Below are 227461 nucleotides of genomic sequence, written 5' to 3' on the forward strand. Positions count from 1 at the left end.
AAAGACGATACGTTTCCAAGACCCTGGGTCGAGTTGCCCCAAGAACGCTTCGTGCGTACCGGGTGCCGGGCTGAAAAGAAGGCCCTGACAGCCATGAACAGAATGGCCGCATAGTGGGCTAAACGCCAAAGGCGAAGCTGCGGAGGCTAAGCCCCTCCTGACCCAGCCGGAACAGTCGGCCTCGTCCCTCCTAACGCAACAGGAGTGGCACTCATGCACATCAAAAAATCATTTCTTCTCGTAGGCTCACTGATGCTCGGCGGTTATGCCTACGCCGGCGTCCCGGTCACTGTCGTGGCCGACGTTCCTTCTACGATCAATCAGATCGAGACGATAGCGAAGTGGAAGGCACAGTATGACCAGATGGTGAGCCAGATTAACCAGATGCAGAAGCAATACGACGCAGTCACTGGCCCACGCGGTTTGGGGCAGATCATGAACGATCAGGAATTGCGCGACTACTTGCCCAGGGATTGGCAAAGCGTCTACGACTCTGTGCGCAACGGCGGTTACAGCGGCCTTAGCAGCTCGGCAGCAGCCATCTACGAAGCTAACAAGATCTTCGACACATGCGCACGTCTTGTGGGCGATGCGCAGCGAACTGCCTGCCAGGCTGCAGCCGCGAAACCGGCGCAGGACAAGGCGTTCGTTGGCGATGCATATGAAGCTGCAAAGTCGCGGCTCGATCAGATCAGCTCGCTCATGGGCGAAATCAACAAGACACAGGATCCAAAGGCGATCGCTGAGCTGCAAGGACGCATCGCTAGCGAACAAGCGATGATCGCCAACGAGGAGACCAAACTCCAGTTGTTTCAGATGATGGCGGTAGCTGAAGAAAAAATTCAGCAGCAACGACAACGCGAAATCAATGCGAAATTAAACTCGCGTCGTGGCTATTCCCCTTTGAATCCAGTCGAATTCTAAGGAGGATTTATGCTGCACTTCATCGAATTACTGCTACTCATCGGATACGTAAATTTACCTATTAGGTTCTGGTTTTCGGTTAGGAAATTCGGGTCTTCTCGTTTCAATGAAGCATTACGTGGCGATGCCCATATGTTTTGCCTCGATATCGTAGCAATGTTCTTTGCATTGGTCGCCTTCTACTGGATTGCGTATGAAACGCTGGGAGTTTCTATTCCCGGAATCAAGAACCTCGCGAGCTGGGAAGCAGAGGTTGTAGCGTTCGTTTTGACGGCGGCCTGCATCGCGCTTGCATTCGTGAATGGCAGGCAGCGTTTTCTAGATGCAACACGCGCCGGGATGCCGGAAGCAGCACTGAGGTGGCTTGCGACACGGCAAATCATCGTTGCTTCGGAAGTGTCCGCTGCGCTCACGCAGGTCCCGCACTCTACTAAGAGGATGTAACTATGAAAAAGTTTGTCTATGTGACTTCGCTCGTCTTCCTCTTTGCTGGTTGCAACAACAACGAGCCAGCCCAGACCGTCGCGGAGTACAAAGCCGACAGAGACCAACGCAATGCGATGCTGGCGGCCTGCAAGAATAACCCAGGCGAAAGGAGCTTGGCGCCGAACTGTATTAACGCCCAGCAGGCAGAAAACGAAATAGCTAATTCGCATCGCGGTTACTCTCCGCTGCCCTCCGTAAAGATGGGGGAATGACATGTCAGACCCTATGATTTTTCAGTTCATAGGCGATTCCATTACTAACGCAATGGATGCATATGTCGAGTCAATGGTTCCTGTGGTGATTGAGAAAATCACGTTAAGTGCCGTCCTCTTGGGCTCACTTTACTATTCCATTACTGGAATTTTGATGACCTTGGGTCGCATTGATGGGCCGTTTTCTAAATTAATGCTGTCTTTTGGAAAATTCGCTTTAATCGGAGCGTTTGCGCTGAGCTCAGACACTTATATGAACTTTGTCGTTGCGTCCGGTCATGACTTAGAAGCCGGAACAACGCAGGCATTCTCAGGCGCCAACGGTGCCACTCCTGCTACCGTCTATCAGGTTCTTGACCAATCTGTCGGCAAAGGGCTCGATTTGTCAGGTGAGCTTTGGAATCGGGCCTCTGATAGAGGTGCGACCGAAATGGGAATGATGATCGGTGAATATTTTGAAGCGATTATTGTAGCTACCGCAACTCTTATAATAGCCGCCCCTGCTGGGGCAATGATTGTTGCATCTAAAACGCTGCTTGAATTACTGCTAGGTATTGGGCCTCTTTTTATCATGCTTCTTATGTGGCCGACCACCAAGGCATTCTTCGATAGGTGGTTTGGCGAGGTGATATCGACCGTTCTGCAAATCGCTCTGGTAAGCGCGGTTCTAGCATTTGCAATGAAGATCTTCGTTGCGGTTGTCAGCGCCACAAATATCGACAGCGTTGACGCAAACCCGTTTTTTGACTGCGTGCGCCTAATCATCATTACCGTGGTGATGCTTTGGCTTATGTATGTTGCTTACCAAAAAGGGGGCGCACTTGCAGGGGGCATGACATCTGCGGCAATCACTATGGGCGGCCTGGTAGCCGGGGCATCGGGAATTGGATCTGCTGTGGTCGGTGCGGTCAACCCCGTTTCAACTCGCCGCGATCTTGAGTCCGGCATGATGGTGACGGCCGGGAGAACCAATCACCTTATTGCGGGAAATACGGTATGGAATCCATCATATCGACAACATGTATTGACCAACGTGGGAAGGAACTGGGGCCGAGCTAGAGGTGGGCAAGTTCAAGGCGAATAATAGAATGGCCCCGCTAGTCGGGGCTTTTCTTTGACTGGCAGCTTAATGCGTTGAGCTTGGATTTATCCTCCAAGGTGCAAGACAGATTCAGCGCCGAGCTGGCGCACCTGTGATTAGCCATGCCAGTTGCTGGTAAAGCTCCGGCTCAAGATGACTTATGCCGATGGCTATTTTTTCGTCATGACGAAATTTCAAGGTTACAACACGGACCTGATTGGGGCGTCCTAGGTGGTTTCATATACGGTCTGCTTAGGGCGCTGAGGAGCATGGGTACATACAGCCAAGCAAGTGGACGCTGGCACCAAATAAACTGGACGAAGCTATCAGTCAAACTGGACGGCGGCATCATTTAGGCTGGACGATTGTGAACTAGCAAAAGCCAGCGCAACCAGAGGATCGGCAGGGATTCGTGTAAAAAACAGCCGGAAGTGAGCTGGCTCGCTGTTAGAAAATAATTTCTCACAAATTCCTGCCGACCCTCAAGATGCGTTTCCGCCGGCCCCGTGTCCTGCACTGCCCTAGTCCGAAAGCCACTCATCAAACCTAGCCTGCCCATCGACGTCCAGAAGGTAAGGTGTGCCTTGGACGCTTACGAGGGACAGTTCCTCGTAGTCGATTCTCACAGACCTTATTCGGACGAACTTTAGGCTGTCCTTGACGTACTTGACGCCGAATCTGGGCGAGAGCTTTCCATCAAACGGCCTGCTCCGTGAGAAGAGCACAAGGTTGGTACCAAGCACATCCTGAGCCGAGCGAAATACGATCCCATCGAAGGGCCTGTGGAACACGTGGGCGAGGTACTCAGCCATTGTCTGAGTCACGATGTAGTCCGCCTCCTTCCCTGGCAGAATCGGTTGAGAGACCAGTTCATGCAGCTGGCGAAGCGCGGCGAGACGGATGCGCTTATCCGAATAGTTAGGATCGAACATGCTTGGTTCATGCCAAGCCATTTCAAGCCTGCGAAGGTCCAAGACACGTAGTCTACGCGTGGTCTGTAACTCCACCACTGCCAACGTGCTGCCGATAGCCGGCCGCATCTCGGCTACGCAAGTGCTTGCCTCAGTGGAGGCGTACAGGACAGATACGCCCTCTGCATTCATGCGGCCGCTTCGCGCGATCTCCGATGGAGGCGGGCCGACTTGGTGCTCAGGTGCAGCGATGACCTCTGCCTGCGCTGACAGAGAATCGACTACCCTGGCACGGAACAGGTACTTGCCGACGGATAGTGAATAGCAAACCTTCCGCTGTTTCCCCTTGATAGCAGCTGTGATGTTGTCGATCCCATGGAAGAGAGCATCAAACATGGACATGGCAGCGGGGCTGAAAAACCGACGACCATGCTTCAATTCGGCTTTGGTCTCATGCCACCCTGGGAACCAGGTCGGCTCGTACTGTACGAACTTAAATTGGTAGTGCGAATCCTCACTCCAGAACCCATAGTCTCCGGACGCTGGATCACAGTCCTCTGCACCCATCACCGCTTGAACAATTAATGAGTGGCAACCGTAAAACTCTCCAAGTGCATCCTGAATGATGTCAGATAGGAGCTCGCCGTGCTGCTGCCATGTTCCCCTGTCGTCATCGACACCGTCGTAATGCTTGTAAGCTTCGCCCGATACGTAGTACTTCCGAAGAACTGTCTCAAGCCGCCGCCCAAGAACTTCAATGGATATGCCCTTCCGAGCTCGGCTGCATTCCGTGCAAATGACGAGCTCTGCGCGAGCATCAATCTCTGCTTTAAGACAATCATCCACGATGCAGTTCTTGCAAATTCCGGTTTCCATTGCAACGAGCCGTCCCTTGTCTCTAGTCCTATACATTAGCGCGGAGCGGGCCTCTACTGGTCACCTGTCAATGATAGTTGCTTGGCAAGCGGAGACGGGGCAGCGATGCTGTTGGCTCCCGGCGATGGAGCGATGATGCAGCAGCAAGGCGTGCCTAAGTGGCCCTCTGTGGGATGTTTTGAAGTACAAGCGACAGGAAGCAGGGCGTATCGTGGTGCGCTCGGAGCGATCGCGCAGAACCCGGCGGGCCAAACGAACCTGACCTTCTTTCGAGTCGTTCTTGTTCCAAACGACCAAAATCCCTACGACTCAAACGCTGTGGCAGTGTTGTATCGCTCTGTGAGCGTCGAGTTCGAGCTCTTGGGCCATCTTTCGCAAGCCCTTGCGTTGGACTACCGAGCGCGAATGGCCGCCTTGGGGCATGAGGCGATGGTGTCGGTGTGCGACGCCATGCTATCCGGAGGACTTGAGGCGAGCGATCGCGACTACGCATTTGTTCTGGAGTTGGATCTCGACTTGAACCAAGTCCCGGTGGTGCGGGATGAGGACGTCGCTTTTGATCCGCTGCGACAGCCTGCCAATCCCGAGTTCCGGAAAGACGCTGATGGGCTCTATCGATTCCGTTGTTGGCTGCCCGGTGGGCTCGATGGCCACCACCGGAAGAACCGTACCAAGGCTTGGACCACCCCGGCCTGGGATACGGTGAACTACTACCTTCAGAACGCACAGGGAATCGGTTTGGGCTCCAAGCTTCTGAGCATTCCGAAAGATCAGCATAGAGCCGTGTTCGGGGATTATTTCGCCGAGGCCGTTGTTGAGGCCATCGACAAGCGTTGGGTCACGTTGCGCCTGGATCACGCGTGGACGGCCGCGTTGGTATCAAAAGCGGTCAGCAGGGAGTGATGTGGCTGCCCTGGTGGCGCGTAATGCCCTTGGAGTGTGACGAGGGTCGGCGGAAACACGCCATAACTGCGTACATGGAAGACAGGTGCCGGCATGACCTGACGACTCCCACCGCCAATCCATACGTGGGAAATGCACAAGCCCCCCAAGCGTTGACGCGCTTGGGGGCTTTGAGGTTGTAGCTAGGAACTGTTCGCTGAATGCCCGGCATCCGCCCTCCCTTGGTCAATCCCTGTTTGTCAGCCCTTACGCAATCCATGCGAAAGACGAAGGCGGTCAAGTACGGGAAGTGAATATTGGCAGCGATGTCCAACGCTTCTGGTGCTCTCATCCAGTTCATTTAGCGGCGGTGTCCAGCTCCGTCGCCGATGAGTGTCCATTTGGTTGGCTTTTCGTACATGGGCATGAAAAGCCAGTTGAAAAATTTCGTCATGACGAAATTCCTGGCGGCTGATAGCAGAACGGGTAGCAGCACCGGTGCAAGTCACGTGTGGCGTCAAGTGATTCGGCGAGTGAAGCAAGGAGATCAAAAAAGCGAAGAATGGACAATGCAGGATAGGCCGGAGGCCGTTAAACTGTGCGCACAGTTTATTTGCAGTGTGTGTCCGCCCATGCTTTTTATTTCAACTGGAGAAGCACTTGGAGAAGCCCGGACGAGCCATCAATGTGCATGTAGGCCCGGATTTGAAAGCCTGATGGATTGCCTATTGCGAAGAGCGTGGCAAGACGCCTGGTGTTGCAATCCGAGAGGCGATCTAGCACACGCTTGCAACCGCACCAGGAGAGCTTCCAAAGCAGTACCGCCAAACCAACCAGGATCCAGCGACAGAGCCGAAGAAGCTGTTTTAGGTTTTGATGACTTCATCGGAAAAAGCTGCTGTCCGCGAACGAGCAGACATCGAGCAACGCTCTATGGCTCGCTTGGTCGTTGACGCCATTCGAACTGGATTGACCTGCGCACCACAGTTCGGGACGAAGGAGGTCAATGTCTTGGGAAAGTCGAGCTACCAGCTACGTCCTTGGAAAGCCGGTGTGTCAGCCATCGGTGTAACTCCCCCTCAGAAATCCGTATCGAGGATTTGACGCGTCAGAGGTCTGCGGCGTCTCGCAGCGAAGGGCCGCTAAGTTGGGCTGCGCTCAAGGCGTCGAACAGAACGCGGTCACAAATGGCCTCGGTTCCTAAGCGTGACTGACGGAAGATGTGGGCGTTACCAACAACTTCCCGATTGAATACAAGGCTTGCGCCACCGGATACGCTGTAGAAGTTGTGGTCTTCTCCGGTCTCGTAATCATGTTTGATCTCGATCTGGACCCGTGAGTCACTCTCATCAAGCGCATAAAGCCAACGCGTCACGTTGCAGAGGTAGTGCTGAGGACCTTGCGTGCCGTCGGCAAGGGTGAAGTCGCAAGCCGCAAAGACGAAGCCTTCCGATGCCCGAGATCGGTAGGCCTGCCTTGAACGGCAGTGATCTACCCGAAGCGGACCTAGACTAACGCAACTTCCAGGAGCTACCGCGAGGCGGAGGTGCGCCGCAGCTTGAAACAGATTCTTCGGTGCTGTGAGTAGATGGCTTAGGCGCCGTCTTTCCAGTTGGCTCAGCGGCGCGCGCCTCGGCAACGTGCGCTAACCCCGACCGGCTCTCCTAGTGCTAGCAGTTCAAGCACGCAGGTTCTACCGATATCGGCAATGCACGCTTGGTCGCATCGGCGCACCACAGGCAATTTGCGTCCTCGCAGATTGTGTCCCACGTCAAATGCAGAAAGTGCCGCTCGGAATTTCTCAAATGGTTGGCAAGGTCGAGGGCAAGGTTCAATATTTCGCCAGAGCTTGCGTTGTGGTCAGGGTCATGCGCAAGAATATGCGAACGGATCAGGGAACTCAGGGAAGAATAATGAAAATTCGACATATCGAAATTGCTAATTTCCGCAAGCTCCAAGCGGTTCGCGTCGACCTCACGGACGACACGACCCTTCTCGTTGGAGCCAACAACAGCGGAAAGTCCTCTGCAATGCTAGCGCTGCGCCGCTTTCTTGTCTCACACAAGAGCCCGTTTAGGCTGCTTGACTTCACTCTTTGCCACCTCCCCACGATTGATGCGATAGGAAAGGAGTGGGAAGCCGCCATCGCGGGGAGTCAACCACCGGTGGTTGATTCGTGGATGGCTATGGTCCCGATGCTTGACCTATGGCTGTCTGCAGAAAACGGTGAACTCCACTTCGTCAAGGACCTTATTCCATCCTTCAGTTGGCGTAGTGGGCTTGTCGGCGTGCGGTTCCGGCTTGAGCCGAAGGACATTGTCGCGCTCTACAACGATTTCCGGTCGGAACGCGAGCGGGTTCATGCGCTGGAGGCAGAGGCGGCCAAAGATGTTGACAAAGCGGCGTTGACGCTCTGGCCGAAGAACCTCACCGATTTCCTTACCAGGAGGCTTGGAGTGCATTTCGAAATGCGCTGGTACCGCCTCGATCCGGCGAGGCTCGTCGAGCCGGACACAGTGACCCGGGAGGCACTGCCCCAGCACCTCGGACCATCGACCATCCCGATGCAGACCAACCCACTTGCCGGCCTGATACGGGTTCACGAAATCAATGCGCAGCGTGGATTCGGCGAAATGGACGAAAGCGAAGATTCAGCCTCGGCAGGGCGATCAGGACGACGGCTTTCCGAGCAGCTCCGAGCGTATTACAAGCGGCATCTTGACCCGGAGCAGTCGCCAGGCCCTTCCGACATTGACGCACTCCGGGCGATGGACGCGGCTCGCGACGCGTTCGATGTCCGGCTCGCCGCGAGCTTTAGACCGGCGTTCCAGGAAGTTGAATCGTTGGGATATCCGGGGGCCAACGACCCGACGATACATGTGACGACGCAGCTGAGTGCGGCCGACGGAATTAACCATGAATCGGCTGTGCTCTTTGAACTCGATTCCATTGGCGGCGCGGCCGTTACCCCACCGCTTCGGCTTCCGGAGACCTCTAACGGACTCGGATACCAAAACCTGATCTCAATGATTTTTCGCTTGATGAGTTTCAGGGATGCCTGGCTGCGCAAGAGCAAGGCCGCGCTCGCGTCCGGCGATTTGATCGTCGAGCCAATCCACCTCGTCATGATTGAGGAGCCAGAGGCGCACCTCCACGCCCAGGTGCAACAGGTATTCGTCCGCCACGCCTATCATGTGCTTACCAATGATTCGTTGTTGAGGAAATTCCCTGGCCTCTCGACGCAGATGGTAGTGAGCTCGCACTCGAGCCACATCGCCCACGAACTTCCGTATGCGTCACTCCGGTACTTCAGGCGCCTTCCGGCAGGAATGCATGGGAAACAGGTGCCGATATCGACTGTATCGAATCTTGAGTCCGTTTTCGGGGATGACACCAGCACTAAACGGTTTGTCACTCGCTACCTTCGCTCACAGCATGCGGACGTGTTCTTCGCGGACGCGTTGATACTTGTTGAGGGCGCCGCCGAGCGAATATTGCTTCCGCACTTCATTCGCAACCGATTCCCGCAGCTTCACCAGGCGTACGTGACACTGCTTGAGGTGGGTGGCAGCCACGCCCACCGCTTGCGGCCATTGCTCAACGCTCTGGGAATCCCGTGCATCGTCATTACCGACATCGACGCGCTGGGCGACAAGGCATCCGTGCCAGTCAAGCGCAATGCAGGGCAGGTCACTGGAAACCCAACACTGCGAAGCTGGCTGAAGTCAAACAACAACAAACGTGAGATTGATTGTCTACTTGATTTAGCCGCGACTGATAAAGTCATCGTTTCCGACGACCTCTACTCCATCCGCATGGCCTACCAAACCCCGGCCTACATAGGAGTTCCTGTCGGGGCTCTGCCGGAAGAGGTGTTGCCAGGAACGTTCGAAGACGCGTTGGTCTTCGCCAACTTTGCCCATTTTGCTGCCGCAAGGGGCAACGGGATGATTGGAGCGGTGGCGCGTGAGATTGCAAAGGCAACGAGCGGGGAGGCCCTCGCCTCTAGGCTGTTCAAGGTCATAGGTGATGGAGACAAGGCTGGGTTCGCACTCGGCGTCCTTTATGACACGGACTTTAAGGATCTGATTCCTCCGCGCTACATCGAGGAGGGCCTCTCGTGGCTGCAGGAGCGAATCGTCAAGAAAAAGCACGAAATGCTTCTTGTGTCCGTTTCGGTAGAGGAGGGCGTGCATGAATGAGCTGCCCGATAGCTTGGTTGACAACGGGGTCGACGAAGTCATTGACCAGTGTCTACATCTGGATACCCCGCAGAGCTTCTTCATGTACGCCGGAGCCGGCTCCGGTAAGACGCGATCCCTAGTTGGCGCGCTGGGCAAACTCCGGCTACGCGAACGCGAGCGGCTCGTGTACAAGGGGCAACGCATCGCGGTCATCACCTACACAAATGCTGCTCGGGACGAGATTCTCCGGCGAATCGAATTTGATGCCCTGATCGACGTGTCGACTATCCACAGTTTTGCCTGGCGACTCATTAAGGGGTTCGACGATGAGATCAGGACCTGGCTGAAGGTTTCCCTCGCCGAATCGATGGCGAAACTTACAGATGCAATGGGTCGTGCACGCGGAGCGAACAAGACATATCTCAAGAACAAGGCCGACTTGGAGCGAAAGAGAAAGCGTTTAGAATCGCTCGATTCGATGCTGTCATTCCATTACAGCCCATCGGGAACGGAACGTCTGCGGGGGTCACTGACCCACCAGGAAGTCATCGGCATGGCCGGCAATTTCCTGCAAAAAGAACCGCTGCGCGAAGTGCTCGTCGACCTCTATCCGGTGGTTCTCATAGATGAGAGTCAGGACACGCATGAGGAAGTGATGAAGGCGCTTCTCTCGATTCAGGCATACGCAAGCGACCGGTTCGCCCTCGGGCTTCTCGGCGACACGATGCAGAGAATCTATACGCATGGCATGCCTCGGCTTGAGTGTGCGGTGCCCGGAGACTGGGCGCGGCCCGCAAAAGTGATGAACCACCGGTCGGCCGAGCGCATTGTCCGCCTCGTTAACACGATCCGCTCGGAGGTCGATGGACAGCAACAACGAGCCCGCAAGGACAAGCCAGGTGGATTCGCGAGGATCTTCATCACAGGCATTGGTGCAGCAAAGTCGCTTGAGCTTGAGGAGGCGGTAGCGTGCAAGATGGCTGAGATTACTGGCGTCGCCGAGTGGGGGCTCGGACCGGAACAACGCAAGACACTCGTCCTTGAACATCGCATGGCATCGCGGCGGCTTGGATTCGATGAAGTCTTCGGGCCGTTGTATGAGACCGACACACTGAAGACATCACTCCTGGACGGTGTATTAGGACCCGTCAATTTTCTTGTGGACGATGTGCTGCCCATTGTGGAAGCGGGCCTCTCAGGCGATGAGTTCATACTGGTCGACAGCATCCGGACACGCTCCCCCCTTTTTGACAGTAAGGCGCTTGCCGGACGCGCCGACCAGTTGGATGCGATTCGAGCTGCAGGTGACGGTGCACGACGCTTGACTGAGCAACTGCGTGATCGCGATCCTCCACTGCGCGAGGTCATCAGCGGACTGCTTGAGAGCGGGCTACTGACCGTTCCGAATGCACTGCGCCATGCCCTTAACGGACAGGAGCCTGACGACGAAGCGGCCCTTGAAGGCGAACGCCCAGCGCAAGAATTGCATGCCTGGCGCAGAGTGCTGCAAGCGCCCTTCTCTCAGGTTCGCGCCATGGCCCTTTATGCGAGGGGACTATCTGCATTCGATACGCATCAGGGGGTGAAGGGACTCGAGTTTCCGCGGGTGCTGGTCGTCATCAGTGACGAAGAGGCGAACGGATTCACGTTCAGTTATGACAAGATCCTTGGTGTCAAGGTCGCCGATAAAGATGCCGAGAAGGAAGTCGGAGGGGGTGATTCCCAGCGCGCCCAAACACGTCGCCTTCTATACGTGACCTGCAGCCGGGCGGAGCATAGCCTAGCCCTCATGGTTTACGCCCAGAATCCTGGAGCCGTCCGTGACGAGGTCATCCGCAAAGGATGGTTCAGTGCGGATGAGGTGGTCCTCGTCTGACGGCGCGGTGAGCCATAATCCTCTGTGGAGCAGGCCCGGCCATAACCGCCTAGGACGACTGCAACAACACGGTTTATTGTGTATCTGTTCTTGCGCAACACGACATCAGTCGGCAAAGCTAACAATTCCCCCCACGCATCGATGACAGCTTGCGGTATTGCCTTGAGCGTCAGTCTACGAAACGCCAAGTAGTTGGACACCAGCAGCCGGGATTGTCGAAAACTGCCGCCAAATAGACTGGACAGCGGCGCCAGGTAGTTGGACACGCTGCCCACGTCGCTTTCCCGAATTTTCTGCCAACCCTTAACTAGGCATGTCACGCTAAGTTGGAGTCGGGAGTTGGCCGACTGTTAGGATCCAGCGGCGGATGTGCTCAGCCAACCGCGCTGAGCCCAATATTTCAGCATCCATCCATTAAGAAGACCGGAAGCGATCTTAAAATCCCAGATCGCTTCGCCGCCCCCGAACTGCCGCTTACCACTGCCGGTGCTGAAGAGCTCCATTGCGCTCTCCATCACAGTAGGATCTTCGGGGAAAAACGCTGCGCGAAAAGCATCTACCTTCATAGCAAGCTGAAGAACATCTTGCGGTGGTAGAAGTTGACCAAGATTGTGCCCAATCTTATTGCGCAAAGCATTTAGATCGAGCGCCGCCAAACATATCTCCACCGGTACACCGAAGGCGGCAGCAAGTTGCACTTTATTCGAAAAGTTCTGTGGTACGGAGGTGATGACTTTGGCGATCTGCGAATTGATCGAGGACTTCAGAGCGACTACCAGCAGCTTTTCGACGTGAAGGTGGATACGCAACACACATCCTACGAGGTCCTCTGTCTCAAAAGCACGTATTAATTCTTCGTGCGAGAAGGGTTGGATAAATTCATGATAGGACGACACGGGTAAACTCCTAAGATGCGCTATTAGAGGATCGGAAGGGACTCGTGTAAAAAGCCAAAAGTGAGCTAAATCGCTGTTGGTAGTGCAGGTTCGTTACCCGGAAGTATCCGCTAACTCACTGATGAAATAGGTGAAATCCGAACTTTTGACTCATTTTTTCACGTATGTCGGCTGAACCACAATACTGGCTGTGCTGTCCAGCGCTTCTGGCGCTCGCACCTAGGTCATTTGGCGGCCGTGTCCAGTTCCGTCGCCGATGAATGTCCAGCTGGTTGGCTTTTCGTATCTGTCCATGATCGGCCAGTGTGCAATACCAAGGTTGTCATCTGGAGCCCCGGTGGCATAAGGTAGCTGACCGCCTGCAGCGACCAACTGCCGGCCATAACCCGCCGCCCTATCCACCGTTCTTTTCTAAAAGTAACCCAGCAATCGTAGATGCGTCGGCACGTTGGGGTAGTGAGGGCCCAGCTAGGGAAGGTCCGAATAACTCACCAAACCTCTCAAATTCCAGCTTCTTGCATGTCAGTAACCTGCGAAATGCTGCGTATGATGCGATTGCTGCAAGTTTCTGGCGGCTTTGGCTGCCGCCAAGAAGCATTACCCCCTGGCCGGCAGCAATTGCCGGCGCACCATCCAAAGGTTCGATAGTGCAAACAATGTAAGCACCTGCGCGGTGTTCTTGGCCAGGCCGCGATAGCGCACCTTGGTGTAGCCAAACTAGCGCTTGATCACGCGGAACGGATGCTCCACCTTGCGCGCACGCTGACTTTGAAGTGTTCCCAACGTTCCTCCTGTTGCCAATGGCTTGAATCGTGGAGCCCTTGGCGGCAATGAAAGATGCATCCTCGCAGCTCTGCAGCTCCTCGCGGGGTCGGGATCTCGTGCAATGCCTCTTCCATTGCCGGATCGCTCAACGCAGACCACTGCTGCAAAAGATGAATCCGCAACATCGTGGATAGCGCGTACGGCTGCCGACCCGACCGTCCCAACACCGGATAGTGCGGCTCGATCAGGACAAGCAGCTGCTTCCACGGCACGATGCGCCCCATCTCGGAAAGGAAGATCTCGCGCCGGGTCTGCTTGCGCTTGCCCAAGCCCTCGGCGTCACTAAGCGTCAGTTGCATGGATGCCTCCTCACTCCGAACCGATAGTGTCGCGCTTTTTTGGCGCGTTGCTCAGAGGTTCCCTATTCTGTGACGCGGTCCCGCAAGCTCGCTCGCATGACGTCTATCTCGCTTGTCAGCCCAGGTCCTCGATACACCAGAGAGGTTTCGTGGCGTGCGTACTGTGCGTCCCGTCTAGCGCTGAACCAGTTGAACGAACCGACGCAGTACAAATCGTTGTCGCCGATAAGCACCTTGCTATGAACTCTGGTGACGAAAGCGACTTGAATGCCCGCGTCGCGCAGGATCGCGGCGGTGATGTCTAGCGTCTGACGTTTTTTATCGCGTCCTTCGTAGCTGCCGTCAGTGTTCAATTCCGGGTCTGTGTAGACGGTTACTTTCACGCCACGCTGGATTGCGGCGCGCATGGCGCCGAGAGCGCCGATCTCCTCAATGCGATCCAGAATGATCCATGGCGACACGATATGGATTTCGCGGCCCGCTATAGTGAGAGCATCCAACAGGAAGGCGTCGTGCTCCTGTGCGTCCCGTAGGGGATAAATGGCAGCATCTGCCCCCCGCAGGTCCTGGCGTACCCGGTGCTCAAAGTAGAGGGCATTGGTGGAATCCCGGAAGAGATAGGTGGCCAAAAGGCCACGCGGTGTCGCTGTGGGAGCCGTCTCGAACACATCCATGTCGCCGAATACCAGAAACGTATTCTTCGCCCGCGACGCTGCAACATTGAGCATGCTCGCGCTGCGGTCGATGAAGCCGCCATCGGCATGCTTGGTATATGTCGGAGAGAAAATCACTACCGGGCGCTCGGCGCCCTGTAGTGAGTGCACGGTCCCGACAGTCATGCCGTCGTCGTCGTTGCCGACCTTGATGCCCACGCTGCGGCAGGCATTGGAGATGGCTTGCACCTGTCCGCCGAAGGGGGTCACCACTCCCACAATCTTGTGCAGTGGCTGCCCGTAGGTAGCTTCCAGCGAAGCGCGGTGTTCTGAAATCCAGGCGGCGATGGTTTCCGCCTCATGCAGGTTATGCCGGCTGCCATTGCCGCTCTTCTGGCAGATTCCGTCGATGTGGAGGTACCCCATTGCCGGCAGCCCATCCTGTTGATCGGCAGCTGCTTGGGTTTTCAGTTTTCGCGTCGGAATGAGCTTGCCCCGGTAACACAGCGCGTTGCAGTAACCGATGATCTCGTCGAAGCAGCGGCGGTGTTCATACAGAAACATGCCCCGTGCAAGATCTGGGTCGTAGTGGTAGCGCGTCAGCGTTTGCGCTATCCGCATCACGCTGCCACCAGCGACGGTCTTGCCGATCTGCGAAAGGTGGTCGTAGTCATCCTCATGGGTTTCGTTTGAAAGCAACCCGGTACTGTGCAGGTTGCCGATGTCAACGCTTGGCGGAACCGACCAGATCGGTTCGATCTGCAATGTGTCGCCGATCACCAAGGCTTTCTTGCTCAGCGCAAATGACGCGCCAGCCACTTCCGGAAGCACTTGTCCGGCTTCATCAACGATAAGGAGGTCGGCAAAGCCATAGAGGTAGTCGGGAACAAAGCCGCTTCCGTTGTGCCGAGAAACCAGCATTTCCTTGGGCAGCATGAAGAGCGTCGAGACGATGCAAGGCGTCAATTTCATACGGCGCCGCCAACGCCTCTCCAAAGTAGCTCGTCCAGTTTTCTTTCGTTCCTGTTCAATTCCGGGCAGCAGTTCCTGCATCTCCAGCAGCCATCGGCCTTCCCAGTAATGGGTTGTCAGCAGAAAGATCGGGAAGCGGATACGCATGTCGGCAAGCGAATCGCAATCAGCCATGGATAAGCTGCTTGCCTGGTCCGATGCGTCGAGTGGAACCAGCGCGGCTTGCCAGTCCGTCAGGCAACGGCGTTCCGCTTTAAGGACAGCTTCGCCGCGTTCGACACTATGGGTCTGCTCATTTAGGTTCCTATCCGTTTTGCTGGCGACAGCCTTAATGGCGGATTCGATCTGATCGATGGTTTCCCAAGCGCCTTGCGCGTACTGGGTGGGCCAGATCGGCTTCAGGAACAGGCGAGCCAACCGCATGCGCTTCTTGGTGACAGGCGGAAGCCATGAGAAGAAGGTGTAGACGAGAGATTCCTTTGCGAGATAGTGCTCCCATTGCTCGGACAACTCCTCGATCGCGCGTTTCTCAGCCAGTGCCGTTTCATGCAAATGGCGGCGTTGCACCAAATTGTTGGCAGGCTCCTCGCCCAACTCTGCCCGAAGTGCTGAGCGTGCGGTGAGCAGCGCTGACCATGCGTTTTCGATGGCGGTAAGTTTCTTCGCTTCGGCTTGAATCGACGCGCGCAATGCGTCGACAACCGCCCGGAGTTGGAGCTGTTCCCTAGAGATGTTGGAGAATGCAGCGCCAGCGGCGTCCAGATACGCCTTCTTCGCGTTGGCGACATAGGCCTCCGACTCCACTGTCTCGAAAAATTTGCTGGTCTGGTATTTTTTTGATGCTTCGGTCTCTTTGCCTGCGGAAGGAAAGTAGGCGCCGAAGCTGTTGACGTTAGGCAGCCAGCGGCCGGCGAGCGGACCTTCTCCGGTTGCAAAATCTTTCCCGAACGCATCGATGATGTTGGTGACAGCTTGATTGTTGGTTGAGGCAGCCACCACGACCGGTGGCTCATCGTCATTGATTGCCGCTTCGGCCCAGAGCGTGGCGACCACCGATAGCAGCAGCGTGGTTTTCCCGGTGCCGGGAGGGCCGTTGACCGCCAGGATCTCCCCTGTCTCTGCGGCCAGCAAGTGAGCCAAAGCATCGCGCTGCGCGGCTGCTAGTGAAAACTGGTCGCTGGCATGCGCCAACCGCCTGGAGAACGCAGCATTGTCAGGCAAGCAGGGCTCAGGAGAGAAAATCTCGGTGCTGGCGTAACGATCGAACAGCGGGGCAGTTGGCGAATCGGTGCGGATATGGTCGTAAAGGGCGAGGATGTGCTGGCTGGCCGAGAACGACTCCTTCTTCAGGAGATACCCATGCTTGGCAAGTTCGTATTCGTCCTCAGCACCAGGCCAGCCTTGACCAACCTGTTCCAGCAACTGATCGCAAGCAGCCCTGTGGCTTGCCCATTGCTGTTCGAACTCGGCATCGCTAAGCGGCTCGCCGTCATTCGTCGCAACGTTGATCCCGGCAATGGTGTTTGTGGTGAGATAGGCATCCTGATCGGATACTTCGCCGATGGCGAACGTACCGCGTTCCAAGGGCTCCAGAATGTCGCGGGGCACGACTGTTCGAGAGAGCGGGTACAGCCTGCCGTCGCGTGCCAGCATCGCGGGTGCAATGATGGGCGTCACAACGGCTGGCGTTCCGGTGCGCCGCTGTTTGCCGTGTTCGATGCGAGATACGTACACCTTGGGGCGGATTATTACTTCGACGAACTCGGTTTGCTCGGCTTCCTTGGCGAAGTAGGCATCAATGATGCCTTTGCTCACTCGGCCAGCACCCAGTTCCGCATGGGACAGGTTCTGAAATTTCTCGGTGTCGGCAGGCTTCAGAGCCCCATGTCCCGCCTCAGCATCTGCAAGCGAATTGCGCCAGTAGGCGGCGTAGGCAAGTGAATCTTTCCGCATTCGTCAGTCATGTCCTTAGTGTTGTGATAGCGGTTTGGCTTGCCGATACGGGCGCTTGTTGTTCATCCGTTCCTCGTATCGCCATAGCCGCCGCCATGCGCTCACCCACATCTTGGGGGCGTGCGTGCAGTCCTGCGGCGACGGCTATCACGATGCTGAGGCGGTCATATTCCTGTTCGGTTGGCTCGCAGTAGTCCATGTGAAATTCCTGCTGCGACGTTTTCGATGGGCCCCAACTTGTAATCCAATTTATGAAGAGTGCGATGCTGTCTTTGGGAGTTTCAAGGTCGTATCGGCCTGAACTGGTCTTCGATCACGTTTTTCGCCAATTATCAGGATGTCGATGTCCTGCGCAGCCACTGTCCTCTTCGCCAAAGTTGTAGTAACGTTACTACATTGAGTGCTTTCGGAGACGTTCTATGACTATCACAACCCTATCGAGTCGCGAACTGAACCAGGACGTGACGCGAGCAAAGAAGGCCACCAAGGAGGGGCCGGTATTCATCACCGATCGAGGCAAGCCTGCGCACGTGCTGTTGAGCTTCGAGGACTACCAGCGGCTGACCAAGCAGCGGCGCAACATTGCCGATGCGCTAGCGATGCCGGGCATTGAGAATATCGAGTTCGAGCCGCCGCGCGTGACCGTTGGAGCCCTGCCGGCTGATCTGGAATGATGTACGTGCTCGATACAAATGTGCTGTCGGAGCTGCGCAAAGTACGCCTCGGCAAGGCCGATGCTAATGTGACGGCGTGGAGTGAAAGTATTGATGCCGCCGACCTCTTTGTATCGGTCATCACCATCATGGAACTGGAGCTTGGCGTTCTGTCGATTGAACGCAAGGACGCGACGCAGGGGGCCATGTTGCGCTCCTGGCTGGAGCAGCATGTATTACCGGAGTTCTCCGGGCGAACATTGCCTATCGATATCTCTGTGGCGCAGCGCTGCGCTCGGCTGCACATACCAGACAAGCGCGGCGAGCGAGACGCACTTATCGCGGCGACGGCGTTGGTGCACGGTATGGCGGTGGTCACGCGCAATGCGGCCGATTTCCAGCCCACTGGAGTGATCATCGTTAACCCTTGGGAGCAGTCGCCATGAACGCCTACGGGTTCAAGATTGTTTCCGATAGCAGTACTCAAGCGGTACAGAGCTAAGTTTTGTCCGTCTTCGCTAAGTTGCGCTAAACTGCTGTTGCAGCTTACTTTTTTGTTCTGTTGCTTACGTTGTCGTACGGTTGGTTTTCCTAAGCATGGCGCGTTGACGACAAACTCATAATCCTTTGGTTGAAGGTTCGAATCCTTCTGGGCCCACCATAAAATCAAGGGCTTAGTTCCAGCCAAGCGCCTCGATTCGAGGCTGCCGGGAAAATTGCCGGGGGAATTAGCTGCGCTTTGGCGGTTTTACCACTGGCAACGCATGGTCACAGCGGCATGTCGTTGCCGGTGTCACGTGCCCTGCAGCGTCTTGTTTGTCGCCCCGGCAGTGGCAGGAATGCCGGTCAGATTTTCCCACGCCCGATAATAGGCTCCATGCTGTCCATCTAGTTTGTCGGCATCCAGGTTGTTGCCGGCGCCTTCGTCCTTGAGGGCGGCGCCCTTCAGTTCCAGTGCGGTACGCAGCAGCACGGCGCTTGTCGGGCCCAGTAGTCCGCGAACGAACGCGGATGGCGCACCGGCGCCCAGGCGAGCGTTTAGGATCTTCTGCAACAGCCATGCAGTGATGACGCGGATTTTGTCGGTGCCTGCAGCTTCTTCGTTTTCAGTTGCTAGCTCGACGATCCCGGTCATCTCAGTCGTGGCGGCCGGGTCAGTGAAGTTGGTTGCACCGAAGGCGATCTGCTTTACATCGATGTCGGCAAAGACCGCGTCCAGGGCGAGCAGAAGCATGGCGGCCGCCGCCTTGCCAAGTAAAAGGGTGGACTGACTGTAGACAGCGAACAGCGTGCCGTTGGACAGGTACAAGCCGAACCCGTAGCAGTCATAGACGGCGTCGGACTCGTCACGAATGGACACATGAATTGTGTCGTCGGCGGTGACGGTTCGCCCACGGCTGCTACCCGCTTGATCTCACCTGGCAGCGCGGTCAACGCGGCAGAGACGCTAAAAAGCGCGTTCGCGATGCAAACATGGCTGATCAGCACCGGATTGGTCCCAGTGTTTGGGTGCATTGACCAGCGCTGCGCGGCCTGCAGTGGTGACTTGAAGTTTGAGTCCGGGCATGTCGGTATCCAGTTACTAGGCATCCATGAGCAACCGCCGATAGACGGCTGGCCGCGCAACAGCGAGAACGCCGATGCGGGCTTCTGCTTGGAATCCTTGGGTGAAAGTGAAGTGGGAACGGACGGGCTTGGTGCGCTCGACTTCGGCGATGACTTCGTTGACGAAGCGAGACGTGGCGGTCTGTCCATCGGTGCCGGTCAGCGTGAGCGTCAGCTCGAAGGTGTGTGGCGCGCCGCGCGGCTCCGTCTGCCACCATTCGCGGATGGCCACCGCGCCGCCGAACGACTCGACGACCATGCGCACGCTGTTGGCGGTGCCTTCGCGGCGTTGGATCGCCATGGCGCTACGCAGGCGCGAACGCTTGACCGCATCGCTCCAGTCGGCCTTCCAGTCATCGACCGAGAGCGTCCACGCCAGCCACGGCAGGTAGCCGGCAGGGCAGATGTCCGGATTCCACAGGTCTGGATATGGCAGCGGGATCGCTTCCAGGCGCTCGGTGACGGCCGCCAGGGCGCGCTCCATCGGCGTGGCGTTGGGCGGCAGCGGGGAGTTACTCATCGATGCCGGCATGCACGATGTCGATCGCGGTGCAGTAGGCGGCCTGGGCGCGGCTGATCCGGATGTCGGCTGCAGGCGAGTCCAGTTCGATGCGCTGCACACCATCGGCGAACAGCTTGGCCTTGATCGCTGATTCCGGGACATCACGGCCGACGCGATGTGCCTCATCCAGATACGCCCGCAGACTGCGCAGCGCCTCGCGCATGACCACTGCCGAGTCAGGGCCGGCATAGGTGTAGACGCGCCCACGAATGGTATACGGGACGATCTGGGCGCTCTGGACCGTGACACTGTCGGTCAGTGGGCGTACGTCATCGTTGGTGAGGATCGTAGCGACCTGATCTAGCGATGCCTGGGGAGCCGTGCCGCCGCCCGTGCGCGATTGGACCGTGACTAGGACTTGACCAGGCGCGGGGCTGGTGGCGCTGGCGTCCATGACATCGGCTGCTGCGCTCAGCGCGTGATAGATATTCGCGCCCTGGTGGCCGGCAACGCTGAATCCCCCCGGCGCCAGCTGGATCCGGCGACGAAAGTACATGTCCGACTCAAAGGTCGGTGGGGTGCCGTTTTCCGGCTGCCCTACATCGAGCACCAGGCGCGCGACGCCAAACAATGCGCCCAAGTGATCGAGGTTGGTGCCGGCGGCGAAGGCCAGCATGATCTGCTGCGTCTTGTCGTTTGCGCGCTGGCGGATCAGCAACTCGCGGGCGGCGAACAGCTGCAGGAGCTTGTAGACCGGGTCGGCTTCGGTGAGTGCGGAGAATTCCGGCATGAGCCGGCGAAATTGAGTCAGTGCGTCGGCGAAGATCGCTTCAAAGTCCAGAGCTTCAATGAGGTCTGGAGCCTGTAGCTTGGAGAGATCAACTGCTGTAAACGATGCCATTTGTAATGCCGGTTTCTAATGTTCCTAAGTTATGCGGCTTTTGTCATCTTTAAAGTCATACGATTAGTAAAATACAACACAACGCGACACGATTGCCTGATGAAATAATATTGACATAGGCTCAGGTGTGCAAAAAGCGTCGGCATCATTATCTTTTTTTAGTCCGCTTCAATGCCAGGTACTTATGGATTGACCAGAAAGTAGGTGTATGTTATATAGCCGCTACAGGGGAAAATTTCCAAGGAGATTAGGATGAAAAATTTATTCAGAATTGCCTGTTTAAGCTTTAGCTTTATTTCATTTCATTCAACTGCTCAAGTGCGACATGTGACAGCTGAGAGTGAAGAGACTAAAGCTTACTCAAAGAGTGCGATGATATCGACTGCTGAGGCGGCTAGGCGAATCAACATTCAAGAAAACTCGGAAAAAGATTTGGCCGCACTGACTCGCCGCTACAGCGGACGACTTGCGGGTGCCTATTGGGAAGAGACTCCTGAGTTTCGATTCGTTATCAGATTGAAGGGGGTCGAGAAAGCGTCTGCTGCAAAACTTTCAACGTCCTTCGGCGAAGTGCCCGTGATTATAAGGCTCGGCGCTAGCAAAACTGCAGAAGAAGTGAGGCAAATAATTAGTAGCAACCAGGATGCCTTGTTTAAAAGCGTGCACGGATTGCAAGGCAATTCCTACGATGAAAAAACAGGTCAAATAGTTTTGTATGTTTCTGTTCAAGAGTCGGAAAAAGCTAGTATAAGGGAGGAGGTTCCAGCTCTCGAGAAGGTGCTTGGAAATCCGGTGCGAATTGAGTTCCTGCCCGGCTCCTTACAGCAAGCGGCTTATCTACGTGGTGGAAATATACTTCAAGGCTCTAACGGGAGGCAATGTACTAGCGGATTCATGGTCAGGGAAACTGCGACAAAGACTTTAGGTGTATTAACGGCTGGCCACTGCCCAGATACTATGATTTATTATAATTGGGTTCCGGCAGGGCAGGCTGGACAGGTTGTTGCAATCTTGGATTTTAAAAAAGAGTTATACGATGGTGGTCACGATTTGCAGTGGCATAGTTTTCCGAGTATTGGCTACACGGCATCTTCATCAATAACTGGTTCGAATGTTTACTCGACAGGTATCAACGCTATCCAGAGTTCGGGCGCCGCTACCGTTGGTCAGCGCCTTTGCCACCGCGGTGTAAATACGGGATTCTCTTGTGGAGTTGTTTCGGCTACAAGTTTTGGATTTCCTCCGAAGTCTTGTAATGATCAAGATTGTGATAGCTCGGCGTACATGGCAATGGTCGGAGACGAATTGGCATGCTTCGGCGGTGACAGTGGTGGCCCTGTTTGGAGTGGATTTACTGCATATGGCATCGTCAAGTCTGCTGCTTTTTCAGGTGCTAATCCTGGGCAGTGCGGATTACTCGTATATATGCGGATCGGAAAAATTCTTGACGCTGGACTACGCCTCTTCTTATAGAATTTGCAATAAATTTTTTTGTCGATCGACATGGGATCATCACTCAGATAGTGCAGTGATTCGATCTATGATTATTTTTTTACGAGATCGAGGTCTGTTGAGTTGTAACCCAGCAGTACACGCTTATCGTAGCGTATTGTTGGGCCCTCTCTTCGCACCCGCTCTTGCAGCCCCTCCTGGCGAGCCAGCAACGGCGCGGCCCAGTTCTCCAGCGCGGTCAGCTCATCCATGTGGGATCGATCGTCGGCTCGGGAGCATGCGTCCTGTCGTAGCCGCCCCCATCCTTTACGGTCACCACTACACGTTCCGTCAGCGGCAACTTGATCGACAGATCCACGGCATCGTTGGCGAGGATGTCGGCCTCGAAGGCGATCTCGCCGCGTTGCGTGGGACTGGAGAGCAGCTCGGACTGATTGACCTGCACCCATTCAAGCAGCGGCCGCAATAGCCAAAGTGAGGAATGGGGCCGGCTGCTGAGTTGGACCGACGCCGATGGTCATCGCCACCAGTGGGCCGCGCCAGCCGAAATGCTGGTGGGCGACCCGCGCGAGTTCGTCCGCCAGCTGGCAGCAGGTGGTGTGGAGATGTCCGCGCACCGCAGCACGATGCAGCGGCTGCTTGCCTACGTCATCCAGGAGCGCATCGACGCACGTGCCCGCAACGTGGCCTGCCGGGCTGGCACGACAGCAGCTATGTGCTGCCCAGTGGTGAGAGCTACGGTGCCGGCGAGGAATTGCTGGTCTACCAGCATAGCGGCGACTTGCAGCACCACTACGCGGCGGTTGGCTCGTTGGACGATTGGAAACGTGATGTGGCAGCACGCTGCGCCGGTAATTCGCGGCTGGTGCTGGCGGTGGCGACGATGTTTGCCGGCCCCCTGCTGCGCTTCACCGGCGCCACGGGTGGTGGCTTCCACATCGTCGGCGGCAGCAGCAGCGGCAAGACTACCGCGCTACGCGTGGCCGCTAGCGTCGTGGGGCCACCGGAGTACGCCCGCGAGTGGCGCAGCACGGCCAACGGGCTGGAAGGCGTAGCGGTGCTGCACAACGATGCGACGCTGATCTTGGACGAGCTGGCGCAGATCGATCCGAAGCAGGCCGGCGATGCGGCGTATTTGCTTGCCAATGGTAACGGTAAGAGCCGCGCGAACCGTGCGGGCGATGCACGCGCGGCGGCACGCTGGCGCATCATGATCCTGTCTGCAGGCGAGGTGGGCTTGGCTCAACATATGGCCGAGGCTGGCAAGCAAGCCAGGGCCGGGCAGGCGGTGCGATTGGCGGACGTGCCGGCCGAGGCCGAGTCCGGCCACGGCGTCTTTGAGCGGCTCCACGACGCCAGCGACGGCGCTGCGCTATCGGCCCTACTCAAGGACGCGGCGGCGCGCTCCTACGGCGCTGCGTGGCCGCTGTGGATGGAATACTTGACCCGGCTGGACAGCCCCAAGCTCACCGCGCAACTGCGCGAGGCGACAGACCGCTTCCTGGCAACGCACGTGCCGTACAACGCCTCGGGCGAGGTACGTCGCGTGGCGGAGCGCTTCGCTATCGTCGCCTTTGCCGGTGAGCTAGCCAGTACCTGCCGGCACCAGCTCACCGGCTGGCAGAAGGGCGAAGCAACCAAAGGCGTGGCGACCTGTTTCCAAGCCTGGCTACAGCGGCGTGGTGGCTCGGGCAGCGCTGACACTGACGCTTTGATGTCGCGCATCCGCGCGTTCTTTGAAGCCCATGGCGAAAGCCGCCTCGAGCGCTTCCGCGCAGCGGATGGTCTCCCCGTGCGGGAGCGCGCCGGCTTCCGGCGCTTCGATGAAGTGGGCGTCACCGAGTACATGGTGCTGCCCGAAGCGTTTCGCCGCGAATTGTGCGCCGGACATGACGCGCGCCAAGCCGCGCGTGAGCTGATCGCCGCTGGGTGGATCAAGCCGGCAGCCGATGGCAAACCCTCACAGGTCATCCGCGTGCCCGGCATGGGCGCGGTGCGCCTCTACATCTTCGACTCGCGCAAGGTGCACGACGGCTCGTTGTGAGCTGCGTGCAGGGCGTGTCATCACCTTGGCCGCCGTCGTGCGTGAGTGCATGCGGCTGCCGAACAACTGGAGTAGTACCGAATGAGCAAGAGCGAAAAAACCATCCCCAACACGAGTGGCGCTTCGGGAGAATCTGTGACGATTGCTGCCGAATCATGCCCGGTGCGTGCGGCATACGACGCTGCAGCACAGGCACTCCATGAGGCGCTGGCGCGGAAGAAGGCGCTCACCGAGCGTGCGGCGACGATGACGCGTGCACGAGAGGCGGCGCAGGCAGAGGCTGACGCCGCCCGTCAGCAATGGAGCGGGCTGCTACGTGAGGCTGATGGCACGCTGACCCGTGAGATCCAAAAGCTGCGAGCGGCCGAAACCTCGGCGTTGACGCTGGTAGAGGAATACGCCGCTATGCGTCAGGAGATCGGAATGCAGATCACAGCGATGGGAGTAACCGTCGCAGAACTTGCCGAGGTGGCCATTGCTAAGCGCAACGCAGCAATCGAAGTCGCGTCACACGACGCATTTGCCGAAATGGTGATGGAAGTGGGAGATGTTGTGGCACGCGCACTTATGCTTTATAGGAACGCCGCTCACGTGACACCTGGCAGTGCGATGGCTAGTGAAAGCGAGGTTACGGCAGCATTTCTTGAACAGCTGGGCCGGCAAGTAGAAAAGAGGCTCATCATTCTTGCTGAGACAGCAGATCAGGTCACCGGAATTCAACAGTTGGACTTGACCGAGGTTGACATGGAGTTAATGGGGAGTCCCATTCAAAGAGCATTCGCGAAGCGGGCGAGCGATATGGCTAGACTGAGTTAGAAGTCACGCGTTGCGGATCTGAATAGTCCTGCTTCCGGTGCTATGAGAGCATCGGGGGTAGACTCGTCATTCGGAGAGGTTATCAACAATTTCAAAGTCTTCGAGGTTATATCCATAGTGCTTATTAAAAATTCCATTGGCTTGTTTGATAAAGCTGGGGTCTTCATATTTTGCGGTAAGCCACCCATAATCTAGTTTAAATGGACCTGGTTGGGAAACCCATTGCTTGCTCAAGTCATAAAGAATCATAGAGGCAAAGAACTGATTGAATGTTTCTAATACGCTAGAATTATCTCGAGATGGATGCATGCGTGGATAAAGTGCATCATCGTCCGCTTTATCGGAAAAAAGTGAGAGATGGGATAGCCAAAGCTGGCGGGATTTATCATTGTCTATGCCAACGAGCCAATATCCAGCCCAACAAAAAAATTCTGGGTGATCTACGCGATCTTTGATGAAGGAGATGAATTCGCCAGTCAACAATTTTAAGACAACGTTCCGCTCGGTAAATCTAAAATACTTATGTTCTTCTGATATCGCTTGCGCATCAGCGCTAATAACGCAGTGATTTTTGAAGGCTACTAAATCATCAAGGTGATTGCCAAGACCTGATAAGGTCCCAAGTCTTTCGGCTAGTTGAAATTATTCATCTGCAGAGTAATTTTCTACCAGCGTCAATAGGTCACGATTAATTGCAATGGCTTCGCATAAGTAAGCAAAGCGAATGCCAGGATCTGCATGCAGATAAAATTTTTCGTAGTTCTTGATTTGTGACGGAAAGCCAGCCGTTGGATTGATTGACATGTCGCAGACAAAAAGAAACAGGGCGACGATTGGGTCGATGATCTTATCTGGAGCCGGTGCTTTGCACAATTTCAAAAATTGCTCGCAGGCCCTTATATAGACCGTTTGTAACATTCCGGCACTTTTAGCGTCATCAATAGTTAGCAAAAGGTTGCTTTTTGCAAGAAATTGAAGTTGTATGAAGCGTGCTTGGCCCTCATACAAGTCAAGTATTCCTACCGGCGCGCGGGTGATAGGTGTTGCGTAATAATATCCCTGGACTTGGCGTGTATCGAGATCGAATGATTGCTTGGCCAATAGCTCCGGGTGTGGAAATAACTTATATTCTGGGTCGATCATCTCACCTATAGCGCCAATGACTTGTGCATATGTGACTAAAAATGAATGGCCTGCAGAGAGAAAATAGGGGTCGAAATATATCTCTTGGTCCAGCTTGGGATTTAGCGTTAAAGCCAAATAGAACTGAGTGTCCATAAAGTTATTCGTTACTTCATTTGCAGCCATAGAGATATCTTCTGGACATGAGTTCAGCCCCATTTCACCATTCAGCGCGAAATTCTTGATGGATTTAATTGGTCCAACAGCTTGTAAGATCTGTTGAAGGCGCTCCATGTTGGAATGCGTCTGAACTGGATAAAGAACGCTACGTATGAACCCGCTAGTAGAGCCTTTGTGCTGCCACCAATGTACGGTCTCATGCAAATAGGTGGAATAGGCTTGAAGCTCGTCACTTGAAATCGGGCTGCCTTCTGCCGATTTGGCAAGCGCACTTTCAACCAATTCATGCACTCTGGGGCTCAACCTCAACGCAAAACGCTGGCTCTCATACAAGCCAAGAGCATTTAAACACGCTGAAAATGTATTAGGGTATATATCTGGATTAATTGAATCAACTAAAGTTGGATCAAATTTTGATGAGTTTTTAGGCATGATCGCTACCCATTAAGTTGACGATTTGTCCAGTTTCGACAAAATTTACTTGTAAGTCGTTGTATAAGTTCTAGTTGCGAAGTTCAAGGTGACTATATTGCCTTCCTTAAGTATTTCTCTCATATCTATGGCGTTCTTTTGAAGTAAGGTCTTATTTATAACCTTGATAACTTCTGGATTATTCCAGTTCCAATTTCTCGATTGCATTATCATTGCTGCAGCTGACAGAATGTCATATTGCTGGGTCATTCTCTGTACTGCGGTTAGGCAATCTTGATAGCCGTCGAAATTGAAGACTTGGCCTTTGGCGATCTTCGAGCGAAGCAATGTCACTGAAGGTTCAATATTTTGGAGTGATTGCATTAATTTTTCCCCCGCTTTATCACCATGTTCGCTTATGTATGCAGTGGCGCCTGCGTACTCATTGTCATCGCCGCTACTGGGTTCTCTTGCCTTCATTGCTATGCGTTCGAATTCGAAGTGCCCCAGTGGGATTGCCATGGCCGTGATGAACTCGTGGACGGCTTCAATCAAGCTGTCTAAGAACTCTATCTCACGTTTCGCTTTATCTTGTTTTTTCCAGTTTTTTAATGCCATCACAGCAACACTTGCTGTAACTAAGGCTGCAACTGACTTTATAATTTCAAACCAATCAAAACTGGTAATGAAGAGGTGGAGCTTAACGAGAAATGTGCAAAACATCATGGGCTATGTTTTTGCTTTATAATGAGGTGGCTGGTTCATTTCGATGATAAATATATAATATAATAATTTTTCGCTGCCGTAGTTAGCCGGGCAACTCAGTGTTTCACAACAATCTGGGCCCGTTTCTATTTAAATCGTTCTGATTCTGATCTTGCGCCTGTGCAAGCTCTTGCGACCGCGTTTGCTCTTGAATGTCCCGTGCTTGGTTTGCCGCCAGGTACTGTTGTTCAGGGGCGGCAGCCAATGCCTCGCTGGTCGGCATGTGCGCGCGGTTGGCATACGGATCCGGCGAAGCTCCGGGGCCTGAGCGCATCACGAACATCGTCACCCCGCCCGGAAGCTTGTCAGTTGGCGTGTTCAGTGCGACTTCTACGTTGTCGCCGGGCTTGAACCCCGCCTCAACTGCCATTTTGTACGCGCTCGCAACCATGCGATCGCTGCGCTCATCCCATGGTTTGTTGGCGCTTTCGTCGAGCCTTGCGATGGATGAGCGTAGCTGTTCAACCAGCGCAGCGTCTTGCGGCTTTGGGCCAACGGCGCTCTGACGATTCACAGATAGCTGCTCGTCTTCACGAGGATCTTGCGATTCAACAGAGCGCGCACCCATCTGCATTCCCGGCGCGCTGACCTGTGCTGTGGTCGTGCTCGTGGACGCTGCACGCCCCTGCGCATGATCGTCGTCCAGCGAGGACGACCTTCCTGGTGCCGTCTGCGACGACGGCGCGCTGGGCAACGGGGTTTGCGGGGAAGGTGCTGCAGGCTGCTGCGTCTGAGGCGACTGCGCATGGGGATTGGGTGGGGTGGTGTTGCCGGGCATGGCTTGCTGCCGTTCTGCTTGCGATATCTCTTCTGCTGTCGTGGTCGCCCTGATCTCCATGCGGTCGTCGTTCTGGCCAACCACCGTGGCGATTGAGCCATCTTTCTGCAGCTGCAGGAAAAAGGGCATCTGCTTGCCCGTATCGCGTGCATGGTCTTGTGCAACTGCTGCCGTGGCTGCATCGATCTGCGCGTCAGTGCGTGTAATGCCAGCACGGGCGTACATCCCGGCCACCTGGCTGTGCAAGTCGCTCTGCGTCGGCGTGGGATTGCTGCGGGCAACCTCCGCCATCGACGCCATGTCTTGAAGCCCGGCCTGTTGGCTCTGCCACGTGCGGTTCAATTCCTCGCGCGTGTTGCCGGTGGCCGCATTGGTGCCATAGAGCGTGCCGGGGGTAGTCCATTCGCCGTTGGCGTCGCGTGTGTAGGAATGACCGTCGGACGCCTGTAACGGCTGCGGTTGCGTGCGCGCGTTCGTGATGGCCTGCGGCACCGGCTCGCGACTGGCGAACTCATTCCAGCCGAACTGGTTGTACGCGATCTGGTAGCGTGCCGCTGTTGCTTCCGGAGTGTTGGCGGCGTTCTGCGCAATGATCGTCTGCGACTGGCTTTCCAGTGCGGTCTCACGCTCGGTGCTGATCGGGGCATTGCGTGTGACTGGTATCTTGCCGTCGATATTTTCCCTGATTTCAAGCTGCCACTTCCCGGTCTGCGCATCGCGCACATAGTCGCGGCCCGTTTCAAACGGTTCGCGCGGCGGATGCGTTTCGGCCTTGGCATCCAGGCGGTATGGATCCTGCGGCTTTGGTGGATTTGCCAGCCCGAGTGAATACGAGTCGTTAGCCGCGCGGTAATTCAGTTCGTCGGCAAGGCGGCCAGCGGCAACCAGGCGGGTCTCCTGATAGCCGCCGTTTGGCAACGGAGCACTCACCGTGCGCGTCCAGGTGCCGTGGAGATCTTCCGGGTTACGCGTCCACTCGTTGCCACTGCGGTCTGGCTGTGTGTAGACCCGGTCGATGTCCTGTTTCTCAGCCCAGCGTTCCCCAAGGTAGCCGCCGACCAGGCCGCCGGCCAAACCGGTCACGAGCGCGCCTGGCCCGGTCCATGAGCCGGTGGCGGCGCCGTAGCCCGCACCAAGCAGGAAGCCGCCTGCGATGCCGCCTGCATTGCGGCCGACAAAGTGCGTCGCCGCCGACGCGGCCCCAGTATCGTTGCCTTGCGTGTGTAGTTGCACAACGCGATGGCCGGTAACGGTGAAGTCGTAGGCCATTAGCGCTACACCAGCAGCACCCGCGACGCGAGCACCAGAAAGCCCGCGCGCTCCGGCAGCTTCCGCTGCAAGCCCTTCGCCCGCCACGATGCCGCCTTCGCCTGGGGCGCCTGGGAGCCGAGGCCCAATCGGTGGGCGTGCCAGAACCGGGGGCATCTCCTGGGCAAAGGCGAGGCGCAGACGCGTTTCCACCGGTTCGGTAAGTGGCAAGCGACCGGCCTGATTGGCATCGGCAATCGCGGTGCCGAGCGATTGCCGGCCGCCCCATCTATCACTGAGGGTGGATGATCCCGGCTGATCGATCGCATCCAACGCCAGTTGGACATTGCCTTCAGACCGCGTCACGCCGGCCCAGCGCGCCTCTGCTGCGGCCATCTTTCCCACATCGGCAATCTGCCCAGCATGACTTTGTTGGTAAGCCGCGAGATCGCCATGAAAAGCTCGGATCTTTGCGTTCGCCTGCTGTGGGGTCATCCCCTGCGGCGTGTTGCTTACGAGGTCGCCATTGACCAAGCCCACCTTGAGTGTGTCGGTCAGGCCATTGACTCTAGCTGCGATGCGCTGTGCTGCGGCTTGATCGCCGCGCAGCGTTGCTTGTCCGTCGGGGGACAGCTCCAATCTTTCAAGCCGATTCGCAAGTTCCTCTGAGTACGCCCCAAGCGGTCCACCGGGGTGAGGCGACAAACCCATCCTCGCGGCCAGTGCCTGGTCCGCAGGAAGATTGAGGATGTTGCGTGGGCCATGTAGCTCGAACAGGCCGCTTCTGGAAAGCGACTGCAGCAAGCGGCTTTCACTGAAAGCCGCTTGCTCAATGACATGGTGCCCTTGGAAAGCCGGTGTATCAGCCATCGGTGCAACTCCCGCTCAGAAATCCGTATCGAGGGTTTGACGCGTCAGAGGTCTGCGGCGTCTCGCAGCGAAGGGCCGCTAAGTTGGGCTGCGCTCAAGGCATCGAACAGAACGCGGTCACAAATGGCCTCGGTTCCTAGGCGTGATTGACGGAAGATGTGGGCGTTACCAACGACTTCGCGCTTGAATACAAGGCTTGCACCGCCGGATACGCTATAGAAGTTGAGGTCTTCTCCGGTCTCGTAATCGTGTTCGATCTCGATCTGAACCCGCGATTCACTCTCATCAAGCGCATCAAGCCAACGCGTCACGCTGCAGAGGTAGTACTGAGGACCCTGCGTGCCGTCGGCAAGGGTGAAGTCGCAAGCCGCAAAGGCGAAGCCTTCCGAATCGATGGCGTCGAACACCTGCTTCAATGCTTCCGAAACGATCCAGATGCCCGCCAGCTTCTCGAAATCACGCGGCATCTCTTGCTGTCCCGGCACCTGTACTAGGTGTGGCCTCACCGGATACTGGCTTGGATCACCATTGGGTGGATCCATGGTGTTCATGCCAGGGGGCAGAAGCAGTTCTTCGTTGGCGATCTTCAACCCGGCGCTCTGACCATTGCCCCGGAAGCTGGGCCGGAGGACAAAGAATTCCCCAAGGTGGGAGTCGCTCGCGACGGTGACGGGGATTGCTGCCTCATCGTTCATGGTGATTTCCATCGTGGACGGGTGCGCCGCAGATCGCGGCTGATTCCTTTGGTCTCAGGGATTCTATGGCAACGGGTAGCAAGCCTGTAAGGGAGGTAGCCAAACATGCGCTAGGAGACTTCCACCCCCTGGCGCCCCGTTACCCACGTTACGGCCTGTTACCAGGCGGCTCGGGTGCAGATCGCGAGCGTAGCTCCTTGATACTAGAGGATTTCAGCCTCTCTGTTACCGGCGTTACCTGTGTTACCCGTTAGAACGGCACGTCAGAGACAAGGCTCAAGTGGCCGGGAGGTGCCGGCAGTTGAAAACGGCTTTTAGGAATAGGAAGCAAGGCATCTCACCACGGCTCAGCTCGCCTGATCGCCAAAGCATGCGTTACCGAGTTAGTGATACAGATCGTCTAGCCATAGCGTTCTTCAAACCTAGCAAATAGAGAGGGCTTTTCCAGTAGGACGTGCTTGGACGGCGGTTCTTAGGTCTGCCAGGCTGCTGCCTATCTGGCATCCCTATTCGGGCTGGGTCTGGCCTTTCGCGTGCTCAGCTGGTGCGGGGATCCGCAGGGATATCGTCGCTCCAGGCTTGCCACTCCCAGCATTGCTGCAGCTGCGTCTGCGGGCGTGCAGGTGGTGCAGGAAAAGCGCCGCATGAAGCGTGCAGGCGTGGCGGGGCGACGATTGCGCGCGCTGGGCTGTGACCCTTGCGGTCCACAGACGGCTCACGAACTCAGTTGACTGCTTCTTTAAATGCCAAACGTACGTGGGATGGGTTGAGGCTGCTTCACAAAAGCCCTGGGAAATACTGACAATTGAGGAACACCTAGGATGGTGCCAAGCAACCCAAGTGCACGACATGTCTACTAAGCAGCAAATTTTTGACCTATCCACTAGGCAGCTAAAGGCTGCGGGCGACATGGCTGGTTGCATGCGGCCCCCCTTAGGACCCCCGGGACGGCCGCAGTGCGCCATTTTTCTCACTATGATTGAACAATTCGAAGCAGCGTTGCGGCTCGCGGAAGTCGGCCTAGCGACGCATGGCGCTTCACATGCGCGCGCCATGCTGGAGTCGCTGGTGACATTCAGATTGCTCGGCCATAAGCCTGAGCAGATAGACCAGATGCGGTACGAACAGCTTCGAGGTGAAAAAAAGCTTTATGAGAAGGTTCTGCAGTTTCCAGAGCTGGCAGGAGGGGAGCGAAAATACATCGAATTAAGACTGGCGGACTGCTTGGCGCTCTACAGCACTCTGCACGAAAAAAAGGTGCGGCCTACCAAGTTGATTGAACAGTTTGAGGCTGCAGGAGTCGCTGCGCTCGCTGCTCCTTACACCATGCTCTGCAGTTTTGCGCACAATGACCTAGCAGCGCTGGCGCTACGTCACCAGGGCGAAGTCGGCATGACTTTGCGAGCAGGCGATTCAGACGATGTGGTGTTCCTCGTTATGTCGATCGTGAGCTATGTTCTTCTAGATTCCGCCGCAGCTATAGGACAAATCGCGTTGTTTCCGGATGGCCGCTTTGAGCGACATCATCTTGATATCTACGACGCATACACCGCGCTCATGGACTTGAGGCAGCAACTAGCGTCCACTGGACAGCAAGGATAAGCGTCTTGACGGTAACTGTGGCGGTAAGTGGTGGTGTTCGGATGGAAAGATCCATTATTTAACAGTTGTTTGAGTGGCTTTTTTGGTAGATGGTGGGCCCACCAATGAAATGCAGGCACTTGGACGCGCGTCCAAGTGCCTTTTTTGTGGCTCAGGAAACTATCGGGAAACGTCTTCTTCTTCTTCGCTGATCGCGTAGTCGGCGTCTTCTGGATAAGGGATTGCGTGTGCGGTATTCATCGTGCTGCTCTGCTGTGATGCGCTTGCTTGCGCAGCCAGGTGAGGACATCAACGGCCGGGTCCTCATGCATGCAGACATGCAGCCGGCCCAGCACCACGCTTTGCGCATCGCCGCCCGGCAAGACGTCATCAACGCCCGTGGCTTCGCAGGCGATCAGGACCGGCGGAAGATCAGGTTGCGCGTGGGAATGCAGCATGGCCAGCACATAGCCCTGCATCATTTCGAAGCTGAGGGTGACGCCTGTGCAGACGCGGAACTGTTTGCTCATGCTCATCGCCGCACCTGCGCATACAAGGCATCGACGGCAGCGATCGCTGCAGCAGCGTCGGCAATCGTGAGGGTGTGGATGGCTTTGCGTGCATCTGCGAGGTGCGCCATCAGGCTTAGCCACGTGGCATGGCTGCATGTGAGAGTGTTGGCGATCAGACCCACATGCTGGGGCATCTGCCGCGCCGCAGACGCGGGCGCTACTTGGGTGTTGTAAGACATGCTGGACTCCTTTTGTGTTTTGGAATCCGCCATGCCGAGACCAATCGGGGTGGCGGACAGTGCGCGGTTGGTCTGCCGGCCAAAAGGAACCGGTGGGCCTTGCGGCCCCCGCGCACCGCCCGCCATAAAGCTGGCCGGCATGCACCCGCGACGATGCGGGCGATGAAAAAGCGCCGTGCATCGATCGATGGGCGCTGGTGCGCCTTTTGATTCGGGAGACCAATCCCGGTCGCCGAATATGCGGCGACGTTGGAATACTCGCTCCGCCGCTTGGAGCGTGTCAACGGGGAAAATCCGCAACGCTGCGGCAATAGTGTCGAAGAACCACGTCTCGCAGCTGTGGCAGTGCCGAAACCATTGCCAAGCGCCGCGCTGTTCACCGACTGGCGGCAGCTGCCGCTGACCGCCGACGCATCGCAGAATGAGAGGGCAGATAGCCGCCCTCTTTTCGTGGCTAACCGTTGGTCTCAAGCAGTACGTCAATCGAGACTTCTGGATTGAGTGGATCGTCCGCGATCTGCCTGTCGGGCGTCAGCCACGTCGGTCGCCGAGCTCCCGACGGGCGGTCGAGGACGAAGCGTGGATAGGACAGCAGGAGGCCGGTATTGGGAAGTATCAGTGTCTTTACGCCGCCGGTCTGTCGCGTCCTGACCGATTTGCCGACACCCACCACGTGACCGAAGCGGTAGTCTTGGACGACGTTAGAGAACAGCACCGCCGAGGAATAGGTCAGCGGGCCGACCAGCACGTTGACGTCTCCCGTGAAGTGCGCCGGTTCTGCGGTTGCCGGTTCCGTGACGGATTCGATCGTTCCTTCCACACGCTGCCCGGCGACTTCTCCCGGCCCTGGTGTCAGCACGCGTTTGATGTAATGCGAACCGTGCCGGTAAGGCTGATCGGCGATATAGCGGAGAATGCCGTCGCGCCACATGTCGTCATCCCCACCGCCGTTTTGGCGAATGTCGATGACGAGGCGCCGAACCCGTTCTGTGGCCATTTTCGTGAAGCATGCTTGCGTGAACGCGAAAAAGCGGGCCTTGTCTGGCCAGGAGAACGTGCTCACCGTCAGTACGGCGCCTGTATTCCTGATTTCGCAGCGAAATAGCCGCTCGAAGCTCGCGTCGCGTTGCAGGATGGCGGGCAGTACCAAGCGTGACGCGGCCTGCCGCTGCCGACCTCGCCGGTCGGTGAATTCGAGATCGAAGCTCTCTGGTGTGCCGTAGACCTTGGCATAGAAGAGCCACCAGCGTTGCGACAGCAGCGCTGCACGGGCACTGGGCGTGTCGCCGTGAGTGCGCTTTAGCAGCGTCCGAACAATTGCTTTGGCCGGGACTCCATTGATACGGCTGACAGAACGCCCGGCATCGGCGGACGGAGCCCCCCCAAGTCGCGCAACGAGGCGTAGATGTCCGGATGCCGCCACGGAGACCTCGAAAGGAAACCACGGGGCCCCCTGCGCGGTGGCAGAAGCGGCCGAGGCTCTCCAGTCGGGCAAGCCGATGAGAAGGTGGCCGTCGGCCAGCACAGGATTGAGCTGGGCCAGCACGGACCAGGCCTGGGTCTGATCCATCGGCCGGTCCAGATCACGCGCGATCGATTTGGCGGTGCGGTGCAGCGTCGCCTTGTCCACCATGTGTTCAAGGTCAGGATGATCTTTCTCGATGGCTTCGATCGCGGTCTGCAGGTCGGCACGCAAGTCCGCTGCAGAAACGACGGAAGCAGGGGATACGGCAACGGCGGGTATCGCAGGCGCTGTCAACAGCGCCAGGGCGGCCAGGCCCAGGGTCTTCCATCGATCGATCGACACGTCTGCTCCGGGCGGTTGATGAAGCGCGCCTTCCCGCGCGCCACTTGTGTTTAAATAATGCACACAAATTTCAACAAGCGTCTATACCCATGCGGACATCACCGCGGCATCTCGTTTCCCGGCCCGAGCAAGTGAGGCTACTGAGCTCGCCAGTGCGGCAAGAGATCGTCGACACGCTCGCCTCTCTTGGAGGAGCGGCAAGCACGGCCGAACTCGCCGAGCAGTTGGGCCGGCCTGCGGACGGCTTGTACTACCACCTGCGTGAGCTGGTCGCCGGCGACTTGCTCACGGAAGTAATGGAGGCTGGGGGCGAGCGTGTTTTCCGCCTGGCGGGAGAAGGCGCCGGCCCCGTCCGTTTGGTCTACGACCTAGCTCCCCGCGGCAATGCAGACGAGTTGGCACGTTTCGCCCGTTCCCTGTTGCAAGTGGCGCAGCAGGACTTCGAGGCCGCTCTTGAGGTTGAGGGGGTGATCACCGAAGGGAAGAAGCGCGAACTGTGGGTCTCGCGCAACAAGGGCTGGCTCAGTGACCGGGACCTCCAGGAGGTCAACGTACTGCTGGAGCGACTCAGCGAGCTCACTAGCCAGCCCAGAGCCGAAGGCCGCAATCGACTCACGAGCCTTGCGTTCGCCCTCGCGCCGACCAAGGCGCAGCCAAAGCGGCGCGGTACGCGGGAGGCCAAGGCCCGCAAGTGAGAATCGGCTTGCGTGATCGATGAACTTGATCACAACTCGGGCTGAATTTTTTTCGCTGTCGCGCTTGGCACCGGCTGAATTTTTTTCAACTTGAGCTTGGTCGCGTGCCGGCTCTGCAGCTTCCCGGCTGCGTTCGCCCGGCACCCATCGGTGCAGTCCACGGCAACTGCCGGCATTGTGCGTGAATATACGTTTCATATACGATACGTATATTCACGGCATTGGAGTTTGCATGGGCATCGTCAATATCGATGACGAACTGCACGATCAGCTGCGTCGCGCGTGCACGGTGACCAGCCGGTCGATCAACGCGCAGGCCACCTTCTGGATCAAGGTCGGCATGCTGTGCGAGATGCATCCGGAATCCTCGTTCCAGGACATCGTGGCGCAGGAACTGCGCGCGGCAGGCGTGCGTCCGCAATCGTTGAAACCGGCGCGGACATGATCAAGCGGCCGGCGGAAATTGCGTTGATGGCCAACGCCGGTGCGTTGCTGGCGCAGGTGTTCCATGCGCTAGATCAACTGCCGCTGGCAGGCCGCAGCACGCTGGAACTCAACGACTTCGTCGAGCGGATGATTGTCGATGAGCTGGACGCGCGGCCGGCCAGCAAGGGGCAGTACGACTTCCCCTTCGTGCTCAATGCCTCGATCGATGATGTGGTGTGCCATGGCGTGCCATCGGCCGGGGACGTGCTGCGCAACGGGCAGATCGTCAATCTGGATATCACGCTGGAAAAAGACGGCTATATCGCCGACTCCAGCACGACGTATCTGGTCGGAGACGTGGCCTATCCGGCGCGGCGATTGGTGCAGGCCAGCTATCAGGCGATGTGGAAGGGGATTGCCGCGGTGCGTCCTGGCGCGCGGCTGGGCGACATCGGTCATGCGATCGCGCGGCATGCGCGCGAGCAGGGCTATAGCGTGGTGAAGGAGTACTGCGGGCACGGCATCGGCCGGCAGATGCATGAAGAGCCGCAGATCCTGCACTACGGGCATGCCGGCAGCGGGATGCAGCTGCAGGAAGGCATGGTGTTCACCATCGAGCCGATGATCAATCAGGGCAGGGCGGCGATCCGCGCCGAGCCGGATCAATGGCCGGTGCATACGCGCGACGGCAAGTTGTCGGCGCAGTTCGAGCACACCGTGGCGGTGACGCGTACCGGTGTGCGTGTGCTGACGTTGCGCCCCGGAGAAAAGCCGTTGTGTCTGGTCGATTGATGTATCGCCAGACGACGGCAGGCCGCAGGCGAATCTGTGCTGCACGCAAGAGGCCTCAGCTGTGCCGGGTGCGCTGCCGCACACTGAGTGGGGTCGGGTTTGTGCTCTGCCGTAAAAGCGGCGGTCGGTCCGGTTGCCGCGGCACCGATGGCGGTGCAGGAGGGCACTGCGCCCGCTCTGCAGGCCCGGCTGTCGATGCCTGCGCCGGAACAGCGGCGCAGTACCGCCGAACCGGTCACCATCACCCAGCTATCGGAATTGCCGTCGGGCGGTCTGTTGGTGGGTCTGGTGGCATTGCCGGCGCGGCGGCGCAAGCGAGCGCTGGTGGATTCTTCGGAAGCCGCCCGTGCGCAGCCAGGTCGGCCGTTGGCGCCGCCGTGTGGCCTGCATGTGCGTCCAGCAACGCGGACAGACGACGATGGCAGTCGCGAAAGGCCAGCGCAGAGGCCGGCATGTCGCAGGCATCGAAGGTTCTGGCCTCGGCCTTCCAGGCGGCGAGCAGGTCTTCCAGGTCGCAGATCAGGCTCGGCATGCTGGTTGCTCCATTGGCGATATCTTCAGTACGACCGAAGGCGCTGGCCGGATGCAGTGGCGCCCGCTCGCCCGCGCCACCCTGCACGGGTGGCGCTGCGGCCGGGCCGGACACACGCGCGCATCACATCGGCGGGAGGAGGGTGGCTGAGCGGTCCTTTACCGCTGGAGCTGACCATGAGCAATGACCAAAACGGCAACCGCGGCGTAGACGATCCGACCCCGCCCAATGGCGTCAAGGCGCCGGGCCGGGACACTGCGCCGATCCAGGAAGGGCCCGCGCAGGACAGCGAGATCGATGACGACGACGGCATCGAAGACCCGGTGAAGGACGATGACGACCTGGGCGAGGAAGACGACGACGAAGACGACGACCAGTAGGCACGGCGCAGCGTTGTACGCGGGCGTGCAGCGCTGAACCCGGCATGCCGCCGGTTGCGCGGCATGTGCTGGCTGCGGTTGGCCATGCTGCCTAGACTTGCGGATCGCCCATCCTGTGACATCCATGGACACCTCTCTGTCGCCATTGCCCAGCATCGCGTTGGGCCAGTACCGCCACTTCAAGGGCGGCCGTTATGAAGTGCTCGGCGTCGTGCGGTGCAGCGAGACGCTGGCCCCGCTGGTGCTCTATCGCCCGTTGGACAGCGATGTCGGTCTATGGGTGCGGCCGTATGCGATGTTCGTCGCGCAGGTCGAGGTGGAGGGCGTGGCGCGTCCCCGCTTCGCGCGGGTCGAGTAGGCACGGCCTGGTCTGTCCGATGCTACGTGCTTGCCTGCAGCCGGTGCGACGCTAATGACGGCCGCCGCTGGCGCGCCCGTCACCACGCCCGATGGCCGGTATCTGATCGTGCGAGGCCGGCTCTGGCGCACCGCCAACCCGCATCTGCGCGAAGACGTGCGTGCCGGGCTGGTCAGCGCGTTGATGGACGCGCGACGCGCGGTCAAGGCGGCCAAGCGCGACGGCGATGCCGGGCGGCTGGCTGCGGCGCGTACGGCGGTCGACCGTGCCAAGACGGCGCTGGGAGAGCGCGGCCCGGTGTGGTGGAGCGATGGCGCACAAGACCTCAATCGGCATCTGGTCAAAAACACCCCGTACGCGGACTGGTTTGCGGCGCTTGCCGCGCCCGATGCCTGAGTGCGCGTTGCAGCGGGCCAGGCGTGCCGCCGCCTGCACAGACAAGGCCCGGACATCCCGGGCCTTGTTCGCTGGATCAAACGCCCGGCGATGTAGAGCGGCTGACCAGGCTGTTGCGCTCACCGCCAGGTGGGCGCAGCCGGTACCCGGAATCGGCATGGGCCACTCGGATACTCCGGTTCCGGGCGTGCCGTCCGCACCCACCTGACGCCTACTCGCTACAGGGTGTCAGCCGCGCTTGATCGACGTGGCTAGAAAAAGAGAGAAGCCGCCCTCAGCCCAGGTCGCAATTGCTCGGCTGCGGCCAGGTGGTGGCAGGCAGCATGGCCTTGACCGCGGCCGGTGCAGTGATGCCGATGGTGCTGGCGCCGTAGAGGTCTTCCAGTTCGTCGATGCTGACGATGTAACTGTCCAGCGAGCCGAGGGTGGCGCTGTTGGGAATCAGCCAGCTGATCGCGCGGGTGCCGCCGCCGGGGTTGGCGGTGATGATCGTCTTCCAGAAGAAGTCCGGGGTGCGGATGCCGTGGCTGCTCAGGAAGTAGTCGTTGGTTGTGTCGCTGTAGATCACCCCGCCGTAGACCTGCACGCTGGCGATGTCGCGGTAACACTCGGCCACGTTCTCGGCGCGCACCCAGATGCCCTGATTGAAGCTGGCCACCTGCGGCACGATGTTGGACATCAGATTGGCGCGACGGATGTAGGTCGCGTTGTAGTCCATATGGTTGGACGTCACCAGGTGCCCGCGATCGTAGCCGGTGCGCACGCTGGCGTAGGAGGCGGTGGAGGTCTGGCCGGCGCAGCCGCTGGGCAGTTCGGTGTCCAGATTGAAACTGGACGGGCGCGCGGCCGAGCCGGTATCGGCCTGCAGGACGTACTCGTAGCGCAACGCGGTGTGGTTGGTGCAGTCGTAGCGCAAGCTGTAGCCGCCCTTGTTGAGGGTGACGACCTGGGCGTTTGCGCTGGCACTGGCAGCGGTGAACAGCAGAACGGCAAAGAAAGTCCGGAAGCGCATGGGCAGTGAATCTCCTGGAAATCGATCGGACGCACGACGCCACCGCCGGCTGCTGATGGGCAGATCGACGCTCAGCGGAACGCGCGCTGTAGGGGGACGGTTGGCTCGCTATCTAACGAGCGCGACAGCTATCGCACGCAAATGTTGCTTGGTGGTGACGTATGCGTGAGGAATGTGCGGTCGCACCGTTTTTTTCCACAGGAATGTGATGCATTCGGCGCATTCGTTGGCATGCCACCGGCAAGCGATAAGTGTGCGGTTATGCCTGGAGCGCGCGAACGTGCCGCTGACGCATGCGCTGTGCGGTGGCGCGCAGCTGCGCCATCGGCAAAGCCCGGTGGCTGATGGCGTGCAAGCGCACACCTGGAGCTCGGAGTTGCCCCCCAGCACCAGCGGGCAGCAGCCGACGCCGGCGACAGAGGCGGGAGCACCGCAGCGATGGTCAGCGCCGCGACGCGCACATGGCTCGCCCGCAACGATCCCGGATCACCGCTGTCTGCGCGGCCAACGGATACAAAAAACCCTCTCCTGCACTCCGTGCAGAAGAGGGCGCCGGATACGTCGCGAGACGATCCGCTCGATCGACTATGCGAGCTCTGTTTCCCGCTGCGTTACGCCGGCAGGCTCCAGCTGGAACTGCGAGACCAGCTGGGTCAGGGTGCTGGACTGCTTCTCCATTGCCCGTGCCGCGGCCATGGCCTCTTCCACCAGCGCTGCATTCTGCTGGGTGGTTTCGTCCATCTGGATCACCGTCTGGTTGACCTGTTCGATGCCGGCCGATTGCTCGCTGGATGCGGCGGTGATCTGGCCCATGATGTCGGTGACCCGATTCACGCTGGCGACGATCTCGGCCATGGTGGTGCCGGCCTTGTGCACCAGCACCGAGCCTTCGGCCACCTTGCCCACCGAGGCGTCGATCAGCTCCTTGATCTCCCTGGCCGCAGCGGACGAACGCTGCGCGAGCGTGCGCACCTCCGAGGCCACCACCGCAAAGCCGCGGCCCTGTTCGCCGGCACGTGCGGCTTCCACCGCCGCGTTCAAGGCCAGGATATTGGTCTGGAACGCGATGCCATCAATGACGCTGATGATCTCGGCGATCTTCTTGGAGGAGGTTTCGATGCCCGACATGGTGCCGACGACCTGGCTGACCACCTCGCCACCCTTGGAGGCCACACTGGCCGCAGTGCGCGCCAGTTCGTTGGCCTGCAGCGCGTGTTCGGCGTTCTGCTTGACGGTGGAGGTGAGTTCTTCCATCGAGGCGGCGGTTTCTTCCAGGCTGGCCGCCTGCTGTTCGGTACGCCGCGACAGGTCCTGATTGCCGGCGGCAATTTCGCCGGCCGCGGTATCGATCTCCGACGAGGAATGCTGGATGCGCCCGACGATGTCGGTCAGGCGGTCCACCGTGGTGTTGGCATCGTCGCGCATGCGCGCAAACACGCCGGCAAAGTCGCCGTGCATGCGCGTGGTCAGGTCGCCGCAGGCAATCGCCTGCAATACCTGCGACACCGCGCCCAGGCTCTTGTCCGAGCTGCTCATCAGATGATTGAGGTCCACCACGATCTGGCGGAAATCATGCTCGAACGCGGTCTCGTCGCCACGTGCGCCGAAGTCGCCCGCCGCTGCGGCCGATGCCAGCCGCTTGATCTCGCCATTGATCGACAGCAGGCTGGCCCGCACATCGTTGATCGATTGGCTGATCACCGCCTTCTCGCCCGGCAACGGCTCCAGCTGCTGCGACAGGTCGCCGGCGGCATAGCGTTCGGTCAATGCGACGATCTGCATCGTCACCGCGATATGGCTGGACACCAGCGCGTTGCTGGCACGCACCATGCTGCCGAATTCGCCGGGGAAGTCCTGCTCGGCGATACGGTGACTGACCATGCCGGCTTCGTGCTTGTCGCCCATGTCGGTCTGCGCCTGGATCACGCGACGCAGCTGACGCTGCATGCTGTCCATTGCCTGCAGCAGTTGGCCGACCTCGTCGTTGCGGTCGATCGAAATGCGGTTGTCCAGCTTGCCCGACGACACCGCATGGGCAATGCCCACCGCACGGTGCAGCGGCTGGGTGATGGCGCGTGCCACGATCCAGCCGAAGGCGATGCACAGCACCGCACCGACCAGGCCCAGCACCAGCCCGCCGATGCTTGCCGCCACCGAACTGTCCACCGCTTCCTGCACGGTGCCGCGGAAGCGTGCATCGGCGCGCTTCTGCATGGCGGTCAGGGTGGTGCGATAGGTTTCCAGTGCCGGTGCCATGGCACTCATCTGCGCCGCATCGGGTTCGCGCTGCTCCACGAATGCGGCGGCCACGCCGTGCGCCAGGCTGTAGTACTGATCGAACTGCTTGCCCAGGCGTGCCAGCTCTGTCGCATTGGCGGGATCGGATGTCTGCAGTTTCACGTAGGAGGCGTGGATCTCGTCGGCCACCGGCTTGGTGGCCGCCAGCATGTCGGCATCGCCGGCGGCAGCGGCGCCGTTGAGCCCGTTGATGAGCTTGTCTAGCGCAGCCACGTTGCGCGTCATGGCGTCGAGCATCGGAAAGTGCACGTCGCGTACCGCTTCCAGGCGGTCGTTGTTGCGGTGAAAGACCAGCGTACTGAAGGCCACATAGCTCGAGAGGCAAAGGATCGCCACCGCGGCCGGCATCAGGATTTTCCAGAACAACGGTAGCGACAGGATGCGTCTCATGACTTGAGTCTCGAGCAGGTGGCGGGTCACGGCTTCAGGACGACCTTGACGCTGGCGTCGACTGCGCTGGCGCTGATGTAACCGATGGCGCCCGGCGTGGCGGCAACGGCCTTCTTGACCGCATCGTCGCCGCTGACACGCTTGGGACGCTGCGCCTTGCCGGTGAACATCAGCTGCGACCAGTACGACTTCAGCTGTGCCGCGTCGCGCGCGGCGACCTTCTTGTAGAACTCATCGCGGGTGGCGACGCCTTCTTCCTGATCGATCGGCACCGCCGCGCCGCCACCGGGCAGGCTGTTGGATTTGGCCAGGAAGATCTGCGACACCTGCGCGGCGCTGAGGCTGTCCGGGCCGCCCTTGGCCGACATCACCACCACGACATCGGCATTGGCGCAGAACGCGGTCAGCGACAACGCAGCAAGCAGAGAGACTGCAAAACACTTGGAAATGGTCATGGGGGCTCTCTTAGAACACGAAGTCGACGGAGGCCGACAGCAGGTTGTAGCTGCCGCCCGGACGGAAGCCCGGCTGGATGTTGTTCAACGATCCGAACGATCCCGCGTTGTTGTTGATGTGGCTGGCCTGCAGCTTGAACGCGACGCTTTCACGCGCGTCCCAACGCAGCGATGCGGTAAAGCTGTGACGGCCGCTCTCGGCCTGCGCCAGTGCGCGCGTCATCACGCCGACCGGATCCTGGCCGGCCGCGATGGTCGGGCCCTTGCGATCGACGTTGGCATAGGTGATCGACGGCGTCAGCGTGCCGAAGCGACCGCCGACACTGAGATAACCGGAGGTGGTCTTGCCGTTGAGCGAGGGCGAGTAATCGGCGCGGATCACTTCGCTGCGCAGGAACCAGCTGCCCGGATCATAGGCGTAACCCAGGCTGGCAAAGCTGCCGTCCACGCCATAGGTGGTCAGGCGATCGGCCAGTGCGGGATTGATGCGCTGATAGACGGAGAACAGGCGATCCAGCGCCGGTGTATCGAAATCGGTGGTGCCCACGATGTAGGCGGCGCGGAACGTGGACGCACCCGATTCCAAGCCCAGCGCCAGGCCGCGCATGGCGTACACATCGGCCTTCTTCGAATTGATGCGGCCGTAGAAACCCTGCACGCTGACCACACTCTCGCCGGCATTGATGGTGTACACGCCTTCGACGCCGTCCATCGGCAGCAGGTAGTTGTAGACCTCGTACGGCGGACGCACCCACGGGGTGGCGTAACCGACGCGCTGGTACTCGGACAGCATGTACAGCGGCGCAGTGATGCGGCCCAGGCGCGCAGCGAACTGCGGGCCGAACTGATACTTCACATGCGCCAGTGTGCCTTGGGATCGTAATCGCCGCGTTCGGCGTACTCACTGGTCACCTGCAACACGCCGGTGAACTTGTCGGTGAAGTTGGCATTGACCTGGCCGGCGATACGCGAGTCCGGACGTGCCGAGGTGGAGTGGCTGGCACCGGCACCTTCCACGGTCTGGATGTCGGGCGTGAAGTCGGCCTGATCCTCGGTCGAATGCACCACGCCCAGCGTGCCGAAGCCGCTGAAGGAGAACATCGAGTCCTGCTGCGCGTAGGCGCAGGTCGACGACGCCAGGGCGATGGCGCCACTGAGAAGCTTGACGGTCAGTTTCATTGAAATCTCTGCGGAATGGGTGATGGACGCTGCGCCATGAGTGGCGCGCGGGCAGAACGTGAGTGAGCGTCGCAACGCCCTGGATTGCGGTAGCGGCCGTCTGCATCGTTGCTTTAGCGGGATTTTTACAATCTGGAATTAAGTTAAGAAGCCGAAGCGCTAAAGAAAGATTGACGATAGTTTTGCCCTATCGAGACGCGCGTTCTACGTGTTTGAAACAGCTGGCATGAGTATCTGCGGACATAAGCGTCCGCATCGGTGGCCTGCCGATTACCAGCGCGACAGGTGAGGGAGGACGGAAGGGAAAAAGCCCCATTTTCTAGGTCAAAGTGGATATCACTGCCTCTGCTCTGAGTGCGCACGCAAAAAAACGCCACGCACTGGCGAGCCAGGCGTGGCGTTTTTTTTTGTTACTTCGAGCGGGCGTACTAGTTGCTTATCGCCAGTGCGATGCGGCCATCGGAGATTTGGTCCGGGTGCATGCACACGCGAGGAGATACACGACCGGCAGGTACTGGAAACGGTTACTGCTGCCGCGCCGGCAGTTTCGACCACCACCTTGATCCCGAACCGGAAGCCGGCCAGCCAGGTCACGCCCACTGCGGTGACGGCGGGTTAGGGCGCAGGGTTCAAGGCCCGCACAGGTGATGGATCGCTCACTGCGGCGATGAAGCTGGCGCCCTGCCTGCCAACAGTCACACAAACGTGCGTGCCGATGCGGCTTGTCTTATGCGCTGTGCGATGCGACAGACCTCCGAGCTGCAGTGCCGATCCCATAGCGTGGAATCGGCACTGTGCGGGTCAGTCCGCCAGCTGACGCCGCACCGGATAACGCCAGCCGTTGATCGCCGCATACGGCGAGCGCGCATAGATCCATTGCAGCCGCGCATCGCCATCGGCGCGGAATGCGGCATCGTCTGCGAGCTTGCGTTCGAAGGCGGCGCGCAGGGCGGCGTCGCTGCGCAGCACGCGCTCGCTGAAGTCCACCAGTTCGGCGCCGTACAAGCCGCTGTCGGGGCTGCCGGCATTGCGGAAATGTCCGCTGGCCAGCAACGAGTCGCTGCTCTGCGGCTCCAGCAACGCGGCCGCCAGCATGCGCATCGGTTGATCGGCAGGCACGCGGACGCTGCCGGCGGCGAAGGCTTCGTCCGCTTCGTCGGCCTGCGCTGTCTGGGCGCCGGCCTGTTTCACCACGCGGATCTGCTGCACCCTGATCTGGCGCGGCTGCTGCAGGCGTTCGTAGCGGATGCCGTGCGCCTTGAGCAGTTCCACCACATCGTCGTTGCCGGGCGGGATCCACCAGGCCAGCGGATAGCGTACCGCCTGGGTCTGGCGATAGCCGATCACCGGCATGGTCCAGGTTTCGTCGCGGCCTTCCCAGCGCAGTTCCTGCCGCCCGGACACCGGCGAAAAGGCGCGGGTGTAGCTCACGCCCTTGAACGGTACCTGGGCAATCGGCTGTTGCAGGCGTTCCCAGGCCACCATCAGTTCCTGCGGGCGTGCGGCGCGATCGGCGCGCTTGGCCGCATCGATGTTTTTTGCATCGCGGGCAACCACGCGCAGTGCTGCTTCCAGCAGGACATAGTCGCCCAGCACGCGCTGCCGGTAGGACTTCAAGCGATGGTTCTCCACCAGCACGGTAGGGATGCCGGCGAAGTCGCCATACCCGGTGGAATAGCGCGGGCCTTCCGGGGCGTGACGCAGGCCCGAGCGCGGCTCGTCCTCGTCGATCAGGCTCGGGTAGATGGCCGGTTCGTGGCCCTGTTTGCGCAATGCGGTGTTCACCGCCGGCGTAAAGCGTTGCTGGAGCCAGTCGGCAGTGGCGCGCGAGCGCGCATAGGTGCCCCAACCGGCGAAGGTAAAGGTGATGTCGTACTGGTGATCCAGCCCACCGCTGACATGCAGGTCGATATACAGCGCCGGATCCAGGCGATGCAGCAACGCGACCATCGCGCGCGTTTCCGGCGCTTCCAGGATGAGGTAGTCGCGGTTGAGATTGATGCCGCGCGTGGTGGTATTCCAGCCCATCTGCTGCGGGCCGCGCAATGCGGCGCCGATCAGCGGGCCGCGTTGCTCGTGACCGTCGGCATTGAAGATCGGCACGAACACCAGATCCACCTGGTCGAGCAGGTGGTCCTTGCCGCGTTGCGCGATATCGCGCAGCAGCATCAGGCCGGCATCCTTGCCATCGATCTCGCCGGCGTGGATGCCGGCCTGCACCAGCACCACCGGCTTGCCGGGCGCGCCCTTGTGCGCGCGGACCAGCAGCAGGTCGCGGCCCTCGCTGCTCTTGCCGAACACGTCCAGCGACAGCAGCGGCGAGGCGGCGACCAGGCGTTCCAGCCACGCGCGCGTCTCGTCATAGCTGGGCGTGCTGGCGAAATCGCCGCGCTCCACCGGCGTACTCCACGGATCGTCCGGTCTGACGATCAACGCCTCGCTGGCCCCATGCCAGGCGCGTACCGGCGGCAGCGGCGCGCTGGTATCGATGGATTGCGCACTGACCTGTGCGGCGCTGAACAGGGTTGCGGCGAGCAGGCCGGCGGCTGCGCGCGCGGTGTTGCGTGCCGTGATCTCGGCTATGGCGTTATCGGCAGCGCGTTCGGGCAGGTGCGAAGCGTGCGGGGCGGAGGGGCGCGTATCGAAAGTCATGGGGGAGGTACGGGAGCTCGATTGAGGGGAGGACGTGGCAGGGCTGCTGATCCCGGATGGCCGCATCGGCAGCGGCGGCGGCCTTTGAAAGGTGCCACGCCGCATCGACGCATTGCAGCAGGTTGCATGCGTCGGGATCTGGTCATTCCCTACGCGCAGGTTGCGCGGTGCGGGGAGTTCGCTGCCTCCGGCGCTACAGCTAACAGCAGGGCATTTGCGTAATACAGTAACATTTGAGTCGGGCCACCTGAAGAAGGCCGGGACCTCGGCGGCCACCGTCGCACGTCCGCTGCACGCGACCTCCGGCTTCACGAAGCGGGCGATTACCAGCGGGACGTGCCGATTGCAGGCGCTGCGGAGCCTGCGTGTTTTCGCGGCATCTCGGATATAGGTGTCGCCAAAGGCAGGACGCAGCGCGTTCGCTGATAGTCGGTTGGCGCGCTCGAGAGGCCGTCCGACTCAAGCACCTATCGAAATGTGATAACGTATCATTTCGTTGACCCGTCGCCTTGTCATGCTTTCCAGTCCCACAGCCACCCCCGCGATCTCGATCAGCAACCTGCATGTGGCCTACCGCGGCCGTGCCGTGCTGCAGGGGCTGGATCTGCAGGTCGCCCCCGGCAGTGTCTACGCCTTGCTGGGCGGCAATGGCGCCGGCAAGTCCTCCACGCTTTCCAGCTTGCTCGGCTTCGTCAAACCCACCTCCGGCAGCCTGCGGATCGATGGCATCGACCCGGTCGCCGACCCTGGCGCCGCGCGTGCGCGGCTGGCCTATCTGCCGGAAAACGTCGCGCTCTACGAGCACCTGAGCGCGCTGGAAAATGCCGACTACCTGCTCGCGCTGGCCGGCCAGCGCCGCGGCCAGGCCGAGATCGGCCAGGCGCTGGCCGCTGCCGGTCTGCAGCGTGAGGCCTGGCGTCAGCGGCTGGCGGGGTTTTCCAAGGGCATGCGCCAGAAGGTGGCGATTGCGGTGGCCACGCTGCGCCAGGTGCCGGTGCTGCTGCTGGACGAGCCCACCTCCGGCCTGGACCCGCGCGCCATCGCCGACTTCAACCGGCTGGTGAGCAGCGTGCGCGAGCGCGGTGGTGCGGTGCTGATGGTCACCCACGACCTGCTCGGTGCAGTGGATGTCGCCGACCGGATCGGGTTCCTGGAACACGGGCGCATTGCCGAAGACATCGGTGCCGGCGACAGCGGCTTCGACGTACGCACCCTGCATGCGCGTTTTGCGCGTGAGCAGGATCGGGCTGCATGAGTCCTGTGCTGTTGGTCGCGCGCGAAGAACTGCGTTTCATGGCGCGCAACCGTTCCGCTGCCATCGGCGTGGTGCTGCTGATGCTGCTCACGCTGGTGGCGGCATTGACCGCTGCGCACCATCAGCGCGACGTGGCCGAGTTCCGCGCGCGCCAGCAACTGGCCGCGCAGCAGGCCTTCGCAGCGCAGCCGGACCGCCACCCGCATCGGGTGGTGCACTACGGCCATTTCATCTATCGCCCGTTGCCGGCGTTGGCCGCCTTCGATGCCGGCGTGGACGCGTTCACCGGCAACAGCATGTTTCTGGAAGGCCATCGCCAGAACACCGCCAACTTCGGCGATGTGCGTCAGAGCTCGCTGCTGGTGCGTTTCGGCCAGCTCACCCCCGCGTTCGTGTTGCAGGTGCTGGCGCCGCTGATGCTGGTATTTCTCGGCTATGGCGCGGTGGCGCGCGAGCAGGAAACCGGCACCCTGCGCGCGCTGTTGCTGCAGGGTGCCACGCGTGGGCAATTGTTCGGCGGCAAATATCTCGCGCTCGCGGTGGTGGCTGCTGCCTGCCTGTTGCCGGCCCTGGTCGGGTTGCTGCCGATCGCCTCGTTGCCGGGTCAGGCGCTGCGGGTCGCGCTGCTGGTGCTGGCGTATGCGGTGTATCTGCTGGTGTGGTGCGCGCTGGTGCTGTCGGTGTCGATGCTGTGCCGGCGCGGCCGCGATGCGTTGCTGGTGTCGCTGGCGGTGTGGGTGTGGCTGGCCCTGCTGGTGCCGCGCGTGGCGCCGGATGTGGCCAGTGCGGCGTATCGCCTGCCGACGCGGCTGGAAACCGATGTGGCGATCCAGCGCGACCTGCGCACGCTCGGCGACAGCCACAACCCGGATGACCCGCACTTTGCGCAGTTCAAGCAGCAGACGCTGGCGCGCTATGGCGTGCAGCGGGTGGAAGAGCTGCCGGTGAACTACAAGGGCCTGCTGGCGCTGGAAGGCGAGCGGCTCACCTCAAGCCTGTTCGAGCGCTATGCCGCGCGCGATTCGGCCATCCAGCAGCAACAGAATCTGCTGGTGCGCACGTTCGCCCTGGTGAGCCCCACGGTTGCGCTGCGCGAGCTGTCGATGACGCTGGCGGAAACCGACCTGCGTGCGCACGAGCGGTTTCTCGCGCAGGCCGAGCGTTACCGCTACGCGCTGGTGCAGCAGCTCAACCAGCTGCAGGCCGATGCGGTGAGCATGGCCGACGACACCGCGCAGGATGCCGGTGCCGACCAACGCAAGCGCATCTCTTCCGCGCATTGGCACGAGATTCCGGTGTTCGCATTCCAGCCGCCTGCCACCACCGAGGTGCTGCGCGCCGCAGGCGCGGCGCTCGGCCTGGTCGGTGCCTGGCTGCTGGCGGCGCTGTGCATGCTGGTGGTGGCCGGCCGGCGTGTGGGAGTGGCGCGCTGATGCTGCTGTGGAAATACGAACTGCTGCTGTTGCTGCGCGCACGCGCCGCGCTGGCCGGCTTGCTGTTGCTGGCGGTGTTGACGGTGTGCAGCCTGCTCTCTGGCCAGCACGTCATCGCTGCGCAACGCGCCAACATCGCGCGTATTGCAGTGCTGCAGCAGGAGGACATCGCAGCGGTGCAAGACTATGTGGCGCGCTCCAACGATGCCGGCAGCGCGGCCTACTACAGCTTCCATCCGACCTGGGACCTGCCCACGCCACTGGCATTTGCCGCGGTGGGCATGCGCGATGTCTCGCCGTACATTTTGCGTGTCCGCGCGCTGGGCCTGGAAGCGCAGATCCACGATGGCGACAGCTACAACCCGCAGCTTGCACTGGCCGGGCGCTTCGACTACGCCTTCGTGCTGGTGTTCCTGTTGCCGTTGTTCGTGATCGCGCTGCTGTTCGATCTGCGTTCGGGCGAGCGCGAGGCCGGGCGCGCGCGCATGCTGGCCGCGCTGCCGGGCGCGGGTACCGCGTTGCTGGTGCGGCGCGTGGCGGTGCGTACAGCTGCCGTGCTGGTGTGCCTGGGGGTGCCGTTTGTCATTGCCGCAACCCTCAATGCGGTGCCGCTGCTGCAACAACTCGCGGTGTTGGCACTGACCTGCATCTATCTGCTGTTCTGGGTGCTGCTGTCTGTGCTGGTCGGGCGCCTCCAGTGGCGCCCGGCCGCGCATGCCACCGCCCTGGCAAGCTGCTGGGTGGTGCTGGCGCTGGTCGCACCGGCGTTGGCGCATGTGGCGATCAATCAGGCCGTGCCGGTCAATCAAGGCAGCGAGATCGCGCGGCTGCAGCGCGAAGCGGTCAACCATGCCTGGGATATTCCGCGCCAGGACACCATGCGGGCCTTCTACGCGCAGAACCCGCAGTGGGCGGACTCGGCGCCGCTGACCGGCGCGTTCCATTACAAGTGGTATTTCGCCTTCCACGAAAACGGCGATCAACAGGTGGCCCCGCAGGTCGCGGCCTATCGCCACGGCTTGCAGCGACGCGAAGCGCTGGCGCAGCGTGTTGCCGGCGTGTTGCCGCCGGTTGCATTGCAGGCCGCGTTGACGCGCCTGGCGGGTACCGATCTGCAAGCGCAGTTGGCGTACCAGGACCGCATCCGCGCCTATCACCAGGCGCTGCGGACGTTCTATTACGGCTATCTGTTCCGCGACCGCCCATTTACGCGCGCGGACTTCGGGCGCGCGCCACGTTTCGATGCAAGCGCCGATCCTGCGTCATAGCGGCAGCTGCCTGTCACCCCTCACCTTCGTTGTCTCACTTGCGACCCGGGCCCAGCGCGCCCGGGTGTTTCAGGAGTCCTGCCCGATGTCTGTGTCCACGCCGCGCCGCCGTCTGTCCAACACGCTGCCTTTGCTCGGTGCACTGAGCTGCGCAGGCGTCAGCCCCCTTGCCGAGGCCGCCGAGCCGCAGGCGCGCGATCTGGATGCGGTGCAGGTGCGCAGCCAGTACACGCCGTACCGCGCATTGAGCGTGACCGGTGCCACCAAGACCGATGCGCCGCTGCGCGATCTGCCGATCAGTGCGCGCGTGCTGGACCAGACCCTGCTGGAGGACGCCGGCGTCAACGATCTGGCCGGCGCGCTGGAGATGGCCAGCGGCATCACCAAGGCCAACAACCTGGGTGGGCTGTGGGACAGCTATTCGATGCGCGGCTTCACCGGCGACCCGAATTTCAGCTCGGACTACATGGTCAACGGCTTCAATGCCAGCCGCGGCTACAACGGCCTGCGCGATGCGGCCAATACGCAGAGCATCGAAGTGATCAAGGGCCCGGCCTCGGCGTTGTACGGGCGCGGCGAGCCGGGCGGAGCGGTCAATATCGTCACCAAGAAGCCCTTGTTCCAGCCGCAGCACAGCGTGGATCTGTCGGCGGGGCGCTTCGACAGTTATCGCGCTGCGGTCGACAGCACCGGCCCGCTGGGCGACAACCTGGCCTATCGGCTGAATGTCATGCACAAGGATCAGCACAGCTTCCGCGACACCGTCGACAGCGACAACACGCTGCTGGCGCCCTCGCTGCTGTGGATGCCCACGCCCGATACCACGGTGTCCTACGAGCTGGAATTCGTGCGCATCCATGCGCCGTTCGATCGCGGCGTCACCGCCATCGATGGCGATGCCAATCGGCTGCCGGCCGGGCGTTTTCTGGGCGAGCCGCGCGATGGCGATATCGATCTGCATTCCACCGGACACCAGGTATTCGTGGTGCATGGCGTGAACCAGACCTGGTCGCTGCAGGGTGGGGCGACCTATCGCGACAGCGGCATGCGCGGTTTTTCCACCGAGCCGTGGACACTGCAGGCCGACGCGCGCACGCTGCGCCGCGAGCGCCGCTACCGCGATTACCAGGGCCGCGATATCGCCGCGCGTGCGGAACTGCTCGGCAGCTTGCAGGCCGGCAGCGTCACCCACAACGTGTTGTTCGGCGTGGATGGCAATCGCTTCGACGACAGCCGTTTCCAGCAGCGCGCACGCTCTGCGGCCACGCCGTACAGCATCGACGTGCTCGCGCCGCAGTACGGCGTTGCGCAGCCGGGGCGGCTGGCCACCATCACCGATACCGAAGAACGCCAGCAGGTGTGGGGCATCTATGCGCAGGATCAGCTCGATCTTGGTGCGCGCTGGAAGGCCTTGCTCGGCCTGCGCTACGACCACTACCAGCAGGATCTCGACAACCGGCTGCGCGGCGCCACGCAGCGCGCCTCCGATGGCGTGGTCAGCCCGCGTGCGGGCGTGATCTTCCATGTCGACGCTGCGCTGTCGCTGTATGCCAGCGCTGCGGCGGGCTTCCGTCCCAACAGCGGCGTGGGTGCGGACGGGCAGAGTTTTGCGCCGGAGAAGAGCCGCTCGCTGGAAACCGGCTTGAAGTACGTGCAGCCCGGCGATGGCCTGGAAGCGACGCTGGCCGCGTTCCGCATCGACAAGAAGAACGTGCTGAGCCTGGATCCGGCCGACACCAGCTTTTCGCTGCCGGTGGGCCAGATGCGCAGCCAGGGTTTGGAGCTGGATCTGCTCGGGCGGCTGACCCCGCGCCTGGCCGCTTCGGTGGGCCTGGCCTATACCGACTCGCAGGTCACGCGCAGCAGTGAAGCCGCCGCCGGTACCGGCCTGGCCGAGGGTCGCCGTTTTCCGAACGTGCCGCGTTTCAGCGGCAACGCCTTCGTCAACTACGCGCAGCCGTTGACCGGCAAGCGCAGTGCGGCAGTGGGCGTGGGCGTGTCGCATACCGGCGAGCGGCTGGGCTCGGTGGATAGCAATACCGACTTCGTGCTGCCTGCGTACACGGTGTGGCGCCTGGTCGGGCATTACGATCTGAGCGAGCAGCTGCGCCTGTATGCCAAGGTCGAGAACTTCACCGACCGCCGCTACGCCGCGTTCTCCTACAGCGAGCAGTGGGTGTATCCGGGCGCGCCGCGCAGCTGGACGGTAGGCGTGCGGCTGCGCTTTTGATCAGCGCCCGCATGTGATCGATACCGGCTGGCGATGTCCGACCATGCGTGCTTGATGGACCACGCCTGCGCTGGTCGGCGGATGCGAGCGCCGACCGGACAGCTGATTGGCGGTGTTGTGCCGGGCGCGTGGGTCAAACCAGTTTCAGCCAGCGGCCGTGTGTGTGCAGTGCAGCGCGACTGACTGGTCGCGCTAGCTGCGCCGTGTGGACGGACGCTTGCTGCGCTTCTTGCCCGGCGCCACCGGCGCGGCATCCTCGCTGGCCAACGCGCCACCGCTGTGCAGCTGTTCCAGCCACGACAGCGCATCGACATAGCCCAGGAAGTGCTGCAGATAACCGGGTGAGCACTCGCGCATCAGGCTGATGCAGCGATGCACCAGCACGCTGGAATTGAGCGGGCCGGCATCCTTGGGGGCATCCTGCAGCGACTGCCGCACCTGGCTGGCGGTGCGCACCGTGGTCCAGGTGCGGCGGAAATCCTCCAGCGCCGGCAGCTCGGGGAACTGCGTGGCATCGGCGCTGGCGGTCTTTCTGCTGTCCACTTCCATCAACGCCGCATGGCCTGCCATCCGCTCGGCCAGTGCGCCCAGCGCGCTGCGTTGCGACGGCTGTGTGGCGGCGCTGGCGACACGGCGGCGTGCGGCTTGCTTCACCGTTGCCGCATACGCATCGACCAGCTTGCCCAGCTTTTCTTCCAGCACCTCGCGCACTGGCTCGGCCTGCGTACCTGCACGCGCGGCCAGGGTTTCCATCAGATGGAAACGCACCGGGTCCAGCTGGTCGGCCCCCTGGCTGCGCCAGCGCTGCAGACGCGTGTGCGCGGATGGCGCCTGTGTGCTCATCGCGTGCCTGCGGCCGCTGTCGGATTGGAGGCAGAAGAGGCACGCGAGGTGGAGGGGCGCGCAATCGGTGCGATCTCCACACGGCGGTTCCTGGCGCGGCGTGCTTCATCGGCATTGGAATCCACCGGCTGTTGCGAGCCGAAGGCTGCGGCGAACACCAATGCGGCCGGCACGCCGTCGGCGATCAATGCACGCGTCACCGTGAGTGCGCGTTGGGCCGACAGTTCCCAGTTGTCGGCGTAGCGCCGGTTGCCGCCCAGCACCGGGCGGTCGTCGGTGAAGCCGCTGACCATCAGGATCTCCTCGCGTGCCGCCAGGTATTCGGTCAGCGGCGCGGCCAGCGTCTTCAGCACCTCGCGGCCTTCCGGCTGCAGCTGGTCGGAATTGAAGGCGAACAACACATTGCCGCGGATGCCGATGCGCCCGTCGACCAGGGTCACGCGGCCGGCGGCCAGCGGCGCTGCCAGTGCCTGCTCCAGCGTCTTGCGGCGCTGCGCTTCGGCCTGACGCTGTTTGACCTCTTCGTCCAGGCGGCTGGACAGCTGCAGCTGCACACCGATCACACCGACCAGAATCAGCACGAACGCGCCCAGCAGCACCGACATCAGGTCGCCGAAGGCGGCCCAGATCGGTGTGCCCGATTCGCCGTCGATGTCGATCTCGTCGCTCATGCCGCGCTGGCCTCGCCGGCAGCGGCCTCACCGGCATCGCCGCGGCCGCGATCGAGCTGGCGCAGTTCTTCGATGATCTGCTTCTGCGACAGCATGCTGAGGTCGACCACCTCGCGCGCCTGCGCCACGTAGTACGCCAGTTGGTCGTCGCTGCGGGCCAGCGAGGCATCCAGTGCGCTGGCGACATGCTGCAGGCGCTCGTTGAGCTCGCTGGTGGAGCCGCTGAACAGCTGCACCGCCACGCCGAAGGCTTCGCCCAGGCTGGCCACTTCCACCGCGCTGCCGCTGACATGCGCGGCCACCGCGCCGAGCTTGCCGGTCTCGCTGCCGATCTGCTCGGTGAGCTGGGTGCCCACGCGTTGCAGCAGGTCGGCCGAGGTGGTGACCAGCGCATCGACCGCTGCGCGTTGTTCGGTGGAGGCGTGGTTGACCGCGTTGAGCAAGGTGTCCAGGGTGGCGAGCAGCCTGCTGCGTTCTTCCAGCATGGCGGTGTCGCGCACCATGCTCTCGGACAGGTTCTGGCGCAGCTCGGCCACCACATCGGCGGCCGCCTTGGGCGCTTCGGAGGCGACCTGCATCAGGCGCGCCACTTCGCTGATGGTGGCACTGGCCTGTGCCTGCGCCTGCGTGGACAGCTCGCTGGCGGTGCTGGCCAGGGTGTCGCAGATCGCCTGCTGCTGCTGGGTGACGCGCTCGCCGGTGCGTTCCCACTGCGTGCTCAGGTCTGCGCTCATCGCGCTGAAGCGCTCGCTCCACAGCGCCAGGCGCTGGGTGTCGCGGGCTTCCAGTGCGGCCTGCAGCTCGGTGTGCGATTGCTGCAGGGTGCCCACCAGGGCAGCGGCATGCGCGTCGAAGCTGGCGGTGGCGGCAGCCAGTGCGCTCTGGTGCTGGGCGGCCAATGCGGCGCTGGCGTCCTGTTGCTGCACCAGCGCGGCGCTCCAGGCGCTGGCGGTCTCGCTGCTGGACTGATCCATGCGCCTGGATACCGCATCGACCAGGGCGCTGGAGCGTGCGTCGAAGGTGCTGGCGAACTGGGTCAGCGTGCCCTGCCACTCCTTTGTCAGCGCGTGGTTTGCGCGTTGCTGTTCGGCCACCGCCGCGGTCCAGGTGGCGGCGGCTGCGGCGGTGCTGCTTTCGAAGCCGCTGCTCAGTCCGTCGAGTTGCTGCTGCACGGCCTGGTGCACGCCATCCTGCAGCGCGGTGCTCTGCTGGGCGAGCTGTGCAAGCGTGGCCTGCAACTGCGCGTTCAACGCCGCGCCTGCGCGCTGCTGCTCGGCGAGCACTGCCGCCCAGTGCTCGCCCGTGGCGGCGTTGCTGCGCTCGAACCCGTCATTGAGCGCGGTCAACTGCTGCTGCACCGCGTGGGTCACGCCGTCCTGCACCGCGATGCTGCGCTGATCGATCTGCGTGAGCGTGGCCTGCAACTGCTCGGTCAACGCGTGCTGCGCACGTTCCTGCGCGGCCAGCACGGCCTGCCAGTGCTCGGCGGCCGTCTGTGCACTGTGCTGGAAGCCGTCGTTGAGCGCGTGCAACTGCTGCTGCACGGCGGTGCCGACACCGTCCTGCACGGCAGTGGTCTGCTGTGCGATCTGCTCCAGCGTGGTCTGCAGCCGTGTGTCGAGCGCTTGCTGCGCGCGTTCCTGCGCGGCGAGCGCGCTGCTCCAGTGCGCGGCCGCGGCGCTGGCGCTGTGCTGGAAGCCGCTGGTGATGCCGTCCAATTGCTGCTGGACGGCGTGGGTGAGGCGCTCGTGCAGGGCGGAGGTGTCGCGCGCGATGCTGGTCATGGTCGCTTCCATCGCCGGCTGCAAGGCCGCGCCCACCGCGCGTGCGCTTTCTGCCACGCCGCTCTGCAGCGATTGCTCCATCGCCGTGGCCAGGCGCGCATAGGCCGCTTCGCTTCTGGCGTGGAACTCGGCCTGCTGCGCGGCCAGGCGTTCATCGGCGGCGATGCTCTGCTGCTCGATGCTGCGCATCAGCGTCTGCAGGCGATCGATCAGCGTCGGCATCAGCGCGCTTTGCTGCTGCTGCAACTTGAACACTTCGCCACGCTGATGCGCGTCCGAGTGCGGATGCAGCTCGGAGGCGATCTTCAGGTCCAGCCGCTGCACCGCCTGCAGCCGCTCGCGCCGGCACAGCGCCGACAACAGTCCCAGCATCGCGGAGGTCGCAACGCCGGCGATCGAGGTGCCGAACGCAAACGCCAGGCCTTCCACCGGCGCGGCCAGCGAGCCGCGAATGGCCTGCAGGTCGGTGGCGCTCTGCAATGCGAAGCCGGTGCCCTTGAGCGTGGCCATCATGCCGAGCAGGGTGCCGAGCATGCCCAGCAGCACCAGCAGGCCGACCAGATACGGCGTCAGCACCGGTGCCGGCAACGCCACGCGCTCGCCCTTGATGCGCAGGCGCACCGCATTGCGCAGACTCGGATGCAGGCGCTCCAGCCATTCGCCCAATGCAGATGGCGCGGTGGTCAACGCGGCAACGGCATCGTCCAGCGTCGCGCTGGCCTGGCGGTAGCGATACAGCTCCAGCGCGCCGGCCACATAACAGGCGCCAATCACCGCCGCGACGCAGGCGCCGAGCGGATTGGAGCCCAGATAACCGATGCCGACCCAGCAAACCGCCAACAGGCCGACGACAAACACACACAGGTGGACGAGAGTTCTGAACATGGGGTCCCAGTTAGCGGGTACGAAGCGCTGCGAGCAGGCCTTCGATCGGGTGAAAACGGACATCCAGTTCGGCGAGCAACACGCTCTGCATGTCTTTGCGAAACACATCCAGCCAGCCGTCGAAAACCGCGCGTGGCGCGGCCTCGCCGTCGGGTGCCGGGTTTTGCGGCTGCGCGGCATCGCGCAGCCGCTCGAAATGCGCGCCGAGCAGGTTCGGCACATGATTCAGCAGGGTCTGCTCGCGCGGGCTCAAGGTCAGCTCCATCACCGCATCCACCTCGGCCAGCCGCGCCATTTCGCCGGACTCCAGGGCCAGCATGTCGCGCAGGCGGCCACGCAGGTCGCCGGTGGCGGTGCGCATCGCGCGTTGCATTGCCAGGTAGTGCTGGCGGAACGGGGCGTAGTCGAGCGCAGGCACCGCTGCCGCTGCGTCGCTGTCGGCAGCGGTGGCGCTGCGCGCATCGCGACGCACGCGCACGACCACGGCATCCAGCTCGACCACGCTGCTGGTCGCCAGTCCCGTGCGCACACGGGCGCAGGCCTCGGTGTCGAGTCTGCGCGTCTCGGGCAGCGCGTCGATCTCCGGCAGCTTGCCATCCAGCGCCTTGGACACGGCGACCGCGCGCGTCCAGTCGATCCATTGGCTGAGCCGGTCGGCGAGCGCATGGTTGGACTGGGCAACGTGGGCATCGGTGAGGCGAGCAAGCAGGCGAATGAACGCCGGGCCCGACAGGGGCGCCCGTGGAGAAGCTTTCGCCATTGTTCCGGTCAAAGACCGCGCATTTTACACGGGAAGCTGCGCCGTTCGGCGCTTTGCATGGGCAGCTGCGGGCCTGCGAAGCAGGCCGGCCCTGGCGGCATTCAGCCGGCCTGGTGTGGGGGCGTGCGCGCGATTGCAGCGTGCAGCGCTGCGATCCAGCGGGCGCAGCGCCCAAAGAGCACGTCCATCCGTAGCGGTATCTGGCTAGCGCGCTCCCGTGATCATGCACAGCGAGCGCGACCAACGCTGCGGGCCGGATATGCCTGGCCCGCAACGCGACATCTCAACCTCGGGCGCGATGTACCAAGGGAATCAGCACCACGCCCAGCAGCGCCACCGCCGCGGCCACATAGCCGATGCTGCCCAGCCCCCAGGCCGGAATCACCAGCCCGCCGATGATGGCGCCGATGCCGATGCCGGCATTGGCCGCCGACACATTGGTGGTGCCGGCCAGCGCCTGCGAGTGGGTCACCGAGTTCATCACCCGCACCTGGCTGATCGGAAACAGCGCGGTGTAGGCGATGCCCCAGACCGCCAGGGTCAGATAGAGCGGCACGCCGGTCTTGGCCACCGGCACGCACAAGGCCATGCCCAGCGCGAGCAGCAGCAGGAACACCGCCGTGGCACGCAGCGGCGAGCGATCCACCACCCGCCCGCCCAGCCAGTTGCCGATCAGGCCGATCGCGCCGAAGCCCATCAGCCACCAGCCCACGTTCGCCGCCGGTACGCCCACGCTGCGTTCCAGCAGGTCGGCCAGATAGGTGTAGGCGGTGAACATGGCGGTGAAGACCACCACCGACAAGGCCACATTGGCCAGGAAGAAGCGCTCGCCGAAGATGCCGGCCTGCTGACGCAGATTCACCCGTTCGCTGCGGGCCACCGTCGGCATCCAGAGCGCCAGCGCCGCGGCCATCGCCAGCGACAGGGCGGCCAGGATCCAGAACGCGCCACGCCAGCCGATGCTGTTGGCCGCCACCGTGCCCAGCGGAATGCCGAACAACAGCGCCGCCGAAATGCCCAGATACACCCGCGACACCGCGCGCCCGGCGTGCTGCGGCCCGGCCAGTTGCCCGGCGGTTTCGCTGGCGGTTCCCCAGAACACCGGCAGCGCCAGCGCCGGCACGAAGCGGGCAAAGGCCAGCACCCAGATATTGGGCGCCAGCGCGGCCACCGCGTTGGAGACCGCAAACACCAGCAGGATCACGACAAACAGGCGCTTGCGATCCAGATGCGACAGCCACGCAGTCAGCGGCGGGCCGAACAGCATCACGGTGAAGGCGAACAACGTCACCAGCTGGCCGGCGGCGGAGATGGAAATGTCCATGTCGCGTGCAAGGCCGGGCAGCAGCCCGACGATCAGGTACTCGGTGGTGACGATCACGAACGCGGCAAACGCCAGGATGAAGATCGCCAGGCCGCTGCGCGCAGCGGCCGGCGCCGCGGTGCCGGAAGAGAGGGAGGGGGTGGAGCCGACAGCAGACATGGCATGCGCCGCAGTGTGGGCTGGTCATCATAGGAAAGAATTAAGGTCGTATATCGGGAGTATTCTCCGTACATTGCGGACTCCAGTTCTTGAATGCGCCTCCATGCATCCATCCGAACGCGTCAAAGGCATCGATATCTTCGTCAGCGCTGCCGATGCCGGCAGCTTTACGGCTGCCGCCGAGCGGCTCAACCTGACCAGCTCGGCAGTGGGCAAGGCCATTGCGCGCCTGGAGACGCGCCTGGGCGTGCGCCTGTTCGCACGCACCACCCGGCGGCTGGCGCTCACCGACGCCGGCGCGGCGTTCTACCGGGTCTGCGTCAAGGTGCTCGACGAGCTGGAGGAGGCCGAACACGTGCTGCGTGCCGAAGGCCAGGCGCCCACCGGCCGGCTGCGGCTGGACCTGCCGGTGAGCTTTGGCCGGCACAAGGTGTTGCCGGTGCTGCTGCCGTTCTTCCAGCGTTATCCCGGCCTGCAACCGGTCATTTCGTTTACCGATCGCTTCGTCGACATGGCCGAAGAAGGCATCGATATCGCGGTGCGCATCGGCGGGCCCGATCACTGGCATGGCAGCCTGGGGCATCGCTATCTGGGCCATGAAAAACGCGTGTTCTGCGCCGCTCCGCAGTACCTGGCGCAGCGCGGCACGCCCGACAGCATCGCTGCATTGCTGGCGCACGATGCAGTGCTCTATGGCAAGGCCGATGGCAGCAGTAGCCCGTGGCTGCTGCGGCATGGCGCAGGGCCGGTGGAACAGCGTGCGGTGGACGCGCGGGTGGTGTTCGGCAATGCCGAGGCGCAGGTGGATGCGGTGGTGGCCGGGCTGGGCATCGCACAGCTGCCGACCTGGCTGATCGATCGGCATCTGCAACGCGGCAGCCTGGTCGCGGTACTGCCGCAGTGCGACACCGAAGGCCTGCCGCTGCATCTGGTGTGGATGCGCGCGCGCCAGTTGCTGCCCAAGCTGAGCCGGTTGCTGGAATGCCTGCAGCAGGGCTTGCAGGATGCGGCGTGAGTGCGGCGCCTGGCGTGGGTGTCGTGCGTGATCGCGGCAGCGGTTGCGCACGGCGTGCATCGACTTGGCGCGATGCAGCGCCAGGTTCGGGCTGGCGCACATGCCAGCCCACGCAATAGCGGGCACGATCGAGCGCCATCACGCCGGTCTGCGCGTGCCTCTCTGACCAATTCAGCTACGACTGCACTGTCTTACGGCCGACCCTGTTTTGTAAGGTGAACGCGTGTAGTCTGCCGTCCGGGGACGACTCCCCAACGAGGTGACCGCAATGGATCGCTGCGACATGCAGGTGTCCGATCTCATGGTCCTGGAGTTGCAAGGGTTCCACGATGCCTATGGCAGTGGGCCGGACTTCTGGGACGCGTATCAACGCATCATGACCCTCGCCGCGCAAGCCGGCGGCGACCTGATCACACTGGCCAACGAAATGGCTTCCCTGGCGCAGGGACTTGGCGCGACCAAGCACGCGCAGCTGCTGTAACTCACCACTGCCTGATGACTGGCAACGCGGTCTACGCACCGTGCGCCGCCATTGTCGAAGGTGATGATGGCCGGCGCCGTGCTTTTAGCCGGCGGCGGTGTCTGCACGCAGCGCGCAACCGATCAACCAACTTCAGTCGCGACAGCCACACCGCAGGCGTGCTGCCACTGCGATGCGCAGCTTAGTCGACGTCGGTCGTTGCGGGTGTCGCTGTCTCTGCTTCGGACGCGTCGGTTGTCTTGGCGGCAGGTTTGACTGCCTTGGCAGGGGCGGCCTCGGGCTCGCCGCGCTTCTTGTCGCGACGCAGCGGGGTGTCGCCCAGACGCTCGATCGCGCCGCCGGATTGCTGGAACGCCTCCAGATCGGCAGCCAGACGCTGCTCGGACAAACGCGGCTTGCCCGGCTGATTGCTGACGGTCATCGACTGACGGCGGGAGTTGTTCATGGCGAAATCCTCATGCGTTGTACAGCGTCAAGGGAATGCCCCGCCGGCGTTGGTCGTCGTAGGTGGCACGCACGTCGCGGCAATACGGCCCGGACATGACGAAACGCCGGCAGATCGCCGGGCGCGTGTCGTAGATCGAACAACACATGCGCGCGGCGTCGATGGCCACGCACCAGCCTTCCTCGTCACGCGCCATCACGTGCCAACCTTGCGGTGTCACGCTGGTCAAGTGGTTGGGGATGCGGTCGGATGGATCGACCATGACGGTGAGCCGGCAACAGACGGCGTCGCAGCGTTCGCAGAGATTCTTGATGGAGAAGGCCAGATAGAGTGAAGGCGACACCGGAGTCCGGCCGCCCTTGCACCATACACCTTGGGCATGCCGGGGTGTGAACCGGTCCCCGCCGTGGCTGCAGCAGGCTGGTAATCGCGGCGCGCAGAACTCCCGACGATCACGTGGTGGCCGTTGCCGTGCGGTGCGTCAACTGATCGTACGCGACATCGCGCGCAACTCGCCGCATCGTGCGGATGCATTCGACGTTTCCATAAACGGTTGCCTTTGTCGTGCCGATGCGAAGACGTCTTTCACCTGTGCCGTCGGCAGCCCGCCTTAGCGTTGGGTGGTACGCATCAACGCGACAGGAGATCCCATGAACACTGCCCATCAACACGCAACCGCGCCCGATCTGGCCGACGATCACGCCGACCAACGCAGCGAGAAGGAAAAGCAGGACGCCTTGCAGGACGGTGCGCTGGAAGAAACCTTTCCGGCCAGCGATCCGGTGTCGCCGTTCGTGCCGGCCAAGCCGCTGGACTGACCAGGCCATACGAGCCAGCAACGCAAACGGCGCGGTCATCGACCGCGCCGTTTGCATTTGCAGCGTTGCCGGCTGTTACGGCGTCAACACCACCTTGCGGCAATCATCCTGCTTCTTGTCGAACAGCTCATAGCCGCGCGCCGCATCGGCCAGCGGCATGCGATGCGAGATGATCGCGCTGGGCTTGAGGTCGCCATTGCCGATGCATTCCAGCAGATGCGGCATGTGCTTCTGCACATGGGTCTGTCCCATCTTGAAGCTCAATCCCTTGTCGAAGGCATCGCCGAACATGAACGCGTGGATGAAGCCGGCATACACGCCCGGCACGCTGACCACACCGCAGCGACGCGTTGCCGCAATGCACTGGCGGATTGCGACACCGCTGCTGCCCTCCAGCTTCAAGTTGGTCAGTGCGGTTTCGATGGTGCTGCCTTCGGCCTCGAAACCCACTGCTTCGATGCTGGCGTCCACGCCGCGGCCATCGGTTTGCGACACGATGACATCGGCGGGGTCGTCGACCTCATCGAAGTTGATCGGAATGACGCCGTAGGCCCTGGAAGCGAAGTCCAGCCGATACGCGTGCCGGTCGACCATGAAGATGCGCTCGGCGCCCAGCATGCGACAGCATGCCGCCGCCATCAGGCCTACTGGGCCGGCACCGAAGATCGCCACTGTCGAGCCCTGCTTGACTCCGGCATCGATGACGGCCTGATAGCCGGTCGGGAGAATGTCGGACAGGAACAGCACCTGCTCGTCGTGCAGTGCGTCAGGAACCACCAACGGCCCGACATTGGCCTTGGGTACGCGCACGTATTCGGCCTGACCGCCGGACAAACCGCCGTATAGATGACTGAAGCCGAACAGCGCCGCCGGCGGTCGCATGTCCTTGTGATTGAGGGCTGCACCCTTGCCGGTATTGGTCGTCTCGCAGGCGGAGAACTCCTGCAGCATGCAATGGAAGCAGCGCCCGCAGGCCACCACGAACGGGATCACGACACGGTCGCCCGGCTTGACCGCAGTCACGTCGGGGCCGACGTCTTCGACAATGCCCATGAACTCATGGCCGAGAATATCGCCGTGCCGCAGATCGGGAATCTTGCCGCGGTACAGATGCAGATCCGAGCCGCAGATGGCAGTGGCCGTCACGCGCAGGATGAGATCGTCGCGTTCGACCAGGATCGGGTCCGGCACGGTTTCGACCCGGACATCGCGTGAGCCGTGGTAGTTGAGGGCAAGCATAGGTGTCTCCGGAAAGCCGTCGGTACGCGGCAACGCTCAGCAGTGTTGATGGAGCGTCGTTAAGTCGATCAGCACGGCATGTGCGCACCGTGTGGACGCGTTCGATTGGCGACGCGGCGTTGATGCGCGTGTCACGTCTGGATAACCAACGCACTCGCACTCTCGGATGACGCGCTGAATCGCTCCCAGGTCATGCGTATGGCGACCATGCGACCCGACAATCAACGATCGTGCGTGATGCGATCAACCAGGAGACAGCAATGGGAATTTTGAAGATGGTAACCGCCGGTGCGGTGGGTTACGTGGCTTACCGGGCGTGGCAGCGTCGTCAGAGCGAAGCCGGTGAGGCAGCTAGCCCGAAGAGCAACGATCGCGACATTCAGCAGCAGACACTGAGCGCGCCGGGCAATGCGGGCAGCACGCCACCGCATGGCGATCCGCTCGGTAACGTTGCGGCAATCTCCGGCGATCGCAAGCAGGCACTTGGTGCCTTGGCCGTGTTCAACGAGCAGGAGCGCACGCTTGCACAACTGGCGGTCGTGAAGGAACTTGAGGGCGAGACGCTACAGTTTGCCCGCAAGATGGACGAGGCGCACAGTGCGGCACTGACCGATCTCAGCCGTTTTGCGCCGGACCGTAGCGGCACCCTGGCGCAGGCTGCATCCACCCGCGCCGACGGCACCCGCAAGCGTCTGGAAGGCCTGAACGGGAAGGAGTTCGAAACCCAGTACCTGCAGGCCAGCATAACCAGCCACGAGCAGGCGCTGGCGCTGCTGGACGCACAGCTGGCCAGCGAGCCGGGATCGACCGATCTGGGCAAGGAATTGCAGCGTGCCCACGAAACCATCGCCCAGCATCTGGAGCATGCCAAGTCCCTGCGTGCCAAGTCGACCAAGTCGCATTGATCGGCAGAAATCTGCCAGTTGAACGCTGGATGAGGTGTGGTGCGAGCAGACAGACAGGCAGCTTCGGCTGCCTGTTGCCGTCATGGGTATGATTGGCGTGTGCGCTCTACGTGCTGCATGCCGCGCATCGTCTGCATCGACTGATGCCAGGCAATCCGATCGCCAGGCGGTTGCCACAGCGCGCCAGGTGTAAGCGATTCGAATCGGGCAGCCTGGCGCTGCCACAGGCCTTCAGATACACCACGTGAGTCCACGTAGCTGTGCCAGGTGCCGTCTTCGACCACGCGGCCTTTCTGCGTTACCGATGCGATGCGGTCTCCTGCGGGACCACCGCAATCTCTTCGCGCAGGCTGTTCTGGCCGACGCTGCGGATACAGTTGCCATCGACCCGCACGCATCCGGTTTGCACATCGGCACGGCGCTGGATCGAGGCGGGTTTTGCGCACAAGCGCAGCGCAGGGTGGCGTTACAGCGTGACCGCGCCGCCGGCAATGGTCAGCAACGTGCCCGAGGTATAGCTGGCGGTGTCGGCTGCCAGCATCACATACGCCGATGCCAGTTCCACCGGCTGCCCGGGGCGCCCCATCGGCGTCTGACCGCCGAAGTTTTCCACCGACTCCTCATCCATGCCGGCAGGAATGAACGGCGTCCAGATCGGGCCTGGCAGCACCGCGTTGACGCGGATGTGCCTGTCGGCCAACACGCCTGCCAGGCCGATCGTCAGATTGGCCAGCGCGCCCTTGGTGGCGGCATACGGCAGGATGTTCGGCGTCGGTTTCTTGGATTGCACCGAGGCAGTATTGATGATGGAGCCGCCGTCGCTCATCAGCGGCACCGACAACTGCACCAGGTGGAACACGGCGTGCACATTGGTATCGAACGTCTTGCGCCATTCGTCCAGGGTGATGTCTTCGAAGCGCTGAAAATACTTCTGATAGGCGGCGTTGTTGACCAGGATATCCAGGCCGCCGAAGTTGCGGTCGACCTCTTCGATCAATGCTGCAGCCTGGGCAGGGTCGCTGATATCGCAGCCCACCAGCAATGCCTTGACGCCTGCCTTTTCGATCAATGCGCCGATCCTGGCAGCGTCTTCCTGCTCCTCGGGGAGATAGGCAATCGCCACGTCGGCGCCCTCGCGGGCGTACGCGATCGCCACCGCCGCGCCGATGCCGCTGTCTCCACCGGTGATCAACGCACGTTTGCCGGCGAGCTGCCCATGACCGACGTAACTGTCTTCGCCGTGGTCCGGGCGCGGATCCATTTTTTCGGTACGCCCCGGAAAGCTCTGCTGTTGCGGTTTGAACGGCGGGCGTGGGTAGTTGGGTACGGGCATGTTGCTCTCCTGACGGTGTGACGCATCACAATGAGTGACAGTGTGCGTCCGCAAACGTCAACGTGCGGGCTAGGTGATGTCGGCAGCGCGTGTGTTGACGACGCGCTGCGTGTGCATTCGAGGGGTGCTTCACGCCATCGCACAGCTTTGTTCACTGCTCTGCAATGCGTGCCGGCCTAGCGTGGGTCATGACCACAGGCAGGAGAACGACGATGGGCAGCGAACCGAAAAAGCCATGGGGCCCGGACGACGACCAGCAAAAGCCGTTTACGCCGCAGGAGCGGCGCAACGAGGAGGCGGGGCGGAAAGCCCACGACATGCCTGACGAGGACAGCAATGTGAACAAGGCCGATCCCGAACACGATTACGAACGGCCAGACGGCTCCGAGAAGCGCTGAGTCGCGTTTGGCGCGGCAATGGCGGCATTCGCGGTGCGCGCCTGGTACATGCAGACCCCGCATTGCTGTCACGGTGCTGGCCGGCCAACGCCACGCACATGTGTTTCATGGCTGGCGCGTGGGGGTGGGCATCACGCATCCGGTGGCCTTTCAGCTGGGCTTGCGCAACGCGTCAAGCGGTTGACCGAGGTCGGCTCAAGCGGGCAGCCCAGTTGTCGCTTCCTGCCGGAAGTGAGCTGATATCTCCAGCGCAGTCCGACGGCACCCCATGCCCAGGCTGCCCACCGTCCCTCACATACCCTGCACTTCTTGGCATGTGGTCACACTCGAAGCGCTTACCGGCCCCGACCATGACGCTTGGCACTGGCGGAAACCACAGCCGCGATGCGTACTTCTGCCAGACATTTACGGCGAGCTCGACTTGGGGGAGCGAGCACCATACGGCCGCGCAGCGGTGAACGCGATATGCCATCTCGTGGTGATGTGTGGGCGCGTTTTTCGCGTCGCCGTCACAATTCTCAACTGAACATGTACTAGCCATTGCGGACAGAAGCGCTCATGGACCGTCTTTCCTGCGCCATCATCGACGACGACGTGGAGTTCTGCGATCAGGTGGTTGAGTTAGCCACCGATAGCGGCTTCCGTGCCAAGGGGATCTATACCCTTGGCGAAGCCAGCCATTGGCTGGACAGCAACTTCCCCGACCTGTTGGTGGTGGACGTTGGCCTGCCCGACGGCAGTGGCTTCGATCTCATCGAACGGCTCGACCCGGATCACACGCCGCAGATCGTTGTGGTGTCGGGCGATTACGCCTATGAAACCCAGGGCCGCGCGCAGCAGTTCGGCGTCAGCGAATTCCTCACCAAGCCGTTCGCGCCCGAACGACTGGAACGCGTGCTCGGCGGCCTGCGTGAGGCCCAGCAAGGCAATCTGGGCATCAGCGGCAACAGTGACAGCATCGTGCTGTTGCGCAAGGACATCGTCCGCGTGGCACCGACCGATCTGAATGTGCTGGTGACCGGCGAAACCGGCACCGGCAAGGACCTGGTTGCGCGCGCGATCCACCGGGTTTCCGGCCGTCACGGTCGTTTTGTGCCGGTCAACTGCGGTGCCATTCCCGAAGAGCTGCTGGCCAGTCAGTTGTTCGGCCACGAGCGCGGCAGCTTCACCGGTGCCGATCGCCGGCATGCCGGATTTCTGGAGCAGGCGGCCGACGGCACGCTGTTCCTGGATGAAATCGGCGAGATGCCGCCCCGGCTGCAGGTCTATCTGCTGCGCGCGATCGAGTCGCGCAGCTTCATGCGCGTGGGTGGCAGCGAGGAAATTCCATTGGATGCGCGCGTGATTGCGGCAACGCATCAGCGTGTGCAGCGCGAGCATGGCGTGCTACGCGAGGATCTGTTCTACCGGCTCAACGAGTACCCGATCCAGGTACCGCCGCTGCGCGAGCGTCGCGGCGATGCGCGTCTGCTGGGTCTACGCGTGATCGATGAGCTCAACGTCAAGTACGGCACCCGCAAGCTGCCGACCAAATCGTTGTTGCGCTATCTGGCGTACCACACTTGGCCGGGCAACGTGCGCGAACTGCGCTCGTTCATCCGCTATCTGTACCTGCGCTCGGACGGCGATCTGTTGAGCGCGCCGGAGGTGGTGCACACCGTGCCGCAGGCCGACGAAGACGGCTTGCTGATTCCGGCAGGGTGGACCATGCGCCAGGCCGAGGACGCCATGATCGAAGCGGCATTGGCGCGCACGCGTTTCAATAAGAAGGCGGCGGCGCGCGAGTTGGGGATCAGCGTACGCACCTTGCACAACCGGCTCAGTGACAAGGACGCGTAATGAGCGATGCATCCCAGAGGCGGCGGCGCGAGCTGCTGCATCAGTTGCGCAACCGTCTCAACGTGATGGGCTTTGCGTTGTACGCCTTGCGCAACGAAACCTCCAAACCCATGGACACCTTGCGCACCACCCATCAGTCGGCCGTGGAGTTGCTCAATCAAATCGGCGAAGACGAGCGCGCCCTGCGCCAGGACGATGCGCTGTCAACCGATAGCACCGATCAGTAGTGCTCGGCAGCCTGGGCCTGGTTGCTCAGCAGCGCGGTGATCGTGCGCGGGTTGTACGGCTTCATGCAGTAGGACAGGTGCGCAAACCGCGGCGGTAGCGTGTAGCGGTCGTAGCCCGAGCAGAACGAGAACGGCACGCCGCGTTCCAGCAGCGCATCGGCGACCGGAAACACCGGTTGGCCGCGCACATTGACGTCGAGCAATGCACCGTCGATGCTCTGGCCGGAGGTCACCAGCGTCAGCGCCTCCGGCACGTTGCCCACCGGCCCGAGCACACAGACGCCGGCCTCCACCAACAGATCGTTGAGCGATTCGGCCAGCAGATAGTCGTCCTCCACCACGAGGATGCGACGGCCGTTGAGTGGGTTGTCCAGCATGGGGACTCCTAGAGCGGTGGCGCTGTCTGGCGACGCGCAAGCCATAGTGCGCGCCGCGTCGGTTAACGCCGCGCGTAAGCAGGCGCTTCCAGAACCGGTCCGCGCAAGGCGGATGTATCACGCAGACGCCGCGTAGCAGTAGAGGCAGGTTTGCGCCATCATTGACGATTGCGCCTCACGCCCGGCGCCGTTGATGCGATGGCTGCAATGACCGACGACGACACCTCCTGCGACGACACGGCAGCGACCCCTGCGCACGACGCCGTGGCGCCACCGCCGTTGTTCATTCTCGGTGTCGGTGCCGACGGCCTGGATGCCACGCGCCTGGCCGAACTTTTGGACGCGGTCGCCGGCGCGCCCAATCTGGTGGTCATGCTGTTGCTGCGCGATCGCCATTTGCTGGACGAGCCGCGCCTGCGCGAGTTGCTCGGGCCGCAATCCAGCCTGCTGCTGGCACCGGAGGATGGCGATACGCTGCATCCCGGACGCATTTACCTGCCGCCCAGCCAGACGCTGGTGACCCTGGAAGAAGGCCGGCTGCGGCTGCGTCCGTTGGAGGAAGCCAGCGATCACGGCCTGATCGACAGCTTCTTCGTTTCGATGGCGCACGACCAGGACGGCAACGTGGTCGGCCTGATCATGGGCCGCTTCGATGGCGACGGCACCCTGGGCACCGCCGCCATCAAGGAATGCGGCGGTCTGGCACTGGCGGTAGACGACCCGTCGTTGCACGGCATGGATCTGCGCAGTGCCGGCAACCCGGCCGCCATCAGCGACGACATCCTGCCGCTGCCGCGCGTGGCCGCACGCATCGCCGCGCATATGCGGCGCTACCACCGCTTCGGTCATCCGGCGCCGGTAGGTGTGCGCAAGGGCAGCGAAAACGACCAGCTCGGCCAGGTCGCCAGCATCCTGCGCAACGCCACCGGCCACGATTTCCACGGGTACAAGCGCGCCACGTTTCTGCGCCGCGTACAGCGACGCATGCAGGTAGTCCAGGTGGACACGCTGGAACAGTATCTGGAGCAGCTGCGCGGCCGCTTCGACGAGCCGCTGCTGCTGTTCAACGATCTGCTGATCGGCGTGACCCAGTTCTTCCGCGACCGTCGCGAGTTCGAGTTTCTGGAGCAGCAGGTGATTCCGCGCCTGTTCCAGGGCAAGCAGCCAGGCGACCACCTGCGGGTGTGGGTACTGGGCTGTTCCACCGGCGAAGAGGCGTATTCGCTGGCGATGCTGTTGCGCGAGCGTGCGCAGACGCTGGACGTGGCACCGCGCATCCAGATCTTTGCCAGTGACATCGACGGGCGGGCCCTGGCCATCGCACGGGTAGGGCGTTATGCGTCCAGCATCGTTGCCGATGTGGGACCGGAGCGCCTGCAGCGCTGGTTCGTCAAGGAAGGCGATACCTATGTGGTGAGCAAGCAGCTGCGCGAGCTGTGCGTGTTCTCGCAGCACAGCATCGTCAAGGACCCGCCGTTCTCGCGGCTGGATCTGGTGTCGTGCCGCAATCTGCTGATCTACCTGGATGCCGAGCTGCAGAATCGGGTGATCCCGGTGTTTCACTTCGCACTCAAGCCGGGCGGCTATCTGTTCCTGGGCAACGCCGAGAACGTCTCGCGGCATGCCAAGTTGTTCGCACCGGTGGAGCGCAGCTTCCGCGTGTTCCAGAAGATCGATGCCGACAGCCGCATGCATGCGACCTTGCCGTCGTCTTCGCTCGGACCCGACGGCCATGCGCCGGCGGCCACCCGCCAGCAGCGCAGTGCCAGCAATGCACTGGTGCGTGCCGGCGAGCGCATCGCCGATCGCTATGCACCGGCCTATGCGGTGCTGGACGAGCATTTCGATGTGCTGCACTTCTCTTCGCAGGCCGGGCGTTTCATCCGTCCCGGCGGCGGTGCGCCCAGTCTCAACCTGCTCAACCTCGTTCACCGCGACCTGCGGCTGGAGTTGCGCAGCGCGCTCAGCCGTGCCGAAGCGGACATGGCGCCGGTGCAGGCCAAGGGCATCCAGATGCACGAGGATGCGGCGACCTTGGCAGTGGATCTGTTCGTGGAGCCGACTTCGGATTCGGAGGTGCCGCGCGGCTATGTGGTGTTGTTCCAGGAAGTGGAAGCGCGCGAACTGGCCGAGCTGGCACCGCCGAAAGATAGGGTGTCCGACAACGCGCACGTGCGGGCATTGGAGAACGAGCTGCGCATGACGCGCGAGCGGCTGCAGTCGATGATCGAGGAGCTGGAAAGCACCAACGAGGAGCTCAAGTCTTCCAACGAGGAGTATCAGTCGCTCAACGAAGAACTGCAGAGCGCCAACGAGGAACTGGAAACCTCCAAGGAAGAACTGCAGTCGGTCAACGAGGAAGTCACCACGGTCAACGGCGAGCTGGCCCACCGCGTGCAGGAACTTGCGCATGCCAACAGCGATCTGAAGAACCTGCTGGAAAGCACCCAGATCGCCACCGTGTTTCTGGATAACGACTTGTGCGTCACCAACTTCACCCCCGCCGTCACCGATATCCTGCCGTTGGTGGAAAGCGATATCCACCGGCCGATCAGCAACATCAAGCTGCACGTGAGCTACGACGAGCTGCAGGACGATTTACGTCGGGTGATCCGTACGCTGGCGGTACTGGACCGCGAAGTGGAAAACCCCGCTACCCGCGCGCGCTACATGGTGCGCGTGCTGCCGTACCGCACGGTCAACAACTTCATCGGCGGGGCGGTGTTGACCTTCATGGATGTCACCCCGCTGACGCGCGCCGAGCGCGCGTTGCGCAGCAGCGAGCAGCGCCTGCGCACCTTGATGGAAGGCATCCCCCAATTGGTGTGGCGCTCGCTCGACGGCGGCCGCTGGACCTGGTCCAGCCCGCAATGGTCCAGGTATACCGGGCAACGCGATGGCCAGAGCCTGGAGCTGGGCTGGCTGCAGGCGGTGCATCCGGACGAGCGCGAACTGACCTTGAATGCCTGGCACGACAGCGTGCGCACCGGCGGGCTGGATGTGGAGCACCGCCTGTTCAATGCAGCCGAGGACCGCTACCGCTGGTTCCATACGCGCAGCGCGCCGGTGCTGGACGAGCGCGGCCAGGTGCTGGAGTGGCTGGGAACCTCGACCGAATCGGACAATCTGCGCCGTCTGCAGGACGAGCAGCGCGTGCTGGTCAGCGAATTGCAGCACCGCACCCGCAATCTGATCACCGTGGTGCAGTCGGTCGCCAAGCAGACCGTCCAGACCAGCCACAGCATGCCGGAATTCGCCGGCAGGTTCGATGACCGGCTCTCTGCATTGTCGCGTGTGCAAGGGCTGTTGTCGCAGTCGGACAACGTGCCCACCACCATCGGCGCACTGCTGCGCATGGAGCTGGATGCACTCGGCGCCGAGCCCGATCAACAGCGCATCGTGGTGGATGGCCCGGATGTGGCGCTGCGCAAGTCCACTGTGCAGACGTTGGCGCTGGCCTTGCACGAACTGGCCACCAATGCGCTCAAGCATGGGGCACTGGCGGTAGAGACCGGTACCTTGTCGGTTCGCTGGGACGTGGTGTCCAACAACGATGCCTCGGCACATCTGGTGCTGTCGTGGATCGAAGAAGGCGCCAGCCGGCAACGGCGAAACGATCGCGACCAGGCGGGCGGTTTCGGCCGCCGCCTGATCGAAAACGCCTTGCCGTACAGCCACGGCGCACAGACGCGTTACGAGCTCAGCGATACACGTCTGGAATGCGAGATCCAGTTGCCGTTGACCTCGCTGTACGACCAGTAGCGCACTGCACGCTCACCTGCAGTCTGTGTGCACTCAGGCAGGCGCTGCTGTGTCGATGTACGACATGCCGGGCATCCGGACGCGCCCTTCACGGAAAATCCTGCGCGTGCGTGCAGATGTTGCGACGGATTGGCACCTCGCAGCGCCGTTGATGCCACTGCCGTCATGCAAGAGCGTTGCAGTGCGCCGCTGCGTAGGAGCCAAGAACTTGGCGCGCATTATGCGTAACTCCTGCTGTCATCAAGATGTACGGCGGAGTGAACATGATTACGCGCATTCTTCAGTTGTCGGGTCGCGTTGCCAGCAATGCCTGGGTCGAAATCGGTGTCGGTGCCGATGCCGACATTCTGGTTGCCGACCGTGGCGGCAAACGCGAGGAGCGCGCAACCTTCGGCCGACGTGCTCCGGGGCAGCAGCGTTCGATCACGACGCAGGAGCCGGAGTGGCTGGGGCGCGTCGACCTGGCCATCTGGGAAACCCAACGCTGCCTGATCCCGCTGTGTGGATTTGCCTGCAGTGCATCGGCAGACGGCGCCACCTCGGCAACCTGGTTGAGTCAGGACGGTGGCGCGTCGTACGCGGCGGGTCTGCGCAATGTCATGGATATCGGCGGCCGCCTGCAGATGGGGTTTTCGCTATTGGTCGCGTCGTCGACCAGCCTGCCGACCCAGCGTCCGTTATGCATCCAAGGCGATGCCACGCATTGGCTGACGACCAGCGGCGAGGAGGCGATGTGTCGTCTCATGCCATGGCGGCTGGAGCGTTGCACCACCGCAGCAGGCGTGCGGCCCGAGTGGGCCAGCGAAGCGCGCCCCAAGCACGCCGCACCGATGTGAGGCGCGTCGGCACGCTGTGGCAACAGCAGGCCTGTCGGCCCGGTGTGTTTTTGGGCGTTCGGTAATACGTCGCACGCGCGCAGGCATCGTGTATCCAGCCACCTGTACTGCGTGGTCTTTGCAGGTCGGGCGCCGCCATCGCTGCGATGGTCATCCGCGAGACAACCTGTCTGTCGCCTGCTGTCCACATCATGTTGCGCATAAAAAAGCCCCGGTCGCGAACGACCCGGGCCAGTGCCAGCAACCGCTGTGGATGAAGATCAGCGTTGGATGTCGCCGGTGGTGGAGCCGGCGCCCGGGCCTGCGCCCAGGTCTGCACCGGTCACCCGATCCAGTTCCGGATTGGACAGCAGGCGCAGCGACATTGCATCCAATGCCTCGGTCTGGGTCGCATCCAGCGCAACCGTGGCCGAACCATCGCCACCGTCGACTGCGGATTGCAGCTCACGGTCTGCCACCACGTCCCACTGCTCGCCGGCATTCCACGGGCCGACCGTATCGCCTTCACCCTGCGACATGTTGTAGTAGATGTCGGTAAAGCGCGGGTCCCCCGGCAGCTTGCCAGGCGGGAAGTTCGGCTCGATCGAGTACAGCGCCTTCTCGAACGACTTCTGATGCGCCACTTCGCGCGTCATCAAGAAGCGCAGCGCATCCACGATGCCCGGGTCGTCGGTGACGGTGATCAGACGCTCGTAGACCACCTTGGCACGTGCTTCGGCAGCGATGTTGGAGCGCATATCCGAAGTAGGGCAACCGATCGAATCGACATAGGCCGAGGTCCACGGCACCCCGCTGGAATTGACCAGTGCCGGGCCACCACCGTAGAGGATCTGCTGGGTGTGGCTGGTGCTGTTCTAGGTCATGGAGCGCATCTCCATGGCCTCATCCATGCCTTCGGATAACACAGCCTTCGGGCCCTTGTTGAGCATGGCGATGATGGAGCCGATGATTTCCAGGTGGCTCAGTTCTTCGGTGGCGATATCGAACAACAGATCCTTGCGACCCGGATCGTCTTCGCCCAATGCCTGCGTAAAATACTGCATTGCTGCAACAAGTTCGCCTTGCGGTCCGCCGAACTGCTCGAGCATCAGCGTGGCCAGATCCGGATTGGGTTCGGCAACGCGAACGGTGTACATCAGACGCTTGTTATGCATAAACATGGATCGTATTTCCTGGCTGGCGCCCGGCGACAACTGCAACGCGGCATGCGCGCAGAAACCTGAGGCTGGCTACGGGTGGGGGTTGCCCGCGGGATGCGGACAAACGCAGGCGGCAGCGCCGCCCGCGCGATGCATCAGGCCGCTTTGCTGGCCTTGGCTGCTTTCTGATTGCCGCCCTGCTCGGCGAGCAACGTCAGCTTTTCATCTGTGGCTTTTTCTTCTTCCAGGGTCGAAAGCAGCAAGCTGACCGCGTCGGTATAGCCCAACTGCTTTGCAATCGCAGCGATGGTGCCGTACGAGGCGATCTCGTAATGCTCCACCTTCTGTGCGCCGCCGATCAGCGCCGCATCGCGCACGGGGCCTTCTTCGATCTCGTCGATCACCTCGCGGCTTTCCTCGACCAGACCCTCCATCGCGGCACACTTGATGCGCTTGAGCTTGATGCCGAGCAGTTCGACGATCTGGTCGATGCGTTCGATCTGGCCTTGGGTTTCTTCCAGATGCAGCTTGAACGCTTCTACCAGCTTGGGTTCGGTCGCCGCACGTGCCAGACGCGGCAGCGATTTGGTCAACTGCTTTTCTGCACTGTAGATGTCCGACAGTTCGTGGACGAAAAGCTCTTCAATTGTCTTGATCGCCATGGGCGGCTCCTTGGATGGATGAGTGGTTAAAACAGTGCGATGCACTGTGTGTGCGTCTTTGCCTTCGATTGCGAGCCAGCTGCGTCATCACCCCGGCATGGCATCGCCTGGTCAGGCGATGCCGCAAGGCAGCGTTGTTGTCGTGCTCGCTCAGGCTGTGTGGCGTGTCGCTAAGCTAGTCGTCGGCGTGTTAGCGCAATCGGTGGATGCGGTGATCCCGATGCGATGACGACCTGTGCCACAAGCTGTGCGCTGGCGATTGGCGGGCGATCGATGCGGTAGTGCCCAACCGTGGCCGTCGCATTGCATTGACCCAGGCCGATGCCGGCTTGCCGAGGCGCGTACGTGCAGTGCGCATGTCCACGGCCGCGCATCCCGCACTACCCAAGCGCGTGTGCTGACGTTGATCCCAGCTGCGCGGATGTCGATGCTGGCTCAGCGATTGCACCGGCAACGTGCGGCATGCACGACGGGGCATGCACGTCGTTGCAGACAGATGCGCTACAACTGAAGGCTCGTCCTTGCCCAGGGAATCGCCATGACGCCGTTGGACAAACCGCTACGCCGCGAGCTGCAGATCGGCGAACAGGCCTATACCTTGATCGTCGACCCGCGGGGTCTGAAGCTGGTCGAGAAAGGCCGACGCAAAGGCGTGGTGCTGCGGTGGGACGAGCTCGTCAGCGGCGATGCCGCACTGGCCCGCGCGCTGCAGGCCTCGCTTGGCGAGTCCTGATCGCAGCGCGCGGGCAAACTGACTCAGGCTGAGGGAAACAACCGTGCCAGCTCGCGGACCGCTGCTGCGGACGCTGCGTGATCCGGCGTGGCATCGGGGTTGTTGAAATCGTTGGCACCTTGCGACTGCACCAGCAAACCATCGCGGCGTGGCACAACATTGAGATTGTGGCCGCGCCAGACCAACCCGTAGGTCACTTCCGGCTGCGGAATCAGGCGCGCTGTCTGCCCGCGCACCGGGATGACGCTGTGGTCGCCAAGCAATGCCCGCGCACCATAGCCGGTGGCATTGACCAGGATCTTTTCGCGCAACTGGCCGAACTGGCGCGGATGCTCGAAGCTGCGCGTATACAGCTCGCCGCCGCCCTGCAGATAGTCGTCCATCAACAGCCGCGCATACGCACTGAGGTTGAAGGTCAGCTGGCTGTAGCGACGCACGAACGGTACCGGAAACGGATGGCCGCCGGGCGCGACCGGTTGCGAGCGCGGGCCGAGATCATCGAGCAGTTCGCGCTCCAGCGGCGGGTAGTCCGGCTCGTGCGCTTCGGCCGATGCGCTCGGTTGATCGAACGGCACATCCGACAACGCATACCCATCGCGCCACTCGATCGGATCGCCCGGCAGGCCCAGCAGGGTCTGGTAGCGGCGAAACGCGATGCGCGCCATCTCTTCCCAGCGGGTCCTGAAATCCGCGGTGGCGTGTTCGCTGGTGCACACGCGCGAATCCGGCGACCACACGCCGGTGGCATAGAACGAGCGCACGTCCGGCAGGCGCTCGCGCGCATAGATGCGCACGCGCAGGCCCGCGCGCTGCGCCACCAGCGCGGTGGTCAGCCCGATCGCGCCGCAGCCGATCACCGCCAGCTCGCGCGCATCCGCATCGGCGGCACGCACCAGCCGCAGTGCGTGCTCGGCCGCGCCCCACGACAACGACCACCCGCTGCCGCCGTGTCCGTAGTTGTGCACTACCGTCTTGCGACCGATGCGCTCGGCCTCGATCCGTGGCCCCTGCGCACGGAACGGACGGGTGCAGCCGTTGATCGCGATGATGCGATCGACCGCCGCACGGATCGGCGCCAGCGGCAGCGCAGCGGCGAACTGGTCGGGCGAAGCGCCCGGTGGCGCGGCGGGCAGTGGCGAAGACGGCGCAGCGGCAGGCTTGCCGGTGGCGGCCCAGCTCCCAGTAGAAGCGGCCGCGAGCGCAAGACCGGCGCTGTGCAGGAAATGACGACGGTGCATGCGACTCCTGAGCGAGGTGGACAAGGTGATCGGGGTAACGGCGGCTGCGCTATCGGCCACGCGCGGCGCGCGGCGCGCAGGATCCGTACAGGCCAGGCCCCGCGCTGCGCGCCAGCGACAGATGCCGCAAGGTCACCGACGCCGAGCATACCGCGCGCATCTGCACCTGCCACGGCCGACCAGGCCGGGTTTCGCACCGCGATCCGGGCAATTGGGGCCGCGCTGGCAGCCATTCGTCGCCCGGGGCTTTCGTCCGATCGCTTGCCGGCTATGCTCGCCGCGTCCCGATCCAACGAGCTCCCACCCGTGTCTGCCAGCGTCTTCCTGATCGTACGTATCGTGTTCGCCTGGGCTGCGGCATTGGTGGTGGCCGGGATCATGTGGGCGCAGCTGTTCGGCTCCACCGGCGCGTTCTTCGTGCTGATCTGCGTGGTGCTGCTGACGCTGGCCTTGATGAGTGCGATCACCCATGTGCGACGGGTGCGCCTGATCGCCGGGCGGCTGGATCACGACACCCTGTCGACCCGCCAGCGCCGCCAGATCGAGGTGCCGCTGGAGGTGCAGGCCAGCTTCGCCGTGGTCGAAGAGGCGGTGCGCGCGCTGCCGCGCGTGCAGGACATCGAATGCGCGCCCGGCAGCCTGCTGATCCGCGCCAAGGTGCGCCGCATCGACCCGTATGAAGGACGTCAACCTTCGCGCTGGAACCTGTTCGCGCGTTTTGCGATCAAGCGCAACCAGGTGCTGGTGACGATCGCGCCAGGGCAGGGCACCAGCAGCGTCACCGTGTTGTGCGAGCCCGACGCCAGCGCCTGGGTGGACCTGTTCGCGGTGGACGAAGGCAGCAATTTCGAGAATGCCGAGGCGATCAACCGCGCGGTGGTGCGCCGGGTCGGCGAGCAGCGTCGCGACGAGCAGGCCGCGGCCGAGCAATCGGTGATGGAAAAGGAATTGGCCGTGGCCCGCCTGAACTTGCTGCATGCCCAGGTCGAGCCGCACTTTCTCTACAACACACTGGCCAGCGCACAGGTGCTGGCACGCACCGACCCGCCGCGCGCGGAGATCATGATCGGGCACCTGATCCAGTACCTGCGTAGCTCGCTGCCCAGCGCCGACGGGGCCATCTCCACCCTGGGCGAAGAACTCGAACGCACCCAGGCCTATCTGGAAATCCTGCGCATCCGCATGGGCACGCGGCTGGCCCTGCAGGTGGAAGTGCCGTACGAGCTGCGCGCACTGCAACTGCCCTCGATGATGTTGCAGACCCTGGTGGAGAACGCGATCAAGCACGGGCTGGAACCCAAGCCCGGCGGCGGCACGATATGGATCCTGGCGCGTCGCGTCGACGACCACGCCACGCTGACCGTGGCCGACGATGGCCAGGGCTTCGGCACCCACACCCAAGGCACCGGCATCGGCCTGAAGAACCTGCGCGAGCGCTTGCAGCTGATCTATGCCGGCCAAGCCAGCTTTGCCATCGTGTCCAATTTCCCCAGCGGTGTGGCAGCCACGATCAGCCTGCCGCTGCCGGCACAGGTGCTGGCCACACGCATGCCGCCGCCGCTGCCCGACGCGCACACCCATGCCGCGCAGGTGCAGGCATGAGCGCGTTGCGTGCGGTGATCGCCGAAGACGAGGCGCTGCTGCGGCAATCGCTGCTGACCCTACTCGCGCAGGTGTGCCCGCAACTGCAGATCGTGGGCGAATGCGAAGACGGCGCCGGCGCGTTGGAGACCATCGCCGCGCAACAGCCCGATGTGGTGTTTCTGGATATCCGCATGCCCGGGCTCACCGGTATCGAGGTGGCGCGTGCGCTGCGCGAGGTCAGCCCGCGTACCCAGGTGGTGTTCGTCACTGCCTACGATCAGTACGCCATCGATGCGTTCGAACACGGCGCGGTGGACTATCTGCTCAAGCCGATCAGCCGCGAGCGCCTGCAGGCCACCTGGCAGCGCGTGCAACAGCGTGCCACCTCCGGCCAGCCGGATGCTCAGCTGCTGGAGGCCTTGCTGCAGCGCCTGTCCGCACGCCCTGCTGCCGCCGGTGCCGCGCCGCCGTTGGCCTGGCTCACCGCCAGCAGCGGCCGCGAGACGCGCCTGATCGCCCTGGACGAGGTGGCGTATTTCCAGGCCGACCAGAAATACACCGCAGTGATGACCGCCGCCGGCGAGGCGATCGTGCGCACGCCGCTGCGCGAATTGCTCGACGTGCTGGACCCGCAGGTGTTCAAGCAGATTCACCGCTCCACCATCGTCAACATGAAGGCGGTCGCCTCGGTGGTGCGCGAGGACACCGGCAAGGGTCGGCTGGCACTGCGCGGGCGCAGCGAAACGCTCACCGTCAGCCAGCCCTTCATGAGCCTGTTCCGCGGCATGTAAGTCCCCCGATCGCATCGACTGAAAGGATTGCTGATATGCGCCTGATCGCCTCCCTCGTGTATTGCCTGCTTGCCTTGGCCGGTTGCCACGACCGCAACGGCACCACCTCCATCACCCGCGCCACCAGCAATGGCCGGGACGTGATCTTCAGCAAGACCCTGGCCACCGCCACCGACCTCAACGTGCACTGCCTGGCCAGTAGCAGCGGTCGCTGCCATTACCTGGTCTACGAGGAGCACTGCGCCGCGCCCGCCGCGGGCCAGACCGCGGGCACGCCGGCCTGCGCACGCACAACCCTGGACAGCTTTGCGCTGACCCCCGGGCAAGTGCGCGAATTGCGCGGCATCCCGCGTCAGGCGCATACCTGTGTGGATGCCAGCGCGCCCAGCGCCGATTGCCATGGTTGAGCGAGCGGCCTGCTAAAACAGGTTCCGTCTGTGTGGCGGGGCACGGATGCAAACGCACGCAAGCCTGAATACGCACTGACGATCAACGGCCGCTTCTGCGATCATTGCGAGCTTGTTGCCGGTTCACGGCGTCCTCACTGCCAGGCTTCTCATGTCCGAACAATCGCTACGCCGCGACGTTGGCCCCTTCGCCCTCATGCTCACCGGCCTGGGCTCGATCATCGGTTCCGGCTGGCTGTTCGGTGCCTGGCGCGCTGCCGGCCTGGCCGGCCCCGGTGCGATCTGGGCCTGGATCCTGGGTGCAGCGATCATCACCACCATCGCGCTGTCCTACGCGGAACTGGGCGCGATGTTCCCCGAGTCCGGCGGCATGGTGCGCTACAGCCATTACTCGCACGGCTCGCTGGTGGGCTTCATCGCCGGCTGGGCCAACTGGATCGCGATCGTGTCGGTGATCCCGGTGGAGGCCGAGGCCTCGGTGCAGTACATGGCCTCCTGGCCATGGGCCTGGGCGCAGGGCCTGTATGTGCAGGCACCCGGCGGGGCGGGGGAGTTGTCGGTGCCCGGCCTGCTGATCTCGGCGGTGCTGGTGCTGGTGTATTTCTTCCTCAACTTCTGGAGCGTCAAGCTGTTCGCGCGCTCCAATACCCTGATCACCGTGTTCAAGCTGGTGGTGCCGGCGGCGACCGGCGTGGCCTTGATCGCCAGCGGCTTCCATAGCGAAAACTTCAGCGTCGGCATCCACGGCGATGCGCACGTGATCGACCTGGCCGCGGTGCTCACCGCGGTGGCCACCGCCGGCATCGTCTTCAGCTTCAACGGCTTCCAGAGCCCGGTGAACCTGGCAGGTGAAGCACGCAACCCTGGCCGTAGCATTCCGTTCGCGGTGCTGGGCTCGATCGCGCTGGCCACCGTGGTCTACGTGATCCTGCAGGTGGCCTACATCGGCGCGGTGCCGCCAGACCTGCTGGCCAAGGCTGGCTGGCACGGCATCGATTTCCGCTCGCCGTTTGCCGAGCTGGCCATCATCGTCAACCTGCATTGGCTGGCGATGCTGCTGTACATCGATGCGTTCGTCAGCCCCAGCGGCACTGGCATCACCTATACCGCCACCACCGCGCGCATGGTCTACGGCATGGAAAAGAACGGCACCATGCCGTCGGTGCTGGGCAAGCTGCATCCGGTCTGGGGCGTGCCGCGCATGGCGATGTTCTTCAACCTGGCGGTGTCGTTCGTGTTCCTGTTCTTCTTCCGCGGCTGGGGCACGCTGGCGGCGGTGATCTCGGTGGCGACCATCATTTCCTACCTCACCGGCCCGATCAGCGCGATGGCGTTGCGCCGTCATGCGCCGGAGCTGCATCGCCCGCTGCGCATCGCCGCGCTGCCGGTGCTGGCCGGCGTGGCCTTCGTGATGGCGACCGAGCTGCTGTACTGGGCGCGCTGGCCGCTGACCGGCGAGATCATCCTGCTGATGGTCGTGGCGCTGCCGGTGTACTGCTACTACCAGGCCAAGCAAGGCTGGCCGGATCTTGGGCGCAACCTCAAGGGCGCGGCCTGGATGATCTGCTACCTGCCGACGATCGCGCTGCTGTCCTGGGCCGGCAGCAGCGACTTCGGCGGGCATGGCTACCTCAGCTACGGCACCGATCTGGCGGTGGTCGCGGCGGTCGGGGCGGTGTTCTACATCTGGGGCGTGCGCAGCGGCTGGCGTACGCCGTCGGTGGAGAAGGCCGTCGCGCGGGCGTAAGCGTCTGACCGCTGATTGCTGACGACGGATCGAGCAGGCGCCAGTCTTCGGGCGCCGCAAACAGGAACGGCCGGTGCACTGCACCGGCCGTTTTCTTGTTAGCCGCCGCACACGCCATCGGGTGCGGTAATTGGCGCTGCCCGGCAGCGCACCCGGTGTCGCGGGCGGATCAATCAGCACGTTCCACCAGACACGCAGGGTTGTCGGGGTCTCCCGGCAACCCTGCGTCCATCGCGCAACCGCTACGCCAGCGTCCCTGCCGCGCTATGGGTAGTGGAATTGGTCACCAGGCGCGGCGCACCATCGAAGCGGTCCAGATCGCGCAACAGTTCGGTGTAGCGGCGCAGCCGCCCCATCTCGCGCATGTTGACGATGTCCTCGTGGCGCAGCTCGCGCTTGGAGGTCACCTCCTGCTTGTAGCGCAGCACTTCCGGGTAGCGGCGCGTCATGTCCAGCGCATCGGCCACGCATTCGACCGAGTCGGCATCCGGGGTGACCCGCGCGCGGCTGTTGAAGGCGCGCAGCCAGCGTTCGAAACCGGCGCTGTGGTCGAACAGATCGGCGATGTACCACATGACGAACAGGATCGAGGCCCACGAGGTAAAGATGATCACCACGCGGCTGAAGGTGAGGTGGTAGTCGTTCTGCCAGAGCTGGTGGGTGATCACGCCCAGCAGCACCAGCGAGATCGCCTGCCAGCCGATGATCGAGGCGATCACCCATTGCTTCTTGGCCACCTTGAGCAGATTGAGCTCCTGGTCGAGCTGTTCGTCGCTCTTTTCGCGCCAGTGCGCGACCTGCTCGTCGAAGGAGAGCCGATGGAGTGCGTTGTCCTGCAATAGCAGGCCCAAACCCTGGAACAAAGCGATCATGACAAGCTCCTGACGGATGGCTGGTACGAACGACTTGCTGCACCCGGCAACGCGCCGGTGCCCTGGAGCGACCGGGCAGACGGCTGGCAGTGATGCAGGCCGGTGCGCGGACGGCCCTAGTTCTAGCACTTTCGCTGTGCTTGGCAATGCCTGCTGCGAGCCGACGGCGGCCCAATGCTGCGCACCGGCGCACAGATCGCGGTATTCAGGCGCTTTGCAGCATTTGCCGGGCGGCTGCAGCTGCGATGCGCCGCCATTCTTGCTGCACTGCACACCCGCGCCTGCGTGATTGCATCCGTGGCGGTTGCGACCGGTGCGACCCAGTCCGGCGTACAGATCGCGTGAGCGCCGCGCAAGCATGCATGCCGCGCAAAATCCCGCGACAGGCGGGCAAGTCCCCGTCGAGACGGTCGGCGCGCATGGATACGAGCAGCGCACACGGCGCCGCCTTTCACCAATCCCAAATCCCCAATCCCCAATCCCAGCCCCTCAGCGCCACGACGCGGTCTTGCAGCCGCCTACGTATCCTTGTGTGCATGTCAGCCGTCCTGCGTACCCTCACTGCCCCCGCCGCCAGGCAGATCCAGCGCTGGGTGCTGGGCGCGTTTCCCCGTGGCCAGAGCACTATCGACTACGACCAGCCCCTCGGAGATACCGGCATCTTCGGGCCCGACAGCGTCACCTGGCGCGTGCATTCCGAATTCCCCGGCATGTTGTCCGGCGGACTGTGCGCATTGATGCTGCAACTGCTGCATCCACGCGCGCTGGCCGGGGTCTACGACCATTCCAACTTCCGCGCCGATTTGATCGGGCGGCTGCGGCGCACCACCAATTTCGTCGCCGGCACCACCTACGCCCCGCGCGCCGAAGCCGAGCAATTGATCGCCCGCGTGCGCAGCATCCATTCGCATATCCACGGCCACACCGCCGACGGCGTGCCTTACGACGCCAACGATCCGCAGTTGCTGACCTGGGTGCACGTCACCGAAGCCTATGGTTTTCTGCAGGGCTGCCGACGTTACTGCCGTGATGTGCCGGCGCGCATCGCCGATCGTTACTACGACGAAGCGCGCCGCGTCGCCGAAGCGCTGGGCGCCACCGATGTGCCCGCCAGCGAGGCGCAGGTCGATGCGTATTTCGCCACTGTGCGCGGGCAGTTGCGCATGGATACGCGCTCGCGCGAAGTGCTCGACATCCTCACTAGCATCCAGCTGCCGGTGCCGGCGGCCGGTCTGTCGCGCGGCGTGTTCCTCGGTGCCGGCACCGCTTTGTTGCCGGGTTGGGCCAGCGACATGCTCGGCCGCACCACCACGCAGCGCGCACAGGGACATGCGTCGGCGCGGCTGCTGCGCAGTCTGTCGCCACTGTTCCGCACCGCGCTCCGCGACGGGCTGTCCGCACGCGCGTGCCGCCGCATGCAGCTGCCGCAGACGATGTTGCTGGAGTGGCCTGGGGAGCGGTGAGTGCGGGTGCTTGCCTGGTGTGCAGGGCGGTGGTGTGACGCGGGGGCTGGCTACCAGATCCGCACCCGCTGCGCGGGCGCCAGATATAACTGCTCGCCCTGCTGTACATCGAACGCCGGATACCAGGCATCGAGATTGCGCACGGTCTGTGCACGGAAGCGTCCGGGTGCGTGCACGTCGGTGAGTACGGCATTGCGTAGCGCCGCGTCGCGATACTTGCCGCGCCAGGCCTGCGCAAAGCCCAGGAAGAAACGCTGATCCGGGCTGAAACCGTCGATGGTCTGCGGTTGCTTGCCCTGCAACGATAGCTGATAGGCATCGTAGGCAGTCGCCAGGCCGGCCACATCGGCGATGTTCTCGCCCAGCGTCAGCTTGCCGTTGACGCTCAGGTCGTCGAACGGCTTGTACGCACTGAACTGCGCGGCGAGCGCATTGCCGGCGGCCTCGAACTTTTTCAGATCCTGCGGCGTCCACCAGTTGTGCAGCTCGCCATGTTCGTCGAATTGCGCGCCCATGTTGTCGAAGCTGTGGCTGATCTCGTGGCCGATCACCGCGCCGATGGCGCCATAGTTCACCGCGTCGTCGGCCGCCGGGTCGAAGAACGGCGGCTGCAGGATCGCTGCCGGAAACAACAGGCGGTTTTCCAACGGCACGTTCAGCGCGTTGACCTCCTGTGGCAGCATGTACCACTCGCGGTGATCCACGGTCTTGCCCAGCTTGGCCAGATTGCGCCGGTACTCGAACAGTTCGGCGCGCTGCACATTGCCCAGCACATCGTCGCGGCGCACCTCCAGCCCGCTGTAGTCGCGCCAGGTGTCCGGATACCCCACCGCCACCGTCAGCCCGGAAATCTTGGCCTTGGCATGCTGTTTGGTCTGCGGACTCATCCACTCCAGCGCGTCGATGCGTTTGCCGAAGGCGGCGACGATGTTCTTGACCATCTCCTCGGCACGCGTCTTGGTCTGGGCGCTGACGTACTTCTGCACATAGCGCTCGCCCACCGCTTCGCCCAAGGCCGCGTTGGTGGCATCGATGCCTCGCTTCCAGCGCTGCCGTTGTTGCGGCGTGCCTTCCAGCGTGGCGCCGTAGAACGCAAACCGCTCATCGGCGAAGGCCTTGGACAGATACGGCGAAGCGCGGTCCAGGGCGCGAAAGCTCAGGTAATCCTTCCAGGTCTGCAGCGATTCGGAACGCACCAGCGCCGACAACCCGGTCACCGCCCCGGGCTGCCAGACGATGAAGTCCTGCTGCGCCTTCAGGCCGGCCGCGTCGAAGAACGGCGCCCATTCCAGGCCAGGTGCATTACGCGCAAAGTCGGCCTGTTTCCAGGCGTTGGCGCCGGCCTGCACGTTGTTGGTCTGTTCGGCGGTGGCGTGCACGCGGGCCATCGCGGTTTCCAGTGCCAGGATGCGCTCGGCCCTGGCCGCCGCGTCATCGATGTCGGCCAGGTCCAGCAGCTTGACGATGTGCGCGCGGTAGGCGTCGCGCATCTGCGTCATGCGTCCCTCGTCCAGATAGAAGCTGCGGTCCGGCATGCCCAGGCCGCCTTGCACCAGATACGGCGCATAGCGCCCCGGGTGATGCAGATCTTGCGAGATCCACAGACCGAACAGCCGGTCGGTATGGAAATTGGTGGAGTTGAGCAGGTCCACATCGGCGCGCAGCTGCCCGCCCAGGGTGCGCGCCAGCGCCTGTTTGTCATCTAGCCGCGCAATCGCGTCCAGTTCCGGTTGCACCGGGCCTGCGCCCTTGGCCTCGATCCCGGCTTCGTCCATGTAGGCCGCGTAGTAATCGCCAATCTGCTTGTCTTCCCCGGTGACACGGTCGTTGGCGGCGGCGCCTTCGATGATGTCGCGGCTATGTTGCTCGGTCGCGATCGCGATGCTGACAAAGCTGTTGAAGCTGGAGCGGTCGTCCGGGATCTGGGTGGTTCTGACCCAGTTGCCGCTGGCGTAGCTGAAGAAGTCGTCGCCTGCCGACACGCTGCGGTCCATGCCTGCCGCATCGAAACCGAAATCGCCCAGCTTCGGCGTGGTGGGCATGGGCTTGGCGTGCGTCGCCGGTGAGGTGTCATCGCGGTGGCACGCGGCGGTGCTCAGCAGGGCAGCCGACAGCGCAGCGATCAGGACAGGACGGTGCAAAAGAGCCATGCGAGCGCAACTCGGAAAACGAAAAACAGACGTGCCAGTGTAAATTGCCGCCGACGCCACGTCCCGGCGCGATGGCAGCGCGCACCCGGTGCAGCAGCCCTGCGGACACGCGCGGTTCAGCGCCGGCGCTGGTACCAGAAGCCCAGTGCATCGCGGGTCTGCAGCATGCTTCGCCCACGCCACAGAAAGCGCAGCAGCAGGCTCAGGTGTTCGCGCTTGGAAAAGCTGCGCAGCTTGCGGTCGGAGGTATGCACGGTCTGGCGCAGGATCACGAACCGCCCGCAGCGTGCCAGCGCGCGGCTCAGTGCCACATCTTCGCCGGCGTAGTAACGCGTATCGAAACCACCGGCGCTGACGAATGCGGCGCGCGTGCAGAACAGGAAGCAGCCCGGCGCAATGCCGCCGAGACGGAACAGCCAGCCGAACGTCGCCTGCGCCATGCGCTCGAACCACGCGCGCCTGCCTTGCAGATGCACCTGTGCGCCACCGCCGACCGCGCCGGCATCCAGCGCCGCCAGCGCCGCGCCGACCACCTGCGGGTCGATCAGCGTATCGGCGTCCAGAAACAGCAGGCGGTCGCCTTGCGCCTGCTGCGCGCCGGCATTGCGGGTGGCGGCGATATGACGCAATTGCACGTCCAGCACCCGCGCACCGGCCGCGCATGCAATGGCGGCAGTGTCGTCTTCGCAGGCATCGGCCACCACGATGACCTCGTAGTCCAGCTGCATGGCCTGCGCACAGGCGTGCAGGCAGTGCAGCGTCTGGCCGATCAGCGCGGCCTCGTCATGGGCGGGGATCACGACAGACAGCATGGGCAGGGCGTGTCACTCGGATGGCGGTGCTGGCAAGTGTGCGAGCCACACCGGTGCGATGGCGTGAGCGCACGCAGTCAGACGGCCGCGACTGCATGTGCTCCCACGCGGCGCTCTCAGCGGCTGAGCGCGCCCATCATCGCTTCCGGATAACGCGTACCGGACGCGGCCTGCAGCGGGAAGATCGCATCGATGCGTGCGAGCTCGTCCGGCATCAGCGCGACATCGAGCGCGCCAAGGTTTTCTTCCAGGTAAGCCAGCCGCTTGGTGCCCGGGATCGGCACCAGGTCCTGGCCCTGCGCCAATACCCAGGCCAGCGCCAGCTGCCCCGGCGTGATGCCCTTGTCGGCGGCGACCGCCTTGACCTGCTGCACCAGTTCCAGGTTGCGTGTGAAGTTCTCGCCCTGGAAACGTGGCGAATGGCGACGGTAATCGTCGGTCTCGAAGTCATCCGGGGACGCGAATGCGCCGGTCAGAAACCCGCGACCCAGCGGCGAATACGGAACGAATCCGATCCCGAGTTCGCGTACGGTGGCGAAGACGCCGTTGTCCTCGGGCTCGCGCGACCACAGCGAATACTCTGTCTGCACCGCGGTGATGGGATGCACCGCATGCGCGCGGCGGATGGTGGCTGCAGCGGCCTCCGACAGCCCCAGGAAACGCACCTTGCCTTGCTCGACCAACCGCGCCATCGCACCGACGGTGTCTTCGATCGGCACGTTGGGGTCCACGCGGTGCTGGTAATACAGATCGATGTGCTCCACGCCCAGGCGGCGCAGGCTGGCTTCGCACGCCGATTGCACATAGTCCGGGCTGCCATCGATGCCGCGCACCGACGGGTCGTTGGGATCGAGCTTGATGCCGAACTTGGTGGCCAGAAACACTTCGTGCCGGCGCGCGGCGATGGCCTTGCCGACCAGGATTTCATTGGTGTGCGGGCCGTACATGTCGGCGGTGTCGAGCAGGCTGACGCCGTGATCGAGGGCGCGGTGGATCACCGCGATCGAGCCGGCCTCGTCGCTGCGATTGCCGTAGAACGCGCTCATGCCCATACAGCCGAGACCGAGCGCAGAGACGGTGGGGCCGGAACGGCCAAGCGTGCGGGTTTGCATGGTGAGGAAACTCCGTGCGTCAAAGAAGGCAGGGGAAGGATGCGGCGGCGCGCGTGAGCACGATGTGGCCCGTACGATGACGCGCTGTGGGGGGCTTGCATGCCGCGGTGGCGGCGCGTGGCGACGGGGTGGGCCGACGACTGCGCCCAATGCCGGATCGCTGCGGTATCGGGCATTCGGCGTTACAGCGCGCAAACCCGAACGCGCGCTGCGACTCCACGCAAAAGTCCGCGCATGCCAGCAGACCTAGGCCCACCGCCATGCACGGGTGCTGTTACGCGGGCGCCGCTACATGCGGCTTAGCCCTTGAGCTTGCCGGCCAATTCGGCCACGCGCTTGCCGAGCAGCTTGGCGGTCTCCAGGTCGCCGCTGCGTGGTGCTTCTTCCGGCGAGGCATCGGAAGGCGAGATCGCCAGCGCGCCTGCCGAACCGGCAGTCCAGTTGATGTCCTGCGGACCGTGCGCCTTGGTGTTGGACGGCAGCAGGCCGGTACCCACCCAGACCTGGCCGTGCTGCTGCGACAGCGTCCAGAAATACTGGATGGTGGCGTACTTGTCGCCGTTCACCGAGGCCGAGTTGGTGAAGCCGGCTGCGATCTTGTCCTTCCAGGCCTGCGCAAACCATGGCTTGGAGCTGGCGTCGGCAAACTTCTTGAACTGCCACGCCGGCCCGCCCATGTAGGTGGGGCTGCCGTAGATGATGGCGTCGGCGGCGCCGATTGCCTCCCAGGCGTCGTCGGGCAGGTTGCCGTCCTGATCGATGCGGTACAGCGTGGCCTCGCCGACACTGGCGGCGCCGGCATGCACGGCTTCGGCCAGTTTGACGGTGTGGCCGTAGCCGCTGAAATAGATGATGGCGATCTTGCTCATGCGAAATCCTGTGGCTCGAGGGGATCTTGATTGTGACCACACATGCGGCGTCAGGTTAATGACCATCGACGGGACGTACTGTTGCCGGGCTCATCAGCGCCCGGGATCGCCCATGCTGTCGACCAGGTAGTCGATGAAGCTGCGCACCTTCGGGGCCAGGTGGCTGCGGCTGGTATAGACGGCAAAGATGCCGATCTCCCCCAGTGCGTACTGCGGAAGGATGCGTACCAGCCGGCCAGCGGCCAGATGTTCGTCGGCCAGGAAGTCCGGCTGCATCGCGATGCCCAGGCCGGCCACCGCCGCCGCGCTCAACACATGCCCGTTGTTGGCACGCAGGCTGCCGTGGATGCGCACATCGCTATCGCCATCGGGCCCATGGAAGCGCACTTCGTCGCCGTTGGGCGAGTAGTGGTACAGCAGGCAGTCGTGGCCGGCCAGGTCGGACGGGTGCATCGGGGTGCCGGCACGGGCCAGGTAGGCCGGCGCCGCGCAGGGCACCAGGCGGACCGTGCCCAGGCGCCGGGCGATCAACGTCGGCGCCGGCTGCCGGGTGATGCGGATGGCGACATCGAAGCCTTCTTCGACCATGTCCACCAGCCGGTCCGACAGCGACAGGTCCAGTTCCACCTGCGGGTAGCGCGCGCAAAAGCCCGGCAGCAGCGCGGCCAGGCGCTCGATGCCATAGCTCACCGGCGCGTTGACGCGCAGTACCCCGGCCGGCTCCAGCGCCTGCGCGCCGACCGTGGCCTCCAGATCGTCCAGGTCGGCCAGCAGTTGCAGGCAGCGCTGGTAATACGCAGTGCCGGCGCTGGTCAGGCTGACCCGCCGGGTGGTGCGGTTGAGCAGGCGGGTGCCCAGCCGTTGCTCAAGCGCGGCGACCTGCCGGGTCACGCTGGCGGTGGAGCGGTCCAGCGCATCGGCGGCCGCACTGAAGCCGCTGCGTTCGGCCACTGCCGCGAACACGCGCATCGCATCGAGGGTATCCATGGGTGTCCGATTGTTGCTTCGATCGCAATAAATTATCTGAAGTAAAACTATTTATCAGAAATCTGTAAGCAATAGGCTGTGCAGGTCCTCACCGGAGTCCGTCCAATGTCCACCTCGCCTGCTTCCCCGCGTACCGCTGCCTACGGCGCCGCCTTGTTGCGCATCAGCCTGGGCGCGCTGTTCCTGGTCCATGGCCTGACCAAGTTGCTGGTGTTCACCCCGGCCGGCACCGTGGCCTATTTCCACTCGCTGGGCCTGCCGGGCGCGCTGGCCTACCTCACCATCGCGCTGGAACTGGGCCTGGGCCTGTCCTTGCTGCTGGGCATCTACGCACGCTGGGTCGGGCTGCTGGGCGTGCCGCTGCTGCTGGGCACAATCGTCAGCGTGCACGGCGGCAACGGCTTCGGTTTCTCCAATCCGGGCGGTGGCTGGGAATACCCGGCGCTGTGGGCGGTGTTGCTGATCGTGCAAGCCCTGCTCGGCGAAGGCGCGTGGGCGCTGAAGCCGGCGCGTTGAGGCTGCCTGTCGTTCTTTCGAGGAGTACGCCATGACCCGTTTGCCTTCCCTGTACATCTCGCACGGATCGCCGATGACTGCGCTGCAGCCGGGGCAGGTCGGCGAGCGCCTGGCCGAGCTCGCGCAGACCTTGCCGCGGCCGCGCGCGATCGTCGTTGCATCCGCGCACTGGCTGGGCCGCCGCCCACTGGTCAGCGGCGCGGCGCGGCCGCCCACCATCCATGACTTCGGCGGCTTCCCGGCGCCGCTGTACGAGCTGGAATATCCCGCGCCCGGCGAGCCGGCGCTGGCGCAGCAGATCCTGCGCCGGCTGGAACAGGCCGGCCTGCATCCGCATCTGGATCCGCAGCGCGGTTTCGATCATGGCGTGTGGGTGCCGCTGCGCCTGCTGTATCCAACAGCCGATATCCCGGTGGTGTCGGTGTCGATCCAGCCCGAGCTGGGACCGGCGCACCAGTTTGCGGTCGGTCGCGCGCTGGCGCCGCTGCGCGAGGACGGGGTGCTGGTGATCGGCTCGGGCAGCATCACCCATAACCTGCACGACTTCCGCCACGGCTACAGCGCCGAGCGCGAGGCGCCGTATGTGCGGCCCTTCATCGAGTGGACCGAGCGCAAACTGGTGGAGGACGACATCGCCGCGTTGCTGGACTATCGCCGGCAGGCACCGCATGCCGCACGGGCGCATCCCACCGACGAGCACCTGTTGCCGCTGTATGTGGCGATGGGCGCCGCCGGCGCCGACCGGCTCGGCGCGCAACGCATCGATGCCGGCATCGACGCGGGGTTTCTGGCGATGGATATCTACCGGTTCGACGGCGATCCCGGAGATGATCGCGCGCTTGCGGGCCCGGTCGCCGCCTGAGCCCTGGCGACCGCAGCATGCCTGCACCGTCGCTGTCACCGACGGTGCAGGCGGCATGCCGGTCCCGCAATTCCGAGGCACTGCCCCCCATGGCGATACGGCTTGGTGCCTATGGCACACCGGCCCGCAGCGACAAGGCATGCTGCCGACAAGCGCCGGCAGCGCAGCGCTCTGAAGCATTCACGATGAGGTGGTGTGCAGTCTCACAGGCTGAGACGCCTTCGCGACATGCTGCTTGCGTGAAAATCCTCGACAAACTCGCAGTGCTGGCCGATGCGGCCAAATACGACGCGTCCTGCGCCTCCAGCGGCGCGAACAAGCGCAATTCGCTCGGCACCGGCGGGATCGGCAGCACCGAGGGCATGGGCATCTGCCACTCGTACACGCCCGACGGCCGCTGCGTGTCGCTGTTGAAGATCCTGCTCACCAATTTCTGCGTGTTCGATTGCGCTTATTGCGTCAACCGCGTGTCCAGCAATGTGCGCCGTGCGCGCTTCACGCCGGAAGAAGTGGTCACGCTGACGCTGGACTTCTACAAGCGCAATTACATCGAAGGCCTGTTCCTGTCCAGCGGCATCATCCGCAACTCCGATTACACGATGGAGCAGCTGGTGGAAGTGGCGCGGCAGCTGCGCGAGGTGCATCACTTCGCCGGCTACATCCACCTCAAGACCATCCCCGATGCAACGCCGGAATTGCTGGCCGCCGCCGGCCGCTACGCCGACCGCCTGAGCATCAACGTGGAGCTGCCGACCGAGCAGGGATTGACGCTGCTGGCGCCGGAAAAAAGCGTCGGCGGCATCCGCTCGGCAATGGGCGAACTGCGTTGGCGCATCGAAGAAAACCAGCTGGAGCGCAAGGCCGAAAAGCTGCGCCGCGCCAAGCCGCCGCGTTTTGCGCCGGCCGGGCAGAGCACGCAGATGATCGTCGGCGCCGACGATGCCAACGACCGCAGCATCCTGGACACCAGCCACAATCTCTACGGCAATTACCGGATGCGCCGGGTGTACTACTCGGCCTTCAGCCCGATCCCGGATGCCTCGTCCAAATTACCGCTGCAGGCACCGCCGTTGCAGCGCGAGCACCGGCTGTATCAGGCCGACTGGTTGCTGCGCTTCTACGAGTTCAGCGTGGAGGAGATCGCACCAGCGCAGTCCAGCGGCATGCTCGATCTGGACGTGGATCCGAAGCTGGCCTGGGCGCTGCGCAATCCCGAGCGGTTTCCGGTGGATCTGAACGCGGCGCCGCGCGAGATGCTGCTGCGGGTGCCGGGCCTGGGCACGCGCAATGTGGAGCGCCTGTTGTTGTCGCGCCGGCATGCGCGCTTGCGGGTGGGCGACCTGGCGCGGTTGCGGGTGCCGATGAAGAAGCTGCTGCCGTTTGTGAGCGTGCTGGACCATCATCCGCGCCAGCGCCTGGACGACCCGGTGCGCTTGCGCGCGCAACTGGCACCGGCACCCAGGCAGGCGAGTCTGTTCGATTGAAGCCGCAGCTGGCCGCCGGCATCCGGCGCTCCGCCGCGTCCGCCGGCGTCTGCCTTGTCGCCGGGCAAGCTGCCCGAAAGGCGGATAAGGATGGCATCAAGTGCAAAGACCGCCGAAAGCGCAAAGGTCACCGAACGCCATTGCTGACACAGGAACGCGACGCTTTGCGAATCCCCAATCTTAAATCCCCAAGCCCACCTCTCCATGCTGACCACCGCGATGTTCAACGCTGACGTCGAGCCGGGCTGGAGCCTTGAAGCATGGCGTGCGCTGGCGCGGGCAGGGTGGTGCGCGCAGGTGGAGCCTGACTCCATCGCGTGGAATGGCGGAGCGCAGGGCGGCTTGTTGATGGGGCAGGGGCTGCTGGATTTGCCGGCCGTGGCTGCAGCGCCGCGGGTGTCGGCGGAGTTCCTGCAGATGGCCGGAGCGGTGTTGTGTCACCGCGATCCGCAGCGCTATGCGGTGCTGTACCGGTTGTTGTGGCGGGTGGCCTGCGGGGAGCGCGCGCTGCTCGAGCGGGCCACCGATGTCGACGTGCATCGGGTGACGCAGTGGCAAAAGGCGGTGCAGCGCGATACGCACAAGATGAAGGCGTTCGTGCGCTTTCGGCGTTTGCCGGTGGAAGAGGAAGACTTCGTGGCGTGGTTCGAGCCCGAACATTGGATCGTGGATCGGGTGGCGCCGTTTTTCGCGCGCCGCTTCGCGGGCATGCGCTGGGCGATCCTCACCCCGTATCGCAGCGTGCGCTGGGACGGCGAGGCGTTGACGTTCGGCGAGGGCGCCGTGCGCACCCAGGTGCCGGCCGACGATGCGCAGGAGACGCTCTGGCGCACCTATTACGCGCATATCTTTAATCCGGCGCGGCTCAATCCGACCATGATGCGGCAGGAAATGCCGCAGAAATACTGGAAGAACCTGCCGGAGGCGAGCCTGTTGCCGGAGCTGATCCGCGAGGCGGGTGTGCGCGTGCGCGAGATGGCCGAGCGTGCGCCCGAGCCGGTGCGGCGGCGAGTGCCGGTGGCGCCGGCGCCGGCGCCGGTCCCGGAAGTGGCCACGCAAAGCTTGGCGCAGTTGCGCGTGGCCGCGCGCGATTGCCGGCGCTGTGCGTTACGGCAGCCGGCAACGCAGACGGTGTTCGGCGAAGGGCCGAGCGATGCGTCGGTGATGGTGATCGGCGAGCAGCCCGGCGACGAAGAGGACCTGAGCGGGCGTCCGTTCGTCGGGCCGGCCGGGCGTTTGTTCAACATGGCGCTGGGCGAGATCGGCATCGACCGCGCCACGGTCTACGTGACCAATGCGGTCAAGCATTTCCGCTTCGAGCAACGCGGCAAGCGGCGGCTGCATCGCAACCCGGAACGGTCGCATGTGCAGGCCTGCAGTGGCTGGTTGCATGCCGAACGCGCGCAGCTGCGTCCGGCGCAGATCGTCTGCCTGGGCGCAACCGCGGCACAGGCGGTGTTGGGGAACAGCTTTCGCTTGATGCAGCAGCGCGGTCAGTGGCAGCGGCTGGACGACGGCACGCCGGTGCTGACCACCGTGCATCCCTCCTGGGTATTGCGGCAGGGCTCGGAGGCCGCGCGCGAGGAAGGCTACCGCGGGTTTGTCGAGGACCTGCGCCAGTTGCTGGATGCACCGGTTGCTGCAGAGCGCATGGTGAAGACATAAAAAATGCGCGTGCAAATGCACGCGCACGGTGTCGGAGAACGAGACACCAAGTGGAACCACTGGCGAGCCAGTGGTTCCCTCACCGCCGCTTTGCGGTGTGGTGGCGCTGCCTGGAGCCTGTTTCCAGGCACGCGCGGATACAACGCTGCAACAGTGTCTGCGCCTGTTGCTGTGCAGCCGATGCGCCGGCGTTGTAGGGCAACGCCAGCGCGGCTAATCACTTCAAGCAGGAGCGACAAGCAGGATTGCTGCAGGGTGGTCAGACAGGCGCGTTCGGTGTTCGACATCGGCATGTACCACCCGTACCTGCCGGTGTCGAGCGCGGCGTCCGCGCTTACCCGAGTGCTTGCGGCAATGCAGCTGCTCTGAACGTTGCTGGCGTGCGCAAATCGTCGTCGCCCCATCGACGGAACCTGGCTGCGTTCCGCCGATGCAGGTCACGCGCCTGCGACTGCCTGCGTCAGGCAGCAAGCTGCCGTTACGGCATCAACACCTTGTCGACCACGTGGATTACGCCATTGCTCTGCATGACATCGGCAATGGTGACGTTGGCGGTGTTGCCCTTGGCATCGGTGATGGTGACCTTCTTGCCGTTGAGCTTTGCGGTCAACGCCTCGCCCTGCACGGTGGTCAGCGAGGCGCTACCGCCGCCGGCCTTGATCTTGGCGATCAGCGATGCGGCGTCGACCTTGCCCGGTACCACGTGATAGGTCAGCACCTTGGTCAGCGTGGGCTTGGATTCGGGCTTGAGCAACGTTTCCACCGTGCCGGCCGGCAGTGCGGCGAATGCGGCGTTGGTCGGGGCAAACACGGTGAACGGGCCCGGCCCCTTCAGCGTGTCGACCAGGCCAGCGGCCTTGACCGCGGCGACCAGGGTGGTGTGGTCCTTGGAGTTGACGGCGTTGTCGACGATGTCCTTGGTCACCAGCATCGGCGCACCGCCCACGGTCGGGTTCGATGCGGCGTAAGCGGGGGCCATGGCACTGGTCAGGGCAATGGCAGTGGCAATGGCAAGCGACTGGAATGAGGTCTTCATGAGGCATCGATCCTTTGGGTAAGCGACTGCCTGGATGGCAATCGTAGTGCTGGATACGCGGGTGGATGCAGCGCGGATGCATCACGCGGTCTTTACACCGGCGGACCCCGCACTGCGTCGCTCGAGACCGTCATAACGCAGGCATCGATGCAGCCTGTTGCGCTCGCTGGGCTCGGACGGCAGCTGCAACCCGAACACTTGTCGGTGGTCGAAACCGATGTGACGCAGGTCGAGGTGCCATTGCAGACAGGACGCGGTCGACCTGCCGCCGTCCATGCGATACGCAGCCAATGCAGGCAAGGTTCAATGCATTGCTGACGACAGTCACCAGCAAGCGCGAAGAAGGTAGGCAGGATTATCTTTGGTGCTGCAACCTGATTATCGAATGCGTGAATCTCGAGTGGCTTTTTTGCTACATGAGTTCGTGGGTGAAGCCGGACTAAATAAGCAACGCTGTAGCATGATGTCGTCAGTGATCTGCTGCTGGTGTCATGTAACCTCGCGCCACCGGCTGCACTTATCTCAGCTAGTGTGGAGTGCAGATAATGACGCTGAACCTTGCAGGCTGGCTCCGCATTTATGGGCAACGCAATTCACCGAATCACGCAGAAAGGTTGTAGCTAGATGACGCAGAAAAAAATCCAATGCACGCGGCTGGCACTGGCAGCATGCCTGGCTGCAAGCGTGATGGTGTGCGGCATCACGCAGGCCTCGGCCGCAGCGCGGGCTCCGACGTCAACGCCGGCAAAGGCCGTTGCTCCGTCCAGTGAAGCCTATCGGCCAGGGCAGCAATGGATTGTTCCGGGCGAGTGGCAGTTCACTATCGATGCCGTGCGCCCGGCCAGGGTGAAAATCCATGACGATGGCGGTGGATCCTGGCGGCCTACGCAGGTGCTGCTGGTGAGTTACAGCTACAGGAACATCGGGTTCGATGACAGCGCCAACTACAAAGACGGCGGGCCCTCGACGCTGGCGTTTTCGAAAGCCCATATCGATGTGGTCGATGCCAACGATGCGGACAATGGCGGCGCAGGCAATTACCCGGTGCACCTCAAACTCGTGGAAGACGCCAACGGCCAGAAGATCGGCCAACAGATGGTCGGCGCACAGTGGCCGTATGCCTTCAGGAAAAAGCCCAAGGCAGTCAAGGTGACGGTGAGTCACTACGACTCCAGGCTGCAACTGCAGCAAGCGACCTTCATCGTCCCGGTCAAGACCACGCGGCAATCGCCTCCGCATGCGAACAGGCACATTCGCCACAGCTGATTGCAGTCTGTCGGTGAGCTGCCTGGCAGGGCACTCCCGCAACAGGGCGCACGCGTCCATTCGCTGGCGTATCCAACGGCGCCGGGCCGACGCGAGTCGGCAACGGTGTGACATCGACGGGCCCCGATGGCAGATCTGCCGCAACGAACGGCAAGCCGGGCGAGGTGGCGCAAAGGTTTCATCGCCGGATGCAAACCGGTATGTTTCCGTAGGCGCGTGATGGTGCGTTGCACTATGCGATGCCGCACGCGCGCACCGTTTCTTCTTCCGGGTTTTCCATGCATTCGATCGATGTCGTCCTCGCCATGTTGCTGGCGGTCGCGGCCAGCGGTTATCTGATCCGCATCCTGCCGTTCTCGTTGCCCCTGCCGTTGGTCCAGATCGCGCTTGGCGCGGTGGTCTCGGGTGTGTTCGATGCCGGGCACGAGCTGGAACCGGAGCTGTTCTTCCTGTTGTTCCTGCCGCCGTTGCTGTTTCTGGATGGCTGGCGCATTCCCAAACAAGGCCTGTTCCGCGACAAGGCGGCCATCCTCGAGCTGGCGCTGGGTCTGGTGGTGTTCACCGTGATCGGTGCGGGCCTGCTGATCCATTGGCTGATCCCGGCGATGCCGCTGGCGGTGGCCTTCGCGCTGGCAGCGATCATCTCGCCGACCGATCCGGTGGCGGTGTCCTCGATCGCCTCCAAGGTGCCGATCCCCAAGCGGCTGATGCACATCCTGGAAGGCGAGTCCCTGCTCAACGATGCCTCCGGACTGGTGTGCTTCCAGTTCGCGGTGGCCGCGGTGCTGACCGGTAGCTTCTCGCTCGCCACCGCCTCGCTGACCTTCCTGTGGGTGGCATTGGCCGGGCTGGCGCTGGGCGTGGCCACCACGTTCGGCCTGAGCCGCATCCAGGCCTGGATCTGGCGCCATTTCGGCGAGGAGCCGGGTTCGGCGATCCTGGTCAATCTGCTGACCCCGTTCGCGGCCTATCTGCTGGCCGAGGCCTTCCATGCTTCCGGCATCCTGGCCGCGGTAGCCGCCGGCGTCACCATGAGCTACGTGGAAATGGCCGGCAACGCGCCGGGCAACATGCGCCTGCAGCGCTCGGCGGTGTGGGACACGGTGCAGTTCACCTTCAACGGCATCATCTTCGTGCTGCTGGGCGAACAGTTGCCGGGCATCCTGGACGGGGCGGTGCGCAGCGTGCAGGAGGCTGGGCACCTCAATCCGTGGTGGCTGGCGGTGTACGTGGCCACCATCAGCGCCAGCCTGATGGCGTTGCGTTTCGTATGGGTGTTCCTGTCGCTGCGCTGGAACATCTTCAAGGCGCAGTGGCGCGGCGAGCAGCATGTCAGCCCGCCGTGGCGGATCGTGGTGGCGGTGTCGCTGGCCGGCGTGCGCGGTGCGATCACCCTGGCCGGCGTGCTCACGCTGCCGTTGATGCTGGAGGACGGCTCGCCGTTTCCGGCCCGCCAGCTGGCGATCTTCCTGGCCGCGTCGGTGATCCTGGTGTCGTTGCTGGTGGCCAGTGTGGCCTTGCCGCGGCTGCTGCGCGGGCTGGAACTGCCCGAGGAAGAAGATGAGCAGCTCAAGGAAGATCTGGCGGTGAAGGCCGCATCGCAGGCGGCGCTGGAAGCGGTGGAAAAGCTGCGTCAGCGGCTGGTGGACGGCAGCAAGCATGCCGAGCGCTACAACGCCGCCGCCAACCAGGTCAGCCAGCGCTATCAGCGCAAGCTGGGTGCAGTGGACATGGCCGAGACCGATCCGGAAGAGGCCGGCGCCTACGAACAGGCGCTGCGCCAGTTCCGCCATGCAGCCTTGGTGGCCGAGCGCAACGAGTTGTTCAAGCTGGCCAGGCGCCGCGAGATTTCCGATGACCTGTCGCGCCGGCTGGTGCGCAATCTGGATCTGATCGAGTCGCGCAAGCGCGCGTGAGCGCGCGGGAATCGGGATTGGGGATTGGGGAATCGCAAGAGCAGCAGCGGTTGCCGTGTCTGGCTGGGTAGGAGCGCACCTGGGCGCGATGGGGCATTGGCGGGAAAGCGCCATCGCGCGCAGGCGCGTTCCTACAGGGAGATGCGCCAGCAAAGGGCAGCAGGCGTGCGCGGTCCAGCTCGCTGAGGCTCCCCGGCGCGCGCCGGACGACACCATTCCATCCGCACTTCTCCCATCTTCATGGCGCACGGCCTACCCTGTGCGGCTGATGGTTCCAGCGCACAAGACATGACTCCAATCGTTTCGATCCAGGGATTGAGCAAGACCTACGCTGGCGGTTTTCAGGCGCTCAAGCAGGTGGACCTTCAGATCCGACGCGGCGAGATCTTCGCGCTGCTCGGTCCCAATGGCGCCGGCAAGACCACGCTGATCAGCATCGTCTGCGGGCTGATCAACCCCAGCACCGGCACCGTGCTGGCCGATGGTCACGACATCGTGCACGACTACCGTGCCGCGCGTGCCAGCATCGGCCTGGTGCCGCAGGAGCTGGCCACCGACGCGTTCGAAACCGTGTGGGCCACCGTGCGTTTCAGTCGCGGCCTGTTCGGCAAGCCGGCCAATGCGGCGTATCTGGAAACGGTGCTGCGCGAACTCTCGCTGTGGGACAAGCGCCACAGCAAGATTTCCACGCTGTCCGGCGGCATGAAGCGGCGCGTGCTGATCGCCAAGGCGCTGGCGCACGAGCCGCGCATCCTGTTTCTGGACGAACCCACTGCCGGCGTGGACGTGGAGCTGCGTCACGACATGTGGCAGATGGTGCGCAGGCTGCGCGAGCAGGGCACCACGGTGATCCTGACCACCCATTACATCGAGGAAGCCGAAGACATGGCCGACCGGGTCGGGGTGATCAATCGCGGCGAGCTGGTGCTGGTGGAAGACAAGCACACGCTGATGCGCAAGCTCGGCAAGAAGCAGCTCACGCTGAGCCTGCAGGCGCCGCTGCAGGCCATTCCGGCCGCGCTGGGCGATCTGCCGCTGGAGCTGTCGGCCGACGGCAACAGCCTGATCTATACCTTCGACACCCAGGCCGAGCAGACCGGCATCGGTGCGTTGCTGCGCCGGCTCAACGAGCAGGGTATCGACTTCAAGGACCTGCATTCCAGCGAGAGCTCGCTGGAGGAGATCTTCGTCAACCTGGTGCATGGCGCCCGCAATGTGGAGGTGCGCGCATGAACCGCCATGCGATCGCGGCGATCTACCGCTTCGAGATGGCGCGTGCCTTCCGCACGCTGACCCAGTCGATCGCCTCGCCGGTGTTGTCGACCTCGCTGTATTTCGTGGTGTTCGGCGCGGCGATCGGCTCGCGCATGGGCGATATCGACGGCATCAGCTATGGCGCCTTCATCATTCCGGGGCTGGTGATGCTGTCCTTGCTCAACGAGAGCATTTCCAATGCCTCGTTCGGCATCTACATGCCGCGCTGGGCCGGCACCATCTACGAGGTGCTGTCGGCGCCGGTGGCCTGGTGGGAGATCGTGATCGGCTATGTGGGCGCAGCGGCGACCAAGTCGGTATTGCTGGGGTTGCTGATCCTGCTCACCGCACGGCTGTTCGTGCCTTACGAGATCGCGCATCCGCTGTGGATGCTGGGCTTTCTGGTGCTCACCGCGCTGACCTTCAGCCTGTTCGGTTTCATCATCGGCATCTGGGCCGACGGCTTCGAAAAACTGCAGGTGATCCCGCTGATGGTGGTGACGCCGCTGACGTTCCTGGGCGGCAGTTTCTACTCGATCAATATGCTGCCGCCGCTGTGGCAGAAGGTCACCCTGTTCAATCCGGTGGTGTACCTGATCAGCGGATTCCGCTGGAGTTTCTACGGCAAGGCCGACGTGCACATCGCGGTAAGCACCGGCATGACGTTCCTGTTCCTGCTGGTGTGCCTGGGCGTGGTGGCGGCGATCTTCCGCAGCGGTTACCGGCTCAAGGCCTGAGTGGTGAATGCAGTGGTTTTGCCGGCCGCATCCTGGTGGCTGCCGTCGGAAGTCCAGGTCAACGCCGAGTGGGTCGAGGGCGCGACACCCTCGCCGCTCGCGGGACACGTCGTGAACCCGGCCCTGGGGGCTCGGTGGCGGCATCCGTGCCGCCACACGGTCCCGCAATCGGCGAGGGCACCACGCTAGAGAGTTGGTCGGTTGTCATGTCGAAAACCATGCATACCGATATTCCCGACGGGTCCTTGCCCGCCCACCGTCGCGGGGCCTGACGCGGCATGGATGCCGCGCAAGAGCTTACGAGGACGTACCTGCAGCGTGTCGCGCGCGAGGGTGGGCGGGCGCCCTGCAGCCAGGGCACAGAGCGTCCGGCCTGCAGTAGCCTGACGTGGAGTCGTGTTGCCGGCCGCGCTTACTCGGCAGCCGGCTTGGCGTCGTGCTTGGTGTCCAGGTAATACGCTGCCACTTCGCCCTTGATCTTCATCGTCATCGGGTTGCCGCGACGGTCGCGGGCCTTGCCGACCTGCACCTTGATCCAGCCTTCGCTGACCGAATACTCCTCGACGTTGTCGCGTTCGACACCGTTGAAGCGCACGCCGACGCCGCGGCCGAGCGCATCGGCATTGTGGAACGGGCTGCGTGCATCGATGGCCAGATGATCGGGAGGGGTATCGCTCATGGGAAAGGCGTCATGGCGGCCGGGATGGCCGTCTTCGGCCGCACAGGATACGGGCCCGCGCCGCGAAGATCAGCCCCGGCGATGCATGCGCACGCCCCGACCGGTTTGCTTGCGCGTCGCCAGGCCTCACACTCACGCCTGCACTCCTGGAACCAGACCGCCATGCCCGATAACAGCGCCGACTACGAAGACGACGAAGGCCTGCAGCCCGAGGGCGACGAAGCCGATGTCGACGACCACCCGGCGCGGGTGTGGAATCTGCTGGTGCTGATCAACCCTGGCGATGAAGACACCGCATTGGGCCAGTTCGATACCTGGCGCGAGGCGCAGGCCGACCTGGACGACGACGAGGGCGACGATGCCTGGTTGTGGGCCTTGAAGGATGCGATCGACTGGCGCTCGGGCTTCTTCGTGGACTGGAAGGACACCGACGCGTTCATTGCCGCCATCGACGAACTCAGCGCGCGCTGGAACCTGCGCATCGACTGGGGCGGCGACCTGGACGACGAGGAATTTTCCCACGATCTCAGTGTGCCCGACCTGATGGCGGTGGCCTTCGATCGTCTGCGCGAGCACGGCTACTCGCTGTGGAACTGGAACACCGGCGGCGACGCCTATGCCGGCTGGATCGCGCTCAGCCGCGACGACGATGCCATGCTGGCGCTGACCTCGCTGCTGGGGGTGGAAGTGCGGCTGGGGAATGAGGCGTTCTGAGGGGTGGGATTGGGGAATCGGGATTGGGGAATCGTAGGAGCGATCTGTGGGTGTGGTTGTGCCGAGCCGCGGTGGTGCGTGCTGCGGCAGCACGCCAAGCGCGTGGTAGCCGCTAGGGTCTGCCGCGCAGGCATTGTCCACAGCCCGGCGATTGCCACGTAGGAGCGTGCCTGCGCGCGACGGGCGTTACCGGGACATCCGCTCGCGCGCTAGCGCGCTCCTACAAGGGCGTGCTGCCCTCATGCAGATGCGTGCCGTCATCACGGGTGCTGGACGTTGCAGGCCTCCAGGCCGGTACGCATGCACGGCCCGGCGATTGCCACGTAGGAGCGTGCCGGCGCGCGACGGGCGTTACCGGGAGAGCTCCTCGCGCTCAGGCGCGCTCCTACAACGGCGTGCCGCCAATCAGGGCGCGGCCACCGCTGTTACGACTCCCCGATGCCGACTCCCCCAATCTCCGCCTCAAGGCACCGCGCCCCGCGCCTGTGCACGTGCATTGGCGATCAAGGCCTTGAGCAAGACACGGTCGGTATGACGGGAGATGGCGATGGCACCGAGCGCGATCGCTTCGGCGCGTAGCGGAGCGGGCACGTCGTAGTGCGCGCCACTGAGTTTGTTCTGGAAGGCGCGGCGGGGAATGCCCAGCCGCGCCGCCATCGCATGCAGCTCGTCCAGCGTATCGCCGAGCAGGTGCGCCCAGCGCTGCTCGCGCCACAGATGCACCGCATCGTCGACGTAGACGGCCACCTGCCGGCCTTCAGACCTTCTTGCTCTTGTTTTTCTTGCTGTCGTCGGTTGCGTCGCCGACGTCGTCCTGCGACGCGTCGCCAGCAGTCGCGGCAGCGGCGTCTCCGGCGGTGGCGTCGGCATCGATGTCCGCATCGGCAGCTGCCTGGGCATCGCTCGCCTCGGCGTCGGCCTCTGCGTCTTCGGCCTCGCCGTCGTCGCCCTCAGCGTCGCTGTTCTCGAACTCGGACACCAGCGCGGTCAGGTATTCCTCGGCGGTCTTGCCGTCTTCGGCGGCCAGGTCGTCGATCATCTGCTGCAGCTGGGTGGAGTATTCCAGCGAGATGGTCTTGCCTTCCTTCTCCTGCAGATTGGCCAGGTGCTTGAGCATGGCCAGCATCGGCACCGGGTTGTCGGCACTGCCCATGGTCTGGCCGCCGATCGACAGCAGCCATTCGCTGCCGTTCTGCAAGCCGATCGCAGCGACCACGCGGCCGTCGGCATCCTGTAGCACGGCATGGTTGGCGATCTGCGGCGCCTGGCCCAGACGGACGATCGGGCGCTTGGGTTGGGACTTCTTGCGCTTGTCGCGCTTGGCCTTGGAATTGCGGGACACGGTGTTCTCGACGCTGGGAATGGCCGACCATTCTAGGCGCTTGCGCGCGACCCGGCTCGGGTGCCGCCGCCAGGCCATTGAACGCCAGCTCTGCCGGCGATGCTGCTGTCGGCTCTTCCGGCGTTCCGAAGGCCGCTGACGCGATATTTCGGACAGGCTGCAGCGGCTGGCACCGCGCGTCTGCCGGAGCGCCAGCGCGAATGCTGGTCAGAATCGGCATCCGGGACGACAAGCAGCCCGCAGGGTGGTCAGATCCGACATGTACATCAAGTTCGGCATGCACGTCAGATTCGAGATGCACGATACCGTCTGCCGTCTGCCGTCTGCCGTCTGCCGTCTGCCGCAGCCCGCAGCCCGCAGCCCGCAGCCCGCAGCCCGCAGCCCGCAGCAGTCCGCAACCGCCAACAACCCCAACAACCCCAACAACCCCAACAACCCCAACAACCCCAACAACCCCAACAACCCCAACAACCGCCAGGCAACGTCTTGCCAGGTGCCCGCAGCCGCCGTCAGCGCCGCGCGGGTGCTTCGCTGACGGCAGTGCGCGGTGCGGCCACGGCAGCTTCGGCGGCCTTGGCCAGCGCTGTGGCCGAAGCCACCTGGGTGCGCGTGGAGACGCGCGGTGCCGCCGGCGCGGCGCTGGGGGCCGGGGTCGCTGCAGCGGTCGGTTTGACGCTGGCCGCAGCGGCAGATCCGCCCGCCGACGCAGCTGCAGCGGGTCCTGCCGCAGGCTGCGCGGCCGGTGTTCCCACTGCCGTGCTGGCGGTGGTGGTCGCTGCGGCACTCAGATCCGGCACATGGGTGTCGGCATCGTGGGTGGGCTTGCCCAGCGCAATGCCCTGGCCGGCGCCGGCCAGCGCTGCCTGTTCGGCATCCTGGGTCATCACCACGATGCTGATGCGGCGGTTGATCGGGTTCTGCGGGTCGGTCTTGTCGAACAGCACCGACGAGGACAGCCCCACCACGCGGGTGACCTTGGCATCGTCCATACCGCCGCCCACCAGCGCACGGCGCGCGGCATTGGCGCGGTCGGCGCTGAGTTCCCAGTTGGTGTAACCGGTATCGTTGCTATAGGCGGTGGTGTCGGTGTGGCCGGTGATGCTGATGTGGTTGGGCACCTGGTTGATGAAGCTGGACAGCTCGCGCAGGATCGCCACGGTGTACGGCTTGAGCTGGTCGCGGCCCATGTCGAACATCGGCCGGTTCTGCTTGTCCACGATCTGGATGCGCAGGCCGTCCGGGGTGAGGTCGAGCAGCAGCTGGTCCTTGAACGGCTCCAGCGCCTGGCTCTTGTCGATGGCCTCCTTCAGGTCCTGCATCAGCGCTTCCAGGCGCTTCTTGTCCTTGGCGCGGCTGTCTTCGCTGGTGTCGGCGGCGTTGTCGCGCTTGCGGCCCATCTCGTCCTTCTGCCCCTTGGCCATGTCGGCGGTGCCGCCGAGCTTGATCATCGAGGTGCTGGCGCCGCCGGGGCCGTTCATGCCCGGCGAGGGCGCCGGCGATTTGCCCGACAACGGGCTGGGATTGCGGAAGTATTCCGAGATCGCCGCGCGCTGCTCCTTGGTGGTGGCGGCCATCAGCCACAGCACCAGGAAGAACGCCATCATCGCGGTCACGAAGTCGGCAAACGCCACCTTCCAGGCGCCGCCATGATGGCCGCCGCCCTGCACCTTCTTGACCCGTCGGATGACGACGGTGGATTTGCCCTCGGCCATGACCGCGGTCCTACTTGATCGTCTTCAGGTGCGTTTCGAAATCCGCAAAGCTCGGACGCACGTTGGAGGGCAGCGTCTTGCGCGCGAACTCCAGCGCAATCTTCGGGTTGTAGCCACGCAGGCAGGCCAGCAGCGCGGTCTTGACCGCCTCGTACATGCGCCCGTCCTGATCGGCACGCGCTTCCATCGCTGCCGCCAGCGGCGCGACGAAGCCATAGGCCAGCAGGATGCCCAGGAAGGTGCCGACCAGGGCGGCGCCGACATGGTGGCCGATCTCCTCGATCGGCCCGCCGATCGCGCCCATGGTGATCACGATGCCGAGCACGGCCGCCACGATGCCGAAGCCGGGCAGGCCGTCGGATACCTTGCTCAATGCATGCGAGGGCGCCAGCGCTTCGTGGTGATGCTTTTCCAGCTCCAGCTCGAGCAGCGGCTCCAGCTCGTGCGGCTCGATGTTGCTGCCGATCATCAGGCGCAGGCAGTCGGTGATGAAGTCCAGCAGGTGATGGTCGGCGACCACCTTGGGGTAGTTGCCGAAGATGGTGCTGTCCTGCGGTTTTTCGACGTGATCTTCCAGCGCCATGAAACCGTCGCGGCGCGCCTTGTTGAGCAGCTCGTAGATCAGGCTCAGGGTGGCCTGGTAGTCGTCGGACTTGTACTGCGGTCCCTTGAACACACCCAGGATGCTGGCGAAGGTCTCCTTGACGATCTTGCCTGGCGTGCTGACCAGAAACGCACCGAACGCCGCGCCACCGATGATCATCAGCTCGTACGGCTGCCAGAGCGCGCCCAGCTTGCCATGCGACAGCACATAGCCGCCGAGGACGCTGACGATGACGACGATGAAGCCGATGATGATGAGCATGGCGCAGCCAGAAGCAAACTTAGGTTGCTGTTGTTTCGGCTTGCGCGGCGGATTCTTGAAGCGCACGGCGTGAAGGTGTGCGGTGTAACTGAACGACCGGCTCAGGCAGCAGATTTTTACGCGGGAGGTCCGCCGCAATGTCGCTGGTCGTGCCAGGTCGCGTCTGAACCGTTGCACCCTTGACCAACGGATTTCGCAGCCCGGCTGCGCCTGCCGCAAGCAGTCTCTGCAGTGCGCGTCATGATGCAGTTCGGCTCAGGTGAATCGTGCCGGGTTGCAATGGTGATCTGACGCCTGGTCGTCGCGGCCGCGTTGCGTCGGCAGCAAGGCGGCGCCTGCGAGCGCTCGCGCAAATATGGCGAGACGGCTCCGGCACGGAATCACTCCGAGCCGGAATACCCGTTTCGGCTCAGGCCGATTGTGCGTCGGCGCCTTCGCGTTGCAATGGGTTCGGCAGCGCCTGACCGTGTTCGGTAAAACCCAGCGAGACCGAGTTCAGGCAGTGGCGTTCGCCGGTCGGCGGCGGACCGTCGGGGAACACGTGGCCCAGGTGGCTGTCGCAGCGTGCGCAGACGATCTCTGTGCGGATCATGCCGTAGCTGATATCGCGGATTTCGCGCACGTGGGCGGCATCGTAGGGGGCGAAGAAGCTCGGCCAGCCGGTACCGGATTCGAACTTGGCGCTGGAGCGGAACAATGGCAACCCGCACAGGCGGCAGGTGTAGACGCCGTCGAGCTTGTTGTCCAGGAACACCCCGCAGAACGGCGCTTCGGTGCCATGGTGCAGCAGCACGCGCTGTTCCTCGTCGCTGAGCCCGGCGATCAGGGCATCGCGTTGGGCGGGGGAGGGAGGGGTCAGATCGAACTGGCTCATGGGGTTCTCGCATGCGCGCGCTGGCAGGGTGCCGCGCCTGCATCCGTGATGTGGGCGTTGTCGGCGTGGTTCAAGCGTGCGGGGAGCAAGCCCCTCTCCCGCCGGGGCGCCACGGCATAGCTTGCGCGCCACTGGCGCGTGCCTTGGTGCACCTGCGCCGCTGGCGCAGGCCGGGGCGCGGAGCGGGGGTTGGGGTGAGGGTACGGCAGCGAAGCCATGACGCAGTACGGATTGCCAGGCTTCGCACGCACCCTCATCCGGCGCTGCCGGCGCTGCGCGCCACCCTCTCCCTATGGGAGAAGTGCCTTTCGCGCCGCACGCATCCGGCGAACGCATTCAGGTCATAGCCGACTCGATGCATTGCCGCAGCACGCCGGCGCCCCCATCCAATGCGTACTCCTCGATCAAGCACGGTGTCCGTCATGGCGATCCCTTCTTCACTGCGCAGCCTGCTGCTGTGTGGCCTGTTGGCTGCCGCCGGCGCTGCGGCGGCGCAATCGGCCACCAGCACGCGCTCGTCCAATACGCTGCAGCCGATCACCACCCCGACGCCCGCCCGGCCCACGCTGACGGCACCGCGCGCAGTGCAGCCCGCGCCGGCCGCAGCTCCGGTGCCCTCGCAGCTGGGCCAGCGCCCGTCCGCGCCCACAATCCCGACCCGTGGCCCGGCACAGACGCCGGTGGCCCCGGCCGGCAGCCAGGTTGCGCCGGCCAGCGCGCCGATGGTCTACGACCGCAATGGCCGCTTGCTGCAGGGTATGCAGCCGGCCGGTGCAAACCGGGTGCTGGACACCAAGACCGGGCGCTATTACGACGCAGTCCCGGCCGGCGACGGCATGCGTGTGGTGCGCTGACCCATGCCGTTACCAATCCGCAATCCCCACCCCCCGAATCCCAAATCTCAGCCCTCGATCGGCAGCGCCAGGGTCTCCTTGACCTCTTCCATCACGATGTAGCTCTTGGATTCGCGCACATGTGGCATGGTCAGCAAGGTGCTGCCGAGCAGCTTGCGATAAGCACGTTGGGCAACTTGAGCGCGGCGCGCCGGAACTCCTCGAAGATGTCGCCGGACTTGTAGGCCAGGCTGATCTCCACAAACACCAGCAGGCTGGCCTTGAGATAGTGCGGGTCCAGCCGCGCGTAGTAGCCGGTGATGGCGCCATCGCGCTCCAGCCGGCGCACGCGCTCGGTGCAGGGAGTGGTCGACAGGCCCACCCGCTCGCCCAGTTCGGTAAAGGAAATCCGCCCCTCCTGCTGCAGGATGCGCAGGATCTTGCGGTCGATCTTGTCCAGCTCGCGGGTGCGGGTCGTCATTGGGTCTGTTTCCACAGGATTTGACAGGAGGATTCACTGCCAAGGTGCACTGATTCCAGAAATGGCACTGCCTGGCTCGCAATATACTGCGTCTAACTGTCCCCCTCGGCGCCTGGTTGTGGGGGAATGCCCTTTTCAGGAGAACGACATGCGGGTGCTCATTCTCGGTAGCGGCGTCATCGGCACCGCCACGGCCTGGTATCTGGCGCAGGCCGGTTGCGAGGTCACCGTGGTCGACCGGCAACCGGCGGCGGCGCTGGAAACCAGCTACGCCAACGCCGGCCAGCTGTCGTTCGGCTACACCTCGCCGTGGGCTGCGCCCGGTGTACCCGGCAAGGCGGTGAAGTGGCTGTTCGAGCAGCATGCACCGCTGTCGATCCGGCCCACCCGCGATCTGCGTCAGCTGGCCTGGCTCAGCCAGATGCTGCGCAACTGCACTGCCGAGCGCTATGCGGTGAACAAGGCGCGCATGGTGCGCATGTCCGACTACAGCCGCGATTGCCTGAATGCATTGCGTGCCAGCACCGGCATCGAGTTCGAGGGCCGCCAGCTCGGCACCACCCAGCTGTTTCGCACCCAGCAGCAGCTGGATGCCGCCGCGCAGGACATCGAGGTGCTGGCCCAATACGGCGTGCCCTACGAACTGCTGACCCCGGCGCAGATCGCCCAGTTCGAACCGGGGCTGGCCGGTGGTGGCGCGCAGATGGCCGGTGCCTTGCGCCTGCCCGAAGATCAGACCGGCGACTGCCGGCTGTTCACCCAACGCCTGGCCGAGCTGGCCGCGCAGGCCGGGGTGGAGTTCCGCTACGGGCAGCAGATCGAGCACCTGCAGCATCAAGGCGGGCGCGTCACCGGCGTGCAGATCGATGGCCGCATCGAAACCGCCGACCGCTACGTGCTGGCGCTGGGCAGCTACTCGGCCGACCTGCTGCTCTCGCTCGGCCTGCATCTGCCGGTGTATCCGCTCAAGGGCTACTCGCTGACCATTCCGATCGTGGATGCACAGCGCGCGCCGACCTCCACGGTGCTGGACGAGAGCTACAAGATCGCGCTGACCCGCTTCGACGACCGTATCCGCGTTGGCGGCATGGCCGAAGTGGCCGGCTTCGACCTGTCGTTGAATCCGCGCCGCCGCGCCACGCTGGAGATGGTGGTCAACGACCTGTTCCCCGGCGCCGGCGATCTGGCCCGGGCCGAGTTCTGGACCGGTCTGCGCCCGGCCACGCCGGACGGTACGCCGGTGGTCGGTGCCACGCCGTATGCCAACCTGTTCCTCAATACCGGCCACGGCACCCTGGGCTGGACCATGGCCTGCGGCTCGGGCCGCTATCTGGCCGACCTGATGCAGGGCCGTACGCCCGACATCGACAGCGAAGGCCTGGACATCTTCCGTTACCTGTCGCCACGCAGCGCCCGCGCGCAGCAGGAGGCCGCGTAGTGCGTCCTGCGCAAGCGTTGATCGACCTGGATGCATTGCGTCACAACTACCGCCTGGCCAAGCGCCTGGGCGGCAGCAAGGCCCTGGCGGTGGTCAAGGCCGATGCCTACGGCCACGGCGCGGTGCGCTGCGCGCAGGCGCTGGACGGCGAGGCCGACGGCTTTGCGGTGGCCTGTATCGAAGAGGCGCTGGAGCTGCGTCAGGCCGGCATCCGCGCGCCGATCCTGCTGCTGGAAGGGTTCTTCGAGCACGACGAACTGCGCCTGATTGCCGAGCATGATCTGTGGACGGTGGTGGCCACGCCGCAGCAGGTGCGCGCGCTGGCCGAGTTCCAGAGCCCGCGTCCGTTGCGGGTATGGCTGAAGCTGGACAGCGGCATGCACCGGCTGGGTCTGTCGCCGGAAGATTTTCGTGCGGCGTGGTTGCGCCTGCGCGGGCTGCCGCAGATCGCCTCGCTGGTGCTGATGACCCACCTGGCGCGCGCCGATGAGCTGGAGTGCAGCCGCACCGACGAGCAGGCGGTGGCGTTCGCGCTCACCGCAGGCGGCATGCGTGCGGAAACCAGCCTGCGCAATTCGCCCGGCCTGCTCGGCTGGCCGGCGTTGCGCAACGATTGGTCGCGTCCGGGGCTGATGCTGTACGGCGCAAACCCGTTTGCGCAGGACACCGACACCACCGCGCAACTGCGCCCGGTGATGACGCTGCGCTCGCGCATCATCTCCGTGCGCGAGCTGCCGGCCGGCGAACCGGTGGGGTATGGCGCCCGCTTCGTCGCCGAGCGTCCGACCCGCGTGGGCGTGGTGGCGATGGGTTATGCCGACGGCTATCCGCAGTTTGCCCCCAACGGCACGCCGGTGCTGGTGGATGGACAGGTCTGCCCGTTGATCGGTCGGGTGTCGATGGACATGCTGACCGTGGATCTCACTGAGCACCCGCAGGCCGACATCGGTTCCAGCGTGCAGCTCTGGGGCGATACGCCGCGCGTCAGTCCGCTGGCAACGCAGTGCAATGTCAGCGCCTATCAACTGCTGTGCGGACTCAAGCGCGTGCCGCGCGCGTATGTGGGTGAGGCGGCAGTGGGCGAGGGGCACCGAAGGGGCGGATGAGGGTAGGTGCGAAGCCACATGCACTTGGAATCACACGTAGGCTTCGCCCCGTGCCCTCACTTCAACCCCCACTCTGCGCCCCGGCCCGCCAGCAGCGCGGGCACTCCAAGGCACGCGCGCCAGTGGCGCACAGGCAGTGCCTTATCGCCCCGCCGGGAGAGGGGCTCGAAACGGTCGCCGTCCGCCGGAAGTGCGCTGGCAACTCGTATAGCGCTTGTTAACCCTCATGGCATTGCGGATGCGTGATCACCTTGCGCGCCTGCAAATAAAAACGGCGCGTCGCCACGCGCCGTTGTCACACAAAACCGAGTTGCTTTTCTGGCGCCGTCAGCACCAACCAATCACAGCCCGGCGGTAGTCCGATCGCCGCGGAACTGCTTGCGCACCCAGTCGTCGATCATCGCCTTCTCGAAGCGCAATGGGTCGCTGTCGGTCAGGCGCGGTCCGCTCATCAGAAAGGCCGAGTCCACCAGCTTGCGTTCGCCCTGGTCGATCACCTGGCCATCGGCGCCGGTCAGCGTGTAGGTGAAGCTCAGGCGCGGCGGGTAGATGTCCTTGACGACGCGCACGTCCTGCATGCGCGGCCCGTGCCAGGGCTCATATTGGCCGGCGCGGCGGATGTCGGTGATGGTCACGCTCAAGCGCTGGCCGTCGGGGAGCTTGCGCGCGGCGCTGTGCTGGAAATAGGTCGCCAGCTGGGTCACCCAGTCGCCGCGCTGCGCTTCCCAGCGATTGCCGCTGAAGCGCACTTCGGAGAACTGTGCCGGGTCTGTCCAGCGCACATCGACCTTGCCGTCGCCGGTCAGCGCGCGCGGCGCCTGCGGGTCGGTGACGTTGCGTACGCGTGCCTGCGCGCCGGTTGCCGCGAGCAGTCCTGCCAGCAACAGGCTGGCGCCGTAAAGGCTGGAACGTTTCATGGAAGGTCTCCAGGCGGAGGGTGCCGGAAGCACCGGGCGTACCTGCAGTGTGGGGGCGTGTCCGGTCCCCGGCAACGCTTGCCGCGCAAGGACTGGCAGATCCATTGATACCCGGTTAATCCGCAGCGGTGGCGCCATGACGGCGGGTTCACTGCGCCTGCGCCTGCGCTTCACGGTGTAGCCGGGAAGATCGCCGGCATGGACACCCATTCTTATCGCACAAAGTCAGCTTCTTCGGCGCCGGCACACATGCCGGCGGACGTGCGCCTGCAGTTCATCGACTGGGCCAAGCAGCACGGCCATAACCCCGCTACCGGGGCAGCCGCCTTCGTTGCCCTGCAAAGCGATGTGGATCTGGATCTGGCGACGCGCACGCTACGCCTGGAGCCGGGCGCCTCACCACGCGAGACCTTGCGCGAGCATCTGGCCGCGTTGGCGCGCCAAGGCGATGTGGCGGTGCAGTTCCCACCGGTTTACGCCTACACCGCGGCCAACGGACTCGAGTATCGCTACTCGTTGATGCTGGTGATCGCCGAGGATTGCGTCGAGTGGACCGGGCGGGTCTGGCAGGATCTGGATTACCAGGGGATGCTCACCGGCCGAGGCCAGGGCCCGCGCGCCAACTACACACAACTGGCGCGGATGGCGCTGGAACACGAGCTTGACCAGGAGCGCCCCCGTTATGTCCAGGCATGAACTCGAATTGCAGCTGCCACTGGGCGCGCAGATCGCCAGCGGCGAGGACGGCTTCAGTGAGCGCTGCCGTAGCGAATGCACCAAGTTGGGCCTGTCGCGGGTGCGACTGCTGTTGCTGGATGCCGAATACGCGCGTTCCACGGCTTGGCGCGAAGAGGCGCAGCGCTGGATGGACGAGCAGCTGCGCCGCGAGGGCGAGTGGGTATTTCGTGGCGTGATCGCCGGGATCGTGGTGCTGGCGGCGTGTATCGCACTATGCGCGGCATTGCTGTGGTGAACGCGGGCACCGGTGGCGCGAGCGAACCGCGTCGGCTGGCCGTGCACCCGCTGACGACACCTGGCGTGGTTTCATCTGCTCGTCATCCGCCCTGGCATCACCCCTGGACCCCGATTTGAGCACCTCGACCACCAGCCCCGATCTGGCCACCAGCCTCCCGGCAGCACTCGCCGAGCCCCTCCTCGATCCGGGGATGTACCACGAGATCTTCCATAATCTGGACGCGGGCTTTTGCGTCATCGATCTGGTGTTCGATGGCGAGCAGGCCGTCGATTATGTGATCCGCATGACCAACGGCGCATTCGAGCGCTACACCGGCCTGTCCAATGTATTGAATGTGTCCATTCGCGGCATGCTGGCCGATCACGAACAGGAATGGTTCGACCGTTACGGCTACGTCGCCCGCACCGGCAACCGGATTCACTTCGAAATGCAGGCCAAGGCGCTGCGCCGCTGGTATTCGGTCGATGCCTTCCGGGTGGGGCAACCGGAGCAGGCGCGGGTGGCGGTGCTATTCATGGACATCACCGAGCGCAAGCGGGTGGAGCGCGAACTGGCCGAGAGCGAGGCGCGTTTCAGCGCCCTGGCCGACGGCCTGCCGATGCCGGTCTGGGTGCTGGACGCACAAGGCGTGGTGCGTTTCGTCAACAGTGCCTATGGCGAATTTTTCGGTATCGACATTTCCAGCGGCACGGTGTCGGCCTGGAGCGAGTTGCTGCATCCGGAGGATCTGTCCATCTTCCAGTTCGAACTCGCCACGGCATTGGAAGAGCAGCGCGGCCTGCACGCCCTGGTGCGCGCGCGTCGCCACGACGGGCAGTGGCGCTGGATCGAGATGACCGCCACGCCGCGCTACTCGGCCGACGGGCGTTTCATCGGCTTGGCCGGCAGCAGCCCGGATGTGACTGAACAGCGCGAGATCGAACTGGCACGCGAGCAACTGCTCGAATCCGAGCGCAGCGCGCGCAACGAAGCCGAGAGCATGGCGCGGCTGAAGGACGAGTTCCTGGCCACCTTGTCGCACGAGTTGCGCACGCCGTTGACCACCATCCTGGGCTGGAGCGAGCTGTTGCTGCAGCGGGTCGAAGAAGGCCATCCCAACTACAAGGGCCTGTCGGTGATCGCCAGCAGCGCCCGTGCGCAGAAGCGGCTGATCTCGGACATGCTTGATCTCAGCAGCATGTTGCTGGGCAAGGTGCAGCTGGAGGTCGAATCGCTGGATCTGGCCGAACAGGTGCGCGAGGCCTTGAACACCCAGGAGCTGGCCGCCGAGGGCAAGGACCAGGTGCTGAAGATGCATGCCCCGTCCACGCCATGTCTGGTGCTCGGCGATGCCACGCGGCTGCAGCAGGTGCTCTGGAACCTGCTGTCCAATGCCATCAAGTTCACTCCGGCTCATGGCCGCATCGACGTCACCATCGAGCGCGACGATGGCCACCTGCTGGTGTCGGTACGCGATTCGGGCGACGGCATCGCAGCGGAATTCCTGCCGCATCTGTTCGGCCGGTTCCGTCAGGCCGATGGAACGACCACGCGTCAGCATGGCGGCCTCGGCCTGGGCCTTGCGATCGTGCAGCAACTGGTGGAGATGCATGGCGGCCAGGTCAGCGCCACTAGCGGCGGTCGCGGCAAGGGCGCCACGTTCACCGTACGCCTGCCCGAGCACATTCCCGATCAGGCCAGGCGTCCGCGGCGCGAGCTGCGCCGGCGGCTGATGTCCGAGCAGATCATCGAAGCGCGTGCGCTCAACGGCTTGCGCTTGCTGGCGGTGGAAGACCAGCCGGACATGCTCGATTACCTGCGCCGTCTGCTGGAAGAGCAGGGCGCCGAAGTGGTCACCGCCGGCAGCGCCACCGACGCGCTGGCGCTGATCGATCATCGCGGCCACGCGCGCTTCGATCTGATGCTGACCGACATCGGCATGCCGGGCATGGATGGCTACGGGCTGATCCGCACCGTGCGCGACAACATGGGACTGGACGCGGCGGCCCTGCCGGCCGTGGCGGTGACCGCACTTGCACGTGACGACGATCGCAAGCGCGCGCTGGACTCCGGCTTCCAGGAGCATCTGGCCAAGCCCTACAGCGTTGCCCAACTGGTCACTGCGGTACGCGCCGCGCGCGAATCGGTGGAGTGAGGCCAAAGGCGGCGATGTCGCGCCGCTGCGTCGTCAGACCCGCTGCCAAGCGAAAGAGGCTGTTTGCTGCCTCTTTCACAGCGTGTGGCCTAGCGTGGTGCGTTCCCTCGATAGAGATGACGCCATGTCCAGATACGCCCCGCATGTCTATTCGGAACAGGTGCAGATCGCCACGCTCGAACATTGGGTATCACTGCTCGGTGGCCAGGAGCGCGTCCGCGTCGAGCTCGACGACGGCAGCATGATCAGCGGCACCGTCGCCGTGCGTCCGAGCATCCAGACCTATCTGGACGACCAGCAGCGCGAAGGACTCAACGGCCAGTTGCGCATCGACCGGCTCGATCCCGCGCAGGAGCCGCACTGGATCTGGATGGATCGCATCGTGGCAGTGCACCCCCTGCCGTTGGGCCCTGATCCGCAAGTTGCGCCCTGAGCCACCCATTGACGATGTGTTTACTTCTCGTCATGGCGTTGGCGGCATGATGGCCGATTGTCGTAACTGTTCAGGATTGATCGCGCAATGAATGCTCCCGCGTTGAAGCTCGCCCGCTGGCCGCTGTCGTTATTGACCGTCGCCATCCTCGCCGCCTGCGGCGATACCGCCACGCTTGCCATCGAACAGGGGACCGGGCCGAACCCGCAATTGCCCGAGCCGGTCAAACGCCTGATCCCCACCGTCAAGGTGGCGCCGGTCAAGCGCTGGACCGAAAACGCCAAGCCGATCGCCGCCGACGACCTGCAGGTCGCCGCGTTTGCGCGCGATCTGGATCACCCGCGCTGGGTCTATGTGCTGCCGAACGGTGACGTGCTGGTGGCCGAGACCGCCGAGTCGCCCAAACCGGAAGAGGCCGAAGGCGGCGGCATCCGCAAGAAGGTGCAGGGCGCAATGATGAGCAAGGCCGGCGCCGTGGTACCCAGTGCCAACCGCATCACCTTGCTGCGCGATGCCGATGGCGACGGCGTGGCCGAAGTGCGCACCCAGTTCATCAGCGGCCTGTTTTCCCCGTTCGGCATGGCGTTGATCGGTGATCGTTTCTACGTCGCCAATGCCGATGCGCTGGTGAGCTTTCCGTACAAGCCGGGCGAGACGCATATCACCGCCAAACCGACCTTCGTGGCCAATCTGCCCGGCGGCTTGAATCACCACTGGACCAAGTCGCTGCTGGCCAGTGCCGATGGCAGCAAGCTGTACGTTGGCGTCGGTTCCAACAGCAATGTGGCCGAAAACGGCATGGAGGCCGAACTCAACCGCGCCGCGATCCTGGAGGTCGACCCGGCCACCGGCAGCAGCCGGGTGTTCGCCAGCGGCCTGCGCAATCCGGTCGGCACCGCCTGGGAGCCGCAGAGCAAGTCGCTGTGGGTGGTGGTCAACGAGCGCGACGAGATCGGCAGCGATCTGGTGCCCGACTACCTGACCTCGGTGCGCGACGGCGGGTTTTATGGGTGGCCCTACAGCTACTACGGCCAGCATGTGGACGAGCGGGTCACACCGCAAAACCCCGAACTGGTGGCCAAGTCGATCAGGCCCGATTACGCCTTGGGCCCACATACCGCCTCGCTGGGTCTGAGCTTTGCCAGCGGGACCTTGCTGCCGGAGCGCTTCCGGCAGGGCGCCTTCATCGGCCAGCATGGCTCGTGGAATCGCGATCCGCCCAGTGGCTACAAGGTGCTATTCGTGCCGTTTGTCGACGGCAGACCCAGCGGCACGCCGATCACCGTGCTGGACGGTTTTCTGGACGCCGAAGGCAATGCGCAGGGGCGCCCTGTGGGCGTGAGCTCCGACAATACCGGGGCACTGCTGGTGGCCGACGATGTCGGCAATGTGATCTGGCGCGTGACACCCAAGACGCGTTGATCCTGACGACGCGCTGGCCCGGGCGTTCAAACAAAAAAACCGGGCCCAGGCCCGGTTTTTGATGTGCGTGCCGCGGTCATGCGCGGCATCACGCCAATGCGTTTACGCTCAGCGCGGCGGTTCCGGCGACGCGCTGAAACGCCGCGCATAGCCGCGTTCTTCGGTGATCCGGCTGATGTCGTCATCGGCCATTTCCGGCGCGCCATAGACTGCATACGCCACGCTGCCATCCTCGCGCTCGCCGACCTGGTGCAGGCGATAACGCGGCCGGCCGGCGCCGGTGTTTTCGGGATAATGCATCGGCGGCGGGGTGTCATCCAGATCCATTTCGCTGTTGTCGACCACTCCACCTACGAACAGGGCTCGCATCGCGTCTCTCCGGTATTGGTGTGATTCCAGCCTAGGCGGGCGGATGTTGCGTGCGCATCAATAGTCCGTATAGACATTGAAAGGGCGGCCGTCCGCAGGTCACGCAATGGACCGCTTACCCAAGCGGGCGCCAGGGCGGGCGGCAGGCGCCGCTCCCTTACAATGGCCGCCTGTTCCCGACCCGATGATCCGATGGCTGGCCCGCACGATGCCCCGCTTCAAGCTCTGTTTCTGCCCTTTGCCCAGGGCGTGCTGCCATGGCCCAGCGGCCCGGTGCTGTTCCTGCGCGCGCGCGACGGGTTCCCGCTGCGCGAGCATGCGGCCGCCGACGCACTGACCTGCGAGCAGAGCTTTCGCCCTTTCGCCGAGGCGCTGGAGCGCAATGGCTGGAGCGTGCGCGACGAGAGCGAGATCGAATCCGACAGCACCCGTTATGCCTTGGTGCTGGTGCTGCCACCGCGGCAACGCGAGGAAGCGCGTGCCTTGTTCGCGCGTGCGGTTGCGCTGGCCGCACCGGGCGGCCGTGTGGTGGCCTGCCAGTCCAACAACGAGGGTGCGCGCTCGGGCGAGGCGGATCTGCGTCAGCTCACCGGTCTGGCCGGCAGCCTGACCAAGCACCACTGCCGCACCTACTGGAGCGCGCCGCTGCCTGCCGACACCGATGCGGCGCTGCAGGCGCGCTGGGCCGCGCTGGATGCGCCGCGCACGATTCTGGACGGGCGCTTCGTCAGCCGCCCCGGTGTGTTCGCCTGGGACCGCATCGATCCTGCCTCTGCGCTGCTGGTCGAGCATCTGCCGAGCACGCTGGCCGGACACGGCGCCGATCTGGGCGCGGGCTTCGGCTATCTGTCGGCCGAGGTGCTGGCGCGTTGCCCCAAGGTCACCGGACTGGATCTGTACGAGGCCGAGGCGCGCGCGCTGACCCTGGCACAGCGCAATCTGCAGGCCGTCGCGCACCCGGCGCAGCTGCAGTACCACTGGCGCGACGTCACCGCCGGCCTGGTGGCGCAGTACGATTTCATCGTCAGCAACCCGCCGTTCCACACGCCCTCGCGTGCCGATCGCCCGGATATCGGTCAGCGCTTCATCGCCGTGGCCGCGCAGGCCCTGCGCCCAGGTGGACAGCTGCTGTTGGTCGCCAACCGGCATCTGCCCTACGAGTACGTGCTCAACGAAAGCTTCGGACAGGTGCGCGTGGCTGCCGAACGCGATGGTTTCAAGCTGATTTCCGCCATCCGCGGCCGCGGAGCGCGCGCATGAAGCTGGTCAAGCACATCGCCAACCTCGGCTACGGCAGCCGCAAGCAGGTGACCCAGCTGTTTCGCCAGGGCGCGGTCACCGACGCCGCAGGCGAGGTGCTGTATGCCGACGACCAGGTGGAGCACGATGCGATCCGTATCGATGGCGAACCGCTGGATCCACCACCGGGTTTCAGCCTGTTGCTGCACAAGCCCGGTGGCTACACCTGCTCGACCAAGGACACCGGCCGGCTGATCTACGAACTGCTGCCGCCGCGTTTCCGTTCGCGCGCACCGGTGCTGGCGCCGGTGGGGCGGCTGGATCGCGAGACCAGCGGCATGTTGCTGATGACCGACGACGGCGCGCTGCTGCATCGGATCATTTCGCCCAAGTCGGCGCTGGACAAGGTCTACGACGTCACCCTCGCCGACGATCTGCGTGGCGACGAAGCGGCGCTGTTTGCCAGCGGCACCCTGTTGCTGGACGGCGAAACCAAGCCGCTGCTGCCGGCCGAACTGGAAGCGCGCGGCCCACGCCAGGCGCGCCTGACCTTGCACGAAGGCCGCTATCACCAGGTGCGGCGCATGTTTGCCGCCGCCGGCAATCACGTGGTGGCCTTGCACCGCAGCCGCATCGGTGGGTTGTCGCTGGACGGTCTGCCGCCCGGGCAATGGCGCGCGCTGGCGGCGGGGGACCTTGCGGTGTTGTTCGGCCGCAGCGCGCAGGCCTTATCGGCGTTGCGTTGATTGCGCATGCGGCGATCGCCGCGTGCGCGATCTGCTGCAAGCCACCTGCGCTGTAATCGTTCAGACGTACTGCATCTTGCGCGACATGCCGCCATCGACGATGAAGTCCTGCCCGGTCACAAAGCCGGACAGCTGCGGCGACAGCAGATAGACCGCCAGTTGCGCGATGTCTTCCGGCGTGCCGACCCGCCCGGCCGGATGCTGGGCATGATCGCGCCGCGAGAGCTTGGGTGTGCGCCGACGCTGCGGTGCGCGCCAGGCATCGGTGCTGATCCAGCCCGGGCTGATACTGTTGACGCGCACTTGCGGGCCTTCGCTCAGCGCCAAGGCGTGGGTGAAGGCCACCAGCCCGCCCTTTGCGGCGGCATAGGCTTCGCTATGCGGCTCCGATTGCCAGGCGCGGGTGGAGGCGATGTTGACGATCGCGCCGCCGCCCTGGGCCTGCGCCAATGCGGGCAAGGCCTGCTTGCTGCACAGGAAAGCGCCATGCAGGCTGGCCAGCCGTCGATTCCACTCGTCCCAGTCCAGTTGCGGCAATGGCGGCACATGCGGATCGGCCACGCCGGCGTTGTTGACCAGGCCATCCAGGCGCCCAAAGCGTGTAAGCGCGGTGGCGATCAGGCGCGCTGCCTGGGCCGGGCGCGCGGCATCGCAACGCACGAAGGCACTGCGTCGCGGCAATGCCCACTCCTGCAGGCAGGCCTTGCCGGCATCGGCATCCAGGTCGCCGATCACCACGCTGCCGCCGGCGCCCATCACTGCCTGCGCGATGCCACGGCCGATGCCTTGGGCGCCGCCGGTGATCACCACCACGCGGTCCTGCAACGGGGAGGGACTCCATGCGGAGACGGCGGGGGTCAGGGGCATCGGGCGCACCATGGCAGTGAAGTCGCGCGCACTGTAACGCGGGCGCCGTGGTGGCCGTAGCAACGGGGTCGCTGCGTGCGAAGCACGCAGATTGATGCCTTGTCCGCAGTCATCGCGCCATGCCGAGTCGCTGCGCGCCGGCATCGTTGCGCGTTTCAGGCACGCGCCGCAGCACGCGATGCAGCGGTCAGTGCTGCGATGCGCTCAACAACCGCTCCCAGCCGTCCTGGCCCAGGCGTTCCAGCGTCTGGATATTGCGTTCGACGATCACGTCCGGGTCCGGAAATGCGGCCACCGCACGCTCCACGCTGTCTTCGCGCAGCAGGTGCAAGGTGGGATAGGGCGAGCGGTTGGTGAAGTTGGCCACGTCATCCACCGCCGCGCCTGCGAACTGATAGTCCGGATGGAAGCTGGCCACCTGCAACACGCCGCCCAGATCCAGCGCTTCCACCGCCGCATCGGCGTTGTCGAGGAAGTCGTTGTAGTCCAGGAAATCGGTGAGCACGTCCGGATGCACGATCAAGGTGGTGTCGATCTGCTCGGCCGGCGTGTCGCGCAGCAACACCAGTTCTTCGGCCAGTTGTTCGAGCAGCGCTTCGGGCGTGCTGGCATCGCTGAGCACCAGCCGCACCTGCTCCTTGACGTAGACCGCCTTGGCGAACGGACACAGATTCAGGCCGATCACCGCGCGCTCGATCCACTGGCGGGTGGCGGTCAACGGGTCGAGCGTGGCAGGCGTGGTCGTCATCGTGGCGGCGGCGTGATGGTGGGCCAGTGTATGCGATCGCTGCCGGCGCGGCCGCCTGTGCCGATGTGGCGCAGCGCGGAACAGGCCCTGCCGAAAAACTGAGTGCGTTCGGGAAGAAACCACAGCAGTTGCGGCTCTCGTGCAGCCTAGGCGTCATCCGCGTGCGCATCTGCGCCGACATGCAGACACAGAAACGCACTCGATGCCTTTGCAACCTCTTCGGCGTGCGCGGTCTTGTGCGGCGAGCCGATCGCATGCGCGCCGGTGTCGAAGGCCATCGCGCAGGTGTGCTCCGGCGCGGTGCCGAGCGCAGCGAACATCGCCAGCATCGCCGGCACCGAGGCGGTTGGATCCTGCTCGCCGCTGGCAGCGCGGTAATAGCCCAGAAACACCGGGCATTGCACGCGTGGCCAAGGCGGATCGGCGGCAACCGCGTCGAACAGGCTGCGCAGCGCGCGGAATCCATCCGGGTGGATGGTGCTGGACCAGAACGCCAGCGACGCGGCGGTGCGCGGGCGCGGGTCGGTCAAGGGCGTTTGCGCGGCGCAGACCTGATCCAGCAGCGCCGGGTCGGCCGGCCGGATGCCCGGTGACCAGGCGATTACCGCAGCCACCGCGTCGGGACGTTGCGCCGCAAGCCACAGGCCCAGCGTGGCGCCCATGGACGAACCGACGATCGCCACGCGCGCGCCCATGCGCTGCGCCTGCGCCAGGGCATCCATTGCCGAGGCCTGCAACATCGCCGGCGTCAGCCCCTGCATCGCATCGGCGGCGCTGCGGCCATGCCCGGGCCAACGGTGCACGTACAGGTTGGCAGCCAGCGCGTCGGCCATCTGCTCGGGCAGTTCGCCGGCTTCTCCCGGGCTGGCGGTGAACCCATGCAGGTACAGCAGCGCCAGCGGCGTGCGCGTCTGCGCGGCGGTGTGCCAGTGCCGGCGTGCCGCGTTGCCCGGTTTCAGGTCAGCCGGTTGCATGGGTGGCATGCGCGGCGAGGATGGCCAGCAATTCGTGCGCGTTGATCGGTTTGGACAGATAGCCGGCCACGCCGGCAGCGGTGGCTTCGCGCATGGAATCGGTGCGGGTGTCGGCGGTCAGCACGATGATCGGCGGCAGGGCGGCGATCGCCGCGCGCGCCTCGCCCAGCGCGTCCCAGCCCGAGGTGCCGGGCATGTGCAGGTCGAGAAACACCAGGTCCGGCTCCGCCTCGCGGATGCGCTGCACCGCGTTGCTGCCATCGCTGTGAAAGCTCACCCGATGCCCGGCGCGGGTGAGCAGATTGCCGATCACCAGCCGATTGGTGTCCATGTCCTCGAACACCAGGCAATGCAGCGGCGGCACCGTCGCGGCGTGCTGTTGCAGGGCCTCGCGCAGTTCCGGGGGCCGGTAGCCTTGCGCCGCGGCAGCGGTCAGTTCGAAGGTCCAGCGAAAGACGCTGCCGCCGCCGGGGTTGTCGCGCACGCTCAGGCTGCCGCCCATCGCATCGGACACCGACAGCGCAATGAACAGGCCCAGGCCGACTCCGCCTTCGGCGCGGCTGAAACCGGTGCTGAGCTGGGTGAAGGGGGTGAAGATGTAGGCCTTCTGGGCGTCGGGAATGCCGATGCCGGTATCGGTCACGGTCACCGCGATCGCCCAGCGCTGCTGCACCGGCGTGGCGGTCATCAGCACGTCGACCGCGCCACCGGCCGGGGTGAACTTGATCGCATTGATGACCAGATTGGTGATGACCTGTTCGATACGCCCCTCGTCGCCGATGACGTCAGGCGCCGGCGCCGCATCGCTGCGCAACTCCAGCGCCACCCCCTTGGTCGACGCTGCACTCGCGCACACCGCTTTGACCGTGCCCAGCACGTCGAGCAGGCTCAGCGGCTTGCTGTGCAGCTGCAGGCGGCCACCGTCGATGCTGGCCACGTCGATCACTTCGTTCACGCGATGCCGCAGCGCGATCGCATTGACCGTCATTGCCTGCATCAGCTCGCGCTGTTGCGCCGACAAGGTGTCGCTGTCGATCAGCTGCGCGCAGTTGATGACCGCGTTCAACGGCGTACGCAGCTCGTGGTTCATGGTGCTGATGAAGCGGCTCTGCGCATCGCGCGAGGCCAGCGCCTGCAAGGCGATCTCCTGCATCGCACTGACGATGCGCGCCACCAGCAGCGGCAGCACCACGCTCAGTGCCACCGCATACACGAAGTACGCAGGCCGCGACAGCCAGTAGCCGGCCGGCGCGGTCAGCAGCATCAACACGAAGGTGCTGAGCAGCACCGGCAGCGTCGCCTTCTGCCCGTAGCGCGCCACCGCGGCGATGGTGATGAAGGGCAGGAAGGCATTCAGCGACATCAGCAGGATGAAGGCCAGATAGGTCTGGATGCCGATGAACAGCAGGTTCATCGCAAATCCGAGCGCATCCAGCCATTCGCCCGGCGGGATGATCCTGCGTCGCACCAGCACCATCCAGATCACCGCCACCACCCACAGCGTCGCCGCGGTGGGGAAGACTGCCTGCGCATCCTTGACCAGCACCGGCTGCGGCCCGTACAGCCAGCCGAAGCACCACAGGGCCACGATGGTCTGCACGATCACCCGGCCGACGCAGGCGCGGTATTCCAGGAACGATTCGAACAGCCGCACCAGTCGGTCATTGCGCAGCTGCCGGGCGGCCAGAATCAGGCCGGGCGCTGCACGGTTGGATCCACTACGCATGGGGGGCGGTGTCGTCGTTGGGGAGGGTGCGCCGGTAATTCTTGACCAGCAGGCCGGCCGCGGTTGCAGTCGCGGTGTAGCGCTGCGCAAGCGCGGACCCGGGTTCGTCGCCGTCGACATCGTTGCGCAGCTGGTCGCAGGCGTTCAGCAGTTCGCCAGAGCCGGTCAGCGAGATCGTGTTCTTGAGCGAATGGATCTGCTCCATTGCCTGCGCCCGGGTGGTGCCGGCCTGGCCGAGGGTGCAGCTGGCAATGGAGTGCTGCACTTCCGCCGCGAAGGCATCGGCGAGCGCTGCAGCCGCCACCGGGTCCAGCCCGGCCAGCGTGTGCAGCGTCGAGCCGGTTTCGATGCGTGGCTGTGCATGCGCCACGGCGCCCGCCGTCCCGGCAGCGGGCGGCGCCTGGGGCGATGTTTCCGGGCGCGCGCGTTGCAGCAAGCTGGGGAACAAGCTGGAGAACAGGCCGCGCATCCGCGCTTCAGATCCGTAACGCGTCGGCGCGACCGTCACCGATGCCCGGGTGTCGGATGGCCGGCACGCCGCGCTGCGCGGCCCGCCTGCCCAGCGCGGCAGGACAAGGCGTCATGTATGCCACCAGGCGCACTCAGTCGCGGAAGTTGTCGAACTGCAGCGGCAGCTCGAAATCGGCCTTCTTCAACAGCGCCATCGCGTCCTGCAGATCGTCGCGCTTCTTGCCGCTCACGCGCAGCTTGTCGCCATTGATCTGCGCTTCGACCTTGAGCTTGGCTTCCTTCAGCTTGGCGACCAGCTGCTTGGCCTGTTTCTGCTCGATCCCCTGTTTGACGGTGACCTTCTGGCGTGCACCGGCCAAGTTGGTTTCCATGTCGCCGAACTCCAGGCAACGCACGTCGATACCGCGTGCCAGCAGGCGTGCGCGCAGGATGTCGGTCATCTGCTTGACCTGGAAATCGCTGGGCGCGGACTGGTTGATCGCCTTGCCGTCTTCCAGCTCGAACCTGGCCTCGACCCCCTTGAAATCGAAGCGGGTATCCAGCTCGCGATTGGCCTGGTCCACTGCATTGGTCAGTTCGTGCTTGTCGACTTCGGACACCACGTCGAAGGAAGGCATGCAAAGCTCCTGCTCTGTATAAACAGCCGCCATTCTAGGGCATCGCGTCATCGCCCCTGTCGACACACGGTTGGCAGTCTGCGCGCAAGCGCAGCGATAATGGTCCATGCCTACCACCCGCTCTCCGCTTCCCGCCATTGCCTGGATGGTGGCCGCCGTGGCCTGCTTCTCGCTGATGGACGCGGCGATGAAGCTGCTGTCGGCGCATTACCCGCCGCTGCAGGTCACCTTGCTGCGGGGCGCCGCCTCGCTGCCGTTCGTGCTGGTGTGGGTATTTGCCACCGCCGGCCCGCGCTCGATCGTGCCGGTGCGCTGGGGCCTGCACCTGCTGCGCGGGGCGCTGGGCATGGTGATGATCGGCTGCTTCGTCTACGGCCTGAAGCGCATGCCGCTGTCGACCGCCTACACGCTGTATTTCGTCGCTCCGTTGCTGGTGGCGGCGCTGTCGGTGCCATTGTTGGGCGAGCATGTGGGCCCGCGGCGCTGGACCGCGATCGGCATCGGCCTGATCGGGGTGATCGTGGTGTTGCGCCCGGGCGTGGACGGGCTGGTCTCGCTGCCCGGGCTGATGGTGCTGCTGGCGGCGACCGCCTATGCCATCGCCGCCATCAGCGTGAGCCTGCTGACCCGCACCGACACCCCGCAGGCGATGGTGGTGTGGTTCCTGCTGTTCATGGCGGTCGGCGCCGGCCTGCTGGCCATTCCCGATTGGGTGCCGTTGCGGGGCGAGCACGCCTGGCTGATCGCCGGCATGGGCCTGGCCGGCGCGCTGGGGCAGATCGCGCTGACCCAGGCCTTCCTGCGCGGCGAGGCCTCGATGATCGCGCCGCTGGAATACACCGGCCTGGTCTGGGCGATCGGCTGGGACTGGCTGCTGTGGCAGACCCTGCCCGACAGCTGGACCTGGACCGGCGCCGGCATCATCGTCGCCAGCGGGCTGTATCTGCTGCGCCGGGAGCGGATTCGCCAGGGGGATCTGCCGATGTCGCTGGATAAGCCGTGATTGGGGATTCGGGATTTGGGATTCGCCAGAGCAACGGCAAGGCGCTTTGGCTGTGACGAATCCCCAATCCCGACTCCCGAATCCCTAACTTAGAACTCAATGGAATATCGTCCGCAAACATTGACTGGTAGGCTTCACGGCCCCCCAATCGGCCACGCGCGGTGATCCAGTTTCAGCGCCTGCACAAGTCTTATTCCGTTGACGGTCGCCAGATCGTGGCGCTGCATCCACTCGATCTGCGGATCGGCCCCGGCGAGGTGTTCGGCATCATCGGCCACTCCGGTGCCGGCAAATCGACGCTGATCCGGCTGATCAACCGGCTGGAAGAACCCAGCGGCGGGCGGCTGCTGATCGGCGGCGAGGACGTCACCGCGCTGGACAGCCAGGGCCTGCGCGCGCTGCGCCGGCGTGTCGGGATGATCTTCCAGCACTTCAACCTGCTGTCCTCGCGCACCGTGGCCGGCAACGTGGCGTTTCCGCTGGAACTGGCCGGCACCCCGCGCGCCGAGGTCGATGCGCGCGTGGCCGAGCTGCTGGCGCGGGTCGGGCTGGAGCAGCATGCCAGCAAGTATCCGGCACAGTTGTCCGGCGGGCAGAAGCAGCGCGTGGGCATTGCGCGCGCGCTGGCCACCCGGCCGCAGATCCTGCTGTGCGACGAGGCCACCAGCGCCCTGGACCCGCAAACCACCGCCTCGGTGCTGCAGCTGCTGGCGCAGATCAACCGCGAGCTGGGCCTTACCATCGTGCTGATCACCCACGAGATGGACGTGATCCGCCGCGTCTGCGACCGCGTCGCGGTGCTGGATGCCGGCAAGCTGGTGGAAACCGGCCCGGTGACCGAGGTGTTCCTGCACCCGCAGCACGCCACCACCCGGCGTTTCGTGTCCGAGGCCGAGCACGTGGACGAAGCCGAACTGCATCGCGACTTCGCTGCGGTGGGCGGGCGCATCGTGCGGCTGACCTTCCTGGGTAACGGCACCTACGAACCGGTGCTGGGCCGTATCGCCCGCGAGACCGGGGTGGACTACAACATCCTGTCCGGGCGCGTGGACCGCATCAAGGACACCCCGTATGGCCAGCTCATCGTCGCGCTGACCGGCGGCGACCATAACGCGGCACGCGCCGGCTTCGTCGCCGCCGGCGTGCAAGTGGAGGATCTGCGCGTATGACTCTGTCGATCGCCGCGACAAGCGGGTTTTTCCGCAATCTGGACGCCGCCAAGTGGGGCGACATCGGCCAGGCCACGCTCGATACCTTGCTGATGCTGGCCGGTGCGCTGCCGTTGACGCTGCTGATCGGCCTGCCGCTGGGCGTGGCGCTGTTTCTGTGCGGTGCGCCGCAGCTGCGCCGCCGCCCGGTGCTGTACGGCGCGCTCGCGGCACTGATCAACCTGCTGCGCTCGGTGCCCTTCATCATCCTGATGATCGCGATGATTCCGCTCACGTTGATGCTGATGGGCACCTCGCTGGGCGTGCGCGGCGCGATCCTGCCGCTGGTGGTCGGCGCCGCACCGTTCTACGCACGGCTGGTGGAAACCGCCTTGCGCGAAGTGGACCGTGGAATCATCGAAGCCAGCCAGGCGATGGGCGCCACCACCCGCCAGCTGGTGGTGCGCGTGCTGCTGCCCGAAGCGCGCCCGGGCCTGATCGCCGGCGCCACCGTGACCACCATCGCGCTGATCGGTTTCACCGCGATGGGCGGTGCGATCGGCTCCGGCGGGCTGGGCGATGTCGCGTACCGCGAGGGCTATCTGCGCTCGCATTCGGATGTCGCGCTGATCACCGTGATCGCCCTGCTGGTGCTGGTGCAGCTGCTGCAGATGCTGGGCGACCGGCTGGTGGCGCGCTACAGCCGGCGCTGAGGTCGATCGGGACCGCGTGTCGCCGTGGCGCGCACAGGGCCATGCAAGAAACACGGGCCTGCCGATCGCCGCTACACCCGCGGTCTGCTAGGTTTAGCGCTTGCGGCAGTGCCGCATTCCTCCTCCCACGGACCCCCACATGAGCACATTCGCGTTTCGTTCCCTCCTGGCTGCGGCCACGCTGGCCCTGGCCTCCTGTGGCGGTAGCGGTGGCAGCAGCGGCGGCGACACGCTGACGGTGGCCGCCACCGCGGTGCCGCATGCCGAGATCCTAGAGGTGGTCGAACCGCTGCTGGCCAAGCAGGGCGTCAAGCTGGACGTGCGCGTGTTCAACGACTACGTGCAGCCCAACGACCAGGTCGTGCAGAAGCAGATCGACGTCAATTACTTTCAGACCGAGCCGTATCTGGACGCTTACAACCGCGACCGCAAGAGCCAGCTGGTGACCGTGATCGGCGTGCATATCGAGCCGTTCGGCGCCTACTCGCGCCGGTTCAAGGCATTGGCCGAGCTGCCCAACGGCGCCGATGTGGTGATTCCCAACGACCCGAGCAACAACAGCCGCGCGCTGATCCTGCTCGACAAGGCGGGCGTGATCAAACTCAAGGATCCCAGCAACGCCCTGTCCAGCCAGCGCGATATCGTCGAAAACCCCAAGCAGCTGAAGTTCCGCGAGCTCGACTCGGCGATGCTGCCGCGCGTGCTCGACCAGGTCGATCTGGCGCTGATCAACACCAACTACGCACTCGACGCCGGCCTCAATCCGACCCGCGACGCCCTGGCGATCGAAAGCAAGGACTCGCCATACGTGAACTTCCTGGTGGCGCGCCCGGACAACAAGGACGATCCGCGCGTGCAGAAGCTGGCCAAGGCCTTGACCAGCCCGGAAGTGAAGGCGTTTATCGAGCAGAAGTACAAAGGCGCAGTGTTGCCGGCGTTCTAAGGGCGCCTGACAACACCACTGCGCTCACCGCAAGGCGCGCGAGCGGTGCTCGGCATCGGCGTGTACGACGCCGATACGCCGGTGACTGCACAACCTCCCACGCCACCTGACGCCCGATCGCCACGGGCTGTGCTGCCACCCTTCGCCGCCATCGAGCATCCGATGCCACTTCTCCTTGCCATACCGCTGGCCGTGATCATCGCCCTGGCGGTGTTCGCGGTGCTGTTGCCGTTGTCGCTGGTGCAGCGCTTTCGCGTCGGCACCGCGCGGCGGCAGGCACGCGGCTGGCTGTTGATGATCAATCTGGTCTCGGCCGGGCTTTCCACCGTGTTGTTCGTGATCTTCGTGTTGATCGCCGCCGCGTTCTGGCCCGGCGCGATCAGCCATGCCGCCTTCGGCTGGGCCTGCGGGCTGGCGCTGGGGCTGCTGGCACTGCGTCTGACCCGCTTCGAGCGCACCCAGCAGGGGCTGTTCTACCGGCCCAACCTGTGGCTGGTGCTGGCCTTGACCGCGCTGGTGGTGGTACGCGTGATCGCCGGCATGGTGCAGGGGTGGCGCAGCACCTGGCAGGGGGTGGCCTGGCCCACGGAAGGGTGGCTCAGTCACGCCAGCCTGTTGGGCGCGGCCGGCGTATTGCTCGGCTATGCGCTCGCCTATGCCACCTTGCTGTGGTGGCGCTGGCGCAGCGCGCGCCTGCGCGGCAGCGTCTACTGGCGCTGAGCCCGCGCTTGTACATCAGCGAATGTCGATGCTTCACTGTCACCCGCATCACCCGCACTCGCACCGGTATGCAATGGGCACGGGCGCGGGCGGGCCACCCAGCACACGCAGCGCTCTCTCACAGATCGCGCGCGAGATTCGGTGCTCCGAAGTGGATGCGGCGCCACGATTTCAGCGCATAAAAAAACGGGCCTTGCGGCCCGTTTTCTGTTCGACTGGAACGTCGCTTGCCGGCGTGCTTAGAAGCGCGCGCCGACGCCGAAGCCGACGGTCCACGGATCCAGTTCCAGCTCGCTGCCGGTGCCCTGGCCGCCCACGCGCAGTTCCGGGCGCGAACGCATGTAGCGGGCGTCGGCACGTGCGAACCAGGTGGAGTTGATGTTCATGTCCACGCCGACGGTGCCGATGACACCCTTGGCGGTGTCCAGGCCCACGTGCTGGCCGGTGGCCGACGCCGCGTCGATCTTCTCGTTGCTGAAGTTCGACTCGTAGTAGCCCACGCCCACGAACGGACGGAACACGTTATCGGCCTGGCCGAAGTGGTACTGGCCGCTGATGGCGATCGGCTGCTGCTCGACGGTGCCGATCTTGCCCACGCCATCGGCGTTGACACGGTGGTTGAACTTGTCGGCAGCGCCCCACAGCTCAACGGCCCAGTTGTCGTTGATGTAGTAGCTGGCGCTCAGCGTCGGTGCCGGGCCGCCGTCGACGTCCAGGCCCGGAGCCGGGTCGTTCTTCGGCTTGATCAGAGCAACACCGCCGACCACTGCCCAATGCTTTCCGGAAGCGCTATCAGCGCTGGTGGAAGCCGAGGAGGTGTCGCCGGTGTAGGTGGTGTCTTGTGCAAATGCCGACGGCGCAAACGCAAGTGCGGATACGGCAGCCAGGCTCAGGATGGAAATGGCACGCATTGGGGGTCTCCTCAGTGTTCTTGTTAGGCCCGTGGAGTGGGCCGCGCCAAAGCTATTCCTGAAAATCTGAATCCACGCCCACCCGTGGCTCGCTAAAATTTCGTTTGTTCAGCAACTTTCCGGAGAAGGCCGTGGCTGCAACAGGCAAGCTGAAAAAGACATTCACGCAGATGCGATCGCCGTGACGAAAACCGACCTGTTGCAGGGCCTTCCAGCGCACATTCCTAACGAGTGCCGTGTCCTCGTGCTTGGCTCGATGCCGGGCAACACCTCGTTGCATGTGGCGATGTACTACGCCCATCCGCGCAACCGTTTCTGGCCGCTGATGCAGGAACTGCTGGGCATCGATGCCGGGTTGGCGTATCCGGCGCGCCTGCAGGCGCTGGCCGGCTGCAGGGTCGGCCTGTGGGATGTGATCGGCCAATGCGAGCGGCGCGGCAGCCTGGACACCGCCATCGTCGCCAGCAGCATCGTGGTCAACCCGCTGGCGGCACAGCTGGCAACGCTGCCGCAGCTGCGCGCTGTCGCCTGCAACGGTGCGGCCGCCGCGCAGGCATGGCGCCGCCATGTGCAGCCGCTGCTGCCGCTCGCACTGCACACGGTGCCGGTGTGGGCGTTGCCGTCCACCAGCCCGGCCAATGCAGCGTGGTCGCTGCCACGGCTGCGCGCGGCCTGGCAGCCGCTGCGCGACGCGCTGGATTAGCGACGCTGGATCGCCGCGACCAATCGATGATCGAAGACGTCAGCGAATGGCGGCGTGCGAGCGATGTGCCTGCGTCGTGGCGGAGTTGGCCGACACCTGTCACCACTGCAGCGCCGGCCGTGTTGGTCAGGGTCCAGCCACTGGCCGGAAGTCATGCCAGCGTCCGGCACGGGCAAGTGCCGCTCTCGTGCAGGCATGCTGCAGCCAACGCATCAACGGAAGCGACCAGATGGCGATCAAGCACGCACTACCGATGGCAGCGGGCCTGCTGCTGGGCCTGCTGGTTGCCGTACCGGCCGCCAGCGCCGACGATCTGCACTGCAACGTCAGCAGCGACTACGACCTCACGCTCAACCCGCGCAGCGTGATCCTGATCCGCGCGTCGGGTACGCCGCAGCGGCTGGTGATGCGCCAGGGCGCGTTGTTCGTCGACGACCGCTGGGTCGCGGTGAGCGCGCACGATCGCGCCCGGTTGATCCAGTTCGAGCGGCAGACCCGCGAGGTGGTGCCGCTGGCGCAGGAGGTCGGTCGGGAAGCGGCCGATATCGCCGTCACCGCGCTGGGCGAGGTGGCGGCCGGCTTGAGCCGCAGTCCCGAGGCCACGCGCGTGCAACTGGCGGCCGTGCGCGAAAAGATCGACACGCGCCTGAAGCAGAGCTTCGGTAAGCACCAGCTCACCTCGATCGATATCGATGACGACATCGGCGCGATGGTGGCCGAACTGCTGCCGCAGCTGATCGGCGATGTCGTCGCCGGCGCGGTGCAGTCGGCACTGACCGGAAACGATCTGCAGCTGCGGTCGCTGGAGGGGGTGGAAACGCGCATCGAGCGCCTGATCGAGCCGCAGGCGCGTGCGCTGCGGCCACGCGCGCAAGACCTGTGTGCGCGGGTCGAAGCGCTCGACGGCTTGGACAATGCGCTGGCGTATCGTTTGCCCTCGGGCGAGCCACTGCAACTGTTGCGGGTCGATCGACGCGCGTCGAAATGATCCGGCGCATGCACCGGCGAACGCTGCATCCCGTCCGGTGCGCGATTTTTTCCACGGCAATGGTTGGCGCTGCGGCCCGCAGCCGGCCACAATAGGGGTTTCCCCATTCTGTTGCCGGAGTTCCCGTATGGCCGAAATCAAGGAAGCACTTGTCCCCGATATCGGTGACTACAGCGATGTCCCGGTAATCGAGGTGCTGGTGTCGGTCGGCGATACGGTCAGCAAGGACCAGAGCCTGGTCACGCTGGAATCGGACAAGGCCACGATGGAAGTGCCCTCGTCGGTGTCCGGCGTGGTCAAGGAGATCAAGGTCAAGGTCGGTGATGCGCTGTCGCAGGGCGCGCTGGTGGCTTTGATCGAAGTGGCCGACGCCGGTGCCGAAACCGCCGCCGCGCCTGCACCCGCCGCCGCTCCCGCCGCCCCGGCCAAGGCTGCGCCCGCTGCCGCGCCGGCGCCTGCCGCCAAGGCAGAACCGGCTGCGCCTGCCGCGTCCTCGGAAGGCGGCCTGATCGAGGCCCGCGTGCCCGATATCGGCGATTACACCGACATCCCGGTGATCGAGGTGCTGGTCGCCGTCGGCGATACCGTCGCCAAGGACCAGAGCCTGGTCACGCTGGAATCGGACAAGGCCACGATGGAGGTGCCGTCTTCGGCCGCCGGTGTGGTCAAGGAACTCAAGGTCAAGGTGGGCGACACCCTCTCGCAGGGCAATGTGGTGGCGATCATCGCTGCCAGCGATGGCGGCGCCGGTGCGGCGCAGTCCCCGGCCAAGCCCACCACCGAGACCGCCGAAACCGCCGGCAAGGTCGAGCCGGTCGCCGTGTCCGCGGTACCGGACAAGCTGGCCCAGCGCGAGATCGCGCAGGTGCAGGGCGCGCGGTCCAGCGAGGCGTCGCAGCCTGCGCAGGGCGGCCAGCCGTCGGCCGGTCAGCCGTCCAGCCCGCCGGTGACCTTCGACGCCGACAGCGTGCTGCCGTCCAAGGTGGCCTACGCCAGCCCGGTGGTGCGCGTGTTTGCGCGCGAGCTCGGCGTGGATCTGAACCAGCTCAAGGGCAGCGAAAAGGGCGGCCGTATCACCCGTGAGGACGTGCAGCGCTTCGTCAAGGCCGCACTCAGCGGCGGCGCGCCCGCCGCAGCCGGGGCCGCACCGGCCGGTGGCGGCAATGGCCTGAACCTGCTGGCCTGGCCAAAGGTGGACTTCAGCAAGTTCGGCGAGACCGAGACCCAGGCGCTGTCGCGCATCAAGAAGATTTCCGGTGCCAACCTGGCGCGCAACTGGGCGATGATTCCGCACGTCACCCAGTTCGAATCGGCCGACATCACCGATCTGGAAGCCCTGCGCGTGGCCCTCAACAAGGAAAACGAGAAGGCCGGCATCAAGCTGACCATGCTCGCCTTCCTGGTCAAGGCCAGCGCCGCGGCGTTGAAGAAGTTCCCCGAGTTCAACGCCTCGCTGGATGCGGCCGGCGAAAACCTGACGTTGAAGAAGTACATCAACATCGGCTTTGCCGCCGACACCCCGAACGGCCTGGTTGTGCCGGTGATCCGCGACGTCGACAAGAAGGGCGTGCTGCAGATCGCGCAGGAAAGTGGCGAGTTGGCGAAGAAGGCGCGCGACGGCAAGCTCGGCCCGGCCGACATGAGCGGCGGCTGTTTTTCGATCAGCTCGCTCGGCGGCATCGGTGGTACGGCGTTCACGCCGATCATCAATGCGCCGGAAGTGGCGATCCTGGGTGTGTCCAAGTCGGCGATGCAGCCGGTATGGAACGGCAAGGAGTTCGCACCCAAGCTGATGCTGCCGCTGTCGTTGAGCTACGACCACCGCGTCATCGACGGCGCGCTGGCCGCACGCTTCACCACCTACCTCAGTCAGGTACTGGCCGACATGCGCCGCGTCCTGCTGTGAGAGCAGTGCTGCTGACGTTCGCCCTGCTGGGCGTGCTGCCGTGGACATCCGCGGCAGCACGCGAGTGCCAGAGCACGCTCGGGCGCGGCTGGCCGCCAGCGGTGGGCAACTACGGCACCGCGGTGACCACGCTGCTCGACGCCGGCACCAGGCCGAGCCTGTCGTTGCTGACGCTGCCCACCCGGGGCGTGGAAAGCGGGGTGTCGCTGGTAGCGGGCAAGGACGGTGTCGACTGGACCCTGCGGCATAGCCGCGCCGACGAGCGCGTCTACAGCTGGGTCAGCCAGAGCGATCGCGGCAGCGTGCAGTTCCGCACCGAGCAGACCCCGGAAACGGTCGAGATCCCGATTCCGGCAGCGTTGGCCAGGCGCCTGGTCAGCAACTGGACCGGCGCACTGACGCAACTGGCGCCCACCGGTCGCAGCGCGCCGGTGAGCGAGGGCGAAGTGCTCTCGTTTCAGGTCGATGGCGTGCGTTACAGCGGCACCCGCCCGAGCTGCGGCGTCGGCGAGTTGCTGCTGCAGCAGGCCGCGTTGCTGATCGAAGCCAGCGAAAGCAAGGAAAAGAAGCGCGACAAGCGCTGGACCCAAATCGAATCGTCGCTGGACGAACTCCAGCAGACGCTTGCCGGCACGGCCGGTTGAGCCACAGGAGAAGCAAATGGCGGTCATTGAAATCAAGGTTCCCGACATCGGCGATTACAGCGATGTCCCCGTCATCGAAGTGCTGGTCGCCGTCGGCGACAGCGTGGTCAAGGATCAGGGCCTGGTGACGCTGGAGTCGGACAAGGCGACGCTGGAAGTGCCGTCCTCGGCCGCGGGCGTGGTCAAGGAGCTCAAGGTCAAGGTGGGCGACACCCTGTCCGAAGGCGCGCTAGTGCTGCTGCTGGAAGCCGAGGGCGAGGCCGCCGCAACGGCTGCGCCGGCCAAGGCCGACACCAAGCCCGCGCCTGCGGCTGCAGCGCCCGCCGCCTCACCCGTCAGCAAGCCGCCGGTGACGCCGTCGCATCGCGCTCCGGCCGAACCGGCGCCGTCCAAGCCGGCGCTGGCCAGCGGCAAGCCGGCCGATATCGACTGCAAGATGGTGGTGCTCGGCGCCGGCCCCGGCGGCTATACCGCCGCGTTCCGCGCCGCCGACCTGGGCCTGGACACGGTGCTGATCGAGCGCTACGCCAGCCTGGGTGGGGTCTGCCTCAACGTCGGCTGCATCCCGTCCAAGGCGCTGCTGCATGCCGCCGCTGTGATCGACGAAGTGGCGCATGCCGGCGATTTCGGCGTGGACTTCGGCCAGCCCAAGATCACCCTGGACAAGCTGCGCGAGTACAAGGAAAAAGTGGTCGGCAAGCTCACCGGCGGCCTGGCCAGCATGGCCAAGCAGCGCAAGGTGCGCACCGTCACCGGCGTGGCCAGCTTCGTCTCGCCCAACGAGCTGGAGATCGTCGGCGACGACGGCAAGACCCAGTTGCTGCGCTTCGAGCACTGCATCATCGCCGCCGGTTCGCAGGCGGTGAAGCTGCCCAACTTCCCATGGGACGACAAGCGCGTGATGGACTCCACCGACGCGCTGGAACTGCACGACATTCCAAAGACCCTGCTGGTTGTCGGCGGCGGCATCATCGGCCTGGAAATGGCCACGGTGTACAGCGCGCTCGGCAGCAAGGTCACCGTGGTCGAGTTCATGGACCAGCTGATGCCGGGCGCCGACAAGGACCTGGTCAAGCCGCTGGCCGATCGCCTGAAGAAGCAGGGCGTGGAGGTCCATCTCAAGACCAAGGCCACCGAGGTCAAGGCCGACGCCAGCGGCATCACGGTGTCGTTCGAAGCGGCCACCGAAGGCGAGAAGCCAGGTCTGCAGGCGACCGCCTACGATCGCGTACTGGTGGCGGTAGGCCGCACGCCCAACGGCAAGAAGATCGGTGCCGACAAGGCCGGCGTCACCGTGACCGAGCGCGGCTTCATCCCGGTCGATCGGCAGATGCGCACCAACGTGCCGCACATCTTCGCCATCGGCGACATCGTTGGTAATCCGATGCTGGCGCACAAGGCCACCCACGAGGGCAAGCTGGCCGCCGAAGTGGCTGCCGGCGAGAAGAAGGAATGGGTGGCGCGGGTGATCCCGTCGGTCGCCTACACCAACCCGGAAATCGCCTGGGTCGGCGTCACCGAGACCGAGGCCAAGGCCAAGGGCCTGAAGGTCGGCGTGGCCAAGTTCCCGTGGGCCGCCAGTGGCCGGGCGATCGGCATCGGCCGCACCGAAGGCTTTACCAAGCTGATCTTCGACGAAGACACCCACCGCGTGATCGGTGGCGCCATCGTCGGCGTGCATGCCGGCGACCTGCTGGCCGAGATCGGCCTGGCGATCGAGATGGGCGCCGAAGCCGAAGACATCGGCCATACGATCCACGCGCATCCGACCCTGAGCGAATCGGTCGGCATGGCCGCGGAGGTCTACGACGGCACCATCACCGACCTGTATATCCCGAAGAAGAAGTAGGCGCTGGCATCTGCTGCATGGCAAACAACGCCCCGCCCTGCGCGGGGCGTTGTCGTTGCGGCGTGCCGCCAGGACGAGCGGCACGGTCGGTCAGGCGGTGCGGCCGCTCCCACGGAGAGGCACTGCATGCGCTGCGGAATGCTGTGCGTGCTAATGGTCTGCGCTGTCGTCCCACGGCACGTCGCAGAGGCGCAGGAGGGTGAGGACCCGGTCATGACGGGGGATTTGTCGCAATGCCAGGATGCGGCGCAGTTCGTGCGCATGCCGCAGGCAGCCAAAGCAGGTGCCGAGGCTGCGCAGGCAGCGGCGATTGGGATGCGTCGCCTCGGAGCTCTACCCAACGCCGTCGCGGCGCATCACAGGAAGACAAAAGGCCCGCAAGAAGCGGGCCTTTTGGTGCAACGTTGCGTGCAAATTAGAACGCGAGCGTCACGCCTGCAACCGGGCCCTTGAACTCCTGCTTCAGGCCGATCAGGCCGTCGCTGCCGCGCTGGTCGACGTCGAGCCTGAACCAGTCGTAGCCGGCGAAGATGCCGAAGTTCTTGGTGAAGCGGTACTCGGCAATCGCGTTGGCGCGGCTCAGGTCGCCGTCGTAATCGCCGAAGTCGCCCCAGCTGGTGTTGAGGTACTGGCCCTGCACGTTGAACAGCCAATGCTCGCTCGGACGTGCGGTGAAGCGGATGCCGACCACCGGCGCAGCGCCATCTTCGCTTTCGTCCAGCACGTCGCCACTGAAGACGCTGCCCAGATCCGCGTATGCATTGGCTTCGACCTTGGCGTACTCGGCGCCGATCTGCAGGCCCAGGCTGAATTCCGGCGAATCGATGACCGAATAGTCATATACCAGGGTGGCGACCTGATACTTCAGCTCACCCTTGATGAAGCTGCCGGTCGGCACGGTGACGCCACCGCCACTGATGTCCTGGGTCAGGGTTTCGCGGCGATCCTTGTCGTACTTGAAGTAATCGAAGATCAGGCGCTGACGGGTGCTGATGCGGAACACGCCATCGACGCGCGGCTCCCATTCCTTGCCGCCGAGCTTGAAGTCTTCGTTGACCGACACGTTGTTGCCCGCCACCAGGGTATTGCCGCGGATGGTGTTGTCGTTGTCGACGTTCATCGCGCCGAGACGGAGCTGGAAGCGGTCATCGGTGTCTTCGGCATGCGCCGGCGCGGCGTAGGCGGCAGCCAATACGCATGGGATGGCCAGTGCGAGGAGGTGTTTCATGGGGAGCTCCGAATTCTTGGAATGGTCAGGCGGTTCGGCCTGTGCCGCGCATCTTCGATAAGACGGCGTCGTCCAAAAGTGAAGGAGCTGTCGCATACCCGTGAAGGCCGAGATAGCAATCGGACAAAACGGTCCGCTACGGCAGACAGTCCGACGTTAGTCGTAAGCCGCGCGCTTTAGCCATCAATCGCGGGCGATATGGCGGGTAGCGTGCCACGACCGCGCGGATTGGACCGCGGATGGGAAGGTTGCAGGGTGCGACAAAATGCGTAAAAGCAGGAGCCCCGGTGTCCCGGGGCTCCCATGGGCGACCTGCGGCAAAACCTTTCGACGAGGATGTGCAGGCCTCGCCAGTTATGACCGCCGGTTTGTGGCAAAGTTCCCACCCGCGTCGGCAACCTGTATGGTGCGACGCAGCAACGAATGACCTTTGCCGGTTGTCTCGCAATTTGTCCCATTGCTATACTTTCGCGGCTCGACGAGGCGCATCTGCGCTTCCCACTCATTCACACGTAAGGTAACCGTAGTGCTGAACTCCGTTGACGCGGGTCGGCGGTTGATGCTGCGCGCTGCGGTATATCCGCTTGCCGCTGTAGCTATAACCAGTCTGGGGTTGCTGTTGGTCGGTCCCCGCCACGCTGCCGGTCTGGCATTGACCGGGTTTGCGACGGTGTTGGGCGGTTGGGTGGCAGCACGTACCGCGCTAGGTGGCGGTATTCAGGCAGCCGGCATTGCCATGGTGCGGCTGATTCTGGCGATGGTGTTGAAGTGGGTGTTGGTTTTCGTGGCGCTGGCGCTTGGCTTCGGCCTGTGGCGGCTGCCTCCTCTGGCCTTGTTGGCGGGTATCGCCATCGGGCTGATTTTTCAGGTTCTGGCTCTGGCCAGGCGTTGATTCGAACTTAAAGGGCTCCGGACACATGGCGGGCGAGGCAGCAACACCTACCTCCTATATCCAGCATCACTTGCAGAACCTGATCTATCCGGTTCGCGAGGGTGGCGGCACGTTTTGGACCATCCACGTCGACACCCTGGTCATGGCGGTGTTGATGGGCCTGGTGATGGTCTTCGCGTTCTGGACGGCGACCCGCAATGCCACCGCCGGCGTACCGGGCAAGTGGCAGGCGTTCGTCGAGATCTGCCTGGAGTTCGTCGACCGCCAGGCCAAGGACACCTATCACGGCAGCAGCAAGCTGGTGACGCCGATCGCGATCACCATCTTCTTCTGGATCCTGTTGATGAACCTCATCAAGATGATTCCGGCCGATTTCATCGCCATCCCGCTGGGCTGGGCAGGCATCCACGCCTGGAAGCCGGTGCCCACCGCCGACGTCAATGCCACCTTGGGCATGTCGATCAGCGTGTTCTTCCTGATGATCGTCTTCTCGCTGCGCTCCAAGGGTGTGGGCGGCATGACCAAGGAATTCCTGACGGCGCCGTTCGGCAAATGGATGATGCCGTTCAACCTGCTTTTGAACATCGTCGAGTGGCTGAGCAAGCCGATTTCGCTGGCGATGCGACTGTTCGGCAACATGTTCGGCGGCGAGATCGTCTTCCTGCTGATCTGGGTGCTGGGCGGTGCGGGCATCGCCGGCATGGTCGCTGGCGGCGTATTCGGCCTCGGCTGGATGCTGTTCCACCTGTTGGTGATTCCGTTGCAGGCCTTCATTTTCATGATGCTGTCGATCGTGTATCTGAGCCTTGCCGAAGACAGTCACTGAGTTTCGCTGCACCCTTCATACGCTTCATCCCGATTCATCCATCACCCTTAGAAACTTTCGTTCGGAGATCACCATGTACCTCGCCGTCCTGACCAACCTCGCTCAAGTCCAGAGCTCCACCGTCCTTGCCGTCGGCATCATGATCGGCCTGGCCGCGCTGGGTGCCGGCCTCGGTCTGGCCATCATGGCTGGCAAGTTCCTGGAATCGGCTGCACGTCAGCCGGAACTGATCCCGGTACTGCAGGTCCGCATGTTCATCACCGCCGGCCTGATCGACGCCGCGTTCATCATCAGCGTCGCCGTCGGCCTGCTGTTCGCCTTTGCCAATCCGCTGGCCCAGGTGTTCATCGAGCGTCTGTCGCAGGCTGCCGGCTGATCCAGCGGTAGCAGGATGTGGAGGCAACCGCGTGCGGTTGCGTCCGCGGATGAAGGTCGGAAAGCGTCGCCATGCGGTGGCGCTTTCACCCCTAAACAGCGATTGAGCGACCCATGGATATCACCCTTACCATCTTTGCCCAGGCGCTGGCCTTCGCCGGTCTGATCTGGATCGTCGCGACCAAGATCTGGCCGCCGCTGCTGCAGGCGATCGAAGAGCGTCAGCAAAAGATCGCTGAAGGTCTGGCTGCGGCCGATCGCAGTCAGAAGGATCTGGCGCAGGCGCAGGAAAAGGTCAACGAAGCATTGAAGGACGCACGCACTAAGGCCAACGAGATCATCGATCAGGCCCATGCGCGCGCCAACCAGATCATCGAAGCGGCCAAGCACGAGGCAATTGCCGAAGCCAACCGTCAGAAGGATCTGGCGCAGACCGCGATCGACGCATCCGCCACGCGTGCCCGTGAGGAGCTGCGCAAGCAGGTGTCCGTGCTGGCCGTCAGCGGTGCCGAAAAGCTGCTCAAGCGCGAAATCGATGCCAACGCCCACAAGGCGCTGCTCGACGAGCTGGCGGCGGAGATTTAATCGATGAGTCAGGCCCTCACACTTGCCCGTCCGTACGGCCGCGCCGCGTTTGCGATCGCGCGTGAGGGCGGCAACTTCGCGCCCTGGTCCGAGGCGCTGGCGTTTTCGGCGCAGGTGGCCGGCGACCCGCGCGTGGCCGCGCTGCTGCTCAACCCGGCCCTGAGCCAGGATCAGGCAGTGACGTTGCTGGCGCCGCCGCAGGCGAGCGAAGACTATCTGCGTTTCCTCGGCCTGCTGGCCGACGCGCAGCGGCTGTCGCTGCTGCCGGAAGTGGCAGGCTTGTACGAACAGCTGCGGGCCGAAGCCGAACACGTCGTCAAGGCGACGGTGACCTCGGCGGCTGCAATGAGCCAGGCGGAGCTGGACACGATCGCTGCTGCGCTGAAGAAGCGTTTCGGCCGCGAGGTGGACATCACCACCGCGGTGGATGCTTCGTTGATCGGCGGCGCGGTGATCGACACCGGCGACGTGGTCATCGATGGCTCGCTGAAGGGCAAGCTCGCGCGTCTGCAAAGCTCGCTCGCCCACTGAATTCACATAAACGCATGGCCCTCGCGGCCGGCACCTAGGACTGAACGATGGCAACCACGCTCAACCCCTCCGAAATCAGCGACCTGATCAAGACCCGCATCGAGGCGGTCAAGCTGTCCGCAGAGTCGCGCAACGAAGGCTCCGTGACCAGCGTGTCCGACGGCATCGTGCGCATCTTCGGCTTGGCCGACGTGATGCAGGGCGAAATGATCGAACTGCCGAACAACACCTTCGCGCTTGCACTGAACCTGGAGCGCGATTCGGTCGGCGCCGTGGTGCTGGGCGATTACGAGAACCTGCGCGAAGGCGACGTGGCCAAGACCACCGGCCGCATCCTGGAAGTGCCGGTCGGTCCGGAATTGCTCGGTCGCGTGGTCAACGCGCTCGGCGAGCCGATCGACGGCAAGGGTCCGCTGGGCGCCAGCCAGACCGCACCGGTTGAGCGCGTTGCGCCGGGCGTGATCTGGCGCAAGTCGGTCGACCAGCCGGTACAGACCGGTTACAAGTCGGTCGATGCGATGATCCCGATCGGCCGTGGTCAGCGCGAGCTGGTCATCGGCGACCGTCAGACCGGCAAGACCGCGCTGGCGATCGATGCGGTGATCAACCAGAAGGGCACGGGCATCAAGTGCGTGTACGTGGCGATCGGCCAGAAGGCCTCGACCGTTGCCAACATCGTACGCAAGCTCGAAGAGAACGGCGCACTGGCGCACACCGTGGTGGTGGCCGCGACCGCGTCCGAATCGGCCGCGATGCAGTACATCAGCCCCTACGCCGGCTGCACCATGGGCGAATACTTCATGGACCGTGGCGAAGACGCGCTGATCGTGTACGACGATCTGTCCAAGCAGGCCGTGGCCTACCGCCAGATCTCGCTGCTGCTCAAGCGCCCGCCGGGTCGCGAAGCCTATCCCGGCGACGTGTTCTATCTGCACTCCCGCCTGCTGGAGCGCGCGGCGCGCGTGTCCGAGGAGTATGTGGAGAAGTTCACCAACGGGGCGGTGACCGGCAAGACCGGTTCGCTGACCGCGCTGCCGATCATCGAAACCCAGGCCGGCGACGTGTCCGCGTTCGTGCCGACCAACGTGATCTCGATCACCGACGGCCAGATCTTCCTGGAAACCGACCTGTTCAACGCCGGCATCCGCCCGGCGGTGAACGCCGGTATCTCGGTGTCGCGCGTTGGCGGTGCAGCCCAGACCAAGATCATCAAGAAGCTGTCCGGCGGCATCCGTATCTCGCTGGCGCAGTACCGCGAGCTGGCGGCATTCGCGCAGTTCGCGTCGGACCTTGACGAAGCCACCCGCAAGCAGCTCGAGCGCGGTCAGCGCGTCACCGAGCTGATGAAGCAGAAGCAGTACGCGCCGATGTCCATCGCCAACCAGGCGCTGTCGATCTACGCCGTCAACGAGGGTTACCTCGATGAAGTGCCGGTCAACAAGCTGCTGGCGTTCGAAGAAGGCCTGCACGCGCACTTCGCCAACACTCAGGGTGAGCTGGTCTCCAAGATCAACAGCACCGGCGGCTGGGACAACGACATCGAAGCGGCCTTCAAGAAAGGCATCGAAGAGTTCAAGACCACGGGCAGCTGGTAAATCCAGCTGCGGGAATCGGGAATAGAGAATAGGGAATCGTCAAAGCGGGTTGGCTGTGCCAATTCCCGACTCACGATTCCCCATTCCCACTAAGCGAGCGAAGCGAGCGAGTATGGCAGGCGGACGCGAAATCAAAACCAAGATCAAGAGCGTGCAGAACACCCGCAAGGTGACGCGCGCGCTCGAAATGGTCTCGGCCTCCAAGATCCGCAAGGCGCAGGACCGTATGAAGACCTCGCGTCCGTACGCGCAGGCGATGAAGCAGGTGATCGGGCATCTGGCGCAAGCCAGCACCGACTACCAGCATCCGTTCCTGGTCGAGCGTGAGCAGGTCAAGCGGGTCGGTTACATCGTGATCTCTTCCGACCGCGGCCTGGCCGGCGGTCTGAACAACAACCTGTTCCGCAAGATGCTGGGCGAAGTGCGGCCGTGGCAGGAGAAGGGCGCCGAGATCGACGTGGTGACCATCGGCCAGAAGGCCTCGGCGTTCTTCCGTCGCATCAAGGTCAACATGGTCGGTAGCGTCACCCATCTGGGCGACAGTCCGCACATCGAGCAGTTGATCGGTGTCATCAAGGTGATGCTGGATGCGTTCGTCGAGGGCAAGGTGGACCGCGTATATCTGGTCTACAACCGCTTCGTGAACACGATGACGCAGAAGGCCAGCTTCGATCAGCTGCTGCCGCTGCCGGCCGCCGAGCACAAGGTGGCGCATCACGATTGGGATTACCTGTACGAACCCGATGCCGCGACCGTGCTGGAGCACGTGATGACGCGTTACATCGAGTCGCTGGTGTACCAGGCCGTGCTGGAAAACGTGGCTTCCGAACATGCCGCGCGCATGGTGGCGATGAAGGCCGCCAGCGACAACGCCAACAAGATGATCGGCACCTTGCAACTGGTCTACAACAAGGCGCGTCAGGCGGCGATCACCCAGGAAATTTCGGAAATCGTCAGCGGCGCGGCCGCTGTCTAGCCGGGAATGGAGAATCGGCAAACGGGAATAGGCAAGGCCGTCGGTGCTCTTGATCTTCCCATTCCCCATTCTCGATTCCCCATTCCCGACACCAGAATCGAACAGACATTAGTGGAGTTATCCAAATGAGTCAGGGCAAGATCGTTCAGATCATCGGCGCGGTCGTCGACGTCGAATTCCAGCGCAATGAAGTGCCGAAGGTCTATCACGCGTTGAAGGTCGAAGGCACCGAAATCACCCTGGAAGTGCAGCAGCAGCTCGGCGATGGCGTGGTGCGCACGATTGCGCTCGGCTCCACCGACGGCCTGAAGCGCAACCTGCTGGCCACCAATACCGAACGTGCCATTTCGGTGCCGGTCGGTGCCGGGACGCTGGGCCGCATCATGGACGTGCTGGGTCGTCCGATCGACGAAGCCGGCGACGTGCAGGCGTCGGACCATTGGGAAATCCATCGCGCTGCGCCGTCGTATGAAGACCAGTCCTCCAGCACCGAACTGCTGGAAACCGGCATCAAGGTCATCGACCTGATGTGCCCGTTCGCCAAGGGCGGCAAGGTCGGCCTGTTCGGCGGCGCCGGCGTCGGCAAGACCGTCAACATGATGGAGCTGATCAACAACATCGCCAAGGCGCACTCGGGTCTGTCCGTGTTCGCCGGCGTGGGCGAGCGTACCCGTGAGGGCAACGACTTCTATCACGAGATGAAAGACTCCAACGTCCTGGATAAGGTCGCGATGGTGTACGGCCAGATGAACGAGCCGCCGGGCAACCGTCTGCGCGTTGCGCTGACCGGCCTGACCATGGCCGAGTACTTCCGCGACGAGAAGGACGAGAACGGCAAGGGCAAGGACGTGCTGCTGTTCGTCGACAACATCTACCGCTACACGCTGGCCGGTACCGAAGTGTCCGCGCTGCTGGGTCGCATGCCATCGGCAGTGGGCTACCAGCCGACTCTGGCCGAGGAAATGGGCGTGTTGCAGGAACGCATCACCTCGACCAAGAGCGGTTCGATCACCTCGATCCAGGCCGTGTACGTGCCTGCGGACGACCTGACCGACCCGTCGCCGGCGACCACCTTCGCCCACCTGGATTCCACCGTCACACTGAGCCGCAACATCGCCTCGCTGGGTATCTACCCGGCGGTCGATCCGCTGGATTCCACCAGCCGCCAGATGGACCCGCTGGTGATCGGTCACGAGCACTACGACACCGCCCAGCGCGTCCAGCAGACCTTGCAGAAGTACAAGGAACTGAAGGATATCATCGCGATCCTGGGCATGGACGAGTTGAGCGAAGAGGACAAGCAGTCGGTATCGCGCGCACGCAAGATCGAGCGCTTCTTCAGCCAGCCCTTCCACGTGGCCGAAGTGTTCACCGGCTCGCCGGGCAAGTACGTCTCGCTGAAGGACACCATCCGCGGCTTCAAGGCGATCTGCGACGGCGAGTACGACCACCTGCCGGAGCAGGCGTTCTACATGGTCGGCAGCATCGAAGAAGCCGTCGAGAAAGCCAACAAGATGAGCGCCAAGGCCTGATGGATCCCAGCCGCTGTGCGGCTGGAATCGGGAATCGGGAATCGGGAATCGTAAAGGCGGGTTGTAGGCGAGTCGGAAATGTGGGGAACAGGAAGCGTGCGCAGCCAGCCGCTCTTCCGATTCCCCATTCCCGATTTCCGATTCCCCGCCTCACAGAGTGAGGCACCATGAGCACTATCCGTTGCGACATCGTCAGCGCCGAGAAGGAAATCTTCCACGGTGAGGCGACGCTGGTCGTGGCCACCGGCGAGCTGGGTGAGCTGGGCATTGCGCCCAAGCACGCACCGCTGATCACGCGCCTGAAGCCGGGCAAGGTGGTGGTCACCACTGCCAGCGGCGAACAACTGGACTTCGCCATTTCCGGCGGCATCCTGGAAGTGCAGCCGCAGGTGGTGACCGTGCTGGTCGACACCGCAGTACGCGCGCAGGACATCGACGAAGCCGCCGTGCGCAAGGTCAAGGAAGAGGCTGAGCGTCTGCTGGCCAACCGTGGCGACACGGTGGATGTGGCCGATGCGCAGCGTCGGCTCGCCGAGGCGACCGTGCAGCTGCAGGCACTGGAACGCTTGCGTCGCAATCTCAAGCATTGAGCACGAGGGCCTGAGCCCCTACTGGTCGCGCACGCAAACGCGAGACCGGCTACCTGCCGCACGCAGGTGTGGAGTGAAAACGCCGACCCTCGTGTCGGCGTTTTCGTTTCTGGAGCTGCGCATGCGTGGCGCTGCTTCCAGGCCGGGGCGCAGCAGGCACACTGCATGCCTTACGCTGTGCCGCCGGCTGCAGGCGGCGCGGCATCTCACGCATGCATGAGGAACGCCCGATGACCCGCCCGATCGATGGCTTTCGTGGTTACGCGCTGAGCGGCCTGCTGGCGCTGGCGATGCTGGGATGTGCGCCACCGGTACGCAGCCAGTCGTCGCTGGATGCGTTGCTGGATCGCATCGTGCAGCGCAACGCGATCGGCGATGCGGTGGCACTGAGCAAGTGGGACAGCGGCAAGCCGGTACTGGACCAGACCCGCGAGGCGGCGGTGCTGCAGAGCGTGCGCGAGCAGGCGCCTGCGCATGGGCTGGATGCCGACGACGCGGCGCGCTTTTTCGCCGCGCAGATCGAGGCCAACAAGGCGGTGCAGTACGCGTTGTTGAACCACTGGCACGAACGCGGGCGCGCGCCGGACACCGCGCGTCCGGATCTGGCGAGCCTGCGCACGCGTCTGGATCAACTGCAGGGCGAACTGCTCGACGCGCTGGCCGATGTCGCGCCGGCACGTGCAGCGCCGCAATGCCCGACCCACACCGCGCGTGCCGCAGCCCGTGACGCCGCGCAATGGCAGCTGGACGCGCTGCATCGCGCCGCACTGGTGCGCAGCCTGGGCGATTTCTGCCACTGATGCGCGCCAGGTCCAACACTGCATGGGATTAGGCGCGTTCGCTCAGCGATACACCACGTGCCGGCCCAGAAAAAACGACACGATCGCCAGGCCGCCTTCCACCAGCGGTTTGGCCAGCCAGGCCTGACGCAGGCCGACCAGATCCACCGTTGCCGACAACAGCCAGGTGCTGACGAGTGTCAGCGCCAGCCACATCAGCGCAAAGCGGCGAAAACGCGGCCAGCCCAGACGTGCGCCGCCTGCCTGGGCAAAGGTGTAGCGGCCGTTGAGCCAGAAGCCCAGCACCGCGCCACTGATCCGCCCGAGCAGGTTGGCAGGGACCGCCGGCATGCCGGCCGCGGTGGCGGCGATGAAGATGCCGCAATCCACCGCCAGCTGCAGGGCACCAATGATCATGAATTGGCTGCCTTGGCGGAACAGACTCATGCAGGCCGGGTCATCGTGGAAGGGCGCTCATGCTAACGGCAGCGGCGCTTGAAAAGTGTCATCGCCGCGCATGCTGCAGGCAGGACACGACGCACTGCCGGGACAGCGACTAGAATTTGGTACTCCCACGTTCTGGAACGCTTCGATGACCCTGCCCCTGCACGTCGTGATCCTGGCCGCGGGCGAGGGCAAGCGCATGCGCTCGTCCCTGCCCAAGGTGCTGCAGCCGCTGGCGGGCCAGCCGATGCTGGCACATGTGATCGCCACGGCGCGGCAGCTGCAACCGGCGGCGATCCATGTGGTGCACGGGCACGGTGGCGCGCAGGTGCAGGCGGCGTTTGCCGCGCAGGGCGATCTGCACTGGGCCGAGCAGCGTCGGCAACTGGGCACCGGGCATGCGGTGCAGCAGGCGATGGATGCGATTCCGGATGCGGCCACCGTGCTGGTGCTGTACGGCGATGTGCCGCTGATCCAGTCCCAGGACCTGCTGCAGTTGCTGCATGCCCCCGGGCGCATGGCGGTGCTGGTGGCCGATGTGCCCGATCCCACCGGTTACGGCCGCATCCTGCGCGATGCCGAAGGCAAGGTCGCCGCGATCGTCGAGCAGAAGGATGCCAACGACGAGCAGCGCCGCATCCGCACCATCAACACCGGCATCCTCACTGCCGAGTCCACGGCGCTACGCCGCTGGCTGGCCGGTCTGTCCAACGAAAATGCGCAGGGCGAGTTCTATCTCACCGACGTATTTGCCAGCGCCGCCGCCGATTTCACCCCGGCCGACATGGTGCATGTGGCCGACGCGCAGGATGTGGAAGGCGCCAACGACCCCTGGCAACTGGCGCAGCTGGAACGCGCCTGGCAGCTGCGGGCCGCCCGTGCGCTCTGCCTGCAGGGCGTGCGCATGGCCGATCCGGCGCGCGTGGAGCAGCGCGGCACCGTGACGGTGGGCAGCGACGTGCAGCTGGATATCGACGTGATCCTGGAAGGCGAGGTGACGCTGGGCGATGGCGTGGTGATCGGTCCTTTCGTGCGCTTGCGCGATGTGACGCTCGGTGCCGGCACACAGGTCCACGCCCATTGCGATCTGGACGGCGTGGCGACCGAAGGGGCGGTGCAGATTGGCCCGTTCGCGCGGCTGCGTCCTGGCACCGTGCTGGCCGATGGCGTGCACATCGGCAACTTCGTCGAGACCAAGAAGGTCACGATGGGCGTAGGCAGCAAGGCCAACCATCTGACCTACCTGGGCGATGCGGTGATCGGCAGCAAGGTCAATATCGGCGCCGGCACCATCACCTGCAACTACGATGGGGTAAACAAGTCGCAGACCACCATCGGCAATGGCGCCTTCGTCGGTTCCAACAGCGCACTGGTGGCACCGATCGAGATCGGCGCCATGGCCACCATCGGCGCGGGCTCGGTGATCACCCGCGATGCGCCTGCCGGGCAGCTCAGCGTCACGCGTGCGCGTCAGACCGTGGTCGAAGGCTGGGAACGCCCGGTCAAGAAGTAGTGTTGTCTACAGGCGTACGGCCTGGCTGCACGTCGCTGCAGCGCGCACAGCTGCTGTAAAGCGATGCCATGCATAGGCTACGCCCGTCACGATGGGTCAGGAGATGCACGATGCGAACGCCACGTTGCGCGTTGCTGGTGACATGGCTGCTGCTATCGGCGGCAGTGCTGCCAGCTGCGGCCCATGCGCAGACCTACCGGCTATATCTGGCGCCGGACGGCAACGATGCGGCGGCAGGTACCAGCGCAACGACCGCATTGCGGAGTCTGGCGGCCGCCCAGCAACGGCTGTTGGAGCAGCGGCCCAGCGGTGCGGTGGACGTGGTGATCGCCGCAGGCACGTATCTGCGGCAGTCGGTGCAGTGGACATTCACCAACGGGGCAGCCATTCGCTTCATCGCTGCGCCCGATGCTGCCGCGCCTCCGTGGTTTGACGGACGCGGTGGCGCGACCTGGTTTGCGCTGAAGGGCGGCGGCAATGCTGCCACCCGGCTGACCTTCGCCGGGTTGAAGGTCAGCAATTACTGGATGGCGATGGACCTGGGCAGCAGCAAGCGCAGCGCGGACGGCAATAGCGGCAACATCATCCGCAACATGACCTTCGAGCGGATTGGCGGGGTTCATGGCAGCAGCAGCGAAGCGGCGTACTCGTTCGCGGCGATCCGCTTGCAGAACTCGCGCGACAACCGCATCGAACGCAATCGCTTCGTGTCGATCGAGAACGACACCAGGACCTCGGGTTTCGTGCACGCGATCTACCTGGCGCACCACTCGTCCGGCAACCGCATCGAAGGCAATACCTTCACCGACGTCAACGGCGATGCCGTGCGCACCCGGGATGCCTCCGACAACACCTACGTGGCGACCAACCATTTCGTCAAGACCGGCAAGTACGCGGCATTTTCCGACTGGATCAAGCCCGATGGCGAATGTCCTTCGCAAGGCGGGCAGTTCGTCGACAATACCGTGGGAGCCGGCTATTACGGCGCCATCGCCGCCACCCGCACCAGCGGTGACGACGATACCTGCGGTGCGTTGAAACAACCGCGGATCGACGAGCGTGGGACGATCCGCGGCGATTGAGCTGCGATCGGCGAATGATCGCGAGACAATGCCGGCCACGCTGGCATGCTGGTCGAGGCAATAGCCTGGGCAGCCTGGCGACGCGTGGCAATTCAGTGGTGCTGGCGATCGTCCCGGTCGGTTCGAGGGTGGATCGCATGCCAGCGGTATCGCACTGGGAATGGCCGAGAAACGCGCGCCAGGGGCTTGCGAGCTAGCCGGCCGCCGCAGCCGGCAGCAGCAAGGTGACGCACAACCCGCCGTGCTCGCGGTTATGCAGCGAGATGCGCCCGCCGTGCGCTTCGGCGATCTCGCGGGTGAGCGCAAGCCCGAGCCCGGTGCCGTTGCGCTTGGTCGAGTAGAACGGCATCAGCGCGTTATGCAGCACGGCCTCGTTCATGCCGTTGCCGCGGTCCAGTACTTCGATCCGCAGCCACTGCGGCACGCGCGTGACGCGCACGGCGACCTCGCTGTTGGGCGGCTGCGCTTCGCTGCAGGCTTCGTGCGCGTTCTTGAGCAGGTTGAGCAGCGCCTGCTCGATCTGCGCGGCATCGATGCGGCTGGAGACATCGCTCAGTGCGCCCTGCAGCTGGAACGGAATCTGCTGCCGCAAACGCTCCAGGAACGGTGCCCATTCGATGGTCTGCAACTGCGGCTGCGGCAACTTGGCAAAGCGGGCATAGCCACGGATGAAGCCTTCCAGATGACGTGCGCGTTCTTCGATGGTCTCGAACACCGTGCCGAGCCGGTCGGTGCGTTCGCGACGCAGCAACTCGGCGCCGGAGTGCGCCAGCGACGCGATCGGCGCGAGCGAGTTGTTCAATTCATGGCTGATCACGCGGATGACCTTCTTCCAGGTCTGCACTTCCTGGCGCCGCAGTTCGGTAGTCAAGGTGCGAATCAGCAGCAACTCGTGACCGCGTCCGTTGAGATGGAAACTGCGGCGTGACAGGTGATAGATCTGCTCGTCGTCTTCGTCATCGCCGTCCTCGCGGACCGCAAACAGGCAATCGCCGCCGCGCGCCAGCGCATCGCGCAGTTCGCCGGGCATGCGCGCGAGCAGGTCGTCCAGATGCTGGCCTTCGAGCTTGCGGCCGTCGTACAACAGCTTGCGTGCGGCGTTGTTGGAGAAACTGATGCGGCGCACGCCATCGCCACCGGCCACCACCAGCAGCATCGCCACCGGGGTGTTCTGCAGCATGGTGTCGAGCATCAGTTCGCGCTGCACCAGGTTGCGCCGTTGCGCGCGCAGCACCTCGCCCAGTTCCGCATGCGCCTGTACCAGTTGCGCCAGTTCGTCGCTACCGCGCCAGTACACGCCGAAGTTGTATTCGCCATCGCGGTAGCTGCTGGTGGTGCCGGCCAGGGCGCGGAACAGCGAGCGCATCGGCGCGGTGGCGCGGCTGAGGCTGAACCACATCGCCGACAGCACCACCACCACCGACACTGCGGCCACTTGCCAGCCGCGGTCCATCCAGTACGCCATGAACCAGGGCAGCGCGGCGGCCAGCGCCAGCACCGGCAACAGCCGCAAAAACAGCGAGAACGTGAAGGAGCGTTGCCACATGTCGGGGATCATTCCGAAGTGATGCCGTAGCGGTCCATGCGCCGATACAGCGCCTGCCGGCTCAGCCCCAACTCGGCGGCAGCCTGGGCGATGACGCCCTGCGCGCGCGCCAGTGCCTGCTCGATACGGGCGCGATCCGGTTCGCCGCTTGCCGGCGCGGCCGGGCGCGACGCGGCTGGCCGCGGCAGGTTCAGATCGCCGGCCTCGATGCGCACACCTTGCGCGAGCAGCGACGCGCGTTGCAGCACATTGCGCAGCTCGCGCACGTTGCCGGGCCAGGCATGCCGCTGCAAGGCATCGCGGGCCTGGGTGGACAACGGTTTTTCGCCTACCAGGAAGTGCTCGGCCAACGGCCCGATATCGCCGGGGCGTTCGGCCAGGGCGGGCAGCGCGACTTCCACGGTGTTGAGGCGGTAGTACAGATCCTCGCGGAAGCTGCCATCGCGGATCATGGACTGCAGATCGGCATTGGTGGCGCTGATCACGCGCACCTTGGCGTGGCGTTCGCGGTTGGAGCCCAGGCGTTCGTAGCGGCCGGTTTCCAGCACGCGCAGCAGCTTCATCTGCCCGGCCAACGGCAGGTTGCCGATTTCGTCCAGAAACAGCGTGCCGCCATCGGCAGCTTCGAACTTGCCTTCGCGCGCCTTGTTGGCGCCGGTATAGGCGCCGGCTTCGGCGCCGAACAGTTCGGCTTCAATCAGGTCGCCCGGCAATGCGCCGCAATTGAGCGCAATGAAAGGGCCGTGCCTGGCGGGCGAGTTGGCCTGGATGATCTCGGCGATCTTTTCCTTGCCGCTGCCGTTGGGGCCAGTGATCAGCACCGGCAGGTCCGAGCGTGCAACCTGGCAGGCAAGCGCGATCGCGCGCTCGCTGGCCGGGTCGGCGAACACCGCGCCGCGCAGATCGTAGCGTTGGGTCAGCTGCTCGCGACCGCGCCGCTCGCGCTCGCGCCGACGTTCCAGTTCGCGGCGCGCTTCGGACAGTTCCAGCAGGTTGTTGACCGTGGTCAGCAGCTTGGTGTCGTCCCAGGGCTTGGCGATGTAGTCGGCCGCACCGGCCTTGACCAGGCCAACCGCGCTGCCCAGGTGGGTCCAGGCGGTGAGCAGGATCACCGGCAGGTCCGGGTGGCGCTGACGGATCTGGGTGAACAAGGCTTCGCCTTCCTCGCCGGAGGTAGTGTCGGCGGTGAAGTTCATGTCCTGGATCACCAGATCGAACCCCTGCTCGTCCAGCAGCGCCAACCCGGCCTGCGGCGAGTGCGCATGCCGCGCCTCGATATCGTGCAGCGAGAACAGCACCTCCAGCGCAGTGGCTACAGCAGTGTTGTCGTCGATGATCAGAATCTGCGGCATCGCATTGCTCGGTGGAAGGCGCGGGAGGGAACGACTATCAGAACAGGATTCGACGCGTGGCGGAACTGTGCCGGCAAAGGAGAGTGCATGCGCCTGACAATCTCCTGCCAGACGGGGCAGATTCCGGCAATGTGGGGATCGTCCGAGCAGTGCAATGAGGTTGGCAGCAGGTTGCGTCGATGCCGACCTCAAGCGCAGGTCCGGGCGCAGCGCCAGATATCAGGCGGCCAGGAATCCGCGCCGCAGGCGCCTTGGTTAAGGCGATCGTGGCGCAATCAGCGTTTCACAAACGACCGATGTCCTCGTTAATTTCAGCGTGCTGCGATCGTGCAGGATCTGCGCAACATCGCTGTGTGCTGCACGTCGGCGGGTCGACAGCGACCGCTGACGTGCAGCATGCGCATCACGCGCTGCGCGTGGCCACCGCCGGTGGTACCAGCGCGGCGCGCCGTGCGGGCCAGTACACGGCGATCTGGCCCAGCGCCCAGAGCAGCAGTGCGCCGATCGGCAGATACAGCACCGGCAGGCGCGGCAACTCGTAGCGGGCCATCAACCAGACATTGATCGAGTATGCCAGCAACATGCCGAGCACGATGCCGACCGAGGCCAGCAGAAAATTCTCGATCTGGAAGTAGCGCAGGATCTGGCCGCGCGTTGCGCCCAGGGCGCGACGAATGCCGATCTGTTTGGTGCGTTGCTGCACCCAGAAGCTGGCGAGGCCAACGATGCCCAGCGCGGTGACGATCAGCAGCGCGATACAGACTGCACCAAGTAACCAGACCATCGCCCGGTCGTTCTGGAAGTATTCGTCGCGGATCTCGCTGTAGGTCTGCTGCTTCAGCACCAGTCGGCCGTTGTCCAACTTCATCAATGCGGCGACTGCGGACTGCAACACCTCTGCGCGACGCGCTTGGTCGGTGACACGGATGATGTACTGGCCTGAGGTGTAATCGATGCGTATGGGCAGCAACATCGAGTAGTTGCTTTGATTGACGCCATTGAAATTGTTGTTGTTCGGGCGTGCCAGTGTCTGCACGATGCCGATGATGTGTAATGCCGTTTCACCCGCGTAAATTGTCTTGCCCAACGCATTGCGGTTCGGGAACAGCTTGTCGGCCATGGGCTGCGCGATGATCACCGAGATCCCTCGGCTGTCGAGAAATCTGTCGTTGTTCGCTTGCTCCATATCAATGAATTCGCTTGCAGCGAAATCCCTGCCGGCTACCAGTTGCAGGCCAAGCGTGCCCACGGTGCTTTCGCCCGACATGAATTGTGCGGCATTGAGCGTCTGGCGCTCCTGCTCCCTGGTCAGGGAGATGCCGCTATTCCATGAGTAATGGACGAAGGGCACCTGGTTGATGACGATCGCGCCACGGACACCGGGCAGGCTTCGCAGCGCAGCCAGGTCCTCGCGCGTACGTGCTTGCGCATTGACCTGGGTACCGATGCCCCCCAGTTGGACGCTGACCAGTTCCGACTCAGCGATGCCACTGGACTGTTGCAGCGTTTCAATGCGGTTGCCGATCAGAAACATGGCATTGCAGATGATCGCGCAGGCCAGTGCGATCTCGAGCACGATCAATGCGGCTGCGGTCTTGTGACGGCGCAACGTGGAAATGATGGGGCGGATGTCCATGGGCGGTACCTTCGATAAGAGGCCGTGCCCGCCGCAGCGCGGCGGGTGTGGGAGTCAGGATGCTTTGAGCTGCAGTGCGGGCGCGACCTGGATGGCGCGCCAGGACGGCAGCAAGCCGGCCAATAGACTGGCAACCAGCGCCAGTGCGAAGGTGAGCAACAGCATCTTTGGATCCAGATGCGCAAGCTTGGCGTAGTCGACAGGTTGTTGGCGCACCACCCACAAGCCCAACCATGCCAGCCCAAGCCCTGCAATGCCGCCGGCAAGTCCGACGGTTCCGGCTTCGACCAGGCACTGCGCAAAGATGGCACCGCGTGAGGCGCCCAGGGCACGACGCACACCGATCTCTCCACTGCGGCGCAGGAACTTGGCGAGCAACAGACCCACGGTATTGAGCAGGCACACCAGCAGGAAGCCCATCGCCAGCCACAGCTGCAGGCGAACGTCGCCAGGAACCACTTCCTTGTAGTCCAGCCACTCCATCACGTTACGCAGGCGCGTATTGTTCGGACGTTCGAAACGCCCTGCAGCGCGCTGCTGATCGGAGTAGTTATCCAGGTAGGCTTTGTAGTCGCCAGCCTGCGCTGGGCTATCGAGCTCCACCCAGTACTGCATCCAGGTGCAGGGCGCATTGAGCGCGGTTTGATCACTGCTGGCGCTCTTGCCGTAGCAATTCGTGCCGCCGTAATGGTCCATTTTCAGATCTATCGCCACGGAAAACGGCAGATACGCCTGTTCGTTCGAGCCGTAGCTATCGCTGAGATCGTAAAAGCGCGGATTGGCTTTCCAGTGAGCAAGAACGCCAACGATGCGGAAGGTGTTCTTGTCCATGCGCAGGTCGCGGCCAACGCTATTGCTGCCGTCGAACAGCTTGTCGTTGAGTTCCTGGGTGATCACCGCAACGCGTTCGTGCGCCTCGTCGCTACTGGCCGACCAGCCTTGGCCATACAGGAAAGGCGTTTCGAACATCGGGAAGAAATCTGCCGACGTGAAGCGTACTTCGGATTTGAAGGCGGTCATGCCATTCTTGCTGGGCTCGATCGCCACTCTTCCGCCGGTCATCAGCGCCTGGCGTTTTGCACGCTTTTCACGCAGCAGCGCTTCGGCATCGAAGCGAGTGACCTGGTCGCCAGGCTCTTCTCCCGGCTGGTATCCGGCCTTGGGGTATGGATCCACCAGGACGCTAAACAAGCGGTCGCTCTTCTGCGGGATCGGATCGCCGGACAGCACATAGAACACCGTCAGCGTGGTCATGCTGGCGCCGATGCCGAGCGCGATGGCCAGCACCATCAGCGCGGTGAGTACCTTGTTGCGGCGGAAGCTGCGTAAGGCAAGATTGAAGTAGTAGCCGAACATGGGGTGTGCCTCCTACTCGGCCAGGGTGGCGGCGCTGTCGCGCGCGCGCATCAGGGCGGGGTTGCGTTCCAGATCGGTGGCCTGGCCGTCGACGATATGCACGTTGCGCTGCGCGCGTGCGGCCAGCTCCGGGTCGTGGGTGACCATCACGATGGTGGTGCCCTGGCTGTTGATCTCTTCCAGCAGTTCCATCACCCCGCGTGCCATCTGCGAGTCGAGGTTGCCGGTGGGTTCGTCGGCCAGCAACAGGCGCGGGCTGCCGGCCAGTGCGCGCGCAATGGCGGCGCGCTGCTGCTGGCCACCGGACAGCTCGGTGGGGTAGTGCTTCAGGCGCGAGCCCAGCCCGACCTTGGTCAAGGCTTCTTCGATGCGCTGCTTGCGTTCGGCCGCGGCCATGCCGCGATAACGCAGCGGCACATCGACGTTGTCGAACAGGTTGAGATCGGGAATCAGGTTGAAGCCCTGGAAGATGAAACCGATCTTGCGGTTGCGCAGGCGCGAACGCGCGTCGTCAGACAGATGGCTGACGTCTTCGCCGTCAAGCAGGTACTGCCCGCTGGTGAAGGTCTCCAGCAGCCCGGCCAGGTTGAGGAAAGTGGTCTTGCCCGAGCCGGACGGGCCGGTGACCGCGACGAATTCGCCTTCGCGCACATGCAGGTCCAGCGAGCGCAGCGCGTGCGTTTCCACCTGTTCGGTGCGAAAGACCTTGGAGACCGATTGCATCTTGAGCATTGCCGATTCCTTTGCGGGTAAGGTGGGAAGAAAGAATTAGTGGACGGTGACGCGCGGTGCGTCACCGAAGTTGTCTGCGCCGGAGACCACCACGCGGTCGCCGACCTGCAGTCCGGACAGCACCTGCACCTCGCCCAGGCTGCTGACACCCATGCGCACCGGCCGGCGCACCGCGGTGTTGCCGTCCATCACGTAGGCGTAGCTGCCGCCGGATTGTTCGACGAACGGGCCGCGTTCGACCTTGAGCACGTTGCGGCGCGTGTCCATCACCACGCGCGCGCTCATGCGCTGGCTCTGGCGCAGGCCCGGCGGCTGCTTGTCGGCAAAGCGGATGCGCGCGGTGACTTCGCCGTTGACCACTTCCGGCGACACCGCCGAGATGGCGCCCGGGAACGGCTCGCCGCTGCCGCTGGTGAGCTGCGCCGGCATGCCGATCGCCAGATCGCGCGCAAAACTTTCCGGCACCTTGATCTCGACTTCGAACTTGGACAGGTCCACCACGCCCAGGATCGGCGCGTTCGCCGCGACCTGGGTGTGCTGCACGGCCTGCACCTGGCCGACCTGGCCATCGAACGGCGACAGCAGCGTGAGCGCATCGACCTGGCGCTGCACCTCGGCCACCACCGCGCGCTGGCGGTCGGCGAGCAGGCGCTTGTTGCGCGAATCCAGGTCTGCACCCTGGCTCTTCAGGGACGCATCCCGTTCGGCGTGCTGCAGGTCGATGTCGGTCTTCTTCAGGGTGTCCTGGGCCTTGGCCAGTTCCACCTGCGGCACCGCGCCGCCATCGTAGCCGCGCTGGTAGCGTTCCAGGTCGCGCGCGGCGGCCTGCTTGTCGATCTTGGCCTGGTCGGTGAGCTTGCTGGCCGTGGCGCGGGCCAGGGTGGCATCCAGGGCGGCGCGGCTGGACTCGGCTTCCAGCCCGGCCAGGGTGGCCTGCTCCTGGGCCAGCTTGCTGCGCAGCTCCGGGCTGTCGATACGTGCCAGCTCCTGGCCCTGCTTGACCACGTCGCCGGCCACCACGCTCAGCGTCACGGTGCCGGCCGAGATGGCATACAGCACCGGGCTGTTGGCGGCGATGACGCGGCCGTCGGCGGCGATGTCGCGGACCAGGTCGCCCTGGCTGACCGTGGCGATGCGCACCCGGCTGGCATCGAACGAGCGGCTGCCGGCGCTCCATGCGGTGATCGCCCAGCCAATACCGGCCAGTACCGCGACCGCGGCGATGCCGGGCCATAGCCAACGGCGCCAGGGCGCGCGCTGGGCGGGTGTACGGAGAACCTGGTCCTGAGCAGAGGTATCGCGAATCATGGTCGGCTGGCTCGGTGGCGTCACTGCGATAAAGCAGGACATGTGCCAATCTTCAAGCCATTGAAAGCAATCGATTTTGTGGGCTGGCGGCTAGTGTCCGCAGTGTCCGCGGACACCGGTGCGGACAGGTTGTCCGGGCACGGTCATGCAGCGGACAAGAGCGGACACGCTAAAATGTGCGGCTTCGTCCTCAAGGGTTGTCCTATGTGCGGCATTGTCGGAGCGATCGCCGGGCGCGATGTGGTCCCGGTCCTGATCGAAGGACTCAAGCGTCTGGAGTACCGCGGCTACGATTCCTCCGGCATCGCCGTGCTCGATGGCGCGCAGGTGCGCCGCGTGCGCCGCACCGGGCGCGTGGCGGCGATGGCGCAGGCGGCACAGGCCGAGCAGTTCGGCGCGACGCTGGGCATCGGCCACACCCGCTGGGCCACCCATGGCGGGGTCACCGAGGCGAATGCGCACCCGCACATCAGTGCCGGCGTGGCGCTGGTGCACAACGGCATCATCGAAAACCACGAACAGCAGCGAGAGAAGCTGCGCGCGCTCGGCTACACCTTCGAGTCGCAGACCGATACCGAGGTCATTGCGCATCTGATCCATCACCATCTGGGCAGCGCAGGCGACCTGTTGACCGCGCTGCAGCGCACCGTCAAGGAACTCACCGGTGCCTACGCGCTGGCGGTGATGAGCCAGGCCGAGCCTGAGCGTTTCGTCTGCGCGCGCATGGGCTGCCCGCTGCTGATCGGCGTGGGGGACGGCGAGAACTTCGTCGCCTCCGATGTCTCGGCCATCGTGCAGGCCACCCGCCAGGTGATCTTCCTGGAAGAGGGCGACACCGCCGACTTGCGTCGCGACGGCGTGCGCATCTTCGATGGCAACGACGCGCCGGTCGAACGTCCGCTGCATCTGTCGGACGTCTCGCTGGCATCGCTGGAACTGGGCCCGTTCCGCCATTTCATGCAGAAGGAGATCCACGAGCAGCCGCGTGCGCTGGCCGATACCGTCGAGGCGGCGATCGATGCCAAGGGCTTCCCGGCGTCGCTGTTCGGCCCCAATGCCGAAGCGGTGTTGCGCGATATCGAAGGCGTGCAGATCCTGGCCTGCGGCACCAGTTACTACGCCGGCATGACCGCGCGCTACTGGATCGAGGCCATCGCCGGGCTGCCGTGCAGCGTGGAGATCGCCAGCGAATACCGCTACCGCGCCGCCTATGCCAACCCCAGGCATCTGATCGTCACCATCTCCCAATCCGGCGAGACGCTGGACACGATGGAGGCGCTGAAATACGCCAAATCGCTGGGGCACCTGCACACCCTGTCGATCTGCAACGTGCCCGAAAGCGCGATCCCGCGCGCCAGCGAACTGGTCTGCTACACGCGTGCCGGCGCCGAGATCGGCGTGGCCTCGACCAAGGCGTTCACCACCCAGCTGGCGGTGTTGTTCCAGCTGACAATTGTGCTGGGCAAGTTGCAGGGACGCATCAGCCAAGCCGAAGAAGCGGACTATCTGGAGCAGCTGCGCTTTCTGCCGGGCAGCGTGCAGCACGCGCTGAATCTGGAGCCGCAGATCATGGCGTGGGCCGAGCGTTTTTCGGCAAAGGAAAACGCATTGTTTCTCGGCCGCGGCCTGCATTACCCGATCGCGCTGGAAGGTGCGCTCAAGCTCAAGGAAATTTCCTATATCCACGCCGAAGCGTATCCGGCCGGCGAGTTGAAGCACGGCCCGCTGGCGTTGGTGGACGCGGCGATGCCGGTGGTGGTGATCGCACCGAACGATCGCCTGCTGGAGAAGGTCAAATCCAACATGCAGGAAGTGCGCGCACGCGGCGGCGAGCTGTTCGTGTTCGCCGACCAGGACAGCCACTTCAGCGAGTCAGAAGGCGTGCACGTGATCCGCACGCCACGCCACGCCGGCGTGCTGTCGCCGGTGATCCACACCATTCCGGTGCAGTTGCTGGCCTACCACACCGCACTTGCACGCGGCACCGATGTGGACAAGCCGCGCAATTTGGCCAAGGCGGTGACGGTGGAGTAAGCACGGCCGATCGCAGGGCTGCGCTCACTCGAATGAGCGCAGTCGCTGCCGGGCGGCCTCTACCACCATGCACTGTTGTGGGTTCCCGCGCCCGCCCAACGCCCCCGCTACGTTTCACCGCTTCCCTCGCTCGCACACGTCGGCATCGGGTGACGGTACGGGTGGCTCTGCGTCGGCATCGCGCAAGGGCAGATGCGGCGCCGCTTCGCGCGACCGCGTTTGGGTCGCTATCGGTGCCGCAGCGACGGAAGATTGGCAGACGAGCGATCCGGTTGCCAACGCTCTGGTCCAGGTTATGCATACGCTTCCTGCGAGGGTCCCATCACGCAGGAGGACGTATGCACGAGTCTTTCAAACAGGGCGCGCCGGCCGAGGTGTGGCAGGCGTTGGTACGTGAAGCGGGGCAGCGGATTGCACGTCCGCTGGACGAATCGCGCGAGCATTATCTGGTCTTCGTGTTGCTGCGCCTGCAGCGCGATGCGCAGCTATTTTCGCGCACGCAGGCCCTGGCCTGGCTGCATGCCCAGGACCAGATCGGCAGCCTGCGGGCGAATGCGTTGCGCGATATCGGAGATCAATGCCTGTTGATTGCGGGCCTGTTTCCCGGGGTTGCGCAGCGCCGACGGCTCAGCGTCGACTATTTCATCGCGTTGGGCCGCGGCGCGTATTTCGAGGTGGCCGACACGCGTTACAGCGATGCAGGCCTGTTCGCGCAATTGGCCGCCACCTATCGCGAGCTGGTCCACACGCTTGCCGCCCTGCGCCCGCCGCGCGAGTGGCAGCGCAGTCACGGCGGACTGCTGCGCGCGTAGAGAAGTGCCACCTCCGGGGCGCCCCTACAGACGTGGGGACCGCCCCGACTGCCAATTGCGCACGATGCGCTCACACTAAGTGCGCAACTGAGCGTTCTAGCCGACTGCGGATCGTTGTCCGATGGACCAAAGCACTGTGCCGTTGATCGCTGTCCGCGCGATCTGACAGTGCCATGTCGCATTGCGTGGGGGACACGCAATGCGACGTTGTTGGGGTAGGATCCGGCGCTGCAGTTCACCTGATGGCGTATTTCCGCGGTCCGACTGTTCGCCCGTCCAGCAGAGCCTGGCCGATCCAACTGCGTGGGCGCCCTCTCTGCCGACATACCCTGCTCGAAAGCGACGTGCCGACAGCGCACGTGCTTGAAACAAAAATGCCCGTGAACCCCGGACATTTTTGTTATGCGTCACGCCAGCGGCGTATTGGAAATGATCTCCACCCAGTAGCCGTCCGGGTCCTTGATGAAGGCCAGGTGCTTCATGCGGCCGTCTTCCAGGCGTTTCTGGTACGGCACTTTTAGGGAGTCGAAACGCGCGCAGGCGGCGTGGATGTCGGGCACCGAGATGCAGATGTGGCCAAAGCCGCGCGGCTCGCTGTTGCCGTCGTGGTAGACCGGGCCGTCCTGGGTTTCGGTGCCGTGGTTGTGGGTGAGTTCGAGCACGCCGGGGATGCCGGCCATCCACAGCCGACGCGCGGCATCGTCGTCGGGGATCGCGGTGCCGTCGGGCAGCAGGGCCAGGAAGTACAGGCTGAATTGCGCATCGGGAAAATCGCGCGCGTCCAGCACGCGGAAGCCCAACACGCGCGTGTAGAAATCCAGCGAACGCTGCGCGTCCTTGACGCGCAGCATGGTGTGGTTGAACACGAAGCCGGCGGTGTCGGCAGGCGCGGCGCTGGCGCCGGGGACGTGTTGCAGATCGGACAAAGGCATTACGGTCTCCTCGGTGGAATGTGGGGGGCAGGTCACGCTGCGTTGGACGCAGATGTTAGCGGCGCAATGGTTGTCGGCATGTCTGCACCGTGCGCGTCGGCGGTCTGGCGTCGCTCTGCGACCGACCGCGCGCGACAGCACGAACTGCGCTGTTCAAGGTCGCGGCATGGACCTGGATCCGAACGGTCAGGCCCATGCGCACAGCGGCTGTCTCAGAACCAGACGCGCACGCCGGCAACGAACCGGCTGTCGCGTGCCGGTTCCTCTTCGATCGCGGCGCGGCGTGCGGTGTCGCCGAAATTGCGGCTGTGCACCCAGCCGATGTAGGGCGCGAAGCGGCGGGTGATTTCGTAGCGCAGCCGCAGGCCGACCTGGACCTGCTCCAGCCCGCTGCCGACGCCGCGCCGGTCATCGTCGGTGAGGGCGATGTCGGCTTCCACGCGCGGCTGCAGGATCAGCCGGTTGGTGAGCAGTACTTCGTACTCGCCTTCCAGGCGCAGTGCCGCGCGGCTGCCGCTGCCGACATAGAGCGTGGCTTCGGTCTCGAACTTGTAGGGCGCCAGGCCCTGCACGCCGAAGGCGGCCCAGCTGCGATGCTCGCCCGCTCCGATGTCCTGACGTGCACCGACCAGCAGGTCCCACCATGGCGAGATGGCACGACCATAGAACGCTTCCATCGATGCGGCCTGCGTGCGCCCGTCCTGCCGCTCGCCTTCGCTACGCAGCCAGAGCCGGTCGATGTCGCCACCGATCCAGGCGCGCGCTTCCCAGTCGTGACCGCTGCCGCGCGTGGTGTCGAAGGCTTCCAGGCGATCGAGCAATACGTAGTGATTGATGCCTGGCGTGTGCATCGCATGGTGCTGCAAGGGTGCGAATGCCGCAGCGACCTCCTCGGCAGTGGGCTCGGGGATCGGCGTACGGGGCAGTGCGCCGGCGATGGGCAATGCCGGCGTCTGCGTCGCCGCTTCGGTGTGCGGCGCGTGTTCCATGCCGATGTGATCCATCGCCTCATGCTGTGCTTGCCCATGCTGCATCGAGGCATGATCCATCGATTGATCCATCGATGCGTGCTCCATTGCGCCGTGGTCGCTGTCTGTCTGCGATTGTCGGGTGTGGTCCAGTTGTGGATTTGCAGCGGTCGGGTGCGCGGCGTGCTGGACATCGGCGTGCTGCATGCCTGCGTGCTGCATGCCTGCGTGGTGCATCGATGCCGGCGATGCGGAAACGTCGGCCTGTACCGGGCGTTGCGCAGGCATGCTGTCAGCAGTGTTTGCCGATGCCGATGCCGATGCCGATGCACTGCTGGAGTGCTGCGCGTGCTGCATCTGCGCATGATCCATCTGCATCGCCTCAGCGCTCTGTTGTGTGGATGGTGGCGACGCCGCCGTCGCGCTGGATGTCTGTGGCTGGGCAGCCGTCGCCTGGTTGGTCATCTGCATTGCATGTGCGCCATCGACATGCGCGGATGAATCCACCGCCGCATGCTGATGCTCCTGTGCAGTTGCCGATGCGCTCAGCAGCAGGGCGAGCAGCGCCTTGTATTGCGTCCGTGGCGTACTCATGCCTCCACCCGCACTTCGCGCATCATGCCCGCTTCCATGTGGTACAGCAGATGGCAGTGGTAGGCCCAGCGGCCCAGCGCATCGGCGCGGACGCGATAGCTGCGGCGCGTGCCGGGCGGCATGTCGATGGTGTGCTTGCGTACCTGGAAATTGCCGTCGGCGTCTTCCAGATCGCTCCACATGCCGTGCAGATGGATGGGGTGCTGCATCATCGTGTCGTTGACCAGCACGATGCGCAGCCGCTCGCCGTACTGCAGCTGCAGGGGCTCTGCCGAGGCGAAGGCGATGCCGTCGAACGACCAGGCGAATTTTTCCATATGTCCGGTCAGATGCAGTTCGATCTCGCGCCCAGGCGCGCGTCCATCCGGATCCTCGAACAGGCTGCGCAGGTCGGCGTAGCGCAGCACCCGGCGGCCATTGTCGCGCAGGCCAACCCCGGGGTCGTCCAGGCGTGGAGCCGTGGCATTGCTGCGCATGTCGATCAGCGGGTTGCCGTCTTCGCTGGCAGGGTGGTGCGGTCTCTTGCGCTGCGCATCGCCGCTTGCATGCCCGTGCGTCTGTGCGGCCGGCATCGGCATTGCCATCGCGTGTGCCGCGTGTGGGTCGCTGTGCGGCGTGTCGGCGCCGTGCATGGCGTGACCTGCATGCGCGATGCCATCGCCGTGCCCCATGTCCTGCATGGTGAGGATGGCGCGCGGATCCAGCGCAGGAATCGGTGCCTGCAGTCCATGCCGCACCGCCAGCGTGCCGCAGGCGAATCCGGTGCGGCCCATGTCCTGCGCGAACACGGTAAACGCGTCCTGGCCAATGGGCTCGACAAGCACGTCGAAGGTTTCGGCTGCAGCAATGCGCAACTCGTCCACGCTGACCGGATGCACGTACTGGCCGTCGGCGGCCACCACGGTCATGCGCAGGCCGGGAATGCGGATATCGAAGTAGGTCATCGACGAGCCGTTGATGAAACGTAGCAGTACCTTCTCGCCGGGCTTGAACAGGCCGGTCCAGTTGCCCGCCGGGGCGACGCCGTTGAGCAGGTAGGTGTAGGTGTCGGCGTTGACGTCGGACAGGTCGGTCGGGGTCATGCGCATGCGCCCCCACATGCCGCGGTCGGCCAGCGTTGCGCGCAAACCGTCGTCGCGCGCGTCGCGCAGGAAATCGCCTACCGTGCGCTGGGCGTAATTGTCGTGACTGGGCATCTGCTTGAGCCGCCGGAACAGCGCGGCCGGGTCCAGGTCGGTCCAGTCCGAGAGCAGCACCACGTGCTCGCGATCGTGCCGATACGGCGGCGGTGTCAGCGGGTCGATGATGATCGCGCCGTACAGGCCGGCCTGTTCCTGAAACATCGAATGGCTGTGATACCAGTAAGTGCCGGACTGGCGCAGCGCAAAGCGGTAGTGGTACTCCTGGCCCGGCGCGATGCCGTCGAAACTCATCCCCGGCACGCCATCCATGTTGGCCGGCAGCAACAGGCCGTGCCAGTGCACCGAGCTGGGTTGGTCGGCCAGCGCATTGCGCACGCGCACGCTGACCGTGTCGCCCTCGCGCCAGCGCAGCGTGGGGGCCGGCAGGCTGTGATTGACGGTGATGGCGCTGCGCGTGCGCCCGGTGAGGTTGACCGGCATGCGGCCGATCTGCAGCGCCTGGCTGGTGCCGCGCAACACGGGTGTGGCCGGGGGGGCGGCACGTACATCGGCGCGCCACAGGCCGCCGGCGGCCGCAATACCGCCCAGGGCGAGGCCTTGCACGAAGCGGCGTCGACTCAGGCCGCCGCTGGAAGAGGGATCGAAAGAAGCAGGATCGAAAGACATGACATCTCCGCTGCGGCCGGCCACTGACGGCCGACGCATGCATCGCTAGGAAAGCCCACGCAACACGCGCGCGGGACCGACGACGGCGCAAAGCCGTCAGCGCTCAGGCGATGGGAGGTCGAACCGGTTGCTCGGGCACCGGGCTGCTGCGCCCTTCGGCCAGTGTGGCAGGCAGGGTGGGGCGGCCAGGGAGGCCGGCGGGCACTGCAGGCAGGGTCAGCAGGGCGAGACTGCAGTGCTGCAGGCAGTCGCAGCTGCCCAGCTTGCAGCAGTCGGCCGCGTGCGCCTGTTGGGTTTTATCGGGGGCGTGCGCCGCAGCGGGCGGCGGCATCTGCTCATGGCACGGCATCGCCGCCGGCATGGACGCCTGCGCCATCGAGTCGGTCGACGGCACCCCGGCCGACGCCATCTCCGGCAGTGCCATGCCCACCGACGCCCACGCGCCGGTGGCCGTATTGGCTACCAGGCACAGGCACAACAGCAGACGGAGCAGGCAATCCAGCACGGGCAGTCGGAGCAGTCAGGGCGGGCGGACAGGTGCAACGAGCATAGCACCGGCTCGCAGCTGTCCGCCCGATGACCCGCCCGCCGTGGCCGCGCGCCCGGCAGCGGTAGAATTGGCGCTTCCTTCGCCGCACAGTCCTGCCATGTCGCAGCGCCAGTGGGTGGCCGCCGCCATCCAGAAGATCGAGGCCGATTTCAACCGTTCGGCCGACACCCATCTGATTCCGATGGACCTGCCGGGCTTTGCGGGCATCGACCTGTACTTCAAGGACGAGTCCAGCCACCCGACCGGCAGCCTCAAGCACCGGCTGGCGCGTTCGTTGTTCCTGTACGCGCTGACCAACGGCTGGCTGCGTGCCGGGCGGCCGGTGATCGAGGCGTCCAGTGGCTCGACCGCCATCTCCGAGGCCTATTTCGCGCGGCTGCTGGGCGTGCCCTTCATCGCGGTGATGCCAGCCTCGACCTCGCCGGAAAAGATCGCCGCGATTCAATTCCAGGACGGCCGCTGCCATCTGGTCGAACGTGCCTGCGATCTGGACAGCGCCTCGCACCAGCTCGCACGCGAGACCGGCGGCCATTTCATGGACCAGTTCACCTACGCCGAGCGCGCCACCGACTGGCGTGCCAACAACAACATCGCTGAATCGATCTTCAAGCAGCTGGCCGAGGAGCCGCATCCGATTCCCGACTGGATCGTCTGCAGCCCCGGCACCGGCGGCACCAGCGCCACGCTTGGCCGCTATGTGCGCTACCGGCGCCACGCCACCCGCATCCTGTGCGCCGACCCGGAAGTATCGGTGTTCTTCGACGGCTATTGCCGCGCGGTGGACGGGCAGTGCCCCAAGGAGCTGGCCATCACCGGCGGCTCGCGCATCGAAGGCATCGGCCGCCCGCGGGTGGAGTCCAGCTTCATCGCCAGTTGTGTGGACGTGATGATCAAGGTGCCCGACGCCCTGAGCCTGGCGGCGATGCGCCATGTCAGCGCCACGCTCGGCCGCCGCGTCGGTGGCTCCACCGGCACCAACTTCGTCGGCGTGCTGCAGGCCGCCCAGCGCATGCGCGAGGCGGGCCGCAGCGGCTCCATCGTCACCATCCTCTGCGATGCCGGCGAGCGCTATGCGCACAGCTATTACGACCCGGCCTGGTACGTGGCGCGCGACATCGACGTCATCGACAGCGATGCGGCCATTGCCATCGCGGTGAACGGCGGCGACTTGCCCGCGCTGCCTTGTGCGGCGCTGGAATGACCGCCATATCCCGTGAGCCGCTGGCAGAACCGCTGCGTCTCGCAGCGTCTGCCATCCCCTCGCCCTGATTCCTGATCCAGTCCACCGCCGGAGCGCCCCATGACCAACCCGCTGCTCGACCTGTCCGGACTGCCGTCCTTCGATGCGATCCGCCCCGAGCACGTGGGCCCGGCGATCGATCAACTGCTGGCCGACGCCGAGGCCGCGGTGAAAGCGGCCGAGCAGGTCAGCCCGGTCAGCTGGGACAGCTTCGTGGTGCCGCTGGACGATGCCACCGAGCGGCTGTGGCGCGCCTGGGGCCAGGTTGGCCATCTGCAGGCGGTGGTCAACACGCCGGAACTGCGCGAGGCCTACAACAGCAACCTGCCCAAGCTCAGTCGCTTCGGCAGTGCGCTGGCGCAGAATCTGGCGCTGTATGCGCAGTACAAGGCCCTGGCCGAAGCACCGGAAGCGGCGCACTACGACGCCGCGCGGCGCAAGGTGCTGGAAAACGCGCTGCGCGATTTCCGCCTCGGCGGTGCCGAGCTGGATGACGCGTCCAAGGCGCGGTTTGCGCAGGTCCAGGAAGAACTGTCCGCGCTGGCCGCCAGGTTTTCGCAGAACGTGCTCGATGCCACCGATGCATGGTCGTACGTGAGCGATGACGCCACCGAGCTGTCTGGCCTGCCGGCCGAAGTGGTCGCCGCTGCACGCGCGGCCGCGGAAAAAGACGGCATGCAGGGCTGGAAGCTGACCTTGCAGATGCCGTGCTATCTGCCGGTGCAGACCGATGCGGACAATCGCGCGCTGCGCGCGCGGCTGTATCGCGCCAACGCCGAGCGCGCCTCCGAGTTCGGCGATGCCGCGCTGGACAACAGCGCCAATATCGACCGTATTCTGGCCCTGCGCGCCGAGCTGGCGCAGCTGCTCGGGTTTGCCAGTTACGCGGAGTATTCGGTCGCCACCAAGATGGCGCAAAGCCCGGATGAAGTGATGGGCTTCCTGCGCGATCTGGCGGTACGCGCCAAGCCGTATGCGCAACGCGACCGTGCCGAGCTCGAAGCCTTCGCCCGCGACGAACTTGGCCTGGACCAGTTGCAGGCCTGGGATCTGGCCTACGCCTCCGAAAAACTCAAGCAGGCGCGCTACAGCTTCTCCGAGCAGGAGGTGAAGCAGTACTTCACCGAGCCCAAGGTGCTGGCCGGTCTGTTCGATGTGATCCACAGCCTGTATGGCCTGACCGTCAAGCCCGATCGCGCGCCGGTCTGGCATGCGGATGTGCGCTTCTATCGTCTGGAGGATGCGCAGGGCGAGCTGGTCGGCCAGTTCTATCTGGACCTGTACGCGCGCGAAGGCAAGCGTGGCGGCGCGTGGATGGACGATTGCCGCAACCGCCGCGACACCGCCAACGGCGTGCAAACGCCGCTGGTGTATCTGGTATGCAACTTCGGCCGCGGCAGTGGCGATACGCCGGCCACGTTCCGGCATGGCGAAGTCACCACGCTGTTCCATGAGATGGGCCATGGCCTGCACCAGTTGCTGACGCGCATCGGCGAGTTGGGCGTGGCCGGCATCAACGGGGTGGAATGGGACGCGGTGGAACTTCCGAGCCAGTTCATGGAGAACTTCTGCTGGGAATGGGAGCGCGTGCAGGCGATGACCGCACATGTGCGCACCGGCGAGCCGTTGCCGCGCAACCTGTTCGACCGGCTGCTGGCCGCACGCAATTTCCAGAGCGGCATGTTCACCGTGCGCCAGCTGGAATTTGCGTTGTTCGACATGCAGCTGCACAGCAGCTCCGACCCGACCCAGGACAACGTGCTGCAGCTGATCGAGCGCGTACGCGACGAGGTGGCGGTCAATCGCCCGCCGGCGTGGAATCGCTTCCCGCACCAGTTCAGCCACATCTTCGCCGGCGGTTATGCAGCCGGTTACTACAGCTACAAGTGGGCAGAAGTGCTCAGCGCCGACGCCTACGCCGCTTTCGAGGAAGCGCCCGGACAGGTGGCCGACACCGGCGCGCGCTTCCGCCATGAGGTGTTGTCGCGTGGCGGCAGCCGCAGCGCGGCCGACAACTTCCGCGCCTTCCGTGGGCGTGCGCCGAGTATCGATGCGCTGCTGCGGCACAACGGCATGGCCGGCTGAACCGGGATTGGGCAATCGGGATCGGGGGAGTGGCAAGAGCGCTCTCTCCGCACACCGATCCCCAATTCCCAATTCCGCGCGGCGCCCGGCGCCGCGCCGTCACACCCGGCCGAACACCAGTGCTGCGTTGGTGCCGCCGAAGCCGAAGCTGTTGGACATCACCGTGTTCAACGTGGCGTCCTGGGTCTGTCGCAGGATCGGGAAGCCTTCGGCGCGCGGGTCGAGTTCGTCGATATGCGCCGAGCCGGCCATGAAACCGTCGCGCAGCATCAGCAGGCTGTAGATCGCCTCGTGCACGCTGGCCGCGCCCAAGGAATGGCCGGACAGCGCCTTGGTCGAGGACAGCGGCGGGACGTTGTCGCCGAACACCTCGCGTACCGCGCCCAGCTCGGTCACATCGCCCAGCGGCGTGGAGGTGCCATGCGTGTTGAGGTAGTCGATCGGCCGCGTCAGGCCCTGCATGGCCATGTGCATGCAGCGCACCGCACCTTCGCCGCTGGGCGCGACCATGTCGGCACCGTCGGAGGTCACGCCATAGCCGAGCAATTCGGCATGGATGCGTGCGCCGCGTGCGATGGCGTGGTCATAATCCTCCAACACCAGCATGCCGCCGCCGCTGCCGATGACAAAGCCGTCGCGCTGCGCGTCGTAGGGGCGCGAGGCCACCGCAGGGCGATCGTTGAAGCCGGTGGACAACGCGCCCATCGCATCGAACATCACGCTCATGGTCCAGTGCAGTTCTTCGCCGCCGCCGGCGAACATCACATCCTGCGCGCCATGCCGGATCAGGTCCGCGGCCGCGCCGATGCAATGGGCCGAGGTCGCGCAGGCAGCCGACAGCGAATAGCTCAGGCCGCGGATCTTGAACGCGGTCGCCAACGAGGCGGAGACCGCCGAGCACATCGTGCGCGGCACCATGTACGGGCCGACCTTGCGCACACCACGGCTGCGCAGCAGGTCGGCGGTTTCCACCTGCCACTGGCTTGAGCCGCCACCGGAGCCGGCAATCACACCGGTGCGCAGGTCGCTGACCTGCTCGGCATCCAGTCCGGCATCGGCGATCGCATCGCGCATGGCCAGATAGGCGTAGGCCGAGGCATCGCCCATGAAGCGTTTGAGCTTGCGGTCGATCAGGCTGTCCAGATCCAGCGCCACCGCACCGCCGACCTGGCTGCGCAGGCCGGCCTCGGCGTGGTCGGGTAAGGCGGTGATGCCCGAGCGGCTCTCGCGCAAGGCGCTGGACACGGTGTCCAGATCATTGCCCAGACAGGAAGTGATGCCCATTCCGGTGACGACGACGCGACGCATCAGAAATTCTCCGTTGAAGTGAACATGCCCACGCGCAGGTCGTTGGCCGTGTAGATTTCGCGCCCGTCCACCAGCATGCGTGCATCGGTCTGTGCCATCACCAGCTTGCGGTTGATCACGCGGCTGACATCGATTTCGTAACTCACCAGTTTGGCGTTCGGCAACACCTGGCCGGTGAACTTGACCTCGCCGCAGCCCAGCGCGCGGCCGCGGCCTGCTGCGCCGATCCAGGTGAGGAAGAAGCCGGTCAGCTGCCACATCGCATCCAGGCCCAGGCAGCCGGGCATCACCGGATCATCGATGAAGTGGCAGCCGAAGAACCACAGGTCCGGGCGCACGTCGAGTTCTGCGCGGATCACGCCCTTGCCGTGTGCGCCGCCGCTGTCGTTGATCTCGGTGATGCGGTCGAACATCAGCATCGGATCGTTGGGCAGGCGGGCACTGTCGGGTCCGAACAATTCCCCGCGCGCGCTGGCCAGCAATTGGTCGCGCGAATACGCACTTTGACGAGTCATGACGAACGTTTCCTGCAAGAAGCGAAAGGCGAGGCCGGCAAGGGTGCATGAGAGCGCGCGGTTCAATCAAACGTTTTATCCGTACGCATGCGTGCTGTTTTCGGCCGATTGCGCAGTGCGGCAAGCGCGTTGTGCGGACAGCATCCAACGCAGGTGACGGTGTCCAGCGGGTGCCGGTCAGGCATGCGTACTGGTGTGGGGCAGCGCAGAGACAGATGCTGCGCAGCGTCCCGCCAGCGCTTGCGTCCGTTCGCGCACGGGCTGGCCCATGGGGGCGGCGCAATTGGTGAGACGCGGCTGATTTATCATTGTCCAACGCTTTCGGAGAGACGCCAGCTTGATGCGCAAGATCGTGCACGTGGACATGGATGCGTTCTACGCGTCCGTGGAGCAACGTGACGATCCATCGCTGCGCGGCAAGCCGGTGGTGGTGGCCTGGCGCGGTGCGCGTTCGGTGGTGTGTGCGGCTTCGTACGAAGCGCGCACCTATGGCATCCGTTCGGCCATGCCGGCGCTGCGTGCCGAGCGTCTGTGTCCGGATGCGGTGTTCGTGCCGCCGGATTTTGCGCGCTACAAGGCGGTGTCGCGGCAGGTACGCGAGATCTTTCATCGGCATACCGATCTGGTCGAGCCGTTGTCCCTGGACGAAGCCTACCTGGATGTCACGCAGGCCAAGACCGGCATGCAACTGGCCACCGAAATCGCGCAGCTGATCCGCACCCAGATCCGCGAGGAAACCCAACTCACCGCATCGGCCGGCATTGCACCGAACAAGTTCCTGGCCAAGATCGCCTCGGACTGGCGCAAGCCCGATGGGCAGTTCGTCATTGCGCCCAGTCGGGTGGATGCGTTCCTGTTGCCGCTGCCGGTCAATCGCATTCCCGGCGTGGGCAAGGTGATGGATGGCAAGTTGGCGGCGCTGGGCATCGTCACCGTCAGCGACCTGCGGCTGCGCCCCCTGGAGGAACTGCAGGCGCATTTCGGCAGCTTCGGGCAAAGCCTGTACCGGCGCGCACGCGGCATCGACGAGCGCCCGGTCGAGCCGGATCAGGAGGTGCAGTCGGTGTCCTCGGAAGATACCTTCAGCGAGGACATCGCGCTGGAGGCACTGGATCCGCACATCCTGCGCCTGGCCGAAAAGACCTGGCTGGCCACGCGGCGCACCGAGCGCGTCGGGCGCACCGTGGTTCTCAAGTTGAAGACCTCCAACTTCCGTATCCTGACCCGCTCGTACACGCCAGATCAGCCCCCGGCCTCGCTGGAGGCATTGGCGGACATTGCGCTGGCGCTGACCCGGCGCGTGGAACTGCCCGAGGACACGCGCTACCGCCTGGTCGGGGTGGGATTGAGCGGTTTCAGCGGTGCGGAAGAGGGGGTTGTGCAGGGCGAGTTGTTTGGCGATACGCCGCAGGCGCAGTGATGGCGACGCGTCGCGCCTGCCGCGCCGCGGACGGGCGTGGTGCATGCAGCGATGATTGCAGTCACCTGCGTATCAGCACCTGTCTCGACGCTTGCATCGGCCGTCTGTATCGCGCCTTGGTGACATGTCCTGAATCCTGCAGCTCGTAAACTGCAATCCGCTCCCCCCAACGAGACCGTGCGCATGTTTCCGTATCCGCTGGCGATCTTCGACCTGGATGGCACGCTGGTGGACAGCGCACCCAATATCGCCGAAGCGCTCAACGCCACCTTGCAGGAACTCGGACTGCAGCAATTCAGCGAGGCGACGATCCGCAGCTGGATCGGCGAAGGTGTGCACGTACTGCTTGCCACCGCCTTGCGCGAAGCCGGCGCCACCCACGATGCCGATACCGAGATGCCGGTGATGATGCGTCACTACCAGGCCTGCCTGCTGCACAACCCGCAGCTGTATCCCGGGGTTGCCGAGGCATTGGCCGGCCTGTGCGATGCCGGCGTCACGCTGGCGTTGTGCACCAACAAGCCCGCGCGCTTCATCGCGCCGCTGCTGGAGCATCTGGGCATCGCTACGCATTTCAGCAGTGTGCTCGGTGGCGATTCGCTGCCGCAGCGCAAACCCGATGCGGCGCCGCTGCTGCACCTGGCCATGCAGTTCCGGCACACACCGCAGCAGTGTCTGATGGTTGGCGATTCGGCCACCGATGCGGCCGCTGCGAACGCCGCGGCAATGCCGCTGGCGATGGTGCGTTACGGCTATCTGCGCGGCTTCGATGTGCGCAGCGCCGGTGCCGTGGCCATCGTCGATGACATGCGGCAATTGCTGGCATTGAAGTAAGGGGCGCGGTGGTAGTGGAGTGGGGTGCAGCCATGGTCCACACCGCGGCGTAGCAACCAACACCACCGTCGGCTGGCTGCGTTTGTTGCCTTGAATGATGGTCTTTTGCACGATGGCCGCATCGTCAGCAAGCTGCCGTGCACCCTCTCCGGTAGACGTCATTGGTGACGCCCGCGCTGCCAAAAGCCGCAACGCCTGCACCGCGCCAGCGCAACACTTTGATTTGAGAATGAATCGCATCTGTGTAGAATGCGCGGACAAGCTTGACTGCGTCAGCGCCGCGCACGCACGTCGCGCGCGGCGCTGCATGCATCACCCCCATCGTGTCACCTCAAGCCGTCGCCAGAGGTCCATCTCCTGTCGAGAGGTTTGAGAATGTCCGCATCACGCCGGTCATGGATGTCTGCGCCTGCACGTCGTCCCGTGTTGTCCCACCCTCAGCTGGTGCTGGCCATTGCTCTCGGTTGCGGCAGCTGCATCTGCAGCGCATCCGCCGAAGACGCCATAGCCGATGCGCAATCGCTGGACACCGTGCACGTCACCGCCGCGCAAATCGCACGCCAGGCCCTGGGGTCATCGGTGATTACCGCCGAAGACATCGAACGACGCCCACCGGTCAACGATCTGTCGCAGTTGCTGCGCACCATGCCGGGCGTCAATCTCACTGGCAACAGTGCCTCCGGCCAGTACGGCAACAACCGCCAGATCGATCTGCGCGGCATGGGTCCGGAAAACACGCTGATTCTGGTCGACGGCAAGCCGGTGGGATCGCGCGATGCGGTGCGCATGGGCCGCAGCGGCGAGCGCAATACGCGCGGCGACACCAATTGGGTGCCGGCCGAAGCGGTGGAGCGCATCGAGGTGCTGCGCGGCCCGGCCGCGGCACGTTATGGTTCCGGTGCCTCCGGCGGTGTGGTCAACATCATCACCAAGAAGCCGACCGGCGACCTGACCGGCTCGATGACGGTGTTCGGCCTGGTGCCGCAGCACAGTGCCGAAGGCGGCGGCCAGCGGACGGGTTTCCAGCTCAGCGGACCGCTGACCGATACGTTCTCGTTCCGCCTCTACGGCAATCTCAACAAGACCGATCCGGATTCGCTGGATCTCAATCGCCGCTTTGCCAGCAGTGCCGCTGCGGTGCCGCCGGCCGGGCGCGAGGGCGTGCGCAACAAGGACATCAACGGCCTGCTGCGCTGGGATCCGACGGAAGGCCAGGTGATCGAACTCGATGCCGGCGTCAGCCGCCAGGGCAACCTGTACGCCGGTGATCGTGCGGTCAGCGCCGATGGTCTGGCCGGTGCAGATCTGGGTGCATTGTTCGGCAGCGAAACCAACACCATGCTCCGCCGCACCGCCTCGCTGACACATCGCGGCACCTGGGCGCTCGGCACCTCGCGCCTCACAGCCGCCTACGAAGGCACCGACAATACCCGCCTCAACGAAGGCCTGGCCGGCGGCCCCGAAGGCTCCATTGCCGCCAGCCTGCTCGATTCCACTGCCACCCTCGACAATCTCAACATCGACGGCGAATTCAACATGCCGCTGCAGGCCTGGGCCGAGCAGGTGCTGACGCTGGGCTTCGAGCGCCGCCAGAGCCGCCTCAGCGATGCGTATTCGATGTCGCAGACGGTGAGCGCCGGTGGCGGCTTTCCCGGTCTTGCCAACGGCACACGCAGCCCGCGCAGCGAGGCCACGCTCAGCGCGGTGTATCTGGAAGACAACATCTACGCCAGCGAGCGGCTGACGCTGACGCCGGGTGTACGGCTGGATCACCACAGCCAGTTCGGCAACAACCTCAGTCCCAGCCTCAACGTGCAGTACAAACTCAGCGAAGACTGGTTGCTCAAGGGCGGTATCGCGCGTGCCTTCAAGGCACCCAACCTGTATCAGTCCAACGCCAACTATCTGTATTACACGCGCGGCAACGGCTGCCCGGTGCTGTTCCCCAGTCTCGGCTCCGGCTGCTACATCCAGGGCAACGACGAGCTCGACCCGGAGACCAGCATCAACAAGGAAATCGGCATCGAGTGGGCACCGCAGACCGGTCACCATGCGTCGTTGACGTACTTCCACAATGCCTACGACGACAAGATCGTCGCCGGCATGGTGCCGGTGGGTGTCACGGCCGACCGGCGCGGGCAGGTGTTCCAGTGGACCAACGCATCGGAAGCGATCGTGCAGGGCGTGGAAGGCAATCTCACCCTGCCGCTGCTGGGCGAGCAGGGCCGCGAGCTGAAGTGGAACACCAATGTCACCTACATGATCGAGAACAAGAACACCGCGACCGATCAGCCGCTGTCGGTGATCCCCGAATACACCGTCAACACCACGCTGGATTGGCAGCCGACCCAGGCGTTGTCGCTGCTGCTCACCGGGACCTTCTACGGCAAGCAGGAATCGGCCACGCAATCGAGCACCAGCGGCGGCGCCATCGCCCCCGACTCGCGCGACCCCTACGACCTGTGGGGTATCAGTGCGCGTTACCGCATCACCCGCAAGGTCAGCGTGGGCGTCGGTGTGGACAATCTGTTCGACACCCGCCTGTTCCGCGAGGGCACCAACAACACCGGCGGCGCGGCGGGTGCAGCCACCTACAACGAACCCGGTCGCGCGTATTGGGCGAGCCTGAGTTTCGGTTTCTGACAGCGATGCGGCGCCGCGTGCGAACGTGCGCGCCGCAACAGGAGAGTGCAATGACCCGACAGCAGCGTTGGCGGTTTGCGTGTGCCGGTGTGCTGATGTGGATCGTCGGCGCTGTGCCGGCGTTCGCACAGCCGGACCTGAGCCGCACGATCGGCAGCACCGTCGCCGATCGTCCCAGTAACGCGTATGTCTTCAGCGCATTGCGCCTGGATTCGGCCGATGGCCAGCGCCATTACCGTGTGCGCATTGCCACCCCCAAAGCTGCGCCACCGGCTGCGGGGTATCCAGTGGTGTATCTGCTGGATGGCAATGCCGCACTGATGGAACTGGATGAACGCCTGCTCGACAGCCTGTCCACGCACGGCGATGCGCCGGTGCTGGTGTTCATCGCCGACGACAGCGCGTTGCGCATCGATGCGGTGGGGCGCAGCCTGGACTACACGCCTGCGCGCTACAGCGACGGGCGGGTGGAAACCGATCCGCTCGACCCGCAGCGCAGAACCGGCGGTGCGGCGGCGTTCGCGCAACTGATCGCAACAGGCATTCGCCCGCAGGTGGAAGCGCGCGTGGCGGTGGATCGTCAGCGGCAGACGTTATGGGGCCATTCGTATGGCGGGCTGTTCGTGCTGCAGGTGTTGCTGACGCAGCCGCAGCTGTTCCAGCACTACGTCGCGGTCGATCCATCGCTGTGGTGGGGCGATGGGTTTGTCGTCCAGCAGGCGCAGCGCGTGGTCGACCATGCACGGGAGGGTTCGGCAGGCACGCAGCCATCCAGGCGTCGCCTCACGCTGATGGCAGGCGAGGGCGGACCACCGGCGCAGCCCGCAAAACCGGATCGTCCGGGGCGGCCACGTGCAGAGCCACAGGCCGCACAACGCCTCGTCGCGCTGCTGTCGTCGTTACCCGGTCTCACCGCCGACTATCAACCGCTACCAGGCCTCAGCCATGGCCAGACGTTGGGCGCATCGCTCGCGCCAACGTTGCGGGATGCAGCGACGCGTTGATGAAGTGAGATCAAGCAAGCAGTCGAAGATAAACCGCTCCAGACATCGACAAGCACGCTGTTGCCGGTCGCAGCGCTAGCGCCATGCGCATGCAGCGGTGGCCACTCGGCGCAGGCACTCAGTCGTCGCGCGTCTCGCGCAGGTCTGCAGTGTCGTCGTCTGCTTCGCCCAGGTCGCCGTGCGTGTCGTCGTTGTCGGCGCGGGCGTAGTGCACGGTTTCCACCGGCCCACCGACCGCGCGGCCGCGCACCGGCAATAGCGCACTGGCCGCTTCGTATTCGGCCAGCAAGGCATGCCGGCGCGCTTCCGGCACGTCCTGCCAATGGCAGTCGGTCAACGCGCCTTCCAGCGAATACAGCAGGTTGAGGCTGGGCTTGAAGCCGGCACGGCGTACTTTGACGAATGCACCCACCGCACCAACCGCCTGCAGATCCTGCTGCGTGCGCAGGCCGACCTGGCGCAACCACGCGGCACTTTTCGGGCCGATATTGCGCAGCCGTTCGGTGGTCACGTCAGCGCGCCGACAAAGACCTGTGCAATGGCTTCCAGGCCGCGCTGATCGTCGGCGTCGAAGCGATCCAGCTCCGGGCTGTCCAGATCCAGCACGCCGATCAGCGCATCGCCCTTCACCAGCGGAATCACCAGCTCAGAGCGCGAGGCCGAATCGCAGGCGATATGCCCGGGGAAGGCGTCCACGTCGGCAATGCGCTGACTCTGCCGGGTGCTGGCAGCCGCGCCGCAGACGCCCTTGTCCAGCGGAATGCGTACGCAGGCCGGCAAGCCCTGGAACGGCCCCACCACCAGCTCGCGGCCGTCGTAGAAATAGAAGCCGGCCCAGTTGAGCGACGGCAACGAATTGAAGATCAGCGCCGCCAAGTTGGCGGCATTGGCGATCCGGTCCGGCTCGCCATGCACCAGTGCCTGGGCCTGGGCGGTGAGCTGGGCGTATTGTTCCGGCTTGCTGCCGGTCAGCGAAGAGGTTGCGAACATGGCCGAAGTTTAGCAGCGGCCATCCGCAGCGGCATTGCGACTCAGCCGTGCGTTTGGATCGGCACGCTATGCTGCGCGCCCCACGGCAACCGCGGCGCGGCCGCAGGACCACACCCATGCAGCTTCCGGCGTTGTATGTCACCGGCACCGACACCGGCATCGGCAAGACCATGGCCAGCACCGCGCTGCTGCACGCGCTGCGCAAGCAAGGGCACACGGCGGTCGGCATGAAGCCGGTGGCCAGCGGTTGCGAGAACACACCGCTGGGCTGGCGCAACGAGGACGCGCTGGCGCTGCAGACCGCCAGCGACCCGCAACCCGATTACGCCACCCTCAATCCCTATGCCTTGCCGGCACCGCTGGCGCCGGAACTGGCCGCCGCCGATGTCGGGGTGACCCTGTCGCTGGAACCGATCGCCCAGGCCTTCGCGCAATTGCGCGCGCAGGCCGAGGTGGTGGTGGTGGAAGGTGTGGGCGGCTGGGCCGCGCCATTGAGCGCGGATCTTGACCAGGCCGATCTGGTACGTGCGCTCAAGCTGCCCGTCGTGCTGGTGGTCGGCATCCGGCTGGGCTGCATCAATCACGCGCGTCTGACCGCTGCAGCGATCGCTGCCGACGGGCTGAACTGTATCGGCTGGATCGCCAACGAGGTCGACCCGCAGATGGAGCGCATCGGGGAGAACATCGGCATGCTGCGCCAGCGCCTGGCGATGCCGTGCTGGGGCCGGATCGCCTGGCGGCCGGACGCAGATGCCGCGGCGCAATCGCTGGGGCTGCACGTGCCGGTCTGAATGACATGGGACATCTGGCGACCGCGTAACTGCTGCGCGATGCGCTCGGCTACCAGGATCCCCAGACGCTGTTCGAAGCTTGCGCGCAGTGCGGCACTCGCACTGCGTCCCGGTGTTTCCATGGCATGCCTGCGCAGCGCCGCCATACCGCCTGTCGAATTGGCAGCACGCGCAATGCCCAGACAATAAAAAAGCCCGACAGAGGGAGGGATCTGTCGGGCCGGATTGCATGGGGGGAGGGACCCATGCAAAGACGCTGAATTTTTTGTTGGCGGTTACGTGCGCCGGGTCCTGCCTTTGGCGGCCTGCTCGTTGTTGGCCTCGAACTGCTGCTTGGCCAGTTGGCCGAGCGCATCGGATGCCTTCAATCCCAGTCCGACCATTTCGTGATTCACCGAGGCCAGACGTTCCAGGTTGTCGCGGGCCAGTTGCAACCCCTTCGGCCAGAGCGTCTGGTAGGCGCCCAGGTCGCGGGCCTGGGCAAATTCACCGAAGAAGCTGGTGGTCGCACTGACGTTGCGTTCGAGCGTCTTCAGCTGCAGGCCAAACGCGTTTTCCGCGTGTTCCATCGCCAACTGGTTGGCGCGTGCCGCTGCGGAAGCGAAGCTGTTGAAGCCGTTTTCGAACTGCGCCGACATTGCGAACCCCTTGGGGAAGGCTGTGACCGTTGTTGCGTTGCAGCATACGCGGATATTGCTGCGATGCAACACGTTTGCTGAAAGTTTCCAAAAGCGTCTGCAAAGCCTTTTGAAATCAATCCATTGTCCATGCTGCAGAAATGGCAAAGCCGCCCTGGCGGCGGCCTTGCGTCACATGACTGCGCTGCGCGATCAGCCGCGATAGCGGCAGCCGGAGGTGCAGGTTTCGTGCACCACGATCTCGCTCAGCTGCGGCAGCGCCGGCTTGAGCTGGTTCCAGATCCAGATCGCCAGCCGCTCGCTGGTCGGGTTTTCCAGTCCCTCGATATCGTTGAGGTAGTGGTGGTCCAGGCGATCGTAGATCGGTTGGAAGGCGGCCTTGATGTCGCCGAAATCCATGATCCAGCCGGTCTGCGCGCCGGGTTCGCCGCTGACATGCAGCTCGACCCGGAACGAATGCCCGTGCAGGCGGGCGCACTTGTGGCCGGGCGGCACATTGGGAAGCCGATGCGCGGCTTCGAGCGTAAAGACTTTGAAGATATCCATGCGCGACATTGTAAGTGCGCCGATGCCTGCCGGGCTGACCGGTCGCGGCGGCACGGCGCATCTGGGCCCTCGCGTGGCACCACGGCACGCCCGGCCGCGTCGCGCAGGAGCGCCGCCCGGCCGCACGCTTTCCGATGCGCGTCCTACCGCGTCCTACCGCGTCCGGCCAGCGGCGTGTGTCATGGCGCGTCATATCTCTATGCAAATCTGTAATTTTTGTTAATCGATCGCGCATGGCCCACTGCAAAACCCCCATTCATGGATGCCGTGCGTGAAGCGCCCGATGCCTTATCTGCTGTCTGCTGCCGTTCTGTCGGCGCTGATTCCCCTTGCCCATGCCGACGACGCGACACCCGACACGGGCAAGACCCTGGCCACCGTCAGCGTCACCGGTTCCAACATCAAGCGCACCGACAGCGAAGGCCCGAACCCGGTGCAGGTGATCGACCGCCAGCAGCTGGAGCAGTCCGGCAAGGTCACCGTGGCCGACGCGCTGCGCTCGATCTCGGCCAACACCGGCAACGCCACCAACGAAACCACCAACAACGGCTGGGCATCCGGCTCGGCAGGCATCGGCCTGCGCGGGCTGTCGCAGAAGAACACCCTGGTGCTGCTCAACGGACGCCGCCTGGCCAACTACGGCTTTCCCGCCAATGGCCTGGGCGACACCTTCGTCAACCTCAACGCATTGCCGCTGGTGGCGGTGGAACGCATCGAAGTGCTCAAGGACGGCGCCTCTGCCGTATACGGCTCCGACGCGGTGGCCGGGGTGGTCAACATCATCACCCGCCAGGATTTCCAGGGCGCCGAGCTGGGCCTGAGCGGCGGTACCTCCGATCAGGGCGGCATGGACACCCAGCGCGCCAAGTTCATCGGCGGCATCGGCGACCTGGACCGCGACGGCTACAACATCCTTTTCAGTTTCGACGCCTATAACCGCGACCGGCTGGATCAGGATCAGCGCGAGCTGACCCGTTCGGGCATCTACACCGACCTGCCCGGCGGGCGCTGGAACGGCTGGTCGGCCAAGGGCGCGCGTTATCTGGTCGGCGGTCGCTCGGTGCCGATGCTGGATGCGCAAGGCAATTGCCCCGCGGGTACGGTGCTCACCGCCAGCGCGCCGATCGACGGCCTGGCCGGCGATACCTGCGGCTTCAACCAGGCTCCATTCACTACGCTGATTCCCTCGACCAAGCGCTATCAGGCCTACACCAACGCCACCTTCCGGCTCAGCGACACCGTCGAAGCCTTCGGCGAGGCGCTCTACAGCGAGGTCAAGGGCGTGTCGATCTTCGGCTCCAGCCCGTACTTCACCCTGGAAGGCGGCCGCTTCGCCTTGAATGCCACCAGCGGGCTGGCCGAGCCGGTGTCCAACCTGTTGCCGGCCTCCAGCCCGTACAACCCGTACGGCACTGCGGTGCCGATCGAATACACCTTCTTCGACCTAGGCCAGACGGTCAAAACCAATCGCTCGCAGTCCTACCGTTTTCTCGGCGGCGTGCGCGGCAAGAGCGAGCGCTGGGACTGGGAGGCGGCTGCGTTCGCCGCACGCAGCACCGAGCACGAGACCGTGTCCGGCGGTTTCGCCAACCGCTTCACGCTGGCGCAGGCGCTGGCCGACGGCAGCTACAACCTGCTCAACCCGTCCGCCACGCCGCAGTCGGTGATCGACGGCATCAACCTCAGCACGCTGCGCCCGGCGCAATCGACCTTGCGCGGCGTCGATGCCAAGGTGTCCGGCAACCTGTTCGAGCTGCCGGCCGGCAGCGTCGGGTTCGCTGCCGGTGCCGAGTGGCGGCAGGAGGAGCTGGTCTCGCGCAATCCCTGGCAGATCGACCAGGGCCTGCAGATCCGCCCCGCAATTGCCGCGGTGGATGGCGAGCGCCGGGTGTCGGCGCTGTATGCCGAGGTCAACCTGCCGCTGCTGCGATCGCTGGAACTGCAGCTGGCCGGGCGCGGCGATCACTACAGCGATTTCGGCGAGGCGTTTTCGCCCAAGGCCAGCCTGCGCTGGCAACCGCTGGACGCCGTGCTGGTGCGCGCGGCCGCCTCGCGCGGCTTCCGCGCACCGTCGTTGTCGGAGAATGCGGCCAGCACGAATATTTCCTACGGCTCGGTGGTCGACCCGTTCGATCCGGACGTGCCGGGCTCGCGCCAGAACCCGACCTTCTTCACCGTCGGCAACACCGCGCTCGAACCCGAGCGCACGCGCAGCTACAACCTGGGCGTGGTGCTGTCGCCGTGGGCCGACACCAGCCTGAGCGTGGACTGGTACAAGATCGAACTGGAGAATCTGGTCGGCACCGGCAACAACGCCACCATCGTGCAGACCAACGACCCGGCCGACGTCATCCGCAACGAGCGCGGCACGCTGGTGGCGGTGTACAACCGCTACCAGAACCTCAGCGAGCTGACGACCTCGGGGATCGATGTGGAACTGCGCCAGCGCTGGCGCACCGAAGCGGCCGGCAACTTCGGCCTCAATACCGCCTACACCCATGTGCGCGATTACCGCCGTCCCACCGTGGTCGGTGGCCCGTTGCAGGATTACGCCGGCAGCAATCTCGGCCCGTCGTTGCCACGCAACAAGGCGACCACCACGCTGGACTGGAACCTGGGCACCGTCAGCGCCGCACTGACCTGGTACTACACCGGCGGCTACGACCAGAAGGCCAGCACGGCGGCCAGTGCCGTGCAGTCGCGCGTGGGCGACTACAACCAGTTCGACCTGTATCTGGGTTACAGCGGGATCGACAAGCTCACCCTGTACGCCAAGATCGAGAACCTGGCCGACAAGCAGCCGCCGGTCGATGCCTCGTTTCCGGGCATTCGTGCGCCTTACGACTTCACCCAGTACGACCTGCGCGGGCGCTACTTCACCGTTGGCCTGGACTATCGCTTCTGATCGGCATACGCACGGCCCATGCACGCTTGTGCGATGGTGCGTGCGTGCTCCAGCGTGCTGTCTCAACCCAATCGCTGTTCGCCCCCGGACACTCTTCAAGGAACTCCGATGACGTCTTCGCAGCATGCCTGGCTGCTCGCCCTGGCCTTTGTCGCACCTTCCCTTGCCGCCCAACCTGCGGCCCAACCCGCCGCGCTGCCGGGTTACGACGCCGCTGCCGCACAGGCGCAACGCGCGCTGGAAGCGCGTTTCGATAGCGGCCTGAAGGACGCCGATTATCGCGGCTGGTTGAAGCAATGGGCGTCGGCGCCGAACCATGTCGGCGCGCCGCACAACCTGGAAAATGCCCGCGATCTGCAAAGCCGCCTGCGCGGCTATGGGTGGGACGCGCGCATCGAAACCTTCGAGGTGCTGTGGCCCTCGCCCAGGAGCTCGCAGCTGGAGTTGCTCGGGGCCAAGCCGTATGTCGCGCGTCTGAAGGAGCCGCCGTTGCCGGGCGATAGCACCTCCACCCAGACCGAAAACGTTCTGCCGCCGTATGTGATCTACGGCGGCCACGGCGATGTCACCGGCGATCTGGTTTACGTCAATTACGGCATCGCCGAAGACTATGAAGCGCTGGCGCGCAACGGCGTGGATGTGCGCGGCAAGATCGTCATCGCCCGCTACGGCAAGGGCTGGCGCGGGCTCAAGCCGCGGCTGGCGCAGGAGCATGGCGCCATCGGCGCGATCATCTATTCCGATCCGCGCGACGACGGTTATTTTCAGGATCGGGCATATCCGGATGGCCCGGCGCGTAATCAGTGGAGCGTGCAACGCGGCTCGGTCGCCAACTTCGCGATCTATCCCGGCGATCCGCTGACGCCGGGCGTCGGCGCCAGCAAGGGCGCCAAACGCCTGAAGGTCGACCAGGCCGGCAGCGTGTTGAAGATTCCGACCCTGCCGATCAGTTGGGGCGACGCGCAACCCTTGCTGGCCGCGCTGGGCGGGCCGGTGGCACCGGAGGACTGGCGCGGCGCGCTGCCGATCACCTACCGCATCGGCGGCGACGACACCGCGCGCGTGCATCTCAAGGTGGATGCGGAGTGGGGCAGCAAGACCATCTACAACGTCATCGCCATCCTGCGTGGCAGCGAGTCTCCGGACCAGTGGGTGGTGCGCGGCAATCACCGCGACGGCTGGGTGTTCGGTGCGGCCGATCCGCTGTCGGGGACCACCGCCTTGCTGGCCGAAGCCAAGGCGATCGGCGAACTGGCCAGGCAGGGGCAGCGCCCCAAGCGCACGCTCGTCTATGCCAGTTGGGACGGCGAGGAGGCCGGCCTGCTCGGCTCCACCGAATGGGCCGAACAGCATGCCGACGAACTGCGCCGCAAGGCGGTGCTGTACGTCAACACCGACGGCAACGGGCGCGGCTTTCTCAATGCCGGCGGCAGCCATGCGTTGCAACGCCTGGTCAACGGCGTGGCGGCGGATCTGCGCGACCCCGACAGCGGCGTGAGCGTGCTCGAACGGCAACGCGCCCGTGCCCGTATCGATGCGCTGGCGCCCACCGCCAAGCCGGCGCAAAAAGACATCGCCAAGCAGGTCGCATCCGGCGGCGACGTGCCGCTCAAGGCGCTCGGCTCGGGCAGCGACTACAGCCCGTTCCTGCAGCATCTGGGGCTGACCACGCTGGATCTGGGCTATGGCGGGCAGGGCGGCGGCAGCGGTGTCTATCACTCGCTGTATGACTCCTACGATTATTTCGCGCGCTACATCGACCCGGACTTCAGCTATCTGCCGCTGTTGTCGCAGACGGTCGGCCGCACGGTGCTGCGCGTCGCCAACGCGCCAGTGTTGCCGCAACGCTTCGGCGATTTCGCCGACGCGGTGGCCGGCTACGCGCAGGAGCTCAAGCAGCAGGCCGACAGTGACCGCACTGCCGCCCGCACCCAGGCCGAGTTGTTGCAGGCCGGTGCCTATGCGGCCGTCGACAACCCGAACCGACCGCAACGTGCGCCCGAGCCGAAAGCCGCGGTGCCGCAGGTCGACTTCGCCGCACTGGATCAGGCCATTAGCCGCCTGCAAACCAGCGCCAGACGCTATGACGATGCACTGGCATCGCGCGGCGGCGCATTGGATGCACGCGTGCGCGGCAAGCTCAATGCCTCGCTGCAGCGCATCGATCAGACCCTGCTGGCCAAAGGCGGTCTGCCGGGACGGCCGTGGTACCGGAACCTGATCTATGCACCGGGTCTGGCCACCGGATACGAGGTCAAGACCTTGCCCGGCATCCGCGAAGCGCTGGAAGACCGGCGTTGGGAGGATCTGAGCGCCTACATCGTGCAGACCGCCGCGGTGCTGGACCGGTATCGCGAGGCGATCGATCGCAATACCGCGTTGATCGAAGGCTAGGGGCGTGACGGATTGCGTCGAAGGTTGACGCGCAGTCGCGTTTGCACCACATCGTCCGCATCGCCTGTGCAGCGCCCACAAAAAAGCCGCCCCGAAAGGCGGCTTTTTTTCAGTTCAACGCAGAGCTGGGCGCCGGTCGCACTGGCGCCCTGGCGTCAGCGCGTGCCGCCCGGACGCTGACCGCCACGGCCACCATCGCGACGGCCTGCACCGGCACCGGCGGCAACCCCGGCCTGACGCGGACCACCGCTGCGCTGGCCACCCGGCTTCTTCGGGCCGGCATGCGCATGCGCCTGACGCGGTGCATCGCCATGCGGACGACGGGCGTGGCTCTTGCGCGGGGCGCGATCGCCACCCGGCTGCTCGGCACGACCCGGCGCGCTGTTGCCCCAACGGATCGGGGTCTGCGGCTCGTAGCCTGGCACGTCGCGGATTTCCACGTCGCGGCCGAGCATGCGCACGATCTGGCGCAGCAGCTTGGCTTCGTCCTGCGCCACCAGCGAGATCGCCTCGCCGGTGGAACCGTTACGGCCGGTGCGGCCGATGCGGTGCACGTAATCCTCGGCCACCATCGGCAGATCGTAGTTGATGACCTTGGGCAACTGGTCGATGTCGATGCCGCGCGCGGCGATATCGGTGGCCACCAGCACGGTCACGCGGCCGGCCTTGAAGTCGCTCAGCGCGCGCATGCGCTGACCCTGGCTCTTGTTGCCGTGGATCGCCGCGGTCTTGATGCCGGACTTCTCCAGGAACAGCGCCAGCTTGTCGCTGCCGTGCTTGGTGCGTGCGAACACCAGGGTCTGCTCGCGGCTGTCCTGCGCCAGCAGGTGCAGCAGCAGATCGCGCTTGCGTGCGCCATCGACCGGGTGCACGCGGTGGGTGATGCTCTCGGCCACGGTGTTGCTCGGGGTGACCTGGATCTGCATCGGGTTGCGCATGAACTCCAGCGCAAGCTGCTTGATGTTCTCCTCGAACGTCGCCGAGAACAGCAGGGTCTGACGGTCCTGGCGCGGCAGCTTGGTCAGGATGCGCTTGATCGACGGCAAGAAGCCCATGTCGAGCATGCGATCGGCTTCGTCCAGGATCAGCACTTCGATGCCGGACAGGTCCACGCTGCGACGCTCGATATGGTCGATCAGCCGGCCCGGGCAGGCGATCAGCAGGTCCACGCCGCGACGCAGCGTGTCGAGCTGGTTGCCCATGCCCACGCCGCCATAGATCACCGCGCTCGGGATGCGCAGGTACTTGCTATAGCCGCGCAGGCTGTCGTGCACCTGGGTGGCCAGTTCGCGGGTGGGGGTCAGGATCAGCGCGCGCGGCTTGCGCGGGCCGTTGACCGGCTGCGGCGAGGTGCCCAGGTGCTGCAGCAGCGGCAGGCCGAACGCAGCGGTCTTGCCGGTACCGGTCTGTGCGCCGGCCAGCAGGTCATGCCCTGCCAACACCAGCGGGATCGCCTGCTGCTGGATCGCGGTGGGGGTTTCGTAGCCCTGCTCGGCCAACGCGCGCAGCAGGAAGGGCGCCAGGCCCAGGGATTCAAAAGACATCGGAAAGCTCCAAGTAAAGCGTCGCCGCCAGGACAGGCCCGGAGCGCAAACGCATTGCAGATGCAAAAAAGTGAGGCTCGGAGCGTTCCCGTGAACCGCGCTGCGAGATGGTGGAACAACCCAATCTAAGGAGCGATGGGTTTGTCGGCACCACGAAAGACGTCGGGTGGGGCGGGCGAGCGGATCGATCGATCCTGGCCTCGCCGGCTGTCCCTAAGGGAAACGGACGGCCGCATGCAGACCGGGCCAGTGTACGCGCGTTTGGCGCGCTGCACAAAAGGCGAGTGGATCGGTTGGGCTGCGGGTCAGTTGTTTCAGTTGCAACCACTAGTGCGGCAGGCCGTACAATCGACCGATCAGCCACAGCACAGGACGGTCATGAAGCTAGGTTCCCTGAAGGAAGGCGGCCGCGATGGCTGCCTGATCGTGGTCGCGCGCGACCTGCGCACCGCGGTCCGCGCCACCGGCATCGCGCCGACGCTGCAGCGCGCGCTGGAAGACTGGAGCAATCTCGCGCCGCGCCTGAATGCCTTGTCGGCCTCGCTCAACGAGGGCAGTGCCGATGGCGTGTTCGATCTGGATCTGCAGGCGCTGGCCGCGCCGCTGCCGCGTGCCTACGAGTTCGTCGACGGCAGCGCCTACCTGCCCCATGTAGAGCGCGTGCGCCGCGCTCGCAATGCCGAGGTGCCGGAGAGCTTCTACACCGACCCGCTGATGTACCAGGCCACCAGCGCTGGGTTCTACGGCCCGCGCGATGCGATCAAGGTGATCAGCGAAGACCACGGCATCGATCTGGAAGCCGAACTGGTGGTGATCACCGACGATGTGCCGATGGGGGCCTCGCCCGAGCAGGCCGCCGAGCATATCCAGCTGGTCGGCCTGGTCAACGACGTGTCGCTGCGCAATCTGATCCCGGCCGAGCTCGCCAAGGGCTTCGGCTTCGTGCAATCCAAGCCGCGCTCGGCGCTGTCGCCGGTGTTCGTCACCGTGGATGAGTTGGGCCAGGCATGGCGCGACAACAAGGTGCATCTGCCGCTGGTCACCCACGTCAATGGCGCCTGGTTCGGCGCGCCGGAAGCCGGTGACGACATGCAGTTCGACTTCGCCCAGCTGATCGCCCACGCCGCCAGGACCCGGCCGCTCTCGGCCGGTGCCATCGTCGGCTCCGGCACCATCGCCAACCAGGACACCACGCTGGGCGCCTCGTGCTTTGCCGAACAGCGCGTGGTGGAAACCCTGCGCGACGGCACGCCAAGTACGCCGTTCCTGTCCTTCGGCGACGTGGTGCGGATCGAGATGTTCGCTGCCGATGGCGCCAGCATCTTCGGTGCGATCGAACAGCGCGTCGAACGTCAGCCGCTGCCATGACATCGGCAAGGGCGCCCGCACAACACCGCACGCGAGGCCGGGCATGAGCGCGCCACTGGAACTGTTCTCGTACTGGCGCTCCAGCGCCGCGTATCGCGTGCGCATCGGCCTGCACCTGAAGGCGCTGGCCTACCTCGCGCATCCGGTGCATCTGCTGCGCGACGGCGGCGAGCAGCATGCACCGGCCTATGCGCAGCTTAACCCGCAGGAACTGGTGCCCACGTTGCGGCATGGCGCGGTGGTGATTCCGCAGTCGCTGGCGATCCTGGAATATCTGGAAGACGCGTTTGCGGACAGTACGCAGCTGCTCCCCGCCACACCGGCCGCGCGCGCCCGCGTACGTGCCCTGGCGCAGGTGATCGCCTGCGACGTGCACCCGCTCAACAACCTGCGCGTCACCCAGTTTTTCGAGCGCGAATGGCAGCTGGATGCCGCGCAGCGCCAGCAATGGACGCGTCACTGGATGCAGCGCGGATTCTCCGCACTGGAAGCACAGTTGGCCAACGACGCGCAGACGGGCGAGTTCTGCCACGGGGACAGGCCGGGCCTGGCCGATTGCGTGCTGATTCCGCAGCTCTACAACGCGCGCCGTTTCAACGTCGATCTGACGGCGTATCCCATCCTGCAACGCATCGAACAGGCCTGCCTGGCAGTGCCGGCATTCGACGCCGCGCGGCCGGAAATGCAGGCTGACGCGGCAGTGTAGAAGCGGGGAGTTGCCGACCGCATCTGCCCTTCGGCAGCCTCCCGCAATGCTAGAGGGCACGCCAAGCCATCGACGCGCGTGCGGACCCTGACGCTCACGCCGGTCTACTGCAGGTCGCTGATCTGCGGCCGCGCTGCAGGGCCCTTGCCCGCCCACCATCGCGGGACACGCTGCAAGTACGTCCTTGTAAGCTCTTACGCGGCATCCATGCAACGTAAGGTCCCGCGACGGTGAGCGGGCAAGGACCAGTCGAGATGGTCGGTGTGCAGGGTTGCAAACAAGGCAGGATGTGCGTTTTTTCAATAACGCAGCGTCGGATCAGCTTCGCAACGCGAGGCGAGGCGATCAATCTGCAGGCTTTCAAAAAAGCTACCGATTAACTCTTTGGTGCGGTGTCCTCGCCGATTGCGGGACCGTGTGGCGGCATGGATGCCGCCACACGGTCCCCAGGGACGGGTTTACGGCGTGTCCCGCGAGCGGTGAGGGCACCGCGCCCTCGACCCACTCAGCGTTTGAGCTGGGCTTCTGGCTGCATCCACCAAAATGCGGCCTACAAAACCACTGCGCTCACCGCCCGGCGGCCGCACGCTAAATTTTGTTGGTCGCTCTAAACAAACCCGTGGCTGATCTTCGGCGCCGCTGCCGTTTCGTAATCCGCATACGGGTCGTGCTCGCCGGAGCCGCCTTCGGACAGGCGGAACTTCAACGCCAGGCCATCGCGCGAGTCGGCCGCGCGCAGCGCTTCCTCCTGCTCGATCTCGCCGGATTTGACCATGCGGAACAGGCATTGGTCGAAGGTCTGCACGCCTTCTTCCAGCGACTCTTCCATTGCCTGCTTGACCTCGTGCACCTGGCCGCGGCGCAGCAGGTCGCGGATCATCGGCGTGTTGAGCAGCACTTCGGTCGCCGGCCGGCGGCGTCCGTCCACGCCCTTGACCAGGCGCAGCGACACCACGGCGCGCAGGTTCAGCGCCAGGTTCATCAGCACGTTCTTGTGCGCGCTCTCGGGGAAGAAGTTGAGGATGCGCTCGATGGTCTGGTCGGCATTGTTGGAGTGCAGCGTCGCCAGGCACAGGTGGCCGGTCTCGGCAAAGGCGATCGCCGCCTCCATGGTCTCGGCATCCAGGATCTCGCCGATCAGGATCACGTCCGGCGCCTCGCGCATCGCGTTCTTCAGCGCGCTCTGGAAGGCGTGCGTGTCCAGGCCCACCTCGCGCTGGTTCACGATCGACATCTTGTGCTTGTGCAGATATTCGATCGGGTCCTCGATGGTGAGGATGTGCCCGGTGGTGGTGCTGTTGCGGTGGTCGATCATCGAGGCCAGCGAGGTCGACTTGCCCGAGCCGGTCGAGCCGACCACCAGCACCAGCCCGCGCGGGGTCATGATGACGTCCTTGAGCACCTGCGGCAGGTTGAGCTCTTCGATGCTGGGAATCCGGCTGCGGATGGCGCGGATCACCATGCCCACCTCGCCGCGCTGCTTGAACACGTTCACGCGGAAGCGTCCGGCGTCGGACAGGGCAATGGCCATGTTGAGCTCCAGCTCGCGCTCGAACTGCGGTACCTGGCCTTCGTCCATCAGTGAATAAGCGATTTTCTTGACCATTCCCGGCGGCAACCCCGTATTGCCGAGCGGGTAGAGCTTGCCTTCGATCTTGATGTACACCGGTGCGCCGGTGGTCAAGAACATGTCCGAGGCATTCTTTTCGGTCATCAGCTTCAGGAAGTAGCCGATATCCATGCGCAATGGTTCCCCAACAAACAGCAGCGTCTCGTTGCAAGTCCGCCGCAGGCTTCCGACAATGGCCGTGCTCAAGACTTCTCGCTACGGCTCCCCTAATGACGGCTAGCTTCGCATACTTGCGGCGATCCCTGTATGGCATCGCCTGTTTCATGGTTCTTTCCTCTCCTGCTGCCGCCCAGGTGGCACCGGAGCTCACCGCCGCCGAACAGGCCGTGCAACGCGCCACCCAGGCCGATGCTGACCAGTACGCCCCTGATCTGGTCAACCTGGCCCGCCAGGAACTGATGCAGGCCCAGCAGGCTCAACTGGACAAGCGCCAGCGCAAGCAGGTGCCGCAGCTCGCCTTGCGCGCAGCGGCCGACGCCGATCTGGCCAAGGCCCGCAGCGAAGAGGCAGTGGTCACCGCCCAGCTGGAGCAGCGGCGCAAGGAAGTGGCGCAACTGCAGAACAGCCTCAACACCGGGGAGGCCGGCCGATGAAACTGCGCCCGCTTCTCTATCTCGGTGTGCTGTGCCTGGCCACCCTGCCGCCGCTGGCGCTGGCTGCCAAGGACGACCCGCAGGCCGACGCGCTCAACCGGCGCTTGGCCATGTTGCAGAACGACCCGCAGACCAATGACCTGGCCCGCTTCGAGCGGCTGCAGGCGCAGCAGAGCGTGGCGGCGCTGGCCGAGGCCAAGCGTCGCGACCGCGACGAACTGGTGTTCCTGGCCGACCGCCGGGTCGAAATCGCCGAGCTCACCGCCCGCACCGCGTTGGCGCGGCGCGAGCTGGATCGACTGGAAGGCACCCGCAACGACCTGCTGATCGAGGCCAGCCGCCGTGACGCCGCGCGCGCGCGCCAGGAAGCCGAGCGTCTACGTGTGCAGACGCAGATCCAGGCCGAAGAGGCCGAGCGCATGCGTCAGGCCGCCGAACAGGAGACCCTGGCCCGCCAGGACGCCGAGCTGGCGCTGACCAGCGTGGCCGGCAAACAGACCGCCAAGCTCAATGCCGCCCAGCAAAAAGCGGTGCAACTGGCGCACGAGGAAGCCGAGCTGGTGGCCGGGGCCAAGTTACCGTCCGCCAAGTTCGACAGCCGCGGCGAAGTGTTTTCTCTCGGCACTGGCGCGTTTGGTGGCAAGTCTGTGCTGTCCGGCGATGCCGCAGGGCAGGCCAAGGCGCTGGCCGAGTATCTGAACATCGGCAAGAAAGGCCGGGTCAGCATCGTCGGCTACGACAGCGATGCCGCCACGGCCAAGAAGCGGGCCGAAGCGGTACGCGACGCGTTGGTGGCTGCCGGCGTCGCCAGTGCACGGCTGCAGGTCAATGGCAGCAAGGCCGCCGCCAGCAAGACGCGCGCTGCCGAGGTGGTTGTCTTGCCGTAATGCAAGTGGTTGGAAGTTAAGGTCTTTTAACCCAGGCATGACGCCTGGTTGAACCGCGGTCACTGATTGAGGCAGGGAACGGCAAAAGCAGCCGTTCTGGCCTTGAACCCCCTCCGCGACCGGCGTAGGGTCGTACTCCCGGGCAGCACTCCGCTGCCTGGAAGTACGGAGGGCCGGGCCAGTGACGCAAGGGCACGCATCAACGCAGTTCGGTGGACAGCTTGTTGGTTCCGCCAGTGCGCTTGCCATTGTGATCCGCACGTCTTCCATCCCCAAGCAGCGCCCCGTGCCGCCCGCGGCCGGGGCGTTCTTGTTTTAAGTGAAGGAGGTAACGCCATGTTCGAAGGGCAACCGCAGACCGAAATCGACGCATTGGTCAAGTCCGATCCCGAGTTCAAGCAGCTGTACCAACGCCACAAGCTCTTGAACAAGAAATGCATGGATGCCGAACTCGGGGTGCTCCCCATCGACGACGTGACCTTGGGCCAGATGAAACGCGAGAAGTTGCAGGCGAAAGAAAAGCTCACCCGGATGTACGACCAGCTCACTCACTGATCCTTCCCCACCGTTAGAACAAGTTCACCGTCGCGGGCGGTGGCGGCCTCCTCGTCGGCTTGCCACCGTCCGCGTCTTTCATTGCGCACCTGCGGTCGCGCGGTTGGCAAAAGCGCGCCAACGCCCGCCTGACGGCCGTGCAGCCAGGCCGTTGGGCGTCGCTGCAGCGCTCGTCGAGCCCGCTCGTTCACGGGCCGACGCGATCGGTCCCAGTCTGAATGAGCATTCCCCAGCCGTTCGTCGGATAATGGGCGGCCAAGCCCCGCGCGACGCAGTGACGATATTCCGATGGCGATCCATTCCTCCGTACTCGAACTGATCGGCAACACGCCGATCGTCAAGGCACAGCACCTGGACACCGGCGTCTGCGAGCTGTTCCTCAAGCTGGAGGCGGCCAACCCCGGTGGATCGATCAAGGACCGCATCGGGTTGTCGATGATCGACGCGGCCGAACAGCGCGGCGATCTGAAGCCCGGCGCCACGCTGGTCGAAGGCACCGCCGGCAACACCGGCCTGGGTCTGGCATTGGTCGCCCAGCAGAAAGGCTACCGGTTGATCCTGGTGGTGCCGGACAAGATGAGCCGCGAGAAGATCTTCAACCTCAAGGCCATGGGCGCCCAGGTGGTGCTGACCCGTTCGGACGTGGCCAAGGGCCACCCGGAGTACTACCAGGACCTGGCCGCCAGGATCGCCGCCGAGACCCCGGGAGCCTACTTCATCAACCAGTTCAGCAATCCGGATAACCCGGCTGCGCACGAATTCGGCACCGGCCCGGAGATCCTGGCGCAGATGGACGGCGATCTGGACGCGATCGTGTTCGGCTGTGGCAGCTCCGGCACCATGACCGGCCTGTCGCGTGCCTTCGCCACCGCCTCGCCGCACACCGAGCTGGTGCTGGCCGACCCGGTCGGCTCGATCCTGACCCAGTACATCGAAGAGGGCACGGTCAGCGAGAAGTCCGGCAGCTGGCTGGTCGAAGGCATCGGCGAGGACTTCCTGCCGGACATCTCCGATTTTTCGCGGGTCAAGAAGGCCTATTCGATCACCGATGCGGAAAGCTTCCACACCGCGCGCGAGTTGCTGGCCAAGGAGGGCATCCTGGGCGGTTCGTCCACCGGCACCCTGCTGGCCGCTGCGCTGAAGTACTGCCGCGAGCAGACCACGCCCAAGCGCGTGCTGGTGTTCGTCTGCGACACCGGCAACAAGTACCTGTCCAAGATGTACAACGACTACTGGATGCTGGACAACGGCTTTCTGGAACGCCCGCAGCACGGCGACCTGCGCGACCTGATCCTGCGCCCGTACACCAAGCGCGACACCGTGGTGGTCGGGCCGAAGGACCTGCTGACCACCGCCTACCAGCGCATGAAACTGTACGACGTCTCGCAGCTGCCGGTCATCGATGACGGTGAACTGGTCGGCATCGTCGACGAGAGCGACGTGCTGCTGCATGTGTACGGCGACGAGGCACGCTTCCGCGACCCGATCTCCACCGCCATGGTCAGCAAGCTCGATCGCCTGGATGTCGCCTCGCCGATCGAGGCGCTGCTGCCGGTGTTCGACCGCGGCCAGGTCGCCATCGTCATGGACGGCAACCAGTTCCTCGGCCTGATCACCCGCATCGACCTGCTCAATTACCTGCGCCGCCGCGTGCAGTGATCGTGCCACGCCGTGCGCCGGATGCGACGCGCGGCACCGGCCATTCAGACCTGCTTGTTACAATCCGCCACTTTTTCCGGGAACCTCCATGTCCAATCGCACCACATCCAGCCACGGCGGCGAGCGCGAACTCTCGCTCGCGACGCTGGCGATCCATGGAGGGCAGTCGCCGGACCCCAGCACCGGGGCGGTGATGCCGCCGATCTACGCGACGTCCACCTATGCGCAGTCCAGCCCGGGCGAGCATCAGGGCTTCGAATACTCGCGTACCCACAACCCCACGCGCTTTGCCTATGAGCGCTGCGTCGCGTCGCTGGAGGGCGGCACGCGTGCGTTCGCGTTCGCCTCCGGCATGGCCGCCACTTCCACGGTGATGGAACTGCTGGACGCCGGCAGCCACGTGGTGGCGATGGATGACCTGTATGGCGGCACCTTTCGCCTGTTCGAGCGCGTGCGTCGCCGCACCGCCGGCCTGGATTTCAGCTTCGTCGACCTGACCGATGCGGCTGCGTTCGAAGCCGCGATCCGCCCCGACACCAAGATGGTGTGGATCGAGACCCCGACCAACCCGATGCTCAAGCTGGTCGATATCGCGGCCATCGCCGCGATCGCGCGCAAGCACGGCCTGCTGATCGTGGTCGACAACACCTTCGCCTCGCCGATGCTGCAACGCCCGCTCGGCCTGGGCGCCGACATCGTGGTGCACTCGGCTACCAAGTACCTCAACGGTCACTCGGACATGGTCGGCGGCATCGCGGTGGTCGGCGACAACGCCGAACTGGCCGAGCAACTGGCGTTCCTGCAGAACTCCATCGGCGGCGTGCAAGGGCCGTTCGACAGCTTCCTGGCGCTGCGCGGCCTCAAGACCCTGCCGCTGCGCATGCGCGCGCATTGCGAGAACGCCCTGGCGCTGGCGCAATGGCTGGAAACCCACCCCGCGATCGAAAAGGTGATCTACCCCGGCCTGGGCTCGCACCCGCAGCACGCGCTGGCCCAGCGCCAGATGTCCGGCTTCGGCGGCATCGTCTCGATCGTCCTCAAGGGCGGCTTCGAGGCGGCCAAGCGTTTTTGCGAGAAGACCGAACTGTTCACCCTGGCCGAATCGCTCGGCGGCGTGGAAAGCCTGGTCAATCATCCCGCCGTCATGACGCATGCCTCCATCCCGGTGGCCCGCCGCGACCAGCTTGGCATTAGCGATGCGCTGGTGCGGTTGAGCGTGGGGGTTGAGGATTTGGGGGATTTGCGCAGGGATTTGGAGCAGGCATTAGCGGCCGGTGATTCTTTTTCCAGAGCCGGGTGCTGAGCACATGTCGAGTACTGAAACACTGCACGACGATGGGTCTCCGATCGGGATGATACGTTCGTTGAGGCGCCATTGGCGCTTGGTTCTGCAGCTTGCTCGCCGCGAGATAGTAGGACGTTATCGAGGGTCGCTGGCGGGTGTAGCTTGGTCGTTCTTTAACCCACTGCTGATGCTGGTCATCTATACCTTTGTTTTTTCTTCCATCTTCAAGGTACGGTGGGGCGTTGGAGGGGGGGAGTCCAAGGCCGATTTCGCTCTTATCCTTTTCGTAGGACTGATGCTGCATGGGTTTTTCGCCGACTGCCTGAGTCGTGCGCCCAGTCTCGTCCTGGCCAACGTCTCCTATGTGAAGAAGGTGGTCTTTCCCTTGGAGTTGCTGCCGTGGGTATCCGTGGCCTCGGCATTGTTCCACCTGTCGATCAGCGTGATCGTGCTTTTGGTGGTGCAGTTCGTGCTCGACGTCTACCTGCCGGCTGCCGCGATACTGCTTCCGTTTCTATTGCTGCCGTTCATTCTCTTCACCGTGGCACTGTCGTTCGTATTCGCAGCGGCGGGCGTCTACCTGCGCGACATCGGCCAGCTCACCGCGATGATCACGACTGTGCTGTTTTTCCTTTCGCCGATCGTTTATCCGACCTCCAGCCTGCCGCAGGGGTTTCAGCCGTGGATCAAGCTCAGCCCCATCACCTATCCGGTGGAGCAGGCCCGTCGCTTGCTGATCTTCGGCGAGCTTCCCCAACTTTCCGGATGGTTCATGTATATGGCAGTAGCCATCGTCCTGCTAACGTGCTCCTTCTATTTCTACCAGAAGGCACGCAAGGGGTTTGCCGATGTCCTCTGATATGACAGCGGCCGCGCCGGCAGTGATCGAAGTGGAGGGACTATCGAAGCTTTATCACATCTATGATCAGCCAAGAGACCGCCTGAAACAATTTTTCGTGCCTCGGCTGATGCGGATGGCTGGGAGAACGACGGTGCCCTCCTTTTACAAGGAATACTGGGCTCTGCAGAACGTCTCCTTTCAGGTGCGCCGCGGCGAGGCGGTAGGCATCGTTGGCCGTAATGGAGCGGGCAAGTCCACGTTGCTTCAGCTTATCTGCGGAACACTGACACCTACCGTCGGTGCTGCTCGGGTCAATGGCCGCGTAGCTGCGCTACTGGAACTGGGAGCAGGCTTCAATCCCGAGTTCACTGGCCGTGAAAATGTTTACATGAGTGCGGCGCTGCTAGGGCTCAGCAGGGGGGAGATCGACGAGCGATACGAAAGTATTCTCGCATTCGCGGACATTGGCGACTTTGTCAACCAACCAGTCAAGGTCTATTCCAGCGGCATGTACGTGCGTTTGGCCTTTGCCGTGATCGCGCACGTGGACGCCGATGTGCTGATCGTCGACGAGGCACTTGCGGTAGGTGACAGTGTTTTCGTGCAGAAATGCATGCGCTTTCTGCGCGCCTTCCGCGAGCGCGGGACACTGCTGTTCGTCAGCCACGATACCGGCTCGGTGCTCAATTTCTGCGACCGCGCACTTTGGCTGGACAAGGGGCACGTCCGGCTGCATGACTCCGCGCAGAATGTGGTGGAGGCCTATATCGAATACTGCGCGCAGGAGGTCTACGGCGACGTTGTAAAGATCAAAAGCTTGCGCGCAGATGCCGGTGCGGATGTGGCGTTGGCACCCTCTCTGCCTGCCCGGGCGCCGGTCGAAAAGGAGACGGAACTTACTCTGTTCTCCAACATCCATAATTCGGACGGCTGGACCTCCGAGGCCGCGCACATTGACTCGGTTACGCTGCTCTCGCGAGATGGGGGGGCGTTGGGGGTTTTCCATGGAGGGGAGCACGTCCAATTGCTTGTGCGCGCGACGGCATCGCGCAATCTCGAAGGCATCATCATCGGCTTCTTTGTGAAGGACCGGCTTGGCCAGTCATTGTTCGGCGAACATACCTACACGCATGTCGAACAGCCCTATCCGATGGCTGCGGGTCAGACATTAGAGGCGCGTTTCGATTTCACCGTACCCCTATTGCCGGATGGCGACTACTCGATGACCGTTTCCATCGCTGAGGGCAATCCCTGGGACAACGTGCAGCATCATTGGCTACATGATGCAGTGTTGATACGCGTGGCATCGACCAAGCTACGTTACGGCCTTGTAGGCATTCCCTTCGACTCGGTCAGCCTGCGGCCGGTCGAGAAGACGGAAGGTACGGCATGACCGGGAGCCGCATTCCAGAGCTTAGGTCGCCTGATTCGCGTATCAGTGTGGGGCGCTTTACTTATGGAGCCCCTGCTTTCCGGATTTGGACTGCCGACGAACGCATCGACATCGGCGCTTTCTGTTCCATCGCCGATGACGTAACTATCTTCGGCGGCGGCGAGCATCGATCGGACTGGGTCACGACGTTTCCATTGCGCATCGCCTTCGGGCACGAGCTGGCAGAACGCGATGGGCATCCCGCTACCCGCGGACCTACCCGGATAGGCAATGATGTGTGGATCGGGCATGGCGCCACGATCATCTCGGGAGTGACAGTCGGCGATGGTGCGATCATCGGCGCCCGTGCTGTCGTCAGTCGCGATATCGAGCCATATAGTGTGGCGGTGGGGAATCCGGCGCGGTGCGTCCGCCGCCGCTTCTCCGCTGATCAGGTCGAGGCGCTGATGAAGATCCAGTGGTGGAAGTGGCCGATCGCATTGGTGGAAGAGTTTGTGCCGCTGCTATGCGCCCCAGATATAACAACCTTTATCGAAAAAGCCCGTCGTGACCCACGGATAATGGAATTCAATGATCAAGCTCAATAAATCGGCTTCTATTAGGCCGCTTAGGCTCCCCATTAGTGCATGGCACGGCCACATTCCCTTTGCCGCATGGCTGGTGGAGGAGTTGCGCCCAAATCTGCTTGTTGAGTTAGGAACTCACCACGGTGCGTCCTATCTCGGGTTCTGTCAGGCGATCAGCGAGCTTGCGATAAGCACGCGTTGCTACGCCATCGACACCTGGCAGGGCGATGAACACGCTGCCTACTATGGCGACTCCGTGTACGAGCAGTTGCGCAGTTACCATGATGCTAAGTACAACGATTTCTCGAAACTCCTGCGTTGCACTTTTGATGAAGGGGTGGAGAAGTTCATCGATGGCAGCATCGACTTGCTCCATATCGATGGGCTTCACACATACGAAGCGGTCAAGCACGACTACGAGTCTTGGTTTCCCAAGCTGTCGCGGCGCGCTGTAGTGCTGTTCCATGACCTTGAAGAGCGCCAGGGCGACTTCGGGGTGTGGCGGTTCTGGAGCGAACTGGTTGATAAATATCCCTCGTTCTCCTTCACTCACTCCCATGGACTTGGCGTACTGCTTGTGGGCGAAGATGTCCCTGAGCCCGTTCGCGCCCTGACGCAGCTCGATACTGATCAGGGGGCGGTGGTTGCTCATCTGTTCGCCACCCTGGGCCGCGGTGTGCAGTTGACTTACGACTGTGACTGGTGGCGCAAGGAGGTCGAGAAAGTCGGCGCAAAGTCGGCTGAGGCTGAAGTCAGGGCCACTGGTTTGCAGGACGAGACGCGGCGACTCGGCGAGGAGCTTGCGCAGGAGCGCGAGTCCGCAGCGAGGTTGAGGGAAGAGGTGGAAAGCCTCAGGTCCGAGCACGAACGGGCGCTTTCTGAAATTGCCCAGGCACAGGAGGCGCAGCAACAGATGTTGCAGGAACAGGAGGCGCGCCTTGCCGAGTCTATGTTCCAGGGTGAAGCTGCCGTGCGCGAGCTTCAGGACGCCATGAGCAGCATGCGTACTGGACTGGAAAAATCTTTACATGATGTGCAGGTGGCCGAAGCAGAGCGTGCCCGCCTGATCGAGGAGTTCGAAAGTCATATCGAACAGACCAGGCAGGACCAGGACAGCACTGGCAAGGCCGCTTCATGGCAGCACGAACAACAGCAGCGTCTGATGAGTGATCTACGTGATCGCGACGAACTGATTGCTAGCCTAGCGCAGGATCTCCACGGTGCGCGTGAAACACTAAACACGACCGAGGCACGGCTTGGAAGGGCGATAGACAGGGCGCGTCAGCGCTGGGCGCCGGAAGGTTCGCTCATCGGGCGGGTAGTCGGAGGGGCGATCAAGCGCGCCGTCGCTCGCCACGATAGAAGCAAAGGGCGCCCGACGTCTCTGGAAGGTGAACTCCTGAAGTCGCCCGTTGGACCTGCCGGCACACCAACGCGCGCGCTCCCTAAGGAGTTCGCAGGCTATATCGACTCAATCGAGCCAAATAGCGATGAGTTGGACACGCAGCGCGAAGCCAGTGGTGCGTTTGCCTATGCGCCACTGATCAGTTTCGTGGTCCCCATCTATCGACTTCCCCGGCAGGTGTTGGAGCATACCCTGCTGAGCATGGAGGCCCAGACTTACGGTAATTGGGAGGCGTGCCTGGCCTGGGCGGACACCGAGGACGAGGATGGCTGGAAGTGGCTGGAGCAGCGCTGCACCGACAAGCGGTACCGCCTGTTGCGCCTGCAGGAAAACGGCGGAATCTCCCGTAACTCCAATGCCGCGCTGGAAAGCGTGAGCGGTGAGTTCGTGGCACTTCTGGATCATGACGACACGGTCACGCCCTGGGCGCTGTTCGACATGGTCAAGGCGCTTCAGAACCATCCCGAGGCCGATTTTCTCTACTCGGACAAGGATTCCATCACGGAAAGCGGCGAATGCCGGTTGAACGCGCTGTTCAAACCGGCATGGAGTCCGGAGATGCTGCATTCGGTCAACTATCTCACCCACTTCAACCTCATGCGTACAGAGGTGGTACGTGCCGTGGGTGCGTGGAATCCCGACACTGATGGTGCGCAGGACTGGGACATCTTTTTCAAGGTGACTGCCGCGGCACGCAAGGTGCTGCGCGTGCCATCGATCCATTATCACTGGCGCATTCTGCCTACCTCGACATCGACCGGGTTGCAGACCAAGCCCTACGCCATCATGGGTCAGCTGCGTACGCAGAAGAACTATTTCGAGCGCAAGGGCTTGCCCGCCATCGTGCGTCGCACCGAAGCGGGCATGTTTCATATCACTTGGCCCGCGACAGCCAATTCTGTCCATGTGTTTGTGCTTCAGACCGGTACGCAGGATCAGGCGGCTAATGTGCTCAACCTGCTGTGCGCTTCGCGTCTCGATGCAGCGCGTCGCGTGACCGTTGTACATAGGGAGGCGGTGGGCCCAGCGTTGCTGCCATTCCAGGCTACGCTCGGCGAACGCCTGGAACTGGTTCAGTCGGATCAGGTGGACTGGCGCGCGATCGCCGATATGGTGGATTCGAACGTGGACTCGTTGGTGATTCTGGGCGGCAAGGCCATTGGCTTGTCGGGAGGAATCGTCGACGAGCTCGTCGGTTGGACCAGTCACCATCCCGAGATTGCCTGGGTGGGGTCGCTTGCAGTCGAGCCGCAGGGCAAGGTCCTGGAAGCGGGTCGTCTCATGGCTGAGGATGGAAGTTCCGCGCCGATGTTTCGTGGGTGCTACTCGCATGAGTACGGGTGGTTCGGCGGCCCGCTGTGGTACCGCAATGTGCGTGCAGCGTCCGAGCATGCGATCGCCTTCAAGGTCAACGCGTTCAAGGATGCAGTGCAGACACTCGAGGGCGAAAACCTGGTCGGGGTCGATTTTTTAAAGAAAGTCTGCGTGGCAGCCGTTAACGACTCTTCCCGTGGTCTGCTCGACCCGTTTGCAGTTGTCTATCTGAACGAGGAAGACGCGAGCGAGAGCTGGAACAACGACGGCGAAAAATACTGGTCCGACCCCTATTTCAGCCCGGCATTCGGGCAGGTAAACCCACTTAGGCTCAAGCGATGAGAACAAGGATACGTGAGGCACTCCGTGCCCTTAGAGGCAAGAACGGCGGTAGCGCCAAGGCCGGTAGCATCTGGGCAGGGTATACCGACGATGCTCTGCAGCTCGCCCAGATCATAGATTGCCGTTTGGAGGACCTGTGCCAAGTCCAGCAGCATCCCGAACGTGTTGCAAAGGACCCCAAGGCCAGAGTATGCGCTTGGTATCTCCCCTGCTTCGACAACCCGTTTTACGGCGGTGTGATGACTATCCTCCGGTTGGCGGAGAGTCTGAAACGGCGTTACGGCATGCGGCAGCGCTTTCTCATATGCGGGTCGGCAAGCGCTGCCGAGATGCAAGGGATGCTAGGGAAGGCGTTTCCGGCCCTTGCAGATAGCGAGGTCCTTATTCTGGACTCCGGCGAAGCCATTGAGTCCATCCCCGCCTCCGATTATTCGGTGGCGACCCTCTGGACGACCGCCTATGTATTGCTCGGTGTGCGTAATACCGGGCTGAAGTTTTACATGATGCAGGACTTCGAGCCGGCGTTCTATCCTGCGGGCAGCACATATGCGCAGGCAGAGCTGACCTATCGCTTTGGCTTCCTGGGGATCTGCAATACCCAGACGCTCAAGCGCATCTACGAGGAAGAGTACGGCGGTTCTGCCGTTCTGCTGCAACCAAACGTCGATCGGAGTGTCTTTTTCCGCGGCACCGGGGCGAGGGACGACGATGCGTCGGTGAAGCGCCTGTTCTATTACGCCCGTCCGGGAACGCCTCGCAATGGGTTCGAACTCGCCGCTGCCGCGCTCCGCAGGGTCAAGACCAGATTCGGCGGGCAGGTACAGATACTGTGCGCCGGCACCGGCTGGAATCCAGTCGAATACGGCTTGCAGGACGTCGTGGAAAGCATAGGAATGCTGCCGTACAAGGAAACCGCAAATCTGTATCGGAGCTGTCACGCCGGGTTCGTCATGATGATGACCAAGCACCCCTCGTATCTTCCATTCGAGTTGATGGCGTGCGGGACGACGGTGGTGACCAATTACAACCAAGCCAACACGTGGTTGTTGCGTGATGGAGAGAACTGCCTGCTTTCTCCTCCCACCGCGTCTTGCCTTTCCCAGACGTTGATTTTCGCCCTGGAGCATCATCAGCGCTTGCAGGGAATTCGTGATACGGCAGCGAATGAAATCCAGCAGATGCCGGATTGGGACGAAAGCCTGGCGCGTGTGGCCGAATTTATGGAGAAACCTGTAATTCCGCCGGTCCGCGCCGGCTTCGGGGATGCATTTTTTGCGTCATCTTCGCGCTTCTAACGACTGTCCACTATTTTTGGAGGAACCGTAATGAAAAGAATTCACGTGCTGGCATTTTCGCTTGTGGTGATGGGTGCACTTGCGGGTTGCGGCAAGCGGCCGGGCGCCGATGCAGCAAGCGCAGACCAACCGGCAGCGACGCCTGCTGAGGCCCAGGCTCCAGCTGCAAGTACGCCTGTCAGCCCCTATGAGGGCAAGGTCGTCAGGCGCGCGCCCGTCGACGGTAGCAAGGAAGATGGGTGGTTCTATGTAAAGGATGGCAAGCGTCATTGGATCGTCGACGCCAGCTGGCTTGCGACCCAGGGGCTGAAGCCGGAAGAGGTGATCGAGATCTCCGCCGACGCCCTGCAGGCGATTCCGGAAGATCCGGAGGCTTTGGGCGCTCCCAAGCAATAACTTCTAAAGCCTGGCCATCGCTTCCCGCCAGCCGGCGGGAGGCTCCTTCAAGCAGAAACGCATGACCCGTCATTTGTTCGCAGCAGAGAAGTCCCGCCGTCTGATCTTCGTGTTGATCGTCTGCACGCTCAGTCTCCTGGTGGTGTCTCTCCGGCTGAACGGTTTTTCTGGAGTTCCAGGAAAGCTTCTGTGGGCTGAAGATGGCCAGGTGTTTCTGGCAGGGGCAATTGAACACGGACTGGCCGCCGTTCTAGAACCCTATGCGGGTTACCTGCATCTGTATGCACGATCCGTTGCCTATCTCGCCTCGCAGTCCGGACCGCGGCTCGTCCCGTATGTGATGCTGGGCGGCTGGGTGGCCGGATATTTGGCCGCTGCCCTGTTCGTTGTTCGTGCACTCAGGTTGACCGGAATCAAGGCGGTGGTGGCGCTGGCCGCGGTCCTGACAGGCGCCCTGGCCCCCACGAGCGGGGAGACGCTTTTCACGATCACGAACGTGCAATGGCATCTTGGGGCGGCGCTGGCGATACTGGTGCTCATGCCGACCTCGCGCAAGCCGGTGTTGTCGGAAACCATCTTTGTTGCGATCGCGTCGCTGACGGGGCCGTTCTCGATCATCCTGCTTCCGCTGATACTTCTGCGTATCGCATTCTTTCGTGATGCGTATCCTCGGCAGAGGGTGGATGTGATTGTAGTTGTCTGCGCGCTGGTGCAGCTCTCTTACTTTGTTGCGTCCGACAGGTTGGGCGTTCAGACGAGCAAGGAACCTGGGGCCTGGGGCAGCGCCTTCGTGACCTTTGTCACCTTCGGGGCACAGGGTAGGGTCTCGCTCATTGCATCCATCGTCTTCTGGGCAGTGTTCGCGTCTTTGCTGATAAGCCGGATCATCGCCGGCGAAGCGCGCGATCGCGACTCCAAAGCCACGGTCCTACTCCTGATCGCATCGGGATTCTTCATGCTGGCGGGGCTGTACGCCGTACGTCAGGATCCGGAGATGGCGTCCCCGCTTGGTGCCGGTGCCAGATACTTCGTCATTCCATATTTTCTGATCGTCATTTCCGCAGCACTGATCGGCAATCGCCATGCGTTTGCGAGCGCGATCATGCTTGTTGCGCTGCTGGTGGTGGATTACCAGGAGTTCCGTGCGATCGATCGCTTTGACTATGGCTACGAAAGTTATGTGGATTTTGCCGCCGCGCATGAGGGGGTCGTAATCCCAATCAACCCTCGCTTTGACGGTCATCAGTTCGGTTATGAGGCGGAAGCCGCGCGGGATCCGCATCACAAGGCTCTTGCCCGCAAGATAGAGCCGGGTGCCCTGGTCCGATACGGCAAAGGGCAATGGGCGCTGCGCGGCACGTTGATAGGATGCGCACCCGGGACGCAGACGTTGGGGCTGGAAGTCGTGCTCAAGAACAAGGCGAACGGGACGCTTAGCGCCGCCTGGAGCGATGACAACCATGGGCGACAGCAATACACCGTACGCGCGGGCTCAGACACAGGCTACCTGGCACTCCCGTGGGAGACCGGAAAGGTGCTGGACCTGGCCGTCGATACCCCCGGAAAGGGCGATCTCGAAGCGGGAATAGCGTCGGTCAATGCTTTTTGCGTGGTTCCCTAAGAATGACGTCGATGAGGCGGAAGACTGGATTGCGATCTCTGCGCACGCTCCAGATCACGCCGGGGTGTGGCGGAAAGACAGATATTTGTGCCCAATGAAGCTGGTAATGACCGGGACGGCCACGCCGAAGGCGTGGGCGATGGTGTCGGCGTAGCGGTCGATATCCAGGGCCGGTAACACGATGCGAGCCATCAATAGGCTGATCAACACGGTCTGAACAACGGCCAATAGATTCACCACCGTGAACCAGAAGACCTGGCTGCGGGCGGAGTTTGTCGCTTCCGTAAATACGAATGCACGATTGAGCACGAACGCGGTAGTCATGCCGATGACATAGGCCACGATGATGGACGGCACATAGGGCATGCTTTTGCCCAATAGGATTCTCGATCCGAAATTGGCTAGTGCCGCCAAGCCGCCCGCAATCAGGAAGAGTAGAACCTGCCGGTGCCTCATCCGGCTGCGGCCTCGGCTGCCAGCGTCTGCCCGACCGCCACGCTTTCGTTGATCGACCTGTCTTCCGGGTAGTAGTACGCGGTATCGGCCATGAAGAAGCCGCGAAGCGGCGTCTTCATCGGCGGCAGCATGTCCTGGAAGCCTGGTGGACAGATGGTCTGCGCGTACTCGTAACGGTGGCAATGGGTTGCGCGAATCCACTCCGGCTTGAAATCCGGGTTGATCATCGGCAAATAGCTGATGACCTCGTCGATCAACTGCTGATTGCTCCACTGCCACTTCGGGTGGGACTTGGGCATGTAGTAGGGCGCGTACACGATGTGCTCGCCGGGGCCCTTGCCGGGGTTGAGGTTGCTGTACTCGATCAGGCCGGGAATGGCGATCCGGTCGTCGCTGATGTTCATCCAGAAGTTTTCGCTGACCGGCCTGGACAGCTTCAGGATCACGCAGGCGACCGGAATGTTCTCGATCGCGCCGACTTGGTCGGCAAACGTCTTGGGCAGGCCGGGAACCATGCCGGGCACGTACTGGATCGGTGCGGTCGACACGACGCCGTCGTAGGCATGGTGGCCGTCGCGGGTGCGGATGCCGGTGACCTGGCCGTCGGCCGAGGCGACCTCCTCGATCGGTTGCGACAGCAGGATGCGACCGCCCAGGCGCGCAACTTCTGCCGCCATGCGTTCCAGCAGAACGGCCGAGCCGCCTTCCAGATAGCCCATGCTCTCGTTAAGAAGATTACGCCGCGACAACGCCACGCGCTTGATACGGGTGCCGATCCACGAGGCGGACAGGTCATTCTGGTACTCGAAGAACTTCAGCGCGAATGCCTTCTCCCACATCACCTTGTAGGCTTTCGGGCCGATCCATCGGGTGATCCAGTCGCGTGCATTCTCCTTGTCGAGCGATGTCCAGTCGCTGATACCCTTGGTGTGCATGACGTGCAGGGCGTAGCGAATCTTGTCGACCAGTCCCAGGTGCGGGAAACCGAGCAGCGCGAACGGCGTTCCCCATTTGTGCAGCTTGCCCTGGTAGTAGTAACCCATCTTGGTGTCGGTCCAGTGCAGGCGGTCTGACAGCTTCAGCTCCTCGAGCAGCTTGAACAGTGGGAAATCGGTCTTGCAGATGAAGTGGTAGTAGCGTTCGATGCGCAGGCCGTCGAAATCGAAATCGGCGGACATGCCACCGATACGGTCGTCGCGTTCGTATACATCGACCTGATGACCTTTCTTCAGTAGTTCCATGGCAGCCATCAGGCCCATGGGGCCGCTGCCGACGATCGCGAATGAGCTCATGTGTTTATCTCGTGGTGACAGTTCAGCGCTTAAGCACGATGTGGCTATAGCGCGGGTCGGTATAACTTTCGCGGATCGCGTCCTCGAATGGCGTCTGGCGCACGCCGAAGACTTTCTCGGTATCGACGCCTTTGAAGTCATCGCCGGCGCTGAGCGCCTTGAGCTGGTCGGCCGTGAATGGGGGTTTCTTGCTAAAGAGCGAATACACGCGCAGAAGGAAGGCAAAGAAACCGATAGGAATATGCACGATCAGCGTATGCAGGCGTTTGACCCGCTTGATGGTCTTGATGATGTCGACATAATCGACCCGGGTATCACCGACGATGTCGTAGACCTCGCCGTTGGGTTCGCGCTCAATGCATTTGGCAATGCAGCGGCAGAAATCGCGTTCGTAGAGCGGTTGACGCATGAACTTGCCATCACCCGGGATCGGAAAGACGGGGGTCTTGGCCATGAAGCGCGACAGCCAGCCCAGATGCTTTGGATCGAACCAGCCAAACATCAGCGTTGGCCGCAATACGCAATGACGCAAGCCGCTGTTCACCACCATCTCCTCCTGGGAGCGCTTGGTGTTGGTGTAATCATCCACAGCGACCGAATTCACCACCGACGAACTGATGTGGACCACAAAGGGCACATCGGCCGCTTTGCAGGCGTCGAGCACGTGCGAGGTGGCAACCAGATTGTTGCGGGTGAAAAGCTCGGTGGTTTTGCCGGTGATCTGTGCATGCAATTGAGCGACGCAGGCCGCACCTTCGAACTCGCGGGCCCATTCGCCCGGTTCGGCCAGGTCCGCATGCACGACGCGCACGGCAGGATGCAGCTCGCGCAGAATCTGCAGGTTGTGCGCATGTTTGTCGATTGCCACCAGTTGGGCGTAGCCCTGCTGTTCGAGCTCGACGATCAGATTCTGGCCGACTAGCCCTGCGGCACCGGTGATGACAATTTTGGCGTGTTTGTCGGTCATGTCAGAGCTTGATCCTGCGGAAAACGAATTCGGGTATGTTCTTGATCGCTAGCATGATGGCCCACCAAAATGCTGGCAGATAGGCCACAGCGCGACGCTTGTCCACTGCACCGAGGATTTCCTTGGCGATCTGGTCCGGCTTTGCCCACAGCGCGCCCTTCTTGAAAGCCGCGGTCATGGGTGTGTCGACGAAGCCGGGCTTGATCGTGAGCACGTTGATGCCCTCCGGGCGCAGGCGCTGGCCCAGGCCGCTCAGGTATGCAGTCACAGCCGCCTTGGCGCTGCCATAGAGGTAGTTGCTGGCTCGGCCGCGGTCTCCCGCCACCGAAGAAATGACTGCAAGCGTGGCGCCCGACGTCAGTCGCGGCACAATCGCCGCGCATAACGCGATCGTGGACGTGCCGTTGGTAGCAAACTCGTGTAGCGACAGCTCGACCGATGCGTTGCATGCTGCTTGATCGGGCAACGTGCCATGTGCGATCAGCACGACATCAACGCCACCCAGCGCCGCCCAGGCACCGTTTAGTATTTCGCCATGATGTTGACTGTCGTTGACGTCGAGTACGCCGGTGCTGGTCTTGGCTCCGCGTGTGGTCAGGTCCGCCGCGATCGTCTCCAGGCGGCCTGCCTGTCGGCCGAGCAGATGGATGGCCGCCCCGCGTGCGGCGTAGCGTCGGGCGGTTGCTTCGGCGATGGCCGAGGTGGCACCGATGATGAGGACGCGTTGCATGTCTACTCCGTGACCCGGCGCCAGAAGCCGGAAGAAAAACGTGGATCGAGATAGCTGCCGAACTCGCGCCAGCGGCCATAGGCGCGCTGAAACGACTGCGCTGCCATACGTGCGTCCTTGGCAGGGTACAGAGCACCGCCTGCCTCGTCGACGATGCGGTCCAGTCGCTCAAGCAGGCGGAGGACGTCAGGGCCGGTATTGGGGAAGTCCAGCGCCAACGTCGTCCCCGGCCTTGGGAAAGACAGCATGCCGATGGAAGGCATGTTGCCGAACTCTTTCAGCACTGCCAGGAACGAGCCACTGCCGCTGCGTGCGATCTCGGCAAGCAGCGCGTCGACCCCGTCCCGCGCAGTTGCAGGCGGTAAGACACATTGATATTGCAGAAAGCCGGACGGGCCGTACATCCGGTTCCAGTCACGGATGCCGTCCAGTGGGTAAAAGAACGGCAACAGGTGGCTGACGAAGCGTTTGTGCAGGGCGGGCTGGCGCCAGTAGTAAAGCGCGTTGAAAGGCCGCAGAGACACCTTGTTCACCAGCGAAATCGGTGGCGTGACAGGCATGGACAAGCCTGCGCCTGGAGATTTTGGTCGCTCCTCGGCAAGCCCGGTGCAGTGGTCGGCGCGGGTGAAGTGTCCGCGTCCGCGCGCCCTGCCGCCTGCCAGGCAATCGATCCATGCCACGCCGTACTCGTGGCTGTCGGCCGATGCGGCCGACAATGCAAAAAATTCGTCGAGCGAGCCGAAGCGGATGTTCTCTGCTTCCAGCGCGGGACTGCCGACACGGCGTAACTGAATTTCCGCCCAGGTGATCAGGCCGGTCAGGCCCAGCCCTCCCACCGTGGCCGCAAACCAGGGATCGGCGTCATCCGGGGTGCACAGCCGCCGCTCGCCGTCGCTGCGCAGCAGCTCGAATGCGCGCACATGGTGGCCAAAATTGCCGGTGCGGTGGTGGTTCTTGCCATGCACGTCGTTGGCGATCGCGCCGGCGACGGTAACGTAGCGAGTGCCGGGCGTCACTGGCAGAAACCAGCCTTGCGGCAACACCAGCTCGATGATTTCGGCAAGGGTGACCCCCGCCTCACAGCGCAGGACGCCACTACCTGGATCAAAGGCGATGAATCGATCGAGCCCGCGTGCGCACAGCAGCGCACCATCCGGGTTCAGGCAGCTGTCGCCATAACTGCGCCCATTACCACGAGGCAGGGCACGGCCGTCGAATGCCGGCAGGCTTGCCGCGCGATCATGGATCGGTAGCAGCGTCTGGTGTGCTCTGGGATAGCGCCCCCAGGACTGCCCCGCCGCCATCAGATGGCGCTCAGGGCGAACAATCCGCACAGCACCACAACGATCTGGCTCACACGGTCGGTGGCAGCGAACACGATCGGGTCATCATGCATCTCTCCGCGATGGGCGATGATCCAGACCCGGCTCACCCAGTACAGCAGCACCGGACACACCAGCCACAGCAGCTTGGGATTGCGGTATAGCTCCACACTCTCGGGGCTGTTGATGTACAGCGCCATGACCATCACCGCGATGTAGCCAGCTGCCGCACCCATGGATTGCAGCAGCGAGAGATCCTCCACCGAATAGGCGCGGCCACTGGCCCTGGTCTTGCCGCTGCTCAACATCGCATGCAGTTCGGTATAGCGCTTGAGCAGGGCCAGCGACAGGAACATGAACATCGAAAACGCCAACAGCCAGAACGACAGTTCGACGCCGATCGCCATGGCGCCGCCGATGATGCGTACGGTGTAGAGCGCTGCCAGCAGCACGACGTCGATCATTACGATGCGTTTCAAGCGTAGCGAATACGCCAATGTCATGACGTAGTAGGCAAGCAATACCAGGGTGAATTCGATGCTGCACGTCAGTGACAGCAGGAGGCCGGCAACGGTCAGCGCAGGGGCGACCAGCAGACCCTGCAAAAGAGGAAGCCGACCTGCTGCGAACGGGCGCTTGCGCTTGCGCGGGTGCTGGCGGTCAGGCGTCAGGTCCAGCAGATCGTTGAGCACATAGACGCCGGAGGCGCATAGCCCGAACGCCACCAGCGCAATCGTGGATTGCGCCACCGATTCCAGATCCAGGAAGCGGTGCGCGGTCAGCAGGGGAACGAACACCAGCAGATTCTTTAGCCACTGATGCAGGCGCAATGCCTTGAGCCAGGCACGGGCACGCGGCGGGGCAGGCCAGTGCGCATGCACGGTCGTCCGCTGCGCAGCCGCCTTGGCGAGTGCGGCGCCATTGTTGACGACCCAGGCGCCACCGGCCTTTTCCCAGACGTGCAAATCCACGCTGCCGTTGCCTGCGTAATCGAAGTTGCCCTGACCAAACGCCTCGACCAGCACATCTGCCTTGTTGCGACCAGACAGATTGCGTTTGCCATCGCTGGCGATCACCTGCTCGAACAGGCCGAGATGCTCTGCAATAGGCCTCACCAGGAGTGCGTCGGACGCCGTGCACAGCACGCGCGGGCGCTGCGTCGTGGTGCGCAACAGTTCCAGCACCTGCTCGTTGTAAGGCAGTGTCTCTGCAGGCAGGACGACGCGGGAGGCAAGTTCTCGCTTTAGCGCAGCCTTGCCGCGCAACAGCCACAGCGGCAGCAAGAACAGGTACAGCGGGTTTCGCGCCAGCAGAGCCAGTACCGACTCGTAGAGGATGTCGGAATTCAAAAGCGTGCCATCCAGATCCACGCAAAGTGCGCGCCCCGAAACAGCCGGACGGGTGGAGCTGCTGGTAGGGGCGGACATCGACTGCCTGGCGATCCATTGCGGGGCCGCGATTATACCTAGTCGATCAACCTGCTTCTTCCCGCGATGCAAATTCTGCGATCAGCATGGCCGCCGCGCCGACGACAATGGCGTACCAGAGCGTGACCAGACGCGCCGCGACGGCGACCGCAATTGCCTCCGGGGTAGAGACCCCGAGCCGATCGAGCATCAACACGATGGCCAGTTCGGTGGTGCCGACGCCACCGGGGACGAACGACAGCGCGCCGATCAGCATCGCGAGCGGATAGATACCGAGCGCGACCATGGGGTCCAGCTGCAAGCCCATGCCAACGCACAGGCTAACGAAGACAGCCGATGTCAGTCCCCAGGCGAGGAATCCGGCAAGCATGCTTTGCCCGAACGCACGCAGATCCAGGCAGCTACGCAGCTCCAACGCCGCCGCGAGGCAGAAATGGGCCAGTCGTCGCAGCCAGCGGCCGGGAAGGCGCTCGGTTAAACGTGCCAGATTATTCAGTAGCGCAGGCCACGCCGCCGCCCCGAACAGCACACAGACAAATCCCAGCACGACGGCCACCAGGGCGCCCAGGGTCGGGAACACCGACGCAGCCAGCAGCGACAAGGACAGGATGACCAGCAGGTCGGACGCGCGCTCGAAGACGAAGACGCCCAACGTGCGCTCGGCCGGAATGCCCATGCGCGCGAAATAGCGAATCCGCATCAGTTCGCCGGCCTTGCCGGGCGTTGCGGTCAGGGCAAAGCCCGCCAGATAGCCAGCCAGGCCGGGTAACACCGGTACATGATGCCCCTTGCGGCGGAGGAGCCAGTGCCACCGCCAGTACCGGAACAGGTACGTGATGGAGACGGGCACGATTGCGAGCGACATCAACTGCCAGACCTCGCTCAGCCGCGAAAAGGTCCCGTTTCCGTGGTCCACCCAGACCAACACGGCGACATACCCGGCGCACAGCAGGAGGACGAAGGCGGCCAGATAATCCAGACGGTGCCGCAATCTTGCGGCACCGTCGATGCTGGGAGGCAAAGGTGAATCCATTGCAGCAGAAGGGCCTCAGCCCAGCGCAGCCTCCAGCTCCGGCAGCAGCGTGAACAAATCCCCCACCAACCCGATATCGGCAATCTCGAAGATCGGCGATTCCGGGTCCTTGTTGATCGCCACGATCGTGCCGGCGTCCTTGATGCCGGTCAGATGCTGGATCGCGCCGCTGATGCCGATCGCCACGTACAGCTCGGGGGCGATGATCTTGCCGGTTTGGCCGACCTGCAGTTCGTTCGGTACGTAGCCGGCGTCCACGGCGGCGCGCGAGGCGCCCACGGCGGCGCCGAGTTTGTCGGCCAAGCTGTAGATGTGCCGGAAGTTCTCGGCCGAGCCGACGCCGCGGCCGCCGGAGACCACGCGCTTGGCGCTCTGCAGGTCCGGGCGATCGGAGCTGCCTGCGGCCAGGCCGACGAAGCGGGTATGGGTGGGCAGCGCGGCATCGACGGTGACTGCTTCGACCGTCGCACTGCCGCCGGCTGCCGCTTCCGGCCAGGAGGCGCTGCGCACGGTGGCGACCACGACCTGGTCGGCCGGCGCTTTCACCGTGATGATCGCATTGCCTGCGTAGATCGGGCGCTTGAAGGTATAGGCATCGTCGACCGCCATCAGGTCGGAGACCTGGTTGACGCCGAGCAGCGCGGCAACCACCGGCATCAGGTCCTTGCCGAACGTGGTCGAGGGGCCGAATACATGGGTGTAGCCCTGGCCGGCGAGCTGGGCGATCTGCGGCCCCAGCACCTGCGCGATGGCATGTTCGTTGGCGGCGTTTGCCACCGTCAGCACGCGAGCAACACCCGCCAGCTGCGCGGCCTGGGTCGCAACCGCGGCAGGATCGGCCGCGAGCACGACGATGTCGATGGATTCGGCCGACACCGCCAGCGCGGCGCTCAGGGTCTTGGCAGTGGCCGCATTGAGCTGGCCGTTGAGATGTTCGGCAACGATGAGAACCTTGGCCATTACAGCAACCCCTTCTGCTTGAGTGCGGCCACCAGCTCGGCGGCGTCCTTGACCATCACGCCGCGGCTGCGCTTGGACGGCGGCGCGTAGTGGGTAGTGGCCAGGCTATCGTGCGCAGCGACGCCGAGATCGGCAAATGCCAGCGTTTCCAGCGGCTTGCTCTTGGCCTTCATGATGTCCGGCAACTTGATGAAGCGCGGCTCGTTCAGGCGCAGATCGGTGGTGACCACTGCCGGCAGGTCCACTTCCAGCGTCTCCAGGCCGGCATCGACTTCGCGGGTCACCGTGGCCTTGCCATCGGCGACGACCAGCTTGCCGGCGAAGGTCGCCTGCGGGCGGCCCCACAGGGTAGCCAGCATCTGGCCAGTCTGGTTGGCATCGTCGTCGATCGCCTGCTTGCCCAGGATGACCAGGTCCGGCTGTTCCTTTTCGACCAGCTTGAGCAGGGTGCGCGCGGCGGTCAGCGGCTGGATGGCCGCGTCGGTGACCACGTGGATGGCGCGGTTGGCGCCCATGGCCAGGCCGTTTCGCAGATGCGCCGCAGCATCGGCCGGCGCCAGGGTAGCGACCACCACCTCGGTGGCGATGCCGGCGTCGCGCAGGCGCAACGCCTCTTCCAGGGCGATTTCGTCGAACGGGTTCGGCGAGAGCTTGACGCCGTCGGTGACCACACCGGAGCCATCGGGCTTGACCTGAATGCGGACGTTGTAGTCCACCACGCGCTTGTAGGCGACGAGGATTTTCATCGTGTAGGAGATCCTTCAGCTGTTGCGGGAAGGCCCGGCCGCGGCGGCAGGCTCGGGAGTATGGTCATTCTAACCGGGCAGGGCGCACCATGCGATGGCGTATGGATGCTGCGGCGCAACACCTCCGCGCATTGTTTGGGTACCGCTTAGGCCCGGTATTGCTCAGACCGTATATCCTGTGTGGTTTGAAAACGCAGCGCAGTGCGCGCGCGACCAGGAGGGGTAGACAGTGGCGACTTGGCTAGTAACCGGCGGGGCCGGCTTTATCGGCGGAAATTTCGTTCTCGAGGCAGTCGCGCGGGGGATCCGCGTGATCAATCTCGACGTGCTCACCTATGCGGGGAACCTGAAAACGCTTTCATCGCTGGAGGGTAACCCGGACCATGTCTTCGTCAAGGGCGATATCGGCGACGGCGCGCTCGTGACCCGTTTGCTGCAGGAACACCAGCCGGACGCAGTGCTTAACTTCGCCGCAGAAAGCCATGTAGATCGCTCGATCGAAGGCCCTGGCGCGTTCGTCCAGACCAACGTCGTCGGCACCCTGGCCTTGCTCGAAGCGGTGCGCGACCACTGGAAAGCGCTGCCGGACGCGCGTCGCGCGGCCTTCCGGTTCCTGCATGTGTCCACCGACGAGGTCTATGGCACGCTGGGCGAGACCGGCAAGTTCACCGAAACCACGCCGTATGCGCCCAATTCTCCGTATTCGGCGTCCAAGGCGGCTTCGGATCATCTGGTGCGCGCGTTTCACCACACCTACGGGCTGCCGGTGCTGACCACCAACTGCTCGAACAACTACGGCCCGTACCATTTCCCGGAAAAGCTCATTCCGCTAGTGATCGCCAAGGCGCTGGCAGGCGAGCCGTTGCCGGTGTACGGCGACGGCAAACAGGTGCGCGACTGGTTGTTCGTCAGCGACCATTGCGAGGCGATCCGCACCGTGCTGGCCAAGGGCAAGGTGGGCGAGACCTACAACGTGGGCGGCAACTCCGAGCGCCAGAACATCGAGGTCGTGCAGGCGATCTGTGCGCTGCTGGATCAGCATCGCCCGCGTGAAGACGGCAAGCCGCGCGCGAGCCAGATCACCCATGTCACCGACCGCCCCGGACACGACCGTCGCTACGCGATCGATGCCTCCAAGTTGAAGAACGACCTGGGCTGGGAGCCGGCGTATACCTTCGAGCAAGGTATCGCGCAGACGGTGGAGTGGTACCTGACCAACCAGGCCTGGGTGCAGGGCGTGCTGGATGGCAGCTATCGTCTGGAACGGATCGGCGCCGCGGCTTAACGCAAGCCATTAGCAAGAGCCCGCGCATGCATGCGTGTGCGGGCCTCCAACAGGACATACCCGATGACACAACGTAAAGGCATCATTCTGGCGGGCGGCTCGGGCACGCGCCTGTACCCGATCACCAAGGGCGTCAGCAAGCAGCTGCTGCCGGTGTACGACAAGCCGATGATCTATTATCCGCTGAGCGTGCTGATGCTCGCGGGGATTCGCGACATTCTGATCATCAACACGCCGCACGAGCAGGCGCTGTTCCAGTCGCTACTGGGCGACGGTTCCCAGTGGGGCGTCAATATCCAGTATGCCGTGCAGCCCAGCCCGGACGGTCTGGCGCAGGCCTATCTGATCGGGCGCGAGTTCGTCGACGGCAAGCCGAGTTGCCTGGTGTTGGGCGACAATATTTTCCATGGGCATGGCCTGACCGACACCTTGCGTCGCGCCGATGCGCGTGAGCAGGGTGCCACTGTCTTCGGTTACTGGGTCAACGATCCCGAGCGCTACGGCGTTGCCGAATTCGATCAGCAAGGCAAGGTCATCGACATCGCCGAAAAGCCGGAAAAGCCCCGTTCCAACTACGCGGTCACCGGGCTGTATTTCTATGACGGCAAGGCCGGCGACTACGCGGCTGCCTTGAAGCCCTCGCCGCGCGGCGAGCTGGAGATCACCGATCTCAACCGCTGCTATCTCGATGCCGGCGACCTCCACCTGGAGCCTCTGGGACGCGGGTATGCCTGGCTGGATACCGGCACGCATCAGTCATTGCACGAAGCGGCCAATTTCATCGAGACCATCCAGATGCGTCAGGGCCTGCAGGTGTGCTGCCCGGAAGAAATCGCATTCAGTCAGGGCTGGATCGATGCCGAGCAGCTGGAGCGCCTGGCGGCCCCGTTGCTGAAGAATGACTATGGCAGGTATCTGCACGAATTGGCCGTACGAGGAGTAGTGCCTTGAAAGTGATCGAAACGCGTCTACCAGGTTGCGTCGTCATCGAGCCGGCGGTGTTCGGCGATGCGCGCGGCTATTTCTTCGAAACATGGAATGCCGAACGCTTCGGCCAGCACGGCTTGCCGACGCACTTCGTGCAGAGCAATGTGTCCACCTCCGCCAAGGGCGTGCTGCGCGGTCTGCACTACCAGTGGCCGCGTCCGCAGGGCAAGTTGGTCAGCGTGCTGGAGGGCGAGGTCTATGACGTCGCCGTCGATGTGCGTCACGGCTCGCCCCACTTTGGTCAATGGGCGGCGGTGGTGCTGAGCGCGGAAAACAAGAAGCAGTTCTGGATTCCGGAAGGCTTCGCGCACGGCTTTGCGGTGTTGTCCGAACGTGCAGTGTTCAGTTATCTGTGCACCGACGTCTATGTCAAGGAAGCCGATGCCGGCGTGCGCTGGGACGATGCGGCGATCGGAATCGACTGGCCGATCAGCGATCCGTTGCTGTCTGCCAAGGATGCCGACGCGCCGTTCCTGGGCGACGTAGCGGTCGATCGCTTGCCGGTGTTTACCCCGTGACCACCTTGGTCTTCGGGGCGAACGGGCAGGTCGGCACCGAGCTGCTGCGCGCACTGGCAACCGATGGTGCAGTGCAGGCCACCACGCGCAGCGGTCAGTTGCCGGACGGCAGTGCCTGCGAGGTGGCGGACTTCGACGCGCCGCAGACGCTGACGTCCTTGCTGGACCGGATCGGCCCGACCCGCGTCGTCAATGCCGCCGCCTACACCGCAGTGGATCGCGCCGAGCAGGACTGCGACGGTGCATTGCGTGCCAATGCGACGTCGCCCGGCATCATCGCGGCATGGTGTGCATCCAACAATGTGCCGTTGGTGCACTATTCGACCGACTACGTCTTCGACGGTCAGGGCACCGCGCCGTATCCGGAGGATGCGCGCACCTCGCCGCTGGGCGTGTATGGCCAGACCAAGCTTGCTGGCGAGGAGGCGATCCGCGCTTCGGGCGCACAGCATCTGATCCTGCGCACGGCCTGGGTGTACGCCTCGCACGGCGCGAATTTCCTGCGCACCATGTTGCGTGTCGGTGCCGAGCGCGAGGAACTGCGGGTGGTGGCCGATCAGGTCGGAACGCCGACACCCGCCGCCCTGATTGCCGAAGTCACCGCGCAGTTGCTGCGCCAACGCAGGCCCGACACCTCGGGTACCTGGCACCTCACGGCTGCAGGGCAGACCAGCTGGCATGGCTTTGCCGAGGCGATCTTCCAGGAAGCTGTCAGCGCAGGCCTGCTGGCGCGCGCACCGCGCGTGGTGCCGATCACGACCGCCGACTACCCGACGCCCGCAAAGCGGCCGGCATATTCGCGGCTGTCGATCGACAAACTGCAGCGTGATTTCGACATCGTGTTGCCGGACTGGCAGATCGGCCTGCAGCGCGTGATTGCCGAAATCGCCGCTACCAGACAGTAAATCCGCGACCCTGGTCGGTGGCGATATTTCCACCGACCAAGGGATGCCGCAAAAACAAACAGCCGGGAATTCCCGGCTGTTTGTGTATGTGTTGCAGAGTCCTGAAAGCGACCGATCAGGTCCGCCCGTAGGTGTCTTCGAAACGCACGATGTCGTCTTCGCCCAGATAGCTGCCGGACTGCACTTCGATCAGTTCCAGCGGCAATTTGCCCGGGTTTTTGAGGCGATGGGTGACGCCCAGCGGGATGTAGGTACTCTGGTTTTCGGTCAGCAGCAGCACTTCTTCGCCGCGGGTGACCTCGGCAGTGCCGCTCACCACGATCCAGTGCTCGGCGCGATGGTGGTGCATTTGCAGGCTGAGCGTGGCGCCCGGCTTGACGGTGATACGCTTGACCTGGAAACGCTGGCCCATGTCGATCGAATCGTAGGCGCCCCACGGACGATAGACCTTGCGGTGCCAGGTGGCCTCGGAACGTCCGGCCGATTTGATCTGGCTGACCACTTCCTTGACCTCCTGGATGCGGTCGCGGTGTCCGACCAATACCGCGTCGTCGGTTTCCACCACCACCACATTCTCCAGACCGACCATGGCGATCAGGCGCGAGCCGTACGCATAGGTGTTCTGGCAGTCCAGCTGGATGACATCGCCATGGTGCGCATTGCCCTGGGCGTCCTGCTCGGAGACGTCCAGCAGCGACGACCACGAACCGACATCGTTCCAGCCGGCATCCAGCGGCACCACCACCGCATCGGCGGTCTTCTCCATCACTGCATAATCGATCGAATCTGACGGACTGGAGGCAAATGCATCCTTGTCCAGACGGGTAAAGTCGGCGTCGCGCTTGCCGCCTTCCCATGCCTTCTGGCACGCATCGGCGATGGCGGGCTGGAACTTGCGTAGCTCCTCCAGGTAGCGCGAGGCACGGAACAGGAACATGCCGCTGTTCCAGTAATACTCGCCGCTGGCCAGATAGCCTTGCGCGGTAGCCAGGTCGGGCTTTTCGACAAAGCGCTCGACGGCGCTGACGCCCGTACCCGCGCTTGCCTTGATATAGCCGTAGCCGGTTTCTGGCGCGGTGGGCTTGATGCCGAAGGTAACCAGCTTGCCTTGTTCGGCCGCAGTCGCAGCCAAGGTGACCGCGGCCTGGAATGCCGCTTCATCCTGAATCACGTGGTCGGACGGCAGCACCAGCAACAGCGGGTCGCTGCCGTTGCGCGTCGCTTCCAGTGCAGCAACGGCGATGGCAGGTGCGGTATTACGCCCCTTGGGCTCAAGCAGGATGGCCGACGGTTTCACGCCCAACTGCTGCAACTGCTCGGCGGCCATGAAGCGGTGCTCTTCGTTGGCCACCACGATGGGTGCATGCGCCGCTATCGGAGCGGAACGCAGCCAGGTGGCCTGCAGCATGCTGTGCTCGCCGACCAGCGGCAGGAACTGCTTGGGATAGGATTCGCGCGACAACGGCCACAGGCGCGTGCCGGAACCGCCGGACAGGATGATGGGAAGGACGTCGCTCATGGGCGGGGGAAACTCCAAAGTGCGTCTATAGGTGGGAGAGGGGGTGAATCAGCCGCGCAGCAGATCGGAAATTTCCTGCGTACGCGTTTCCAGCAGTGCGGCATCGCCGCGCGTTTCCACGTTCAGACGCAGTAGCGGCTCGGTGTTGGAGCTGCGCAGGTTGAAGCGCCATTGGCCGAAGTCGGCACTGATGCCGTCGGTGTAATCCAACTCCGGCGACTGGTCGCCGTAGTGATCCATCACGCGGGCAACCGCCACCTTGGCGTCGTCCACCTTGAAGTTGATCTCGCCGCTGCAGGGGAATTTCTCCATGCGCGCTTCGACCAGATCCGCCAGCGAACGACCGGACTGCGACACCAGCTCGGCGATCAACAACCACGGAATCATGCCGGAGTCGGCGTAGGCGAACTCGCGGAAATAATGGTGCGCACTCATTTCGCCGCCATACACGGCGTTTTCGCTGCGCATCTTTTCCTTGATGAAGGCATGGCCGCTCTTGCACAGCACCGGGATGCCGCCGGCGTCTTCGACCATCTCGACGGTGTTCCAGGTCAGGCGCGGGTCGTGCACGACCTTGCCACCGGGCTGCTTGGCCAGGATCGCCTGGGCCAGCAGGCCGACCAGGTAATAGCCTTCGATGAAGCGGCCGGTATGATCGAAGAAGAAGCAGCGATCGAAGTCGCCGTCCCAGGCGATGCCGAAGTCGGCGCCGTGTTCCTTGACTGCCCTGGCAGTGGCGTCGCGGTTTTCCGGCAGCAGCGGGTTGGGGATGCCGTTGGGGAAGTTGCCATCGGGTTCGTGGAAGACACGGACGAACTCGAACGGCAGCTGCGGTGCAAGCAGGTCGACGATCAGGCCGGCGCCGCCGTTGCCGGCGTTGACCACCAACTTGAGCGGCTTGAGCGTGCTGCGGTCCACGTAGCTGAGCAGATGCTCAAGATATGCGGTCTTGTCGGTGCGGCTCTGCTCGCTTGCGGTTGGCTCGCCGGGTGCAGCGGTATCGGCAGCGACGGTGTCGCGGATCGCGAACAGGCCGGTGTCGGAGCTGATCGGTCGCGCCTGCTCGCGGACCAGCTTCATGCCGTTGTAGTCCATCGGGTTATGGCTGGCAGTGACCATCACGCCGCCGGCCGCCTTGAGGTGATCGGTCTGGAAATAGACCTCCTCGGTGCCGCACAGGCCGATGTCGATCACTTCGCGGCCGCTGGCGCGCAGGCCCGCCGAGAGCGCTTCCTGCAGGCCGGGACTGGCCAGGCGCACGTCATGGCCCAAGACCACTGGCCCTTGCTCCAGCTGCGCCGCCAGTGCCACGCCGATGCGGCGCGCCAAGTCCTCGTTGAGTTCATCCGGCACGCGGCCGCGAATGTCGTAGGCCTTGAAAGCGGGTAGCGTCATGGGCAATTCCTGGGGTGGGGGATTTCCGAGTTTAGCGGCTGCGCCGTGTCTTGGGTGTGGCGGAATTGCGACCGGGGACAGGGAACAGTCAGCGGCTAGAATGGCTGCTTCACATCAGCGAGGCGAGGGCGGTGATGAGCAATGGTGGACGTGGTGCGGCAAGCGGCAAACGCTATGCCGACGCCGGTGCGGCGCTGGATGGGGTGCTGGCCGATGGCCAGACCCTGGCGGTCGGCGGCTTCGGATTGTGCGGAATCCCGGAAGCGCTGATTGCGGCAGTGCGCGAGAGCGGGGTCGGCGGATTGACCGTGATCTCCAACAATGCGGGTGTCGATGGATTCGGGCTGGGTCAATTATTGGCCACCCGGCAGATCCGCAAGATGATTTCGTCCTACGTGGGCGAGAACAAGGAATTCGAGCGGCAGTACCTGGCCGGCGAATTGGAGCTGGAATTCAACCCGCAGGGCACGCTGGCCGAGCGCCTGCGCGCGGGCGGTGCGGGAATTCCCGCGTTCTATACCGCAACCGGCTACGGCACCATCGTCGCCCAGGGCAAGGAAACCCGGCAATTCGACGGCAAGCAGTACGTGATGGAAACCGCGCTGCAGGCCGATGTCGCCCTGGTCAAGGCCTGGCGTGCGGATGCGGCCGGCAATCTGGTGTTCCGCAAGACCGCGCGCAACTTCAACCCGGCCTGCGCCATGGCCGGCCGCGTCTGCGTTGCCGAGGTCGAGGAGATCGTGGAGGTGGGCGCGATCGATCCGGATCAGGTGCATCTGCCCGGCATCTATGTCGACCGGCTGGTGCTCAACGCCTCCCCGGAAAAACGCATCGAACAGCGCACCGTGCGCGAAGGACAGCATTGATGGCCTGGACCAGAGACCAGATGGCCGCACGTGCGGCGTGCGAATTGACCGATGGCGCCTACGTCAACCTGGGCATCGGCCTGCCGACGCTGGTGGCCAATCACATTCCCGATGGCGTGGACGTCTGGCTGCAATCGGAGAACGGCCTGCTCGGCATCGGCCCGTTTCCCACCGAGGATGAGGTGGATGCGGACCTGATCAATGCCGGCAAGCAGACAGTCACCGCACGTGCCGGCGCCAGTTATTTCGGCAGCCACGACTCGTTCGCGATGATCCGCGGCGGGCACATCGATCTGGCGATTCTCGGTGCAATGCAGGTGACCGAGCGCGGCGACCTGGCCAACTGGATGGTGCCCGGCAAGATGGTCAAGGGCATGGGCGGCGCGATGGACCTGGTGGCCGGCGTCAAGCGCGTTGTCGTGCTGATGGAGCACGTCGCCAAGGACGGCAGCCACAAGATCCTGCACGAATGCGACCTGCCATTGACCGGCGTCGGCGTGGTCGATCGCATCATCACCGACCTGGCGGTATTCGATGTCACCGATGGCGGACTGGTGTTGGTAGAGGCGGCCGAGGGAGTAGAGCTGGAGGAGTTGCGCGCCAAAACCGGTGCCGCATTCGTTGTGCAAGCAGGGGACTAGTTCCGTTGCAATCGGCAAGGCGCCGTCACGGCGCCTTGCGTGCATACCGATAAGGCTCGGCCAATGGTGTTTTGGCAATGCCCAGTGTTTGTTCGATCGTGGTGACGCGATGCCCGGAATGCGTCACTGCGAGACCGATGAAGCGCTCGATCGCGTGCGCAAGGGTGCCGTCGATCTGCCCTTGTTCGCTTTCAAATTCGCTCGGATGAAGATGCGCATCCAGCAATGGGCGTAGCGCCTCCAGCCGTGCCCAGAACATGCTGCCGGAAGCAAACAAGCTATCTGCGTCCAGTGCATCCGTGCCTGTGCGAACGGCAAGATAATCCAGTGCGTCAGCATTGCCGCCGATAAAGTCGGTTACTGGTAATAGATGGCCATCAGGTGCCATGAGACCGACGGACGGATCGGTAGAGAATGCGTCCACGATCGCATCGACCCGCTGCGGCATTAGCAATGCGGCAAGCATCTCGTTCCGCCAGGCATTTCCATCATCGCGATGGGTCGATTTCTTGGTATGCAGCTTCAAAACCAGCTGCACGCCCTCATCGAGTAGCCGGTTGGCCACGTGCAGGAAAGGCAGGATGTCGCGTCCACGATTTTCAAAGCCTTCCACCTCGGCCTCGATGCCGCGCTGCTGCACGCACTTACTGACTTCTGTGACCTTGGGGAGGTCGGTCGTGATGACGATGCGCAACGGCGTTCCGCACTCAGCAATTGCATCAAGCATCTCGGTCAGTACATCAAGATACCAGGCGTGCAAGACCACGCATACGCTTGGCGGACGTGCTTCAGTTGCGATCTCGGGCACGCGCGTCAGCGCCTGTCGTGTTGCCTCCAGCCATGCGTATCCCATGCGCGCATCTGGTTCGAGTACCGCGCCTTCGGCCCACTCGTTCCATGCATTGATGAACACCATGCGCTCAGCCGGCGGCGCACCGGCGAGGCGACGTTGCAGGGTGCGCGATAGCCAGTCCCGGTAGCGACGGGGGGATGCATACAGGTAGATGCGCCCTTTTCCAGAGCGTCGTGGTTCGTTGTCCCAGCCCGGATTCACGCCCGGGTATAGCGTGTAATGGCGTAGCGGTCGCTGTTCCATGTCGCGCGCAAGTTCTCGCCAATCGAGTACCTCGCCATTGAACTCCGGGTTCACCAATCGCTGTCTGGCAGTGACCGACGCTGGCGTACTCATATTGGGAGGGAACTCGACTGCGGCATCGAATCCGATGTCGCGCGGATCGGGGCGCTCAAAACCCTGCACATAGGCCAGGTGAATTTCGCCGACCCCGTTATCGCGACACCACTTGCGCCAACGCGCTGCGGTCTGTGCGGGGTCGGGCAATAAATGTGGCCGATACACCAACAGCAACGGGCGGCCATCCACGCGCAGATACGTCGGATTACGTAGGTAAGTCGCGATATGGGCGATAAAGGCGAGGTCGTCCTCGGCGCTGTGCGACTGGTCGATCAGAATGTCATCGCCACGGCCATCCCAGCGGCGCGCCCACTTCTCGTTTGCCCAGCAGAGGCAAAAAGGCAACGTGATCGAGGTGTCTTCGTGCCATTGGGCAACCGGCATTTCCAGCAAGGTTTTACCGGCAAACCAATAGAAATAAAAGCAGAACGCGCCAAGGCCATACTCCTGTGCCAAACGTGCCTGCTCGCGCATGACCTGCGGGGTGCGAAGGTCATAGAAGCCCAGATCCGCCGGAAGGCGCGGTTGTTGATGGCCTTCAAACTGTGCGAGCGCGCGGCTGACATTGCGCCATTCGGTAAAGCCTTTGCCCCACCACGCATCGTTCTCCGGGATGGGATGAAATTGCGGCAGATAGAACGCAACCAGGGTTGCGGGAAGCGTCTCGGGCAATGCGGCAGTGCGATAAGGTACGTGGCCGATCGCCGCTTCATCACTGCGTGCTGCTGGGCGTCGCCAGATGCCGTGGGCTGCACGGCCGCGTACAGGCTCAGGTACCCAGTCGGCATGTCGGTCCAGGAACCAGCTGCGCCACCGGTCACGTGTCGCATCACTCAAAGGAACTGCACGAAACCCTGCGCGCAACAGTCCAAACAGTTGCGCGCGCACACGTGACTGCATCGAGCGTCCCGCTGTATTCACAGATTCTGGTAGTTCGGGCCCGAACCACCCTCCGGCGTGACCCAGGTGATGATCTCGTAGGGGTCCTTGATGTCGCAGGTCTTGCAGTGCACGCAGTTGGCGGCGTTGATCTGCAGGCGCTTGCCGGAGGGGCTGCCGGTGTCTGCGACCATTTCGTAGACGTTGGCCGGGCAGAAGCGGGTGCAGGGGTTGTCGTATTCCTGCACGCAGCGGGTGGCGCACACGTCGGTGTCGAGCACTTTCAGGTGCACAGGCTGGTCTTCGTCATGCTCGGTGGCGGCGAAGTAGACCGCCTGCAGGCGGTCGCGCGGGGCGAGCTCGCGCGTGCCGTAGTCACGCCTGGGTTGCTCGTAGTCGCCGATCTTGTGCAATGCCGACCAGTCGGGTTTGTTCTTCAGCGTCCATGGCGAGGCGCCCTTGAGCGCGGTTTCCCAGGCGGCGTTGAGCAGGCCGAACCACAGGCCTTTCTTGAAGCCTGGCTTGATGTTGCGCACCTGCTTCAGCTCGGTCATCGCATCGGACGCGCGCAACTTGGCATCGAAGCCTTGCGGTACCAGCTGCGATTGCACAAGATGTTCGGCGGCCAGCATGCCGCTACGGATCGCCTGATGGGTGCCCTTGATCTTGGGCACGTTGAGCAGGCCGGCGGTGTCGCCGATCAACAGGGCGCCGGGCATTTCCACCTTCGGCAGCGATTGCCAGCCGCCGGTGACGATGGCGCGCGCGCCCGCCGAGAGGATGCTGCCACCTTCCAGCAATGGCTTGATCAGCGCGTGGTTCTTCCATTGCTGGAAGGCTTCCCACGGCTGGTACATCGGGTCGCTATAGTCCAGCCCGCTCACATAGCCGAGCGCGATCTGGTTGTTGTCCAGGTGATACAGGAAGCTGCCGCCGTAGGTGCGGTTGTCGGCGGGCCAGCCGAGCGTGTGCACGATCTTGCCGGGGCTGACGCGCCCCTCGGGTACCTGCCACAGCTCCTTGATGCCGATCGAATAGCCCTGCGGGTCGGCATCGGCGGTGAGATCGAAGCGCTTGAGCAGGCGCTTGGTCAGATGCCCGCGCGCGCCTTCGGCCAGTACCGTGACCTTGGCGCGGATGTCGATGCCGGCGGTGTAGCCCGGCTTGTGCGATCCGTCCTTGGCCACGCCCATGTCGCCGATACGCACGCCGATGACCTGGTCGTTGTCGTCGTGCAGCGTCTCGGCGGCGGCAAAGCCCGGGTAGATCTCCACGCCCAGCGCTTCGGCCTGCGGCGCCAGCCAGGCGCACATTGCGCCCAGGCTGACGATGAAGTTGCCGTGGTTGCGCATGCCTGGCGGCACCACCGGGAACTTGCGCGCGCTGTCCTTGCCGAGAAACCAGAACTCGTCGTCGGTGGCGGCCACGCAGATCGGCGGCGGGTTGTCGCGCCAGCCCGGCAGCAAGGCATCCAGCGGGCCCGGCTCGATCACGGCGCCGGACAGGATATGCGCACCGATGGTGCTGGATTTTTCGATCACGCAGACGCTGATGGCCGGATCGAGCTGCTTGAGCCGGATCGCAAAGGCCAGCCCGGCCGGACCGGCGCCGACGGTGACGACGTCGTACTCCATCACGTCGCGCTCGACCGTCTCTGGCGCATGTGCGCCGACTGCTGCTTCCGACATTGCTCCGCTCCCGTTGGCTCGATGGCTGCTGCGCATTTTCCGGGATTCGAGGTGACGGCGGCAAATCGGATCGATTCATCGACGCCGCGTAGCTTCCACTCAGCAGGTGCGTGCTAGCGTTTGCTGCATGAAGATTCGGATTGCATTGCCGCAAGCAGAGATCGCCTGGTGCCGCGGTTGGTTGCCGCGCGCGCAGGCCGATGTGCTGATGCAGGCACTGCTGGCGCAGGTGCAGTGGGAGGTGCATCGCATCCGCATGTTCGGGCGAATGGTGGATCCGCCACGCTTGAGCAGTTGGATCGGCGATCCGGAGGCGAGTTATCGCTACTCGGGCACGCAGTTCGCGCCGCAGCCGTGGCTGGACGCGCTGCAGCCGGTGCGCGCACGATTGCAGGCCGAGACCGGCCGGCCGTTCAACAGCATGCTGGTCAACCGCTATCGCTCGGGCAACGATGCGATGGGCTGGCATAGCGACGACGAGCCGGAGCTGGGCGTACAGCCGCTGATTGCGTCATTGAGTCTGGGTGCGACGCGGCGGTTTGCATTCAAGCATCGCCACGATGCGGCGGTGAAGCAGACGCTGGAGCTGGCGCATGGTGATCTGCTGTTGATGGGCGGCGATACCCAGCGCCACTACAAGCATGCATTGCCGCGCACCGCAAAGCCCATCGGCGAGCGCATCAATCTGACCTTTCGTCAGATTGCGCCGCGCGTGTCCCATCCATAAGAGCGGCTAACGAAGCGTAGCGAGCGCTTGGCTGGCGGTGAGTGCAGTGTTTTTGTTGTCCACATCTTGGTGGATGCAGTCAGCAGTCCGAGTCAAACGCTGAGTGGGTCGAGTGCGCATTGCCCTCACAGCTCGCGGGACACGCCGTGAACCCGTCCCTGGGGGCTCGGTGGCGGCATCCATGCCGCCACACGGTCCCGCAATCGGTGAGGACACCGCACCAGGCAGTTTGCTGGCTGCTTTGTTGAAAGCCATGCACACCGACCATCTCGACTGGTCCTTGCCCGCCCACCGTCGCGGGACCTTATGCGGCATGGATGCCGCAGAAGAGCCTACATGGACGTACTTGCGACGTGTCCCGCGAGGGTGGGCGGGCAAGGGCCCTGCAGCCAGGCCGCAGATCAGCCGCCCCGCGGTAGACCGGCGTGAAGTGCTTTTGTTAACCGCTCTAAGATCTGTCGCCTGCGCTTACAACGAACGCGGCAGGCTCTGGCTGTCCTGCTGGCCGGTGACCAAGGTCCAGCCGACTAGTTCGGTGGTGACCTGCGTCATCGCCTGCTCGAATGCCGCTGCCACGGCAGCCGTGTCGGTGCCGCTGGACGGGCGTGCGACCAGGAAGGTGCGCGAGGCCACGACGCGCTGATCGGCGGCGTGCAGCAATTTGGCGTTGAGCTCGATGGTGGCCGAGGGCAGCGACTGGCCGGCGTAATCGGACTCGAAGCGGCGCAGGTCGATCGCCAGCTTGTAGTCGGAGCGGATGCCGGTGCCGACACGGGCGACGGCGGCGATCTTGCCGGAGTCCTCGAACGCGCGTACCACGCTGTCTTCCAGCATGTCGGTGGCCGGCTGCGCCCAGCCCGCGCCGTGATAGACCTGCAACTCGCCCGGGGTCGGGCGCACGTTGATGCGCGGGCTGTCGATCACCCGCGCGGCGCTGGGCTTGGACACCGACAGCTGCCAGCTCACCTGCGGCCAGGACGGGTTCGGCGTGATCCGCACGGTGGGCGCGTAGATGGTGGCCGGCTTCTGGTCGCCGCCGGTCAACACCGAGCAGCCGCCCAGCGCCAGCAACGAAACGCAGAACAAGGGACGCAACAGGCGCATGGCAGTCATTTCGGTTCGAACTCCTTGGGTGCGTCGCGGCCGAGCAGGTAGCGCGCAGGGTTGTTGTCCAGTTTGTCGCTGACCCGGCGCAGATCGCGGATCAGGCCGCGCAATTCGGTCAGCGTAGGCCCGAGCTGGCCCAGTCCGTCGTTGGCAAAACTATTGATGGCCGCGCGGTTTTCGCCAAGGATGTTGTCGGCGTTGCCGGCGGCCGAATCCAGCTTGACCAGGGTGGCGTCGAGCTTTTCCAGGATGCCCGGCAGCTGCTGCACCAGGTTCTGGTCCAGCCGCTTGATGGTGCCGTTGGTGGTGGTCAGGGTGGTGTCCAGATTGCGCGCGGCATCGCGCGCGCTGACGATCAACGCCTGCATGCCCTCGTCGCGATCGGCAATGCCGCCGCTGATCTTTTCCAGGTTCTGCAAGGTGGCGGTGATGCTGGCCACGTTCTTGTCCGAGAGCATCTGGTCCATGCGCTCGACGATGCGGTTGGCGGTGTCGGTGATGTTCTGCAACGCCGACGGCGTGGTCTGGATGATCGGCGCATCGCTCTTGTCGATGGTGGTCAGCGACGGTGCCTCGGGCGTGCCGCCGGAGAGCTGGATGATCGACGGGCCGGTCAGGCTGGTGATGGCCAGCTTGGCGCGGGTATCGCTCTTGATCGGCGTGGTGGAGTTCACCCGCACGTGCGCGACGACCTGGCGCGGGTCGTTCGGCGCCAGCGTCAGCTCGGTGATCGAGCCGACCGCGATGCCGTTGTATTGCACGGGGCTGCCGACGGTCAGACCGGTCACCGCCTCACGGAACACGACCCGGTATTGCTGCCAGGTACGGTCGGAGGAGTATTTCGCGGCCCATAGCCCGAACAGCAGCAGGGCCAGGCCCGCCACGATGGTGAAGGCGCCGATCAGGACGTAATTGGCTTTGGTTTCCATGCTCAGGCGGTCTCGGTGGAGTCGGTCTTGGCCGCGCGCGCGGCGCGGGCGCGCGGACCGTGGAAATATTCCTGGATCCAGGGATGATCGATCTGTTCGACTTCGGCTAGCGGCGCATTGGCGATCACCTTGCGATCGGCCAGCACCGCGATGCGGTCGCAGATGGCGTACAGCGTATCCAGGTCATGCGTGATCAGGAACACGGTCAGGCCTAGCGCCTGCTGCAGGGTGCGGATCAACCGGTCGAAGGCGGCCGCGCCGATCGGGTCCAGTCCGGCAGTGGGTTCGTCCAGAAACAGCAGCGGCGGATCCAGCGCCAGCGCCCGCGCCAGGCCGGCGCGCTTGCGCATGCCGCCGGACAATTGCGAAGGCAGCTTGTCCAGCGCATCGGCCGGCAGGCCGGCCAGCTTGATCTTCAGCAGCGCCAGTTCGAAATACCAGCGCTCGGGAAACTCGCCGTGATGTTCCTTCAGCGGGACCTGCACGTTTTCGCCGACGGTCATCGACGAGAACAGCGCGCCGTCCTGAAACAGCACGCCGGTATTGCGGGTGATGTGCTGGCGGTCGGCGAAACGGCCCGAGCGCGCGTCCGCACCCAGCACCTGAATGCTGCCGGCGTCCGGCTCGCGCAGGCCCAGGATGCTGCGCATCAGTACCGACTTGCCGGTGCCCGAGCCGCCGACCACGCCCAGGATCTCGCCCCGACGCACGTCCAGATCCAGTTCCTCGTGCACGACCTGGCTGCCGAAGCGGTTGGTCAGCCCGCGCACCGAAATCGCCAGCTGGTCGTCGTCGGCGTCGGTCTCTGTGCCGGGATTGGGGATTGGGGATTCGGGATCGGTCACAGCACAGCACTCCCGAATGTCGGGGCGCCAGCTGCGCTTCTGCCTTGCACGAATCCCCAATCCCGAATGTCGAATCTCGGCTTCATCACCACCCCATCTTCATGAACCACAGCGCGGCAACCGCGTCGAGGATGATGACCAAGGAAATCGTCTGCACCACCGAAGAGGTGGTGCGCTCGC

The 227461-nt window shown here is 63.9% G+C and carries 204 protein-coding genes, 1 other RNA gene and 10 pseudogenes (2 of these 215 cut by a window edge); 117 read left to right on the plus strand and 98 right to left on the minus strand.

Annotated elements, in window-relative coordinates; all coding sequences use genetic code 11:
* From FHT09_RS00500 to FHT09_RS00520, 5 genes are all read left to right on the plus strand, one after another.
* Positions 1-2 carry a 2-nt sliver of a hypothetical protein gene (locus FHT09_RS00500; RefSeq protein ID WP_053055281.1) on the plus strand. 271 nt of this gene lie to the left of the window's left edge, so just 2 of its 273 coding nucleotides fall inside the window; its start codon lies beyond the left edge, outside the window; only part of the stop codon is in view: it crosses the left edge, with 2 bases visible at positions 1-2.
* Between the two features lie 217 nt (positions 3-219).
* Positions 220-924: a P-type DNA transfer protein VirB5 gene (gene virB5, locus FHT09_RS00505; RefSeq protein ID WP_219842996.1), complete on the plus strand. Its 705-nt coding sequence runs from the start codon at positions 220-222 to the stop codon at positions 922-924.
* A gap of 9 nt (positions 925-933) precedes the next feature.
* On the plus strand, positions 934-1368 hold the full coding sequence (locus FHT09_RS00510; RefSeq protein ID WP_146096576.1) for a hypothetical protein: 435 nt from the start codon (positions 934-936) through the stop codon (positions 1366-1368).
* A 2-nt stretch (positions 1369-1370) separates the two neighbouring features.
* On the plus strand, positions 1371-1622 hold the full coding sequence (locus FHT09_RS00515; protein WP_104607174.1) for an EexN family lipoprotein: 252 nt from the start codon (positions 1371-1373) through the stop codon (positions 1620-1622).
* A 13-nt stretch (positions 1623-1635) separates the two neighbouring features.
* Positions 1636-2706, plus strand: coding sequence for a type IV secretion system protein (locus tag FHT09_RS00520; protein ID WP_104607184.1), 1071 nt, complete (start codon positions 1636-1638; stop codon positions 2704-2706).
* Between the two features lie 518 nt (positions 2707-3224).
* Here the strand turns inward: FHT09_RS00520 and FHT09_RS00525 are convergent.
* Entirely contained in the window at positions 3225-4490 is a 1266-nt protein-coding gene (locus FHT09_RS00525; protein WP_181141435.1) for an RES family NAD+ phosphorylase, read from the minus strand.
* Between the two features lie 105 nt (positions 4491-4595).
* Between FHT09_RS00525 and FHT09_RS00530 the strand changes: the two genes are divergently transcribed.
* Positions 4596-5393, plus strand: coding sequence for a hypothetical protein (locus FHT09_RS00530; protein WP_078517486.1), 798 nt, complete (start codon positions 4596-4598; stop codon positions 5391-5393).
* Between the two features lie 1087 nt (positions 5394-6480).
* Here FHT09_RS00530 and FHT09_RS20420 read toward each other — a convergent pair.
* Positions 6481-6822 (minus strand): annotated as a pseudogene (locus FHT09_RS20420) (DUF1629 domain-containing protein); the annotation flags it as partial.
* Positions 6823-7177: 355 nt separating this feature from the next.
* Between FHT09_RS20420 and FHT09_RS00540 the strand changes: the two are divergent.
* On the plus strand, positions 7178-9574 hold the full coding sequence (locus FHT09_RS00540; protein WP_260283630.1) for an AAA family ATPase: 2397 nt from the start codon (positions 7178-7180) through the stop codon (positions 9572-9574).
* Positions 9567-11432 (plus strand): UvrD-helicase domain-containing protein, encoded by a 1866-nt coding sequence (locus FHT09_RS00545; protein WP_104607178.1) that lies wholly within the window; start codon positions 9567-9569, stop codon positions 11430-11432. The genes FHT09_RS00540 and FHT09_RS00545 overlap by 8 nt, the downstream gene beginning before the upstream one ends.
* Before the next feature lie 350 nt (positions 11433-11782).
* Here FHT09_RS00545 and FHT09_RS00550 read toward each other — a convergent pair whose 3' ends face one another.
* The 3 genes and pseudogenes from FHT09_RS00550 to FHT09_RS00560 all read right to left on the minus strand — a co-directional run bounded on the left by FHT09_RS00550 (position 11783) and on the right by FHT09_RS00560 (position 17030).
* Positions 11783-12328, minus strand: a complete 546-nt coding sequence (locus FHT09_RS00550; protein WP_078517484.1) for a hypothetical protein — start codon at positions 12326-12328, stop codon at positions 11783-11785.
* A 597-nt stretch (positions 12329-12925) separates the two neighbouring features.
* Positions 12926-13452, minus strand: a pseudogene (locus FHT09_RS00555) (transposase).
* Positions 13453-13514: 62 nt separating this feature from the next.
* Entirely contained in the window at positions 13515-17030 is a 3516-nt protein-coding gene (locus FHT09_RS00560; protein ID WP_104607179.1) for an AAA domain-containing protein, read from the minus strand.
* Between the two features lie 419 nt (positions 17031-17449).
* Between FHT09_RS00560 and FHT09_RS00565 the strand changes: the two genes are divergently transcribed.
* On the plus strand, positions 17450-17704 hold the full coding sequence (locus FHT09_RS00565) for a type II toxin-antitoxin system Phd/YefM family antitoxin (RefSeq protein ID WP_078517482.1): 255 nt from the start codon (positions 17450-17452) through the stop codon (positions 17702-17704).
* Positions 17701-18129 (plus strand): type II toxin-antitoxin system VapC family toxin, encoded by a 429-nt coding sequence (locus tag FHT09_RS00570; protein ID WP_260283631.1) that lies wholly within the window; start codon positions 17701-17703, stop codon positions 18127-18129. Before FHT09_RS00565 ends, FHT09_RS00570 begins: the two co-directional genes overlap by 4 nt.
* Positions 18130-18509: 380 nt before the next feature.
* Here the strand turns inward: FHT09_RS00570 and FHT09_RS00575 are convergent.
* The 3 genes and pseudogenes from FHT09_RS00575 to FHT09_RS00585 all read right to left on the minus strand — a co-directional run.
* A pseudogene (locus FHT09_RS00575) lies at positions 18510-19250 on the minus strand (hypothetical protein); the annotation flags it as partial.
* A gap of 15 nt (positions 19251-19265) precedes the next feature.
* Positions 19266-19808: a phage tail protein I gene (locus FHT09_RS00580; protein ID WP_104607180.1), complete on the minus strand. Its 543-nt coding sequence runs from the start codon at positions 19806-19808 to the stop codon at positions 19266-19268.
* Positions 19801-20691: a baseplate J/gp47 family protein gene (locus FHT09_RS00585; RefSeq protein WP_104607181.1), complete on the minus strand. Its 891-nt coding sequence runs from the start codon at positions 20689-20691 to the stop codon at positions 19801-19803. Before FHT09_RS00585 ends, FHT09_RS00580 begins: the two co-directional genes overlap by 8 nt.
* Before the next feature lie 252 nt (positions 20692-20943).
* On the opposite strand from FHT09_RS00585, the gene FHT09_RS00590 reads away from it, so the two are divergent.
* Entirely contained in the window at positions 20944-22164 is a 1221-nt protein-coding gene (locus tag FHT09_RS00590; RefSeq protein ID WP_104607182.1) for a S1 family peptidase, read from the plus strand.
* A 71-nt stretch (positions 22165-22235) separates the two neighbouring features.
* Here FHT09_RS00590 and FHT09_RS00595 read toward each other — a convergent pair whose 3' ends face one another.
* Positions 22236-22394, minus strand: coding sequence for a hypothetical protein (locus tag FHT09_RS00595; protein WP_181141436.1), 159 nt, complete (start codon positions 22392-22394; stop codon positions 22236-22238).
* Positions 22382-22612: pseudogene (locus tag FHT09_RS00600) on the minus strand (phage tail protein); the annotation flags it as partial. The gene FHT09_RS00595 and the pseudogene FHT09_RS00600, both read right to left, overlap by 13 nt.
* Here FHT09_RS00600 and FHT09_RS20125 point away from each other — a divergent pair.
* The 3 genes and pseudogenes from FHT09_RS20125 to FHT09_RS00610 form a co-directional block, all read left to right on the plus strand.
* Positions 22578-22763: pseudogene (locus tag FHT09_RS20125) on the plus strand (DUF927 domain-containing protein); the annotation flags it as partial. The pseudogenes FHT09_RS00600 and FHT09_RS20125 sit on opposite strands and share 35 nt — an antisense overlap.
* Positions 22764-22858: 95 nt before the next feature.
* Positions 22859-24187, plus strand: coding sequence for a DUF927 domain-containing protein (locus FHT09_RS00605; protein WP_343205060.1), 1329 nt, complete (start codon positions 22859-22861; stop codon positions 24185-24187).
* Between the two features lie 81 nt (positions 24188-24268).
* Complete coding sequence (locus tag FHT09_RS00610) at positions 24269-25003, plus strand: hypothetical protein (protein WP_039815876.1); 735 nt, start codon at positions 24269-24271, stop codon at positions 25001-25003.
* 66 nt (positions 25004-25069) lie between these two features.
* Here FHT09_RS00610 and FHT09_RS00615 read toward each other — a convergent pair whose 3' ends face one another.
* The 5 genes from FHT09_RS00615 to FHT09_RS00635 all read right to left on the minus strand — a co-directional run bounded on the left by FHT09_RS00615 (position 25070) and on the right by FHT09_RS00635 (position 31084).
* Positions 25070-25486, minus strand: coding sequence for a hypothetical protein (locus FHT09_RS00615; protein ID WP_181141480.1), 417 nt, complete (start codon positions 25484-25486; stop codon positions 25070-25072).
* Positions 25487-25645: 159 nt separating this feature from the next.
* Positions 25646-26737, minus strand: a complete 1092-nt coding sequence (locus FHT09_RS00620) for a hypothetical protein (RefSeq protein ID WP_146096605.1) — start codon at positions 26735-26737, stop codon at positions 25646-25648.
* Between the two features lie 45 nt (positions 26738-26782).
* Positions 26783-27442 (minus strand): hypothetical protein, encoded by a 660-nt coding sequence (locus tag FHT09_RS00625; protein ID WP_039815875.1) that lies wholly within the window; start codon positions 27440-27442, stop codon positions 26783-26785.
* A 103-nt stretch (positions 27443-27545) separates the two neighbouring features.
* On the minus strand, positions 27546-30377 hold the full coding sequence (locus FHT09_RS00630) for an XVIPCD domain-containing protein (RefSeq protein WP_184416807.1): 2832 nt from the start codon (positions 30375-30377) through the stop codon (positions 27546-27548).
* Positions 30378-30421: 44 nt separating this feature from the next.
* Positions 30422-31084, minus strand: a complete 663-nt coding sequence (locus FHT09_RS00635; protein WP_016849863.1) for a DUF1629 domain-containing protein — start codon at positions 31082-31084, stop codon at positions 30422-30424.
* A 909-nt stretch (positions 31085-31993) separates the two neighbouring features.
* On the opposite strand from FHT09_RS00635, the gene FHT09_RS00640 reads away from it, so the two are divergent.
* Positions 31994-32674 (plus strand): DUF5677 domain-containing protein, encoded by a 681-nt coding sequence (locus FHT09_RS00640; protein ID WP_260283645.1) that lies wholly within the window; start codon positions 31994-31996, stop codon positions 32672-32674.
* Between the two features lie 236 nt (positions 32675-32910).
* Here the strand turns inward: FHT09_RS00640 and FHT09_RS00645 are convergent, their stop codons facing one another.
* The 3 genes from FHT09_RS00645 to FHT09_RS00655 all read right to left on the minus strand — a co-directional run bounded on the left by FHT09_RS00645 (position 32911) and on the right by FHT09_RS00655 (position 35211).
* The gene (locus tag FHT09_RS00645) at positions 32911-33189 is read right to left on the minus strand and encodes a hypothetical protein (RefSeq protein WP_181126179.1); all 279 of its coding nucleotides are present in this window, start codon (positions 33187-33189) and stop codon (positions 32911-32913) included.
* Complete coding sequence (locus tag FHT09_RS00650; protein WP_104536755.1) at positions 33186-33404, minus strand: hypothetical protein; 219 nt, start codon at positions 33402-33404, stop codon at positions 33186-33188. Before FHT09_RS00650 ends, FHT09_RS00645 begins: the two co-directional genes overlap by 4 nt.
* Before the next feature lie 454 nt (positions 33405-33858).
* Positions 33859-35211 (minus strand): S41 family peptidase, encoded by a 1353-nt coding sequence (locus FHT09_RS00655; protein ID WP_104607132.1) that lies wholly within the window; start codon positions 35209-35211, stop codon positions 33859-33861.
* Between the two features lie 152 nt (positions 35212-35363).
* On the opposite strand from FHT09_RS00655, the gene FHT09_RS00660 reads away from it, so the two are divergent.
* From FHT09_RS00660 to FHT09_RS20425, 4 genes and pseudogenes are all read left to right on the plus strand, one after another.
* Entirely contained in the window at positions 35364-35906 is a 543-nt protein-coding gene (locus FHT09_RS00660) for a helix-turn-helix domain-containing protein (protein WP_219842994.1), read from the plus strand.
* 232 nt (positions 35907-36138) lie between these two features.
* Positions 36139-36351, plus strand: a complete 213-nt coding sequence (locus tag FHT09_RS00665) for a ParD-like family protein (RefSeq protein WP_024938505.1) — start codon at positions 36139-36141, stop codon at positions 36349-36351.
* Positions 36348-37124 (plus strand): type I methionyl aminopeptidase, encoded by a 777-nt coding sequence (gene map, locus FHT09_RS00670; RefSeq protein WP_104607130.1) that lies wholly within the window; start codon positions 36348-36350, stop codon positions 37122-37124. The genes FHT09_RS00665 and map overlap by 4 nt, the downstream gene beginning before the upstream one ends.
* An 87-nt stretch (positions 37125-37211) precedes the next feature.
* A pseudogene (locus FHT09_RS20425) lies at positions 37212-37466 on the plus strand (chloride channel protein); the annotation flags it as partial.
* Here FHT09_RS20425 and FHT09_RS20130 read toward each other — a convergent pair.
* A complete protein-coding gene (locus FHT09_RS20130; RefSeq protein WP_258077270.1) occupies positions 37366-37656 on the minus strand; it encodes a hypothetical protein in 291 nt (96 codons plus the stop codon). The pseudogene FHT09_RS20425 and the gene FHT09_RS20130 overlap by 101 nt on opposite strands.
* Positions 37657-37832: 176 nt before the next feature.
* Here FHT09_RS20130 and FHT09_RS00680 point away from each other — a divergent pair, with 176 nt between their 5' ends.
* The 4 genes from FHT09_RS00680 (at position 37833) to FHT09_RS00695 (ending at position 39024) form a co-directional block, all read left to right on the plus strand.
* Positions 37833-38036 carry a hypothetical protein gene (locus tag FHT09_RS00680; protein WP_104607129.1) on the plus strand — a complete coding sequence of 68 codons (204 nt, stop codon included), beginning with the start codon at positions 37833-37835 and terminating at the stop codon, positions 38034-38036.
* Between the two features lie 124 nt (positions 38037-38160).
* Entirely contained in the window at positions 38161-38394 is a 234-nt protein-coding gene (locus FHT09_RS00685; protein WP_104536440.1) for a DUF1653 domain-containing protein, read from the plus strand.
* 54 nt (positions 38395-38448) lie between these two features.
* On the plus strand, positions 38449-38790 hold the full coding sequence (locus tag FHT09_RS00690) for a hypothetical protein (RefSeq protein WP_104607128.1): 342 nt from the start codon (positions 38449-38451) through the stop codon (positions 38788-38790).
* Between the two features lie 157 nt (positions 38791-38947).
* Positions 38948-39024: non-coding RNA, sX9 sRNA (locus FHT09_RS00695), on the plus strand.
* Between the two features lie 40 nt (positions 39025-39064).
* Here FHT09_RS00695 and FHT09_RS00700 read toward each other — a convergent pair.
* From FHT09_RS00700 to FHT09_RS00725, 6 genes and pseudogenes are all read right to left on the minus strand, one after another.
* Positions 39065-39802 carry a DNA/RNA non-specific endonuclease gene (locus FHT09_RS00700; RefSeq protein ID WP_104536439.1) on the minus strand — a complete coding sequence of 246 codons (738 nt, stop codon included), beginning with the start codon at positions 39800-39802 and terminating at the stop codon, positions 39065-39067.
* A gap of 585 nt (positions 39803-40387) precedes the next feature.
* Positions 40388-42520 (minus strand): methyl-accepting chemotaxis protein, encoded by a 2133-nt coding sequence (locus tag FHT09_RS00705; RefSeq protein ID WP_104607127.1) that lies wholly within the window; start codon positions 42518-42520, stop codon positions 40388-40390.
* Entirely contained in the window at positions 42517-42945 is a 429-nt protein-coding gene (locus FHT09_RS00710; protein ID WP_104599916.1) for a substrate-binding domain-containing protein, read from the minus strand. The genes FHT09_RS00705 and FHT09_RS00710 overlap by 4 nt, the downstream gene beginning before the upstream one ends.
* Before the next feature lie 10 nt (positions 42946-42955).
* Positions 42956-44124 (minus strand): annotated as a pseudogene (locus FHT09_RS20135) (hypothetical protein).
* Positions 44125-44655: 531 nt separating this feature from the next.
* Positions 44656-44751 (minus strand): annotated as a pseudogene (locus FHT09_RS00720) (RidA family protein); the annotation flags it as partial.
* Positions 44752-44925: 174 nt separating this feature from the next.
* Positions 44926-46776, minus strand: coding sequence for a M14 family metallopeptidase (locus FHT09_RS00725; RefSeq protein ID WP_104607126.1), 1851 nt, complete (start codon positions 46774-46776; stop codon positions 44926-44928).
* Positions 46777-47290: 514 nt separating this feature from the next.
* Between FHT09_RS00725 and FHT09_RS00730 the strand changes: the two genes are divergently transcribed.
* The 4 genes from FHT09_RS00730 to FHT09_RS00745 all read left to right on the plus strand — a co-directional run bounded on the left by FHT09_RS00730 (position 47291) and on the right by FHT09_RS00745 (position 52962).
* The gene (locus FHT09_RS00730; RefSeq protein ID WP_104607125.1) at positions 47291-48031 is read left to right on the plus strand and encodes an ABC transporter ATP-binding protein; all 741 of its coding nucleotides are present in this window, start codon (positions 47291-47293) and stop codon (positions 48029-48031) included.
* Positions 48028-49464, plus strand: a complete 1437-nt coding sequence (locus FHT09_RS00735) for a DUF3526 domain-containing protein (protein WP_104607124.1) — start codon at positions 48028-48030, stop codon at positions 49462-49464. The genes FHT09_RS00730 and FHT09_RS00735 overlap by 4 nt, the downstream gene beginning before the upstream one ends.
* Positions 49464-50732: a DUF3526 domain-containing protein gene (locus FHT09_RS00740; protein ID WP_104607123.1), complete on the plus strand. Its 1269-nt coding sequence runs from the start codon at positions 49464-49466 to the stop codon at positions 50730-50732. Before FHT09_RS00735 ends, FHT09_RS00740 begins: the two co-directional genes overlap by 1 nt.
* A gap of 85 nt (positions 50733-50817) precedes the next feature.
* Positions 50818-52962: a TonB-dependent siderophore receptor gene (locus FHT09_RS00745; RefSeq protein WP_104607122.1), complete on the plus strand. Its 2145-nt coding sequence runs from the start codon at positions 50818-50820 to the stop codon at positions 52960-52962.
* Between the two features lie 192 nt (positions 52963-53154).
* On the opposite strand, the gene FHT09_RS00750 is transcribed toward FHT09_RS00745, so the two are convergent.
* From FHT09_RS00750 to FHT09_RS00770, 5 genes are all read right to left on the minus strand, one after another.
* The gene (locus FHT09_RS00750) at positions 53155-53805 is read right to left on the minus strand and encodes a DUF2894 domain-containing protein (protein WP_104536430.1); all 651 of its coding nucleotides are present in this window, start codon (positions 53803-53805) and stop codon (positions 53155-53157) included.
* The gene (locus FHT09_RS00755) at positions 53802-54476 is read right to left on the minus strand and encodes an OmpA family protein (RefSeq protein ID WP_104536429.1); all 675 of its coding nucleotides are present in this window, start codon (positions 54474-54476) and stop codon (positions 53802-53804) included. Before FHT09_RS00755 ends, FHT09_RS00750 begins: the two co-directional genes overlap by 4 nt.
* Entirely contained in the window at positions 54473-57145 is a 2673-nt protein-coding gene (locus FHT09_RS00760) for a DUF802 domain-containing protein (protein WP_104607121.1), read from the minus strand. The genes FHT09_RS00755 and FHT09_RS00760 overlap by 4 nt, the downstream gene beginning before the upstream one ends.
* A gap of 10 nt (positions 57146-57155) precedes the next feature.
* A complete protein-coding gene (locus FHT09_RS00765) occupies positions 57156-57905 on the minus strand; it encodes a DUF3348 domain-containing protein (protein ID WP_181141429.1) in 750 nt (249 codons plus the stop codon).
* Positions 57906-58188: 283 nt separating this feature from the next.
* Positions 58189-59388, minus strand: coding sequence for an MFS transporter (locus tag FHT09_RS00770; RefSeq protein WP_104607119.1), 1200 nt, complete (start codon positions 59386-59388; stop codon positions 58189-58191).
* Positions 59389-59491: 103 nt separating this feature from the next.
* Between FHT09_RS00770 and FHT09_RS00775 the strand changes: the two genes are divergently transcribed.
* Both FHT09_RS00775 and FHT09_RS00780 read left to right on the plus strand, forming a co-directional pair.
* The gene (locus FHT09_RS00775; RefSeq protein WP_104536425.1) at positions 59492-60403 is read left to right on the plus strand and encodes a LysR family transcriptional regulator; all 912 of its coding nucleotides are present in this window, start codon (positions 59492-59494) and stop codon (positions 60401-60403) included.
* Positions 60404-60671: 268 nt separating this feature from the next.
* Complete coding sequence (locus FHT09_RS00780; RefSeq protein WP_024938481.1) at positions 60672-60884, plus strand: hypothetical protein; 213 nt, start codon at positions 60672-60674, stop codon at positions 60882-60884.
* Between the two features lie 181 nt (positions 60885-61065).
* On the opposite strand, the gene FHT09_RS00785 is transcribed toward FHT09_RS00780, so the two are convergent.
* Complete coding sequence (locus FHT09_RS00785; protein ID WP_104607118.1) at positions 61066-61329, minus strand: hypothetical protein; 264 nt, start codon at positions 61327-61329, stop codon at positions 61066-61068.
* A 10-nt stretch (positions 61330-61339) separates the two neighbouring features.
* Entirely contained in the window at positions 61340-61672 is a 333-nt protein-coding gene (locus FHT09_RS00790; protein ID WP_104536423.1) for a YkgJ family cysteine cluster protein, read from the minus strand.
* 307 nt (positions 61673-61979) lie between these two features.
* On the opposite strand from FHT09_RS00790, the gene FHT09_RS00795 reads away from it, so the two are divergent.
* On the plus strand, positions 61980-62147 hold the full coding sequence (locus FHT09_RS00795; protein ID WP_181126177.1) for a hypothetical protein: 168 nt from the start codon (positions 61980-61982) through the stop codon (positions 62145-62147).
* Between the two features lie 75 nt (positions 62148-62222).
* Here the strand turns inward: FHT09_RS00795 and FHT09_RS00800 are convergent, their stop codons facing one another.
* The gene (locus tag FHT09_RS00800) at positions 62223-63386 is read right to left on the minus strand and encodes a zinc-dependent alcohol dehydrogenase (RefSeq protein ID WP_104607116.1); all 1164 of its coding nucleotides are present in this window, start codon (positions 63384-63386) and stop codon (positions 62223-62225) included.
* A gap of 260 nt (positions 63387-63646) precedes the next feature.
* Between FHT09_RS00800 and FHT09_RS00805 the strand changes: the two genes are divergently transcribed.
* Positions 63647-64291: a DUF4142 domain-containing protein gene (locus tag FHT09_RS00805; RefSeq protein ID WP_104607115.1), complete on the plus strand. Its 645-nt coding sequence runs from the start codon at positions 63647-63649 to the stop codon at positions 64289-64291.
* 466 nt (positions 64292-64757) lie between these two features.
* Here the strand turns inward: FHT09_RS00805 and FHT09_RS00810 are convergent, their stop codons facing one another.
* On the minus strand, positions 64758-65624 hold the full coding sequence (locus tag FHT09_RS00810; protein ID WP_104607114.1) for an SDR family oxidoreductase: 867 nt from the start codon (positions 65622-65624) through the stop codon (positions 64758-64760).
* Between the two features lie 188 nt (positions 65625-65812).
* Here FHT09_RS00810 and FHT09_RS00815 point away from each other — a divergent pair, with 188 nt between their 5' ends.
* The 3 genes from FHT09_RS00815 (at position 65813) to FHT09_RS00825 (ending at position 68088) form a co-directional block, all read left to right on the plus strand.
* Positions 65813-66022, plus strand: coding sequence for a hypothetical protein (locus tag FHT09_RS00815; RefSeq protein ID WP_181141428.1), 210 nt, complete (start codon positions 65813-65815; stop codon positions 66020-66022).
* Between the two features lie 558 nt (positions 66023-66580).
* Complete coding sequence (locus tag FHT09_RS00820; protein ID WP_181141427.1) at positions 66581-67861, plus strand: sigma-54 dependent transcriptional regulator; 1281 nt, start codon at positions 66581-66583, stop codon at positions 67859-67861.
* Complete coding sequence (locus tag FHT09_RS00825; protein WP_181141426.1) at positions 67861-68088, plus strand: hypothetical protein; 228 nt, start codon at positions 67861-67863, stop codon at positions 68086-68088. Before FHT09_RS00820 ends, FHT09_RS00825 begins: the two co-directional genes overlap by 1 nt.
* Here the strand turns inward: FHT09_RS00825 and FHT09_RS00830 are convergent.
* Complete coding sequence (locus tag FHT09_RS00830; protein WP_104607112.1) at positions 68082-68465, minus strand: hypothetical protein; 384 nt, start codon at positions 68463-68465, stop codon at positions 68082-68084. The genes FHT09_RS00825 and FHT09_RS00830 overlap by 7 nt on opposite strands.
* 207 nt (positions 68466-68672) lie before the next feature.
* Between FHT09_RS00830 and FHT09_RS00835 the strand changes: the two genes are divergently transcribed.
* The gene (locus tag FHT09_RS00835) at positions 68673-72227 is read left to right on the plus strand and encodes a CheR family methyltransferase (RefSeq protein WP_184416811.1); all 3555 of its coding nucleotides are present in this window, start codon (positions 68673-68675) and stop codon (positions 72225-72227) included.
* A gap of 263 nt (positions 72228-72490) precedes the next feature.
* Positions 72491-73063, plus strand: coding sequence for a hypothetical protein (locus FHT09_RS00840; RefSeq protein WP_104607133.1), 573 nt, complete (start codon positions 72491-72493; stop codon positions 73061-73063).
* Between the two features lie 260 nt (positions 73064-73323).
* On the opposite strand, the pseudogene FHT09_RS00845 reads toward FHT09_RS00840, so the two are convergent.
* Positions 73324-74223 (minus strand): annotated as a pseudogene (locus FHT09_RS00845) (manganese catalase family protein).
* 134 nt (positions 74224-74357) lie between these two features.
* Positions 74358-74864: a ferritin-like domain-containing protein gene (locus FHT09_RS00850; RefSeq protein ID WP_104536416.1), complete on the minus strand. Its 507-nt coding sequence runs from the start codon at positions 74862-74864 to the stop codon at positions 74358-74360.
* A gap of 538 nt (positions 74865-75402) precedes the next feature.
* Here FHT09_RS00850 and FHT09_RS00855 point away from each other — a divergent pair.
* On the plus strand, positions 75403-75597 hold the full coding sequence (locus tag FHT09_RS00855; protein WP_104536415.1) for a hypothetical protein: 195 nt from the start codon (positions 75403-75405) through the stop codon (positions 75595-75597).
* 23 nt (positions 75598-75620) lie between these two features.
* On the opposite strand, the gene FHT09_RS00860 is transcribed toward FHT09_RS00855, so the two are convergent.
* A complete protein-coding gene (locus FHT09_RS00860; RefSeq protein ID WP_104607108.1) occupies positions 75621-76835 on the minus strand; it encodes an FAD-dependent oxidoreductase in 1215 nt (404 codons plus the stop codon).
* Between the two features lie 306 nt (positions 76836-77141).
* Here FHT09_RS00860 and FHT09_RS00865 point away from each other — a divergent pair, with 306 nt between their 5' ends.
* The 4 genes from FHT09_RS00865 to FHT09_RS00880 all read left to right on the plus strand — a co-directional run bounded on the left by FHT09_RS00865 (position 77142) and on the right by FHT09_RS00880 (position 81364).
* Positions 77142-78437 (plus strand): histidine kinase, encoded by a 1296-nt coding sequence (locus tag FHT09_RS00865; RefSeq protein WP_181126173.1) that lies wholly within the window; start codon positions 77142-77144, stop codon positions 78435-78437.
* Positions 78434-79210 carry a LytTR family DNA-binding domain-containing protein gene (locus FHT09_RS00870; protein ID WP_104607109.1) on the plus strand — a complete coding sequence of 259 codons (777 nt, stop codon included), beginning with the start codon at positions 78434-78436 and terminating at the stop codon, positions 79208-79210. The genes FHT09_RS00865 and FHT09_RS00870 overlap by 4 nt, the downstream gene beginning before the upstream one ends.
* A gap of 35 nt (positions 79211-79245) precedes the next feature.
* On the plus strand, positions 79246-79617 hold the full coding sequence (locus FHT09_RS00875; RefSeq protein ID WP_104607110.1) for a hypothetical protein: 372 nt from the start codon (positions 79246-79248) through the stop codon (positions 79615-79617).
* Between the two features lie 151 nt (positions 79618-79768).
* The gene (locus FHT09_RS00880; protein ID WP_026064004.1) at positions 79769-81364 is read left to right on the plus strand and encodes an APC family permease; all 1596 of its coding nucleotides are present in this window, start codon (positions 79769-79771) and stop codon (positions 81362-81364) included.
* 242 nt (positions 81365-81606) lie between these two features.
* Here the strand turns inward: FHT09_RS00880 and FHT09_RS00885 are convergent, their stop codons facing one another.
* Positions 81607-82236 (minus strand): hypothetical protein, encoded by a 630-nt coding sequence (locus FHT09_RS00885; protein WP_258077269.1) that lies wholly within the window; start codon positions 82234-82236, stop codon positions 81607-81609.
* Positions 82237-82410: 174 nt separating this feature from the next.
* Between FHT09_RS00885 and FHT09_RS00890 the strand changes: the two genes are divergently transcribed.
* Positions 82411-82581, plus strand: coding sequence for a hypothetical protein (locus FHT09_RS00890; RefSeq protein ID WP_155407455.1), 171 nt, complete (start codon positions 82411-82413; stop codon positions 82579-82581).
* A 191-nt stretch (positions 82582-82772) separates the two neighbouring features.
* Positions 82773-83699, plus strand: coding sequence for an oxygenase MpaB family protein (locus FHT09_RS00895; RefSeq protein ID WP_104607111.1), 927 nt, complete (start codon positions 82773-82775; stop codon positions 83697-83699).
* Positions 83700-83749: 50 nt separating this feature from the next.
* Here FHT09_RS00895 and FHT09_RS00900 read toward each other — a convergent pair whose 3' ends face one another.
* The 5 genes from FHT09_RS00900 to FHT09_RS00920 all read right to left on the minus strand — a co-directional run bounded on the left by FHT09_RS00900 (position 83750) and on the right by FHT09_RS00920 (position 89629).
* Positions 83750-85813, minus strand: a complete 2064-nt coding sequence (locus FHT09_RS00900) for a M13 family metallopeptidase (RefSeq protein ID WP_104607135.1) — start codon at positions 85811-85813, stop codon at positions 83750-83752.
* Positions 85814-85965: 152 nt separating this feature from the next.
* Positions 85966-86661: a glycosyltransferase gene (locus FHT09_RS00905; RefSeq protein WP_184416813.1), complete on the minus strand. Its 696-nt coding sequence runs from the start codon at positions 86659-86661 to the stop codon at positions 85966-85968.
* Positions 86662-86777: 116 nt separating this feature from the next.
* On the minus strand, positions 86778-87773 hold the full coding sequence (locus FHT09_RS00910) for an aldo/keto reductase (protein WP_104607506.1): 996 nt from the start codon (positions 87771-87773) through the stop codon (positions 86778-86780).
* 299 nt (positions 87774-88072) lie between these two features.
* Entirely contained in the window at positions 88073-88642 is a 570-nt protein-coding gene (locus FHT09_RS00915) for a flavodoxin family protein (protein WP_104607507.1), read from the minus strand.
* Between the two features lie 93 nt (positions 88643-88735).
* Entirely contained in the window at positions 88736-89629 is an 894-nt protein-coding gene (locus FHT09_RS00920) for a LysR family transcriptional regulator (protein WP_047127395.1), read from the minus strand.
* 105 nt (positions 89630-89734) lie between these two features.
* Here FHT09_RS00920 and FHT09_RS00925 point away from each other — a divergent pair, with 105 nt between their 5' ends.
* The 4 genes from FHT09_RS00925 to FHT09_RS00940 all read left to right on the plus strand — a co-directional run bounded on the left by FHT09_RS00925 (position 89735) and on the right by FHT09_RS00940 (position 94156).
* A complete protein-coding gene (locus tag FHT09_RS00925; protein WP_104607508.1) occupies positions 89735-90145 on the plus strand; it encodes a DoxX family protein in 411 nt (136 codons plus the stop codon).
* A gap of 31 nt (positions 90146-90176) precedes the next feature.
* Positions 90177-91007, plus strand: coding sequence for a class III extradiol ring-cleavage dioxygenase (locus FHT09_RS00930; protein ID WP_104607509.1), 831 nt, complete (start codon positions 90177-90179; stop codon positions 91005-91007).
* A gap of 239 nt (positions 91008-91246) precedes the next feature.
* Positions 91247-92491: a putative DNA modification/repair radical SAM protein gene (locus tag FHT09_RS00935; RefSeq protein WP_016900902.1), complete on the plus strand. Its 1245-nt coding sequence runs from the start codon at positions 91247-91249 to the stop codon at positions 92489-92491.
* Between the two features lie 219 nt (positions 92492-92710).
* Positions 92711-94156, plus strand: a complete 1446-nt coding sequence (locus tag FHT09_RS00940; RefSeq protein WP_104607514.1) for a UdgX family uracil-DNA binding protein — start codon at positions 92711-92713, stop codon at positions 94154-94156.
* 478 nt (positions 94157-94634) lie between these two features.
* Here the strand turns inward: FHT09_RS00940 and FHT09_RS00945 are convergent, their stop codons facing one another.
* Positions 94635-95192 carry a fasciclin domain-containing protein gene (locus tag FHT09_RS00945; RefSeq protein ID WP_016900899.1) on the minus strand — a complete coding sequence of 186 codons (558 nt, stop codon included), beginning with the start codon at positions 95190-95192 and terminating at the stop codon, positions 94635-94637.
* 624 nt (positions 95193-95816) lie between these two features.
* On the opposite strand from FHT09_RS00945, the gene FHT09_RS20140 reads away from it, so the two are divergent.
* The 4 genes from FHT09_RS20140 (at position 95817) to FHT09_RS00965 (ending at position 100365) form a co-directional block, all read left to right on the plus strand.
* Entirely contained in the window at positions 95817-96458 is a 642-nt protein-coding gene (locus FHT09_RS20140) for a hypothetical protein (RefSeq protein WP_258077307.1), read from the plus strand.
* 278 nt (positions 96459-96736) lie between these two features.
* Positions 96737-98374 (plus strand): Na+/H+ antiporter, encoded by a 1638-nt coding sequence (locus tag FHT09_RS00955; protein WP_104607510.1) that lies wholly within the window; start codon positions 96737-96739, stop codon positions 98372-98374.
* Between the two features lie 288 nt (positions 98375-98662).
* A complete protein-coding gene (locus FHT09_RS00960) occupies positions 98663-99607 on the plus strand; it encodes an ABC transporter ATP-binding protein (RefSeq protein WP_104607511.1) in 945 nt (314 codons plus the stop codon).
* Positions 99604-100365, plus strand: coding sequence for an ABC transporter permease (locus FHT09_RS00965; protein WP_016900895.1), 762 nt, complete (start codon positions 99604-99606; stop codon positions 100363-100365). Before FHT09_RS00960 ends, FHT09_RS00965 begins: the two co-directional genes overlap by 4 nt.
* Before the next feature lie 412 nt (positions 100366-100777).
* On the opposite strand, the gene FHT09_RS00970 is transcribed toward FHT09_RS00965, so the two are convergent.
* Entirely contained in the window at positions 100778-101044 is a 267-nt protein-coding gene (locus FHT09_RS00970; RefSeq protein ID WP_104536399.1) for a DUF3297 family protein, read from the minus strand.
* 162 nt (positions 101045-101206) lie between these two features.
* Between FHT09_RS00970 and FHT09_RS00975 the strand changes: the two genes are divergently transcribed.
* The gene (locus tag FHT09_RS00975; RefSeq protein WP_104607513.1) at positions 101207-101758 is read left to right on the plus strand and encodes a hypothetical protein; all 552 of its coding nucleotides are present in this window, start codon (positions 101207-101209) and stop codon (positions 101756-101758) included.
* A gap of 462 nt (positions 101759-102220) precedes the next feature.
* On the opposite strand, the gene FHT09_RS00980 is transcribed toward FHT09_RS00975, so the two are convergent.
* On the minus strand, positions 102221-102505 hold the full coding sequence (locus FHT09_RS00980; RefSeq protein ID WP_104536397.1) for a DUF4031 domain-containing protein: 285 nt from the start codon (positions 102503-102505) through the stop codon (positions 102221-102223).
* A 10-nt stretch (positions 102506-102515) separates the two neighbouring features.
* On the minus strand, positions 102516-103178 hold the full coding sequence (locus tag FHT09_RS00985; protein WP_243848922.1) for a hypothetical protein: 663 nt from the start codon (positions 103176-103178) through the stop codon (positions 102516-102518).
* 181 nt (positions 103179-103359) lie between these two features.
* Between FHT09_RS00985 and FHT09_RS00990 the strand changes: the two genes are divergently transcribed.
* On the plus strand, positions 103360-103635 hold the full coding sequence (locus FHT09_RS00990) for a hypothetical protein (protein WP_184416815.1): 276 nt from the start codon (positions 103360-103362) through the stop codon (positions 103633-103635).
* On the opposite strand, the gene motB is transcribed toward FHT09_RS00990, so the two are convergent.
* The 3 genes from motB to msrB form a co-directional block, all read right to left on the minus strand.
* The gene (motB, locus tag FHT09_RS00995) at positions 103610-104812 is read right to left on the minus strand and encodes a flagellar motor protein MotB (protein ID WP_104605966.1); all 1203 of its coding nucleotides are present in this window, start codon (positions 104810-104812) and stop codon (positions 103610-103612) included. The two genes, FHT09_RS00990 and motB, sit on opposite strands and share 26 nt — an antisense overlap.
* 10 nt (positions 104813-104822) lie before the next feature.
* Positions 104823-105677, minus strand: coding sequence for a flagellar motor stator protein MotA (motA, locus tag FHT09_RS01000; RefSeq protein ID WP_104536394.1), 855 nt, complete (start codon positions 105675-105677; stop codon positions 104823-104825).
* Between the two features lie 409 nt (positions 105678-106086).
* Entirely contained in the window at positions 106087-106551 is a 465-nt protein-coding gene (gene msrB, locus FHT09_RS01005) for a peptide-methionine (R)-S-oxide reductase MsrB (RefSeq protein WP_104605975.1), read from the minus strand.
* 422 nt (positions 106552-106973) lie between these two features.
* Between msrB and FHT09_RS01010 the strand changes: the two genes are divergently transcribed.
* A complete protein-coding gene (locus tag FHT09_RS01010) occupies positions 106974-107405 on the plus strand; it encodes a hypothetical protein (RefSeq protein WP_104605965.1) in 432 nt (143 codons plus the stop codon).
* 47 nt (positions 107406-107452) lie between these two features.
* On the opposite strand, the pseudogene FHT09_RS01015 reads toward FHT09_RS01010, so the two are convergent.
* Positions 107453-107865 (minus strand): annotated as a pseudogene (locus tag FHT09_RS01015) (AsnC family transcriptional regulator).
* Between the two features lie 148 nt (positions 107866-108013).
* Here FHT09_RS01015 and FHT09_RS01020 point away from each other — a divergent pair.
* Together FHT09_RS01020 and alr are read left to right on the plus strand one after the other, a co-directional pair.
* Positions 108014-109303 carry a D-amino acid dehydrogenase gene (locus FHT09_RS01020; RefSeq protein ID WP_184416817.1) on the plus strand — a complete coding sequence of 430 codons (1290 nt, stop codon included), beginning with the start codon at positions 108014-108016 and terminating at the stop codon, positions 109301-109303.
* The gene (gene alr, locus FHT09_RS01025) at positions 109303-110409 is read left to right on the plus strand and encodes an alanine racemase (RefSeq protein WP_184416819.1); all 1107 of its coding nucleotides are present in this window, start codon (positions 109303-109305) and stop codon (positions 110407-110409) included. Before FHT09_RS01020 ends, alr begins: the two co-directional genes overlap by 1 nt.
* Positions 110410-110750: 341 nt before the next feature.
* Here alr and FHT09_RS01030 read toward each other — a convergent pair whose 3' ends face one another.
* Entirely contained in the window at positions 110751-111326 is a 576-nt protein-coding gene (locus FHT09_RS01030; RefSeq protein ID WP_184416821.1) for a DUF3016 domain-containing protein, read from the minus strand.
* Positions 111327-111575: 249 nt separating this feature from the next.
* Here FHT09_RS01030 and FHT09_RS01035 point away from each other — a divergent pair, with 249 nt between their 5' ends.
* The 5 genes from FHT09_RS01035 (at position 111576) to FHT09_RS01055 (ending at position 116291) form a co-directional block, all read left to right on the plus strand.
* Complete coding sequence (locus tag FHT09_RS01035; protein ID WP_166774741.1) at positions 111576-112022, plus strand: hypothetical protein; 447 nt, start codon at positions 111576-111578, stop codon at positions 112020-112022.
* The gene (locus FHT09_RS01040) at positions 112009-112299 is read left to right on the plus strand and encodes a hypothetical protein (protein ID WP_104605963.1); all 291 of its coding nucleotides are present in this window, start codon (positions 112009-112011) and stop codon (positions 112297-112299) included. The genes FHT09_RS01035 and FHT09_RS01040 overlap by 14 nt, the downstream gene beginning before the upstream one ends.
* Positions 112300-112402: 103 nt before the next feature.
* Entirely contained in the window at positions 112403-114436 is a 2034-nt protein-coding gene (locus tag FHT09_RS01045; RefSeq protein ID WP_104605962.1) for a PAS domain-containing sensor histidine kinase, read from the plus strand.
* 124 nt (positions 114437-114560) lie between these two features.
* The gene (locus tag FHT09_RS01050; protein WP_104605961.1) at positions 114561-114869 is read left to right on the plus strand and encodes a DUF3247 family protein; all 309 of its coding nucleotides are present in this window, start codon (positions 114561-114563) and stop codon (positions 114867-114869) included.
* An 87-nt stretch (positions 114870-114956) separates the two neighbouring features.
* Positions 114957-116291, plus strand: a complete 1335-nt coding sequence (locus tag FHT09_RS01055) for a sorbosone dehydrogenase family protein (protein WP_104605960.1) — start codon at positions 114957-114959, stop codon at positions 116289-116291.
* A 108-nt stretch (positions 116292-116399) separates the two neighbouring features.
* On the opposite strand, the gene FHT09_RS01060 is transcribed toward FHT09_RS01055, so the two are convergent.
* Positions 116400-116660 carry a hypothetical protein gene (locus FHT09_RS01060; protein ID WP_074052541.1) on the minus strand — a complete coding sequence of 87 codons (261 nt, stop codon included), beginning with the start codon at positions 116658-116660 and terminating at the stop codon, positions 116400-116402.
* Between the two features lie 192 nt (positions 116661-116852).
* Between FHT09_RS01060 and FHT09_RS01065 the strand changes: the two genes are divergently transcribed.
* Entirely contained in the window at positions 116853-117920 is a 1068-nt protein-coding gene (locus tag FHT09_RS01065) for a class I SAM-dependent methyltransferase (protein ID WP_104536383.1), read from the plus strand.
* Entirely contained in the window at positions 117917-118645 is a 729-nt protein-coding gene (locus FHT09_RS01070; RefSeq protein ID WP_104605959.1) for a pseudouridine synthase, read from the plus strand. The genes FHT09_RS01065 and FHT09_RS01070 overlap by 4 nt, the downstream gene beginning before the upstream one ends.
* Positions 118646-118705: 60 nt before the next feature.
* Here the strand turns inward: FHT09_RS01070 and FHT09_RS01075 are convergent, their stop codons facing one another.
* The 6 genes from FHT09_RS01075 to FHT09_RS01100 form a co-directional block, all read right to left on the minus strand.
* A complete protein-coding gene (locus FHT09_RS01075; RefSeq protein ID WP_104605973.1) occupies positions 118706-119512 on the minus strand; it encodes an SDR family oxidoreductase in 807 nt (268 codons plus the stop codon).
* Positions 119513-119699: 187 nt separating this feature from the next.
* Complete coding sequence (locus FHT09_RS01080; RefSeq protein ID WP_016903456.1) at positions 119700-120260, minus strand: DUF1415 domain-containing protein; 561 nt, start codon at positions 120258-120260, stop codon at positions 119700-119702.
* A gap of 146 nt (positions 120261-120406) precedes the next feature.
* Positions 120407-121234, minus strand: coding sequence for an alpha/beta fold hydrolase (locus FHT09_RS01085; RefSeq protein ID WP_104605958.1), 828 nt, complete (start codon positions 121232-121234; stop codon positions 120407-120409).
* Positions 121221-122960: an ATP-binding protein gene (locus FHT09_RS01090; RefSeq protein WP_104605957.1), complete on the minus strand. Its 1740-nt coding sequence runs from the start codon at positions 122958-122960 to the stop codon at positions 121221-121223. Before FHT09_RS01090 ends, FHT09_RS01085 begins: the two co-directional genes overlap by 14 nt.
* Positions 122953-123429 (minus strand): hypothetical protein, encoded by a 477-nt coding sequence (locus tag FHT09_RS01095; protein ID WP_104605956.1) that lies wholly within the window; start codon positions 123427-123429, stop codon positions 122953-122955. Before FHT09_RS01095 ends, FHT09_RS01090 begins: the two co-directional genes overlap by 8 nt.
* A gap of 133 nt (positions 123430-123562) precedes the next feature.
* Positions 123563-124048, minus strand: coding sequence for a YajQ family cyclic di-GMP-binding protein (locus tag FHT09_RS01100; protein WP_016903460.1), 486 nt, complete (start codon positions 124046-124048; stop codon positions 123563-123565).
* 106 nt (positions 124049-124154) lie between these two features.
* On the opposite strand from FHT09_RS01100, the gene FHT09_RS01105 reads away from it, so the two are divergent.
* The 5 genes from FHT09_RS01105 to FHT09_RS01125 all read left to right on the plus strand — a co-directional run bounded on the left by FHT09_RS01105 (position 124155) and on the right by FHT09_RS01125 (position 128575).
* Complete coding sequence (locus FHT09_RS01105; RefSeq protein WP_104605955.1) at positions 124155-125051, plus strand: DMT family transporter; 897 nt, start codon at positions 124155-124157, stop codon at positions 125049-125051.
* A 161-nt stretch (positions 125052-125212) separates the two neighbouring features.
* Positions 125213-126220, plus strand: coding sequence for a methionine ABC transporter ATP-binding protein (locus tag FHT09_RS01110; protein ID WP_104605954.1), 1008 nt, complete (start codon positions 125213-125215; stop codon positions 126218-126220).
* Positions 126217-126912: a methionine ABC transporter permease gene (locus tag FHT09_RS01115; RefSeq protein ID WP_104605953.1), complete on the plus strand. Its 696-nt coding sequence runs from the start codon at positions 126217-126219 to the stop codon at positions 126910-126912. Before FHT09_RS01110 ends, FHT09_RS01115 begins: the two co-directional genes overlap by 4 nt.
* Before the next feature lie 139 nt (positions 126913-127051).
* Positions 127052-127855: a MetQ/NlpA family ABC transporter substrate-binding protein gene (locus tag FHT09_RS01120; RefSeq protein ID WP_053045905.1), complete on the plus strand. Its 804-nt coding sequence runs from the start codon at positions 127052-127054 to the stop codon at positions 127853-127855.
* Positions 127856-128017: 162 nt separating this feature from the next.
* Positions 128018-128575: a DUF1453 domain-containing protein gene (locus FHT09_RS01125; protein ID WP_104536378.1), complete on the plus strand. Its 558-nt coding sequence runs from the start codon at positions 128018-128020 to the stop codon at positions 128573-128575.
* Positions 128576-128814: 239 nt separating this feature from the next.
* Here FHT09_RS01125 and FHT09_RS01130 read toward each other — a convergent pair whose 3' ends face one another.
* Positions 128815-129486 carry an OmpW family outer membrane protein gene (locus FHT09_RS01130; protein WP_016901022.1) on the minus strand — a complete coding sequence of 224 codons (672 nt, stop codon included), beginning with the start codon at positions 129484-129486 and terminating at the stop codon, positions 128815-128817.
* Between the two features lie 160 nt (positions 129487-129646).
* Between FHT09_RS01130 and FHT09_RS01135 the strand changes: the two genes are divergently transcribed.
* The 5 genes from FHT09_RS01135 (at position 129647) to lpdA (ending at position 135576) form a co-directional block, all read left to right on the plus strand.
* The gene (locus FHT09_RS01135) at positions 129647-130189 is read left to right on the plus strand and encodes a DNA-deoxyinosine glycosylase (RefSeq protein WP_104536377.1); all 543 of its coding nucleotides are present in this window, start codon (positions 129647-129649) and stop codon (positions 130187-130189) included.
* A 229-nt stretch (positions 130190-130418) separates the two neighbouring features.
* Complete coding sequence (locus FHT09_RS01140) at positions 130419-131177, plus strand: DUF2884 family protein (protein WP_104605972.1); 759 nt, start codon at positions 130419-130421, stop codon at positions 131175-131177.
* Positions 131178-131304: 127 nt separating this feature from the next.
* Positions 131305-133083 carry a dihydrolipoyllysine-residue acetyltransferase gene (locus tag FHT09_RS01145; RefSeq protein WP_104605952.1) on the plus strand — a complete coding sequence of 593 codons (1779 nt, stop codon included), beginning with the start codon at positions 131305-131307 and terminating at the stop codon, positions 133081-133083.
* Positions 133080-133727 carry a hypothetical protein gene (locus tag FHT09_RS01150; protein WP_104605951.1) on the plus strand — a complete coding sequence of 216 codons (648 nt, stop codon included), beginning with the start codon at positions 133080-133082 and terminating at the stop codon, positions 133725-133727. Before FHT09_RS01145 ends, FHT09_RS01150 begins: the two co-directional genes overlap by 4 nt.
* A gap of 16 nt (positions 133728-133743) precedes the next feature.
* Positions 133744-135576, plus strand: a complete 1833-nt coding sequence (gene lpdA, locus FHT09_RS01155) for a dihydrolipoyl dehydrogenase (protein ID WP_104605950.1) — start codon at positions 133744-133746, stop codon at positions 135574-135576.
* A 415-nt stretch (positions 135577-135991) separates the two neighbouring features.
* On the opposite strand, the gene FHT09_RS01160 is transcribed toward lpdA, so the two are convergent.
* The gene (locus FHT09_RS01160) at positions 135992-136804 is read right to left on the minus strand and encodes a hypothetical protein (protein ID WP_166774001.1); all 813 of its coding nucleotides are present in this window, start codon (positions 136802-136804) and stop codon (positions 135992-135994) included.
* A 526-nt stretch (positions 136805-137330) separates the two neighbouring features.
* On the opposite strand from FHT09_RS01160, the gene FHT09_RS01165 reads away from it, so the two are divergent.
* From FHT09_RS01165 to FHT09_RS01210, 10 genes are all read left to right on the plus strand, one after another.
* On the plus strand, positions 137331-137696 hold the full coding sequence (locus FHT09_RS01165; RefSeq protein ID WP_104605949.1) for a hypothetical protein: 366 nt from the start codon (positions 137331-137333) through the stop codon (positions 137694-137696).
* Between the two features lie 25 nt (positions 137697-137721).
* Positions 137722-138522, plus strand: coding sequence for a F0F1 ATP synthase subunit A (gene atpB / locus FHT09_RS01170; RefSeq protein WP_016901015.1), 801 nt, complete (start codon positions 137722-137724; stop codon positions 138520-138522).
* A 73-nt stretch (positions 138523-138595) separates the two neighbouring features.
* Complete coding sequence (gene atpE, locus FHT09_RS01175; RefSeq protein ID WP_002814105.1) at positions 138596-138898, plus strand: F0F1 ATP synthase subunit C; 303 nt, start codon at positions 138596-138598, stop codon at positions 138896-138898.
* Between the two features lie 113 nt (positions 138899-139011).
* Positions 139012-139482: a F0F1 ATP synthase subunit B gene (locus FHT09_RS01180; RefSeq protein ID WP_104605948.1), complete on the plus strand. Its 471-nt coding sequence runs from the start codon at positions 139012-139014 to the stop codon at positions 139480-139482.
* A gap of 3 nt (positions 139483-139485) precedes the next feature.
* Positions 139486-140013 carry a F0F1 ATP synthase subunit delta gene (locus FHT09_RS01185; RefSeq protein WP_104605947.1) on the plus strand — a complete coding sequence of 176 codons (528 nt, stop codon included), beginning with the start codon at positions 139486-139488 and terminating at the stop codon, positions 140011-140013.
* 47 nt (positions 140014-140060) lie between these two features.
* Positions 140061-141608, plus strand: coding sequence for a F0F1 ATP synthase subunit alpha (atpA, locus tag FHT09_RS01190; RefSeq protein ID WP_047127371.1), 1548 nt, complete (start codon positions 140061-140063; stop codon positions 141606-141608).
* A gap of 112 nt (positions 141609-141720) precedes the next feature.
* Entirely contained in the window at positions 141721-142584 is an 864-nt protein-coding gene (atpG, locus tag FHT09_RS01195) for a F0F1 ATP synthase subunit gamma (RefSeq protein WP_104605946.1), read from the plus strand.
* Between the two features lie 125 nt (positions 142585-142709).
* Entirely contained in the window at positions 142710-144116 is a 1407-nt protein-coding gene (gene atpD, locus FHT09_RS01200; protein ID WP_046963369.1) for a F0F1 ATP synthase subunit beta, read from the plus strand.
* 167 nt (positions 144117-144283) lie between these two features.
* Complete coding sequence (locus FHT09_RS01205; RefSeq protein ID WP_024938404.1) at positions 144284-144706, plus strand: F0F1 ATP synthase subunit epsilon; 423 nt, start codon at positions 144284-144286, stop codon at positions 144704-144706.
* A gap of 230 nt (positions 144707-144936) precedes the next feature.
* Positions 144937-145506: a chorismate mutase gene (locus FHT09_RS01210; protein ID WP_104605970.1), complete on the plus strand. Its 570-nt coding sequence runs from the start codon at positions 144937-144939 to the stop codon at positions 145504-145506.
* A gap of 42 nt (positions 145507-145548) precedes the next feature.
* Here FHT09_RS01210 and FHT09_RS01215 read toward each other — a convergent pair whose 3' ends face one another.
* Positions 145549-145932, minus strand: a complete 384-nt coding sequence (locus FHT09_RS01215) for a GtrA family protein (RefSeq protein ID WP_104536368.1) — start codon at positions 145930-145932, stop codon at positions 145549-145551.
* A 145-nt stretch (positions 145933-146077) separates the two neighbouring features.
* Between FHT09_RS01215 and glmU the strand changes: the two genes are divergently transcribed.
* Positions 146078-147442 (plus strand): bifunctional UDP-N-acetylglucosamine diphosphorylase/glucosamine-1-phosphate N-acetyltransferase GlmU, encoded by a 1365-nt coding sequence (gene glmU, locus FHT09_RS01220; protein WP_104605945.1) that lies wholly within the window; start codon positions 146078-146080, stop codon positions 147440-147442.
* A gap of 110 nt (positions 147443-147552) precedes the next feature.
* On the plus strand, positions 147553-148524 hold the full coding sequence (locus FHT09_RS01225; protein WP_104605944.1) for a right-handed parallel beta-helix repeat-containing protein: 972 nt from the start codon (positions 147553-147555) through the stop codon (positions 148522-148524).
* A 193-nt stretch (positions 148525-148717) separates the two neighbouring features.
* On the opposite strand, the gene FHT09_RS01230 is transcribed toward FHT09_RS01225, so the two are convergent.
* The 6 genes from FHT09_RS01230 to FHT09_RS01255 form a co-directional block, all read right to left on the minus strand.
* Entirely contained in the window at positions 148718-150070 is a 1353-nt protein-coding gene (locus FHT09_RS01230) for a HAMP domain-containing sensor histidine kinase (protein WP_104536745.1), read from the minus strand.
* A gap of 8 nt (positions 150071-150078) precedes the next feature.
* Positions 150079-151422 carry a sigma-54 dependent transcriptional regulator gene (locus FHT09_RS01235; RefSeq protein WP_104605943.1) on the minus strand — a complete coding sequence of 448 codons (1344 nt, stop codon included), beginning with the start codon at positions 151420-151422 and terminating at the stop codon, positions 150079-150081.
* Between the two features lie 403 nt (positions 151423-151825).
* Positions 151826-153058, minus strand: coding sequence for an FtsX-like permease family protein (locus FHT09_RS01240; protein WP_104536364.1), 1233 nt, complete (start codon positions 153056-153058; stop codon positions 151826-151828).
* 54 nt (positions 153059-153112) lie between these two features.
* The gene (locus FHT09_RS01245; protein WP_104536363.1) at positions 153113-154414 is read right to left on the minus strand and encodes an ABC transporter permease; all 1302 of its coding nucleotides are present in this window, start codon (positions 154412-154414) and stop codon (positions 153113-153115) included.
* Between the two features lie 12 nt (positions 154415-154426).
* A complete protein-coding gene (locus tag FHT09_RS01250) occupies positions 154427-155146 on the minus strand; it encodes an ABC transporter ATP-binding protein (protein ID WP_047127363.1) in 720 nt (239 codons plus the stop codon).
* 36 nt (positions 155147-155182) lie between these two features.
* Entirely contained in the window at positions 155183-156454 is a 1272-nt protein-coding gene (locus tag FHT09_RS01255) for an efflux RND transporter periplasmic adaptor subunit (RefSeq protein ID WP_104605969.1), read from the minus strand.
* A gap of 204 nt (positions 156455-156658) precedes the next feature.
* Here FHT09_RS01255 and glmS point away from each other — a divergent pair, with 204 nt between their 5' ends.
* A complete protein-coding gene (gene glmS / locus FHT09_RS01260) occupies positions 156659-158488 on the plus strand; it encodes a glutamine--fructose-6-phosphate transaminase (isomerizing) (RefSeq protein WP_104605942.1) in 1830 nt (609 codons plus the stop codon).
* Positions 158489-158826: 338 nt separating this feature from the next.
* A complete protein-coding gene (locus FHT09_RS01265; RefSeq protein WP_104605941.1) occupies positions 158827-159300 on the plus strand; it encodes a hypothetical protein in 474 nt (157 codons plus the stop codon).
* A gap of 407 nt (positions 159301-159707) precedes the next feature.
* On the opposite strand, the gene gloA is transcribed toward FHT09_RS01265, so the two are convergent.
* The 4 genes from gloA to FHT09_RS01285 all read right to left on the minus strand — a co-directional run bounded on the left by gloA (position 159708) and on the right by FHT09_RS01285 (position 164107).
* Positions 159708-160232, minus strand: a complete 525-nt coding sequence (gene gloA, locus FHT09_RS01270) for a lactoylglutathione lyase (protein ID WP_104605940.1) — start codon at positions 160230-160232, stop codon at positions 159708-159710.
* Between the two features lie 212 nt (positions 160233-160444).
* A complete protein-coding gene (locus tag FHT09_RS01275; protein ID WP_104605939.1) occupies positions 160445-161794 on the minus strand; it encodes a copper resistance protein B in 1350 nt (449 codons plus the stop codon).
* Positions 161791-163602: a copper resistance system multicopper oxidase gene (locus tag FHT09_RS01280; RefSeq protein WP_104605938.1), complete on the minus strand. Its 1812-nt coding sequence runs from the start codon at positions 163600-163602 to the stop codon at positions 161791-161793. Before FHT09_RS01280 ends, FHT09_RS01275 begins: the two co-directional genes overlap by 4 nt.
* Positions 163603-163705: 103 nt before the next feature.
* Complete coding sequence (locus FHT09_RS01285) at positions 163706-164107, minus strand: CopL family metal-binding regulatory protein (RefSeq protein WP_104605937.1); 402 nt, start codon at positions 164105-164107, stop codon at positions 163706-163708.
* A 142-nt stretch (positions 164108-164249) separates the two neighbouring features.
* On the opposite strand from FHT09_RS01285, the gene FHT09_RS01290 reads away from it, so the two are divergent.
* Both FHT09_RS01290 and FHT09_RS01295 read left to right on the plus strand, forming a co-directional pair.
* Positions 164250-165353: a PLP-dependent cysteine synthase family protein gene (locus FHT09_RS01290; RefSeq protein WP_104605936.1), complete on the plus strand. Its 1104-nt coding sequence runs from the start codon at positions 164250-164252 to the stop codon at positions 165351-165353.
* Between the two features lie 99 nt (positions 165354-165452).
* On the plus strand, positions 165453-167477 hold the full coding sequence (locus tag FHT09_RS01295) for a M3 family metallopeptidase (protein WP_104605935.1): 2025 nt from the start codon (positions 165453-165455) through the stop codon (positions 167475-167477).
* A gap of 99 nt (positions 167478-167576) precedes the next feature.
* Here the strand turns inward: FHT09_RS01295 and fabB are convergent, their stop codons facing one another.
* Positions 167577-168785, minus strand: coding sequence for a beta-ketoacyl-ACP synthase I (fabB, locus tag FHT09_RS01300; protein ID WP_104605934.1), 1209 nt, complete (start codon positions 168783-168785; stop codon positions 167577-167579).
* Positions 168785-169300, minus strand: coding sequence for a 3-hydroxyacyl-[acyl-carrier-protein] dehydratase FabA (gene fabA, locus FHT09_RS01305; RefSeq protein ID WP_104605968.1), 516 nt, complete (start codon positions 169298-169300; stop codon positions 168785-168787). Before fabA ends, fabB begins: the two co-directional genes overlap by 1 nt.
* A 340-nt stretch (positions 169301-169640) precedes the next feature.
* Here fabA and dinB point away from each other — a divergent pair, with 340 nt between their 5' ends.
* The 4 genes from dinB (at position 169641) to FHT09_RS01325 (ending at position 175201) form a co-directional block, all read left to right on the plus strand.
* Positions 169641-170720 (plus strand): DNA polymerase IV, encoded by a 1080-nt coding sequence (gene dinB, locus FHT09_RS01310; RefSeq protein ID WP_104605933.1) that lies wholly within the window; start codon positions 169641-169643, stop codon positions 170718-170720.
* A gap of 183 nt (positions 170721-170903) precedes the next feature.
* Positions 170904-171554 (plus strand): phosphoglycolate phosphatase, encoded by a 651-nt coding sequence (gph, locus tag FHT09_RS01315; protein ID WP_104605932.1) that lies wholly within the window; start codon positions 170904-170906, stop codon positions 171552-171554.
* 399 nt (positions 171555-171953) lie between these two features.
* Complete coding sequence (locus FHT09_RS01320) at positions 171954-174197, plus strand: TonB-dependent siderophore receptor (RefSeq protein WP_104605931.1); 2244 nt, start codon at positions 171954-171956, stop codon at positions 174195-174197.
* Positions 174198-174247: 50 nt separating this feature from the next.
* The gene (locus FHT09_RS01325) at positions 174248-175201 is read left to right on the plus strand and encodes an alpha/beta hydrolase-fold protein (RefSeq protein WP_258077203.1); all 954 of its coding nucleotides are present in this window, start codon (positions 174248-174250) and stop codon (positions 175199-175201) included.
* A gap of 118 nt (positions 175202-175319) precedes the next feature.
* On the opposite strand, the gene FHT09_RS01330 is transcribed toward FHT09_RS01325, so the two are convergent.
* Together FHT09_RS01330 and FHT09_RS01335 are read right to left on the minus strand one after the other, a co-directional pair.
* Complete coding sequence (locus FHT09_RS01330) at positions 175320-175712, minus strand: TfoX/Sxy family protein (protein WP_104605929.1); 393 nt, start codon at positions 175710-175712, stop codon at positions 175320-175322.
* Positions 175709-176191, minus strand: coding sequence for a GAF domain-containing protein (locus tag FHT09_RS01335; protein WP_055824820.1), 483 nt, complete (start codon positions 176189-176191; stop codon positions 175709-175711). The genes FHT09_RS01330 and FHT09_RS01335 overlap by 4 nt, the downstream gene beginning before the upstream one ends.
* Before the next feature lie 116 nt (positions 176192-176307).
* Between FHT09_RS01335 and bioD the strand changes: the two genes are divergently transcribed.
* The gene (bioD, locus tag FHT09_RS01340; RefSeq protein WP_104605928.1) at positions 176308-176982 is read left to right on the plus strand and encodes a dethiobiotin synthase; all 675 of its coding nucleotides are present in this window, start codon (positions 176308-176310) and stop codon (positions 176980-176982) included.
* Positions 176983-177257: 275 nt separating this feature from the next.
* Here the strand turns inward: bioD and FHT09_RS01345 are convergent, their stop codons facing one another.
* Both FHT09_RS01345 and queD read right to left on the minus strand, forming a co-directional pair.
* Positions 177258-177620 carry a phasin family protein gene (locus FHT09_RS01345; RefSeq protein WP_104605927.1) on the minus strand — a complete coding sequence of 121 codons (363 nt, stop codon included), beginning with the start codon at positions 177618-177620 and terminating at the stop codon, positions 177258-177260.
* 192 nt (positions 177621-177812) lie between these two features.
* Positions 177813-178166, minus strand: coding sequence for a 6-carboxytetrahydropterin synthase QueD (gene queD, locus FHT09_RS01350; protein ID WP_016900974.1), 354 nt, complete (start codon positions 178164-178166; stop codon positions 177813-177815).
* A gap of 283 nt (positions 178167-178449) precedes the next feature.
* On the opposite strand from queD, the gene FHT09_RS01355 reads away from it, so the two are divergent.
* Together FHT09_RS01355 and FHT09_RS01360 are read left to right on the plus strand one after the other, a co-directional pair.
* On the plus strand, positions 178450-181071 hold the full coding sequence (locus FHT09_RS01355; protein ID WP_181141293.1) for a TonB-dependent receptor: 2622 nt from the start codon (positions 178450-178452) through the stop codon (positions 181069-181071).
* A gap of 108 nt (positions 181072-181179) precedes the next feature.
* Positions 181180-183465 carry a transferrin receptor-like dimerization domain-containing protein gene (locus tag FHT09_RS01360; protein ID WP_104605925.1) on the plus strand — a complete coding sequence of 762 codons (2286 nt, stop codon included), beginning with the start codon at positions 181180-181182 and terminating at the stop codon, positions 183463-183465.
* Positions 183466-183620: 155 nt separating this feature from the next.
* Here the strand turns inward: FHT09_RS01360 and FHT09_RS01365 are convergent, their stop codons facing one another.
* Positions 183621-185009: a DEAD/DEAH box helicase gene (locus FHT09_RS01365; protein WP_104536350.1), complete on the minus strand. Its 1389-nt coding sequence runs from the start codon at positions 185007-185009 to the stop codon at positions 183621-183623.
* A gap of 309 nt (positions 185010-185318) precedes the next feature.
* Between FHT09_RS01365 and FHT09_RS01370 the strand changes: the two genes are divergently transcribed.
* Positions 185319-186377: a fumarylacetoacetate hydrolase family protein gene (locus tag FHT09_RS01370; protein ID WP_181141295.1), complete on the plus strand. Its 1059-nt coding sequence runs from the start codon at positions 185319-185321 to the stop codon at positions 186375-186377.
* A 43-nt stretch (positions 186378-186420) separates the two neighbouring features.
* Positions 186421-187083, plus strand: a complete 663-nt coding sequence (gene maiA, locus FHT09_RS01375) for a maleylacetoacetate isomerase (protein WP_104605923.1) — start codon at positions 186421-186423, stop codon at positions 187081-187083.
* Between the two features lie 607 nt (positions 187084-187690).
* Here maiA and FHT09_RS01380 read toward each other — a convergent pair.
* Entirely contained in the window at positions 187691-188824 is a 1134-nt protein-coding gene (locus tag FHT09_RS01380) for a PilT/PilU family type 4a pilus ATPase (RefSeq protein ID WP_104605922.1), read from the minus strand.
* 98 nt (positions 188825-188922) lie between these two features.
* Between FHT09_RS01380 and FHT09_RS01385 the strand changes: the two genes are divergently transcribed.
* The 12 genes from FHT09_RS01385 to FHT09_RS01440 all read left to right on the plus strand — a co-directional run bounded on the left by FHT09_RS01385 (position 188923) and on the right by FHT09_RS01440 (position 202865).
* Positions 188923-189306 (plus strand): DUF4398 domain-containing protein, encoded by a 384-nt coding sequence (locus FHT09_RS01385; protein ID WP_104605921.1) that lies wholly within the window; start codon positions 188923-188925, stop codon positions 189304-189306.
* Entirely contained in the window at positions 189303-190193 is an 891-nt protein-coding gene (locus FHT09_RS01390; protein ID WP_104605920.1) for a hypothetical protein, read from the plus strand. Before FHT09_RS01385 ends, FHT09_RS01390 begins: the two co-directional genes overlap by 4 nt.
* A gap of 336 nt (positions 190194-190529) precedes the next feature.
* Entirely contained in the window at positions 190530-190748 is a 219-nt protein-coding gene (locus tag FHT09_RS01395; protein ID WP_002814034.1) for a YdcH family protein, read from the plus strand.
* Positions 190749-191036: 288 nt separating this feature from the next.
* A complete protein-coding gene (locus FHT09_RS01400) occupies positions 191037-192407 on the plus strand; it encodes a pyridoxal-phosphate dependent enzyme (protein ID WP_104605919.1) in 1371 nt (456 codons plus the stop codon).
* 88 nt (positions 192408-192495) lie between these two features.
* Positions 192496-193710 (plus strand): cystathionine gamma-synthase, encoded by a 1215-nt coding sequence (locus FHT09_RS01405; RefSeq protein ID WP_104605918.1) that lies wholly within the window; start codon positions 192496-192498, stop codon positions 193708-193710.
* Between the two features lie 49 nt (positions 193711-193759).
* Entirely contained in the window at positions 193760-194551 is a 792-nt protein-coding gene (locus FHT09_RS01410; RefSeq protein WP_260283648.1) for an ABC transporter permease, read from the plus strand.
* Positions 194541-195926, plus strand: a complete 1386-nt coding sequence (locus FHT09_RS01415) for an ABC transporter ATP-binding protein (RefSeq protein ID WP_104605916.1) — start codon at positions 194541-194543, stop codon at positions 195924-195926. Before FHT09_RS01410 ends, FHT09_RS01415 begins: the two co-directional genes overlap by 11 nt.
* Entirely contained in the window at positions 195923-196513 is a 591-nt protein-coding gene (locus FHT09_RS01420) for a CatB-related O-acetyltransferase (RefSeq protein WP_104605915.1), read from the plus strand. Before FHT09_RS01415 ends, FHT09_RS01420 begins: the two co-directional genes overlap by 4 nt.
* Positions 196497-199553 (plus strand): class I SAM-dependent methyltransferase, encoded by a 3057-nt coding sequence (locus FHT09_RS01425; protein WP_104605914.1) that lies wholly within the window; start codon positions 196497-196499, stop codon positions 199551-199553. Before FHT09_RS01420 ends, FHT09_RS01425 begins: the two co-directional genes overlap by 17 nt.
* The gene (locus FHT09_RS01430; protein ID WP_104605913.1) at positions 199550-200848 is read left to right on the plus strand and encodes a glycosyltransferase family 4 protein; all 1299 of its coding nucleotides are present in this window, start codon (positions 199550-199552) and stop codon (positions 200846-200848) included. Before FHT09_RS01425 ends, FHT09_RS01430 begins: the two co-directional genes overlap by 4 nt.
* 30 nt (positions 200849-200878) lie before the next feature.
* On the plus strand, positions 200879-201244 hold the full coding sequence (locus tag FHT09_RS01435) for a hypothetical protein (RefSeq protein WP_146096476.1): 366 nt from the start codon (positions 200879-200881) through the stop codon (positions 201242-201244).
* A 61-nt stretch (positions 201245-201305) separates the two neighbouring features.
* Entirely contained in the window at positions 201306-202865 is a 1560-nt protein-coding gene (locus tag FHT09_RS01440; protein WP_104605911.1) for a hypothetical protein, read from the plus strand.
* Positions 202866-202919: 54 nt separating this feature from the next.
* On the opposite strand, the gene FHT09_RS01445 is transcribed toward FHT09_RS01440, so the two are convergent.
* The 9 genes from FHT09_RS01445 to FHT09_RS01485 all read right to left on the minus strand — a co-directional run bounded on the left by FHT09_RS01445 (position 202920) and on the right by FHT09_RS01485 (position 211798).
* On the minus strand, positions 202920-203321 hold the full coding sequence (locus tag FHT09_RS01445; RefSeq protein WP_104605910.1) for a GtrA family protein: 402 nt from the start codon (positions 203319-203321) through the stop codon (positions 202920-202922).
* Positions 203318-204613, minus strand: a complete 1296-nt coding sequence (locus FHT09_RS01450) for an NAD(P)/FAD-dependent oxidoreductase (protein WP_104605909.1) — start codon at positions 204611-204613, stop codon at positions 203318-203320. The genes FHT09_RS01445 and FHT09_RS01450 overlap by 4 nt, the downstream gene beginning before the upstream one ends.
* Positions 204614-204635: 22 nt before the next feature.
* Positions 204636-205580, minus strand: coding sequence for an NAD-dependent epimerase/dehydratase family protein (locus tag FHT09_RS01455; RefSeq protein ID WP_104605908.1), 945 nt, complete (start codon positions 205578-205580; stop codon positions 204636-204638).
* 1 nt (position 205581) lies between these two features.
* Positions 205582-206310 (minus strand): SDR family oxidoreductase, encoded by a 729-nt coding sequence (locus FHT09_RS01460; protein ID WP_104605907.1) that lies wholly within the window; start codon positions 206308-206310, stop codon positions 205582-205584.
* Between the two features lie 2 nt (positions 206311-206312).
* Positions 206313-207614: an FAD-binding oxidoreductase gene (locus FHT09_RS01465; RefSeq protein ID WP_104605906.1), complete on the minus strand. Its 1302-nt coding sequence runs from the start codon at positions 207612-207614 to the stop codon at positions 206313-206315.
* The gene (locus tag FHT09_RS01470; protein ID WP_104605905.1) at positions 207614-209002 is read right to left on the minus strand and encodes a UbiA family prenyltransferase; all 1389 of its coding nucleotides are present in this window, start codon (positions 209000-209002) and stop codon (positions 207614-207616) included. Before FHT09_RS01470 ends, FHT09_RS01465 begins: the two co-directional genes overlap by 1 nt.
* A gap of 103 nt (positions 209003-209105) precedes the next feature.
* On the minus strand, positions 209106-210092 hold the full coding sequence (locus FHT09_RS01475) for a lysylphosphatidylglycerol synthase transmembrane domain-containing protein (protein ID WP_104605904.1): 987 nt from the start codon (positions 210090-210092) through the stop codon (positions 209106-209108).
* A gap of 15 nt (positions 210093-210107) precedes the next feature.
* Positions 210108-211052 carry an electron transfer flavoprotein subunit alpha/FixB family protein gene (locus tag FHT09_RS01480; RefSeq protein ID WP_104605903.1) on the minus strand — a complete coding sequence of 315 codons (945 nt, stop codon included), beginning with the start codon at positions 211050-211052 and terminating at the stop codon, positions 210108-210110.
* Complete coding sequence (locus FHT09_RS01485) at positions 211052-211798, minus strand: electron transfer flavoprotein subunit beta/FixA family protein (protein ID WP_104536331.1); 747 nt, start codon at positions 211796-211798, stop codon at positions 211052-211054. The genes FHT09_RS01480 and FHT09_RS01485 overlap by 1 nt, the downstream gene beginning before the upstream one ends.
* Before the next feature lie 229 nt (positions 211799-212027).
* On the opposite strand from FHT09_RS01485, the gene rfbB reads away from it, so the two are divergent.
* The 4 genes from rfbB to rfbD all read left to right on the plus strand — a co-directional run bounded on the left by rfbB (position 212028) and on the right by rfbD (position 215493).
* Positions 212028-213083 (plus strand): dTDP-glucose 4,6-dehydratase, encoded by a 1056-nt coding sequence (gene rfbB / locus FHT09_RS01490; RefSeq protein ID WP_104605902.1) that lies wholly within the window; start codon positions 212028-212030, stop codon positions 213081-213083.
* A 63-nt stretch (positions 213084-213146) separates the two neighbouring features.
* Positions 213147-214034: a glucose-1-phosphate thymidylyltransferase RfbA gene (gene rfbA, locus FHT09_RS01495; RefSeq protein ID WP_104605901.1), complete on the plus strand. Its 888-nt coding sequence runs from the start codon at positions 213147-213149 to the stop codon at positions 214032-214034.
* Entirely contained in the window at positions 214031-214588 is a 558-nt protein-coding gene (gene rfbC, locus FHT09_RS01500; protein ID WP_104605900.1) for a dTDP-4-dehydrorhamnose 3,5-epimerase, read from the plus strand. The genes rfbA and rfbC overlap by 4 nt, the downstream gene beginning before the upstream one ends.
* A complete protein-coding gene (rfbD, locus tag FHT09_RS01505; RefSeq protein ID WP_104605899.1) occupies positions 214585-215493 on the plus strand; it encodes a dTDP-4-dehydrorhamnose reductase in 909 nt (302 codons plus the stop codon). The genes rfbC and rfbD overlap by 4 nt, the downstream gene beginning before the upstream one ends.
* 115 nt (positions 215494-215608) lie before the next feature.
* On the opposite strand, the gene FHT09_RS01510 is transcribed toward rfbD, so the two are convergent.
* Both FHT09_RS01510 and FHT09_RS01515 read right to left on the minus strand, forming a co-directional pair.
* The gene (locus FHT09_RS01510; protein ID WP_104605898.1) at positions 215609-217012 is read right to left on the minus strand and encodes a mannose-1-phosphate guanylyltransferase/mannose-6-phosphate isomerase; all 1404 of its coding nucleotides are present in this window, start codon (positions 217010-217012) and stop codon (positions 215609-215611) included.
* 48 nt (positions 217013-217060) lie between these two features.
* Complete coding sequence (locus tag FHT09_RS01515) at positions 217061-218407, minus strand: phosphomannomutase (protein WP_104605897.1); 1347 nt, start codon at positions 218405-218407, stop codon at positions 217061-217063.
* Positions 218408-218541: 134 nt separating this feature from the next.
* Between FHT09_RS01515 and FHT09_RS01520 the strand changes: the two genes are divergently transcribed.
* Both FHT09_RS01520 and FHT09_RS01525 read left to right on the plus strand, forming a co-directional pair.
* Positions 218542-219273, plus strand: a complete 732-nt coding sequence (locus FHT09_RS01520) for a CoA transferase subunit A (RefSeq protein ID WP_184416823.1) — start codon at positions 218542-218544, stop codon at positions 219271-219273.
* Positions 219273-219914: a CoA transferase subunit B gene (locus FHT09_RS01525; RefSeq protein ID WP_184416825.1), complete on the plus strand. Its 642-nt coding sequence runs from the start codon at positions 219273-219275 to the stop codon at positions 219912-219914. The genes FHT09_RS01520 and FHT09_RS01525 overlap by 1 nt, the downstream gene beginning before the upstream one ends.
* Positions 219915-219939: 25 nt before the next feature.
* Here the strand turns inward: FHT09_RS01525 and FHT09_RS01530 are convergent, their stop codons facing one another.
* Together FHT09_RS01530 and FHT09_RS01535 are read right to left on the minus strand one after the other, a co-directional pair.
* Positions 219940-222006, minus strand: coding sequence for a glycoside hydrolase family 99-like domain-containing protein (locus tag FHT09_RS01530; protein WP_181141292.1), 2067 nt, complete (start codon positions 222004-222006; stop codon positions 219940-219942).
* A gap of 17 nt (positions 222007-222023) precedes the next feature.
* On the minus strand, positions 222024-223673 hold the full coding sequence (locus tag FHT09_RS01535) for an electron transfer flavoprotein-ubiquinone oxidoreductase (RefSeq protein ID WP_104605895.1): 1650 nt from the start codon (positions 223671-223673) through the stop codon (positions 222024-222026).
* A gap of 127 nt (positions 223674-223800) precedes the next feature.
* Between FHT09_RS01535 and FHT09_RS01540 the strand changes: the two genes are divergently transcribed.
* Positions 223801-224400, plus strand: coding sequence for an alpha-ketoglutarate-dependent dioxygenase AlkB (locus FHT09_RS01540; RefSeq protein ID WP_104605894.1), 600 nt, complete (start codon positions 223801-223803; stop codon positions 224398-224400).
* 468 nt (positions 224401-224868) lie between these two features.
* Here FHT09_RS01540 and FHT09_RS01545 read toward each other — a convergent pair whose 3' ends face one another.
* The 4 genes from FHT09_RS01545 to FHT09_RS01560 form a co-directional block, all read right to left on the minus strand.
* The gene (locus tag FHT09_RS01545; protein ID WP_104605893.1) at positions 224869-225513 is read right to left on the minus strand and encodes an ABC-type transport auxiliary lipoprotein family protein; all 645 of its coding nucleotides are present in this window, start codon (positions 225511-225513) and stop codon (positions 224869-224871) included.
* Positions 225510-226436, minus strand: coding sequence for an MlaD family protein (locus FHT09_RS01550; protein ID WP_016903957.1), 927 nt, complete (start codon positions 226434-226436; stop codon positions 225510-225512). Before FHT09_RS01550 ends, FHT09_RS01545 begins: the two co-directional genes overlap by 4 nt.
* Positions 226437-226438: 2 nt before the next feature.
* Positions 226439-227281, minus strand: coding sequence for an ABC transporter ATP-binding protein (locus FHT09_RS01555; RefSeq protein WP_104605892.1), 843 nt, complete (start codon positions 227279-227281; stop codon positions 226439-226441).
* An 85-nt stretch (positions 227282-227366) separates the two neighbouring features.
* Positions 227367-227461 carry the final stretch of an ABC transporter permease gene (locus tag FHT09_RS01560; RefSeq protein WP_046344362.1) on the minus strand. The gene runs 1018 nt beyond the window's last position, so 95 of the gene's 1113 nt are visible here — the last part of the coding sequence; the start codon falls outside the window, past its right edge — the gene reads right to left on this strand; the stop codon is at positions 227367-227369.

Origin of the sequence: Xanthomonas sp. CFBP 8152, from assembly GCF_014199025.1 — a bacterium.
Taxonomy (GTDB): domain Bacteria; phylum Pseudomonadota; class Gammaproteobacteria; order Xanthomonadales; family Xanthomonadaceae; genus Xanthomonas; species Xanthomonas arboricola_B.

Excerpts from the sequence above, each read along its gene's own strand:
- FHT09_RS00510 (WP_146096576.1), top strand. The coding sequence starts at position 934 with ATGCTGCACTTCATCGAATTACTGCTACTCATCGGATACGTAAATTTA.
- FHT09_RS00515 (WP_104607174.1), top strand. The coding sequence starts at position 1,371 with ATGAAAAAGTTTGTCTATGTGACTTCGCTCGTCTTCCTCTTTGCTGGT.
- FHT09_RS00520 (WP_104607184.1), top strand. The coding sequence starts at position 1,636 with ATGATTTTTCAGTTCATAGGCGATTCCATTACTAACGCAATGGATGCA.
- FHT09_RS00525 (WP_181141435.1), bottom strand. The coding sequence starts at position 4,490 with ATGGAAACCGGAATTTGCAAGAACTGCATCGTGGATGATTGTCTTAAA.
- FHT09_RS00530 (WP_078517486.1), top strand. The coding sequence starts at position 4,596 with ATGCTGTTGGCTCCCGGCGATGGAGCGATGATGCAGCAGCAAGGCGTG.
- FHT09_RS00540 (WP_260283630.1), top strand. The coding sequence starts at position 7,178 with ATGGTTGGCAAGGTCGAGGGCAAGGTTCAATATTTCGCCAGAGCTTGC.
- FHT09_RS00545 (WP_104607178.1), top strand. The coding sequence starts at position 9,567 with ATGAATGAGCTGCCCGATAGCTTGGTTGACAACGGGGTCGACGAAGTC.
- FHT09_RS00560 (WP_104607179.1), bottom strand. The coding sequence starts at position 17,030 with ATGCGGAAAGATTCACTTGCCTACGCCGCCTACTGGCGCAATTCGCTT.
- FHT09_RS00565 (WP_078517482.1), top strand. The coding sequence starts at position 17,450 with ATGACTATCACAACCCTATCGAGTCGCGAACTGAACCAGGACGTGACG.
- FHT09_RS00570 (WP_260283631.1), top strand. The coding sequence starts at position 17,701 with ATGATGTACGTGCTCGATACAAATGTGCTGTCGGAGCTGCGCAAAGTA.
- FHT09_RS00580 (WP_104607180.1), bottom strand. The coding sequence starts at position 19,808 with ATGAGTAACTCCCCGCTGCCGCCCAACGCCACGCCGATGGAGCGCGCC.
- FHT09_RS00585 (WP_104607181.1), bottom strand. The coding sequence starts at position 20,691 with ATGGCATCGTTTACAGCAGTTGATCTCTCCAAGCTACAGGCTCCAGAC.
- FHT09_RS00590 (WP_104607182.1), top strand. The coding sequence starts at position 20,944 with ATGAAAAATTTATTCAGAATTGCCTGTTTAAGCTTTAGCTTTATTTCA.
- FHT09_RS00595 (WP_181141436.1), bottom strand. The coding sequence starts at position 22,394 with ATGGATGAGCTGACCGCGCTGGAGAACTGGGCCGCGCCGTTGCTGGCT.
- FHT09_RS00610 (WP_039815876.1), top strand. The coding sequence starts at position 24,269 with ATGAGCAAGAGCGAAAAAACCATCCCCAACACGAGTGGCGCTTCGGGA.
- FHT09_RS00620 (WP_146096605.1), bottom strand. The coding sequence starts at position 26,737 with ATGCCTAAAAACTCATCAAAATTTGATCCAACTTTAGTTGATTCAATT.
- FHT09_RS00625 (WP_039815875.1), bottom strand. The coding sequence starts at position 27,442 with ATGATGTTTTGCACATTTCTCGTTAAGCTCCACCTCTTCATTACCAGT.
- FHT09_RS00630 (WP_184416807.1), bottom strand. The coding sequence starts at position 30,377 with ATGGCTGATACACCGGCTTTCCAAGGGCACCATGTCATTGAGCAAGCG.
- FHT09_RS00635 (WP_016849863.1), bottom strand. The coding sequence starts at position 31,084 with ATGGAAATCACCATGAACGATGAGGCAGCAATCCCCGTCACCGTCGCG.
- FHT09_RS00640 (WP_260283645.1), top strand. The coding sequence starts at position 31,994 with ATGCGGCCCCCCTTAGGACCCCCGGGACGGCCGCAGTGCGCCATTTTT.
- FHT09_RS00645 (WP_181126179.1), bottom strand. The coding sequence starts at position 33,189 with ATGAGCATGAGCAAACAGTTCCGCGTCTGCACAGGCGTCACCCTCAGC.
- FHT09_RS00650 (WP_104536755.1), bottom strand. The coding sequence starts at position 33,404 with ATGTCTTACAACACCCAAGTAGCGCCCGCGTCTGCGGCGCGGCAGATG.
- FHT09_RS00665 (WP_024938505.1), top strand. The coding sequence starts at position 36,139 with ATGGGCATCGTCAATATCGATGACGAACTGCACGATCAGCTGCGTCGC.
- map (WP_104607130.1), top strand. The coding sequence starts at position 36,348 with ATGATCAAGCGGCCGGCGGAAATTGCGTTGATGGCCAACGCCGGTGCG.
- FHT09_RS20130 (WP_258077270.1), bottom strand. The coding sequence starts at position 37,656 with ATGCCGAGCCTGATCTGCGACCTGGAAGACCTGCTCGCCGCCTGGAAG.
- FHT09_RS00680 (WP_104607129.1), top strand. The coding sequence starts at position 37,833 with ATGAGCAATGACCAAAACGGCAACCGCGGCGTAGACGATCCGACCCCG.
- FHT09_RS00685 (WP_104536440.1), top strand. The coding sequence starts at position 38,161 with ATGGACACCTCTCTGTCGCCATTGCCCAGCATCGCGTTGGGCCAGTAC.
- FHT09_RS00690 (WP_104607128.1), top strand. The coding sequence starts at position 38,449 with ATGACGGCCGCCGCTGGCGCGCCCGTCACCACGCCCGATGGCCGGTAT.
- FHT09_RS00700 (WP_104536439.1), bottom strand. The coding sequence starts at position 39,802 with ATGCGCTTCCGGACTTTCTTTGCCGTTCTGCTGTTCACCGCTGCCAGT.
- FHT09_RS00710 (WP_104599916.1), bottom strand. The coding sequence starts at position 42,945 with ATGACCATTTCCAAGTGTTTTGCAGTCTCTCTGCTTGCTGCGTTGTCG.
- FHT09_RS00725 (WP_104607126.1), bottom strand. The coding sequence starts at position 46,776 with ATGACTTTCGATACGCGCCCCTCCGCCCCGCACGCTTCGCACCTGCCC.
- FHT09_RS00730 (WP_104607125.1), top strand. The coding sequence starts at position 47,291 with ATGCTTTCCAGTCCCACAGCCACCCCCGCGATCTCGATCAGCAACCTG.
- FHT09_RS00735 (WP_104607124.1), top strand. The coding sequence starts at position 48,028 with ATGAGTCCTGTGCTGTTGGTCGCGCGCGAAGAACTGCGTTTCATGGCG.
- FHT09_RS00740 (WP_104607123.1), top strand. The coding sequence starts at position 49,464 with ATGCTGCTGTGGAAATACGAACTGCTGCTGTTGCTGCGCGCACGCGCC.
- FHT09_RS00745 (WP_104607122.1), top strand. The coding sequence starts at position 50,818 with ATGTCTGTGTCCACGCCGCGCCGCCGTCTGTCCAACACGCTGCCTTTG.
- FHT09_RS00750 (WP_104536430.1), bottom strand. The coding sequence starts at position 53,805 with ATGAGCACACAGGCGCCATCCGCGCACACGCGTCTGCAGCGCTGGCGC.
- FHT09_RS00755 (WP_104536429.1), bottom strand. The coding sequence starts at position 54,476 with ATGAGCGACGAGATCGACATCGACGGCGAATCGGGCACACCGATCTGG.
- FHT09_RS00760 (WP_104607121.1), bottom strand. The coding sequence starts at position 57,145 with ATGTTCAGAACTCTCGTCCACCTGTGTGTGTTTGTCGTCGGCCTGTTG.
- FHT09_RS00765 (WP_181141429.1), bottom strand. The coding sequence starts at position 57,905 with ATGGCGAAAGCTTCTCCACGGGCGCCCCTGTCGGGCCCGGCGTTCATT.
- FHT09_RS00770 (WP_104607119.1), bottom strand. The coding sequence starts at position 59,388 with ATGTCTGCTGTCGGCTCCACCCCCTCCCTCTCTTCCGGCACCGCGGCG.
- FHT09_RS00775 (WP_104536425.1), top strand. The coding sequence starts at position 59,492 with ATGCATCCATCCGAACGCGTCAAAGGCATCGATATCTTCGTCAGCGCT.
- FHT09_RS00780 (WP_024938481.1), top strand. The coding sequence starts at position 60,672 with ATGGATCGCTGCGACATGCAGGTGTCCGATCTCATGGTCCTGGAGTTG.
- FHT09_RS00785 (WP_104607118.1), bottom strand. The coding sequence starts at position 61,329 with ATGAACAACTCCCGCCGTCAGTCGATGACCGTCAGCAATCAGCCGGGC.
- FHT09_RS00795 (WP_181126177.1), top strand. The coding sequence starts at position 61,980 with ATGAACACTGCCCATCAACACGCAACCGCGCCCGATCTGGCCGACGAT.
- FHT09_RS00800 (WP_104607116.1), bottom strand. The coding sequence starts at position 63,386 with ATGCTTGCCCTCAACTACCACGGCTCACGCGATGTCCGGGTCGAAACC.
- FHT09_RS00805 (WP_104607115.1), top strand. The coding sequence starts at position 63,647 with ATGGGAATTTTGAAGATGGTAACCGCCGGTGCGGTGGGTTACGTGGCT.
- FHT09_RS00810 (WP_104607114.1), bottom strand. The coding sequence starts at position 65,624 with ATGCCCGTACCCAACTACCCACGCCCGCCGTTCAAACCGCAACAGCAG.
- FHT09_RS00815 (WP_181141428.1), top strand. The coding sequence starts at position 65,813 with ATGACCACAGGCAGGAGAACGACGATGGGCAGCGAACCGAAAAAGCCA.
- FHT09_RS00820 (WP_181141427.1), top strand. The coding sequence starts at position 66,581 with ATGGACCGTCTTTCCTGCGCCATCATCGACGACGACGTGGAGTTCTGC.
- FHT09_RS00825 (WP_181141426.1), top strand. The coding sequence starts at position 67,861 with ATGAGCGATGCATCCCAGAGGCGGCGGCGCGAGCTGCTGCATCAGTTG.
- FHT09_RS00830 (WP_104607112.1), bottom strand. The coding sequence starts at position 68,465 with ATGCTGGACAACCCACTCAACGGCCGTCGCATCCTCGTGGTGGAGGAC.
- FHT09_RS00835 (WP_184416811.1), top strand. The coding sequence starts at position 68,673 with ATGACCGACGACGACACCTCCTGCGACGACACGGCAGCGACCCCTGCG.
- FHT09_RS00840 (WP_104607133.1), top strand. The coding sequence starts at position 72,491 with ATGATTACGCGCATTCTTCAGTTGTCGGGTCGCGTTGCCAGCAATGCC.
- FHT09_RS00850 (WP_104536416.1), bottom strand. The coding sequence starts at position 74,864 with ATGGCGATCAAGACAATTGAAGAGCTTTTCGTCCACGAACTGTCGGAC.
- FHT09_RS00855 (WP_104536415.1), top strand. The coding sequence starts at position 75,403 with ATGACGCCGTTGGACAAACCGCTACGCCGCGAGCTGCAGATCGGCGAA.
- FHT09_RS00860 (WP_104607108.1), bottom strand. The coding sequence starts at position 76,835 with ATGCACCGTCGTCATTTCCTGCACAGCGCCGGTCTTGCGCTCGCGGCC.
- FHT09_RS00870 (WP_104607109.1), top strand. The coding sequence starts at position 78,434 with ATGAGCGCGTTGCGTGCGGTGATCGCCGAAGACGAGGCGCTGCTGCGG.
- FHT09_RS00875 (WP_104607110.1), top strand. The coding sequence starts at position 79,246 with ATGCGCCTGATCGCCTCCCTCGTGTATTGCCTGCTTGCCTTGGCCGGT.
- FHT09_RS00880 (WP_026064004.1), top strand. The coding sequence starts at position 79,769 with ATGTCCGAACAATCGCTACGCCGCGACGTTGGCCCCTTCGCCCTCATG.
- FHT09_RS00885 (WP_258077269.1), bottom strand. The coding sequence starts at position 82,236 with ATGATCGCTTTGTTCCAGGGTTTGGGCCTGCTATTGCAGGACAACGCA.
- FHT09_RS00890 (WP_155407455.1), top strand. The coding sequence starts at position 82,411 with ATGCTGCGCACCGGCGCACAGATCGCGGTATTCAGGCGCTTTGCAGCA.
- FHT09_RS00895 (WP_104607111.1), top strand. The coding sequence starts at position 82,773 with ATGTCAGCCGTCCTGCGTACCCTCACTGCCCCCGCCGCCAGGCAGATC.
- FHT09_RS00905 (WP_184416813.1), bottom strand. The coding sequence starts at position 86,661 with ATGCTGTCTGTCGTGATCCCCGCCCATGACGAGGCCGCGCTGATCGGC.
- FHT09_RS00910 (WP_104607506.1), bottom strand. The coding sequence starts at position 87,773 with ATGCAAACCCGCACGCTTGGCCGTTCCGGCCCCACCGTCTCTGCGCTC.
- FHT09_RS00915 (WP_104607507.1), bottom strand. The coding sequence starts at position 88,642 with ATGAGCAAGATCGCCATCATCTATTTCAGCGGCTACGGCCACACCGTC.
- FHT09_RS00920 (WP_047127395.1), bottom strand. The coding sequence starts at position 89,629 with ATGGATACCCTCGATGCGATGCGCGTGTTCGCGGCAGTGGCCGAACGC.
- FHT09_RS00925 (WP_104607508.1), top strand. The coding sequence starts at position 89,735 with ATGTCCACCTCGCCTGCTTCCCCGCGTACCGCTGCCTACGGCGCCGCC.
- FHT09_RS00930 (WP_104607509.1), top strand. The coding sequence starts at position 90,177 with ATGACCCGTTTGCCTTCCCTGTACATCTCGCACGGATCGCCGATGACT.
- FHT09_RS00940 (WP_104607514.1), top strand. The coding sequence starts at position 92,711 with ATGTTCAACGCTGACGTCGAGCCGGGCTGGAGCCTTGAAGCATGGCGT.
- FHT09_RS00945 (WP_016900899.1), bottom strand. The coding sequence starts at position 95,192 with ATGAAGACCTCATTCCAGTCGCTTGCCATTGCCACTGCCATTGCCCTG.
- FHT09_RS20140 (WP_258077307.1), top strand. The coding sequence starts at position 95,817 with ATGACGCAGAAAAAAATCCAATGCACGCGGCTGGCACTGGCAGCATGC.
- FHT09_RS00955 (WP_104607510.1), top strand. The coding sequence starts at position 96,737 with ATGCATTCGATCGATGTCGTCCTCGCCATGTTGCTGGCGGTCGCGGCC.
- FHT09_RS00960 (WP_104607511.1), top strand. The coding sequence starts at position 98,663 with ATGACTCCAATCGTTTCGATCCAGGGATTGAGCAAGACCTACGCTGGC.
- FHT09_RS00965 (WP_016900895.1), top strand. The coding sequence starts at position 99,604 with ATGAACCGCCATGCGATCGCGGCGATCTACCGCTTCGAGATGGCGCGT.
- FHT09_RS00970 (WP_104536399.1), bottom strand. The coding sequence starts at position 101,044 with ATGAGCGATACCCCTCCCGATCATCTGGCCATCGATGCACGCAGCCCG.
- FHT09_RS00975 (WP_104607513.1), top strand. The coding sequence starts at position 101,207 with ATGCCCGATAACAGCGCCGACTACGAAGACGACGAAGGCCTGCAGCCC.
- FHT09_RS00985 (WP_243848922.1), bottom strand. The coding sequence starts at position 103,178 with ATGGCCTGGCGGCGGCACCCGAGCCGGGTCGCGCGCAAGCGCCTAGAA.
- FHT09_RS00990 (WP_184416815.1), top strand. The coding sequence starts at position 103,360 with ATGTACATCAAGTTCGGCATGCACGTCAGATTCGAGATGCACGATACC.
- motB (WP_104605966.1), bottom strand. The coding sequence starts at position 104,812 with ATGGCCGAGGGCAAATCCACCGTCGTCATCCGACGGGTCAAGAAGGTG.
- motA (WP_104536394.1), bottom strand. The coding sequence starts at position 105,677 with ATGCTCATCATCATCGGCTTCATCGTCGTCATCGTCAGCGTCCTCGGC.
- msrB (WP_104605975.1), bottom strand. The coding sequence starts at position 106,551 with ATGAGCCAGTTCGATCTGACCCCTCCCTCCCCCGCCCAACGCGATGCC.
- FHT09_RS01010 (WP_104605965.1), top strand. The coding sequence starts at position 106,974 with ATGGCGATCCCTTCTTCACTGCGCAGCCTGCTGCTGTGTGGCCTGTTG.
- FHT09_RS01020 (WP_184416817.1), top strand. The coding sequence starts at position 108,014 with ATGCGGGTGCTCATTCTCGGTAGCGGCGTCATCGGCACCGCCACGGCC.
- FHT09_RS01030 (WP_184416821.1), bottom strand. The coding sequence starts at position 111,326 with ATGAAACGTTCCAGCCTTTACGGCGCCAGCCTGTTGCTGGCAGGACTG.
- FHT09_RS01035 (WP_166774741.1), top strand. The coding sequence starts at position 111,576 with ATGCCGGCGGACGTGCGCCTGCAGTTCATCGACTGGGCCAAGCAGCAC.
- FHT09_RS01040 (WP_104605963.1), top strand. The coding sequence starts at position 112,009 with ATGTCCAGGCATGAACTCGAATTGCAGCTGCCACTGGGCGCGCAGATC.
- FHT09_RS01050 (WP_104605961.1), top strand. The coding sequence starts at position 114,561 with ATGTCCAGATACGCCCCGCATGTCTATTCGGAACAGGTGCAGATCGCC.
- FHT09_RS01055 (WP_104605960.1), top strand. The coding sequence starts at position 114,957 with ATGAATGCTCCCGCGTTGAAGCTCGCCCGCTGGCCGCTGTCGTTATTG.
- FHT09_RS01060 (WP_074052541.1), bottom strand. The coding sequence starts at position 116,660 with ATGCGAGCCCTGTTCGTAGGTGGAGTGGTCGACAACAGCGAAATGGAT.
- FHT09_RS01065 (WP_104536383.1), top strand. The coding sequence starts at position 116,853 with ATGGCTGGCCCGCACGATGCCCCGCTTCAAGCTCTGTTTCTGCCCTTT.
- FHT09_RS01070 (WP_104605959.1), top strand. The coding sequence starts at position 117,917 with ATGAAGCTGGTCAAGCACATCGCCAACCTCGGCTACGGCAGCCGCAAG.
- FHT09_RS01075 (WP_104605973.1), bottom strand. The coding sequence starts at position 119,512 with ATGCCCCTGACCCCCGCCGTCTCCGCATGGAGTCCCTCCCCGTTGCAG.
- FHT09_RS01080 (WP_016903456.1), bottom strand. The coding sequence starts at position 120,260 with ATGACGACCACGCCTGCCACGCTCGACCCGTTGACCGCCACCCGCCAG.
- FHT09_RS01085 (WP_104605958.1), bottom strand. The coding sequence starts at position 121,234 with ATGCAACCGGCTGACCTGAAACCGGGCAACGCGGCACGCCGGCACTGG.
- FHT09_RS01090 (WP_104605957.1), bottom strand. The coding sequence starts at position 122,960 with ATGCGTAGTGGATCCAACCGTGCAGCGCCCGGCCTGATTCTGGCCGCC.
- FHT09_RS01095 (WP_104605956.1), bottom strand. The coding sequence starts at position 123,429 with ATGCGCGGCCTGTTCTCCAGCTTGTTCCCCAGCTTGCTGCAACGCGCG.
- FHT09_RS01100 (WP_016903460.1), bottom strand. The coding sequence starts at position 124,048 with ATGCCTTCCTTCGACGTGGTGTCCGAAGTCGACAAGCACGAACTGACC.
- FHT09_RS01105 (WP_104605955.1), top strand. The coding sequence starts at position 124,155 with ATGCCTACCACCCGCTCTCCGCTTCCCGCCATTGCCTGGATGGTGGCC.
- FHT09_RS01115 (WP_104605953.1), top strand. The coding sequence starts at position 126,217 with ATGACTCTGTCGATCGCCGCGACAAGCGGGTTTTTCCGCAATCTGGAC.
- FHT09_RS01120 (WP_053045905.1), top strand. The coding sequence starts at position 127,052 with ATGAGCACATTCGCGTTTCGTTCCCTCCTGGCTGCGGCCACGCTGGCC.
- FHT09_RS01125 (WP_104536378.1), top strand. The coding sequence starts at position 128,018 with ATGCCACTTCTCCTTGCCATACCGCTGGCCGTGATCATCGCCCTGGCG.
- FHT09_RS01130 (WP_016901022.1), bottom strand. The coding sequence starts at position 129,486 with ATGCGTGCCATTTCCATCCTGAGCCTGGCTGCCGTATCCGCACTTGCG.
- FHT09_RS01140 (WP_104605972.1), top strand. The coding sequence starts at position 130,419 with ATGGCGATCAAGCACGCACTACCGATGGCAGCGGGCCTGCTGCTGGGC.
- FHT09_RS01145 (WP_104605952.1), top strand. The coding sequence starts at position 131,305 with ATGGCCGAAATCAAGGAAGCACTTGTCCCCGATATCGGTGACTACAGC.
- lpdA (WP_104605950.1), top strand. The coding sequence starts at position 133,744 with ATGGCGGTCATTGAAATCAAGGTTCCCGACATCGGCGATTACAGCGAT.
- FHT09_RS01160 (WP_166774001.1), bottom strand. The coding sequence starts at position 136,804 with ATGAAACACCTCCTCGCACTGGCCATCCCATGCGTATTGGCTGCCGCC.
- atpB (WP_016901015.1), top strand. The coding sequence starts at position 137,722 with ATGGCGGGCGAGGCAGCAACACCTACCTCCTATATCCAGCATCACTTG.
- atpE (WP_002814105.1), top strand. The coding sequence starts at position 138,596 with ATGTACCTCGCCGTCCTGACCAACCTCGCTCAAGTCCAGAGCTCCACC.
- FHT09_RS01180 (WP_104605948.1), top strand. The coding sequence starts at position 139,012 with ATGGATATCACCCTTACCATCTTTGCCCAGGCGCTGGCCTTCGCCGGT.
- FHT09_RS01185 (WP_104605947.1), top strand. The coding sequence starts at position 139,486 with ATGAGTCAGGCCCTCACACTTGCCCGTCCGTACGGCCGCGCCGCGTTT.
- atpA (WP_047127371.1), top strand. The coding sequence starts at position 140,061 with ATGGCAACCACGCTCAACCCCTCCGAAATCAGCGACCTGATCAAGACC.
- atpG (WP_104605946.1), top strand. The coding sequence starts at position 141,721 with ATGGCAGGCGGACGCGAAATCAAAACCAAGATCAAGAGCGTGCAGAAC.
- atpD (WP_046963369.1), top strand. The coding sequence starts at position 142,710 with ATGAGTCAGGGCAAGATCGTTCAGATCATCGGCGCGGTCGTCGACGTC.
- FHT09_RS01205 (WP_024938404.1), top strand. The coding sequence starts at position 144,284 with ATGAGCACTATCCGTTGCGACATCGTCAGCGCCGAGAAGGAAATCTTC.
- FHT09_RS01210 (WP_104605970.1), top strand. The coding sequence starts at position 144,937 with ATGACCCGCCCGATCGATGGCTTTCGTGGTTACGCGCTGAGCGGCCTG.
- FHT09_RS01215 (WP_104536368.1), bottom strand. The coding sequence starts at position 145,932 with ATGAGTCTGTTCCGCCAAGGCAGCCAATTCATGATCATTGGTGCCCTG.
- glmU (WP_104605945.1), top strand. The coding sequence starts at position 146,078 with ATGACCCTGCCCCTGCACGTCGTGATCCTGGCCGCGGGCGAGGGCAAG.
- FHT09_RS01225 (WP_104605944.1), top strand. The coding sequence starts at position 147,553 with ATGCGAACGCCACGTTGCGCGTTGCTGGTGACATGGCTGCTGCTATCG.
- FHT09_RS01230 (WP_104536745.1), bottom strand. The coding sequence starts at position 150,070 with ATGTGGCAACGCTCCTTCACGTTCTCGCTGTTTTTGCGGCTGTTGCCG.
- FHT09_RS01235 (WP_104605943.1), bottom strand. The coding sequence starts at position 151,422 with ATGCCGCAGATTCTGATCATCGACGACAACACTGCTGTAGCCACTGCG.
- FHT09_RS01240 (WP_104536364.1), bottom strand. The coding sequence starts at position 153,058 with ATGGACATCCGCCCCATCATTTCCACGTTGCGCCGTCACAAGACCGCA.
- FHT09_RS01245 (WP_104536363.1), bottom strand. The coding sequence starts at position 154,414 with ATGTTCGGCTACTACTTCAATCTTGCCTTACGCAGCTTCCGCCGCAAC.
- FHT09_RS01250 (WP_047127363.1), bottom strand. The coding sequence starts at position 155,146 with ATGCTCAAGATGCAATCGGTCTCCAAGGTCTTTCGCACCGAACAGGTG.
- FHT09_RS01255 (WP_104605969.1), bottom strand. The coding sequence starts at position 156,454 with ATGATTCGCGATACCTCTGCTCAGGACCAGGTTCTCCGTACACCCGCC.
- glmS (WP_104605942.1), top strand. The coding sequence starts at position 156,659 with ATGTGCGGCATTGTCGGAGCGATCGCCGGGCGCGATGTGGTCCCGGTC.
- FHT09_RS01265 (WP_104605941.1), top strand. The coding sequence starts at position 158,827 with ATGCACGAGTCTTTCAAACAGGGCGCGCCGGCCGAGGTGTGGCAGGCG.
- gloA (WP_104605940.1), bottom strand. The coding sequence starts at position 160,232 with ATGCCTTTGTCCGATCTGCAACACGTCCCCGGCGCCAGCGCCGCGCCT.
- FHT09_RS01275 (WP_104605939.1), bottom strand. The coding sequence starts at position 161,794 with ATGAGTACGCCACGGACGCAATACAAGGCGCTGCTCGCCCTGCTGCTG.
- FHT09_RS01280 (WP_104605938.1), bottom strand. The coding sequence starts at position 163,602 with ATGTCTTTCGATCCTGCTTCTTTCGATCCCTCTTCCAGCGGCGGCCTG.
- FHT09_RS01290 (WP_104605936.1), top strand. The coding sequence starts at position 164,250 with ATGTCGCAGCGCCAGTGGGTGGCCGCCGCCATCCAGAAGATCGAGGCC.
- FHT09_RS01295 (WP_104605935.1), top strand. The coding sequence starts at position 165,453 with ATGACCAACCCGCTGCTCGACCTGTCCGGACTGCCGTCCTTCGATGCG.
- fabB (WP_104605934.1), bottom strand. The coding sequence starts at position 168,785 with ATGCGTCGCGTCGTCGTCACCGGAATGGGCATCACTTCCTGTCTGGGC.
- fabA (WP_104605968.1), bottom strand. The coding sequence starts at position 169,300 with ATGACTCGTCAAAGTGCGTATTCGCGCGACCAATTGCTGGCCAGCGCG.
- dinB (WP_104605933.1), top strand. The coding sequence starts at position 169,641 with ATGCGCAAGATCGTGCACGTGGACATGGATGCGTTCTACGCGTCCGTG.
- gph (WP_104605932.1), top strand. The coding sequence starts at position 170,904 with ATGTTTCCGTATCCGCTGGCGATCTTCGACCTGGATGGCACGCTGGTG.
- FHT09_RS01320 (WP_104605931.1), top strand. The coding sequence starts at position 171,954 with ATGTCTGCGCCTGCACGTCGTCCCGTGTTGTCCCACCCTCAGCTGGTG.
- FHT09_RS01325 (WP_258077203.1), top strand. The coding sequence starts at position 174,248 with ATGACCCGACAGCAGCGTTGGCGGTTTGCGTGTGCCGGTGTGCTGATG.
- FHT09_RS01335 (WP_055824820.1), bottom strand. The coding sequence starts at position 176,191 with ATGTTCGCAACCTCTTCGCTGACCGGCAGCAAGCCGGAACAATACGCC.
- bioD (WP_104605928.1), top strand. The coding sequence starts at position 176,308 with ATGCAGCTTCCGGCGTTGTATGTCACCGGCACCGACACCGGCATCGGC.
- FHT09_RS01345 (WP_104605927.1), bottom strand. The coding sequence starts at position 177,620 with ATGTCGGCGCAGTTCGAAAACGGCTTCAACAGCTTCGCTTCCGCAGCG.
- queD (WP_016900974.1), bottom strand. The coding sequence starts at position 178,166 with ATGGATATCTTCAAAGTCTTTACGCTCGAAGCCGCGCATCGGCTTCCC.
- FHT09_RS01355 (WP_181141293.1), top strand. The coding sequence starts at position 178,450 with ATGCCTTATCTGCTGTCTGCTGCCGTTCTGTCGGCGCTGATTCCCCTT.
- FHT09_RS01360 (WP_104605925.1), top strand. The coding sequence starts at position 181,180 with ATGACGTCTTCGCAGCATGCCTGGCTGCTCGCCCTGGCCTTTGTCGCA.
- FHT09_RS01365 (WP_104536350.1), bottom strand. The coding sequence starts at position 185,009 with ATGTCTTTTGAATCCCTGGGCCTGGCGCCCTTCCTGCTGCGCGCGTTG.
- maiA (WP_104605923.1), top strand. The coding sequence starts at position 186,421 with ATGAGCGCGCCACTGGAACTGTTCTCGTACTGGCGCTCCAGCGCCGCG.
- FHT09_RS01380 (WP_104605922.1), bottom strand. The coding sequence starts at position 188,824 with ATGGATATCGGCTACTTCCTGAAGCTGATGACCGAAAAGAATGCCTCG.
- FHT09_RS01385 (WP_104605921.1), top strand. The coding sequence starts at position 188,923 with ATGACGGCTAGCTTCGCATACTTGCGGCGATCCCTGTATGGCATCGCC.
- FHT09_RS01390 (WP_104605920.1), top strand. The coding sequence starts at position 189,303 with ATGAAACTGCGCCCGCTTCTCTATCTCGGTGTGCTGTGCCTGGCCACC.
- FHT09_RS01395 (WP_002814034.1), top strand. The coding sequence starts at position 190,530 with ATGTTCGAAGGGCAACCGCAGACCGAAATCGACGCATTGGTCAAGTCC.
- FHT09_RS01400 (WP_104605919.1), top strand. The coding sequence starts at position 191,037 with ATGGCGATCCATTCCTCCGTACTCGAACTGATCGGCAACACGCCGATC.
- FHT09_RS01405 (WP_104605918.1), top strand. The coding sequence starts at position 192,496 with ATGTCCAATCGCACCACATCCAGCCACGGCGGCGAGCGCGAACTCTCG.
- FHT09_RS01410 (WP_260283648.1), top strand. The coding sequence starts at position 193,760 with ATGATACGTTCGTTGAGGCGCCATTGGCGCTTGGTTCTGCAGCTTGCT.
- FHT09_RS01415 (WP_104605916.1), top strand. The coding sequence starts at position 194,541 with ATGTCCTCTGATATGACAGCGGCCGCGCCGGCAGTGATCGAAGTGGAG.
- FHT09_RS01420 (WP_104605915.1), top strand. The coding sequence starts at position 195,923 with ATGACCGGGAGCCGCATTCCAGAGCTTAGGTCGCCTGATTCGCGTATC.
- FHT09_RS01425 (WP_104605914.1), top strand. The coding sequence starts at position 196,497 with ATGATCAAGCTCAATAAATCGGCTTCTATTAGGCCGCTTAGGCTCCCC.
- FHT09_RS01430 (WP_104605913.1), top strand. The coding sequence starts at position 199,550 with ATGAGAACAAGGATACGTGAGGCACTCCGTGCCCTTAGAGGCAAGAAC.
- FHT09_RS01435 (WP_146096476.1), top strand. The coding sequence starts at position 200,879 with ATGAAAAGAATTCACGTGCTGGCATTTTCGCTTGTGGTGATGGGTGCA.
- FHT09_RS01440 (WP_104605911.1), top strand. The coding sequence starts at position 201,306 with ATGACCCGTCATTTGTTCGCAGCAGAGAAGTCCCGCCGTCTGATCTTC.
- FHT09_RS01445 (WP_104605910.1), bottom strand. The coding sequence starts at position 203,321 with ATGAGGCACCGGCAGGTTCTACTCTTCCTGATTGCGGGCGGCTTGGCG.
- FHT09_RS01450 (WP_104605909.1), bottom strand. The coding sequence starts at position 204,613 with ATGAGCTCATTCGCGATCGTCGGCAGCGGCCCCATGGGCCTGATGGCT.
- FHT09_RS01455 (WP_104605908.1), bottom strand. The coding sequence starts at position 205,580 with ATGACCGACAAACACGCCAAAATTGTCATCACCGGTGCCGCAGGGCTA.
- FHT09_RS01460 (WP_104605907.1), bottom strand. The coding sequence starts at position 206,310 with ATGCAACGCGTCCTCATCATCGGTGCCACCTCGGCCATCGCCGAAGCA.
- FHT09_RS01465 (WP_104605906.1), bottom strand. The coding sequence starts at position 207,614 with ATGGCGGCGGGGCAGTCCTGGGGGCGCTATCCCAGAGCACACCAGACG.
- FHT09_RS01475 (WP_104605904.1), bottom strand. The coding sequence starts at position 210,092 with ATGGATTCACCTTTGCCTCCCAGCATCGACGGTGCCGCAAGATTGCGG.
- FHT09_RS01480 (WP_104605903.1), bottom strand. The coding sequence starts at position 211,052 with ATGGCCAAGGTTCTCATCGTTGCCGAACATCTCAACGGCCAGCTCAAT.
- FHT09_RS01485 (WP_104536331.1), bottom strand. The coding sequence starts at position 211,798 with ATGAAAATCCTCGTCGCCTACAAGCGCGTGGTGGACTACAACGTCCGC.
- rfbA (WP_104605901.1), top strand. The coding sequence starts at position 213,147 with ATGACACAACGTAAAGGCATCATTCTGGCGGGCGGCTCGGGCACGCGC.
- FHT09_RS01510 (WP_104605898.1), bottom strand. The coding sequence starts at position 217,012 with ATGAGCGACGTCCTTCCCATCATCCTGTCCGGCGGTTCCGGCACGCGC.
- FHT09_RS01515 (WP_104605897.1), bottom strand. The coding sequence starts at position 218,407 with ATGACGCTACCCGCTTTCAAGGCCTACGACATTCGCGGCCGCGTGCCG.
- FHT09_RS01520 (WP_184416823.1), top strand. The coding sequence starts at position 218,542 with ATGAGCAATGGTGGACGTGGTGCGGCAAGCGGCAAACGCTATGCCGAC.
- FHT09_RS01525 (WP_184416825.1), top strand. The coding sequence starts at position 219,273 with ATGGCCTGGACCAGAGACCAGATGGCCGCACGTGCGGCGTGCGAATTG.
- FHT09_RS01530 (WP_181141292.1), bottom strand. The coding sequence starts at position 222,006 with ATGCAGTCACGTGTGCGCGCGCAACTGTTTGGACTGTTGCGCGCAGGG.
- FHT09_RS01535 (WP_104605895.1), bottom strand. The coding sequence starts at position 223,673 with ATGTCGGAAGCAGCAGTCGGCGCACATGCGCCAGAGACGGTCGAGCGC.
- FHT09_RS01540 (WP_104605894.1), top strand. The coding sequence starts at position 223,801 with ATGAAGATTCGGATTGCATTGCCGCAAGCAGAGATCGCCTGGTGCCGC.
- FHT09_RS01545 (WP_104605893.1), bottom strand. The coding sequence starts at position 225,513 with ATGACTGCCATGCGCCTGTTGCGTCCCTTGTTCTGCGTTTCGTTGCTG.
- FHT09_RS01550 (WP_016903957.1), bottom strand. The coding sequence starts at position 226,436 with ATGGAAACCAAAGCCAATTACGTCCTGATCGGCGCCTTCACCATCGTG.